This window comes from Cochleicola gelatinilyticus, from assembly GCF_001637325.1.
Taxonomy (GTDB): Bacteria; Bacteroidota; Bacteroidia; order Flavobacteriales; family Flavobacteriaceae; genus Cochleicola; species Cochleicola gelatinilyticus.
The window spans coordinates 346030-576715 of record NZ_LRXL01000037.1 but is presented as its reverse complement, the minus strand read 5'-3'; the positions used below and the strand labels follow the sequence as shown (position 1 = coordinate 576715).

Annotated in this window: 210 protein-coding genes, 1 tRNA gene and 3 pseudogenes (2 of these 214 running past the window's edge); 102 read left to right on the top strand and 112 right to left on the bottom strand. The window is 35.0% G+C overall.

Annotation, left to right across the window (positions count from 1 at the left end):
- Window positions 1-6 carry the beginning of a zinc-dependent metalloprotease gene (locus ULVI_RS10240; protein WP_068592431.1) on the bottom strand. The gene continues 2403 nt to the left of window position 1, outside the view, so 6 of the gene's 2409 nt are visible here — the first part of the coding sequence; it begins with the start codon at window positions 4-6; the stop codon falls past the left edge of the window.
- Window positions 7-263: 257 nt separating this feature from the next.
- Here ULVI_RS10240 and prfB point away from each other — a divergent pair.
- Window positions 264-1371, top strand: a protein-coding gene (gene prfB, locus ULVI_RS10235; RefSeq protein ID WP_157632608.1) for a peptide chain release factor 2 whose coding sequence is annotated in 2 segments (ribosomal slippage) — window positions 264-326 and window positions 328-1371 — 1107 coding nt in all. Because the reading frame shifts where the segments join, the coding sequence is not laid out codon by codon here.
- Between the two features lie 82 nt (window positions 1372-1453).
- Here the strand turns inward: prfB and ULVI_RS10230 are convergent.
- Complete coding sequence (locus ULVI_RS10230; RefSeq protein ID WP_068592427.1) at window positions 1454-1786, bottom strand: DUF2853 family protein; 333 nt, start codon at window positions 1784-1786, stop codon at window positions 1454-1456.
- Between the two features lie 251 nt (window positions 1787-2037).
- Here ULVI_RS10230 and miaE point away from each other — a divergent pair, with 251 nt between their 5' ends.
- The 6 genes from miaE (at window position 2038) to ULVI_RS10200 (ending at window position 8133) form a co-directional block, all read left to right on the top strand.
- The gene (gene miaE / locus ULVI_RS10225) at window positions 2038-2619 is read left to right on the top strand and encodes a tRNA-(ms[2]io[6]A)-hydroxylase (RefSeq protein ID WP_068592425.1); all 582 of its coding nucleotides are present in this window, start codon (window positions 2038-2040) and stop codon (window positions 2617-2619) included.
- A gap of 35 nt (window positions 2620-2654) precedes the next feature.
- Window positions 2655-3788: an MBL fold metallo-hydrolase gene (locus ULVI_RS10220; RefSeq protein ID WP_241780976.1), complete on the top strand. Its 1134-nt coding sequence runs from the start codon at window positions 2655-2657 to the stop codon at window positions 3786-3788.
- A 76-nt stretch (window positions 3789-3864) separates the two neighbouring features.
- Entirely contained in the window at window positions 3865-4341 is a 477-nt protein-coding gene (locus tag ULVI_RS10215) for a hypothetical protein (RefSeq protein ID WP_068592421.1), read from the top strand.
- A 32-nt stretch (window positions 4342-4373) separates the two neighbouring features.
- Entirely contained in the window at window positions 4374-4715 is a 342-nt protein-coding gene (gene arsC, locus ULVI_RS10210) for an arsenate reductase (glutaredoxin) (RefSeq protein ID WP_068592419.1), read from the top strand.
- 87 nt (window positions 4716-4802) lie between these two features.
- Window positions 4803-7310, top strand: coding sequence for an outer membrane beta-barrel family protein (locus ULVI_RS10205; protein ID WP_068592414.1), 2508 nt, complete (start codon window positions 4803-4805; stop codon window positions 7308-7310).
- Between the two features lie 94 nt (window positions 7311-7404).
- Window positions 7405-8133, top strand: coding sequence for a hypothetical protein (locus ULVI_RS10200; RefSeq protein ID WP_068592412.1), 729 nt, complete (start codon window positions 7405-7407; stop codon window positions 8131-8133).
- An 83-nt stretch (window positions 8134-8216) separates the two neighbouring features.
- Here the strand turns inward: ULVI_RS10200 and ULVI_RS15585 are convergent, their stop codons facing one another.
- Window positions 8217-8387, bottom strand: a complete 171-nt coding sequence (locus ULVI_RS15585) for a hypothetical protein (RefSeq protein WP_197463501.1) — start codon at window positions 8385-8387, stop codon at window positions 8217-8219.
- A gap of 147 nt (window positions 8388-8534) precedes the next feature.
- On the opposite strand from ULVI_RS15585, the gene fumC reads away from it, so the two are divergent.
- The gene (gene fumC / locus ULVI_RS10195) at window positions 8535-9929 is read left to right on the top strand and encodes a class II fumarate hydratase (RefSeq protein ID WP_068592411.1); all 1395 of its coding nucleotides are present in this window, start codon (window positions 8535-8537) and stop codon (window positions 9927-9929) included.
- Window positions 9930-10086: 157 nt separating this feature from the next.
- Window positions 10087-11364, top strand: coding sequence for a 7TM diverse intracellular signaling domain-containing protein (locus tag ULVI_RS10190; protein WP_068592404.1), 1278 nt, complete (start codon window positions 10087-10089; stop codon window positions 11362-11364).
- A gap of 94 nt (window positions 11365-11458) precedes the next feature.
- On the opposite strand, the gene ccsA is transcribed toward ULVI_RS10190, so the two are convergent.
- Entirely contained in the window at window positions 11459-14635 is a 3177-nt protein-coding gene (gene ccsA, locus ULVI_RS10185) for a cytochrome c biogenesis protein (protein ID WP_068592402.1), read from the bottom strand.
- Between the two features lie 80 nt (window positions 14636-14715).
- Here ccsA and ULVI_RS10180 point away from each other — a divergent pair, with 80 nt between their 5' ends.
- The 11 genes from ULVI_RS10180 (at window position 14716) to ULVI_RS10130 (ending at window position 27384) form a co-directional block, all read left to right on the top strand.
- Window positions 14716-15486 carry a Rossmann-like and DUF2520 domain-containing protein gene (locus ULVI_RS10180; RefSeq protein WP_241780975.1) on the top strand — a complete coding sequence of 257 codons (771 nt, stop codon included), beginning with the start codon at window positions 14716-14718 and terminating at the stop codon, window positions 15484-15486.
- 63 nt (window positions 15487-15549) lie between these two features.
- Window positions 15550-16083, top strand: a complete 534-nt coding sequence (locus ULVI_RS10175; RefSeq protein WP_068592398.1) for a KdsC family phosphatase — start codon at window positions 15550-15552, stop codon at window positions 16081-16083.
- A 33-nt stretch (window positions 16084-16116) separates the two neighbouring features.
- A complete protein-coding gene (locus ULVI_RS10170; protein WP_082830840.1) occupies window positions 16117-17028 on the top strand; it encodes a geranylgeranylglycerol-phosphate geranylgeranyltransferase in 912 nt (303 codons plus the stop codon).
- A gap of 23 nt (window positions 17029-17051) precedes the next feature.
- Complete coding sequence (locus ULVI_RS10165) at window positions 17052-17642, top strand: GNAT family N-acetyltransferase (RefSeq protein ID WP_068592396.1); 591 nt, start codon at window positions 17052-17054, stop codon at window positions 17640-17642.
- 159 nt (window positions 17643-17801) lie between these two features.
- Window positions 17802-18401, top strand: coding sequence for a Maf family nucleotide pyrophosphatase (locus ULVI_RS10160; protein WP_068592395.1), 600 nt, complete (start codon window positions 17802-17804; stop codon window positions 18399-18401).
- Between the two features lie 28 nt (window positions 18402-18429).
- Entirely contained in the window at window positions 18430-19386 is a 957-nt protein-coding gene (locus tag ULVI_RS10155) for a septum formation inhibitor Maf (RefSeq protein WP_068592394.1), read from the top strand.
- 3 nt (window positions 19387-19389) lie between these two features.
- Window positions 19390-19950 (top strand): mechanosensitive ion channel family protein, encoded by a 561-nt coding sequence (locus ULVI_RS10150; protein ID WP_068592392.1) that lies wholly within the window; start codon window positions 19390-19392, stop codon window positions 19948-19950.
- Between the two features lie 103 nt (window positions 19951-20053).
- Complete coding sequence (locus ULVI_RS10145) at window positions 20054-21898, top strand: PLP-dependent aminotransferase family protein (protein WP_068592389.1); 1845 nt, start codon at window positions 20054-20056, stop codon at window positions 21896-21898.
- Between the two features lie 113 nt (window positions 21899-22011).
- A complete protein-coding gene (locus tag ULVI_RS10140; protein ID WP_068592387.1) occupies window positions 22012-24498 on the top strand; it encodes a PIG-L family deacetylase in 2487 nt (828 codons plus the stop codon).
- Window positions 24499-24609: 111 nt separating this feature from the next.
- Complete coding sequence (locus ULVI_RS10135; RefSeq protein ID WP_068592385.1) at window positions 24610-26307, top strand: sodium:solute symporter family transporter; 1698 nt, start codon at window positions 24610-24612, stop codon at window positions 26305-26307.
- A 93-nt stretch (window positions 26308-26400) separates the two neighbouring features.
- Window positions 26401-27384, top strand: coding sequence for a TIR domain-containing protein (locus ULVI_RS10130; RefSeq protein WP_068592383.1), 984 nt, complete (start codon window positions 26401-26403; stop codon window positions 27382-27384).
- A 72-nt stretch (window positions 27385-27456) separates the two neighbouring features.
- On the opposite strand, the gene ULVI_RS10125 is transcribed toward ULVI_RS10130, so the two are convergent.
- From ULVI_RS10125 to ULVI_RS10115, 3 genes are all read right to left on the bottom strand, one after another.
- A complete protein-coding gene (locus tag ULVI_RS10125) occupies window positions 27457-28302 on the bottom strand; it encodes a DUF2911 domain-containing protein (protein WP_068592381.1) in 846 nt (281 codons plus the stop codon).
- Between the two features lie 170 nt (window positions 28303-28472).
- Window positions 28473-29081: a DUF2764 family protein gene (locus ULVI_RS10120; RefSeq protein ID WP_068592379.1), complete on the bottom strand. Its 609-nt coding sequence runs from the start codon at window positions 29079-29081 to the stop codon at window positions 28473-28475.
- Window positions 29082-29171: 90 nt separating this feature from the next.
- Window positions 29172-29690, bottom strand: a complete 519-nt coding sequence (locus tag ULVI_RS10115) for a hypothetical protein (RefSeq protein ID WP_068592377.1) — start codon at window positions 29688-29690, stop codon at window positions 29172-29174.
- A 289-nt stretch (window positions 29691-29979) separates the two neighbouring features.
- Here ULVI_RS10115 and ULVI_RS10110 point away from each other — a divergent pair, with 289 nt between their 5' ends.
- The 5 genes from ULVI_RS10110 to ULVI_RS10090 all read left to right on the top strand — a co-directional run bounded on the left by ULVI_RS10110 (window position 29980) and on the right by ULVI_RS10090 (window position 33457).
- Window positions 29980-30441 carry an SRPBCC family protein gene (locus ULVI_RS10110; RefSeq protein WP_068592375.1) on the top strand — a complete coding sequence of 154 codons (462 nt, stop codon included), beginning with the start codon at window positions 29980-29982 and terminating at the stop codon, window positions 30439-30441.
- A 3-nt stretch (window positions 30442-30444) separates the two neighbouring features.
- Window positions 30445-31140, top strand: coding sequence for an SDR family NAD(P)-dependent oxidoreductase (locus ULVI_RS10105; protein WP_068592373.1), 696 nt, complete (start codon window positions 30445-30447; stop codon window positions 31138-31140).
- On the top strand, window positions 31140-32444 hold the full coding sequence (locus tag ULVI_RS10100; RefSeq protein ID WP_068592371.1) for a cryptochrome/photolyase family protein: 1305 nt from the start codon (window positions 31140-31142) through the stop codon (window positions 32442-32444). Before ULVI_RS10105 ends, ULVI_RS10100 begins: the two co-directional genes overlap by 1 nt.
- A 107-nt stretch (window positions 32445-32551) precedes the next feature.
- Window positions 32552-32770 carry a (4Fe-4S)-binding protein gene (locus ULVI_RS10095; RefSeq protein ID WP_068592369.1) on the top strand — a complete coding sequence of 73 codons (219 nt, stop codon included), beginning with the start codon at window positions 32552-32554 and terminating at the stop codon, window positions 32768-32770.
- A 108-nt stretch (window positions 32771-32878) separates the two neighbouring features.
- The gene (locus tag ULVI_RS10090; RefSeq protein WP_068592367.1) at window positions 32879-33457 is read left to right on the top strand and encodes a hypothetical protein; all 579 of its coding nucleotides are present in this window, start codon (window positions 32879-32881) and stop codon (window positions 33455-33457) included.
- 92 nt (window positions 33458-33549) lie between these two features.
- Here ULVI_RS10090 and murA read toward each other — a convergent pair whose 3' ends face one another.
- The 3 genes from murA to ULVI_RS10075 all read right to left on the bottom strand — a co-directional run bounded on the left by murA (window position 33550) and on the right by ULVI_RS10075 (window position 35927).
- Window positions 33550-34863 carry a UDP-N-acetylglucosamine 1-carboxyvinyltransferase gene (murA, locus tag ULVI_RS10085; protein ID WP_068592365.1) on the bottom strand — a complete coding sequence of 438 codons (1314 nt, stop codon included), beginning with the start codon at window positions 34861-34863 and terminating at the stop codon, window positions 33550-33552.
- A gap of 16 nt (window positions 34864-34879) precedes the next feature.
- Window positions 34880-35539 carry a DUF4290 domain-containing protein gene (locus tag ULVI_RS10080; protein WP_068592362.1) on the bottom strand — a complete coding sequence of 220 codons (660 nt, stop codon included), beginning with the start codon at window positions 35537-35539 and terminating at the stop codon, window positions 34880-34882.
- A 97-nt stretch (window positions 35540-35636) separates the two neighbouring features.
- Window positions 35637-35927, bottom strand: a complete 291-nt coding sequence (locus ULVI_RS10075) for a DUF493 family protein (RefSeq protein ID WP_068592360.1) — start codon at window positions 35925-35927, stop codon at window positions 35637-35639.
- Between the two features lie 87 nt (window positions 35928-36014).
- Here ULVI_RS10075 and ULVI_RS10070 point away from each other — a divergent pair, with 87 nt between their 5' ends.
- From ULVI_RS10070 to ULVI_RS10050, 5 genes are all read left to right on the top strand, one after another.
- Complete coding sequence (locus ULVI_RS10070; RefSeq protein ID WP_197463500.1) at window positions 36015-36554, top strand: AAA family ATPase; 540 nt, start codon at window positions 36015-36017, stop codon at window positions 36552-36554.
- Window positions 36551-38464 (top strand): RecQ family ATP-dependent DNA helicase, encoded by a 1914-nt coding sequence (locus ULVI_RS10065; protein ID WP_068592357.1) that lies wholly within the window; start codon window positions 36551-36553, stop codon window positions 38462-38464. The genes ULVI_RS10070 and ULVI_RS10065 overlap by 4 nt, the downstream gene beginning before the upstream one ends.
- Window positions 38461-39408, top strand: a complete 948-nt coding sequence (gene fmt, locus ULVI_RS10060) for a methionyl-tRNA formyltransferase (RefSeq protein WP_068592356.1) — start codon at window positions 38461-38463, stop codon at window positions 39406-39408. The genes ULVI_RS10065 and fmt overlap by 4 nt, the downstream gene beginning before the upstream one ends.
- 186 nt (window positions 39409-39594) lie before the next feature.
- Window positions 39595-39867, top strand: a complete 273-nt coding sequence (locus ULVI_RS10055) for an HU family DNA-binding protein (protein WP_068592355.1) — start codon at window positions 39595-39597, stop codon at window positions 39865-39867.
- Between the two features lie 151 nt (window positions 39868-40018).
- Entirely contained in the window at window positions 40019-40582 is a 564-nt protein-coding gene (locus ULVI_RS10050) for a YqgE/AlgH family protein (RefSeq protein ID WP_068592354.1), read from the top strand.
- Here the strand turns inward: ULVI_RS10050 and ULVI_RS10045 are convergent.
- The 5 genes from ULVI_RS10045 to ULVI_RS10025 all read right to left on the bottom strand — a co-directional run bounded on the left by ULVI_RS10045 (window position 40579) and on the right by ULVI_RS10025 (window position 45263).
- Complete coding sequence (locus tag ULVI_RS10045; RefSeq protein WP_068592353.1) at window positions 40579-41427, bottom strand: aminotransferase class IV; 849 nt, start codon at window positions 41425-41427, stop codon at window positions 40579-40581. The two genes, ULVI_RS10050 and ULVI_RS10045, sit on opposite strands and share 4 nt — an antisense overlap.
- A 70-nt stretch (window positions 41428-41497) precedes the next feature.
- Window positions 41498-41884 (bottom strand): START-like domain-containing protein, encoded by a 387-nt coding sequence (locus ULVI_RS10040; RefSeq protein WP_068592352.1) that lies wholly within the window; start codon window positions 41882-41884, stop codon window positions 41498-41500.
- Between the two features lie 133 nt (window positions 41885-42017).
- Window positions 42018-42091, bottom strand: a tRNA-Met gene (locus ULVI_RS10035).
- Between the two features lie 57 nt (window positions 42092-42148).
- The gene (hisS, locus tag ULVI_RS10030; RefSeq protein WP_068592350.1) at window positions 42149-43516 is read right to left on the bottom strand and encodes a histidine--tRNA ligase; all 1368 of its coding nucleotides are present in this window, start codon (window positions 43514-43516) and stop codon (window positions 42149-42151) included.
- A 250-nt stretch (window positions 43517-43766) separates the two neighbouring features.
- On the bottom strand, window positions 43767-45263 hold the full coding sequence (locus tag ULVI_RS10025) for a YfcC family protein (protein ID WP_068592348.1): 1497 nt from the start codon (window positions 45261-45263) through the stop codon (window positions 43767-43769).
- 390 nt (window positions 45264-45653) lie between these two features.
- Between ULVI_RS10025 and ULVI_RS10020 the strand changes: the two genes are divergently transcribed.
- Window positions 45654-46895 carry an ABC transporter permease gene (locus tag ULVI_RS10020; protein ID WP_068592346.1) on the top strand — a complete coding sequence of 414 codons (1242 nt, stop codon included), beginning with the start codon at window positions 45654-45656 and terminating at the stop codon, window positions 46893-46895.
- A 136-nt stretch (window positions 46896-47031) separates the two neighbouring features.
- Window positions 47032-47508, top strand: a complete 477-nt coding sequence (locus tag ULVI_RS10015) for an SMI1/KNR4 family protein (RefSeq protein WP_068592344.1) — start codon at window positions 47032-47034, stop codon at window positions 47506-47508.
- 284 nt (window positions 47509-47792) lie between these two features.
- Here ULVI_RS10015 and ULVI_RS10010 read toward each other — a convergent pair whose 3' ends face one another.
- The 4 genes from ULVI_RS10010 to rpsF all read right to left on the bottom strand — a co-directional run bounded on the left by ULVI_RS10010 (window position 47793) and on the right by rpsF (window position 49512).
- Entirely contained in the window at window positions 47793-48269 is a 477-nt protein-coding gene (locus tag ULVI_RS10010; protein WP_068592342.1) for a DUF6495 family protein, read from the bottom strand.
- A gap of 130 nt (window positions 48270-48399) precedes the next feature.
- The gene (gene rplI, locus ULVI_RS10005) at window positions 48400-48855 is read right to left on the bottom strand and encodes a 50S ribosomal protein L9 (RefSeq protein WP_068592340.1); all 456 of its coding nucleotides are present in this window, start codon (window positions 48853-48855) and stop codon (window positions 48400-48402) included.
- A 15-nt stretch (window positions 48856-48870) separates the two neighbouring features.
- Window positions 48871-49167, bottom strand: coding sequence for a 30S ribosomal protein S18 (rpsR, locus tag ULVI_RS10000; RefSeq protein WP_068592339.1), 297 nt, complete (start codon window positions 49165-49167; stop codon window positions 48871-48873).
- 3 nt (window positions 49168-49170) lie between these two features.
- Window positions 49171-49512 carry a 30S ribosomal protein S6 gene (gene rpsF / locus ULVI_RS09995; protein ID WP_068592337.1) on the bottom strand — a complete coding sequence of 114 codons (342 nt, stop codon included), beginning with the start codon at window positions 49510-49512 and terminating at the stop codon, window positions 49171-49173.
- Window positions 49513-49725: 213 nt separating this feature from the next.
- Here rpsF and ULVI_RS09990 point away from each other — a divergent pair, with 213 nt between their 5' ends.
- Entirely contained in the window at window positions 49726-50439 is a 714-nt protein-coding gene (locus tag ULVI_RS09990) for a LytR/AlgR family response regulator transcription factor (protein ID WP_241780974.1), read from the top strand.
- Window positions 50440-50545: 106 nt separating this feature from the next.
- On the opposite strand, the gene ULVI_RS09985 is transcribed toward ULVI_RS09990, so the two are convergent.
- Entirely contained in the window at window positions 50546-51058 is a 513-nt protein-coding gene (locus ULVI_RS09985; RefSeq protein WP_068592333.1) for a VOC family protein, read from the bottom strand.
- A 157-nt stretch (window positions 51059-51215) separates the two neighbouring features.
- Here ULVI_RS09985 and ULVI_RS09980 point away from each other — a divergent pair, with 157 nt between their 5' ends.
- On the top strand, window positions 51216-51491 hold the full coding sequence (locus ULVI_RS09980; RefSeq protein WP_068592331.1) for a winged helix-turn-helix transcriptional regulator: 276 nt from the start codon (window positions 51216-51218) through the stop codon (window positions 51489-51491).
- 47 nt (window positions 51492-51538) lie between these two features.
- On the opposite strand, the gene priA is transcribed toward ULVI_RS09980, so the two are convergent.
- From priA to nadC, 5 genes are all read right to left on the bottom strand, one after another.
- Window positions 51539-54046: a replication restart helicase PriA gene (gene priA / locus ULVI_RS09975; RefSeq protein ID WP_068592587.1), complete on the bottom strand. Its 2508-nt coding sequence runs from the start codon at window positions 54044-54046 to the stop codon at window positions 51539-51541.
- A 102-nt stretch (window positions 54047-54148) separates the two neighbouring features.
- A complete protein-coding gene (locus tag ULVI_RS09970) occupies window positions 54149-54574 on the bottom strand; it encodes a DUF2147 domain-containing protein (RefSeq protein WP_068592329.1) in 426 nt (141 codons plus the stop codon).
- Window positions 54575-54580: 6 nt separating this feature from the next.
- On the bottom strand, window positions 54581-55144 hold the full coding sequence (locus ULVI_RS09965) for a chalcone isomerase family protein (RefSeq protein ID WP_068592327.1): 564 nt from the start codon (window positions 55142-55144) through the stop codon (window positions 54581-54583).
- 12 nt (window positions 55145-55156) lie between these two features.
- Window positions 55157-56131 (bottom strand): YihY/virulence factor BrkB family protein, encoded by a 975-nt coding sequence (locus tag ULVI_RS09960; RefSeq protein WP_082830838.1) that lies wholly within the window; start codon window positions 56129-56131, stop codon window positions 55157-55159.
- The gene (gene nadC / locus ULVI_RS09955) at window positions 56131-56988 is read right to left on the bottom strand and encodes a carboxylating nicotinate-nucleotide diphosphorylase (protein ID WP_068592325.1); all 858 of its coding nucleotides are present in this window, start codon (window positions 56986-56988) and stop codon (window positions 56131-56133) included. Before nadC ends, ULVI_RS09960 begins: the two co-directional genes overlap by 1 nt.
- 138 nt (window positions 56989-57126) lie before the next feature.
- Here nadC and rlmH point away from each other — a divergent pair, with 138 nt between their 5' ends.
- Window positions 57127-57600: a 23S rRNA (pseudouridine(1915)-N(3))-methyltransferase RlmH gene (gene rlmH, locus ULVI_RS09950; protein WP_068592323.1), complete on the top strand. Its 474-nt coding sequence runs from the start codon at window positions 57127-57129 to the stop codon at window positions 57598-57600.
- 39 nt (window positions 57601-57639) lie between these two features.
- Here rlmH and ULVI_RS09945 read toward each other — a convergent pair whose 3' ends face one another.
- Entirely contained in the window at window positions 57640-58146 is a 507-nt protein-coding gene (locus ULVI_RS09945; protein WP_068592322.1) for a hypothetical protein, read from the bottom strand.
- Window positions 58147-58378: 232 nt separating this feature from the next.
- Window positions 58379-58690 (bottom strand): DUF6122 family protein, encoded by a 312-nt coding sequence (locus ULVI_RS09940; protein ID WP_068592321.1) that lies wholly within the window; start codon window positions 58688-58690, stop codon window positions 58379-58381.
- Between the two features lie 203 nt (window positions 58691-58893).
- Between ULVI_RS09940 and ULVI_RS09935 the strand changes: the two genes are divergently transcribed.
- Entirely contained in the window at window positions 58894-60141 is a 1248-nt protein-coding gene (locus tag ULVI_RS09935; protein WP_068592320.1) for a YCF48-related protein, read from the top strand.
- 72 nt (window positions 60142-60213) lie between these two features.
- Here the strand turns inward: ULVI_RS09935 and ULVI_RS09930 are convergent, their stop codons facing one another.
- The 7 genes from ULVI_RS09930 to ULVI_RS09900 form a co-directional block, all read right to left on the bottom strand.
- Window positions 60214-61578: an aldehyde dehydrogenase gene (locus ULVI_RS09930; protein WP_068592319.1), complete on the bottom strand. Its 1365-nt coding sequence runs from the start codon at window positions 61576-61578 to the stop codon at window positions 60214-60216.
- 194 nt (window positions 61579-61772) lie between these two features.
- Window positions 61773-62558 (bottom strand): carboxypeptidase-like regulatory domain-containing protein, encoded by a 786-nt coding sequence (locus tag ULVI_RS09925; protein ID WP_068592576.1) that lies wholly within the window; start codon window positions 62556-62558, stop codon window positions 61773-61775.
- A gap of 220 nt (window positions 62559-62778) precedes the next feature.
- Window positions 62779-64575 carry a DEAD/DEAH box helicase gene (locus tag ULVI_RS09920; protein WP_068592318.1) on the bottom strand — a complete coding sequence of 599 codons (1797 nt, stop codon included), beginning with the start codon at window positions 64573-64575 and terminating at the stop codon, window positions 62779-62781.
- Between the two features lie 159 nt (window positions 64576-64734).
- Window positions 64735-65202 carry a hypothetical protein gene (locus ULVI_RS09915; protein WP_157632607.1) on the bottom strand — a complete coding sequence of 156 codons (468 nt, stop codon included), beginning with the start codon at window positions 65200-65202 and terminating at the stop codon, window positions 64735-64737.
- Window positions 65203-65243: 41 nt separating this feature from the next.
- Window positions 65244-65816 (bottom strand): non-canonical purine NTP diphosphatase, encoded by a 573-nt coding sequence (locus ULVI_RS09910; protein WP_068592314.1) that lies wholly within the window; start codon window positions 65814-65816, stop codon window positions 65244-65246.
- Window positions 65817-65877: 61 nt separating this feature from the next.
- The gene (locus ULVI_RS09905) at window positions 65878-66294 is read right to left on the bottom strand and encodes a hypothetical protein (protein WP_068592311.1); all 417 of its coding nucleotides are present in this window, start codon (window positions 66292-66294) and stop codon (window positions 65878-65880) included.
- A 79-nt stretch (window positions 66295-66373) separates the two neighbouring features.
- Window positions 66374-67048, bottom strand: coding sequence for a TrmH family RNA methyltransferase (locus ULVI_RS09900; protein ID WP_068592309.1), 675 nt, complete (start codon window positions 67046-67048; stop codon window positions 66374-66376).
- 195 nt (window positions 67049-67243) lie between these two features.
- Here ULVI_RS09900 and ULVI_RS09895 point away from each other — a divergent pair, with 195 nt between their 5' ends.
- From ULVI_RS09895 to purB, 3 genes are all read left to right on the top strand, one after another.
- On the top strand, window positions 67244-67921 hold the full coding sequence (locus ULVI_RS09895; RefSeq protein ID WP_068592307.1) for an SIR2 family NAD-dependent protein deacylase: 678 nt from the start codon (window positions 67244-67246) through the stop codon (window positions 67919-67921).
- Window positions 67921-68484 (top strand): hypothetical protein, encoded by a 564-nt coding sequence (locus ULVI_RS09890; protein ID WP_068592305.1) that lies wholly within the window; start codon window positions 67921-67923, stop codon window positions 68482-68484. Before ULVI_RS09895 ends, ULVI_RS09890 begins: the two co-directional genes overlap by 1 nt.
- A 110-nt stretch (window positions 68485-68594) precedes the next feature.
- Window positions 68595-69938 (top strand): adenylosuccinate lyase, encoded by a 1344-nt coding sequence (gene purB / locus ULVI_RS09885; RefSeq protein ID WP_068592303.1) that lies wholly within the window; start codon window positions 68595-68597, stop codon window positions 69936-69938.
- Between the two features lie 118 nt (window positions 69939-70056).
- Here purB and ULVI_RS09880 read toward each other — a convergent pair whose 3' ends face one another.
- Window positions 70057-73500: a M36 family metallopeptidase gene (locus ULVI_RS09880; RefSeq protein ID WP_068592301.1), complete on the bottom strand. Its 3444-nt coding sequence runs from the start codon at window positions 73498-73500 to the stop codon at window positions 70057-70059.
- A 202-nt stretch (window positions 73501-73702) separates the two neighbouring features.
- Here ULVI_RS09880 and ULVI_RS09875 point away from each other — a divergent pair, with 202 nt between their 5' ends.
- Complete coding sequence (locus tag ULVI_RS09875) at window positions 73703-74236, top strand: RNA polymerase sigma factor (protein WP_068592300.1); 534 nt, start codon at window positions 73703-73705, stop codon at window positions 74234-74236.
- Window positions 74237-74239: 3 nt separating this feature from the next.
- Window positions 74240-75034 carry an anti-sigma factor gene (locus ULVI_RS09870; protein ID WP_068592299.1) on the top strand — a complete coding sequence of 265 codons (795 nt, stop codon included), beginning with the start codon at window positions 74240-74242 and terminating at the stop codon, window positions 75032-75034.
- A 434-nt stretch (window positions 75035-75468) separates the two neighbouring features.
- On the opposite strand, the gene ULVI_RS09865 is transcribed toward ULVI_RS09870, so the two are convergent.
- The 3 genes from ULVI_RS09865 to ULVI_RS09855 all read right to left on the bottom strand — a co-directional run bounded on the left by ULVI_RS09865 (window position 75469) and on the right by ULVI_RS09855 (window position 78418).
- On the bottom strand, window positions 75469-76758 hold the full coding sequence (locus ULVI_RS09865) for a tetratricopeptide repeat protein (RefSeq protein ID WP_068592298.1): 1290 nt from the start codon (window positions 76756-76758) through the stop codon (window positions 75469-75471).
- A gap of 144 nt (window positions 76759-76902) precedes the next feature.
- Complete coding sequence (locus tag ULVI_RS15580) at window positions 76903-77670, bottom strand: DUF4331 family protein (RefSeq protein WP_082830837.1); 768 nt, start codon at window positions 77668-77670, stop codon at window positions 76903-76905.
- A 28-nt stretch (window positions 77671-77698) separates the two neighbouring features.
- Window positions 77699-78418 (bottom strand): DUF4331 family protein, encoded by a 720-nt coding sequence (locus tag ULVI_RS09855; protein ID WP_068592296.1) that lies wholly within the window; start codon window positions 78416-78418, stop codon window positions 77699-77701.
- Window positions 78419-78589: 171 nt separating this feature from the next.
- Here ULVI_RS09855 and ULVI_RS09850 point away from each other — a divergent pair, with 171 nt between their 5' ends.
- Window positions 78590-79819 carry an LETM1-related biofilm-associated protein gene (locus ULVI_RS09850; protein ID WP_068592294.1) on the top strand — a complete coding sequence of 410 codons (1230 nt, stop codon included), beginning with the start codon at window positions 78590-78592 and terminating at the stop codon, window positions 79817-79819.
- Between the two features lie 99 nt (window positions 79820-79918).
- On the opposite strand, the gene ULVI_RS09845 is transcribed toward ULVI_RS09850, so the two are convergent.
- The 7 genes from ULVI_RS09845 to ULVI_RS09815 form a co-directional block, all read right to left on the bottom strand.
- Window positions 79919-80674, bottom strand: coding sequence for a LytR/AlgR family response regulator transcription factor (locus ULVI_RS09845; protein ID WP_068592292.1), 756 nt, complete (start codon window positions 80672-80674; stop codon window positions 79919-79921).
- A 53-nt stretch (window positions 80675-80727) separates the two neighbouring features.
- The gene (locus ULVI_RS09840) at window positions 80728-81063 is read right to left on the bottom strand and encodes a 2TM domain-containing protein (protein ID WP_068592290.1); all 336 of its coding nucleotides are present in this window, start codon (window positions 81061-81063) and stop codon (window positions 80728-80730) included.
- A gap of 9 nt (window positions 81064-81072) precedes the next feature.
- Window positions 81073-81378, bottom strand: coding sequence for a 2TM domain-containing protein (locus ULVI_RS09835; RefSeq protein ID WP_068592287.1), 306 nt, complete (start codon window positions 81376-81378; stop codon window positions 81073-81075).
- Between the two features lie 92 nt (window positions 81379-81470).
- Window positions 81471-82799 (bottom strand): 2TM domain-containing protein, encoded by a 1329-nt coding sequence (locus ULVI_RS09830; protein WP_068592286.1) that lies wholly within the window; start codon window positions 82797-82799, stop codon window positions 81471-81473.
- On the bottom strand, window positions 82799-83428 hold the full coding sequence (locus ULVI_RS09825) for a tetratricopeptide repeat protein (RefSeq protein WP_068592284.1): 630 nt from the start codon (window positions 83426-83428) through the stop codon (window positions 82799-82801). The genes ULVI_RS09830 and ULVI_RS09825 overlap by 1 nt, the downstream gene beginning before the upstream one ends.
- A 40-nt stretch (window positions 83429-83468) precedes the next feature.
- The gene (locus ULVI_RS09820; RefSeq protein WP_068592282.1) at window positions 83469-83885 is read right to left on the bottom strand and encodes a DUF2141 domain-containing protein; all 417 of its coding nucleotides are present in this window, start codon (window positions 83883-83885) and stop codon (window positions 83469-83471) included.
- Window positions 83886-84022: 137 nt separating this feature from the next.
- Entirely contained in the window at window positions 84023-86197 is a 2175-nt protein-coding gene (locus ULVI_RS09815; protein ID WP_068592280.1) for a TonB-dependent receptor, read from the bottom strand.
- Window positions 86198-86372: 175 nt separating this feature from the next.
- Here ULVI_RS09815 and ULVI_RS09810 point away from each other — a divergent pair, with 175 nt between their 5' ends.
- Together ULVI_RS09810 and ULVI_RS09805 are read left to right on the top strand one after the other, a co-directional pair.
- Window positions 86373-86969, top strand: a complete 597-nt coding sequence (locus ULVI_RS09810; protein WP_068592278.1) for a YdeI/OmpD-associated family protein — start codon at window positions 86373-86375, stop codon at window positions 86967-86969.
- Window positions 86969-88090 carry an adenylate/guanylate cyclase domain-containing protein gene (locus ULVI_RS09805; protein WP_082830836.1) on the top strand — a complete coding sequence of 374 codons (1122 nt, stop codon included), beginning with the start codon at window positions 86969-86971 and terminating at the stop codon, window positions 88088-88090. The genes ULVI_RS09810 and ULVI_RS09805 overlap by 1 nt, the downstream gene beginning before the upstream one ends.
- Window positions 88091-88290: 200 nt before the next feature.
- Here the strand turns inward: ULVI_RS09805 and ULVI_RS09800 are convergent, their stop codons facing one another.
- Window positions 88291-89565, bottom strand: coding sequence for an NAD(P)/FAD-dependent oxidoreductase (locus ULVI_RS09800; RefSeq protein WP_068592276.1), 1275 nt, complete (start codon window positions 89563-89565; stop codon window positions 88291-88293).
- A 124-nt stretch (window positions 89566-89689) separates the two neighbouring features.
- On the opposite strand from ULVI_RS09800, the gene ULVI_RS09795 reads away from it, so the two are divergent.
- From ULVI_RS09795 to ULVI_RS09785, 3 genes are all read left to right on the top strand, one after another.
- Entirely contained in the window at window positions 89690-90184 is a 495-nt protein-coding gene (locus ULVI_RS09795; protein ID WP_068592274.1) for an RNA polymerase sigma factor, read from the top strand.
- Between the two features lie 10 nt (window positions 90185-90194).
- A complete protein-coding gene (locus ULVI_RS09790) occupies window positions 90195-90833 on the top strand; it encodes a hypothetical protein (RefSeq protein WP_068592272.1) in 639 nt (212 codons plus the stop codon).
- A 173-nt stretch (window positions 90834-91006) separates the two neighbouring features.
- Window positions 91007-92848 carry a Xaa-Pro dipeptidyl-peptidase gene (locus ULVI_RS09785; RefSeq protein WP_068592270.1) on the top strand — a complete coding sequence of 614 codons (1842 nt, stop codon included), beginning with the start codon at window positions 91007-91009 and terminating at the stop codon, window positions 92846-92848.
- Between the two features lie 34 nt (window positions 92849-92882).
- On the opposite strand, the gene glmM is transcribed toward ULVI_RS09785, so the two are convergent.
- Window positions 92883-94271, bottom strand: a complete 1389-nt coding sequence (glmM, locus tag ULVI_RS09780) for a phosphoglucosamine mutase (RefSeq protein WP_068592267.1) — start codon at window positions 94269-94271, stop codon at window positions 92883-92885.
- Window positions 94272-94341: 70 nt separating this feature from the next.
- Here glmM and ULVI_RS09775 point away from each other — a divergent pair, with 70 nt between their 5' ends.
- From ULVI_RS09775 to asnB, 11 genes are all read left to right on the top strand, one after another.
- Window positions 94342-94926 carry an acyl carrier protein phosphodiesterase gene (locus tag ULVI_RS09775; RefSeq protein WP_068592265.1) on the top strand — a complete coding sequence of 195 codons (585 nt, stop codon included), beginning with the start codon at window positions 94342-94344 and terminating at the stop codon, window positions 94924-94926.
- A complete protein-coding gene (gene ggt, locus ULVI_RS09770; RefSeq protein ID WP_068592263.1) occupies window positions 94923-96662 on the top strand; it encodes a gamma-glutamyltransferase in 1740 nt (579 codons plus the stop codon). Before ULVI_RS09775 ends, ggt begins: the two co-directional genes overlap by 4 nt.
- Before the next feature lie 212 nt (window positions 96663-96874).
- Window positions 96875-97903, top strand: coding sequence for a hypothetical protein (locus tag ULVI_RS09765; protein ID WP_068592261.1), 1029 nt, complete (start codon window positions 96875-96877; stop codon window positions 97901-97903).
- 101 nt (window positions 97904-98004) lie between these two features.
- Entirely contained in the window at window positions 98005-100836 is a 2832-nt protein-coding gene (uvrA, locus tag ULVI_RS09760; RefSeq protein WP_068592259.1) for an excinuclease ABC subunit UvrA, read from the top strand.
- 85 nt (window positions 100837-100921) lie between these two features.
- A complete protein-coding gene (locus ULVI_RS09755) occupies window positions 100922-101611 on the top strand; it encodes an LOG family protein (RefSeq protein WP_068592257.1) in 690 nt (229 codons plus the stop codon).
- An 18-nt stretch (window positions 101612-101629) separates the two neighbouring features.
- On the top strand, window positions 101630-102061 hold the full coding sequence (locus ULVI_RS09750; protein WP_068592255.1) for a hypothetical protein: 432 nt from the start codon (window positions 101630-101632) through the stop codon (window positions 102059-102061).
- A gap of 60 nt (window positions 102062-102121) precedes the next feature.
- Window positions 102122-102877 (top strand): T9SS type A sorting domain-containing protein, encoded by a 756-nt coding sequence (locus tag ULVI_RS09745; protein ID WP_068592253.1) that lies wholly within the window; start codon window positions 102122-102124, stop codon window positions 102875-102877.
- Entirely contained in the window at window positions 102874-105687 is a 2814-nt protein-coding gene (locus ULVI_RS09740) for a gluzincin family metallopeptidase (RefSeq protein ID WP_068592251.1), read from the top strand. Before ULVI_RS09745 ends, ULVI_RS09740 begins: the two co-directional genes overlap by 4 nt.
- A 9-nt stretch (window positions 105688-105696) precedes the next feature.
- Window positions 105697-105840 carry a hypothetical protein gene (locus ULVI_RS15445; protein ID WP_157632605.1) on the top strand — a complete coding sequence of 48 codons (144 nt, stop codon included), beginning with the start codon at window positions 105697-105699 and terminating at the stop codon, window positions 105838-105840.
- Between the two features lie 269 nt (window positions 105841-106109).
- Window positions 106110-108524, top strand: a complete 2415-nt coding sequence (locus tag ULVI_RS09735; protein ID WP_068592250.1) for an alpha-ketoacid dehydrogenase subunit alpha/beta — start codon at window positions 106110-106112, stop codon at window positions 108522-108524.
- A 289-nt stretch (window positions 108525-108813) separates the two neighbouring features.
- Window positions 108814-110514 (top strand): asparagine synthase B, encoded by a 1701-nt coding sequence (gene asnB / locus ULVI_RS09730; protein ID WP_068592248.1) that lies wholly within the window; start codon window positions 108814-108816, stop codon window positions 110512-110514.
- An 87-nt stretch (window positions 110515-110601) separates the two neighbouring features.
- Here the strand turns inward: asnB and ULVI_RS09725 are convergent, their stop codons facing one another.
- On the bottom strand, window positions 110602-111528 hold the full coding sequence (locus ULVI_RS09725; protein ID WP_157632604.1) for a hypothetical protein: 927 nt from the start codon (window positions 111526-111528) through the stop codon (window positions 110602-110604).
- Between the two features lie 211 nt (window positions 111529-111739).
- On the opposite strand from ULVI_RS09725, the gene ULVI_RS09720 reads away from it, so the two are divergent.
- Entirely contained in the window at window positions 111740-112372 is a 633-nt protein-coding gene (locus ULVI_RS09720; RefSeq protein ID WP_068592244.1) for an SDR family oxidoreductase, read from the top strand.
- 260 nt (window positions 112373-112632) lie between these two features.
- Window positions 112633-113553 (top strand): sterol desaturase family protein, encoded by a 921-nt coding sequence (locus ULVI_RS09715; RefSeq protein WP_068592242.1) that lies wholly within the window; start codon window positions 112633-112635, stop codon window positions 113551-113553.
- Window positions 113554-113606: 53 nt separating this feature from the next.
- Here ULVI_RS09715 and ULVI_RS09710 read toward each other — a convergent pair whose 3' ends face one another.
- Window positions 113607-114446, bottom strand: coding sequence for a 1,4-dihydroxy-2-naphthoyl-CoA synthase (locus ULVI_RS09710; RefSeq protein ID WP_068592241.1), 840 nt, complete (start codon window positions 114444-114446; stop codon window positions 113607-113609).
- Between the two features lie 63 nt (window positions 114447-114509).
- On the opposite strand from ULVI_RS09710, the gene ULVI_RS09705 reads away from it, so the two are divergent.
- Both ULVI_RS09705 and ULVI_RS09700 read left to right on the top strand, forming a co-directional pair.
- Window positions 114510-115637 (top strand): C1 family peptidase, encoded by a 1128-nt coding sequence (locus ULVI_RS09705; protein ID WP_068592240.1) that lies wholly within the window; start codon window positions 114510-114512, stop codon window positions 115635-115637.
- A gap of 35 nt (window positions 115638-115672) precedes the next feature.
- Entirely contained in the window at window positions 115673-116116 is a 444-nt protein-coding gene (locus ULVI_RS09700; protein WP_157632603.1) for a hypothetical protein, read from the top strand.
- A 41-nt stretch (window positions 116117-116157) separates the two neighbouring features.
- On the opposite strand, the gene ULVI_RS09695 is transcribed toward ULVI_RS09700, so the two are convergent.
- The gene (locus tag ULVI_RS09695; RefSeq protein ID WP_068592235.1) at window positions 116158-116988 is read right to left on the bottom strand and encodes a CvfB family protein; all 831 of its coding nucleotides are present in this window, start codon (window positions 116986-116988) and stop codon (window positions 116158-116160) included.
- Between the two features lie 290 nt (window positions 116989-117278).
- Here ULVI_RS09695 and ULVI_RS09690 point away from each other — a divergent pair, with 290 nt between their 5' ends.
- Window positions 117279-117677: a hypothetical protein gene (locus ULVI_RS09690; RefSeq protein ID WP_068592232.1), complete on the top strand. Its 399-nt coding sequence runs from the start codon at window positions 117279-117281 to the stop codon at window positions 117675-117677.
- Here the strand turns inward: ULVI_RS09690 and menD are convergent.
- From menD to ULVI_RS09675, 3 genes are read right to left on the bottom strand one after another with little or no spacing between them, the layout of a single operon-like run.
- A complete protein-coding gene (gene menD, locus ULVI_RS09685; RefSeq protein ID WP_068592230.1) occupies window positions 117661-119325 on the bottom strand; it encodes a 2-succinyl-5-enolpyruvyl-6-hydroxy-3-cyclohexene-1-carboxylic-acid synthase in 1665 nt (554 codons plus the stop codon). The genes ULVI_RS09690 and menD overlap by 17 nt on opposite strands.
- 32 nt (window positions 119326-119357) lie before the next feature.
- Window positions 119358-120425: an isochorismate synthase gene (locus ULVI_RS09680; protein WP_068592228.1), complete on the bottom strand. Its 1068-nt coding sequence runs from the start codon at window positions 120423-120425 to the stop codon at window positions 119358-119360.
- Window position 120426: 1 nt separating this feature from the next.
- Entirely contained in the window at window positions 120427-120846 is a 420-nt protein-coding gene (locus tag ULVI_RS09675; protein WP_068592226.1) for a PaaI family thioesterase, read from the bottom strand.
- Between the two features lie 42 nt (window positions 120847-120888).
- Between ULVI_RS09675 and ULVI_RS09670 the strand changes: the two genes are divergently transcribed.
- Both ULVI_RS09670 and ULVI_RS09665 read left to right on the top strand, forming a co-directional pair.
- Entirely contained in the window at window positions 120889-121527 is a 639-nt protein-coding gene (locus ULVI_RS09670; protein ID WP_068592224.1) for an alpha/beta hydrolase, read from the top strand.
- Window positions 121528-121631: 104 nt separating this feature from the next.
- On the top strand, window positions 121632-122342 hold the full coding sequence (locus ULVI_RS09665; RefSeq protein WP_068592222.1) for a leucine-rich repeat domain-containing protein: 711 nt from the start codon (window positions 121632-121634) through the stop codon (window positions 122340-122342).
- 420 nt (window positions 122343-122762) lie between these two features.
- Here the strand turns inward: ULVI_RS09665 and ULVI_RS09660 are convergent, their stop codons facing one another.
- The 6 genes from ULVI_RS09660 to ULVI_RS09635 all read right to left on the bottom strand — a co-directional run bounded on the left by ULVI_RS09660 (window position 122763) and on the right by ULVI_RS09635 (window position 130587).
- Window positions 122763-123614: a bile acid:sodium symporter family protein gene (locus tag ULVI_RS09660; protein ID WP_068592220.1), complete on the bottom strand. Its 852-nt coding sequence runs from the start codon at window positions 123612-123614 to the stop codon at window positions 122763-122765.
- A gap of 127 nt (window positions 123615-123741) precedes the next feature.
- Entirely contained in the window at window positions 123742-125004 is a 1263-nt protein-coding gene (locus ULVI_RS09655; RefSeq protein ID WP_068592218.1) for a carboxypeptidase-like regulatory domain-containing protein, read from the bottom strand.
- A gap of 261 nt (window positions 125005-125265) precedes the next feature.
- Window positions 125266-126171, bottom strand: a complete 906-nt coding sequence (locus tag ULVI_RS09650) for a hypothetical protein (RefSeq protein WP_068592214.1) — start codon at window positions 126169-126171, stop codon at window positions 125266-125268.
- Between the two features lie 386 nt (window positions 126172-126557).
- Window positions 126558-128465 (bottom strand): molecular chaperone DnaK, encoded by a 1908-nt coding sequence (gene dnaK / locus ULVI_RS09645; protein ID WP_068592212.1) that lies wholly within the window; start codon window positions 128463-128465, stop codon window positions 126558-126560.
- Between the two features lie 494 nt (window positions 128466-128959).
- Window positions 128960-130222, bottom strand: coding sequence for a Y-family DNA polymerase (locus ULVI_RS09640; RefSeq protein ID WP_068592210.1), 1263 nt, complete (start codon window positions 130220-130222; stop codon window positions 128960-128962).
- Window positions 130219-130587 (bottom strand): S24 family peptidase, encoded by a 369-nt coding sequence (locus ULVI_RS09635; protein ID WP_082830834.1) that lies wholly within the window; start codon window positions 130585-130587, stop codon window positions 130219-130221. Before ULVI_RS09635 ends, ULVI_RS09640 begins: the two co-directional genes overlap by 4 nt.
- Before the next feature lie 279 nt (window positions 130588-130866).
- Between ULVI_RS09635 and ULVI_RS09630 the strand changes: the two genes are divergently transcribed.
- Window positions 130867-132294 (top strand): L-serine ammonia-lyase, encoded by a 1428-nt coding sequence (locus ULVI_RS09630; protein ID WP_068592208.1) that lies wholly within the window; start codon window positions 130867-130869, stop codon window positions 132292-132294.
- 221 nt (window positions 132295-132515) lie between these two features.
- A complete protein-coding gene (locus tag ULVI_RS09625; protein ID WP_068592205.1) occupies window positions 132516-133031 on the top strand; it encodes a hypothetical protein in 516 nt (171 codons plus the stop codon).
- A 32-nt stretch (window positions 133032-133063) separates the two neighbouring features.
- Here the strand turns inward: ULVI_RS09625 and ULVI_RS09620 are convergent, their stop codons facing one another.
- Window positions 133064-133531 carry a nuclear transport factor 2 family protein gene (locus ULVI_RS09620; RefSeq protein WP_068592201.1) on the bottom strand — a complete coding sequence of 156 codons (468 nt, stop codon included), beginning with the start codon at window positions 133529-133531 and terminating at the stop codon, window positions 133064-133066.
- A 62-nt stretch (window positions 133532-133593) separates the two neighbouring features.
- Between ULVI_RS09620 and panB the strand changes: the two genes are divergently transcribed.
- On the top strand, window positions 133594-134412 hold the full coding sequence (panB, locus tag ULVI_RS09615; protein WP_068592200.1) for a 3-methyl-2-oxobutanoate hydroxymethyltransferase: 819 nt from the start codon (window positions 133594-133596) through the stop codon (window positions 134410-134412).
- Between the two features lie 114 nt (window positions 134413-134526).
- The gene (locus ULVI_RS09610; protein WP_241780973.1) at window positions 134527-135192 is read left to right on the top strand and encodes an RluA family pseudouridine synthase; all 666 of its coding nucleotides are present in this window, start codon (window positions 134527-134529) and stop codon (window positions 135190-135192) included.
- Here the strand turns inward: ULVI_RS09610 and ULVI_RS09605 are convergent.
- The 4 genes from ULVI_RS09605 to ULVI_RS09590 are packed head-to-tail and all read right to left on the bottom strand — an operon-like array spanning window position 135178 to window position 137673.
- Window positions 135178-135831 carry a response regulator transcription factor gene (locus ULVI_RS09605; protein WP_068592196.1) on the bottom strand — a complete coding sequence of 218 codons (654 nt, stop codon included), beginning with the start codon at window positions 135829-135831 and terminating at the stop codon, window positions 135178-135180. The two genes, ULVI_RS09610 and ULVI_RS09605, sit on opposite strands and share 15 nt — an antisense overlap.
- A complete protein-coding gene (locus ULVI_RS09600) occupies window positions 135824-136612 on the bottom strand; it encodes a sensor histidine kinase (RefSeq protein WP_068592194.1) in 789 nt (262 codons plus the stop codon). Before ULVI_RS09600 ends, ULVI_RS09605 begins: the two co-directional genes overlap by 8 nt.
- The gene (locus tag ULVI_RS09595) at window positions 136588-137301 is read right to left on the bottom strand and encodes a hypothetical protein (protein ID WP_068592192.1); all 714 of its coding nucleotides are present in this window, start codon (window positions 137299-137301) and stop codon (window positions 136588-136590) included. Before ULVI_RS09595 ends, ULVI_RS09600 begins: the two co-directional genes overlap by 25 nt.
- A gap of 9 nt (window positions 137302-137310) precedes the next feature.
- Window positions 137311-137673, bottom strand: coding sequence for a hypothetical protein (locus tag ULVI_RS09590; RefSeq protein WP_068592191.1), 363 nt, complete (start codon window positions 137671-137673; stop codon window positions 137311-137313).
- A gap of 254 nt (window positions 137674-137927) precedes the next feature.
- On the opposite strand from ULVI_RS09590, the gene ULVI_RS09585 reads away from it, so the two are divergent.
- The 20 genes and pseudogenes from ULVI_RS09585 to ULVI_RS09490 all read left to right on the top strand — a co-directional run bounded on the left by ULVI_RS09585 (window position 137928) and on the right by ULVI_RS09490 (window position 166680).
- Window positions 137928-138521 carry a DUF4255 domain-containing protein gene (locus ULVI_RS09585; RefSeq protein ID WP_068592189.1) on the top strand — a complete coding sequence of 198 codons (594 nt, stop codon included), beginning with the start codon at window positions 137928-137930 and terminating at the stop codon, window positions 138519-138521.
- The gene (locus tag ULVI_RS09580) at window positions 138518-139372 is read left to right on the top strand and encodes a hypothetical protein (protein ID WP_068592188.1); all 855 of its coding nucleotides are present in this window, start codon (window positions 138518-138520) and stop codon (window positions 139370-139372) included. The genes ULVI_RS09585 and ULVI_RS09580 overlap by 4 nt, the downstream gene beginning before the upstream one ends.
- Before the next feature lie 11 nt (window positions 139373-139383).
- Window positions 139384-141324 carry a phage tail sheath C-terminal domain-containing protein gene (locus tag ULVI_RS09575; RefSeq protein ID WP_068592186.1) on the top strand — a complete coding sequence of 647 codons (1941 nt, stop codon included), beginning with the start codon at window positions 139384-139386 and terminating at the stop codon, window positions 141322-141324.
- A gap of 75 nt (window positions 141325-141399) precedes the next feature.
- Window positions 141400-141837 carry a phage tail protein gene (locus ULVI_RS09570; protein ID WP_068592184.1) on the top strand — a complete coding sequence of 146 codons (438 nt, stop codon included), beginning with the start codon at window positions 141400-141402 and terminating at the stop codon, window positions 141835-141837.
- A complete protein-coding gene (locus ULVI_RS09565; RefSeq protein WP_068592182.1) occupies window positions 141837-142277 on the top strand; it encodes a phage tail protein in 441 nt (146 codons plus the stop codon). Before ULVI_RS09570 ends, ULVI_RS09565 begins: the two co-directional genes overlap by 1 nt.
- Window position 142278: 1 nt before the next feature.
- Window positions 142279-142440 carry a DUF5908 family protein gene (locus tag ULVI_RS15680; RefSeq protein ID WP_241780972.1) on the top strand — a complete coding sequence of 54 codons (162 nt, stop codon included), beginning with the start codon at window positions 142279-142281 and terminating at the stop codon, window positions 142438-142440.
- Complete coding sequence (locus tag ULVI_RS09560) at window positions 142440-143129, top strand: CIS tube protein (RefSeq protein WP_068592180.1); 690 nt, start codon at window positions 142440-142442, stop codon at window positions 143127-143129. Before ULVI_RS15680 ends, ULVI_RS09560 begins: the two co-directional genes overlap by 1 nt.
- On the top strand, window positions 143129-144874 hold the full coding sequence (vgrG, locus tag ULVI_RS09555; RefSeq protein ID WP_068592178.1) for a type VI secretion system tip protein VgrG: 1746 nt from the start codon (window positions 143129-143131) through the stop codon (window positions 144872-144874). The genes ULVI_RS09560 and vgrG overlap by 1 nt, the downstream gene beginning before the upstream one ends.
- Before the next feature lie 422 nt (window positions 144875-145296).
- Complete coding sequence (locus ULVI_RS09550) at window positions 145297-145590, top strand: PAAR domain-containing protein (RefSeq protein ID WP_068592176.1); 294 nt, start codon at window positions 145297-145299, stop codon at window positions 145588-145590.
- 1 nt (window position 145591) lies between these two features.
- The gene (locus tag ULVI_RS09545; protein WP_068592174.1) at window positions 145592-146002 is read left to right on the top strand and encodes a GPW/gp25 family protein; all 411 of its coding nucleotides are present in this window, start codon (window positions 145592-145594) and stop codon (window positions 146000-146002) included.
- 4 nt (window positions 146003-146006) lie between these two features.
- Window positions 146007-149093, top strand: coding sequence for a baseplate J/gp47 family protein (locus ULVI_RS09540; RefSeq protein ID WP_068592172.1), 3087 nt, complete (start codon window positions 146007-146009; stop codon window positions 149091-149093).
- Entirely contained in the window at window positions 149081-151750 is a 2670-nt protein-coding gene (locus ULVI_RS09535) for a YegP family protein (protein ID WP_068592170.1), read from the top strand. Before ULVI_RS09540 ends, ULVI_RS09535 begins: the two co-directional genes overlap by 13 nt.
- An 11-nt stretch (window positions 151751-151761) precedes the next feature.
- Window positions 151762-154437: a hypothetical protein gene (locus ULVI_RS09530; RefSeq protein ID WP_068592168.1), complete on the top strand. Its 2676-nt coding sequence runs from the start codon at window positions 151762-151764 to the stop codon at window positions 154435-154437.
- A gap of 645 nt (window positions 154438-155082) precedes the next feature.
- Window positions 155083-156561, top strand: a pseudogene (locus tag ULVI_RS15675) (contractile injection system tape measure protein).
- A gap of 11 nt (window positions 156562-156572) precedes the next feature.
- Window positions 156573-157235: an eCIS core domain-containing protein gene (locus ULVI_RS09515; RefSeq protein ID WP_068592160.1), complete on the top strand. Its 663-nt coding sequence runs from the start codon at window positions 156573-156575 to the stop codon at window positions 157233-157235.
- Window positions 157236-157360: 125 nt separating this feature from the next.
- Window positions 157361-161308: an eCIS core domain-containing protein gene (locus ULVI_RS09510; RefSeq protein ID WP_068592157.1), complete on the top strand. Its 3948-nt coding sequence runs from the start codon at window positions 157361-157363 to the stop codon at window positions 161306-161308.
- Complete coding sequence (locus ULVI_RS09505) at window positions 161301-162011, top strand: hypothetical protein (RefSeq protein ID WP_068592155.1); 711 nt, start codon at window positions 161301-161303, stop codon at window positions 162009-162011. Before ULVI_RS09510 ends, ULVI_RS09505 begins: the two co-directional genes overlap by 8 nt.
- Before the next feature lie 92 nt (window positions 162012-162103).
- Entirely contained in the window at window positions 162104-164710 is a 2607-nt protein-coding gene (locus tag ULVI_RS09500) for a hypothetical protein (RefSeq protein ID WP_068592153.1), read from the top strand.
- A gap of 14 nt (window positions 164711-164724) precedes the next feature.
- The gene (locus ULVI_RS09495; protein WP_241780971.1) at window positions 164725-166056 is read left to right on the top strand and encodes an ATP-binding protein; all 1332 of its coding nucleotides are present in this window, start codon (window positions 164725-164727) and stop codon (window positions 166054-166056) included.
- 30 nt (window positions 166057-166086) lie between these two features.
- Window positions 166087-166680 (top strand): N-acetylmuramoyl-L-alanine amidase, encoded by a 594-nt coding sequence (locus tag ULVI_RS09490; protein WP_068592151.1) that lies wholly within the window; start codon window positions 166087-166089, stop codon window positions 166678-166680.
- Here the strand turns inward: ULVI_RS09490 and ULVI_RS09485 are convergent.
- The 11 genes and pseudogenes from ULVI_RS09485 to ULVI_RS09435 form a co-directional block, all read right to left on the bottom strand.
- On the bottom strand, window positions 166672-167517 hold the full coding sequence (locus ULVI_RS09485) for a 5-oxoprolinase subunit C family protein (RefSeq protein WP_068592149.1): 846 nt from the start codon (window positions 167515-167517) through the stop codon (window positions 166672-166674). The genes ULVI_RS09490 and ULVI_RS09485 overlap by 9 nt on opposite strands.
- Window positions 167510-168238: a 5-oxoprolinase subunit PxpB gene (gene pxpB, locus ULVI_RS09480; protein ID WP_082830833.1), complete on the bottom strand. Its 729-nt coding sequence runs from the start codon at window positions 168236-168238 to the stop codon at window positions 167510-167512. The genes ULVI_RS09485 and pxpB overlap by 8 nt, the downstream gene beginning before the upstream one ends.
- 40 nt (window positions 168239-168278) lie before the next feature.
- Entirely contained in the window at window positions 168279-169037 is a 759-nt protein-coding gene (locus tag ULVI_RS09475) for a LamB/YcsF family protein (protein ID WP_068592147.1), read from the bottom strand.
- A gap of 247 nt (window positions 169038-169284) precedes the next feature.
- Entirely contained in the window at window positions 169285-170508 is a 1224-nt protein-coding gene (locus ULVI_RS09470) for an Nramp family divalent metal transporter (RefSeq protein WP_068592145.1), read from the bottom strand.
- A 162-nt stretch (window positions 170509-170670) separates the two neighbouring features.
- On the bottom strand, window positions 170671-173544 hold the full coding sequence (locus ULVI_RS09465) for a M16 family metallopeptidase (protein ID WP_068592143.1): 2874 nt from the start codon (window positions 173542-173544) through the stop codon (window positions 170671-170673).
- A gap of 295 nt (window positions 173545-173839) precedes the next feature.
- Window positions 173840-174997 (bottom strand): tryptophan 7-halogenase, encoded by a 1158-nt coding sequence (locus ULVI_RS09460; protein WP_068592141.1) that lies wholly within the window; start codon window positions 174995-174997, stop codon window positions 173840-173842.
- A gap of 17 nt (window positions 174998-175014) precedes the next feature.
- Window positions 175015-177198: a LodA/GoxA family CTQ-dependent oxidase gene (locus tag ULVI_RS09455; RefSeq protein WP_068592139.1), complete on the bottom strand. Its 2184-nt coding sequence runs from the start codon at window positions 177196-177198 to the stop codon at window positions 175015-175017.
- Window positions 177199-177219: 21 nt separating this feature from the next.
- Window positions 177220-178494 (bottom strand): hypothetical protein, encoded by a 1275-nt coding sequence (locus ULVI_RS09450; protein ID WP_082830831.1) that lies wholly within the window; start codon window positions 178492-178494, stop codon window positions 177220-177222.
- Between the two features lie 222 nt (window positions 178495-178716).
- Window positions 178717-179433 (bottom strand): annotated as a pseudogene (locus tag ULVI_RS09445) (YifB family Mg chelatase-like AAA ATPase); the annotation flags it as partial.
- Between the two features lie 101 nt (window positions 179434-179534).
- Window positions 179535-180317 carry a hypothetical protein gene (locus ULVI_RS09440; protein WP_068592137.1) on the bottom strand — a complete coding sequence of 261 codons (783 nt, stop codon included), beginning with the start codon at window positions 180315-180317 and terminating at the stop codon, window positions 179535-179537.
- Window positions 180318-180327: 10 nt separating this feature from the next.
- Entirely contained in the window at window positions 180328-181812 is a 1485-nt protein-coding gene (locus ULVI_RS09435; protein WP_068592135.1) for a DNA/RNA helicase domain-containing protein, read from the bottom strand.
- A gap of 81 nt (window positions 181813-181893) precedes the next feature.
- On the opposite strand from ULVI_RS09435, the gene ULVI_RS09430 reads away from it, so the two are divergent.
- Window positions 181894-182148, top strand: coding sequence for a hypothetical protein (locus ULVI_RS09430; protein ID WP_197463499.1), 255 nt, complete (start codon window positions 181894-181896; stop codon window positions 182146-182148).
- 53 nt (window positions 182149-182201) lie between these two features.
- On the opposite strand, the gene ULVI_RS09425 is transcribed toward ULVI_RS09430, so the two are convergent.
- The 20 genes from ULVI_RS09425 to ULVI_RS09325 all read right to left on the bottom strand — a co-directional run bounded on the left by ULVI_RS09425 (window position 182202) and on the right by ULVI_RS09325 (window position 201757).
- A complete protein-coding gene (locus ULVI_RS09425; protein ID WP_068592131.1) occupies window positions 182202-185021 on the bottom strand; it encodes a hypothetical protein in 2820 nt (939 codons plus the stop codon).
- 52 nt (window positions 185022-185073) lie between these two features.
- The gene (locus ULVI_RS09420; protein WP_068592129.1) at window positions 185074-186936 is read right to left on the bottom strand and encodes a hypothetical protein; all 1863 of its coding nucleotides are present in this window, start codon (window positions 186934-186936) and stop codon (window positions 185074-185076) included.
- Window positions 186936-188120 carry a hypothetical protein gene (locus ULVI_RS09415; RefSeq protein ID WP_068592127.1) on the bottom strand — a complete coding sequence of 395 codons (1185 nt, stop codon included), beginning with the start codon at window positions 188118-188120 and terminating at the stop codon, window positions 186936-186938. The genes ULVI_RS09420 and ULVI_RS09415 overlap by 1 nt, the downstream gene beginning before the upstream one ends.
- Window positions 188120-188602, bottom strand: coding sequence for a hypothetical protein (locus tag ULVI_RS09410; protein ID WP_068592125.1), 483 nt, complete (start codon window positions 188600-188602; stop codon window positions 188120-188122). The genes ULVI_RS09415 and ULVI_RS09410 overlap by 1 nt, the downstream gene beginning before the upstream one ends.
- Window positions 188602-189006, bottom strand: a complete 405-nt coding sequence (locus ULVI_RS09405) for a hypothetical protein (protein WP_068592123.1) — start codon at window positions 189004-189006, stop codon at window positions 188602-188604. Before ULVI_RS09405 ends, ULVI_RS09410 begins: the two co-directional genes overlap by 1 nt.
- 5 nt (window positions 189007-189011) lie before the next feature.
- A complete protein-coding gene (locus tag ULVI_RS09400; protein ID WP_068592121.1) occupies window positions 189012-189554 on the bottom strand; it encodes a hypothetical protein in 543 nt (180 codons plus the stop codon).
- Window positions 189547-190749 carry a phage terminase large subunit gene (locus tag ULVI_RS09395; RefSeq protein ID WP_157632600.1) on the bottom strand — a complete coding sequence of 401 codons (1203 nt, stop codon included), beginning with the start codon at window positions 190747-190749 and terminating at the stop codon, window positions 189547-189549. The genes ULVI_RS09400 and ULVI_RS09395 overlap by 8 nt, the downstream gene beginning before the upstream one ends.
- Complete coding sequence (locus ULVI_RS09390; RefSeq protein ID WP_068592118.1) at window positions 190750-191286, bottom strand: hypothetical protein; 537 nt, start codon at window positions 191284-191286, stop codon at window positions 190750-190752.
- 22 nt (window positions 191287-191308) lie between these two features.
- On the bottom strand, window positions 191309-191755 hold the full coding sequence (locus ULVI_RS09385) for a lysozyme (RefSeq protein WP_068592115.1): 447 nt from the start codon (window positions 191753-191755) through the stop codon (window positions 191309-191311).
- Window positions 191756-191786: 31 nt separating this feature from the next.
- Window positions 191787-194288 carry a hypothetical protein gene (locus tag ULVI_RS09380; RefSeq protein WP_068592114.1) on the bottom strand — a complete coding sequence of 834 codons (2502 nt, stop codon included), beginning with the start codon at window positions 194286-194288 and terminating at the stop codon, window positions 191787-191789.
- Window positions 194289-194310: 22 nt separating this feature from the next.
- Window positions 194311-195060 (bottom strand): hypothetical protein, encoded by a 750-nt coding sequence (locus ULVI_RS09375; RefSeq protein ID WP_068592112.1) that lies wholly within the window; start codon window positions 195058-195060, stop codon window positions 194311-194313.
- A 37-nt stretch (window positions 195061-195097) separates the two neighbouring features.
- Window positions 195098-195628: a DUF6712 family protein gene (locus tag ULVI_RS09370; protein ID WP_068592109.1), complete on the bottom strand. Its 531-nt coding sequence runs from the start codon at window positions 195626-195628 to the stop codon at window positions 195098-195100.
- Window positions 195628-196761 (bottom strand): hypothetical protein, encoded by a 1134-nt coding sequence (locus ULVI_RS09365; protein ID WP_068592107.1) that lies wholly within the window; start codon window positions 196759-196761, stop codon window positions 195628-195630. The genes ULVI_RS09370 and ULVI_RS09365 overlap by 1 nt, the downstream gene beginning before the upstream one ends.
- Window positions 196748-197278 carry a hypothetical protein gene (locus ULVI_RS09360; protein ID WP_068592105.1) on the bottom strand — a complete coding sequence of 177 codons (531 nt, stop codon included), beginning with the start codon at window positions 197276-197278 and terminating at the stop codon, window positions 196748-196750. The genes ULVI_RS09365 and ULVI_RS09360 overlap by 14 nt, the downstream gene beginning before the upstream one ends.
- Before the next feature lie 81 nt (window positions 197279-197359).
- The gene (locus tag ULVI_RS09355; RefSeq protein WP_068592103.1) at window positions 197360-197935 is read right to left on the bottom strand and encodes a hypothetical protein; all 576 of its coding nucleotides are present in this window, start codon (window positions 197933-197935) and stop codon (window positions 197360-197362) included.
- Between the two features lie 87 nt (window positions 197936-198022).
- Window positions 198023-198940, bottom strand: a complete 918-nt coding sequence (locus ULVI_RS09350; RefSeq protein ID WP_068592101.1) for a hypothetical protein — start codon at window positions 198938-198940, stop codon at window positions 198023-198025.
- Window positions 198941-198967: 27 nt separating this feature from the next.
- Complete coding sequence (locus tag ULVI_RS09345; protein WP_068592099.1) at window positions 198968-200077, bottom strand: Clp protease ClpP; 1110 nt, start codon at window positions 200075-200077, stop codon at window positions 198968-198970.
- 138 nt (window positions 200078-200215) lie between these two features.
- Complete coding sequence (locus ULVI_RS09340) at window positions 200216-200704, bottom strand: hypothetical protein (RefSeq protein WP_068592097.1); 489 nt, start codon at window positions 200702-200704, stop codon at window positions 200216-200218.
- Window positions 200705-200750: 46 nt separating this feature from the next.
- Complete coding sequence (locus ULVI_RS09335; protein ID WP_068592095.1) at window positions 200751-201059, bottom strand: hypothetical protein; 309 nt, start codon at window positions 201057-201059, stop codon at window positions 200751-200753.
- Window positions 201060-201283: 224 nt separating this feature from the next.
- The gene (locus ULVI_RS09325; RefSeq protein ID WP_068592091.1) at window positions 201284-201757 is read right to left on the bottom strand and encodes a sigma-70 RNA polymerase sigma factor region 4 domain-containing protein; all 474 of its coding nucleotides are present in this window, start codon (window positions 201755-201757) and stop codon (window positions 201284-201286) included.
- Between the two features lie 1112 nt (window positions 201758-202869).
- On the opposite strand from ULVI_RS09325, the gene ULVI_RS09320 reads away from it, so the two are divergent.
- The 3 genes from ULVI_RS09320 to ULVI_RS09310 all read left to right on the top strand — a co-directional run bounded on the left by ULVI_RS09320 (window position 202870) and on the right by ULVI_RS09310 (window position 205720).
- Window positions 202870-204063 carry a helix-turn-helix domain-containing protein gene (locus ULVI_RS09320; RefSeq protein ID WP_068592088.1) on the top strand — a complete coding sequence of 398 codons (1194 nt, stop codon included), beginning with the start codon at window positions 202870-202872 and terminating at the stop codon, window positions 204061-204063.
- Window positions 204064-204193: 130 nt separating this feature from the next.
- Window positions 204194-204889 carry a sigma-70 family RNA polymerase sigma factor gene (locus ULVI_RS09315; RefSeq protein ID WP_068592086.1) on the top strand — a complete coding sequence of 232 codons (696 nt, stop codon included), beginning with the start codon at window positions 204194-204196 and terminating at the stop codon, window positions 204887-204889.
- A gap of 42 nt (window positions 204890-204931) precedes the next feature.
- Window positions 204932-205720, top strand: coding sequence for a methyltransferase (locus ULVI_RS09310; RefSeq protein WP_197463498.1), 789 nt, complete (start codon window positions 204932-204934; stop codon window positions 205718-205720).
- A 70-nt stretch (window positions 205721-205790) separates the two neighbouring features.
- Here the strand turns inward: ULVI_RS09310 and ULVI_RS09305 are convergent, their stop codons facing one another.
- The 4 genes from ULVI_RS09305 to ULVI_RS09290 all read right to left on the bottom strand — a co-directional run bounded on the left by ULVI_RS09305 (window position 205791) and on the right by ULVI_RS09290 (window position 208089).
- On the bottom strand, window positions 205791-206027 hold the full coding sequence (locus ULVI_RS09305; RefSeq protein WP_068592084.1) for a hypothetical protein: 237 nt from the start codon (window positions 206025-206027) through the stop codon (window positions 205791-205793).
- Between the two features lie 821 nt (window positions 206028-206848).
- Window positions 206849-207151, bottom strand: coding sequence for a hypothetical protein (locus ULVI_RS09300; RefSeq protein WP_068592083.1), 303 nt, complete (start codon window positions 207149-207151; stop codon window positions 206849-206851).
- Window positions 207152-207210: 59 nt separating this feature from the next.
- A complete protein-coding gene (locus ULVI_RS09295; protein ID WP_068592081.1) occupies window positions 207211-207750 on the bottom strand; it encodes a tyrosine-type recombinase/integrase in 540 nt (179 codons plus the stop codon).
- Window positions 207751-207837: 87 nt separating this feature from the next.
- A complete protein-coding gene (locus ULVI_RS09290; RefSeq protein WP_068592079.1) occupies window positions 207838-208089 on the bottom strand; it encodes a hypothetical protein in 252 nt (83 codons plus the stop codon).
- Window positions 208090-208290: 201 nt separating this feature from the next.
- Between ULVI_RS09290 and ULVI_RS09285 the strand changes: the two genes are divergently transcribed.
- Entirely contained in the window at window positions 208291-208494 is a 204-nt protein-coding gene (locus tag ULVI_RS09285; RefSeq protein WP_068592077.1) for a hypothetical protein, read from the top strand.
- A 117-nt stretch (window positions 208495-208611) separates the two neighbouring features.
- Here the strand turns inward: ULVI_RS09285 and ULVI_RS09280 are convergent, their stop codons facing one another.
- The 3 genes from ULVI_RS09280 to ULVI_RS09270 form a co-directional block, all read right to left on the bottom strand.
- Window positions 208612-209112, bottom strand: a complete 501-nt coding sequence (locus ULVI_RS09280; protein ID WP_068592076.1) for a hypothetical protein — start codon at window positions 209110-209112, stop codon at window positions 208612-208614.
- A gap of 124 nt (window positions 209113-209236) precedes the next feature.
- Window positions 209237-209728, bottom strand: coding sequence for a hypothetical protein (locus tag ULVI_RS09275; RefSeq protein ID WP_157632599.1), 492 nt, complete (start codon window positions 209726-209728; stop codon window positions 209237-209239).
- Window positions 209729-209733: 5 nt separating this feature from the next.
- The gene (locus tag ULVI_RS09270; RefSeq protein WP_068592070.1) at window positions 209734-211413 is read right to left on the bottom strand and encodes a recombinase family protein; all 1680 of its coding nucleotides are present in this window, start codon (window positions 211411-211413) and stop codon (window positions 209734-209736) included.
- A 98-nt stretch (window positions 211414-211511) separates the two neighbouring features.
- On the opposite strand from ULVI_RS09270, the gene ULVI_RS09265 reads away from it, so the two are divergent.
- Window positions 211512-212273 carry a hypothetical protein gene (locus tag ULVI_RS09265; protein WP_068592068.1) on the top strand — a complete coding sequence of 254 codons (762 nt, stop codon included), beginning with the start codon at window positions 211512-211514 and terminating at the stop codon, window positions 212271-212273.
- A gap of 29 nt (window positions 212274-212302) precedes the next feature.
- On the opposite strand, the pseudogene ULVI_RS09260 reads toward ULVI_RS09265, so the two are convergent.
- From ULVI_RS09260 to ULVI_RS09215, 10 genes and pseudogenes are all read right to left on the bottom strand, one after another.
- A pseudogene (locus tag ULVI_RS09260) lies at window positions 212303-213148 on the bottom strand (YifB family Mg chelatase-like AAA ATPase); the annotation flags it as partial.
- Window positions 213149-213228: 80 nt separating this feature from the next.
- Window positions 213229-214986, bottom strand: coding sequence for a hypothetical protein (locus tag ULVI_RS09255; RefSeq protein ID WP_068592066.1), 1758 nt, complete (start codon window positions 214984-214986; stop codon window positions 213229-213231).
- Between the two features lie 9 nt (window positions 214987-214995).
- Window positions 214996-216192 carry a DUF4249 domain-containing protein gene (locus ULVI_RS09250; protein WP_068592064.1) on the bottom strand — a complete coding sequence of 399 codons (1197 nt, stop codon included), beginning with the start codon at window positions 216190-216192 and terminating at the stop codon, window positions 214996-214998.
- A gap of 30 nt (window positions 216193-216222) precedes the next feature.
- Complete coding sequence (locus ULVI_RS09245; protein WP_068592063.1) at window positions 216223-218991, bottom strand: TonB-dependent receptor; 2769 nt, start codon at window positions 218989-218991, stop codon at window positions 216223-216225.
- A 9-nt stretch (window positions 218992-219000) separates the two neighbouring features.
- Window positions 219001-219762, bottom strand: coding sequence for a hypothetical protein (locus ULVI_RS09240; RefSeq protein WP_068592061.1), 762 nt, complete (start codon window positions 219760-219762; stop codon window positions 219001-219003).
- A gap of 2 nt (window positions 219763-219764) precedes the next feature.
- Window positions 219765-220271, bottom strand: coding sequence for a type VI secretion system transmembrane protein TssO (locus tag ULVI_RS09235; protein WP_068592059.1), 507 nt, complete (start codon window positions 220269-220271; stop codon window positions 219765-219767).
- Between the two features lie 28 nt (window positions 220272-220299).
- Window positions 220300-221457 (bottom strand): hypothetical protein, encoded by a 1158-nt coding sequence (locus tag ULVI_RS09230; protein ID WP_068592057.1) that lies wholly within the window; start codon window positions 221455-221457, stop codon window positions 220300-220302.
- A gap of 11 nt (window positions 221458-221468) precedes the next feature.
- The gene (locus ULVI_RS09225) at window positions 221469-222473 is read right to left on the bottom strand and encodes a PKD domain-containing protein (protein ID WP_068592055.1); all 1005 of its coding nucleotides are present in this window, start codon (window positions 222471-222473) and stop codon (window positions 221469-221471) included.
- A gap of 52 nt (window positions 222474-222525) precedes the next feature.
- Window positions 222526-224364: a type VI secretion system baseplate subunit TssF gene (locus tag ULVI_RS09220; protein WP_068592053.1), complete on the bottom strand. Its 1839-nt coding sequence runs from the start codon at window positions 224362-224364 to the stop codon at window positions 222526-222528.
- 5 nt (window positions 224365-224369) lie between these two features.
- Entirely contained in the window at window positions 224370-224801 is a 432-nt protein-coding gene (locus ULVI_RS09215) for a GPW/gp25 family protein (RefSeq protein ID WP_068592051.1), read from the bottom strand.
- Window positions 224802-225049: 248 nt separating this feature from the next.
- Between ULVI_RS09215 and ULVI_RS09210 the strand changes: the two genes are divergently transcribed.
- The 7 genes from ULVI_RS09210 to ULVI_RS15575 all read left to right on the top strand — a co-directional run.
- Window positions 225050-226045, top strand: coding sequence for an NlpC/P60 family protein (locus ULVI_RS09210; RefSeq protein ID WP_068592049.1), 996 nt, complete (start codon window positions 225050-225052; stop codon window positions 226043-226045).
- A gap of 21 nt (window positions 226046-226066) precedes the next feature.
- On the top strand, window positions 226067-226984 hold the full coding sequence (locus ULVI_RS09205; RefSeq protein WP_068592047.1) for a hypothetical protein: 918 nt from the start codon (window positions 226067-226069) through the stop codon (window positions 226982-226984).
- Between the two features lie 6 nt (window positions 226985-226990).
- Window positions 226991-227866, top strand: coding sequence for a TssN family type VI secretion system protein (locus ULVI_RS09200; protein ID WP_068592045.1), 876 nt, complete (start codon window positions 226991-226993; stop codon window positions 227864-227866).
- A gap of 903 nt (window positions 227867-228769) precedes the next feature.
- Entirely contained in the window at window positions 228770-229156 is a 387-nt protein-coding gene (gene tssD, locus ULVI_RS09190; RefSeq protein WP_068592041.1) for a type VI secretion system tube protein TssD, read from the top strand.
- Window positions 229157-229256: 100 nt separating this feature from the next.
- Window positions 229257-229652, top strand: a complete 396-nt coding sequence (tssD, locus tag ULVI_RS09185; protein WP_068592039.1) for a type VI secretion system tube protein TssD — start codon at window positions 229257-229259, stop codon at window positions 229650-229652.
- Between the two features lie 92 nt (window positions 229653-229744).
- On the top strand, window positions 229745-230383 hold the full coding sequence (locus ULVI_RS09180) for a hypothetical protein (protein ID WP_068592037.1): 639 nt from the start codon (window positions 229745-229747) through the stop codon (window positions 230381-230383).
- Window positions 230384-230562: 179 nt separating this feature from the next.
- A protein-coding gene (locus ULVI_RS15575; RefSeq protein WP_197463497.1) for a hypothetical protein crosses the window boundary here: on the top strand, window positions 230563-230686 show its 5' end (the start). Its footprint extends 158 nt past the window's final position; the window shows 124 of its 282 coding nt (coding positions 1-124); it begins with the start codon at window positions 230563-230565; its stop codon lies off the right edge, out of view.

Genomic DNA, 230686 nt, shown 5'->3' with positions numbered 1-230686 from the left:
TTTCATAGTCTGCTGGGTATTTATTCATTAAAAATCAAGGGAAAATATTATTGGTCTTCAAAACTATGAGAATATCAGAGGGTTTTAACCAGGTATAAATCTAAGAAAATATTAATGATTAATTATTCTTGCCTTTTAGGAACATGGATCGTTATTTTTCTTTTTTCTGAAGGGGTTAAATGCTACTTTTACAGTTCGGGGTTTATATAAAAAAACCCATTATTGTCCGTCTATTGCGGGCAGTGTACTCTAAACTGAAGACAATGATTACATTAGATCAACTCAATGATCTCAGAGATCGCCTGGATGCGTTAAGGAGGTATCTTTGACGTTGCTGGTAAGCAAATAGAAATAAGAAACGACGAAGAAAAAACCTTCGACCCGAACTTCTGGAACAATCCGCAAGAGGCAGAAGCATTTATGAAATTACTTCGGAATAAAAAGAAATGGGTGGATGATTATCAAGCCGCCGTCGATCTTTTTGAAGATGCCGAGGTGATTTACGAATTCTTTAAAGAAGGCGAAGGCATTGCCGAAAATGTTGAAATTCGATTTGGAAAAGCCCTAGAAGCGGTTGAAGCACTCGAATTTAGAAACATGTTAAGTGAAGAGGGGGACTCAATGAGTGCCGTACTTCAAATCACTGCTGGTGCCGGTGGGACCGAAAGTTGCGATTGGGCAGAAATGCTCATGCGCATGTATCTCATGTGGGCAGAAAAAAACGGATTTAAAGTAAAAGAGCTCAATTTTCAATCGGGTGATGTTGCTGGTATAAAAACTGTCACGATCGAAATAGATGGTGAATATGCGTTTGGCTGGTTAAAAAGTGAAAACGGAGTACATCGCTTAGTACGTATTTCTCCTTTCGACAGTAATGCAAAAAGACACACCAGTTTTGCAAGTGTCTATGTGTATCCATTAGCCGACGATTCGATTGAGATCGACATTAATCCATCGGATATATCTTGGGACTTTGCGCGCAGTAGTGGTGCTGGAGGACAAAATGTAAATAAAGTGGAAACTAAAGCGATTCTTACCCATAAACCTAGTGGTATTGTAATTCACAATAGTGAAACCCGATCGCAATTGGAAAACCGTGAGAAAGCTATGCAGATGCTAAAATCTCAATTGTACGAAATTGAACTGCGCAAACAACAAGCGCAACGCGCAGAGATTGAGGACAGTAAAATGGCGATTGAATGGGGCTCGCAAATTCGAAATTACGTGTTGCACCCCTATAAACTCGTTAAAGATGTACGTACAGGGTATGAAAGTGGAAACACCGATGCAATTCTAGATGGGAACATTGATGAATTTTTAAAGGCCTATTTAATGATGACGGGGCAAAAGGAAGAAACTAACGAGTTATAAAGTAATATAGATTATTAAATTAAAAAAGGCTGTTTTCTACAGAAAACAGCCTTTTTTTGTTCGCCTGTATTAGCGATATATATTATTTCAAGTGATCTTGTAATAAGTAATAAAAAGCCGCTCGACTTTTCATGCGAATTCCAGACATTTTTTCTCCAACTGCCTGAACAGCTTCACGTCCTTTATCCTTATCATCAACCCCTAATTTTTTTACAACAAAATTTCTACGAACTGTTTCTAATTCTGTTTCATCTCCTGTAGACACCAATACTGCATCTCTATTGTTTACCATAGTTCGCATTCGACCTACAAGTTCATCGAGTCTATCGTTATCGACTTTACTTACTCCACACTCTTTTAACTGACTTTCTGCGGTAGCTTTTAATTCGGCTAATTTATTTTCAGTTTCGCTCATGTTTCTTTTTTTAAATTATTATTAATTAAATTAAGTTTTAGGTTGGTCCTAAAATAGAAAAAAAAGTTGGAATTATTCAGTAATACAAGTTGGAATTGAGTGTTCGTTTATATTAACAGCATTTTTCTTACAGAAAGAATAGCCTAATTAAAAAGTACATTAAATTAAATTATTTAATACCTGTTTTTATAAATCTTAAACCTTATAAATGGCAAGACAAGAACTTTCCCTATATTCACACAAAAAAATCAATGCTGCGTTTAAAATTAGCTACAGACCCGAGATGGGCTGCTCTCGTAGAAAACAATATAGAGGAAATTCTTACCGATCATGCGTGGTGCGAACAAAAAGCTGCTACCAATGCCATTACAATTATAACCCTTAATTCTGAACACGAAGAACTTGTTACAGATCTATTAAAATTAGCAAAAGAAGAATTAGAACACTTCGAAATGGTCCATGAGATCATTAAAAAGAGAGGCTTTACACTCGGTCGGGAACGAAAAGATAGTTACGTAAATGAACTTTATAAATTTATGAATAAAGGAGGGAGCAGACAGCAAAGTATGGTAGATAGATTGCTGTTTTCTGCCATGATAGAAGCGAGAAGTTGCGAACGTTTTAAATTGCTTTCTGAGCGTATTAAAGATGTTGAACTTGCAGCGTTTTACAGAGAATTAATGATTAGTGAAGCCGGGCATTACACGACATTTTTGGGATTTGCCCGACAATACGGAAAGGGACTCGATGTAGAAAAACGTTGGAAAGAGCTCATCGAATTTGAAGCAGAAGTAATTACTAGGTACGGTAAATCTGAAACAATTCACGGGTAATAAAGGTTTGGTCTAAGCCATGAACTTTAAAACACATGTACAAACTCTTTAGAATCTTTAAAATGATCCTCGGAATTATTTCCTCTATTATCGGAATATTACTATTTGTAACGTTTCTTTTCTTATACTTTTCTCCTCAATTCGGGGCTGCCCCCAAAGGAGACGATCTCGAGCGGATCAATAGGTCTAAAAACCAATTAGACGGAAAGTTTAAAAACCTTTCGGAAACTAGTGTTGAGGGAGACATGAACTATACTAAAACCTTAAAAGAATATTTTACAAAAGGCAATAAAATCCCCGATAAATCTATTCCTGTAAACAAGATTACTTCAGAAGAAATACAAGCAACAGCAGACACTATTACAAAAATTACTTGGTTCGGCCATTCTGCGCTACTTATAGAGATTGATGGTAAAAAAATATTCTTAGACCCTATGCTTGGCGATGTTCCAGCTCCACATCCCTGGCTGGGTAGCAAACGCTTCAACGACACATTACCACTAGCTATTGAAGCAATTCCTCAATTGGATGCCATACTTATTTCACACGATCATTACGACCATTTGGATTACGGAAGTATTAAAAAATTGAAAGACAAGACAGCACGATTCTACGTTCCCCTAGGAGTGGGTGCCCATTTAAAATCATGGGGAGTAGCGCCCGAAAAGATCACCGAATTAGACTGGTGGGAAAGCGCCAGCTTTGATGGTATTAACCTCGTTGCAACACCCGCCAGACATTTTTCGGGAAGGGGAATTCTTGATCGTATGCGGACACAATGGAGTTCGTGGGTCATTAAAGGAAATGGCAGCAACATATTTTGCAGTGGAGATTCTGGATACGATACCCATTTTAAAGACATTGGAGAAAAATATGGGCCTTTCGATATTGCACTAATGGAATGTGGACAATACGATACGCAGTGGCCTTTAATCCACATGATGCCAGAAGAGACCGTTCAAGCAACAATCGATGTACAAGCAACATTAATGCTCCCTATTCACTGGGGTGCTTTTAAACTTGCGCTTCATTCATGGACCGATCCTGCCGATCGAGTGTATAAAGCAGCTTCTCAAGCAAATATTAAAATTACAACTCCTATTATTGGAGAACCTGTCATTCTTGGAGAAGCATCACCTACTTCTAATTGGTGGGAACAATACCACTAATTTTTCACTGAAAAGAATTCTGTATTTACCATAAATTCAAGTCCTTTTTGTACATTTAAATTTCAAATAATTTCTATTGAAAACAGCTACCGTAACCGAAATAAAAAAAGAACTAAAGTTTCGTTCTACGGAAGAAGTCCAGCAATTATGTTTGCGTCTATCTAAATTTAAAAAAGAAAACAAAGAATTACTCACCTATCTTTTGTTTGAAGCTTCAGATGAAGAAACATATATTCAAAGTGTTAAAAATGAAATAGATACACACTTTCAGAATATTACCCACACAAACTTTTACTATATTAAGAAAAGTGTTCGAAAAGTGCTTCGGGAAACCAAAAAATACATTCGGTATTCACAAAAAAAGGAAACCGAAGTAGAACTCCTTCTCTATTTCTGTGAGCAGTTAAAAAGTTTTAAACCTTCTATACAACGAAATACAACCCTGAAAAACCTCTACGATCGACAACTAGATTTTATTGATAAGAAAATTGAAAAACTGCATGAAGATCTTCAGTACGATTATACCATAGAAATTGAAGAATTAAGAAATTAAATTTTAAATACATTATTTTAAAAATTACAAACATGATTACAATATATCATAATCCTCGTTGCAGCAAATCAAGACAAACGCTTCAATTATTGGAAGAAAAAGGGGAAACCATCGAAATTGTAAAGTACTTAGAAACAACACCTTCAAAAACAGAATTAAAAAATATCTTGGAACTTTTAGACATGACACCCATCGAGTTGGTTCGAAAAGGAGAGGCTATCTGGAAAGAAGAATTTAAAGGTAAATCGTTTAGCGATGACGAATTAATTGAGATCATGCTCGAAAACCCAAAACTTATTGAACGTCCGATTGTTATAAAAGGCACGAAAGCCGTTATTGGACGTCCTCCTGAAAAAGTGCTAGATATCCTTTAATAATTGGGTTTTTCATTTAACAGAATTTTAGCATAAACAGACTAAACCCAATGGTAATTTCGCAGTCATATGTTCTAAAACCAATATATGCGACTTACCTCCCTTTTTCTACTATTTATGGTCTCTATGACCACATTAGCCCAAAGAACTGAAAACGAAACTATAACCGTAAAAGGAGAAATCCTAGAAGAGGGTACTAATTATCCTTTAGAGTATGCTACTGTATCATTTTTTAATCCTCAAAACGAATTAGTTACTGGTGGTATTTCAGATGGTGATGGAAACTACTCCATTGAAGTTCCAAAAGGTTTATATAGAATTCAGTTTGACTTTATTTCTTATCAAACAAAAAATCTAACCCAGCAGCGTCTTACAAAAAATATAACTCTGCCCGCCGTTTCTTTAGCACTAGATGCAGCTAGTCTGGATGAAGTTGTAGTACGTGCCGAAACGACCGAAGTACAAATTCGTCTTGATAAAAAGATTTACAACATTGGTAAAGACCTTACTACCGCTGGAGCGACTGTAAGTGATGCTTTAAATAACGTCCCCTCTGTAACGGTAGATGTTGAAGGAGCAATTAGTTTACGTGGTAATGAAAATGTGCGAATTTTAATTAATGGAAAGCCATCTGCCATCGCTGGTTTTGGCTCTACAGATGCACTTCGACAATTACCTGCAGACGCTATCGAACGTGTAGAGGTAATCACCTCTCCTTCTGCTAGATATGACGCTGAAGGAACTGCTGGTATTTTAAATATTATACTTCGGAAAGAGAAAACCCTTGGCTTAAACGGGTCGGTACAAACAACAATTGGAGCGCCATTAAACAGTAATATTTCAGCAAACGTAAACCTTCGAACAGACAAGTTCAATCTTTTTAATACCACTGGTTTTCGCTATAGCAATGCTCCTGGAAATGCTTTTTTTGATAATACTTACAAAGATAGAATTGTTACAGACCCTATTACTGGGGAACAAACAGTAATTGCTCCAACAGTTAGAAGAATTATTGAAGACCGCGAATACGATAGGGAACGACAAGGATTTAATACAAACCTTGGATTGGAATATTTTTTAACTGAAAATTCATCAATCACCGGAAGTGTTTTCTTTAGACTTGGAGATGATGAAGACGTTACAGTTAACGATTCGAAAGAACTAGACAATTTAGACTTCCTTACTTTTAACAGAATACGCACAGAAACTGAAACGGAAGAAGATACCAGCTATCAATTTTCTTTAAACTATGCCAACAATTTTAATGATGAAGGGCATAAATTAACTGCAGATCTTCAGTATGAAAATGATAATGAAACCCAGCGCTCTTATATTGATGAGCGTAATATTTTTCCAAATAATGAAATATTTCCTGCAGAAGATATTACTACCAAAGAAGAGCAAAATGAATATTTAGCACAAATTGATTATGTTCGCCCCATTGGTGAAAATGCTCAGTTTGAAGCAGGATATCGAGGTAATTTTGAAAAATCGATTGTAGATTATGAACTTTTAGAAGAAAACGGAGTTTCTGGAAATTTTATGCGAAATGACAGTTTAAGCAATAAATTTACTTACCAAGAAAATGTAAATGCTCTGTATTCACAGTATGGAAATAAATTTGGGAAATTCTCTTTTTTATTAGGACTACGACTTGAAAACACACAATTAAAAGGAAATGTAGAGGCTGATGATCTAGTTATTACAGAAACCGATGATGTTGCCCTAAACTTCGATAAAAATTATCTTGGATTGTTCCCAACAATAAATTTAACGTTTGAATTAAAAGAAAACGAAAATATCACCCTAGGATATAACCGTAGAATAAACCGTCCACGTGGATTTTTTATCAACCCATTTCCATCTCGATCGAGTGAAACAAATATTTTTCAGGGTAACCCTAACTTAGATCCTGCTTATTCTAATGCTTTCGATATTGGATACCTTAAGAGATGGTCTTCGAATCTTACATTGACGGGTTCTATATATTACCAACATGAAACCGACTCTTTCGAACGAGTTCAAGAAGATACTGGAAATGTAACTCCGAATGGTGTTCCAATTATTCGTACCATTCCTTTTAACCTATCTACAAACGATCGTTACGGAGTGGAAGCAGGTATCTTGTACAATCCTGCAAAATGGTTGCGCCTCAACGGAAGTTTTAATTATTTTAATTTTAAGTCTGAAGGTTCTTTTAATGGTGTTGATTACGGAACCGAAAATTCAAGTTGGTTTGCACGAGGAAGTGCCAAGGTTACGCTTCCTTCAAAAATAGATTGGCAAACCACAGCCTTCTACCGTGGACCAAGTAATACAGCACAATCTGAATCTGAAGGCATTCTTTCTGTCAATTTAGCTTTTAGTAAAGATATCATGAACGACAATGGTACGCTGGGCTTAAATGTAAGCGATCTTTTAAACAGTAGAAAGAGACGTACGTTTACTGAAACAAATACGTTTACGAGTGATAGTGAATTTCAGTGGAGACAACGACAAATTAACCTTTCGTTTACCTACCGTTTTAATCAGAAAAAACAAAGACAGCGTAATCCTCAAAATAGCAATGATGATGATGGAGATTTTGAGGGGTAAAATAAACTGAAAATATTTTTTTTAGGAATTTGTTTCTAGTTGCCTCATTTTTATTAGTTTAGCCAACTATAAAAATTTAGCAAATTCGTCCCCGATGATTAAATTTACTATCCCCGCTAGTAAGAATATAGGTTTAAATACCCTAATTTTAGTACTGTCCACGGCATCTACGTTTGCTCAAGTTGGTATAAATACTCTTGAGCCAAAAGCCACATTAGATGTAAATGGTACCATGCGAGTACAGGACTTACCTACAAAATCAGGAAATTTCTTACTTACTACAGACAGTGACGGTTTCGTATCAAAATTTAAATCTTACCTTTTATATGATGTAATTGGTGATATAGCTGAATATCCAGTAGAACTTACTTTAAATGGAAACGAAACCGTAGATAATTTAAATTTAGGCTTAAGTAGTATTGTTGTAATACCCCCATTTGTTGAAGCCAAGGTAATTATTAATTATTCTGTACCTGTGGGCACGGCACTTCAAAACTATCCACCTTCCACATATGTAGGAATACGGTTTATTAAGCAAGGTGTTGAAATGGAAGAAGGTTCTAGAAAAGTTACTCTTGTTTCAGAGGAAACTGGTTCAAACAATAATATTAGCAATATGAATACAATTTCCAATATTTATATTGAAACTTTCGCTCCATCATCTGAAGAACGAATTTTTAATTATGAAATACAGGGTTATATTGAGCAATACGTTGAATCGGGTAATGATCCGTATGAATACCGCTTTAGCATGTGGGACAATACAGGGCCGAATTACAACTGGGGACGTGCGACCTTAACTAGTCAGATTTATATTAAATAGAAAACCTATACAATTAAAAAAAGGAAGCTCGATCGAGTTTCCTTTTTAATTTTTTATATACAAATAATAGATTACACCTTGGTTTAGGCGTTCTTTTCATTTTTCTTAGCTTCTCGCTTTAACTTCCAATTTTCATATAATGCACCACCTATCCAATAAGGAATAATAGATACCAAAAATATCATTAACCAGAAACCGATGGTTAAAATGGTTAAAAAAGCTAAAAATCCTAAATATTGGTCAAAATCGAACATAAGTAAAGCGTCTTTAAATGATGTGTCAAAGATAGTAGGATTTTTTCAGAAAAAACAATAAAAATTTCAATTTATCCACAGGAAATAAACATTGTTTTCTTGAGAAGGGTTTCCAATTTTGTACCTTTGTAGTATACATATTTCATCATGGCATATAGAATAGAAAAAGACACAATGGGAGCAGTTAAAGTTCCTTCAGACAAATTATGGGGAGCGCAAACAGAACGTTCCCGCAACAATTTTAAAATTGGCGTTCCAGGCTCTATGCCATTGGAAATCGTTTATGGATTTGCTTATTTAAAAAAAGCAGCCGCTTACACGAATTGTGAATTAGGGGTTCTTTCCGAAGAGAAAAGAGATCTTATTGCTGCTGTTTGTGATGAAATACTCACAGGGATGCATGACAATCAATTTCCATTAGTTATTTGGCAAACTGGAAGTGGAACTCAAAGTAATATGAATGTTAATGAAGTAGTTGCCAATCGCGCACACCAACTTGCTGGACATACTATCGGGGAAGGAGAGAAAACATTGCAACCAAACGATGATGTAAATAAATCTCAATCCTCAAACGATACTTTTCCTACTGGAATGCACATCGCTGCTTACAAAAAACTTGTAGAGGTTACCATACCTGGAGTGACTGCCTTACATAAAACATTAAAAGAAAAATCAGATCAATTTAAAAATGTAGTTAAAATTGGGCGAACACATTTAATGGATGCTACTCCTCTAACCTTAGGACAAGAGTTTAGTGGTTATGTTTCTCAATTAGAACATGGTCTTGCAGCCTTACAAAATACACTTCCTCATTTAGCTGAGTTGGCTTTGGGCGGTACCGCGGTTGGAACTGGGATTAATACCCCAAAGGGATATGATGTTAAAGTGGCTGAATACATTTCAGAATTTACAGACCTTCCTTTTATAACTGCTAAAAATAAATTTGAAGCGCTTGCAGCTCACGATGCCATTGTAGAGTCACATGGTGCGCTAAAACAGTTAGCAGTTTCTCTAAATAAAATTGCGAATGATATACGCATGCTTGCGAGTGGTCCAAGAAGTGGAATTGGTGAAATTACAATTCCCGCAAACGAGCCTGGTTCTTCTATAATGCCTGGAAAAGTAAATCCTACACAATGTGAAGCTTTAACCATGGTTTGTGCTCAAGTAATTGGGAATGATATGGCGATTGCTGTTGGAGGAATGCAAGGACAGTATGAATTAAATGTTTTTAAACCCGTAATGGCGTCTAATTTTCTGCAATCTGCACAACTCATCGGAGATGCTTGCAGTTCTTTTGAAGAGCATTGTGCAAAGGGAATTGAGGCTAATACTGAAGTGATTAAGCGGCAATTAAACAATTCATTAATGCTTGTTACTGCATTGAACACTAAAATTGGATATTATAAAGCAGCCGAAATTGCTAATACGGCGCATAAAAACGGAACTACACTAAAAGAAGAGGCTGTAAATTTAGGATATCTTACTGAAGCTGAATTTGATGAATGGGTAAAACCAGAGGATATGGTAGGTTCAAATTAAAAATCAACTCGATTATAGACGTTTTTAATACAAATAATAATGCTGTTCTTTAAAAAGCAGCATTTTTTTTGTGTATTTCATCGATTAAATACACAAAAATTGGGTGAAGCGCAATTATTTACTATATTGCCCTACCCAAACTATTAAAAACCTATTTATGAGATTGCAAATTTTACCCCTCGCTTTGTGTCTTTTAATGATAATGTTAGGTGCTTCTCTCAATGCAAATGCTTTTGTATTAAAGAGTTCTGCTGCATCAACTGTCTTAAAAAGCAAAGAAATTGTATCTAACAGAAAGGCACCTGCAAAAAATGCAACTGCTTCAACCAAATTAAATCTGTCTAAAAAAAATCAAGTAACAAGCTTGAAAACACAAACAAAGCCTGCATTAAACATTTTAGAAAATGAGTTAGTCGCTTCAGAAAACTCTTTTTTGTTAGAATCTAATACTGCTTCGATGGCATTGTCATCATTAGATAACCAAGTATCTTTTCGCAAAGGAATGTATTATGGCTTTGCATTTATGGTAATATTATTAAACTTTGTTTGTTTCTTGCTTTTCGAAGAGAAACTATACCTCTATTATTCTTTAACATTATTAGGATTTACTGCTGTTTTCTTTTTTAGTGACGGTATTTTTGTGCCTTCAGAACTATTAGAAAACAATCATCTAAACAATATTATTCAATCTGCATTATTGTTATTAGCAACTTTGGCAAGCACCACTTTTGCTTCAAAGTATTTAAATTTAAAAGACTATTCACCTAAATTAATGGGGCTTACACACATCTCATTAGGAATTACTGGTCTTGTATTATGCTTTGGTTGGTTTTTAAAGAATACCTCTCTTATTACTGCAGCCAATACTATTCTTTTTGCAGTGCTAGGTGTTTATTTTGTTGCTGGAATATTGCTTTTCAGCAAAAAAAATTATCCCAAATTTTTTGTAATTGCATATAGTATCCCATTACTCTTTGCATTCGATTATTTTGTGCTTCAGAACATGGGAGTTTCTTTTTTAAATACACAATCTATTCATTTAAAAGCAGCAGCTATCGTTGAAATGCTTATTCTTACGTATTCTATTCTTTACCGAATGCGTGCTATTAAAGAAGAAATGCAATTGCGACAAACTGAAATGCGAATTTTCTTAAAGAGGCAAGAAGTTGTAAATAGTTCAACGCCAGCGGAAATGATTAAAGAACTATACCTTGAAAATCTTATTATGCAATACGATCTGGACGGGTTCGAAATAAAACTACTTCAGTACATTTCTGAAGGAAAAGACAATCACAAAATTGCCCGTAAATTAAAAACTACCGAAAAAGATATTGAAGAACTTATTGTAGAGCTCTACCATAAGTTAGAAATTAGTGAGCACATTCAAGATGATTACCGAATGCTTGACGCTCAACCTGACTATATTTATAATTAACTCCTTTCAGTAATCTAAAAGGAACACAGAATTTCCCCTGTAACTCCCCCGAATATCCCCAACTAAAATGGCGAAAAAGGATAGGTTTTAAAACCTATCCTTTTTTTATATAATATTTTTTATATCTAAAATAAGATACGATACTAAGCAGTACAAAAAATGCAATAAGATAATATACGAACGTTGGAGTAACAGGAACATCACCGCTGGCGTAAGAATGCAATCCGGTAAGGTAAAAGTTAACTCCAAAATAGGTCATCATAATCGATGCATACGCGAATATGGCCATGACATTAAAGAGCCACTTACCGCGAAGTCCTGGAACCAAACGTGCGTGTATTACAAATGCATAAATCATGATACTAATTAGTGCCCAAGTCTCTTTAGGATCCCAACCCCAATAGCGTCCCCAACTTTCATTTGCCCATTGTCCTCCTAAAAAGTTTCCAATAGTAAGCATGACCAAACCAACAGTAAGAGCCATTTCGGTAATAATGGTAAGTTCCTTTATATTCAAGTCCATTTTAACAAAGTTCTCCTTTGTAGTCAAAATCATAAGTAATAATGAGGTCGCTCCTAAAATTAAACCTAATGTTAGAGGTCCGTAGCTCCCCACAATTACAGCAACGTGAATCATTAACCAGTAACTGTCCAGTACTGGCACCAATGTAGAAATAGCTGGGTCTAACCAATTCTGATTAGCAACCCACAATACAATCGCTCCCACAAATGCTGTCGAGGCAATGGTCAAATCACTTTTTCTTCCAAAAGCGAGTCCGAAAAAGGTGGTGGCCCATGCAACATAGATGATCGATTCGTAAGCATCGGTCCAGGGTGCATGTCCACTAATATACCAACGCGCCGCAAGACCAAGTGTCATAGCGATAAAGAACGACCAAATAATATATTTACACAGTTGTACCAACCTATACATTACTTTTCCTTCCCGAAAGATCTGAACAACTATAAAAATAAACATCAAAATCCCTACCACAGAGAAATACTTATACAAACGATTAAAGATATCCACCTTATTATAAATAATCTCAGCTTTTATTTTCGTATCGGACGGCATTATTTCACTCCCGTATTTATGTTGAAAATCGGTAATAAGACCTAGCACCTCTTCTGCCCTACTGTAATCTCCAGTTTTTCGAGCTTCAGCCAATACTAAAAAGTAAGTAGGAAGTATATTCTTTGTAAAAAGTGAATCTTTACCCTTTATCGCTGCTTCTGAAAGTTCTGGATACGAAACCCACTTATTGTTCTCATCGTTAGGCTGAGGAAAAATCTTTAAAATGCTTCCGCTGAGTGCCTGATTTAATAAATAATAGTTTTCATGAGCTTTCACAAAATCTTTCTGAAATTGATTGGGAGTATTGGTCTTCGTAGCAGCTTCCAGATAAGGCTCTAATTTATAATTCGCTTTGGTATCGAAAAGATCCAGCAGGGCAATGTGTTTTGTCTCTGCGGGAACACCCACAACATCCCTAATACTATCGTTACCCCGCATTAAAGCAATAATTGGCACCTGAGACCACAAACGCGGATTTTCAGTCATGGAAATAAATACCTGATTCGCATCAAGTCCTTCGTAACTATTGCTTTTACTTACTTTTCGAAGTAATTCACTAGCAAAGGTATTGATCGGTTTCATACGACCGTTGTCTTGAATGATCAACTTAGCAAATTCAGCAGCATGAGCTTTACTCACCGCATTGGCTTTGATTATAGAATCTACTACAGTTTTATCGGTAATACCAATGTGGTCGTGTTCTTTAGCATCTTGAGCAAAGCCGGATACCGAAACTATAAGTGCTGCTAGCAGTGTAAGTTCAGATTTTTTCTTTTTAATTTTATTCAACGTTTTCTCAAGTGTACCAAACCGGGAACGTTTGTCGAAAAGAATTGCCATAAGCCCGAAATACAACAAGAAATACCCAATATAAGTGATCCATGTTCCCACTCTATCGTGATTAACTGAGAGGATCGTACCTTTCTCATCTGGATCGAAGCCCGACTGGAAAAACCGGTATCCGTCTCTGTCTAAAACATGATTCATATAGATCTCTTCATCTTTTGTGCCCGTTCCTTCCAACTCATTAACAGTAACGATACTCTTAAATGATTTGTAACTTTTTTCGGTACCAGGATACTTTTCAGCAATAAAATCATTGAGGGTAATGCTAAACGGCAAATCGTATGTTTTAGAACCATATGTTAAATATACTTTTGTAGACCCAAAGTCAGCACCAACAGGATCGGGAGAAACTCCCTTACCGCCTAAAAGTTCTACAGTTTTTGTCTCCTCACCAACGGTTACATCAACAATAAGTGCATCTTTATTCGATGGATTCTCTTTAGCAGCACGCACAATTCCATTTTTACCTTTCGTTACTGGGTCTGGAATAACAAACGACATTCCCGCCAATTGATATAAAGAACGCAGCATTAAGGGTTGTACGCTATCTTTTACAACAGTTCCTCGCATTTGGTCTGCCATTCTCATAAAATCTCCATCAAAAGGAGCTTCAATAGTATAACTACCATCTTCTTTGTAGGTAATATTAATGGCTCCTGGAGTAGGCTTGTTTACTGCAAATAAAATATTATGAATATTGGCGACCTCACCAAGTTTCATCCAATGGTCGTGGCGATTGCCATCACCTGCCTCAACAATTTTTAAATACTCTTCACCATCATCGGTCATGATTAACCCCTCTTCAGCATTTTTAATAAAATCCTTATACCTAATGGTTACTGGGACATTATTATAATCGGTAGAAATAGAAAAGTCGTTATTAAGTCGTTCAGAAAGGCGCAATTTTTTGGGAGCGATCTTACGTCGTTGTGGAACCCCGTCTATCTCATAATCTCCATCTATAAATGCATTGAGATACACCTGCTCAGATAGCATCACATTTTCGGTAGCTCCTTCCCTGATATGTATTACTCCCTCATATCCAATATAACGTGTAACAAAAGCACCAATTAAAATTAGAATAAAGGAGAGGTGCAAAATAAGTGTGGACCACTTTTCTTTTTTATGAAGTCGGAAACGAAATATGTTTCCAATAAAATTAATCACGAAAAAAACCATAATCGCTTCGAACCACCAAGTATTGTAGATCATTTCTCTAGAATATGGAGTTGGTGAAGTGTCGGAAGATGCATCCATTAGCGTTCCCGTGGCCATCGCGGCAGCAAATACTAAGAACAAAATTGCGGTTAAACGAGTGGAGAACAGAATGGAAGCTAACTTCTTTTGCATAGCTGGTAATTTTTGTGCAAAAATAATGAATTACAATCGTTTTAAATACTAAAAAGTCTGTTTTGTATTCGTAAACTCTTGTGTATTTTAGCCTGATGATTAAGGTGGTTTTTTTAGGATTCGGAAATGTTAATCAACAACTCTGTCGTTCGCTTCAGAAAAGCGATCATGTTGATGTGCTTCAAATATATAATAGAAATTCACAGGTGTTTTCTTCGGAATGGAAAGGCTTTGATTTTACGACTCAACTTTCAGAAATTAAATCAGCAGATATTTATATTGTTGGCATTACAGATGATGCCATTGCCTCCTTTTCTGAAACGATACCATTTCGGGATCGACTCGTAGTTCACACCTCGGGAAGCGTTTCCCTGAAAGCATTATCTAATCATAATAAGAGAGGTGTTTTTTATCCGCTTCAAACTTTTACAAAAACACAATCGGTAAATTTTACAAACATTCCCATTTGTATTGAAGCTGAAAATGCTTCAGACCTTAAGTTGCTCCATCAGTTGGGCTCTTTACTTTCAGAAAATGTAACAGAGGTTTCTTCCGAAGCACGTGAGAAAGTACATCTAGCAGCAGTCTTCGTAAATAATTTTGTGAATCACTTGTATCACATTTCCGAAGAACTTCTCACAGAACACGAATTAGATTTTAAACTATTGCAACCTCTTATTGCTGAAACGGCTCGAAAAATTAAAACACTTTCTCCCGCAGAAGCACAAACAGGACCTGCAAAAAGAAACGATCATAAAACGATCGAAAATCACTTACATTTGCTAGAAGGCAGTCCTTATATCGAGCTATACAAGATGCTTACTATATCGATACAAGAGCAGTTTAAATAACTTAATGCTGTGTATGTTAAATGTCAATGAAACTTAAATACCAATCTTATTTTAATACATCCCATGGAAAAAAGCTATAAAGAATACTTGCAACACATTACCACTTTTGTTTTCGATGTGGATGGTGTTTTAACCGATGGTACCATCTCGATCACCACTGAAGGAGAAATGTATCGCACCATGCATACCAAAGATGGATTCGCCTTGAAAACTGCAATGGACAAAGGATTTAATGTTTGCATTATATCGGGAGGATCTAATGAAGGGGTTCGTGTTCGTCTTGCCGGACTGGGAATAAAAGACATTCATTTAGGAGCCCATCAAAAAGTAGAAGTATTGGCAGCGTATTTTAAATCGAATAATCTAAAGCCTGAAAATGTATTGTATATGGGGGACGATATTCCCGATTTTGAAGTGATGCAGCAGGTTGGTTTACCTGTTTGCCCACAAGATGCTGTTCCAGAAATTAAAGGAGTTTCAAAATACATCTCACATAAGGATGGCGGTAAAGGATGTGTTCGTGATGTAATTGAGCAGGTATTAAAAGTTCAAGGAAAATGGATTCGCCCAGCAGGTATTAGTGCGAAATATGATTAATAGTTATTCTATAAAACTCAGACTTTTTAAACATTGAGTTATCTTAACCTCATCCGTTACCCGAATCTCATCATGATCATGTTAATTCAACTATTGATCAAGTTTGGGTTACTTATTCCTTTAGAGGTTTCTACCGCATTAGATACTCCTCAATTTATTATTTTGGTATTTGCATCGGTATGCATTGCCGCAGCCGGAAATTGCATTAATGATATTTACGATGTGCAAGCCGACCGTATAAATAAACCTCAAAGTGTGATTGTAGGTCGTAATATTTCGGAAAAATCAGCAGACCGTCTATACATTCTACTCACACTTGCTGGTGTAGGTATGGGATTTTATACTTCGAACGTAATTGGACGTCCAGGATTCGCATCAATATTTATAGGAGTCGCCGCACTTCTCTATTTATATGCTACCTATTTTAAAGGAATGTTGCTACTTAAAAACTTGGTAGTATCCCTACTGGTAGCTTTTAGCTTATTAATTGTCATTCTATTTGATGTTTATCCTGCAATCACAAGTCGGATTTCTGTAACACAATTACATGCCTCTAAAGTAATCTTGTATTATGCGGTATTTGCCTTCTGTTTAAATTTTATTCGTGAGATTGTTAAAGATGTTCAAGATATAAATGGGGACAAAAATGCAGGACATAAAACTTTACCAATTGTTATTGGAAGAAAACGTACAAGGTATATTGTATTTGCCCTAATCACTCTTTCGATAAGTATGGTGATCTATTTTATGTATACGTTCTTATATCAATATCAATTTGCCGTATTTTATATGCTTTTCTTAGTTGTTGCACCTTTATTATACACGAGTATAAAGGCGTGGTCGGCAGAAACTAAAAAAGACTTTGCACGACTTTCTTTGTGGTTAAAAGGGATCATGTTTTCGGGAATGTGCTCTATTTTATTATTTGGGTTTCTTATCTTGTAGGCAATCAAAAAATAGCATAATATATGACGATTGACTTTAACAGAGATTATATTTTAGAAAACAACCGAGTATCATTAAGGCCTCTAGTGACAGGCGATTACGATCGTTTAAAAGAATTTTCTCGTAATGAGCCCGAACTCTGGACCTATTCTCTATTAAAAGCTAGTGGCAAAGAAAATCTTAAACATTATATCGATGTTGCAGTAAAGGCTCGGGAGGCAGGAACTTCTTATCCTTTTATTGTGTACGACAAACATAAAAAAGCCTATGCTGGAACCACACGATTCTACGATTATAGTACCCATCATAAAACTACATCTTTAGGGTATACTTGGTATGGAAAAGAGTTTCAACGTACTGGATTGAATCCCAATTGCAAATTTTTATTATTAGAATTCGCTTTTGAAGTACTCGAATTAGAACGCGTAGAGTTTAGAGCTGATAACAACAATGCGCGAAGTATTGCAGCTATGAAAAGTATTGGTTGCACGGTCGAAGGGGTTTTACGCAATAACGCAACCGCCCCCGATGGAAGACGCGACAGTATCGTACTAAGTATATTAAAAAGCGAGTGGGAGAAACATGTAAAAACTAATCTTCAAAAAAAGTTATAATTAAATCCATTTCGATGTGATTACATGGCTACCCTGCCTCTTACTCCTTTATGATTTGTCATCTTTATACTTCTGCCTAAAAATGACCAATACATCTTCGGAAAATAAAACTGTAGTTTAGTTGAAAGACTATTTAAGAATAACCAAAATAACTAAAAAATGCTGAAAGAAAAATTACAACACCTCAAAATAATTTTGGCATCAGGTTCCCCTCGTCGACAAAATTTTTTCCACGACTTAGATATCGATTTTACTATAGATGTACGGGAAATAGAAGAAGTCTTCCCTGCCAAGGTGTTAAAAGGACCAGCAATCACCGATTATTTGGCGAAACTAAAAGCTTCGGCATTTCAAGATCTTTTAGATAACGATGTGCTTATCACCAGCGACACCATTGTTTGGAAAGACGGAAAAGCGATTGGAAAGCCAGTAGACAAAGAGGATGCAAAGAAGATGTTACAACACCTTAGTGGAGACCTACATGAAGTTATTACCTCGGTCTGTTTTACCAGTAAAACATCACAATATTTGATAAATGATACGACCAAAGTCTGGTTTAATCCTCTTACCGAAGCTGAGATCGATTACTATCTAACTGCATATCAACCGTTCGATAAAGCAGGCAGCTATGGGATTCAAGAATGGATTGGTTACATCGGTATAAACCGTATTGAAGGTTCGTATTTTAACGTCATGGGACTTCCTACTCATCTCGTTTATAAAACCCTGCTCGACATTGCTGACGGAAAGATTTTGTAGTATTTTTACTGAAAATCACGACGTACATATGGCTTTATTTCTGAAAATTATAGCAGTTAGTAGCATCCTGCTTTTTTATGGGTGTGACACTTCTGAAACAACCAAACAAAAGTCAAGAAGTAAAGACCAAGCTCATATAAATAAAGAGACCCCTTCTGAAGCAACTTCTAACTCAAGAATGCTTTCACAACAATTTAAAGAATATTGGTTTTCTGGTACTGCAGAACTCACCTCCTATCAACTTTCCATAGAACGTTATGGTGAACTTAGAGAAGGAACTGCTATGACAATTTTTGTCACGGAAGATTTTTTACCCAATATTCAAGTAAAAGCGAATCGGTCTAACGATACTACGATGCCAGTATTAAAAGTCAATAAAACCAAAAACTTTCTTACGGGTATTTATCCCTATTCAATTATGTCAAGTACATTTAGTCCCTTAACACAAGAACAACATGCAATTAAAATTAGTACTTCTGTACAAGAGTGGTGTGGACAAACGTACATGCAACTTAACAATAGAGATCAATACGAAATAATTACGCATTCATATTTTGAGGGGGAAGCTGACCAAGAAAAAACACTTCCGAAGACATGGCTTGAAAATGAATTTTGGAACCGCATTCGCATTAACCCTGAAGAGCTTCCTACTGGTGATATAACGGTTATTCCTGCCTTCGACTTTACTCGAATGTATCACAAAGAGCTTAAAGCCTATAAGGCCTTCGCTGCACTTAGACAGGGAGATTCAATTACCAATTTCACAATAAATTATTCAGAATTACAGCGACAACTATCCATCTCTTTTAACAATAAATTTCCATACGAGATCGAACGTTGGGAAGAAACTAATGGTATTAACCCAAACGACACTACGCGCTTAAAAACAACTGCGATTAAAATGAAACGTATAAAAACTCCTTATTGGCAACAAAATTCTAATAAAGATATAGTACTTCGCGATTCTCTTAATTTAAAAAGTTAACATATGTTTATAGAGGTATATTCTGTTCAGCTTGTAAAATCTTTTATTGTTTTTGCTGTTTTTCTAATGCTTCGCTGGTTACTCATACGCGTTGCTAGAAGAGCCGCTCAAAAATTCGAACGGTTGGAACATCGCACCGGACTTATTATAAAATACATTGATTTTGCAACGATCTTTCTAATTATTCTCGGACTGTTCATGATTTGGGGTGTAGAGTTTAAAGATCTGGGGCTGGTTATGTCTTCTGTTTTTGCGGTAATAGGGATTGGTTTTTTTGCGCAGTGGTCTATTCTAAGCAATATAACTAGCGGTGTGATCATGTTCTTTACATTTCCTTATAAAATTGGAGACTACGTAAAGATTCATGACAAAGAATTTCCTTACGAAGGAACCATAGAAGATATTAAAACGTTCCATCTAATAATTAAAACCAATACAAACGAAATCGTTGCATACCCAAATAGTATGACGCTTCAGAAAGGGATGAGTGTATTTAAACCTGATGAAATCCCAGAATTTCATTCCGAAGAAGAAGATTTACATAAAGACGATGCTGTGGATTAATTTCCAGAAATTAGGTTCTTAATGTTCTCTTAAACCGCCCTTTCAATACTTTTAAAATACCTCTCTTTGCAGTATGTTATCGACCTATTAATAAAAATAAGATATGGAAGAAAATAAAGTGCTCAGTTACATAAAAGAAGTAGTAGAAAAAATGCCAAGTGACTGGTTACGCCTTACCACGCACCGTCTGGACATTTACAACGAAGAACTCGCAAAATCGCAATTTCTCGATGAATTTGAAAAACTATATACCGCCAATAATTCCGAAACGTCAGCGCTTAGTGCATTACCCACCGCATACGATTACATTCGCTTAGGGCACCCATTATCCAGTGTACTAGAATGGACTATCGCTAAACTCACGCAGGTAGATCCAGAACAAGTAATTAGCTTTTCATCAAAGACAATTCCTGTGATGGCAATTTTAAGGACTAATTTATTGGCTGGAAAAAATACTCTGATTAATTATACAGGAGAACTCCCTACGGAATTTGATGCTGACCTTATAAAACAAATTTACGGATACACTTTCGAGTTAAATAAAGTAGACCATATTAATGATATTCCCGAATTTAATGGTAGTTCTATTTATATAACGCAGCATGAAACCTTAGATACTTTTAATCTTACTTCTAATATCGATTTCCTAATTAGTTTGCACCAGCAAATAGGAAGTATCTTGATCGTAAATGGATCTAAGAACAAAGACTATATTGCAGATATTCAGCATGTTCGAAGAAGAGAAACTATCGCCATGACACCATCCGACACGGGTATTGCTTTACAATCTCTGTTAAGTAAATCCCCTGTTATCTCAATTAATTCGAATCATGCAGATGTTAAAAATAACGTCCTAACATTACTAAAAGATATCACAGGAACCAAAATTAACCCTTTGGTGGCTTCAAGCGGATTGTCTATTCAGTATGCGATAATGATGGGACTTATTCATGACGCCTTTGAAAACCATAAAGGAAAGGCCATTAAATTTATCGTTCCTCCAAATTGCTATGGAGGAACCAACGATCAAGCACGACGCATAGCAGCTTGTATAGATGCGGTAGAGATTGTAGATCTCCCTGTAGATGGTGATAACGATATGGTTACTAGTATAGATGCCATATTAAATCAAATCGCTGCGATAGATGCAATACCTTATATCATTGCAGAAATTCCAACCAATCCAAGAGTTGAAGTTCCCGATCTCGACATGTTAAAACAAGTTTTACAAAAAGAGCGTAAAACAGCTTCGGGTGAGGTTGCAATAGATCCAGTATTTATATTGGATCAAACATTTTGTCCAAACGTACACTTTTTAGGGGGCAATAATACGCTCGCTCAAGGAAGAGCCATTTCGTACGCTAGTGGTTCTAAATTTCCAAGTGGAGGAAAATGCACGGCTGGATATTGCGTAGGAAATAAAAATACAATGAATTTGATGGAAAAAATAGAACTTCATCTCAATCTTTGTGATAACGAGGCCACAGAACTTCAATATAGCATTCTCTCGGAACAGTTGCCCTCTATGAATCAACGAATAAAAGATGCGTATAAAAACACTCGCGACTTTGTAACCTTTATTCATGAAACTTTACCAGAAGCAAAAATTAATTTTGTTTCTGAAGAACTAGCCCAACAGGGCTTCACTCCTTCGGTTTTTTCATTAGATCTACCGACCAAAGGAACGAACGAAGAAGAAAAAGAAACCTATAAAAGAGCATTAAATCTTCGATTAATTAATCTAATGATTACCGAAATTCCTAAAGAAAGTAAATTTTGTGTAAGCTATGGGCAATTAAAAGGCTGTTATTGGACTATTCCGGCAACATCTACTCAAGGAACCACAAAAGAAGGGGATAAAGATTACATTGTACGAGCATCGTTGTCTGGCAATATGGATTTAGACCACCACAAAAAAGTGTTTCGAAAATTTGTAGAAGAAATTTAATAGGTAAAGGGAGGCTAACACCTCCCTTCTTATTTAGATTAAAATTTAAGAGCAATTTCGATTTCTATTTTGGTATCTTTGATTTCAGTCAGAATAGATTACAACAAATATTTATGCGCACATTCTTTTCTTCGATCATTGCTATTTGCTTTTGTTCGCTTACCCTTCTAGCCCAACAACCCCAAAAACCGTCAGCTTCCGAAATTTATCATAATTTACAGGCGCTCAATTTTCTTGGATCTGCACTCTATATCGCAGCACATCCAGATGATGAAAACACACGACTCATCTCCTATCTCGCGAACGATGTGCATGCACGTACCGCATACCTTTCGCTTACCCGAGGTGATGGAGGACAAAATTTAGTAGGTCCAGAAATTAGAGAATTATTGGGAGTTATTCGTACACAAGAATTACTTGCCGCACGTCGTACCGATGGCGGACAGCAATTATTTACCCGCGCCAACGATTTTGGCTATTCAAAACACCCAGACGAGACTTTAGCGATCTGGAATAAAGAAGAAGTACTCAGCGATGTAGTTCGCGCCATCCGTAAATTTAAACCAGATGTGATTGTAAATCGGTTTGACCATAGAAGCCCTGGAAGTACACACGGGCATCACACTTCATCTGCTATGCTAAGTGTAGAGGCATTCGATCTTGTAGGAGATACTTCAAAATATCCTGAAACAGCAAACGAATTTGGAACTTGGCAACCAAAAAGATTATTCTTTAATACCTCTTGGTGGTTCTACGGAAGCAAAGAAAAATTTGAAGCTGCCGATAAATCAAAACTTGTCGAAGTTGAAACCGGAAACTATTATGCCTCACTAGGACTATCTAATGGAGAAATAGCTTCATTAAGTCGTAGCATGCACAAATCTCAAGGCTTCGGAAGCACAGGTTCTAGAGGATCAGATACCGAATTTTTGGAATTTCTGAAAGGCGATTTTCCAGAGAATAATGATTTATTTGAAGGTATTGATACCAGTTGGAAACGTATTGACAATGGTGACGCTATCGAAACCATTTTAAAACCTTTAGAGTTAAATTTTAATTTTAAAGATCCGTCACAAATGCTTCCAGAGTTAGTAAAGGCGTATCAATTATTAGATGCTTCAGAAGAGAGCCATTGGCGTTCCATTAAATTAAAACAACTGCAGCAACTTATTTTAGATTGCGGTGGAATCTTTCTCGAAGCAGTTTCAGAAACAAATACAATCAACCCCAAAGGAACCTATAAAGTAACATTCGAGGCAATTAACCGTGGAACTACTCCGATAACCTTACGAACCATTAAAAGTGTATCTGGAAAAATTCTTGTTACACCAAATGAGTCCCTTGCTCCCAACGAAAAGAAAGAGTTTAATGCAACCATCACTTCAGAGAACAGGGCGACTTCTACTCCATATTGGCTGAATGAGAAAGGGACATTGGGAATGTATTCCGCTCCTAAAAACCTTATTGGACTCCCTGAAACACCTTCTTCAGAAACCGTTGTGTTCGAACTAGAAGCAAATAATGTGACACTCCCTATTAAGAAGGAAGTTATTTTTAAATTTAATGATCCGGTTGATGGTGAGGTTTACAAACCGCTGGAGATCCTTCCTGCCATGACTACGTCAATCGAAGAAAAAGTTTTAATTTTTGCGACCGGTGATGCCAAGAATATTCCTGTTAAAGTTCGTTCTGGTAAAGACGCTATGAATGGAACCGTAACCCTTCAAGCTCCTTCGGGATGGACGGTAACTCCTGCAGAGCATACCTTCAAATTAACCAATCAAGGAGAAACACAAACCGTGTTTTTTAAGGTGCAACCTCCTAAAGATCAGAGCGAGGGTATTATTCGCCCGGTAGTTCGAGTTGGTGATGCTTTTTACGATAAAGAATTGGTCACGATAGATTACGACCATCTGCCGTATCAAAGTGTATTATTACCTTCGGAAGCAAAAGTGGTACGGTTAAACATTGAGAAAAAGGGACAACAAATTGGTTATATTGAAGGTGCTGGTGATGCCATTCCTGAAAGTCTTCAGCAAATTGGATATACTGTTACTACCATTGCTCCTTCTATAATATCTGAAGCGACGCTAAAAAAATTCGATGCTATCGTTGTAGGGATTAGAGCATATAACACTGTGCCCGAACTAACTTTTAAACAAGAAATCTTAAACAATTATGTAAAAAATGGTGGTACACTATTGCTTCAATACAATACCAGCCATCGCTTAGTTACTGAAGATTTTGCGCCTTACCCTTTAAAACTTTCGCGCGACCGCGTGACTGATGAAGCAAGCGAAGTGCGATTACTGGCACCAAATCATCCTGTTTTAAATAGCCCCAACAAAATTACTCAAAACGACTTTAAAGGGTGGGTACAAGAACGAGGACTTTATTTCCCGAACGAATGGGACAAAGCTTTTACACCTATTTTAGGCATGCATGATAAAGGTTACCCGCAATCTGATGGATCACTACTTGTAGCAAAATATGGAAAGGGTCATTACATTTATACAGGCTTGAGTTTCTTTAGAGAATTGCCCGCTGGAGTTCCTGGAGCCTATCGTTTATTTGCCAATCTTTTATCGATCGAAGACTAATGGAAACACCCAGAGATAAATTTGTTTGGAAATGGAAATTTACATTGGTATTGCTACTCAACGCCGTGTATATTTATCTATTTTATTTGTTAATGCAAAGCTACTCCTAATATGCAACAGATAGATTGGATCATTCTCATTGGGACTCTTGTGTTCATCGTACTATACGGATTGTATAAATCACGTGGAAATAAAAATGTTACCGATTATTTAAAAGGAGGAAACGATGCCCGTTGGTGGACTATTGGACTAAGCGTTATGGCAACTCAGGCGAGCGCAATTACTTTTTTATCAACGCCAGGACAAGCATTTCACGACGGAATGGGCTTTGTACAATTCTATTTCGGACTCCCCATCGCGATGGTAATTATATGTTTGGTATTTATTCCGATTTACCATAAACTAAAAGTATTTACTGCATACGAATATCTCGAAGGCAGATTCGATTTAAAAACAAGAACTCTTACAGCCATTCTTTTTTTAATTCAGCGGGGACTTGCGGCAGGGATCACCATATTTGCACCCTCTATCATTTTATCGGCAGTATTAGGATGGAATTTATTCTACTTAAATATCATCATTGGAGTGCTGGTTATTATTTATACCGTTAGCGGCGGAACCAAAGCCGTTAGTGTAACACAAAAGCAACAAATGGCTGTAATCTTTGCCGGAATGTTCTTAGCTTTTTTAATTATTCTAAATTACCTTCCGCTAGATATTTCGTTTTCTAAAGCACTCGATATTGCTGGTGCCAATGGTAAAATGGATATCATCGATTTCTCATTCGATTTCGATAACAGATACACTTTTTGGAGCGGACTTATTGGTGGAAGTTTCCTAGCCCTCTCCTATTTTGGAACCGATCAAAGTCAAGTTCAACGATACCTCTCTGGAAAATCTTTAAAGGAAAGTCAGATGGGATTAATCATGAACGGAATGCTTAAAGTACCCATGCAATTCTTTATTCTTTTAGTGGGTGTTATGGTTTTTGTTTTTTATCAATTTAATAGTTCACCGCTTCATTTTAATCCTGCTGCAGTGAAAGATGTTATGACTTCAGAATATGCTCAGGAATACGAAGCCTTAGAAACTGCGAAAAGGGGTCTTGAAAAACAAATTTCGGTAAAACAGATTGCGTATGCAAAACTTGAAGATCCTTCAGAAGAAACAGTACTTAAAAATGAGATCGCTGCTTTAAACGCTTCCGAAGAAAAATTAAGAGAACAGTCGAAAGAACTTATTTTAAAAGCCAATCCTAATGCAGAGGTTAACGACAAGGATTATGTATTTATTCATTTTATTCTAAATAATTTACCTGTGGGTATTATTGGGCTTTTACTCGCCATGATTTTGAGTGCTGCGATGTCTTCTACGGCATCAGAATTAAATGCCTTAGGTTCTACAACAGCAATCGACCTTTATAAAAGAAATGTGCCCGGAAGAACCGACAAACAATATGTAACTGCCTCTCGATGGTTTACAATGCTCTGGGGAATTATTGCTATTGGGGTTGCCTGTGTGGCGAATCTTTTCGACAACCTTATTCAACTGGTAAATATTATTGGATCGATTTTCTACGGAAATGTTCTCGGGATATTTCTACTTGCCTTTTTTATAAAGTATGTAAAAAGTCGCGCGGTATTTATAGCTGCTCTTATTACGCAAGTCATCGTAATTTACATTTGGTGGATCGATTTAATGCCTTTCTTGTGGTTAAACGTTGTAGGTTGTGCCTTAGTAATGGGGATTGCAATCTTGCTACAATTTGTACTTCCTACAACCAAAAAGACAGAGCCCAAATTTAATTAAGATACAAGTCATAAGAAAAACCATACCATTTACAACCCTTAATTTTATTTCTTAACTAATTTAGTATCTTTAAGTTAGTTTTAAAGGAGTACTATGGAAGGAATAAAAGTGAGTATCGTAAATAAGGATGCCTTTACTGTAAACGCAGACATTTTAGGAATGAAATATGCGACACAAGCACATGGGCTGGATCACCATGTAATTGAAGCTTTAGAAGCAAAAGGACTACATATTTCAAAAGATCTGCCGGTTTTAGGAAATTTTCATTTTATGGAAAGTCATGAAGTTGTGGCGGCGCCTCACCTTTTATTTATCGGAACCCCTCCTCTACAAGAGTTAAACTATAAAGAAATTAGAGCGTTTGGCACTCAAATGATGTCCGCAGCAAAAGAAAGCAACAATGCTGCAAAAACCTTATTGCTAACCATACATGGTCCCGGGTATGGTTTAGACGAGGTAGAATCATTTAAATCGCAACTGGCTGGAATCACCGAGGCAATTGAAAATAATTTGTACCCCGAGTCACTTGAAGAAATTATCTTTTCTGAACTTTCATTATCTCGCTCTGGAAGACTTCGAGAGAATTTGTACCGTATATTTTCCGATGGGTTGATACCCAAACCAAACTCAAGAAAAATAGACACTAGAAAAGCAGTTGCCTCCTTAATGGAATCCACAGGTAAAATTTCTGAAGAGAAAAAAAGAGTTTTTGTAGCTATGCCATTTGCTGAAGATTTTGACGACATTTTTCATTATGGTATTCAAGGAGCTGTAAATAATGCAGGATATTTGTGTGAGCGCGCAGATCTAGAGAGTTTTACAGGAGATATTATGTCTTGGGTATTGCAACGCATTGAGTCGGCGGAGCTTGTAATAGCAGATCTCAGTCTTGCAAATCCTAATGTTTATCTTGAAGTTGGTTATGCGTGGGGCAAAGGAAAAAAAACCGTTTTAATTATCAACGATTCTAATGAGCTAAAATTCGACACACGCGGACAACGCTGTTTGCCCTACAAACGAATTAAAGATCTTGAAAGAGTATTAACAAATGAATTGAAAAACCTTTCAAGGATGTAATGATTTTATTTCATAAAAAAACCTCTTTCATTCTTAAATGAAAAAGGTTTTTTATTTTTTAAGATGGAAGGCTTACATCGCTCCCCATTCTTTTAATGATTTTTCGTTTAAAGCTACGTAATCTTTATTACCAGCTTCTTTTGCCAATGCCATAGATTCTTTTGCAGCTTTTATCGCTCCTTTTTTATCGCCCGACTTAGCGTAGATTAAAGACTTCTGACGCAGTTGCCAAAAAGCAGGCTTGTCATTCATTTCGATCGACTTATCGATCCACTGCTTCGCTTTATTTATATCCTTGTCAGCAGATAAGTAATATACAGCAGCACTGTAATAATCGTTAGCTCCTGGTCCGTTCATCACACGATCGATAGACGCAGAAACCTGTTTATCTGTCATCGTTTTAATCGGGACAGCAACATAGACCTTTTCCCACATAAATCCGAGCATTGTTGAATCAAGCGTTAAATCATCGAAACTCATAGTAAACGTTTCAATATTAATTGGTAATGGATAAACTTCGGCAGTAACACTTGCCGCTACTTTGCTATCATCCCAGTTTTCGGGCATTCCTGAAATTGGTGCGTCTCCGTAGAAGATCACTTCCCAACTCGATGCTGTAGGTTTGGTAAAAATTCCATAAGATCCAGCTTTAACTTCTTTTCCACCAATCATTACATCATCACTAAAAGTGATCTTGGTATTTGCGTTGGCTCCTGTGCGCCATAATTTATTGTATGGTACAAGGCCACCAAAGATGGTTCTCCCTTTCATTGAAGGACGTGAATATTCGAGGGTAACATCGGTCAATCCTACTTTTTGCTCAATTTTTTGGAACGGACTTGGTGCCGGAGTTTCAATTTGTGCTGTTACACTTAAACTCATGACAACCAAAAGAGTAGATAGAATAATTTTTTTCATTGGTTTCGTTTTTATTGATTTTTTGATATTCTTACGAAGGTACGATTTGGTTGTTTTTAATACGTTAACAAAACCTTAAAAATAAAGATGGGTAATATAGTATTTACATGATTTTTAAGAAATTGTAAAGCCTACTTAGATAAGTAGTTAACCTATTAAAAAGAAGAATTCTATTTGAAGAGCTTTTTAATTATTTTGGCAACCTTTGACGTGCGCTTTGTATTTTTAGATTTCGGAATAAATTCAAAATCATACGCTGAAGTCCAATGTAATTCACAGTGATTAAAACCATCAAAACAGCTTATTGATTTTATTTGATACGCCGCCATTGTAGCTATAAAACGCTCTAACCCGCCAAACGGATAATTCCCCGTAGAAAATTGAACAACACCAGAATACTCATCTGTTGTAAGAAGATTTTCCATTGCCACCTCAAAATCAAATTCTAAATAATTAAATATGGAAACCACATCGCGATCGCTAATGTACTCCGGGCTCTCACTAGTATGTTGTAAATAGTGTTTTAAAAATTCTCTTACATACTCTGGTAATTTTTCTTTACATCGATATACCTCTGGTTCTACCTGTTGGTCCAAATATGTATTTAATTCTTCCAGAGCATTCTCTACTTCATCCTCAGGTATAGTATCCCAATCAAATTCAGGTCCTGTGTCATCAAATTTAAAATCTGGTTGCCTAATTTCGACCATATAAGCATATAGTTTTTCGAAATCTTTGTATTTGGCGGTGTCACCAATTTCAAAATTGATGTAAAGCATATGCCTATAAATTATTAACTTCTATTACCCCGTGACATGATGTATAAATCTGGAGATAGGGCGATATACCCTTTCGAATCATATTAATCTTTAAAACGTTAAAAAAGCTTTTTTAAGCTTTTCATCCTTTTCAAAATATTCCTCCCCCAGTTCATCTAAACCTTCGGTCATTCCTAATTTTTTTATTGTATTTCTCATTTCAGTGGTAAAAATCACTACCCCAGAATAGTCGATTACTCCTTGAGAAGATTTCATATCAAATTCTGAGCTATCTGGGGTCGTTTTACGTTTAAAAGTATACATTTCAAACGGTTCTTTGGTATCTAAAAAATAGGAGTTTACTGTACTTATCTCCGTTATTTTATATACTCTATCGATGTATCGATTATATTTAAGATCCAGATGCACTATTCTTTTTTTATTATTTTCCTCGAAAACAATTCTACCAAATCCTTCATTCTTTTGAAAATCATTTTCAATTCCACCGTGATTTTCTAATACGAGCAATGCCTTATACTCTTTTCCTTTTGAATCTTCCCATAATATCGTTATATCTTGACCAAAAGATGTCATTGTTACAAATAAAAAAAGCGGTAATAAATACTTCATTAGAATAGTTTATAAGGGTTGAACACAAAGCAATTATAATATTAAATTAGAAATTATAAGACACTTTTTTAAATTTTAAAATTTTTGTTAATCTTTTGTTTAAACATGAAACAAATTCATGAAACAGTTTTAACTTTACGAAAAGCTATAAAATCATGGTATCATTCTTTAAAAAATTATTTGGCCGTAGTAAACGAAATCGTATAAATTACGAATTAAACAGGTTGCTTCGAATGAATAGAAAAATGTCTTTAAAAAGATAAATTTCTATCGACAGAGCAACTCATTTATGAAAATATATACGTTAAACGCTACACAGTGTCTTCCTATTTCGAAAATCCAAGCTTGGGAGTTTCTTTCCGATCCTAAAAATCTGAAAGTTATTACCCCAGATTATATGGGTTTTCATATTCTAGAAAGCACAAGTCGATCTATGTATGCTGGTCAGATACTGCAATACATTGTAACCCCTGTTTTTGGTATTAAAACTAAATGGGTCACAGAAATTACACACGTAAAAGACAACGAGTATTTTGTCGACGAACAACGTTTTGGTCCCTATGCTCTTTGGCATCACAAACACTTTATTAAAGAAATCGACGGCGGTGTGGAGATGGAAGACATTATTCATTATAAAGTTCCATTGGGATTATTGGGTCGACTGGTGCATCCATTTATTGTTAAACCAAAACTTGAGGAAATATTTAACTACCGGAAACAAAAATTAGAGGAACTCTTCGGAAAACTATAAACTATGAAGAAAAATATACTGTTAATTGGAGGCTCCTACGGTATTGGAAACGAGATCGCAACACAACTGAAGGATTCACACAATGTTATAATTGCTTCGAGAACGAAAGAAGAACTTTCTGAAGAAATAACACACCATACATTTGATGTACTTAAAGATTCTATTTCCGACTTGAATTTGCCAGAAGAAATTCATGGCTTAGTGTATTGCCCTGGTAGCATCAATCTTAAACCTTTTAAAATGATGTCTCCCGAGATTTTTCAAAAAGATATAGAACTCAATTTTTTATCGTTGGTAAACGTGGTTCACGGATTGCTTCCGAAGTTAAAAAAAACAGAGCAGGCAAGTTTGGTGTTTTTTAGCACTGTTGCTGTTAAAGTCGGAATGCCTTTTCATACGAGTGTAGCTGCTGCAAAAGGAGCCATCGAAGGATTTGCAAAGGCATTAGCTGCAGAATATGCTCCAAATTTTAGGGTGAATGTTATTGCCCCCTCGTTAACAGATACCTCATTGGCTAAAAAACTGGTGTCTACCGAAGCTAAAAAAGAAACATTAGGGAAAAGACATCCATTGCAACGTATTGGTACTACAAAAGATATTGCAGCTACTGCCGTATTTTTATTGGAGGATTCTTCTTCTTGGGTTACAGGGCAAGTTCTGGGTGTTGATGGCGGAATGTCTACCTTAAATATTTCATAATGGCAGATAAAGTGAATATATTTTGGTTTCGGAGAGACCTTCGTTTAGATGATAATGTTGGGTTTTACAAAGCACTTCACGGAAAGTATCCCGTACTTCCTGTGTTTATTTTTGATACTGAAATTCTTAATGAATTGCCTGAAGACGATGCACGAGTGACCTTTATTTTTCTAACACTTCAAAACATGCGTAAGGAGCTTCAGAATCATGGAAGCAGTATAGCCATGTATCACGGAGCACCTTCAGAAGTATTTAAGACCATAACTTCAGAATTCGATGTGCAAAATGTAATCACCAATCATGACTATGAGCCTTATGCAAATAAAAGAGATTCAGAAGTAAAAAATCAACTTTCAGAAAAAGAAATTGGTTTCTATACGTACAAAGATCAGGTTGTTTTTGAAAAAGAGGAAGTCGTAAAAGCTGATGGTGATCCTTACGTGGTATATACACCCTATATGAAAACGTGGAAATCGAAATTTAATGCCGATGAGGATTTAAGAATTTACTACACATCGCAACATCTAGATAACCTCTTGCAACATTCCAGACTTCCAAACCTTTCACTATCGGACATGGGATTTAAAAAATCTTCTATAGATATTCCCGATTATGACGTAACGCCCACAACTATTCAGAAATACGAGAAGACGCGAAACTTTCCTGCACAAGATGCTACATCACATTTAGGTCCTCATTTGCGGTTTGGCACAGTAAGCATTCGTAAAATAGTTAAAAAAGCCATTGCTGAAAAGAACGAAGTCTTTTGGCAGGAATTAATATGGCGAGAGTTCTTCATGCAGATTCTGTGGCATTTTCCGCATACAGTAGATACTGCTTTTCGAAAAAAATACGACCGTGTGGAATGGCGAAACCATAAAACTGACTTTCAAAAATGGAAAGAGGGAAAAACTGGTTATCCGCTAGTAGATGCAGGAATGCGCCAGTTAAATACCTCGGGATACATGCACAATCGCGTACGTATGTTGGTCGCAAGTTTTCTTTGCAAACATTTACTCATCGATTGGCGCTGGGGAGAAGCGTATTTTGCTGAAAAGTTACTCGACTACGAATTATCTAGTAATGTGGGTAATTGGCAATGGGCAGCTGGTAGTGGTGTAGATGCAGCTCCGTATTTCAGAATTTTTAATCCGACAACGCAAATCGATAAATTTGATTCCGATAAAAAATACATTAAAAAATGGGTAGAAGAATATGACACCGATGCTTACCCCGAGAAAATGGTCGATCATAAAGAAGCTAGAGAACGAGCACTTTCAACTTACAAAAAAGCGGTTTCTTAAATTTTCTTACAAATCTTTAATCAAAAATTACCTTTCGTCGTATTTTTTTGTATATTTATCGATATAATGTTTTGATATCGAAATTCATAACCCCCAAATTTATGCTTATGGAGATGCTAATAAACGAATTCACTAATGGTGAAATCACGGTAACTTTTGAACCTAAAAAATGTATTCATGCAGAAGAATGTGCAAAAGGACTTTCATCTGTATTTAGAACAACGGTAATCCCTTGGATAAAACTTGATGGTGCTGATACTGTAAAAATTATCTCACAAATAGGTAAATGTCCTTCTGGTGCGCTTAATTATTGCAAGAATAGTTAACTTAATGTTGTTAAAATATAGTAAAATACTCGGTATATTTTAGGTGGTACCACACAATTTTTCTAATCTTGCACTGTTATTTAGGCTATACAAACTAACAGCAGTAAAATGATTAAAAAAATATCCCTCACCGTATCTCTTTGTTTCCTTTCTTTAATTGCAGTTGCACAAACTGAAACTAGTACCGACAATTCTTTGGAAGGTCAGTTTACCGATGTAATTGATGGCTCCAATAATTTTCAGGAGTATAAAGTAATTAAAAAATTTAAAATCAATCAACTTCAGAAAAACGTATTGGATTCTGTAGCTGCATTGGAAAAGCAAATTACAACCGCAAATGCCGAAATTGAAAAACAACAAACTGAAATTTCGTCACTCACTGAAACGCTCAAAACTACTGAAGAAGATTTAACAACTTCAAAAGAAAAAGAAGATGGGATTGAGATTTTAGGAATGCTCACACAAAAAGCTACCTACAATACGATTATGTGGTCTCTTATTCTTATACTTCTCGCTATTCTAGCCTTTTTATTTTACAAATACAAGAATAGCCACGCAGTGACAAAAGCAGCCAATCTCAAACTTGCCGAGACCGAGGAAGAGTTCGATGCACACAGAGCAAAGACTTTAGAAAGAGAACAACAACTTCGAAGAAAACTACAGGACGAGATTAATAAAAATAAATAGATTTTATCTTTATAAAGTATAGTTTTATATAATGCAAAAAAGCCCAAATCGATTAAATACGATTTGGGCTTTTTTATAGCATTTACTTATTTCTAGTTATCGAGTCGGGTAATTTTTGCCCCAATAGATCGGAGACGTTCGTCAATATTTTCATATCCACGATCGATCTGTTCAATATTATGAATAGTGCTTATTCCCTTTGCTGAGAGTGCTGCAATTAATAAAGAGATCCCTGCACGAATGTCTGGAGAAACCATTGTAGTAGCCTTTAAACTTGATTGAAAATCATGTCCCATTACAGTAGCTCTGTGCGGATCACACAAAATAATTCTCGCTCCCATATCGATTAATTTATCCACGAAAAACAAACGACTTTCGAACATTTTTTGATGAATAAGTACATTTCCTTTTGCTTGGGTACAAACTGTAAGTACAATACTTAAAAGGTCTGGTGTAAATCCAGGCCAAGGTGCATCGGCTACAGTTAATGTAGAACCATCGATGTACCCTTGTATCTCATAACTATCTTGAGAAGGAATGTAAATATCATCCCCTTTCTTTTCAAGCTTTATACCCAATTTTCTAAACGTTTGTGGAATTAAGCCTAAATTCTCCCAACTTACATCTTTAATGGTGATCTCACTACGGGTCATTGCGGCCAAGCCGATCCAACTTCCAATTTCTATCATATCGGGTAGAATACGATGTGTACATCCGCCTAAACTTTTAACCCCTTCGATGGTTAATAAATTTGAACCAACCCCTTTAATCTTGGCTCCCATCGAGTTTAACATTTTACAAAGCTGCTGTAGATATGGTTCACAAGCCGCGTTGTAGATGGTAGTAGTCCCTTTTGCCATCACTGCTGCCAAAACAATATTCGCTGTTCCTGTAACTGAGGCCTGATCGAGAAGCATATCGGTTCCCGTTAATCCTTTTGGGGCTTCTACGCCGTAAAACCGTTCTTCTTTATTGTACCGGAATTTGGCTCCTAATTTTATAAATCCTTCGAAATGAGTATCGAGTCTTCTACGGCCAATTTTATCGCCACCGGGTCTTGGAATGTATCCTTTTCCGAAACGAGCCAATAAGGGTCCCACGATCATTATAGAACCTCTTAATGAGCTTCCCTCCTGTTTAAATAATTCAGATTCTAGGTATTCTAAATGCAGATCGTCTGCTCTAAAGGCAAACTTTCCTTTTCCTATTTTTTGAATTTTAACCCCAAGGTTACCGAGAATGGTAATGAGTTTATTTACATCCCGGATGTCGGGAATGTTTTCTATAATAACTTCTTCTGGTGTCGCAAGTACTGCACAAAGAATTTGAAGCGCTTCGTTTTTAGCTCCTTGCGGACGGATTTCTCCTTTTAGTTTGTGTCCGCCTTCAATTTGAAATGTTCCCATAAATAATGGCTAAGATTTAATACCGTTTGCGTCCACGGTTCCCTTTGTAGTTTTTCTTATTGCTTCCTCCGTTACTAGTGCTATTGGTACTATTATAACGCTTTTTGTTTTTAAGTAAAGCACTAGCGTTAGAAAGATCTTCGTCGCTATTCTTTAAATTAATTTTCCCTTCGGAAAGTTCAAAAAGATGATTAAAGATTACATCATCCTCCACGGTATCTTTATTCCAATTGAGGAAACACTTTTTCATGTGGTTCGCAATGGTAAGAATTAAACCTTCTTTTTTATCTCCTTCTTCCCATGTAACCGCCACGTCGATCATTCTTTTTATATTGTTTCCGTAAAAACGATACTTCGGAAAGTTTTGTGGATAATTTAAAGGTTCTGGACGTTCCATAAGTTCTTCCCGCGAAGGTTTATCATAGGGAGAGTCAACATCCAATTTAAAATCTGAGATAATAAATAATTGGTCCCAAAGCATCGGCTGAAAATCAGGCACGTCTCGCAGATGAGGGTTTAGATTACCCATTACAGCGATAATACTTTTTGCGATTTTATTTCGTTCTTCTCGGTCTTCGATAGATAAGGCGTGGTCTACCATTTTTTGAATATGGCGTCCGTATTCTGGAATGATTAACTTAGGTCGTTCCGTATTGTATTCTATTTGTTCAATCAAAATATATTATTTAAATAAAGGAAAGAGTGTTCTTTTGCCAGTGTTGCCCAAGTAACGGGCGGGGCTGTCACTTCTAATTATTGGCAAAATACTAAATTTAAAGGGAAATAACACCTTCGACATTAGAAACTTCTAGATATTTTTCTATTACCGCATCGGGAGAATTCATGGTAACTTTTATAGATACACTTGTATAGGTACCTTTTGAAGAATCACGTGTCTCAATGGTCGCGTCGGTACCGTTAAAAACGCCCTCTATTTCGGCAATTTTAGAAGCATCTGAAGGCACTATAAATTTATACAAATAAGGGGCTGGCCAAGTAGTATCGCCTTCTAGTTGCTCTTTTAATCGTGCATAAAATTCTGTTGTCTTTTTTTCGTTTTCCATAATAGATATTCTCTTATCCCTACAAAGATACGTTTTCGCTATCAATATTTATTTACGTTCTTTGTAGAAAAACTGTACTCCAGCATCATGAAAAGAATCGTTATTACCGGCGGACCAAGTACCGGAAAAACCACGTTAATCGATTACATGGAACAAAAAGGGCTTCATTGCATTCCCGAGATTTCACGTGCTGTAATACTGGCTGCGCGAGAAGAAGGAATCGAGCAGCTATTTTTAGAAGACCCTATTCTTTTCAGTCAGCGTTTATTAGAAGGAAGGCTACGACAATTTAAAGAAACGGCTCAATCCACCAGCGATCGTATCTTTTTCGACCGCGGATTGCCCGACGTTACCGCCTATATGGATTATTTGGGAACTACCTACCCCGAACATTTCCCAAAAACTTGCTTAGAATATAGGTATGATGTTGTTTTTTTGTTGCCGCCTTGGAAGGAGATTTATCAACAAGACAGCGAACGTTATGAATCTTTTGAACAAGCAGAAAAAATTCATCTTGCTTTAGTAAAAGCCTACGAGAAATATAATTACAATATACACACCGTTCCTTTTGGAACTGTAGAAGAAAGAATGGCTTACATTCTCACAACCCTTAAAATCAACCATTGAAAACAGCGCAGCAATTATTGGAACAATTTTGGGGATTTACATCCTTTAAGCCGCTGCAAGAAGAAATTATAAACGCTGTACTTGATGGGAATGACACTGTTGCACTATTACCTACAGGCGGGGGGAAATCTGTTTGCTTTCAGATTCCCTCATTGGTACAGGAAGGAATTTGTATTGTAGTTTCGCCTCTGGTCGCTTTAATGAACGATCAAACTCAAAATCTAAAAGCCAAAGGAATTAAAGCACTTTCCATTTCGGGGGGGCTCTCCTTCGACGAATTACGTACGCTTTTAGACAACGCAATCTACGGAAACTATAAATTTTTATACCTATCACCAGAACGTCTTCAGCAAGACATGGTACAGGGTGCTATTCGCCAAATGAATGTAAATTCGATCGCAGTAGATGAAGCACATTGCATTTCACAATGGGGAAACGATTTTCGTCCTGCTTATAAAAATATTACCGTGCTGCGTGAACTGAAACCACTGGCTCCTATCATTGCATTAACAGCAACAGCAACGCCAGAGGTACTCAAAGACACCATTAAAGAGCTTCAGCTCAACGTACCTAAAGTATTTCAAAATTCATTTATAAGAGAAAACCTATCGTATAAAGTTCAATTTGCGGAAGACAAATTATACCATATTCAGAAATTACTAAAAGATAACACAGGATCTGCTATTGTATATGTTCGCAGTAGAAAACTTGCTGTTGAAACCAGTGATCAGCTAAACAGCCTAGGAATTCGAGCTGCTTTTTATCATGGCGGTGTTTCTCCTAAAGAAAAAAAAGAAAGAGCTGCAGCTTGGCGTGAAGGTCGCGTGTCAACAATGGTCGCTACAAATGCCTTCGGAATGGGAATCGATCATCCTAATGTGAGATTTGTAATTCACATTCAATTACCCGAAAGTTTAGAGGGCTACTTTCAAGAAGCTGGGCGTGCGGGTCGAGATGGAGAACTTGCTACCGCAGTCATTCTTTATAATACCTACGATAAAACGCTAGTAGAACGACAATTTATAGCAGCCTTGGCAACTCCCGATGGTTTAAAAAAATTATACCGGAACCTGAATAATTATTTTCAGATCTCGTATGGTGAAGGGGTGTTTACAGAACATGCATTTAATTTTACTGAATTTTGCAGTAGGTATGCTCTAAATACACTTCTCACATATAACGCATTGAATACCTTAGATCGTCTAGGAATTATACAACTTTCGCAAGAATTTGGACGGCGTTCTATAGTACAGTTTATTAGTTCTTCGGAAACAGTATTAGATTATTTTTCAAGCCATCCTATAGCTTCAGTCATCGGGAAGTCTCTTTTAAGACTTTATGGGGGAATTTTTGAAACTCCTACCTCAGTGAATCTTGATGTAATAAGTAAAAAAACAGGGCAACACACAGACACGATCATTACCACGCTTCAGCAATTGGAACGTGCAGAATTAATTACCCTTCAACTCAAAATTACAGATGCTAGTATTACTTTCTTAGTACCAAGAGAGGATGACAAAACAATTAATGTAGTAAGTAAACAGGTGGTGACACAATATAATAATAAAGTAAATCAAGTTCGGTCTGTCCTCCGTTATATTGAAAATACAAGGGTATGTAGAAGCCATCAAATGGTACGTTATTTTGGAGAAAAACCTTCAATACCTTGTGGTGTCTGTTCGGTGTGTTTAAACGAAGAATCTGTTTCAGAAAAAAATAAAAATACCAATGAAATCAAGTCTGTTTCAGAACTCATATTAGAACTTTTAAAACAGAAGCCTATGAGTTCGCGGGAACTTTCAGAAAAAACTACCTTTGCGTTGCCCGATTTGTTACAGACATTGCAATTATTACTGGAAAACAGAACGATCGCATTAAATTCAAAAAACGAGTATTACATAGCTAAATGAAAGAATTACGAATAGTATTTATGGGAACCCCCGGGTTTGCAGTGGGTGTTTTAGAACAACTAGTAGCCGAAGGTAAACATATTGTTGGAGTGATTACTGCCCCAGATCGTCCCGCAGGTCGTGGAAGAAAACTTACTCCTTCTGCTGTTAAAGAGTTTGCTACCAAGAAAGGATTAAAGGTATTACAGCCCACCAATTTAAAAAGCGTTGATTTTTTAGAGGAGTTACGAGCACTTAATGCGAACCTACAAATTGTTGTCGCATTTCGTATGCTTCCAAAAGTAGTGTGGTCGATGCCAGAATACGGCACCTTTAATTTACATGCTTCTCTCCTGCCTAGTTATCGAGGTGCAGCGCCTATAAATTGGGCTGTTATAAATGGAGAAAAAAAGACAGGAGTTACCACATTTTTTATAGATGAGAAGATCGATACGGGGGAGATTATTGCTACATCTGAAGTCGATATAGCACCCAATGAAACGGCCGGATCACTTCATGATACACTTATGATAGTTGGTAGTGATTTGGTAATTGAAACAGTAAACCGAATAGAACAAGGTTCGGTAAAAACAACCGCGCAACCAAAAACAACGCAACTAAAAGAAGCACCCAAACTTACTCCAGAGAATACGCGCATTGATTGGAGCCACTCTTCTAGTGTAATCCATGCATTTGTTCGCGGGCTTTCTCCATATCCTGTAGCTTGGACCAAATTGAAAAATGGAAAGGATACCCTAAAAATGAAAATTTATGCTTCGGAAGGGGTCATAGAATCACATAATTACAAATCGGGAACTGTTTTTACAACAAAAAAGGAAATTAAAGTAGCTACAAAAGACGGCTACCTATATATAAAGGAATTACAACTTCCTGGAAAGCGAAAAATGGAGGCTGCTTCGTTATTAAATGGTTTTGAATTCGCAAGTGAAGCAAAAGTTATGTAAACCCCTATGGTTACTGATTTCCTTAAAATCGTCTTAAAATCAACTGAGTTTGTTAACAAACCCCCAAAGTTATCAACAAATACAGCGATTTAGCCCGTCATTCCTTGCGTGAACCGATAATCCGATTAAATTTGTAGAGCAATTAATACAATGTTTAACCAACAATTTAATTTTAAAAAGTAAACTATGAACAAATCAGATTTAATCGATGCAATGGCAGAAGATGCCGGAATTACAAAGGCCGCTGCTAAAAAGGCATTAGAATCTTTCTTAGGAAACGTAGAAGGTTCTCTTAAAAAAGGAAATAGAGTATCTCTAGTAGGATTCGGATCTTGGTCAGTTTCTAAAAGAGCTGCAAGAGAAGGAAGAAATCCACAAACTGGAAAAACTATAAAAATTGCTGCTAAAAATGTAGTGAAATTTAAAGCCGGTTCAGATTTACAGAGTAGCGTAAACTAAGTACGTCACTTCTATCTTATTGAAACTCTCCTCATCCGATTTTTTTTCGGTATGAGGAGGGTTTTTTATTTTTACCAATTAACGGTAATGCGCAATTATGTTGTTTATTCAAAAAAATTAACTTAGATTTAAAAGACCAAAAACTAACTATATGACCTCACTCAAACCAACCAAAGGGTGTCTGCTTGTCGCCGAACCTTCAATTATTGGAGATGTTTCTTTCAACAGGTCTATCATTCTTATCGCTGAATATAATAATGAGAATGGTTCTGTTGGTTTTATTTTAAATAAGCCCTTAGAATATAAATTAAAAGATTTTATTCCTGAGATTGCATCGAACCTTATGGTATATAACGGTGGTCCTGTGGAACAAGACAATCTATATTTTATTCATAGAATCCCTGAGATCATTCCAGATAGTATTGAAATTTCTAACGGTATTTACTGGGGAGGAGATTTTAACGCCATTACAGATCTGCTAAAAGAGGACAAATTAAAAGAAGATCAAATTCGTTTTTTTCTTGGCTACTCAGGTTGGGAAACAGACCAATTAGAACAAGAATTAGAAGTACATAGTTGGGTAGTGGCTCCTAATGCCTATAAAAATGACATTATTGGAAAACCTTACGACAATCTATGGAAAGAAAAAATGATCGAATTTGGTGGTGATTATGTATTATGGTCGAACGCACCAGAAAACCCTTCTTATAACTAACCTAGACGTACTTTTACATTTAATTTTCCTAGTAATTCTTTTGCTACAACTGAGGTATATTCCTTTTTTCGATATTTCGATACAGGCTGAATTCCTGTTACCACATTCGTTATAAAAATTTCATTGGCTTTCTGTAATTCGAACGGAGAAACAGATTCTATTTCTAATACATAATCGGGCAATTGAGAAAGAATGGCGATGATTTGTTTTCTAAGGACTCCATTAAGACAACCATCTTCTAAGGGAGGTGTTTTAATCTTATACCCATTTACCAAGAAAATATTCCCGTTAAGTGCTTCCACAACTTGTTTTTTTTCGTTGAGCACCAAACAATTTGCATAGTCATTCTCTTTGGCATAGATGCTTCCAAGAACATTTAAAAGTTTATTGTTAGATTTAAGCGTAGATAAGAGTCCCGAAGTTACATAATGATCTTTAAAAAGTTCAATTTCGTAAGAATCGGTATTTAAAGTATAAAAGGGGTTCGTTATCTTTTCGTAAGATATTAGATACTCAACATCATTGGTATCTGGAGTATATTTACCTCCTTCGATGCGCCACACTAATATTTTTATTCTGTAGGAATCTTTTTTTTCTTCGGAAGCTGCTTCAAAAAGGTCATGTACTTGAGCTTCCAGAAATTCCATCGTAAAATTCATAGGGATTTCCATACGCATAATACGCATGGAAGCCATTAATCTAAAGTAATGATCTTCCCAAAAGTTGAGTTTTCCAGCGGTCATTCGAAGCGTTTCGAAAACCGCATCACCATAGTTTATACCCCGATTAGAGTGAGAAAGTTTCAAATTGGTTTCAGAACCTATATTTCCGTTGTAATTAATCATAAAAAAGCCGCTTAAATTCCGGTTTAAGTCGAAATTATGCGGCGCAAAGATACAATTATTTAGCTCTTTTCTATGCGGATCCTAAGATCTGTTTTAGTTCAGAAACCATATTCTCCCAAAGCATTTTACCCTCATCTACTTCGTCTTCTTCAGCATAATCTGTGATCATAAGAGAAACATCTTTAGTTATTTCATCCACTTGAATGCGCAATTCAAAAAAGTAATCGGTTCCTTCATCGGCCATCCAACGAAATTTAATTCGTTCGCCACTTTTTTTTCCTAGTAGTTTTGCTTTTTCTTCGCTTCCTTCCCATATAAAGGTGAAGAACTCACCTCTTGAATTTACATTGTCGGCATACCATTCGGACATACCAGAAGGTGTAGATATATATTGATACAGTAACGACGGGGATACATGTATCGGAAATTCCATTTCAAACTTTACTTTTTCTTCCATTGTTTTTTACGTTAGCTAGTGCCCAATATATATATTAATTATAAAAGGAAAAAGGAACAGCAAGTCTTTTTATCGTGTTGTACGATTAAATTTTCAAATAAAAAACCCCTCCATATTGAAGGGGTTTTTGTTGTAGCGAGAACGAGACTTGAACTCGTGACCTCCGGGTTATGAATCCGACGCTCTAACCACCTGAGCTACCTCGCCGCATTTTAAGTTTGCAAAGATAAAAACAAAATGATGTGCTGCAAATATTCGCTCTATTTATTTCAACAGATTTTGTAGTTTATCAAAAGTTACTTTTTCCTGCTCCCCACTCTTCATATTCTTTAAGGTATACAAATTTGCTTTCACCTCCTCATCTCCTGCTAATACCGTGAAAGGTATGTCCCGTTTGTCTGCGTAACCCATTTGTTTTCCCATCTTTGCTTCATCGGGATAAAGTTCTGCTGTGATGTCTAGACCTCTTAATTTTGAAATTGCTTTCATGGCATACAAGGACTCTTTATTTCCGAAGTTGATAAATAGTACTTTAGTGTTTGCGGAAACGGTTGCGGGAAAAAGATTTAGTTCTTCGAGAACAAGGTAGATACGATCGAGACCGAAGCTTATTCCCACTCCACTTACATTTTTGAGTCCGAAGATGCCCGTAAGGTCATCGTAACGACCCCCTCCACCGATACTTCCCATATCGACCCCTTTGGGTGCGGCGACCTCAAAGATGGCCCCTGTGTAATAGTTTAATCCTCGGGCTAAGGTGATGTCTATTTCCAAATTAGCAGATTGCAAGCCCAATGCTTCAATAGCATCGATGATGAATTGCAACTCTTTAATCCCTTGTAAGCCTGTTTCAGAAGTATCCAGGAGTTTTTTAAGCAATGTTAATTTTTCAGAAGCACTTCCATCGTTATTAAATACTGGTTGTAATTTTTCGATTGCAGTTTCAGAAATACCTTTTTCTAGCATTTCTTTTTTTACACCTTCCTCCCCTATTTTATCCAACTTATCTAAAGCTACCGTAAAATCGATGAGTTTATCTTCGGCACCAATCACTTCAGCGATCCCACTAAGAATCTTCCGATTATTCATTTTAATAACGACCTCCTTTAGGTTTAATGCTGAAAAAACGGCGTCGTATAATTGAACGAATTCTACTTCCTGCCATAAAGAATCGCTCCCCACTACATCGGCATCGCATTGGAAAAATTCTCTAAAACGTCCTTTCTGCGGGCGGTCGGCTCGCCATACTGGTTGAATTTGATAGCGTTTAAAAGGGAATGTTATTTCATTTTGATGTTGCACTACGTACCGAGCAAAAGGGACAGTGAGGTCATACCTAAGCGCCTTTTCTGAAATTTTAGACGTGAGTTTGGTAGCATCTTTTTCAGAATAGGTTGTGTCATCCACTTTCCGAAGAAAATCACCGCTATTTAAAATCTTAAAAATTAATCGATCTCCTTCATCCCCGTATTTTCCCATAAGCGTTTCGCTATTTTCGAATGAAGGAGTTTCGATGGGTTGAAACCCGTAGCTCATAAAACAGCGTTTAATAATGTCTGTAATATAAGTGCGCTTCACTACTTCTTGTGGTGTAAAATCACGGGTTCCTTTTGGTATGCTTGGTTTTTTCAAAAGTGTCTCTTTAAGGTTTAAAATTCAATATGAGTTGTGCTTGAATTTTAAATTTTCAATTCGAATTTATTTGGTGCAAATATCTTAATTTAAAATGTAATTTCATTCTGAAGGAAGCTATAGTTATACCATCCCTTCTAATTTTCATTTTATAAATTCTATGTGTTTTAAGATAAAAAAATATTTTTCAGAAGCATTTACTATTGTACATCACAACGCCTAATTCTTTTTTAATTGTACTCTCATCTTTTTATGAATATACAGAGAGGGTTAAAAAGGCCATTATTATTAGACCGAGGATAGCAACTAGAGGCCATACGAATTTTAAAAAACGACCATATCCTATTTTTGCAACCCCAAGAAAGGCTAAAATAAGTCCTGTTGGGTTAAGTAAATTGAAGAGTCCGTGACCAAATTGAAAAGCATTTACAACCACCTCTCTGCTTATAGAAACGGTGTCGGCTAACGGTGCTATAATTGGTACAGTGAGAACAGCCGTGCCTGAAGTAGAAGATACGAAAAAGGCGAAAAAATTGTAAACGATGAACAAAGCATTTATAAAAACTCCTCGTTCCATACCCTCTGTGAGACTTCCCGCTTGAAAAAGAATAGTATCGCTAATTAACCCGTCGCTCATAAGTATGGATATTCCTCTAGCCAACCCAATTATAAATGCAACCCCCAATAAAGCGCCAGCTCCACCTATAAAAGAATCTATAAAAGAGGTTTCTTTCATTCGTGCTAGAAAACCAATTACTATCGCTCCAAAAAAGAATACAGCTGTCATCTCAACAAACCACCATTCGAAGGCAATAACCCCCCAAACCATTACAACAAAACAAAGAATAAAAAGAAATAAAATTAATTTAAGTGTTCTTGTTAACGTAGGTATTTTTAAGTCTGGATTTACACTAAAAAGTCTTTCAATTTGTTTTTTTTGATCAAAAATGATTGATTTACTAGGATCTAATTTTACTTTTTTTGCATATCTGAGAATAAAAATAATAGTGACCGAAACACAGATTACAAGCATTATTATTCTACCATAAAGTCCTGTAGTCCATACAATACCCGCAGCATCTGAAGCGATAATCGTAGAAAATGGGTTTGTAGTTGATGCCATTACACCGATTTGAGATCCTAAGAAAACACACGCAACTGCAACTAAAGCATCATATTTTGCAGCTAAAAAAACGGGTATTAAAATGGGAAGAAATGCTATAGTTTCTTCACCAAATCCGAATGTAGTTCCCCCTAAGGCAATTAGGCTTGTGGTACTAATAATTAAAATATACTCTCTACCCTTTAAAAATTCTGAAAGCCATCGAATCCCAGCACTAAAGGCTCCTGTTTTTTCAACAACCCCAACAACACCACCAATAATGAGAACTAAAAATATAATATCTGCTGTTTCGATAATCCCTTTAATAGGAGCTTGAACAAATTCAGAAAAACCCTGTGGCCTGGCTTCGACCAATTCGTAAGAATTAGGAATACTAATGGGCTTATAAATAGCTCCTGAAGTAAAACTTTGTAAAGGTATTTGCACGTGTAATGATTCAAGCGTTTCTGAGGTAGCTGGAAGTTTTTCTGATTTTCCATTTACAATTTTAATAAAACTGTTTTCTGATTTATCGTATGTTAAAGACGCATACTGACCTGCGGGAATTAGCCATGTAAGTAACGCAACAAGAGCAGTTATAATTAATAATATGGCTTGTGCAGAAGGAAAAGATCTTGTTTTCATTGAAATCAAATTATGAAGCTACGAAACTATAAAATTAAAGTGCATTACCATATTAATGATGGTAATACCTTGTAAATATGTGTATCGTGAAAAAATTAGTTACATTTTAATATAAATTACATAACTACTTTACGGTAAATATTTTTTAATTAATCGGGAGTGATACTAATTAATAAAATCGTTGTAAAAATCATTTAGATAGTATCTAACAGTAGCATCTTGCATAGTGTTCATAGTGGACTATTTAAGAATGTCAAAGTATTCTATCTACATTTTCTTTATTTATAAACTAGAGGTACCCCACTGTCTATTGTTTAGAAAAAAAAATAGTTAATTTCGTAACATTGCAGATATCAAATAGTCTAATGGTACAGAATACAACCACCACCTATGTTTTCATTATTTAAAGAGAATGTGCGAATCGCTTTAGATTCCATTAGAAGTCAATTACTAAGAACCATTTTAACAATTGTTATTATAGGGATTGGTATTTGGGCATTAGTAGGCATTCTTAGCGCCGTTAAAGCGCTTGAAACAAATATTGCGGGAAATTTTGAATCGATGGGTGCGAACACTTTTAACCTGCAACGGTACGAATTTTCTGTTCAATCTAGAGGAGGAGGTCAACGAGAAAAAATAAACCCTGTTATTAATTATAATGACGTTCGGAGGTTCGTAGATACCTATGAATATCCCAAAACAAATGTTTCGGTATCCTTTGTAGGAACTGCAACAGCGGAGGTAAAATTTGAATCTGAGAAAACCGATCCTGAAGCTCAGATCTACGGGGTTAATGAAAACTATTTAGATGCAACTGGCACCAATGTAGAACAAGGGCGTAATTTCACGTTATTTGACATTCAGAATAATAATAAAGTTTGTTTACTAGGGTCTGATTTCCTCAAAAACCTTTTTAAAAACGATGATCCTTTAGGAAAGATTATTAGTGTTCGTGGGGTTAAGTTTAAAGTAATAGGAATTTTAGAATCGAAGGGAGCTACTTTCGGAAATAATCAAGACCTTAAAGTACTCATACCTATACAGGCAGCACGTGGAATTTTCACGCAACCTAATATTAATTACACTATTAGTGTTAAAGTCGATGACAAACAATATCTTTCTGGCGCTCAAGATGAAGCGATCGTTACTTTTAGAAATGTACGCAGATTAAGTCCAGTCGAGGAAAATAATTTCGGGATTTCCAGAAGTGAAGATCTTGTAAATCAGTTAGCCGAAATAGGGACAATATTAAATACCGCAGCCTGGATTATAAGTATTATTACAATTTTAGGATCCTCCATTGCCTTAATGAATATCATGTTAGTTTCTGTGACAGAACGTACTCGTGAAATTGGGGTGCGAAAAGCATTGGGAGCTAAAAGTTCTACAATTTCCACACAATTTTTTATAGAGACAATTGTGATTGGACAATTTGGAAGCATCGTAGGAATTATTTTAGGAATTGCTACTGGATTTGCTTTTGCACAAATATTTAATTTCGACTTTGCATTACCGTGGTCTGCAATGATCTGGGCGACCATCATTACTTTTCTGGTGGCTGTTGTTGCCGGTTCCTACCCAGCTTCTAAAGCAGCTAAATTAGATCCTATTGAAAGTTTGAGATACGAATAATATTTAATTCGAATTTATATTAGAAAGATACTGTGCCATCTATTGCTAAAACTAAAAGCCTCTTTGATGGATTTAATTAAAATGTGCTTAACCAGCTTTCTTTGTTACTTTTATATGGTACTGTAAAACATTTATTATGAAAATGCCTAATAAAATAGTAATTCAAAATCCGAACCCCTTCTCACAAAATGAAATTACTAAATTAGAAAACCTCACAGGTCTAACTTTCACTTTAGAATTAAGTACATTTTTCAAAAATTATGCGGGAGGAAAACCAACAATTGATGGAAAAGACTGCCAGATAGATATTATTTACCAAGACGGATGGAAATCTTCTAATGTGCTTGTAGAAATAGCATCCTTTTTATCCATACAAGATTCGTGGCAATATATTAGTTACTTACAAGAATTTAGAGATCATTTTGAAATTCCGGACCGTTATGTGCAGGTTGAAAAACTTATTCCTATAATCAAACTTATGAATGCAACAGTTTACTATGCTACTGAAGGAATGCATGCTGGAAAAATATACTATGTAGATAATGGGGATTTTGGTATTCTTAAAATTTCAAATTCTCTAGATGAATTTTTTAATAAATTATCTCCAAAATAAAAGACGCACCACAAAATATAGAAATGACAGGTAAAATTATGCCTATATAACCGTGAGGAATTTATGGGTTACTTATATCTATTTATCCCGTTTTAGGATTTTAATTAACTAATAAATAATCAAATTTTCTATTTATTAGAGTTTGTAACATTTGTTTATTTTAAGCGTGAATATATACGATAATAGAAATGTTTTTTTGCCTTAGGTTGATAAGATGTGGCGGAATAGATTTTAATAAAGTAACTAATTTATTTACACTTCTATCAGCTAAGATTTTTTATGCATTACTCACTACTCAATATCTTACTAAAGAAATTAAATAACTCACCCTTTGTGATAATAGCTCCTTGCTTGATAATTGCGAAGATATCCCCGTGTTTGTCATTAGAAAAAGCCTTTTCGGAAGTGAAAAATTCAACATCATCGGAAAGATAGTTTTCTTGCAACCATCGATATCCTTCGACGGTAGTGATATCTTTTGTTGTATCTATAACTTTTATAACAATGAGTTGCATTTCTTTCTCAACCACTTTAAACAAGAAAAGTTGTTGAGGAGCTATATTTTCAAGGTATGTTGCTTTAGAAAGGACTCCTTCCCAAACTAAATCGCTAAAAATATCGAGTTCTTCTTCAGCTACTTGAGGTTTGTTGGTTTTAATCTGTTCCCACTCGTCTGCTGTGATTGACTGTGTTGCAAGAAAATTTATAAATTCTCCGTGCAGTTCTTCAAATTGTTCTTTGGTTAAGCGTGTATACTTCATACTAGTTACTCGGTATTCAAATTATATATCTTGAAGGTAAAATTTTGGCGAAATATTAATTCATTTCATGGAAGAAAAAAACCTCCCCCACGAATGAGAAAGGTTGTAATCTATATAGTTTCCGAAGAAATTATTTTGCTTCAGCGATCACTTCGAATGTGAAGTTTGAGATCACATCTCTATGAAAACGAATTGTCGCATCATATTGCCCAGTACGCTTAATGGCACCTCCTGCAATTGAGATATATTTTTTCTCTACTTCAACACCTTCTTTAGCTAATGCATCAGCAAGATCTGCGTTAGTTACAGATCCAAATAACTTATCACCTTCACCAGTTTTTGCACCGATTTTAAGTTCAAGAATTTCACTTAGTTTATCAGCATCTTTTTGAGCTGCTTCTACTACAGTCTTTTCTTTATAGGCGCGTTGGCTTAATGTTTCTGCAAGTGCTTTTCTAGCAGATGGAGTGGCAAGAACTGCATGACCGTTTGGGATCAAGTAGTTTCTTCCGTATCCGTTCTTTACTGTAACAAGGTCATCAGTAAAGCCCAAATTTTCTACGTCATTTTTTAATATAAGTTCCATAATTCGATCTGCTTTTTATTTTAATAAATCGGCTACATACGGCATAAGCGCTAAGTGACGCGCTCTTTTCACTGCTACCGCTACTTTACGTTGGTATTTTAATGAAGTCCCTGTAAGACGTCTAGGTAAAATTTTACCTTGCTCGTTTACAAATTTCAATAAAAAATCTGGGTCTTTGTAGTCAACATATTTAATTCCTGATCTCTTAAAACGACAGTATTTTTTCGCTTTAGAAGTCTCAATATTCAGCGGAGTAAGATATCTGATCTCTCCGTCTTTCTTTCCTTTTGCTTGTTCCTGGATCGTTGCCATATCTTATGCTGTTTTTTTGTTATCTCTTTTTCTTCTTCTTTCCGCCCATGCAACTGCATGTTTGTCTAGACTTACTGTAAGGTATCGCATGATACGCTCATCTCTTCTAAATTCTACTTCAGCCTCATTCACAGCGTCACCTGGAGCAGTAAATTCGAACAAGTGATAAAAACCACTTTTTTTGTGTTGAATGGCATAAGCTAATTTTTTTAGCCCCCAATTCTCTTTGGATATCATCTTAGCACCTTTAGAAACAAGAATATCTTCGTATTTCTTTACTGTTTCCTTTATCTGTTCTTCAGATAAAACGGGATTTAAGATGAAAACAGTTTCATAATGATTCATATAAAATCTATTAAAATTATTGATAAACTCTCAGCACTTTACCAAGAGCGTGCAAAAATACTACAATATTTCTTATTTTCAAACCCTAATCTATACCTTTTTTAATTCCTACACTAAATAGATTAAAGGATAAAAAAATGCGATAAATGTTAATAAAACTTGCATTTCATCGAATTAATGTCTATAATTGCTGTAAGAAAAACTTTTATTACTGTGGATAAACCTATACTGAAATGTGCAATCGTTGATGATTCCACCCTACAAAGACTTTCTATCGTAAAGCTTATAGAGAATCACCCCTCTTTAAATTTAGTAGCAGAATATAATAATGCTATTGAAGCAAAAATGGGATTGGCTACTACCGAGATTGACCTTATTTTTCTCGATATTGAAATGCCTATACTTTCTGGTTTCGATTTGCTCGATGATCTTACTAATAAACCACAGATTATTTTTGTAACTGGTAAAACGAAATATGCCTTTAAAGCATTCGATTACGATGCTGTGGATTATCTTAGAAAACCTATCTCTAAAGAACGGTTTCTAAATGCGGTTCACAAAGCGATCACGAATTATAAATTTAAAAACGATGATGGCTTCGACGATGAAGATTTCATCTTTGTTAAGAGTAACTTGAAAAAAAGAAAGGTTTTCTTGAATGAGCTCCGCTACATTGAAGCTCTTGGAGACTATGTAAAACTAGTTACCGAACACGATGCTTTAGTAGTTCTTTCAACAATGAAAGCTTTTGAAGCTCTTTTACCAAGTGAACGATTTCTACGAATTCACAAATCGTATATCGTTAATTTAGATAAAGTAGAACGCTACAATAGTAAAGTAATTGAACTTGATAAAGAACAATTACCATTAAGCCGTAATAGAAAATCTGATTTAGTAGAAGCATTAGCCGCTACAATGCGCAACTAAGAAATAGTTCGTTTAAACTTAAAATAAAATATCCTGATAGCTACATTACTGTAATTATCAGGGTATTTTATTTCCTCCAATTTTCATAAATTAGTTACTAGATATTTTATTTAGAATATGCTCCAGAAGAATACGTTAACTCATAACTATGAGTGTAAATCTCGAAAACAATTCCAAATGGATCTTCAACATAACACATTTTAAAAGGCTTATCCTCGGGATAATATGCTCTTATTGGCATGCGCTGCTTTCCTCCATAAGATACAATGGTTTCAATTAGGTCTTCGATATTAGGGTCTTGAATACAAAAATGAAATAGACCTGTATTAAATGGACTAAATTCTGGTGCTTCCTTAACCCCATTTGGAAAAGAAAACAGTTCTATACCTATTCCGTCTGATGTGGCCAAATGAGCAATATCGAACGAAGTCCAATCTTCTCCAAATACATCAATACACATTTTACCAATCGCCGTTTCGGCTTCCTTTTTCACTTTAGATGGTTTCATAACAACGTACCATCCCATTACTTCCCTGTAAAATTTCACAGCTTCATGTATATCTGGGACGGTTAATCCAATATGTGAAAAGGTTTTGGGATATGTTTTATTTGTGTTCATAATTTATATTTTAGCATTCAAAATTAATTTATATTTACCTCTTGGGCAATAACTTACCTAAAAGTAAGATAGTTACCTAAACGAGTATTATACTTATTATCAACTATTTACAACTAAAAAATTGAATAAAAAAAATCACTGCCCCCTGCATTATACCATGGGTCTAATAGGCACAAAATGGAAACCTCTAATCCTTTTTCATTTGCTAGATAACAACTTACGCTCGGGAATTTTACAACGTAAGATTTCAGGTATTTCGAATAAAATGTTCACTCAAACTGTTCGTGAATTAGAAAAGGACGGATTAATAACCCGAAAAGTTTTTCCAGTGGTACCTCCTAAAGTAGAATACGGCTTAAGTGAAAGAGGCCGCTCTTTAGAATTGATTTTAAAAAGTTTAGACACATGGGGAGAACAAGACCTTCTTGATTAAGTTAAAAAATAAATAGTCATAAAGTTTATAATAAGAACATCTAAGTTCTAATAATTATCAACATCGATGCTCACTCGAACTGTAGAAAACTCTTTGATCGTATTAAAGCTTCGCTGTACATTCGAAATATAGCCTTTGGTCTTTGCCAGCGATTGTTGCTTCGGAATTTTCACCAATACATTTGTTATATAAAGGTTTCTTACTCTTCCCACGGGAGGTGTTTCTGGACCAAGAACATGCTCTTTTAACTTTTGTTCTAATGCGCGTCCAAACCATATAGATGCTTTATCCATCTTATCGTAACTTTTGTCTTTAAAAGTGATTCGGATTGTACGGTAGTAGGGAGGATATTTGTATTGATATCGTTCTTCAGCCTCCTGTTTGTACATCGCTTCATACTCATTAGAACTTACCTGCTGTAATATTAAATGGTGAGGATTGTAAGTTTGAATAAGCACTTTTCCACGTTTCTCGGTACGTCCTGCCCTACCAGAAACTTGTTGCAATAACTGAAAACTACGTTCATGCGCTCTAAAATCTGGGAAATACAACAACGTATCGGCATTCATTACTCCTACAAGACCAATGTTTCTAAAGTCTAATCCTTTTGCAAGCATTTGAGTTCCAACTAGAATGTCAATCTCTTCATTTTCCAATCTTTCAATTAATTTTCCATATGCGTTTTTTCCACGTGTAGTGTCTTGATCCATTCGAGCCACAACTTTATCTGGAAATAGGTGATTTAGTTCTGTTTCTATCTGTTCGGTTCCAAATCCTTTGGTATCGAGAGTTTCACTACCACATGCCATGCAAGATCGCAACATTGCCATATGATAGCCACAATAATGACATCGTAATTGTTTTTTATATTGATGGTATGTTAAACTCACATCACAATTGGGACATTGGGGAGACACACCACACGTTGTACATTCTACAACGGGAGAATAGCCTCTTCGGTTCTGAAACAAAATAATCTGTTCCTTATTAGAGATTGCCTCTCTCATAGCTTCTAACAAAGTATCACTAAAATGCCCTGTCATTAATTTTTTACGATGTTTTTCCTTAATATCTATTAGCGAGATATCTGGCATCAAAACATTTCCAAACCGTTTTGTGAGTCGCACCAGTCCGTACTTACCCGTTTCAGAATTATGATAGCTTTCTAATGAAGGTGTTGCAGACCCTAGCACCAATTTTGCATTATGAATATTCCCAAGCACTACCGCGCTATCTCGCGCATGATAGCGAGGAGATGGATTGTATTGTTTAAACGAAGGCTCATGCTCCTCGTCTACAATAATAAGTCCTAGGTTACTAAAAGGCAAAAACAGCGACGAGCGAGCACCAATTACAATTTGCGCCTTAGGTTTACTCTCAAGTACATTTTGCCAGACCTCCACCCGTTCATTTACCGAATATTTAGAATGATATACTGCGACTGTTTCTCCAAAATAATTTTGGAGTCTTGAAATAAGTTGCGTGGTTAATGCAATTTCAGGAAGCATATACAGCACCTGTTTTCCAGTCGCGATCATTTCTTCAATAAGCCGTACGTACACTTCGGTTTTTCCACTCGAAGTAACCCCGTGAAGTAGCACGACATCTTTAGTTTCAAAATGTGTTTTTACCTCAGAAAGCGCCAGTGTTTGTGCTTCATTTAGTTGTTTGGTTTCTGAAACTGCTCCTCCTGTATATTCAACTCGATCTTTTTGAATAAGGTATTCTTCTAAGATTTTTTTTTCGACCAAAGTCTTTACAACGGCGGCAGAAGTGTTACTTTTCTTCTGTAGTAGTATCGCATCGACAGGCTTTTTAGTTTGTGCTGAGAGCATAAACAAATTCATAAGTACTTCCCGTTGTTTTGGTGCTCTTGAAAGTGAATCTAATAATTCTTTAAGTTTTTCTTCGGAAGTGTATGGCGGTGCTAATTGAAGATATCGTTTTAATTTTGGTGTATATTGTTCGTGCACCTCTTCTTGTACTTCAATCACCTTTTTCTGAATAAGCCCTTCAAGAACCTTTACTACGTTCTTTCGATCGAGAATAGAGCGGATGTCGTTAATGTGTAATTGCGACTGATGCTGTAAGGCTTCATATACCAGAAATTCATCATCTGTAAATTCAGACTCATCTATTGTGTTACTTTCTGAAACCGATGTATTTTCTTCTGAAGCTTCATCAATATTATGTTTCGACACATCTTTCCGAAGTCCAACCATGGTATCACTTTCCAATAGAAAAGCTCCTGGTAATGCGGCACGAATTACTTCCCCCAAAGTACACATATAGTAGGCAGACATCCACTCCCAATGCTTTAACTGAGTTTCTGTAACAATGGGTTGTTCATCTAAAATTTGATCAATATGTTTGGTATCGTACCCAGGTGGATTATCGTTATAAATTCCATAAACAATACCTGTGTATACTTTCGATTTTCCGAAGGGAACCGCGACCCGCATACCACGTTTTAAAAATACCGCTTCATCACGATTTACTTGATAAGTAAATGCTTGCTTTAATGGAATGGGCAATATGACATCGATGAAGTACAAGTAGCTATGTAAAAAAAATGAATAAAAATTACTTGGTTTAACAAAAGTAAAAAAGGCCATTCAACTATTGAACAGCCTTTACATTAATTTATACACAAGATGTTATTGTTGTCTCACCCAATATTGAGTTCTTCCTAATAAAGAAAAACCTACATAACCACGTACCTTCAATTTATTTGGTTCTTCTAAGGTAATATAACATTTATATTGTTTTCCGTTTTCAGGATCGGTGATGGTTCCGTCGGTATATTCGTCACCATCTTTTTCTAAATCTTTTATGATTTCTAGTCCTAATACAGGCTTGTTTTTATCTTTCCCTGTACATTCTACGCAAACCACATCGCGTCGTTCTTCGTTAAAGATTTCCTTTACCTTTCCATATACTTTACCATCACGCTCGTAAATTGTAACGATCGATTTGGCTTCTCCAGTATTATCATCTATTGTTTTCCAATCGCCCATTACGCCTTGAGCGAATAGTGTTGTCGATGATACACATATAATTAAGAGGAGTGCTATTTTTTTCATACTTTTTTATTTATTAAGCATTGCTTTTTTAAGTTTACTATCTGCAGGATCGTTTCCTAACCAGATTCCAAAAAGTGCTTTTTTAAAGGTCATACCAGAGATAGTACCTAATTCTTTACCATTTTTGTAAGCGACAGTCCCTTTTCCTTTTTGGTAGGTAATATCAAAGACATCATTTTCAACAATTTCAGCGCTAAAGAAACCCATAAATTTTTTAATTTCTGCTGAGATTGCCGAAGTGTTTCCATTTGTTGAAGCGTCGAATCCTTCTTCTACTGCTTCACTCATAGCATCACTTGATACAAATCCAGAAGTTATCACCAATTTAATCGCCATAGATTCATCAGCATTAACTATATTTTTTGCATCACTAGATTTTTCAGTAAGGTATAAACCTCCTGAGTATAATTTTAAAACCATTGCTTTTTTTCGAATTCCAGCACCGTTTAATACTAATTCTTGCCCACCAAAGTTTACAGTATTTGGTAGCGTTACACTACCTACTTGAGTTTGAGCAACAGCGGTACCAATAGTAAGAATTGAAATACAAAGTAATAAGACTTTTTTCATTTTTATTTATAATTAAGTTAGTGTTCCATGTTGAGACTTATCTCGTAATCGTTGTAAAGAAATGTTTAATTCGAATCCTAACAACAATATATTTGAGTTAATCCAAATATATAATAACATTATTAAAAGTGCACCAATCGAGCCATATAACTCGTTGTAATTTGAAAAATTATTTATATAAACTCCAAATAAATACGTTGTTAAGATAAACAATAGGGTTGTTAACAATGCACCTAAAGAAAAGAACCTGGATTCTTTTCCTTCTTTTGTACCGTAATAATACAAAATTGCGGTTATAATGTAAATCATAATTACAAAGATCGTTACTTGTAACGCAGAAATCCAAAACAGATCATTCTGAATGTACGCTTTTCCAGTAAGGTCATTTATTAGGTATTCACCGTATAATATGACGCCAACAGTAATTAACAACAACAATGCCAAGAAAATAGAAACTACCAGCGCAACCATATATTGTCTAAAAAAACTACGATTCATTGTAACGTGAAACGAATACCCAAATGCACTAAAAATAGCATTAACCCCATTAGCTGTAAGAAACACTGACAAAAAGAAAACAGCAGATAACAATCCCCCTCTTGGGTTTACGGCAATATCTGCAATTACTGGATAGAAAAAATCTGCAGTTTGGGGAGGCAATAATCCTTCAATAAAAATTAAGAATCGTGTTTGAAATCCTTCTACAGGAACAATTGGGATAAGGTTTAGAATAAATAGTAAAAAAGGAAATATGGCGACGAAAAAACTATACGCAATAGAGCTAGCTCGCGAAGAGAAAGTACCTTTTATAATTCCTGTTCCATAAATATCTAATAGATTATATAAAGACAAACCGTTAGTTCCTGGAATTAAAATTCGCTTACTAATTCCAATAAGATATTGAAAAAAAGAATACAATTTCTCTTTTATATATCGAATAGGCTTTCCAATTACGGGAATATTAGTTTGCGATTTTTCTTCAGACATTAAACCGCTTTTAAGCTTAAATCCATATTATAAACCGAGTGAGTTAATGCTCCGCTCGATATAAAATCTACACCGCATTCTGCATATTTACGTGCCGTTTCGAGGGTAATTCCTCCACTCGATTCGGTTAAACAAGTATCGCCAATTAAATCAACCGCTTTACGAGTATCTTCATAGTTAAAGTTATCGATAAGAATGCGGTACACACCTTCCGTTTTAAGAATTTCTTCAATCTCTGAAAGATCTCGCGCCTCAACTATAATTTTTAGATCTAAACTGTTTTCTCGCAAATATGTTTTAGTTGTTTCAATTGCTTTAGTAATTCCTCCGCAAAAATCAATGTGATTATCTTTTAGCATAATCATGTCGTACAATGCGAATCTATGATTTTCTCCTCCACCAATTTTTACAGCCCATTTTTCTAGAGCTCGAATCCCAGGTGTCGTTTTACGAGTGTCGAGTATTTTAGTTCCAGTGCCCTCAAGCAATTGCACATATTTATTTGTTTTAGAAGCAATCGCACTCATTCGTTGCATAGCATTTAATACAAGACGTTCTGCTTTTAAAATAGATTGCGACGAACCAGAAACATAAAAACAGATATCCCCGTAAGAAACTTTATCTCCATCCTTCATTTTAACATCCATTTCCAAACCTGTATCTACATACTCAAAGACCTGTTTCGCAAAATCGATCCCTGCAATTATCCCTTCGTCTTTTACCAATAACTTTGCGGTTCCAGTGGCTTCTTCAGGAATGCAGGCTAGCGAACTATGATCGCCATTACCAACATCCTCACGAATGGCATTCGCAATTATTATATCTATTTCTTTTTCGAATTGTTTCTTTGAGATCATAACTTTTAGAAATTTCAGCTAAATTAAATAAAAGATGCTTTATATCGTCTAATATAGTTAGAATACAGGGATTATTTTGAAATGAATTACTCCCAAAAGACAAGATATTTTTTACTTTTACAACGAATAATCTACGAAATGAAAATTACTCTTTTAGCCATTGGAAAAACAGACAATAAGCAACTTCAAACCTTAATTGAAGATTACACTAAAAGGCTAAGGCACTATGTGTCTTTCGATTTTGAAATCATACGAGACATTAAAAATGCTAAAAACCTTTCTGAAGATCAACAAAAAAAATTGGAAGGAGAAGAAATTTTAAAACGCCTTACACCTTCAGATCAACTAATTTTGTTAGATGAAAATGGGAAATCGTTTACTTCTGAAGCATTCTCTAAATACCTTCAGAAGAAAATGAATAGTGGATTAAAACAATTAATTTTTGTAATCGGAGGTCCTTACGGATTTAGCAATGAAATATATCAGCGTGCCAACGGAAAAATTGCACTATCTTCAATGACATTTTCACATCAAATGATACGCTTATTTTTTGTAGAACAAGTATATCGCGGATTTACGATACTTAAAAATGAACCCTACCATCATAAATAAAATTCCCGTAAAGAAGACAATCGGGCGAGACTACAAACGCTATTGCATTCTCTTATAGCTTGACTTAGACATAAACTGATATTTATACGTCTTATAATTATCGAAATTTGGAGGAATCGTTACTTTAATTATATCGCGTTTGTGTGCATAAATCTTTACGATATTTCCATTTTCGGTGCTCGAAGATTCTAAATTAAATTTCAGGTTTTTTATCTGATTGTTCAAAGATTCATAAAACTCTTGCTTTAAAAAGATGATCTCAATCGCCTGCGCTTTGGTGTTTTCAGAAAAATAATAGGTAATAAAATAATCTGCTGGTCCACCTAGCTTGTAATCTGGTTGATTAAAAACATATTTAGTATTAGCAAAAGTATCTTCAGTTTCATCGGTCGCTTTATAAAAATACCAATTGTTAGCAGTCATCATTTCATCCACCTCGCCTACTGTTTTTTCACTAAGGTTTAAGAATTGAGTGACTGTTAGGTTCTGACTGAATACCGACTGGCATATAAAGAAAACTAAAAAAAGAAATAAAAATTTTTTCATGAAAGGGCAATTTCGTTTTTGGTCCGTGCCATAGCACTAACGACAAATAGTGTCGCAAATTAAACATTTTATATAATTTTAAGTAGGAGGACAACGAAAATAATAAATCGAAACAAAAAAGCAAGCATTTCTAGCATAATTTAAAACCGAACTAACATAGGGTTTCTTCTAACATTCTCCTCTACCAAGCTAATACAGAAACAATGCCAAAAATTTAGAAATAGCTATGTGTTTATCGCATCCAAAGACAATCCAACCCATCTGTAACCATATGCAATAGAAGTCCGACTGCAACAACTCTGGTTTTCTTAAAGCAAAATAGAACCCCATACCCTACTATCGCAGGGTACGTATGCAATAAATGAAAATTAATACTACATCGATTAGGTTTAAAAATAGGACTCGCCAAAAGATGATCTAGATCTACTAACATTGTTGCAATCATGATTAACCAAGCAATTTTCCAATTTCTTCTGAAAAAAAACCAGGCGATAGCACCTGGGAGTAAAAAATGAAATGAATAATGAAATATAGTTTGAAGCAATACAAAGTTGGTTAAAATGACTATCTAAAATACACAAACTAAAATTAAAAAACTCAAAAAAATTAGAGCTAAGAATTATCCTTATATCCTTACGAAATATGTTTTAATTACAAAGGTTAATGATGGGTTAACAGAATCGCTTTTTTTTGAAAATACGAATACAAACTTTTTCTTTACCCCAAATAAACCTTAATTAGTATGTTATGAAAAAGATTACCACTTCATTTTGTAAAATTTCTTTCAGTATTCTCGCACTATTTAGTGCTACAATCACTTTGAAAGCACAGACTTTTGAATATAAAGACTCTGGAACCGACTTTATATTATACGACATGTCTATTCCCTCTGGACAAAACAATGTTGCTTTTGCTGCAGGGGCACAAAACACTCAAAATTCACCAGGGGTTATTATTAGATCTCAAGATGGTGGTGACACTTGGGAAACCGTGTATCCTATTACAGGAGAATCACCAGGTTTTGAAAAAATTGAATTTCTAACTGCAGACAAGGGCTTCGCCGTAGGATATAATATAGTTTTAAAAACTGAAGATGGCGGAGATTCTTGGGAAGAAATAACTATTGCCGATAATGTTAATAGGTATGTAAGCTTAAATTTCTTTAACGAAAATGTTGGAATAGTGACTGCATTTGTAACGTCTGGTGTTGGATTCGAAATTTATACTACAAACGACGGAGGTTCTACTTGGACTATTACAGATAGTATAGATAATGTAGGGTCAATTAGTCTAGATTACGCTGACGAAACTACCGTTTTTTCAGTAGGAAATAATGAGCGTATTGCAAAATCTATCGATGGTGGAAATACATGGGAAACTGTTAGAACTGGAATGCCACAATTTTTTAGTTTGGAAGTATTCTTTAAAGATACAAATAATGGAATTGTAGCTTCGGAAGATGGAAAACTAGAAATTACACACGATGGCGGTGAAACATGGAATCAATTCGCCACTGGATATCATAATTTTTATGGTTTGTATTATACTGCAGATAAATTATTAGCAGCAGGAACCGATCAAGATCTTTACATCTCTGAAGATAACGGGGAAAACTGGACACAAATTCATGACGGTGAAGGGACTTCTACATTTTATGAAATTCAGTTATTTGCAAATAATTCTGGTCTTGTGTGTGGGTCTCAGGGAACCATGCTAAAATTTGAAGACGTCTTATTAGGTATCGAAGATCAAAATACTATCACAGAAACGATCACATCCTTTTATACAGCTACCAATAAAGAACTTACAGTAGCCTCTACAAAAGAAACTATAGAACAAGTAACACTGTATTCTACTTCAGGACAATTAGTTAAGAGCATAAATAACAATTCAAACACAGCTGTTATACATATTTCCGATGTACCTGATGGAATGTATATTGCTTCTATTAAAACGCTAAAAGGAAGTAAAACAATAAAATTTTTAAAATTCTAAAAAACGAGTTTTAGTAAGATAAAATATAAAGGGGTAGCAATGTCGCTACCCCTTTATATTTTATCTCACACTTTATTGAAGTTTCATCAACCGCTTTAACCACTTTAATTTTGAAGCTGAATACGGGTAGTATTTTAAAGGAAACTCTAACCAGGTAGGTTTTTCAAGCACACTCTTATAATGTGTAAATGCGTCGAAACCAGCTTTGCCATGATATGAACCAATACCACTATCCCCTACTCCTCCAAAAGGAAGATTAGGGTTAGTAATGTGCATTACTGCATCATTTACGGCACCTCCACCAAAAGAGATCGATTTTAAAATTTGACTTTTTTGCTTTTTGTTTTCAGTAAAAACATAACATGCTAGTGGTTTCGGTAATGTGTTTACTTTTTCTATTGCTTCTTCCAAAGAAACGTATGGAATCACTGGTAAGATAGGACCGAAGATTTCTTCTTCCATCACCACATCATTAAAGGTAACATCTTTTAATATTGTGGGTTGTATATAGCGAGTCTCTTTATGAATCTCGCCACCAAAATATATTTTTTTGGGAACCATCATTTTCTGCAACCGTTCCATATGATCCTCGTTTATAATTTGCAGGTAATTATTATTTTCAAAAGCATAATGTGCCTCTATAATTTCAGCTTTAAGTGCTTCAAGAAGTTTTTCTTGTATTGAAGCATGCACTAAAACATAATCGGGAGCAATGCAAGTTTGTCCTGCATTTAAAAATTTTGCCCAAACCATTCGCTTCGCAGTCATTTTTATGTTGGCTTCTTCAGTAACAAACGTGGGGCTTTTCCCTCCCATTTCGAGCGTAACTGGAGTAAGGTTCTCTGCGGCTGCTTTATAAACGATTTTGCCTACTTTCGTACTTCCAGTAAAGAAAATTTTATCGAACTTTTGTTTTAATAATGCTGTAGTTTCCGGAATTCCGCCTTCTATAACTGTAAAAAACTCCGGTCTAAAATAATCGGCTACTAGTTTCGCCATCAATGAGGAGGTGTTTGCAGGTAATTCACTTGGTTTTAAGACAATTGTATTTCCTGCAGCAATTGCTGCTACTATGGGCGCAAAAGATAATTGATAGGGATAATTCCACGCACCCATCACTAGGCATACTCCTAAAGGTTCAGAAAGCATGTAGCTAGAAGCTGGAAAATTCATTAAATTAGTGCTTACTTTTTTCTTTCTCGTCCAACGCTTTAAATTTCTCTTGGCCTGTTTAATATCATGATATAACAAAGCAAGTTCACTCACATAATTTTCGAAAGCACTTTTTTTAAAGTCTTTGTAAATGGCGTCGTCTAGTGCAGCTTCATTTTCAGTAAGCATGCGTTCTAAGGTTTCTAATTGTTCGCGACGAAATGCTATTTTTTTAGTAGCCTGTGAATTATAAAATGCGCGTTGAAGGGATATAATGGTTTGCATAATTTCATTTTAATTGGGAACCAAACGCTATTCCATCTAAAGAAATAGTCCGGTCTTGGTAAAAATAAGAGAAACCTTACAGACTAATGTTAAAGAAAATAGAAAGGATTATACTAAAATTTGAAGAATATGCTATTTTAAAAAATAGACTATTAGATTGTATAAATGTACCTTAATCTCATTCGGTTATAAATTTATCCCCGATCACGATTCAGTACTTTGTATTCTTCGTAGCATTCACTAATAGCATCTAAAATTTGAAGATCATTTGCAGTGGTAATAAAATCTTTCGAATAACTACATTTATTAAGAATTTCATCGATATCGGTTCGCTCTAACTGCAATACAGCCATAAGCGTTTCTCTATCAAACTTACTGTGTAACAAATTTCGTATTTCGTCATCTTCCTTCATTTTCCGAAGTTTACGCATCTGTTTGGGACGTTTTCCGAAGACATTATAAAGAAAATCGGCAGGGTTAAAAATTGCACCCAACACTTTTGTAATGGCACCCGGTTGCTGACTTCCTCCTTCATATCCACTCCCAAGTCCAGAGATGCGATACCTGTAATTATCGTAAATTGGAATAATCTTAGCATCTACCTCAACATAACCTGTAAGTTGAACAGGGCGTACAACTACTTCTTCCAGCGCAATACCCAACTCGGTCATTTTCACTTTAATGTCACCAAATTTTAACCAGTCGTTGGTTACACGAACCCGAATTGATTTAAATCCTAAATAACTAAAATATAAGGTATCATTTACACTCGCACGAATCGAAAATGCTCCTACTTTATCGGTAGTACTTCCTCGAACGCTGTTGAGATTAACTACGTTCACATTTTCTAGCGGCGCATCGGTGGCATCATTTAGAACATTCCCTTCAATTACGACATCGGTAGCTTCTTCCGTTTCTTCTTGAGCGAACGAAACAGTAGCTACAAAACATGCTAAAAGAATGAATAGGGTCTTTTTCATAGTAAATGGGGTGTAAATATACATATCATAGACGAGAAAATCGAGTGAAAGTTTCAAACCAAATGCAACTTTTTAAAATAAATAGCTATTTATAACACCATTATATGGTAATTCTAATTTTTGTAGAAACTCGGTGAAGAATATCTTACCGTATAAAAAATAAAAAATCTCCCTAAAAAAGGGAGATTTTAAAATATACTCAAAATACATGTGTTGAGAATTAACTTCTTCCTCTTCTTCTTTTACCACCTGTACCACCACTTTCTGGCTTACTTTTTCCTCTCCGTTTTCCTGCAAATTTTGGTTTATTTCCACCAAAATCATCACTACGTCTTTTAAATCCGCCTTTAGATCGACCTCCGCCACCTTTACCTTTTCCACGGAATTTTCCTCCGCCACCGCCACTGCGACCACGTCTTCCCGTATCCTTAGAAATTTCAACAGATACACGTCTTCCTTCTAATTGAAAGTCTTCAAAAACACTAGTAACTAATGCCTCATGCACTTTATCTGTATTAAAGAAAGAAAAACTGTCTTTAACATCTACTTTATAAACATCGTCTTGCCCAAGTTGTAAAAGATCTCTTAAAAAATCTTTTAAACTCATCCAATCGAAATCATCTTTCCCACCAATATTAATAAAATAACGGGTGCTATCTGCAGATTCTTCACCTCTACCACTCGGGTCTCCAGCTGAGATATTAAGATCTTTTGCTTTTTTATAATAATTATAGAAACGTGTAAATTCTACTGAAAACACTTTCTTAATTAATTCTTCTTTACTGAAATCTTCTAAAACTTCGTTAATGTTAGGAAGATACGCATCAATCTCGTGATTGATTTCTGTGTCTTTAATACTATTGGCTAAATGAAACAATTGTTTTTCACAGATCGCCATTCCTGAAGGAATATCTTTTTTATCGAAGCTCTTCTGGATCATTTTCTCGATTGTACGTATTTTACGAACTTCACTTTTAGAAACAATCACCATAGAAACACCCGTTTTCCCTGCTCTACCTGTACGTCCACTTCTATGCGTATACGTCTCGATCTCATCGGGCAACTGATAATTAATTACGTGCGTAATATCATCTACATCTATTCCTCGAGCAGCTACATCGGTGGCAACTAGCATTTGAATCTGTCTAGTTCGAAACGATTTCATAACCATGTCACGTTGATTCTGACTTAAATCTCCGTGTATGGCACCTGCATTATAGCCGTCGGTTATTAATTGTTCAGCAACTTTTTGAGTATCCCGTTTGGTTCGGCAAAATATAACCGAAAAAATTTCTGGATTAGCATCTGCCAAACGCTTTAAAGCCTGATAACGATCACGAGCGTTTACAAGATAGTATTCATGCGAAACATTTTCAGAACCTACGTTTTTAGAACCTACGGTTACCTCCTCCGGGTTGTTCATGAATTTTTTTGCGATGGTAGCTACCTCTTTTGGCATGGTAGCACTAAATAACCACGTACTTTTATCTTTTGGTGAATGTGAAAGGATCTCGGTAATATCTTCAAAGAATCCCATGTTCAACATCTCATCAGCTTCATCAAGCACACAATACTCAATTTTAGAAATATCGATCATGCGTCTTCCGATCATATCTTTCATACGACCTGGAGTTGCAACAATGATCTGCGCACCTTTCTTAATTTGTTTTGCCTGGTCTTGAATACTCGCACCTCCGTAGATAGAAACAACATTAAGTCCTTTCATATACTTTCCGTAGGCAATAAGCTCATTGGTGATCTGCAGACAGAGTTCACGTGTAGGAGATAATATAAGCCCTTGTGTGGTTCTGCTGTCTAAATTTATCTTTTGCAACATCGGAAATCCGAAAGCCGCAGTTTTTCCCGTTCCTGTCTGTGCTAACGCAACGAGGTCGGTTTCTTGTTCTAATACAATTGGAATTGCTTTTTCTTGTACTTCTGAAGGGGTTTCAAAACCCATATCAGTAATGGCCTGGAGAATAGCATCGTTAAGGCCTAACGATTTAAATGTTGACATAAAATAGTATAAAAATTATATGTGCTGACTTGAAGTGGACGACATATAACCATTACTTCCTGCAACACTCCTCACCCTGAGGATTTTTCAAGCTGCAAAGGTAGTGTTTCACATCGAGCTAACCGCTACTATCTATGTTTATTTAAAGCAACGTACTGTTTATCGGGTACGGCTGAATAAAAACGTGAACGTATTATCATTTTCTGAAGCATTATCTCCATTTAAAAAGACCTTAAACTGAAGACTTTGTTCGGTTAAGTATTCAATGTTTGCTGAAAAAGTTGTGTTTTCGTTAAATTGAAATGGTGTGTCTTCAGCATTTACGGTTCTAAAATTTTCTACCGCAAGCATAAGTCGTTCTTCTGAAACTTCATAAGTTCCGGAAACCTGCACTTCCGATAAGTTACTATCTTCGCAATTGGATGTTTCAGGAATATTCCATGAAAAGGTTTTGTTCTTTCCGAAGAAAATTGTCGGTATTGTGGGACAGGCAGTTTCTACCGGTTGGGTCCATTTACCAAATAGAAGATTTTCATTATTTGTAGTAATATCATCTTTAGAAGAGCATCCATACATCATCAAACCTAGCATCAGTAGGGAGCCTAATTTAATTGCTATTTTCATCATTTTTTCTTTTAAAGATACAAAAAAGTGCTCTCTATTTAAAATCAATTTGTGAGGTATTCAATGAGTTGGCGCATCGCTTTTCCACGATGACCAATCTCATTCTTATCGGCAATTGACATTTCTGCGAACGTAGTTGTGAAATTATTTGGTAAAAAGACAGGATCATATCCAAATCCATCGACTCCTTTTTTTTCTTCGGTAATTACTCCATCACAAATTCCAAGAAACATGGTGTGTTCATCATGAAGTGCCAGAGCAATTGCCGTTTTAAATCTAGCACTGCGGTCTTTTTCTCCTTTCAATTTTATAAGAAGTTTGGCGATGTTTGCTTCCGAATCTTTCTCGGGACCTGCATAACGTGCACTAAAAACCCCTGGCTCTCCGTCTAAAGCAGAGACCTCAAGGCCAGTATCGTCTGCAAAACAATCGAAACCATAGCGCTGTTTTACGAAGCTTGCCTTTAGTGCAGCATTCCCTTCAATAGTGTCTGCGGTTTCTTCTATATCTTCAGTACATCCTATGTCATTGAGACTCAACAATTCGACGTGCTTTGGAAGTAATAATTTTACTTCCTTAAATTTATTCATATTATGGGTTGCAAAAACAAGTTTCATTTTGAGGTGTGTTTAAAAGGTTTTATGAATAGATTTAATTACTGTAACATGTTTTTGATAATTATTTAGCTGCATTTGCGAGCTCGGTCAATTTATCTATGATAGGTTTTAATCTTGAAGGCGGGTTGTTATCGTCGAATGTGGGGGAAACGATTTCTTCATCTAAAGTAAGCACCTTTATGTTGGTTAGAGCTGCTCCATCAAACTGATGTGCTTTTGAAGGTACGTCCAGCGAAGGAATACTGGCAAGCTCTATGTCTGAAAGCAAATCTGTTAATTCTTCCCAGTCTGATGCTTTCATGGGTACTTTTAAAGGATCTGAAGCATCCCGGTTTTTAACGACGGTTATAGAGCTTTCTGTAGCAGTAATGGTATAATACGATCCTCTAGTAATTTCTGTGTATTCGATTGTTTGCACATCGGTTTGTGTACAACCATTTGCTGCAATCACTAAAAATAAAAATAGCAAAAACTTCATCGTTTCGTAATTTGGTTCCCTACAAAATAAAACTATTTAATGCGAAGCTGTTGTGAATGGCACTATATTTAAAATAACTTTAACCTCTGTTGCAGTGATGCTTTTTCTGTTCGTAATATCTTTCGATAATCTCATCGATACTTTTAATGGTTTTCTTGGTCCAGTCTAATTCTAGTTCTTTTTTTTCTGTTTCAGATAATTGCCAGGGAATTTCGGTCTGCTTCAATTTTGTAACGACACTTTGTAAAGTAATTGCTGCAGAAACCGAAAGATTTAAACTTTCAGTAAAACCATACATCGGTATTTTAAGAAACCCATCGGCTTGTTCCATTACGATATCGCTTAACCCATCTCGTTCTTTTCCGAAGAAAAATGCACTTTTATGGCTTACATCAAAATCATGAAGGAGCGTTGCGTTAGTATGTGGCGTGGTTGCTATAATCTTATATCCCTGATCTCGCAAGGAATTTATAGAATCTTGAACCGAATCGTACCGATGTAAGTTAACCCATTTCTGAGCGCCCATCGCAATCTCTTTATCGATTTGCTTTCCTACCGATTCCTCCACAACATGAATATCCTGAATTCCAAACACTTCACAGGAACGCATTACTGCACTGGTATTGTGCAACTGATACACATCTTCGGTCGCTACAGTAAAGTGTCTTGTTCGTTTCTCCAGAATCTCTTTAAAAAGTTTACGACGTCTATCGGTTAAAAAAGTTTGTAAATGAGCCAGCAGCGCTTCATCCATATTAGTTGTTTTCGGCTAAAGTACAAAGATTAGAAGAAATGAATTTTGGAGAGTTAGTAGTTTAAAATAAAAGATGGAATATTATACTGTAAACAACCTGTACCTTTAATTTTCTAAACTAAAATCCATGTAACTTTCGCTTCAGAATTTGTCATCTAAAAAAACATCTTTACTTTAGTACACAAACCCAATAATATGAAAATTGTAGTACTTACTGGAGCTGGAATTAGTGCAGAGAGCGGACTTAAAACATTTCGGGATAGTAATGGCTTGTGGGAGGGGCATGATGTTATGGAAGTGGCTACTCCCGAGGGTTTTACAAATAATCCTGAATTAGTGCTCGATTTTTATAATAAACGAAGAAAACAGTTAATAGAAGTAGAACCTAATAGAGCCCATAAAGCGTTAGCAGAATTAGAAAATGAGCACGATGTCACTATTATCACCCAAAATGTAGACGATCTACATGAGCGTGCCGGAAGTAGCAATGTGATTCATCTTCATGGCGAATTGCTTAAAGTACGAAGCACCTTCGATGAAAAACTTATACTCGATTGGAGAGAAGATCTTATGGTTGGAGATTTTTGTGAACACAATCACCAACTGCGTCCACATATCGTTTGGTTTGGAGAAGCAGTGCCCTTAATGGACCACGCAATCGATGTGGTGGGAACAGCAGATGTATTAGTAATTGTTGGCACTTCTATGCAAGTGTATCCTGCCGCAGGTCTACTACAATATACAAAGGATGAAACACCTGTTTTTTTCGTTGATCCTGCTCCGGCAATAACTTCTTCAAATAACGTTACAGTATTTTCAGAATCTGCTACAACGGGAGTCCCTAAAGTAATTTCAGCTATTAAAGCTTTGTAATGAACACTTCTGAAGCACTTCTAAAAAAATTACAATATACCAAAGCATATCGGCAAACCCGACTTGACGTTGCTAATTGGGTTATAGATCACCCCGAAACGTTTCATACACTTATAACGTATTGTTTCAAAGACCCCTCTGATATTGCTTACAAAGCTGCATGGATACTAGAATTTGTATGTGCAAAACAATTAGATTTATTACTGCCACATCTTGATTTTTATTTTAAAAACCTTCCAAAAATAAAGCGCGACCAATCGTTACGTCCTTTAGCCAAGATCTGTGAAATGCTCGCCATTGACTATTATATAAATAAGGATAAAAATGTTATGGAAGCACTTACTGTCGTACATAGGGATGCAATGACCGAATGTTGTTTCGATTGGCTCATTACCAATCAAAAAGTAGCATGTCAAGTCTATGCTATGGAATCACTTTATTATTTAGGCTTGGAGTTTACATGGATTCATCCAGAGCTAAAAATAATTATAGAACAGCACATACATACAAGTTCCGCCGCTTATAAAGTACGAGGAAAACGAATTCTTAAAAAACTTTTTTAATCCCATTTTCTTAAAATTATCATACGGTTCGTATTCTTTATAAAAAGTTAGAACTCCTATCCTCTAACTCTTCCTACTTCCGTATCTTTGCACCTTTAAAATCGCAACCTATGTATACAAATGCACTACAAGCAATTTCACCTATTGATGGGCGTTATGCTTCAAAAACAGCTTCTTTAATTCCTTTCTTTTCTGAAGAAGCCCTTATACGGTACAGGGTATTGGTAGAAATTGAATATTTTATCGCTTTGGTAGAATTACCTTTACCACAACTGAAAGATTTCGACAGCGAACATTTTGGATCACTCCGTAAATTGTATACCGATTTTTCTGTACAGGATGCGGTTCATATCAAGGAAACTGAAAAAGTGACCAACCACGATGTAAAGGCGGTAGAGTATTTTATTAAGGAAAAATTCGACGCACTTGGTCTAGAAAAATACAAGGAATTTATTCACTTCGGACTCACCTCTCAAGATATAAACAATACGGCGATACCATTATCTTTAAAAGATGCAATGAATGAAGCCTATGTGCCGCAATTAAAAGAAGTTACGAGTAAACTGAAAGAGCTTGCTGAAGAATGGGCAGATATCCCAATGCTTGCACGTACTCACGGACAACCAGCATCCCCTACACGACTGGGAAAAGAAATTGAAGTATTTGTAGTGCGTATTGAAGAACAATTCGATTTACTGAATGATATTAAAAGTGCTGCAAAATTTGGAGGTGCCACCGGAAATTTCAACGCACACCATGTGGCGTATCCAACAACAGACTGGAAAGAATTTGGAAAGAATTTTGTGCAGAACAAACTCGGATTACATCACTCCTTCCCTACCACACAAATCGAACATTACGATCATATGGCAGCTTTATTCGATTGTTTAAAACGAATTAACACCATCTTGATCGATCTTGATCGTGACATCTGGACGTATGTTTCGATGGATTACTTCAAGCAACGAATTAAAAAAGGTGAAGTGGGAAGTAGTGCTATGCCGCACAAAGTAAATCCGATCGATTTTGAAAACAGTGAAGGAAATTTAGGGATTGCCAATGCCCTTTTCGAACATCTTTCAGCAAAACTTCCTATAAGTCGTTTACAACGTGATTTAACCGATAGCACAGTACTTCGGAATATTGGCGTTCCTATGGGCCATACGCTAATTGCCATGCAAAGCACCCTAAAAGGCTTAGGAAAATTATTACTCAACAAAACGAAATTTGAAGAAGATCTAGAAAATAACTGGGCTGTTGTGGCTGAAGCAATACAGACCATTTTACGTCGTGAAGCCTATCCAAATCCGTATGAAGCTTTAAAAGGACTCACCCGAACTAATGAAAAGATCAATCAGAAATCGATTGCTGATTTTATTGGAACGCTCGATGTGGATGATTCAGTAAAAAATGAAATGCTTAAAATCACACCTGGTAACTATACTGGGATTTAAGGTTTCCTTAGTTAAAATAGAAGATTTATACTTAAAAACAAAAAATCCAGCGAAGTAATTTCGCTGGATTTTTTTTATGAATTTGTCACCCTATTTTAAGCTGACCTATTAAATATTTCTATTGCTTGATAATACGTTTTACAATATTTCCTTCTTCCGAAGTAATTTTCATAAAATACATTCCAGAAGCTAAATCTGATATAGAAACGTTTGTTTCAACACCTGCATTAGAAAGGTCTAACGATTTTATCAATCTTCCATTTACATCGAAAATTGTAGCATCTACTAACACTTGAGATCCTTTATTAGACAATGTAATATCTCCATTAGTTGGATTAGGGTATAAGCGTATGGTTGTACTTAACTCAATATCTGCTACTCCTAAAATTTCATCGACAGTAAGCATGAAAGTACACGTTTCTTCATTTCCAGAAGCATCTGTTGACGTTATTATTACCTCGTACACACCTCCTGCTACTTCATCACCAATACTTGGAACTTGAGAAAGTGTAGGTGCAACAGCACAGTTATCAGTTGTTGTTGACAACGCTGTATAGTCTGGGATAGTAAATGCATCTCCTTCATTTATAACTTCTGTCATATCCTCCGGACAGGTTACTGTTGGGAGTTCATTTTCGGTTAGTACTTGTGTAAGCGTTCGTTCTGCAAGACATCCTTGGAAACCTACTCCAATATCTGAATTAGGTACTCCGAAATCTGAATCGTCACATGTACCCGACCAATCTGCTGCGCTATCACTCTCTCCTACTCTTCGGAAAGAACCTGAACATTCTGCTAATAATTGGGCTCCATCACCAGTCCAATCAAGGTCGGCTCCTGTTATTGTAAATCCATTAATTTGAACATTCAAAGTTGCAATTTCAGCGGCAGTATAATTCCAAAATAAAGAATCTACAACGTTACCATTAGGGTCGATAATAATAACCCATCCTGAACCTTCATTATCCCACCATAAGTTACTTCCCCAATATCCTGAACCACCATCATCGTTATAAGCAATAACAGAGTTTTCACCCATCATTCCGATATCTGGCATACTTGAATTAATTGTATTAATATTATCGTAAGGCTCTTCACTTGCTGCAATGGTGTATCCAGTATAATCTGTAGCAACCCCAACATTTTGAATTTCTATACGATCGGGTGTCTCTAAAGTAATTTCAGAAATTACCAATTGCGATAGTATTCCCGGGGGAGTTTCTTGTGCATATAAATCAATATCATCACTAGGTGAGAAAGTATATTCAGTCCCTTCGAACAGAAAGTTTCCTCCAGATGCTGCATCGAACCAACGAATTACATTTGCCGGATCATTTAATGTAGCGGTCACTGTTACGGGTTCTCCTCCACAAACGTCGGATACACCTGTTGTTTCTGGTCCTTCTGGAACGAATAATACTTCAATTGTATCACTTGCCGAAGATGCTACCGAGCATGCTCCTGCGGGAACAGCATACGTAATAGTGTGTACTCCAACTCCTGCTTCAGCTGGATCGAATGAATAGGTTATTCCGTTTCCGTTATCTGTTACGCCAGGACCACTATACACTCCACCAGCTGGACTTCCTCCGCCAATGTTAGTTAATTCTCCTGAGGTTGCACATATGTCATCTGGTGCTGTAATTGAAGCTAGTTGAGATGGGGTATCGAATGCTTCTGTTCCATCTTGTTTACTTCCTGAAGATCCTTGATCTGCACTTACTCCTAATCCTCTTCTTGCAAAAGCATCCCAAATAAAGCATTCGTTTGCTCCGTTATAAATTGCTTGATCGGCAGCTAAGATTGCATTTCTACCATCCACAAATCCAGGACTACAAGGCTGTAATCTCATTCCTTCCATCACTAAAGCTAATGCAATAACGTTCCCTGCGTCTTGATTTACATCTCCTGTAACAGTATACATATCTTCACTATATCCATATTCTCCAATTAATTCCCATGTCATTTCCCAAAGCATCGAACTCCATACAGAACCTACTCCATGCGGAGCTACTTCAGTTTTAACATAATCGTATGTTTGCGGGTTAACACTCATATCGGTACTGTAAGGAAATGAACGAAATCCTTCGCCATCTGCTCCTTCATTAGTTAGGTAGGTTCCTATTCCACGAACATCTGTACCCACATCGCCAGGCTCCATGGTTAATATTAATCCTATAAAATCACTCCATCCTTCACCCATCTGTTCCTGATTTTGTAAACATCCTGATGCTCCGGGACCTCCTGTGAACCGGTTAGATATTCCATGTCCATATTCGTGAGCTATTACAAGATTATCGAAATCACCATCTTTATTACCGCAAACATACATTTGCATTCTCGGATTTTGACCGTCAGATGGGGTTCCAAAATTTGCGTTACAGGTACCGGATCCATCTTGCGCTTCCGCATTTACAGAATCACTTCCGGCTCCTCCATTTCCATAATTGTTTTCCTGAAAATTTCCACTTTCTTCGTCAAAACCATATTGGTACATAACATCATGAATAACGTTATTCCAATAAAATAAATTTGTTATTGCTGCAGATTCATACTGATTGGTATTTGAATAGATTAAATCGAAAGGATATCCAGTAAATTCTAAATTAGCACCACCGTCAGGCTGAAACCCTACATTATCCCCATCTTCATATGCATTGGCATTATTTCCGCGTGTTACCGTAAATTCAGCACCGTCTACACCATCAATATCATGCCACCCAAAAGGAGAAGCCGTTGTATTAGCAGGTTGGTTTTCTATAGAACGAGCAGCATAATAAGGGCTTTCGAATGGAAGTGCGATTACTTCATAACATTCATTACACCCTAACGTTGTCTCTCTAACCGTAGTTTTATAATTTGGAATGTCGTATAAATTTGCATTGTAATCTAATTCTGAAACATCATTGCTATGATCATGATCTAATCCACAACTACTAATAAGGTCATTTTTTGAAACTATTTCACCAGAATTTGCATCGACTCTTAGGCTCCACCAATGTGTGTCATTTATAGCATCTATTGAAAAATTCCAAGCTAACACAAGTGCTCCTTCAGAGTTTGCAGCGTACATTAATTGTGCTACAATATCATTTTGTGACATTCCACCTCCACTAAGAGTAACTCGGTTTCTTGCTGATTCGGTAGCTAGGATATTTAAGTCTTCTGTAATTGAATATCCCAATTTACTTGCTGCAGAAACTACTGCTTGTGCGGCCGACAAGGAAGCTGTTGCGCCAGAAATAGTCTTACCTATGGCATTTTTAATAAATCGATTGTCAGCAGAAAGAAGAGTTCCATCTGATAAAGAATGAACACCAGATTCGGTTCCATAAACTTCGAGTCCCTCGATAATTTGCCTAAAATAGACATGTTCTACACCACTTAATCTACTCCTATTGCTGCTGGTTATTTTCCATCTAACATCAGTAGGTAGTAATTCGTTATTTTCAAGAACTTGTTGAAAATGTTGATCTATTGCTTTTGAATCGTTTTGTGCATACATGGAGACAAAACATGAAATAAAAAGCAGCGAGGTTAAAGCCCAAGTAATTTTTTTCATATAAATTTTTATTTATTAAATTATTAAGAAACGTAAATCTATCGAATACTGAAGGTTTTTCAAACAAATAGTTATAAATAGATAAAAATTTAACATTTATTCAATTTTATGATAGAATTGTTAGATTTTCTCTAAAAACTATAAAAATAGTAAATAGTCAAAATATTTATTAACTTCGCTAATATCAATAAAAAACTGATTTATGGAACAACCAAATTCGCTTATCATCGCTATGCAAAATGGAGATGAAAAAGCTTTTTCTACATTATACACTATGTATTCGGAAGCACTTTATGGTATAATATACAGTATTGTTCTGGATAATAATGTAGCGGAAGAAGTATTACAAGATGTCTTTATTAAAATTTGGGATAACTCAAAATCTTACGATATAAATAAAGGTCGATTTTTTACTTGGATCCTTAATATAGCAAGGAATACTTCTATCGATGAGACTCGCTCGAAGGCATATAAGAACAGTAAGAAAAACCTTTCTACAACAAATTTCGTAGATATAATAAAATCAACTGACAGTCTCAACAAAAAAACCAACGCCATTGGTATTCAGAAATTTATTGATGCTTTAAAACCTGCATGTATAAAAATAATTGACCTATTATATTTTAAAGGTTTTACACAGGTTGACGCCGCAAAAGATTTAGACATACCCCTTGGAACATTAAAAACAAGGAACCGTACATGTTTACGGGATTTAAGAACAATTGTATTGGGATAACTTATGACAGCAGCAGAAATTATAGCATCGGGGAAACTAGAGCTTTATATATACGGAGCACTTCCAAAAGAAGAGCACGCAGAAATAGAAGAAGCAATAAGTACCTCTCCCGAAGTACAGAGAGAATTAGAACAAATAGAAGCAACCTTAATTGAGTTAGCAGAAGCAGTAGCTCCACCAATTCCAGCAATGGTTTGGTCTCATATCCTTACCGCAATCTCAAAGGTAAGAACCCTACGAAGTGTCGATAAAGACAAAACAAATTGGGCAGCCATTACAGGCTGGGCAGCAGCGATCTTATGTGTAGGTGGTCTCTTTTGGATGCTTAACCAAAACAATGAGTTAGAGGATAATTTACAAGTTACTTCTACGGAAAATACAGAGTTGAAAAATAAAATAACTACTACTGAAGAGCAGTTGGCTGAAACTAATTCAATTTTAGATGTTATTAGATCGAAAGATTACAGTAGTTATACCCTACCTGGAAATCAAGCTGTAGCACCTGAAGCATTTGCAAAAGTATATTTCAATAAGAAAGATAAAGTTGCTTATATAGATGCAAAGGGACTTCCCGAAGCACCTCGTGGAAAGGTATATCAAGTATGGTCACTACTTATGGAACCTCTTACACCACGAAATGTTGGTTTACTAGCAATTGGCACCGAAGTAGAAGAAGGAATATACAGATTTGATAATGTACCAGATCCAGAAGCTTTTGGAATTACACTAGAGCCAGAAGGCGGAAGTGAAGGGCCTACACTTTCTCAATTATATACTTTGGGAACTGTGGGACAATAATTTGTTATAAACAGACTATAGAGCGCTTTGAAATATATTTCAAAGCGCTTTTTTTATTTAATATTTTCATCACTGCCTTAGGTTTATCTACTGTCAGGTTCCTTCTATGAAATGGCCTTTTTCACATATTTTAAACCGGTTTAAATCCAACCAATAATATTTATCTGTAAAGCATATACTAAAGTTAAAAGGTTGACTAAAATAACCTACTGCTATACTATTTTTAATGTAGTATATACGATATTAGAATATATGAAGAGCGTAATAATTAAATTACATTGCTCATAAAAAAAGCGCCCTTCTCCAAGGGCGCTTCAACTAACAAAAAAACTCTGAAAAAACCGGCTTCGCCAGTTTTGGAATATCTATCGAATCGATAGATAACCAACCTTTCTACAATTACTTACGCAGTTTTTATATCTGCGGTTTTAATTTTATAGGTTTTTAACATCTTTTAAGACAACAGGTCCAATCTCGAAGGCTGCTTCTTCTAATTCCTCTTTTAAAGGCGTGACGGCATCATTCATACCATTGGCTTTATAAATAAGAGCTGTATGATATTGAGCAGTAGGTTCGAAAGTTTTGCCCACTACATGATCTTTTATAGTTTTTAAGGCTTGTTCCTTTTGACCCGCTTTTAACTGAGCATACGCTAGTAAATCGTAGGTTTCTGGAGTAGCCCGGTTCTCAATCTCCATTTGTGCAAGTTTTAGCGCTTTTTGAGGGTCTGTATCGGCATATAACTCAATAAGATATCCATTATACATATTTCCATAATTACCTTCAGAAATGGTTTTGATGAATGCCTTTTTTTGATTGTTTGCTTCCGAAGTATCATTATTAAATTCAGCCATTTCAGCTTTTAGTAAATGATAATCGGGTACTTTATGATTTTTTAAAATTGAATCGAGAATACGATTGGCCTCTTTGGTATTTTTTTGATAAGAGTAATTAATCCAAGCAATACCCTTTTTTGCATAGGCATTATCAGGTTCCAATTCAAGTGTCATTAAATAGTGTTGGTAGGCATCTTCTATTCTTCCTGCGTGGCCATAGAAATCTCCTAAATTAGAATACGTCCATATTTTTAAAGGCTTGCTTTTTCTAGACTCTGCAATCTCCTTTGCTTTTTCTAAATTTCGAATAGCGGCATCTAGTTCTCCATTATAATCGTTCCATTTGGCTTGGCGAATTAGATAATTAAAATCTCCATTATTTTTGATTTTTTCTAAATTCTCATTGGCTTTTTCATAATTTCCTGTTTCCATATAGATATCGAATAACATGAATTCGGTTTCTTTTTTATTAGAGACACCAGCATAAGATTCCTCTAGGAGCTCTTGTGCTTCTTTAAAACGGTGTTGTGAAATATATGTTCGAGCCAATCCTCTCGCATATCCATCTTTATTATTTGCAGATATATCCATCGCTTTCTTATACATGGTCTCGGCATTGGAAAGATACTGTCCATCTCCAGTTGTGGCAAAAAGTTTTCCGTAGGCACCAGCTAAAGGTCCCATATCTCCTACTCCTGTAGTATCAGCGTCAAGCCTTTTAGACCAAAAATCTTTTTCTGAAAGAGCAGTTTCGTAAGAAGATTTGTTTTCGGAAGTTAAATACTTATTATAATCTGAAGCATTCGTAATAGATTTCGACTTCTCTGTATTTTCTTTACATGCCGAAAAAAATGCTAGTATGCTTAAAATGATGAGTGTTTTTTTCATTGTTAGTAGGGTATTTATTATTACTTTATATATTAAAAATCGATGTTTCAAGCTTTTAAAATAAAAGGTGTACATCACTAATATAAACAAGAAAAGAGCAATTGCTTGCTCTTTTCTTTAACTTATATCCTAAAAAAGAGTTTCTTAGTTAGGGGTAGGCATGTAAGGGAATGCAGATGGGAACATTCTGTCACCAGCATCTACTCCATCACTTGTTAATTGTGGTGTTCCGTTATTACCGTCGAAACGAGTACCCGTTGTACCACCAAACATTAACGTTAATGATATATCAATTACATCGTCTTGAAGGTTTCTACCTGTTAAAGCATTTGTACCATCAAAATATGTAGTTGGTCCATCGGCTGCAACTTGCAACGCATCGAATTGTGCTAATACAGTTGTAAATGTTGCTGCATCTAATCCAAGAATATTTTCTTCATAATCAATCTCAACTCCTAAAGCAGCTCCATATACATCATGGTATGCTTCAAGCTGCGCTTGAAATCCTGGCTGAAATGAGGCTCTATCTGAAACCACAGAAACATTAAAGTTATTTTTAACCTCATCGGTTCCACCAAATACGGTGTTAATCCCTGGACGTCCCATTACATCTTCTTGTACATACGTACCTGAAAAATCTATTGGATCTGGATCTTCTTCACATGGTGCACAAAATGAACCACCGCAATCTACTCCTTCTTCGTCACCATTCTGAATTCCATCTTCACAAGTTGGTTCCACGGCACATGGCTCACAAGCGGTTCCTCCACAATCTAATCCCTCTTCATCTCCATTTTGAATTCCATCATCACAAGTTGCGTTAACAATTACGTTATCGTCGTCGTCTTTACACTGTACGAATAATGTCGTAGTGCAAAGTGCAAATACTAATATTTTTATATATGTTTTCATTTTTTATCTTCTTTTTGTAGTGTATAATTTATTGCTTTCTTTTTGTCGATACCCAAACATTATAGGAATCTGGCAGTGCGCCTTCTTCAAATAACCCTGCAGCAACTGCTACGTGTGTAGGTGCAGTACCCAACAATGTGTTTGGAACTTCAGCAACCACGGCTAAAACGTTTAAATCTTCAAAGAAATCACTTGCTTGTTCTGGAGGTAAAAATCCTTCAGGAGCTACTTCTCCACCTGCAACCATATTAAATCGGTTGAAATCGAAAAAGAATAAATCTCTACGTGGTCCAGCGTACACTGTCATACCATTAGCAGATGCGGTTAATTCTTCGTTAGATTCTGATATTTTAACAGCAATAGGAGCTACACTTGTTTGAATAGTGCTTGATAATCCTGGTGCGTCTGGTGCAACAGGTCCAAAAAAGTACATAGAGTCACCTCTTTTTATTGCTTGGATAACTAAATCTTCTACAAAATCTCCAGTATTATCTATATTAAATTCTAAAAGTACATCTTCGTCGAATTGAGCATTGTTAGTTTGCTCTCCCGGCATTAACGGTCCTTGAATCGTTGCTATTAATACGGTATTCTCAGGATTTGCTCCTTCAAAAGCATATAAATCGGCGATGTCACTACTAGTACCCGCCACATTTGGCGCGTCTACGTGATCGGCAGCTATTAAAAATACTGAAAGCACGGCTAAACCGATACCTCCAATAGCTGCAATAAGTTTTGTTTTTTTCATAATTGTAATTGTTATTAATTGTTATTTTTACGTGTTATATAATGATATACGTTCAAACCTACTAGTACGGTTTTTATAAAGACGTTAATTATTTGTTAAGCAAAAATGCATGTTCGTTAAACAAGTGATAAATAGCCATCAATACTCTTAAAAGACGTTAAATTAATTCCTATGAACCCTTCAGCCGCAGGATGGATCTTAAAATTTTTGAACGTATATGATTCAGAACTTACTGCATTTAAGCAAGCAACGTCTAACGAATTCTACCAGCAACTACTGGCATGCGGATTTATATACGGTATTTCAGTAAACACAGTTTCTCTTAAAAAAATAAGTACGCTTCAACTTTCAAATGAAGAGTTTACAAAGGTTAATTTGTTTCAAGCCTTACTCGTTACAAGTTATAAGCATGATCCTACTCTCCTTCCGAAGCAATCGATAGAACACATCATACAATTCTATAAACAGTTAGATAAAGGAAAAAAACGCTTTTTACACAAGCTCTCTCTGTCGCAAAGTACAGAACAAAATCTCGAAAAAATTCTTTCCGCACGAATTCAAGAACGAAATTCTGTTTTAAAAAAAGACGCCGCCTCCCTACTTACCTATGCCCTACTGTATGCAGATGTTCAAGCATTTAGATACTATTTAACAAATCCCAACGAGGTGAAAGAATATGCGCGCCAGTTGGAGCTGGCAATTATTAATGCATGCGTTCTTGCCTTACAGTCTAAAAAAAATAAAAAGAAATACGATTTATTATTATTGGAGTTATTCGAATCTTCATCTGATTATTTACACCATCAAACCGACCAATCACCAATCGATACCTTAGAACATCTTTCGTACCTTAAAAAGGAAGATGATGTTGTGAAGAAGTATATTATAGATTTGTGTTGCTTGGCAATTTGGGATGATAAAGAAATGAATACTTCAGAATTTCAATTTCTTCAACAGTTGGCAGTGGCGTTACAACAACCTGAAGGAATCATCGAAACAAGCATTGAAGCAATTAAACATTTTGCAGAAACTAATGCCACGAATGTTCAGCTGTTTAAGTATTCTAACCCAGTACAACAATTTTACAAGCAGTCTTCAAAAACAGTAAAAACATTAATTCTTCGGAATAAAAACCGACTCGTTAAAGAGTTGTCTGAAAGTGGCGAATTAATGGTGCTATTAGGGCAATCTACATTTCGAGACCTTTCAAAAGAGGAAAAGAACAAGGTTAAAGAACAACTGCTGGATATTTGTAAAAGTATTCCGTCACTTACAATTTTTCTGCTCCCAGGAGGCACCTTATTATTACCCTTGTTAGTAAAGTTTATTCCTAAATTACTTCCTTCTGCTTTTCATGAGAATAGAATTGAAGTGAAAAAGGAAAAAGAAAGAAATGATTAAGGATTAGTTTCTTTGACTAGTTGAAGCCAGTACTAATGGCACATTATGGTATTCTCTATAAAATTATTCCTTATATATTACACTCTTTACTCCTATTAATTACTCGATCCATACCTTGAAGTCTTTTACACGGTCGCGTGCAACAATAACCTCTTGGTCTCTGTAGCTGTTTAGTTTTAACTGAAGCCGTGAATTTGTGTATGAGATAATATCTTTAATGGCATGTATATTTACATAGTATTTCCGACTTATACGAAAGAAGGTTTTTGGTTCTAATTCTTCTTCTAATTTTTCAAGAGTGGTGTCTAATAAATAATTTCTTCCATCGATGGTATGTGCGTATGTTCCTTTATTTTCAGAATAAAAACATTCGATCTCATCTACGGGAATCATTTTAATATGCTGCCCAATCTTAGTCGTAAATCGTTTTTTATATTCACGCTCAATGGGATTGGTTAACAGATTTTTAATGTCTTCAAAATTAAGCTGCAATGGTTTTGCCGGAGCACTTAATGTTTGGTACTTAGTTACAGCAGTTTCTAACTCTTCTTCATCTATAGGTTTGAGAAGATAATCGATGCTATTCAACTTAAAAGCTTTTAAAGCATATTCATCGAAAGCTGTGGTAAAGATGATTGCACTATGTACCTCAACCTCATCGAAAATCTCGAACGAAAGTCCGTCGCTTAACTGAATATCTAAAAAAATAAGATCTGGATGCTCATTATTTTGAAACCATTCGATCGCTTCTTCAACACTGTGCAGCATTTTATCTGTAGTAACATTTAATGCCTCTAACATTCGTTGTAAGCGTCTGGCTGAAGGCTTTTCGTCTTCGATAATTAATACATTCATTATAGAATATTCTTTTTTAATATGATTCGCAAATTAGTATTGAATTTAAAAAGTTACTCCCAATATTGGGTATTGTTGAGTTCCTCATCCTGTTTGTTTAATAATTCTTGAATTTTCTTTTCTTCCCATTTCTGGAAAACATTCTGTTTTGCATAAAAAATATATAGTACGTATAGGCCATGTGAAACTAATCCTATACCCCAGAAGAATGCACCAACATAATTTCCCCAGCTTGTAAAATCTACTGGACTCTTACTAAACACATTTGCATGAATAAGAATGAGTATTAAATTAATGATACAATACACTGCTAAATGGTTGTAAAATGCCTTTAGCGTTTCTACTTTTTTCTTTGCTTTGAGATAAGCTTTGTTATTTTCTTGTTCCATGAGTACAGGTTATTTCCAAAGATTAGTGTCTTTTCGATCTTCTTGTTCCATAAATTCTCTCACCTTACGGTCTTCCCAGTCTTTTCCAATTCCAAAATTCCATCTAAATGCTTTTGCTGCTTGAAAAAACAATCCGATTCCCCAGCCGAATGCTGCCCATAAAAACCATGGATAGCGCAACTCATTAACATAGTAATTAAGTCCAGCGAGGAAGCCTATAAATATCACATAGAAAATAAGTCCAGAGTAGAACTTTTTTATCTCTGCTACGCGTTCTTTTGCCTTTAAATATTTAGTTTCTTGTGTTGGTTCCATAATCTTGATTTTTATAATAATATAAATGTAACAGCTAATTTCAATGTTTCAAAAGCATTGCTACTCAATTGTAGATTTAGCAAGATGAACTGTTATTGGTCTTTATTCATGAGTTCTTTTATTTTGCGTTGTTCCCAGTTTTTTCCGAAGAAAGGATTATAATTAAAAGTGTCTGAAGCATGCCCCAATACTCCGAAGCCCCAACCCAAAATAGGAAAAGCAGCCCAAGGAAAACCTGCTCTAGAAATATAATTTAGCCATATAAACACTGGCACAAAGAGTAAATAAATGGTTAAATGAATATAAAATCCTTTTAACTTTTCTACGCGCTCTTTAGCGGTGGCATATTTTTTATTAGATATATACGTTTCTTGTGTATTCATAATTGTTATTTCTTTAGTCAACATTGGGATTGCTACACGAAATGTTTTTTCATCCTGTTGTATCGAAACGGGTAATTTTGTTAATAATTGATAGCGCTGCACAATATTTCTCAGTCCTACACCTGTACTTTTTTTAATCACCTCTTTAGGTTGCATCGTATTAGTAATAACAAGATTTCCTTTTTCTTCGGAAATGGTTATGTGCAATTTTTTAGAGGGCATCACTTGATTGTGTTTTACCGCGTTTTCTAGCAATAACTGAAGCGATAACGGCACTACTTTCGCTTCAGGGTTTAGAAGTACCTCGGGCATTGTAAAAACAATACTATCTTCAAAACGCATTTCGATAAGTGCCATATACAGTTTTGCAAACTTTAACTCTTCTGTCACGGTAACAAGCTCTTTATTCTTTTGTTCTAGAACATATCTATATACTTTAGACAAGGAGGTGGTAAACTTTGTAGCAGCTTTCGGGTTTTCTTCTATTAAGCTGGTAAGTACATTCAAGCTGTTAAACAAAAAATGTGGATCTAACTGATTTTTCAAGGCATCGAATTGAGCCGACGCTGCTCCAGCAATAAACTTTTGTTCTTTAACTTTCCGTTCTTGCTTGTAACGATAGTAATACACCGCATAAAAAATAGTGATTACGACCATCGCAATTACGAAAGAAATAATGTATTCTATGGGGCGTTCATTTAAAACAAAATCAGAAAATGCTATCCCTGAGAACACAACCGCTGCAATAAAGCGAATTAGAAGAATCGTGAGCAGGGTAATTACTATGGCACCTGCTATACCTCGTAACAAAGGTTTCGTTTTAAATAAATCCTGTTGATACTTTTTAATGGTATAGTAGAACCAGCCCATATTTGCCATATACAACCCTACAGAAAATAATTGGTTGTATAAAAAACGCTCCCAGAGATTCCCCGCATTTAAAACATTAAATCCATTTGCATACTCGATAAGTGATACCACTATAAAAATAAGTACCCCTATAAAAAATGCTTTTCCAAATTCTTTTAATAAGTTCATTATTTTTTTCTACAACTGTTATTTAGTAATTCTTTGGCACGACCTTCACCGTCATTAGGATGGAAATCGCTTTCTGGTTTAAAGGTAGCAAAAAGGGAAAGGGCACGGGCAACATCTTTACAATAGGGAGTAATTGGTTTTCCAAAATATTGTGCAGCTTCCATTTCCCATTCTGCCTTTCCTAGTACAACGCGTGGATTTTTAGGAGCTAACTGTATCGCCTTTTCATACAACGATGTCACTTTCCCCGAATATGTCATCCCATATTTTTGACCATCATATGCAATCCATGCTGTATACCACAACGCATCTAAAATAAGAATTTCTGGATTGTCTTTCGAGATCGCCGTGGCATCATTTATAAAATCTCGTGCCTTTTCTAGTTGTGCACTAAATTTAGTAGCATCCTTCTCCCCAAAGCTATAAATTATATTAATTTTTGCTACATAATAAAGCGGCAACCAATTATCGGTTTCTGCTTGTGCGATACGCTCAAAAAGATTTGCCGCTTCCATAGGCTTTTCATTTTTCCAAAGATCGAAAGCCTTTTGCATTCCTTGTTCATACTTTGTTTGACTTATTCCTGAAACCGAAAAAAGAAATGTTGCTAAAATGAAGAGTGTTCTCATAGTGTTTAATTATTCGTTTATAATACTATTGTTCGTGTATTTATCTAATTCTTATTTCTTGTTGTACAACGTCTCCTGTACCCACTTCGAAAACAGCATTCTTCCATTGAGGAGGTCCAAAAGGGTTAAAAGCATTGTTTGATGTGCCATAATCTTCCGCAGGTAATAACCCCAAATACATATCGAAAATATGATCTGCATCTTCATCATGAAAAACAGAAATTGCATATACACCTTCAGGGATATTAGTAAAAGTTATTTGTACTTTCTCACCGACTACAGGCTTAGTAGCCGCTTTAAATGGACTTTTAAGAAAACTATCTTCCGAATTATACAACCCAATTTTTACATTTCCGTTATTAGAGTCGAATCCTGTAATTGTAACTGCTACCGAATTTTGCGCTCCTAAAAACCAAGTGGTAAGTAATAAAGCTAAATATGTGAGTACTGTTTGCATGATTAAAAGTTTAATATTTATTACCAGTCAAATATCGTGGAGAAGTAAGGTTTATTTAAAAAGTTCTTTCTGAACTGTATTATTTCTTGACTGAATTGTAAATAAGTGATTTTTTCTTCGGAAAGAAATAGCATCAATTATAAGTTATCTAACTGATTGTCACTTCTATCCTCACTAATGGTCCAGAAAAAGCCAACAAAAAAGAACTGGTCGGCAGCTGGACGAAGCGTTTGTCTAGCAAAATCACCAGTTGTATTTGGTGTGTCAGCATATTGATACCCGTTTATGTTTTTAAATCCGAGTACATTGTTTACCGAGGCATACAATATCTGTTGCTGAGAAATAAGGTATGCCCAATTTAAGCTCAAACTGTTATATCCTTTTGTTCTCTCTTGAAGAAATCCTAGTTGATTGGGATTTGTATACGTGCGACCACTTCCATACTGGTAACTGAATCCTACTTGACTTTTCCAGTCTTCGATCCAGTATTTTGCTACTACAGAAACATTATGCGTATTGGCAAACGAAGGTGTCGCTTTTATAGGATAATTACGATACTGTCGTTGCGAATCTAGAAACGAATAACTAATCCAATAATCAATCTCTTTTAAACTTTGGTTATCACGCCAAAAAAAGTCGATTCCTTGAGCATAACCGTCTCCTCCATTTGTATAGTTGCTGTTAAAAGTTTCGGTTGGTGTGTCAAAACGTACAAGATCATTATATTCTTTTCGATATGCTTCGGCTCTAAAAATTCTATTATTCGCTACATATTGATAGTTCGCAATAAAATGTTTCGTGTTTTGGGCTTGTAGATCACTTTCAAATTTAAGCACTCCCATATCGGGTTGTTGGTAAAAATCCCCGTATGCCAAAGACACTTGACTGTCTCTTCCTGTTTTGTAAGCTAATGAAATTCTTGGAGCTATTGTCACCGCATCGAACAAAGCACTATATTCAGCCCGAACTCCTACTTTACTTGCAAACTTTTTAGAAAAAATAAAATCTGCTTCTGAAAAAAGTACCGAAATATTATTCTGAACTCCATACCCTTCAGTCACATCTGGACCATTAAAATTTTCATTGAATTTGGTTATAAATTGTTCTCCTCCCAACTGAAGCTTTATGCGGTTACTGAAACGCTTCCGAAGTTTTAATTTTAAATGAGCCGAATTTTCTACATCTTTAATTGCTTGCTCCTCAATATCGAATTTACTTTTAGAATAGGTATAACTAGCACCACCCATCAGTTTCCACGAATCTGAAAGGCTTCCTGTATAACTGGCGTTGCTATAAAAATTGGTGTTTTTTAACTGAAAGCGGACTCCTTCTGGTGTATTAATATCTTGCTGCGTAAGTTCGAAATTTGTGGTATCGAAGGCATTGTAAATTTTTAAAAGTCCGTTGTCGAATTTTTTTCGGAATACAGTCTCACCCGAAAGCGTTTCGAATGGTTTGTGCCATTGGTTGCGATCTGAAAACACTTCGTTATAAGGAGCTAAGTTAATATAAGAGGCATTAACGCTTAATGAACTTTTATCCCACTTCTGCGTATTTCCGATCCCTGCCCCTACACTCATAATTGATACTTCAGTCTTTTCTTGATCGGGTTCATCGATCGTGTTTAGTAAAAGGACCGATGATAATGCTTGCCCATATTCAGCAGAATATCCTCCGGTTGAAAAAGTGATACCATCAAACAAAAAAGGACTGTACCGTCCGCGCGAAGGAATGTTATTGGTGCTAGGGGTATACGGTGTAAATACACGAATGCCATCGATAAAGATCTGCGTTTCTAATGCATCTCCTCCCCGTACAAAAAGTCTTCCATCCTCCGAAACAGTACTGGTTCCTGGCAAGGTTTGTAAAGCTCCAATAAAATCTCCAACAGCGCCAGCCGTGGTAACAACGTCTAAAGGCTTCAACACCGAAACCTTACTGTTGTCACTGGCTTCAAAAGTTCCCGCAGAGAGCACTACAGTGTCTAGTGAATTTACATCATCTCGTAATACAATAGTTAAGTTTGTAAGGTGCGATACATCGGCAGCCATTAGAAAAGGTTCGAAAGAAACAAAAGACACGGTTAGTGTTTGTACACCATTTTCAGAAGTTTCAAAAACGAATGATCCGTTGGAGGCAGTAGAAGTTCCATCGTATGTTCCTTCCAGATACACGTTTGCTCCAGCAATGGGAGCCCCATTTTTTTGTGTTACGATACCCGAGATAATGTTTTGTGCCGTGATTGTTTCTGATATGATAATTAAAAAAAGAAAGAATAGTTTAGAGCGTAAAAGTGTGGTGAGTGATTTCATGGTCGTATTTTTGTTCACTTCAAAGATGAAGAGATGGTAGATCCTTTCCGAAGAAAAAACCCTCAGTTGTTAAATTAGCCTACTCAATTGTTATCTAGCGCTCTATAATTATAACATTTCTTTAATTGCGCAACCTTTTAAAAACCCCTATCTTGAAGTATTAAAATGTTTCTATATGACCGACGCAGAAAAAATTGAAGAGTATCTAGAAAAGCATCTTACTTGGAAAGATAAATTACAAAAGCTGCGAACTCTGCTTACCTCAACCGACCTAAAAGAAGAAGTGAAATGGGGAGCGCCAGCTTATACATTAAATGGAAAAATTCTTATAGGGTTGGGTGCTTTTAAAAACCACATGGGCATTTGGTTTCATCAAGGAGTTTTTTTAAAGGATAAAGAAAACCAGCTTTTAAATGCACAGGAGGAGAAGACTAAAGCACTTAGGCAATGGCGATTTCATCAAGAAGACGTTATCGACACCTCATTAGTCTTGAAATACATAAACGAAACCATTAAAAATGCACGTGAAGGAAAAGAATACAAGCCTGTACGTACAAAAGAGGTAGTACTACCACAATTATTAAAAGACGTGTTTAAACTGGACAAGAAATTAGAAACTTCTTTTAAAGCGTTATCACTTGGAAAGCAAAAAGATTATGCAGAACATATTAATTCTGCTAAGCGTGAAGCGACCAAACAAAATCGGTTGGAAAAAATAAAGCCGATGATTCTTCAAGGTGTTGGCTTACACGATAAATATAAAAATTGTTAATGGCAAAAAAACCAAAATTTAAACGATACAACGAACGCCAAATTTGGTTCTATAGTAAAAGAGCCTTTTGGATCCTTTTTGCATGGGTACTAATCTCGAATGTATTATTTTTCTATGAATTCTTCACTTTAAAAAGCAATGGCGGACTTACTTCTGCTTTTGATTTTGAGTCTTCGTTTACAGCAAATATGATTGTTGCCGTACTTGCTGGGCTCATTGGTGGGATATTTACGGTAAACCTTATGGAGCGTTGGCTGCGAAAACATGCTTTTTGGAAAGCATTGCTATATATTACCATTGCATATATAACTACTGCTATATTAATTAGTTTTATTGGGATGCTTTATTTTAAAAGTGATGCACTTGGCTTGCCTTTTTATGACCCTGAAGTACTTCAAGCAGTAGGATACTTTTTTACTACGTGGCTATTTCTTAAAAATTTTATTCTTTGGTTACTTATAGTAATTGTTACGTTAATTGTTCTAATGGTAAACGATAAGTACGGGCCAGGGGTATTCCCCGATTATCTTATGGGGCGTTATTTTATGCCTAAAAATGAACGTCGTATTTTTATGTTCGCAGACATAAAAGACGCTACAACAATTGCAGAAGAACTTGGCGAAGAAAAATATTTTAATTTTCTGAAGGATTTCTTTAGGGACATCGCTCCAGCAATTGTTCAAACACGTGCTGAAGTTTACCAATACGTAGGTGATGAAGTAGTGCTTTCTTGGAAAATGAAGCACGGTTTAAAACACGGTAATGCCTTACAATGTTTCTACAGTATGAAACGACTTATTGCATACAAATCTCCTAAGTATATTAAAAAATACGGTGTAGCTCCTGTCTTTAAAGCTGGTTATCATTATGGAAATGTCATGGTAGGTGAAATTGGACAGATTAAAAGGGATATCGCTTTTTCGGGAGATGTATTGAATACCACTTCGAGAATTCAATCGCTTTGTAATGAACTTGGAGTTGAGATTTTAGCCTCAAAAGAATTTGGAGATTTATCTTATAAACTTCCAAAACGAGTCGTAAAACATCCCGTTGGAAAAGAGAAATTAAAAGGTAAGGCTGAAGAAATGGAGCTTGTCACGTACACACGAAATCAAGCCTAAAATTTTTAATTAGGTTGGAGTTTATGCAGATTAATTTTAATTATTTTATAAACTAATATCTTAAATTAGTAGGTGCTGCAAAAATATCTTTTGCCAATTCCCATAACCATATCCATTTTAGATGCCTCGAATGTGGTAAGGTAGCGTGTCTAGAAAACGATATATCTGGGTTTTGTGATGGCTGCTCCTAATTAGGGAAATTACTTTTTTGTAAACGGACGAATTATTAAGCGTGCAGCACGATCGTAATTAATGTAGCTGTAGGTCCAGTTGAAGAATGTGATCACTCTGTTTCTAAAACCAACCAAAAACCATAAATGCACAAACATCCATAGAAACCAAGCAAAGGCACCTGCAAAGTGCATTTTTTTAAAGTCGACTACTGCTTTATTTCTTCCTACGGTTGCCATACTTCCCTTATCTAAATACACAAAAGGCTTTGGTGTTTTCCCTTCCAGTATCTTTTTAAAATTCTTCCCTAAATGGCTTCCTTGTTGAATGGCAGGCTGTGCTACTTGTGGGTGTCCCTTCGGAAAGTTTTCTGTTTCCATAAGAGCGATATCGCCTATGGCGTAAACAGCTTCAAGACCTTCAATTTTATTGGTACGATCCACTTTATATCGATTGGCCTTTTCGATAAGAGAATTTCCATCGATTCCACCAATGGGTGCTCCGGTAACTCCTGCCGCCCAAATAAACGTTTCGGTTTCGAAAGTGGTTCCATCTTTGGTCGTTACAATACTTCCATCATAATCGGTAATAAAGGTTTTTAAATGAAGTTGTACTCCCAAGTTTTCTAAAAACTTCGCTGCTTTTTTAGAGGCAGTTTCACTCATTGGAGGCAGAACTCTATCGGCACCTTCAATTAAATGCACTTTCATTTCTTCCTCCTCTAGTTCGGGATAATCATGTTCTAGAATTCCTTTTCGAAACTCTGCCAATGCACCTGCTAATTCAACCCCTGTGGGTCCCGCTCCCGCAACTACAAAATTTAGCAATCGCTTCCGTTTTTCTGGGTCGCTCGTTATATCTGCTTCTTCAATGTTCTGAAGCATTAAACTTCTAATATTTAATGCCTGCGGAACTGTTTTCATCGGCATACTGTTAGTCTCTATCGCTTGGTTTCCGAAGTAATTAGTTTTAGTTCCTGTGGCAATAACAAGATAGTCGTACGTAAGGTTTCCGATGGAAGTATAAATTTCTTTTACATTTGTATCTACCCGTTCAACTTCAGCCAAGCGAAAATGAAAATCTTTATTTTTTCTGAAAATTTTCCGAAGCGGATACGCAATCGAATCTGGTTCTAGTCCTGCAGTAGAGACTTGATACAATAAGGGTTGAAATGTATGGTAATTATGGCGATCAAATAGTACTACTTGCACCTCTAATTTCTGAAGTTTCTTTATGAGAGAAACCCCTCCAAAACCACCACCAATTACAATGATTCTAGGAGCATTCGATTTGGGAATATTCATACGCTTATTGTGTGTTATAAAGGTACTATTTACAAGGCAAAAAGCACTTAAATTATCTTATTTTTAGCAAATTTGTAACAAACCTAAAAAGTTTTCTACTAATCGTACAACTAACAATCCATCCTTGAACGAAGACCTTGAACATAGTTTTGTAACCCAGCTAGAGGCCAACCAGAACATCGTACATAAGATCTGCAGACTGTATACAAACAGCCGCGATGCACATAACGATCTGTTTCAGGAAATCACCATACAGTTATGGCGCGCGTTTCCAAAATTTAGAGGGGATGCGAAATTTAGTACTTGGATGTATCGCGTAGCATTAAATACAGCTATAACGCTATATAGAAAGTCAAAACGACAGATACAAACACAAGATTACGAAAAAATTAGTTTTAAAATTTCTTCGGAAGATTATGATGACACGATCGAAGAACAGTTAAAGCTAATGTACAGTGCAGTAAAAGATCTTAACGATATCGATAAAGCATTAGTGTTTTTGTATCTAGAAGATAAGAATTATAGAGAGATTTCAGAAACGCTCGGTATTACCGAAGTGAATGCCCGAGTAAAAATGAATCGAATTAAAGAAAAATTACGAAAAGTATTAAATCCCTAACCCTCCTCCTATGGATCAATTAGAGGTATTAAAAAAAGAATGGCAGAAAAGGGAGCAAGAGTTACCCAAATTGTCGTACGCAGCTATTTATAGCATGCTATTAAAAAAATCGTCTTCTATTGTAAAGTGGATCTTTTTTATTGGTATTGCTGAAATGCTATTTTGGATTGCTATTTTATTTTTCATCCCAGATTCTCAACATAAAATCTTAGTTGAAATGGGATTGCATAAAATTTCGATCTACGTAAATTTAGTGCATTATGTAGTAGTCGCTATTTTCATCTTCTATTTTTATAAAAACTACAAACGCATTCGTGTGACCGATACTATTGGTGAATTAATGGCGAATATTTTAAGAACACGAAAAACAGTTCGCTATTTTGTATATTACAATATTGGCATGTTTGTACTTTCAACCATTGCTGTCAATCTATTTTTCTATTTCAACATGCATCATTTGTACGAAGTGGTCGATCTAGGAGAACAAGCACTTTCTGAAGAGAAATTTCAAACATATTTCATTATAACACAGCTGATTGTAGGGCTTGCATTTCTTGGATTATTAATGCTATTCTATTGGCTGATCTATGGAACCTTACTGAAACGTCTAAACCGAAATTATAAGGAACTAAAAAAAATAGAAGCTTAATTAAATTTAATGATACGTTATGTATAGATTCTTTCTTCGGAAGTAAATCTTTTGGTGTAATGAATGAAGTGTACATATCCATTTAGTTTCTCTACTTTTATACACTTGATTGCCTTTTTTTTTTCTGAAAGGCAACGTTACTACTGAAACCTTTTTACTTAAAATACAGTATTATGAAAAAGATGTTATCCTTTTTGTCGCTTGTAATTTTTCTTATTGCAACACCCAATCTATATGCGCAAAGCACTACTCAAGCTGCGCCTATTTTTGAAGATGGAGAAGCACAAATAGTTACTGCTTTTGAAGATGCATCCCAATGGATTCGACACGACTTGTGGGTAGAAACCGAATTCGATACCGACGGTGATAACAAGCCAGACAGAATGCATGTGAGTGTTACAAGACCGAAACAAACCGACACCGATGGTCTTAAACTCCCAATAATTTATGTGTCAAGTCCCTATTTTGCCGGAGTTGCCCCTAACGTTGAAGGTCTTTTTTGGGATGTGAATCATGAATTAGGAGCGACTGCTAAAGAGCGTGTTCATCCCGAAGTTAAACGAATGGGAAAGCGTCCTATAATCTCAAATTCACATATTAATAAATGGGTTCCAAGAGGATATGTTGTTGTTCACTCTTCATCACCAGGTACCGGACTCTCACAAGGAGCACCTACAGTAGGAGGTGATAATGAATCTTTGGCTCCAAAAGCGGTGATCGACTGGCTGAACGGCCGCGCTGCAGGATACACCGAACCAGACAGCCACGAAAAAGTAGAAGCGTTTTGGTCTACTGGAAAAGTAGGAATGACAGGTACTTCTTATAACGGAACCATTCCATTAGCAGCTGCCACAACTGGAGTTGAAGGTTTAGAAGCCATCATTCCAATTGCACCAAATACTTCCTATTATCATTATTACAGATCTAACGGACTCGTACGTTCTCCTGGAGGCTATTTAGGTGAAGATATCGATGTACTGTATGACTTTATTCACAGTGGTGATGAAGCGAAACGAGCTTATAACAATCAAACCGTACGTGATACCGAAATGAAAAACGGGATGGACCGGGTTACCGGAGATTACAACGATTTCTGGGCTGGACGTGATTATCTGAATGATATGAAACCTATGAAGGCAGCATTGCTAATGTCACATGGGTTTAATGACTGGAATGTAATGCCAGAGCACAGCTATCGAATTTATAAAGCAGCAAAAGAGCAAGGAATTCCCTCACAGATTTATTACCATCAAAATGGACATGGCGGACCGCCTCCTATGAAATTAATGAATCGTTGGTTTACAAGATATCTGCATGGAATAGAAAATGGAGTAGAAAACGATGCACACGCATGGATTGTTCGCGAAAATGACTCTAGAGACAAGCCTACCGCCTATGCTGAATACCCAAACCCTAATTCGAACCCTGTAACATTACATTTGTCTTCAGGAGCACCGAAACAAGGAACATTAAGCATTAAAAATACAAAAAAGAAAGAGACCGAAAATTTCACAGATAATGCCACTATTTCTGGACAAGAATTAGTTACTGCTGAAACTAGTAAACATCGATTGGTATATACCACCCCTGTATTAAAAGAAGCTTTACATATCTCGGGAGTACCAAAAGTATCTATCACTATGTCGAGTAGTAAACCAGCTGCCAATCTATCGGTTTGGTTAGTATCTCTTCCTTGGAATGATGCAAAAGATGCAAAAATCACCGATAATATTATTACCCGTGGATGGGCAGATCCACAAAATCATAACTCATTAACAGATAGTAGTCCGTTGGTTCCTAAGCAATTTTATGAAGTGAACTTCGACCTCATGCCCGATGATCAGATTATTCCTAAAGGACAGCAACTAGCACTCATGATTTTTTCGAGTGATAAAGAATTTACCCTACTACCAAAACCTGGAACACAACTAACTATAGATTTAGATGCAACCACAATTACCCTTCCAATTGTTGGTGGGGAAACAGCATATTTAAAAGCAATGACTAATGACTAATGAGGGTTTCTTCATTATATCTTTTTCATTCACACTAAATTCCTGCTATTTCTTTTATTTCTGAAATAATTCTGTCTGCCAGCACATCTGCTTCTTCCTGTGATTTAGCTTCCGTATAGATTCGAATAATGGGTTCTGTATTGGATTTTCGAAGATGTACCCAGTTTTCAGCAAAATCTATTTTTACACCATCGATAGTATTTATTTGTTCTGAAGCATATTTCACTTCCATTGCCTTCAGAAGTGCATCGACATCTAATTGCGGAGTAAGTTGAATCTTTTTCTTACTCATAAAATACGAGGTATATCTTTTCCGAAGTGCGCTAACCGAGACTTTTTCTTCAGCTAAATGACTTAAAAATAAAGCAATTCCCACCAAGCTATCTCTTCCGTAGTGCAATTCAGGATAGATAATTCCGCCGTTGCCTTCTCCTCCAATTACGGCATGTGTTTCTTTCATTTTTTCGACCACATTAACTTCTCCAACAGCACTTGCAGTATAGGTTCCTCCATGCTTTTCGGTCACGTCACGTAATGCACGCGATGAGGACATGTTAGATACCGTATTGCCTTTTTTATGCTGTAAAATATAATCTGCAACTGCTACGAGTGTGTATTCTTCTCCAAACATATTCCCCTTTTCATCTACAAAAGCAAGGCGGTCTACGTCGGGATCGACCACAATACCAAAATCAGCGTTTTCGGTTTTAACTAGTTCCATAAGATCTCCTAAATGTTCTTTTAGAGGCTCAGGGTTATGTGGAAATTCTCCTGTAGGATCACAATATAATTTCACTGGTGTCACCCCTAAAGCTTCTAGCAATAATGGAACTGCGATACCTCCAGTAGAATTCACAGCGTCAACAACTACTTTAAATCCAGCATGCTTAATCGCTTCGGTATTTACTAAAGGTAAATCTAATATTTCATCTATATGAAGGTCTATATACGCATCATTTATAGAGATCTCTCCTAGATCGTCTACTTCAGAAAATTGTATCGTGCCTTGTTCCGCAATATCCAGAATTTCCTGTCCGGCAGCTGCATTTAAAAACTCTCCTTTGTTGTTAAGTAACTTTAATGCATTCCACTGTTTAGGGTTATGGCTCGCTGTAAGTATAATACCTCCATCTGCATGCTCCATTGTAACTGCCACTTCTACGGTGGGAGTTGTAGACAATCCGAGGTCGATCACATGAATCCCCATACCCACTAAGGTTTGCATTACTAATTGTTGCACCATGTGTCCTGATATCCGTGCATCACGTCCAACTACTACTTTATAATGTTCTTTATCCAGTTGATTTTTAACCCAACTACCATAGGCTGCTGCATATTTTACCGCATCAATCGGCGTTAAGTTTTCACCTTGAGCGCCGCCAATGGTTCCTCGTATTCCCGAAATAGATTTTATTAATGTCATGAAATGAATTTTGTGCAAAGATACTTTTTTCAGCTATTTTTCTTCGATGCTATTTCGTAAATTGTGCGGAATGAATTATCTAGCACACATATACCTTTCTAATGAGGACGAAAGTATTACTATTGGTAACTTTATCGCTGATGGAATTAAAGGAAAAAAGTACTTAAAATATCCTCCAAAAATTCAACAAGGTATTTTACTACACCGCGCTATAGACAGCTACACAGATGCACACCCTATTGTACGTCAAAGTACTGCTCGATTGCACGAAAATTACGGACATTATAGTGGGGTAATCGTAGATATTTTATACGATCATTTTTTAGCAAAAAATTGGAATCTTTATCATGAGCAACCACTTGCTATATATGTGGATACATTTTACAAAATGCTTCATTCTAATTTTGAAATTCTCCCCACGCGTATTCAACGTATAATGCCACATATGATTGCCGATAATTGGTTACATAGTTATGCTACTATTCCAGGAATTAGTAGAATTTTAGCACAAATGAACATTCGAACAAAAGGCATCTCAAAAATGAATTTAGCCGTTGCCGAACTGGAAGAATTTTACACCGACTTCGAAAAGGAATTTACCGATTTTTTTGCCGAACTTATTACATATTCTAAAAACAAACTTAAAGAATTATGAATCGACTCCTCCTCTATCTTTTACTGTCGTTTCTAATCGCCTCTTGCAAACAAACCAATACAAGCGCGACAAAAGAAAAAAATAAAACTGAAACACCACTCCCTAAAATAGGGGTCATTACAAAAAATGCTATGGTTGTTTCAGCCAGAATGGAAGCCTCGAAAATTGGTTCAGATATAATGAAAAAAGGAGGTAATGCCTTCGATGCTATGATTGCTACCGAAATGGCCCTGGCTGTAACTTATCCGTATGCTGGAAACTTGGGTGGTGGTGGTTTTATTGTATATAGAACCCAATACGGTGAATTAGGAACTATCGATTATAGAGAAAAAGCCCCATTACAAGCAACAAAAGATATGTATCTCGACGAAAATGGAACTTTTATTTCTGAAAAAAGTAAAACAGGAGCTCTTGCCGTGGGAGTGCCAGGGACCATTGCAGGTATTTTTGCGGTTCATGAAAAACTAGGAAGTCTCCCTATTGAAGAAATTTTACAACCTGTTATCGATCTTGCGAACCAAGGATATATTATAACAGAACAACAGGCAGAACGTTTTAACTTTTATGCAGATATTTTTCTTGAAGTTAATGGAGAAACCTCCATATTTACTAAACAACACAAAGCTGGCGACACCCTTATAAACAAAGCATTAGCTGCTACGTTACAACGAATTTCTGAAAACGGACATGCGGAATTTTACGGTGGAAAAACAGGACAACAACTTGTTGAATTTATTAAAAAGAAAAATGGAATTATCACTATTGAAGACTTACACGCTTATGAAGCAGAGTGGCGTGACCCCATCGTTTTTAATTATAAGGAGTTAAAAATAATTTCCATGGCACCTCCTTCAAGTGGTGGAATTTGCTTAGGTGAAATCTTTAAAATGATCGAGCCTTATCCCTTAAAAGAATACGGACACAACAGTACGAAAGCAATACAACTACTTACAGAAGCAGAACGAAGAGCCTATGCAGATAGAAGTTACTATTTGGGAGATCCAGATTTTGTAGAAATACCCGTTGACTCTTTACTTTCTGAAACGTACGCTGCCAGACAAATGCAAAATTTTAGTTTTAATAATGCTACAGCTTCTTCCAAAATAAAGCATGGCTCTATTGAAGGGTTCGAAGCGTATAAAAATGAAAGTACTGAAACCACGCATTACTCTATTGTCGACTCATTAGGAAATGCTATTGCTGTAACAACAACATTAAATGCAGCTTTCGGATCGAAATTATATGTAAAAGAACTTGGTTTTTTTCTCAATAACGAAATGGATGATTTTAGTGCAAAACCTGGAGAACCCAATATGTTTGGCTTAATTGGAGGAGAAGCAAATGCTATCGCTCCACAAAAAAGAATGCTCAGCTCCATGACACCAACTATTGTTGAAAAAAACGATGAATTTTGGATGAGCTTAGGAACTCCTGGCGGATCTACCATTATTACCTCTGTACTTCAAACCATTTTAAATGTATACGAATACGACATGCATATGCAAGAGGCCGTAAATCAACCCCGTTTTCATCATCAATGGCTACCCGACGTGATCCAATTTGAACCTAATGGATTCTCTGAAGAGACCTTGAGCGAACTCGAAAAATTAAACTATACAACAGACGTAAGTTCTGCTCCTGTTATAGGAAAGGTAGATGCAATTTTAAGACTTTCCAATGGAAAATTAGAAGGCGGAGCCGATCCTAGAGGCGATGATACTGCTAAGGGTTTTTAAAATAACCACATTTAAAAGCACCGTTTATCGAATCAATTCGCCACAACAACGAATTGTAAGATAAATACTACTTTTTGTAAGAAATTATCATAATATTAGACTCGTTAAAATATCTTTAAAGTCTACTTTAATTAAAAATTCAGAAAAATTTTAGTAGTATTTTTATTTTCAGTCTAACTAAATTTTAAAAATTTTCAGCTTCATTTTAAGAGATGAACAACCTATTAATGCCAAATAGATCAAATCATAAACAACTCTATATTCTAATTCCATTCGTATTTAGCTTGGGTCTTTTTGGAATATTATTATTCGTGTTTCATCAAAAGGCAACGGTAAGTTTAGAATTTGAAAAACAATTAGAAGGATTACTTTATATTTTTATAGCGATCTCCATTGTATTACTATTACTCATCTATTTTTATGTTGTAAAAACAATGTCTAAATGGAGAAATCGGGTAGATGATTCTAGTGGTTCTTACAATATAGTGATTCAAAAAATGCATGATTTTAGAAAAATTGTCACTATTTTATTAGAATCTAAGTTATGGTTGCCGGGGCTAAAAAGTTATATTGATGACGAATTTGAAGGACTCACTTATTTTGATGTAAAAGATTTCTATAAAGGAAAATCGAAACAAGCGATCGAATTCCTTCAAGAGGATCATCACTATGGAGATACCGAAAACCTATACCTTGAACTAAAATCTCTATTATTTACAAACTCTCTTCAAAAAGCAACTCCAAGCATTACAATATACCCTAAAAATTACAAACCAAAATTGGTCGAAAAATGGCACACCCATAAATGTGGTTCGGGATTATGGTATTTTTTTGGTTACAAATATGCACTCTATAAAGAGTCTCTTGATATTGAAGGTATTTCTGAAGACAAACAAGATAAAATGATACAGCTCGCCAGTAAAATGGACCCTCAAGTTTTTGAGGATTCTTCATTTAACGAACTGTTTTTATCGAAACTTGGAGAATATGCTACTAAAAAAATAATACCTAATCTTTTATCCGAACGATTAAAGAACAAAGCAAAACTGCCTGTTTCTGTTTTGTATTTAAATATTCTCTTTGTAATAATAACGTGTATGGGAATAATTCTCCCTCTAGTGTATCTTCTCTTTAACGTTCCAGTACAAGTATTAATTCTTAGTATTTCATTTATAATTAGTACTGTTTTCTTTCTAAGTACTACATTTTTCCAATTTATTTTTGAAGAGGTAGATCCATAACACAGAACATGTTGCCTCGCTAAAATAAAATTAGTTAAATCCTTCTTTACACAATGACATCTCTTCTAAATTTTCATTCCAAATGAGTACCTTTGCAAACTATGGCAGAAAATGAAGGTTTTATTGAAGTTTTGGGCGCTCGCGTTCATAATTTAAAGGACATTGATGTAAAAATACCAAGAGAAAAACTGGTTGTAATAACGGGTCTTTCTGGCAGTGGAAAATCTTCGCTGGCATTCGATACCATATACGCCGAAGGGCAGCGTCGTTATATAGAAACGTTCTCTGCTTATGCACGACAATTCTTAGGAAGTCTAGAACGTCCCGACGTTGATAAAATTGAAGGCCTCTCCCCTGTCATTGCAATCGAACAAAAAACAACCAGCAAAAGTCCACGGTCTACCGTAGGGACCATTACCGAAATTTACGATTTCCTCCGATTGTTTTTCGCACGTGCAAGCGATGCTTATAGTTACAATACGGGAGACAAAATGGTAAGTTATAGCGATGAGCAAATTAAACAGCTTATATTATCCGACTTCGACGGAAAAAAAGTAAGTATTTTGGCTCCTGTAATTCGTTCTAGAAAAGGACACTATCGCGAATTATTTGAACAAATAGCAAAACAAGGGTTTCTAAAAGTTCGCATAGATGGAGAAGTAAAAGACCTTACAAAAGGTATGAAGGTAGATCGTTATAAAAATCACGATATCGAGATCGTCATCGACCGCTTAAAAATAGCACAGGAGATCGATAGCGATAAGCGACTTACCGAAACTATTAATACCGCCATGTATCACGGTAATGATGTACTCATGGTTCTGGACAATGATACTGATGAAACACGTTATTTTAGTCGATCACTTATGTGTCCATCGAGTGGAATTTCGTATCCAAACCCCGAACCTAATAACTTCTCATTCAACTCTCCAAAGGGAATGTGCCCCAATTGCAAAGGACTGGGAACCCTCTACGAAGTAAACCTAGATAAACTCGTTCCCGACCCTACTCTTTCTATTAAACAAGGAGCCTTAGCACCACACGGACCTCAAAAAAACAACTGGGTCTTTAAACAATTACAGTTAATCGCTGATCGATTCGATTTTAAACTAAGTGATCCATTTTCTACTCTTCCAAAAGCAGCAAAAGAAATGATCTTTTCTGGAGGAAAAGAAAAATTTGAAGTTGAGTCGAAAACGTTAGGCATTACTCGAAATTATAACATCGATTTTGAAGGCGTCGCGACGTTTCTTCAAAACACGTTTGAAGCCAATGAATCTAAATCGCTGCAACGATGGGCAAAAGAATACATGGATAAGGTCTCATGTCCAGAATGTGGTGGAAGTCGCCTTCGGAAAGAATCACTTTACTTTAAAGTAAACGGAAAAAACATCGCCGAACTCGCACATATGGATGTGGTAGAACTAGCGGCTTGGTTTCAGAAATTAGAAAAAGAATTAAGCGACACCCAATTGAAGATCGCTTCAGAAATAATTAAAGAAGTTAAAAGTAGATTGCAATTTCTCGTGGATGTAGGACTTACCTATCTCGCACTCGACCGCAGTTCGAAATCTCTTTCGGGAGGAGAAGCACAACGCATTCGGTTGGCCACTCAAATAGGTTCGCAGCTTGTTGGAGTTCTTTATATCTTAGACGAACCCAGTATTGGTTTGCATCAACGGGATAATGAAAAATTAATTCAATCACTGGTGCAGTTACGAGATATTGGAAATTCGGTCATTGTGGTAGAACACGATAAAGACATGATCGAACATGCCGACTACATTTTCGATATTGGTCCGGCGGCAGGTAGACACGGTGGCGAAATCGTTTCAGAAGGAACGCCTTCAGAAATAAAAAAGCATAATACTCTTACCGCAGATTATTTAAATGGAACCCGAGAGATTGAAATTCCGAAGCAACGAAGAGAAGGAAATGGGAAGGTATTATCGCTAAAAGGCGCTACTGGAAACAACCTTAAAAATGTATCGATCGACCTTCCTTTAGGAAAAATGATTGGGGTCACTGGAGTTTCAGGAAGTGGGAAATCTACTTTAATCAACGAGACCCTCTACCCTATTCTAAATGCACATTTTTTCAATGGTGTAAAAAAACCCATGCCTTATAAAAAGATCGAAGGGTTAGAACATCTTGATAAAGTAATCGATATCAATCAGTCACCCATTGGAAGAACACCCCGTTCGAACCCTGCAACGTATACAGGTGTTTTTTCAGAAATACGTAGCTTGTTTGCTAAAATACCAGAAGCACTTATTCGCGGTTATAAACCAGGACGATTTAGTTTTAACGTAACTGGGGGACGATGCGAAACGTGTAAAGGTGGTGGTTTGCGAGTGATCGAAATGAACTTTCTTCCCGATGTATACGTAGAATGTGAAACCTGCCAAGGAAAACGCTTTAACCGAGAAACACTAGAGATTCGCTACAAAGGGAATTCGATCTACGATGTATTAGAAATGACTATCGACGAGGCATGTGATTTCTTTGAATCTATTCCGAAGATCTTCCGAAAATTAAAAACTATTCGTGATGTAGGACTGGGTTATATTACCTTAGGACAACAATCTACAACCCTCTCTGGTGGAGAAGCACAGCGCATAAAATTAGCGACCGAACTATCTAAAAGAGACACTGGAAATACATTTTATATTCTTGATGAACCCACTACGGGACTTCATTTCGAAGACATTCGCGTACTCATGCTTGTGCTTAATAAACTGGTAGCCAAAGGAAATACAGTACTTATTATTGAACACAATCTCGACGTAATTAAAACCGTTGATCACATTATAGATATTGGTCCCGAAGGTGGAAAAAAAGGAGGAAAAGTAATGGCTGTAGGAACCCCAGAGGAAATCATTAAAAACAAAAAAAGCTACACGGCACGCTTCCTTAAAAAAGAATTACTTTAGCCAATTGCCGCTAATTCTAATCCTAAACTGTAAAACCATTTTAGGAAACTTAGCTTTTAAACTATTAAACTTTTGAATTGTACACATGAGAAATGAGCTTACACCAAAAAACTGGAATCAAGTAAAAACAAACGACTCTTGGGCGATCTTTAAGATCATGGGGGAATTTGTAAATGGATATGAGAAAATGAGCCGAATTGGTCCCTGTGTTTCTATCTTCGGGTCAGCACGTACCAAACCAGATAATAAATATTACAAATTAGCAGAAAGTATTGCGAAAAAAATTACCGAAAACGGATATGGCGTTATTACTGGCGGTGGTCCCGGTATTATGGAAGCGGGTAATAAAGGAGCACATCTTGCTGGAGGAACTTCGGTTGGATTAAATATTACACTACCCTTCGAACAGCATGATAATCCCTATATAGATAGTGACAAGAGTATCGATTTTGATTATTTCTTTGTTAGAAAGGTGATGTTTGTGAAGTACTCACAAGGTTTTGTAGTGATGCCTGGTGGATTTGGAACATTAGACGAATTTTTTGAAGCTTTCACATTAATACAAACACACAAGATCGATAAATTCCCGTTAATCCTAGTGGGAAGAGAATTTTGGAAAGGGCTCATGGATTGGATTAAAAGCACACTGCTTGAAATGAATAACAATGTAAGCCCCGAAGATTTGGATTTGGTTCACGTGGTTGATAATGAAGATGAAGTTCTTGAAATTTTAAATGATTTTTACGACGAATATAATCACAGTCCAAACTTTTAAAAAAGACTACTCCCCTGTATGTTTAAAAATATAGCAATTACCCTATTCTTAGGTATTTCCATTTCTGCAAGTGCGCAAGATACGATCAATACCATGTTCTATAACCTGCTCGAATTTCCGGAAGCACTACCAGGGGCACGAGAACAGATTTTGCAAAATATTTTAAACCAATACGAACCCGATCTCTTTATGGTGTGTGAATTGCAAAGTTCACAAGGAGCAAACCTAATATTGAATACTTCTTTAAACGATTCGGGAAACCGATATTCACGAGCTTCATTTGTGCCGAATACTTCTGGGGAAGCAAATCTGCAACAATTAATATTTTTTAAGAACGATGTGTTTTCGTTAGAAAATTCTGAAATATTACAAACTTCTGTTCGAGATATTAATCATTACCAACTGAAGCTAAATACTGCAAATCAACAAGCCGAACCTGTTTTTCTTTAAGTATTTGTTAGCCACTTAAAATCAAGTCAAGGTCCAGATAACAGAGCGCTACGTTTAGACATGGTAAATACATTTACCCAACGATTAGAAACCCTAGACCCCAACGCTTTTGTACTATTTGCAGGAGATTTTAATGTCTATACTTCTAACGAGCCCGCCTATCAAGAATTACTCGATCCTACCAATACGATTGTAATGATCGACCCCATAGATACGCCCGGTTCCTGGAATAATAATATCGACTTTCAAGACATTCATACACAAAGTACTCGTATAAGTTCGGGGCCTTTTGGCGCAGGTGCTGGGGGTGGTCTAGACGATCGTTTCGATTTTATCACCATCTCACAGAACATGACCTCGAATCCGAAATTACGTTATGTGGAAGGTAGTTATAAAGCCTTCGGAAACAACGGTAATTGTTATAACAATAACATTAGTGATAGTTCTTGCGTAGGAGAATTTTCGCAGTCTCTTCGGAATAGTTTGTACAGCATGAGTGATCATCTTCCAGTGGTTATGCAGTTGGAAACTGAAGAAGATATTTTATTAAGTACCATTGCGTTTGAAGGTTCAGAAATTGAGGTCAAACTAAGAGCTTCAGTCGTATCTACAGAAGTAGAAATTGAAATCCCTTCAGAAGTAACACAACCTATTGCAGCTACCATTTACAACGTTCTAGGACAGAGTATATTAAAAAGAAGTTCAGTACATTCAGAAAATATTAAGATCGATATTTCACATTTTGCAGAAGGAGTTTATTATATTCACACCAACCTTCCCAACCAGCAAACCCTAAAATTCATAAAATCTTTTTGAAGTTAACCTCATACATATTTGTTATTATTTGTGGTATTGCATGCTCTGTATCGGCGCAACAACCCATCACGATCAACGCGGTATTAGATCCAGACTCTAAGACAATTGCGATAGAACAAGAAATTGTTTTCAGAAATAATTCTACCGTAGTCTTAGACACACTTTATTTTAATGATTGGGCGAATAGTTTCTCTAACAAAAAAACCCCACTAGCGAAACGCTTTGGTGAAAATTACGATAGTTCTTTTCATTTTGAAAAAAACGATGATCGTGGAAATACAACCATACATACTGTAATCGATACCAACAATAGTCCTTTGGTATGGGAGCGTGGCGACGAGGTAGACATTTTAAAAATTGCGCTTCGTAAAGGATTAATGCCTGGAGAAAAAGCAACGTTTACGATATCGTATACTGTAAAAGTTCCCGATGTTAAATTTACACGCTTTGGGGTTGACAAGGATAACAACTATAGGCTTCGGTATTGGTATATTTCTCCTGCCGAATACGACTATGGTTGGGAAGCCTACAGCAATAAAAATACAGATGATCTTTATTTAAAACCTTCAGAATTTAATATCACATTTACCGCTCCCGAACGCTATTTACTTACTTCAGAATTGGATGAGATTTCTCAGGAAGTAAACAAGGGAATGAGAACTACTCAGCTTCGCGGAAACGACCGGATGAAAGCGATTTTGTTTTTAAATAAACAACCTATTTTTGAAACTATTAAAACAGATAAAGTAGCTATTGTAACTAACAGAAAAGATGCGAAGGTATCCCGTGAAATGCAAGCTTTGTTTACAGATAGAGTGGTTCATTTCTTAGATGAAAAATTAGGCAGCTATCCTTTTAAAAAATTAATTGTAAGTGATGAGGCGTACCGAAATAGCCCCGTTTATGGTCTTAATCAATTGCCCGATTTTATTAGTCCGTTTCCCGACGGGTTTGAATATGATATGGAGCAACTTAAAACCATTACTCGCTCTTATTTAGAAAATACACTCGCATTGCACCCACGGGAAGATGCTTGGTTAATTGGTGCCTTACAAATTTATTTAATGCGCAATTATGTAGATGTTCATTACCCAAAAATGAAGATTATCGGGGATTTAAGTGACTTTTGGATCATTCGGTGGGCACATGCTGCCGATTTAGAATTCAACGATCAATACCCGCTGCTTTATTTAAATATGGCGCGTAATAATTTGCACCAAAAGATAACCACGCCGCGTGATTCGTTGACAAAATTCAACAAGAATATTGCCAACGATTATTATGGAGGTTCGGGGTTGATCTACCTTGCAGATTATCTTGGAGGAGACACGCTCGATAAAAGTATAAAATCATTTTTTTCTGAAAATAAAACAACTCCAATTAAATCGTATGCGTTTCAGCGTGCTATTGAAGAAAATACCACATTACCTGTCGATTGGTTTTTTGAAGATTATACCGCATCACGAACTACGATAGATTTTAAAATAAAGAAGGTAGCTCGCAGAGGAGATTCTTTAGAGGTTGAAATTAAAAACTTAAAAGGCAATACGCTGCCCGTTTCCCTCTATGGAATCAACAAAGACAGCATCATTTTTAAAACGTGGTCGCGTCCTATTTCAAACAATGAAATAATTACAGTTCCCGCTAAAGATGTAAGAAAGTTAGTTCTTAATTACGAAGGAAAGATCACCGAATTTAACCAAAGAAATAACTACAAAGCCGTAAAAGGATTGTTGAATCGCCCCATACAATTTAGGTTGTTTCAAGATGTGGAAGACCCAGCATACAACCAATTGTTTTTTATGCCAATCTTTGAGTATAATTTATACGACGGACTTACCGCAGGAGTTAAACTATACAATAAAACCGTTTTACCAAAAGGACTTCATTACAAACTGGAACCTCAATTTGGGTTCCGCTCTAAAACTTTGGTAGGAAACGGATCGGTCGTTTATACTCAGCGACTAGATCAAGACCGATTGTATTCAATGCGTTACGGACTTTCAGGTAGTTATTATAGTTACGATGAGAATTTATTTTACAAACGTTTTACTCCATTTATGACGTTCGCCTTTCGCAATCGTGATCTCCGTGATAACGAAAAGCAGTTTATTAATATTCGAAATATTAATGTGTTGCGAGATGAAAATCCTAATGATCCAGATCAAGACCCTAATTACAGCGTTCTCGATGTGCAATATGTTTATTCGAATCCGAATCTTATTAACTATTTTCGAGGAGAAGTTGATTATCAAGTTTCGTCTAAATTCAGTAAAGTTTCTGCAACTTTTGAGTACCGTAAATTGTTTAACAACAATAGACAATTAAATCTAAGAATGTACGCAGGGGCTTTCATCTTTAATGACACTCAAAAAGATGGCAACTTCTTTAATTTTGCATTAGACCGCCCAAGTGATTATTTATTCGATTACAATTACTACGGAAGAAGTGAAGATACTGGGTTGTTTAGTCAACAACTTATTGTAGCGGAAGGTGGATTTAAATCGCAACTGGAGCCTGCTTTCGCAGATAGTTGGATCACTACAATTAATGCCAGTACCAATATATGGAAATGGATCTATGCCTATGGGGATGCAGGTTTAATTCACAACAAAGGTACAGGGACACAAGCAGTTTTTGACAGTGGGATTCGTCTAAGCCTAGTGGCCGATTACTTCGAATTGTATTTCCCAATGTATTCAAATCTAGGGTTCGAGCCAAACCTTCCCGATTATGATCAAAAAATTAGATTTATTGTTACTCTGAGTCCAAAAACACTTTTAAGTCTTTTTACAAGAGAGTGGTATTAAAGCATCTAAGTGAATGCTCTAATAAACAATATAAAGCTAATTATATTTCTTAGTGTAACATTAGGGTTTGCTCCTTTTTTCCCAGGGCCACCTATCTGGGCAAAATTAAAATGGATCGTGGGAGGCGCGAACAGTATGGATGCTGCAGACTAGTTCGATGTAATGTGACACGGATTTCCTTTTTTACTATTGGGAAGATGGATTCTTTTAAATTATAACAAGTTAAAAAGAGCATCTTAGTTTTTTTGAAATATTACTATTAATTTCTGGATTCTCATTTTCGATTCTTAGAAAAAGGTACATTAAGCCTAAATTATTTTTTATATTATCAGTAAACTATAAATTTCACTAAGAATTAACTAAAATTTTAACGTTGCTTTGCTTCGTGTTTTTAGCTATTTTTACAACAAATACTTCCGAATATGCAAACAGACCCAAAGACCAATACCGAACTTTCTTTTGAAGACTTTAAAGCACAAGTGATAACCGATTATAAAATCGCTGTTACCAGTCGTGAATGTAGCTTATTAGGGCGTCGGGAGGTGCTAACGGGAAAAGCTAAATTTGGAATTTTCGGAGACGGTAAAGAAGTGCCACAACTTGCTTGGGCGAAAGCTTTTCAAAACGGTGATTGGCGAAGTGGGTACTATCGCGACCAAACCTTTATGATGGCAATTGGGAAGTTAACTATCGAACAATTTTTTGCTGGTTTATACGGTCATACCGAATTAGATTCAGATCCTATGAGTGCTGGAAGACAGATGGGAGGTCACTTCGCAACACATAGTTTAAATTCTGACGGAAGTTGGAAAAATCTTGCAAATCAGAAGAACAGTAGTGCAGACATCTCCCCTACTGCAGGACAAATGCCGCGTTTACTTGGATTAGCGCAAGCATCTAAAATTTTTAGAAACGTTAAAGGCATCGAAAACAAGACAAACTTCTCAATTAATGGAAACGAAGTAGCGTGGGGAACCATTGGGAATGCAAGTACTAGTGAAGGATTATTTTGGGAGACTATCAATGCTGCAGGGGTTTTACAAGTACCTATGGTGATGAGTGTGTGGGATGATGCGTACGGAATTTCTGTTCATGCGAGACACCAGACTACCAAAGAGAATATATCGGAGATTTTAAAAGGGTTTCAACGCAACAAAGATGAAAACGGATATGAGATCATGCGCGTAAAAGGTTGGGAATATCCTGCCCTTATCGAAACCTATCAGAATGCCGGAAAGATCGCTCGGGAAGAGCATGTCCCGGTACTAATTCATGTTCAAGAACTTACACAACCACAGGGACATTCAACCAGTGGATCGCACGAACGCTATAAAAGCGAAGATCGTCTAGCGTGGGAACGCGAATACGACTGTAATGTACAAATGCGCTTATGGATGCTAGCCAACGATATGGCTACCGAAGAGGAACTTATCGAAATAGAAAAAACTATTAAGAAAGAGGTTCGTGAAGGTAAAAAAGCAGCTTGGGAAAAATTTCTAGCTCCTCAAAAGCAAGAACAAAAGGAAGCCGTTACATTATTAGGAAATGTTGCTGAAAGCTCCCCGAATAAAAATTTTATTGAAAAAATAAAAAATGAACTTGCTTCGGAAAAAGAACCGCTTCGTAAAGACGTAATCTCTTCCGCTAGAAAAGCGTTACGCTATGTAATTGGTGAAAATTCTACTGAAAAGAAACAGCTTCAAGAATGGATTGAAAATTATTTTGAGATCATTCAACCCAAATACTCATCAGATCTTTATTCTGAAGCCGAAGAAAATGCGACAACAGTTTCCGAAGTAACACCAACATACGACGAAGATGCTGAAGAGGTAGATGGAAGAGTAGTATTGCGAGATAATTTTGATGCTATTTTTAGTAAACATACCAATACATTAATTTTTGGTGAAGATGCAGGAGAAATTGGTGATGTAAATCAAGGTCTTGAGGGAATGCAGGAGAAATACGGGGAGTTGCGAGTAAGTGATACCGGAATTCGAGAAGCTACCATTTTGGGTCAAGGACTAGGAATGGCTATGCGTGGCTTACGCCCTATTGCTGAAATACAATACTTAGATTATGTATTGTATTGCCTTCAAATTATGAGCGATGACCTGGTTACTTTACGCTACCGTACCAAAGGGGCACAAAAAGCTCCTTTAATTGTTCGTACACGAGGACATCGATTGGAAGGGATCTGGCATAGTGGATCGCAAATGGGTGGTCTAATTCATTTATTACGTGGTATGTATATTTTAGTACCTCGGGACATGACCAAAGCAGCTGGATTTTACAATACACTTTTAGAAACCGACGAACCAGCATTGGTAATCGAATGCTTAAATGGATATAGACTCAAAGAAAAAATGCCTACTAATTTAGGAGAATTTAGAACTCCTATTGGTGTTGTTGAAACCGTTAAAGAAGGAACCGATATTACATTAGTTTCCTACGGAAGTACGCTTCGCATCGTTCTAGAAGCTGCCAAAGAATTACAACAGGTAGGAATAAACGCTGAAGTTATCGATGTACAATCGCTACTTCCTTTAGACCTAAATCACGAGATGGTAAAGAGTGTGCAGAAAACAAACCGCTTATTAGTAATCGACGAAGATGTACCTGGAGGCGCTTCTGCTTATATTTTACAGCATATTGTAGATATTCAGGGTGGCTATAAATATCTTGACAGTAAGCCTCAGGCATTGGCTGCTAAAGCACATCGCCCAGCATATGGAACCGATGGAGATTATTTTTCTAAACCTTCAATCGAGGATGTCTTTGAAACTGTTTATGGTATTATGCATGAAACGAACCCTTCTAGTTTTCCTAAACTAAGATAGCATTCAGTAATTTAGAAGGAAACTTTTTGAGCGAGAGAAAAACAAAATGGGTAAATAGTTTCAAAAAAAAACAGATCCTTTAAATTATTTTCCTACATTAGCAATTCAATAAGCAACAAAAAAACAAGTAGATGTTAGTAAACGTATCAAATAATAATAATTATATGCCTTAACAAAAACTTGTCGAGATATATAAGCCTGTCAAGTTTTTTCTTGACAGGCTTTTTTTTTGTAGCTATAAGAAAATGTTTTTTAGAAAATCAACTTTAACCAAATAAAATCAAGAATTATGTGTGGAATTGTATGTGCTTTTCAGCTAAAAGAATCTAGTGAACAACTAAGACCTAAGGTGTTATCAATGGCTAAATGTATTCGTCACCGTGGACCAGATTGGAGTGGAATATTTAATAATGAAAAAGCCATTATGGCTCATGAGCGTTTGGCTATTGTGGATCCAACATCGGGGAAGCAACCTTTGTTTTCGGAAAATAAAAATCTTGTTTTGGCGGCTAATGGCGAAATATATAACCATTTGGAATTAAGAAAAGAATTAAAAAAACCGTATCAGTTTCAGACCAAATCAGATTGTGAGGTAATCCTTGCACTTTACAAAGAAAAGGGTGTTGATTTTTTAGATGATCTTAATGGTATTTTTGGATTTGCATTATACGATGTTGAAAAAGATGAATATTTAATTGCTCGTGACCATATGGGTATTATTCCGTTATATATGGGATGGGATCAAAATGGAACATTTTATGTGGCTTCAGAATTAAAAGCACTAGAAGGAGTATGTACCAAAATAGAATTATTTCCTCCAGGACACTATTTACACAGTCGGGATGGTGAGTTAAAACGATGGTGGAAACGTGACTGGATGGAGTTTGACAACGTTGCAGAAAATGAAACTAGTATTTCAGATCTTAGAGACGCATTAGATGCGGCAGTTCACAGACAATTAATGAGCGATGTACCTTATGGAGTACTTCTGTCTGGGGGTCTGGATTCGTCTATCACCTCTGCTCTGGCTAAAAAATATGCTGACAAACGAGTTGAAACTGGCGACAAAGATAGTGCATGGTATCCACAGTTACATTCCTTTGCTATTGGTTTAGAGGGTTCTCCAGATCTTGCCGCTGCACAAAAAGTGGCAGATCATATAGGTACGGTGCATCACGAGGTGAAGTTCACGATTCAGGAAGGTATCGATGCCATTCGAGATGTTATTTATCATGTCGAGACGTATGATATTACTACGATTCGTGCCAGCACACCTATGTTTTTGCTTGCGAGAGCTATTAAAGCTATGGGTATTAAAATGGTTTTAAGTGGCGAAGGTGCCGATGAAATATTTGGAGGGTACCTGTATTTCCACAAAGCCCCTTCTGCAAAAGATTTTCATGAAGAGAACGTTCGGAAATTAGATAAACTACACATGTACGATTGCCTTCGTGCAAATAAATCGCTAGCTTCTTGGGGTATTGAGGGACGTGTGCCTTTTTTAGATAAAGAATTTATGGATGTCGCAATGCGTTTAAATCCTAAAGATAAAATGATTGTTACAGGAGCGAAAGCAGATGGACCTAAAACCAAGCAAGCTATGGAAAAGTGGGTGTTACGAGAAGCTTTTGGGGATATGCTTCCTGAAAGTGTAGCATGGCGACAAAAAGAGCAATTTAGTGATGGTGTTGGTTATAGTTGGATCGATACATTAAAAGAAATGGTAAACCAGCAGGTTAGTGATGATCAAATGGCAAATGCACAATACCGCTTCCCTATCCAAACACCCACAAGTAAAGAAGAATTTTATTATCGTTCTATTTTTGAAGAGCACTTCCCGAGTGATGCAGCTGCGCTAAGTGTACCTAGTGTACCTAGTGTAGCGTGTAGTAGTCCTGTAGCATTGGCATGGGATGCAAGTTTTCAGAACATGAACGACCCAAGTGGACGGGCTGTTGCAAATGTTCATGATGAAGCATATGCTAAATAATTTTTATAAAACGGTGTTGTAGAAATTAACGGCACCGTTTTTATATGAATTCTTCTGAAAGTATATTGCTTTAATTTTTATTAGGAATTAGTTTTCAGAATCGTCTTTTAAATTTTCTAAAAATGCTTTCTGAAATCTTTTAACAACCCCATTAGACCATAATTTCCAATAGGGAATTGGAGTCATATGTACTTGATACCATGTAGTGTTTTCAACCTTTGTTTTTTTGGACGAAAGCTCCGTTAATTTTACCGCTCCCTTAATTGAAACAAAGTAACCAAATAAGTGTGTTGGAGAAATTTCCCAAAAAGGATTGTTTTCTGTCATATGTATAGGAGCCTCTTTGGTATTAAACTCAACTATATAAGGGGGATCCCATTTAGAAACCGCTTGTAAGTAACTTCCCGTAGTAAAATTATATTCACGAATAGCACCTATACCTTCGCTTTTAAATTGAGAACTTTTAGGATACGCTATTCCTAATTTATCTAACAATAGATCGGGTTTAGAGAATTGGGAGCCTTTTATTGCGTTGCCCCAAACTTTCTCTATAGAATTTTCTATTACGATAGTTGACGTAACTGGAATAAGATCTTCTGTATAATTTACATAATCGAGTGTGAAAAAAGCAAATATATATCCTACTATAAGTGCTAATATAATTTTAGGGTTGTTTATATTCCTAATGTTGACGCGGTGAACTAAGACAATACCCAAGAGCGTTGAAATAATGAAAAGCGGAAGAGACATTAAAATACATACAATTCCTTCAATACCTAACACAAGAAGTGCAATACAAGCAATGAATAAAGCTATAAATCCCATCATATAAGATTCCTTTTTAGTAACTGTAACTCTATTCGACACTATAAATGAAGGAAGAAAACCTAATAATAGTGGAGCTAATAAAAACAAGGTCCACCCATAGTTCTCAAAAAACTCTATTGAAAGATACCCCAATACATAAACTATTAATATAGAATATAGTATCGCTAAGAAAAAATGCTTTTTCAATGCTAAATAATAATTAAATAGATAAAATGCAAAATTAATTAAAAAAACAAAACTGTAATACAATTCCTACATTTAATTTTTAAAGCGATAACTACTCAACCAACACTAGTTAAGTACAAGTGTAAGAACCTACTGTTAATAATGATTAAAGTAGTATTAAGGTCACGTTAAACAGTTACTTATAAAACTCTTTATACAGTATCTTGCTAATATGGAAAAAATATTAGTAGCAGGTGCAACAGGCACTACCGGAAGAAAAATAATCACCTTATTAAAAAATTCATCGAATTACGCTCCTGTAGCAATGATTAGAAAAGATTCTCAGAAAAAGGATTTTGAGCAGCAAGGAATTGAAACGGTGATGGGAAATCTTACTGAAGATATTTCACATACCACAAAAGGAATAGACAAAGTAATCTTTGCAGCAGGCTCTGGTGGTAGCGATGTTGTTAACGTAGATCAGGAAGGTGCTAAAAAATTAATTGATGCGTCGAAAAAAGAACGAATCTCAAAATTTGTTATGTTAAGTTCTATGGGAGCAGATCAACCTCAAGGAGAACTTAAAGAGTATCTACAGGCAAAACAAAATGCAGATCAATATTTAGATATTAGTGGATTGACCTTCAGCATTGTGAGACCAGGATCTTTAACTAATGAAGAAGGAACAGGAAAGATTCAACTTGAACAAAAACTAAACCAACAAGGAAGTATTCCTAGACAAGATGTAGCACGTACTTTGGTTAAAAGCCTAGACATGAATGTCGCAAAAAATCAGGCATTCGAAATACTATCTGGAGAAAATAAAATTGAAAATGCGGTAGAAGAATTCCAGGTCCGGTCATAAATCTCAATTTTTTAAAAAAAAGTCGAAAGCCTTCTTGTTTTCGACTTTTTTTTAATCATTTATTTACTTTAAAAATTCTGATATTTTTAAAACTATTAAACTATCCGGTAACGAAAAAAAAAATCATACCAATAATTAAAAAAGCACAAATACTTTTAAAGTGCTTTTATGATGTAATAGTTAGGTATTGCAAAATAAATTTTTATCTTACCCGAAGCGACCTTAACCAATTTTGGCATTGGCGCATTTAAAAATACCTTATGGATTTTACCAACCCGTTAGTTTACGGCGTTCCTTGTTTTTTAGGCTTTATTGCTTTAGAACTTACTTACAGCAAAAAATTTGACGATAAATATCTTTACAAATGGAAAGACCTAACTGCCAGCTTATTGTTAGGAATTGGTTCTGTTTTTCTCGGAGCATTGATTAAGGCAGTTTCTATGATCTTTATTTTTGTGTTTGCTTATGAAATTTTTAATCCACTTGTGGATGGAGTTCGAACTAACATTTTAGGATATGAGTCTTTTGGTTACGCTTGGTATATTTGGATACTTTGCATGCTTTTAGATGATTTTACGTATTATTGGTTTCATAGACAAAACCATATGGTTCGCTTTTTATGGGCCGCTCATATTGTGCATCACTCTTCAGATAATTTTAATTTAGGGACGGCAGTTCGTAATGGTTGGTTTACAATTTTTTACAAACCCTTTTTTTATGTTTGGATCGTTATAATTGGTTTTCCACCCGAAATGCTCGTAGTGTGTCTAGGAATTGAAGCATTATGGCAATTTCAACTTCATACAAAATATATAAAAAACCTTGGTTTCTTAGAGCACTTTGTAAATACCCATACCATGCATCAAGTGCATCATGCTAGTAATATCGAGTATATGGATAAAAATCATGGTGGTTTTTTAAACATATTCGACAGAATTTTTGGTACATGGAAAGAGCTAGACGAGAATGTAGCGATTTCGTATGGAGTATCTACTCCACCAAATTCTTATAATCTCTATGTTATTTTAACTCATGAGTATAAGAATATTTGGGAGGACACTAAAAAGTCTAGAAATTGGTACCATAAATTCATGTACATCTTTGGACCTCCAGGGTGGAGTCATGATGGAAGTACACTAACCATAAAACAGATTCGTAAAGAGCTTAAGTTAGCTGCTTAGTAAAGTAAATTCATTTCACATGTTATCACGAATTTATTTACTAATTATAGAAACTAAGGCAACCATTTTTTATCGAAATTAGGCTTTCTTTTTTCTAGAAAAGCATCACGTCCTTCTTTTGCTTCTTCTGTCATATATGCCAATCGCGTAGCTTCTCCAGCAAAAACTTGTTGTCCAACCATACCGTCATCGGTAAGATTCATTGCAAATTTTAGCATTTTAATAGAAGTTGGCGATTTCGCTAAAATTTCCTGTGCCCATTCGAAAGCGGTCGCTTCTAATTCTTCATGTGGTACTACGGCATTCACCATTCCCATTTCAAAAGCTTCTTGTGCACTGTAATTCCTTCCGAGGAAAAAGATCTCACGAGCTCGCTTCTGCCCTACCATCTTTGCCAAGTAAGCACTTCCGTAGCCACCATCGAAACTAGTTACATCGGCATCGGTTTGTTTAAAAATTGCATGTTCTTTACTTGCCAAAGTCATATCGCACACCACATGCAAGCTATGTCCACCTCCTACAGCCCAACCAGGAACTACGCAAATCACAGCTTTAGGCATAAAACGAATCATTCGTTGAAGATCAAGAATGTTTAAACGATGATACCCATCTTCTCCTACATATCCTTGATGTCCCCTAGCTTTTTGGTCTCCCCCACTGCAAAAGCTATACACCCCATCTTTAGAAGAAGGACCTTCGGCAGACAATAATACAACTCCAATACTTGTATCTTCCTGCGCATCGTGAAATGCATCTAATAATTCTGAAGTTGTTTTAGGTCTAAATGCATTTCTTACGTCTGGTCTATTAAATGCTACACGGGCCACCCCATTAGCCTTTTTATACGTAATATCTGAATATTCTTTAACTGTTTTCCACTCAGGTGCGTTCATATTTTGTAATTTTAGCCAAAGATACTAATTCCCTCGAATGCACACATTTTATACTCTTATACAATGAAAAATCTTTTCTTTCTCTTCGGAATCTTTATGATTTCAATTACTGTCTCTGCACAACAACCTTATACATTTACTACCGAAATCGACCTTGAGGCTACTCCTGTTATTAGTCAAGGACGTACTGGTACTTGTTGGAGTTTCTCTACTTCTTCTTTTCTGGAGTCTGAAATTATAAGGCTCACCGGAAAGCAAATCGATTTATCTGAAATGTATACAGTACGCCATACGTACCCGAAAAAAGCCGACAATTACGTGATGCGACAAGGTAAGGCTCAATTTAGTGAAGGAGGATTGGCACACGATGTACTAAATTCTGTTGCTGAGTTTGGTCTTGTACCTCAAAGTGCTTATAGTGGATTAGAAGTTTCAGAAACAAAACACAATCATGCAGAGTTAGTCGCTATATTAAATGCAATGTTAGACACATATATTGACAATCCAGGAAAACAGCTCAGTAAAAAATGGCGGACGGCTGTAAATGCTGTATTAGACGTATATCTTGGGACAAATAAAAACGCAATGTCTTTTTCTTTTGAAGGTGTTCAATATACCCCTGAGAGTTTTTTAAAAATGACCAAAATCAATCCTGATGATTATGTTTCGGTAACTTCATTTACACATGCGCCTTTTTATTCTGAATTTATTTTGAACATTCCCGATAATTGGAGCTACGGAAGTTTTTATAACGTTCCTCTCGATGAAATGATTGCAACGATAGATCATGCGCTTCAGAAGGGGTATACGGTAGAACTAGATTGCGATGTAAGTGAACGCACTTTTTCTTCAAAAGATGGTGTAGCGGTTATTCCGAAGCATTCAGAAAACAATATTAAAGCATTGCAAGGCGTTTATCCAGAAATGATGATATCACAAGAATATCGACAAGATAAGTTTGAGAGTTTCGATACCACCGATGATCATCTAATGCACGTTACTGGAATGTTACGCGACCAAAACGGTATAAAGTATTATAAGGTTAAAAATAGTTGGGGCACAGATGAGTCTAGAAATGCTAACGGTGGATTTGTTTACTTCAGCGAAGCATATATGAAACTGAAAGCGATTAGTATAACTGTACATAAAGATGCTATTCCGAAGAGTACTCTAAAAAAATTAAGCCTATAGTCATGTTTGGTTCATTTGTTGTTACATTTATTTCAATGAAAAAACTGCTTCTTTTACTTCTATTACTTCCGTCTTTTGCACTAGCGCAATACGACTTTGACACTCGTTATTTCACTATTGAAGCTGACGCATTACCCGATATAGAATCGCTTACTAACTTCAGTTTAGAAAAAGGACCTGCTTTTTCTGAAAAATTACCCACCTTTAATTTAATGACCCGAACCACTTTTTGGCAACCAGTAGATATGGTTGGCGCAATAGGAGAATCCCGAAAATTTATTAGTAGTAAAGTAGAAATTAATCCGGTGAATGCTAAGGTATATGGTTTAAATGGATTTAGTGGATATGCAGATGATGCCGCAAGTGGTGTAGATAACAGTGTTTACAAAGAAGTACGAGGACTAGACTTATTGGGCGACTGCCCACCTTACGGTATTTGTGCGCGATGTGCTCCTTACAGGGTTAATAGGGGTTATTAATTAATTAGTAAGTTAGAACTAAGATTTTTTTATTCGTTTTATTAAAGTAGCTCTATACCGTCATCTTTAATAACAATCTGCTTGTCTTTATAAAGTGTCCCTATTGCTTTCTTAAAACTTTTCTTACTCATTCCCAATTCATTTTTAATCTTTTGGGGATCACTTTTATCATGCAATGCTAAGTATCCCCCTGCAGCTTGTAATTCTTCAAGGATAAAATTTGCATTGGGCTCTATACTTTTATATCCCGGAGGTTGTAATACAACATCGATCTTGTTATCATCACGTACTTTTTTAACGTAGGCCTTCATTCGATCTCCGGTACGAATGTCTTCAAAAATATCATCAATAAAAATTAGCCCTTTATGTACACCATTAATAATCACATTCGCCCCTAAATCTGTAAGATGTGTAACTAAAATATCTACTTTATCGAATTGTGCTAAAGTTACGGTATCATTATTTAAATATCGGTTTGTTTTGCTTGAACCCACCAATCTATTTGTTAGTTCATCAAGATATAAATAAACAATATACCAGTTCCCTATTTTCATGGGACGGGCCTGTTCTTTAAAAGGAACAAATAATTGTTTCTCTAGACCCCAATCCATAAAAGCACCAAATTCTGTTACATCACTACAATGTAAATATCCAAAATTATTAAGGGTAACATACGGCGTTAATGTAGTCGTAATAGGTCTTTCTTCGTTATCTAAATAGGCAAATACCTCTATATCATCACCGATCTCAAAAGTTTCGGGCTTATACTTGTGTGGTAACAATATTTCATTTCCTTCCGCATCACCAAGATATAGGCCTGGCTCGGTTTCTCTTAATATAACAAGGGTATTGTATTGTCCTAATTGAATCATTTTACAAAGGTACAACTTTCAGAAAAGGAAAATACCATTCTTCTATAAGATGAAAAAAAACATCATTTATTTTATCATGAAAATTTAGCTGCTCCAAAATTTTTCTAAAATAAAGCACAAGAAATTTATAATTAAAACACAAAACTAGAAGAAATCACTCGATAATTTTGTTCTTACTCGGAAAATAACAGCTTTTCGTCGAATAATACACGAGATAAAAATTACCTAGTAGCTCGATATAAGATTTTTCCTACTTTTGCCAGCCGAATTAACCAAATCATTAATAAATCGTGAGCAAGAAATTTCCAAAAATTATAAAATCAGAGTTAGCTACAGTTACAATTTGCAAAAATATCGTCGTTTTTGAAGCAAACCCAGATGTATTGGTAACTATTAAATCAAGTATTTCTTTACTAACCCGTTCTCTAATTGAAGTTGGATCTAGACCAATGGTATATATTTCTCATAGAATAAATAACTATGCGGTTAATCCTATCGATTATAAATATTTGGAAAGACTTCCTAACTTAAAAGGAATTGCTGTAGTAGGATATACAAAAATGGCGCAGGAATCTGTAAAGCTTGAAGAAAACTTCTTTAAAAAACCTATTCTCTCATTTTCTACTTTCGATGAAGCTAAAATCTGGGCAGATCAATTAATTTCAAAATCCACTACCGTACTTCACTAAAATAAGTTACTAGTATTTCATCATTGTTCTGTTTAGAAGTATCTATTTCCAATAATTTAGGAACATCAGAGGCATCGAAAAAAGTTGCTAAAGATTTCTGAAGTGATTCCAAACTATTTACATGTTCATATCTAAAATCATACATCTCACAAAGATGTTTGGCTGAAAAATTGTGTTTTGTTTCAAAAAAAGTATCGAACTGACTTACTTTTTTAGCTCCCGGAAGAATTCTGAAAATACCTCCTCCCCCATTATTTATTAGGATTATTCTGAAATGTTTCGGAATATAAGCATTCCAAAGTCCGTTACTATCGTAGAGAAAACTAAGATCTCCTGTTATAAAAACCGTTTGTTCTGAAGCTATAAAAGCAGCTCCAACCGCAGTACTAGTGCTTCCGTCGATACCACTAGTTCCTCTATTACAAAATACTTTAATTGATGGCTTAATTGAAAACAATTGTGCGTAACGAATTGTAGCACTATTGCTTAACTGAAGCTGTATGGCATCTGGCAACCTTTTTACTATTTCAGAAAAAACTTTTAAATCTGAAAATGGGATCGAGTTTAAATAGGTTTCATGTTTTTTAAGGCGGTGTATTTTTACTTGTTCCCAGGTTTTAAAATAAGTGCTAGTATGTTGAATATCTTTGGGCAAAAAGGCTTTAAGAAAATCACCAGGGTTTAATTTAATATGTTCCGTAAGTGAAAAATAAGTGTCGAACGCACGTTTTATATCCACATGCCAATGTTTATTTGGTTTATAGGTTCGAAGAAAAGCTTTTATTTTCTTTGAAACTACCATTCCTCCAAACGTAAGTAAAAGGTCTGGTTGTAATCTTTCGAAGTCTGTGTTATTTAACGGGGCTATTAATTGGTCTATTGCTGGAAAGAAATTCTCATGATATACATTAGAGGTCGTTTCAGTAAATACAATCACTCTGGGGTCTTTTGCTAATTTTTCTAGTGAATCTTCATCGATACTTTCAGGATCTAACACACCTATTAAAACAATAATTCGATTTGCAGCATTCCAAGTATCTAATAATTTTGTTTCTAAAAGGTCGATCGTATTTTTTTCTAATCTTGCTGGCACATGTTGTGGCCGTACCGAAAGTTCTGTGGTAGTATGATAAAGAGGTTCAGAAAATGGAACATTAATATGCACAGGACCTTTTAATTCAATAGCAGTGTTTAGGGCGATATTTATTTCAGTTTCGTTTTTAATTTGATGTTCCGTTCCTTCCATACAATTGGCACTGTACAAAATGTGATTGGCGTACACATTCTCCTGCCTAATTGTTTGTCCGTCACCTATGTCGATTAAGTGTTGTGGTCGATCGGCAGAGATCACTACTAAGGGAATATTGCTATAAAAGGCTTCTGCGATTGCAGGGTAATAATTTAGTAATGCCGACCCAGAAGTGCATACTAATGCGACTGGTCTTTTTAGTTGTTGTGCCATTCCCATTGCAAAAAAAGCGGCGCAACGTTCATCGATAATACTAAAGTTCTTAAATTCGGGATGTTCTGTAAAACCTATGGTAAGCGGTGCATTTCGAGAACCAGGTGAAATAACAATGTGATCAATCTCTTTGATTAAGCAAAGTTGGGTAATTGTTTGCGACAATACTTTATTAGAAAAAGTCATAGGCTATAAAAATACGAAGAGAATAAGAAAGATTAAAGCATTGGTTGTACTACCTGCATCATAGTGCCAAGTTTATGTTGTGTTTCATTCCATTCATCCTCTGGAATCGATGCGGCAGTAATTCCTCCACCTACATAAATAGTTATTGTGGTATCTGTAATCTTCATACATCGTAGATTAACAAATAGTCGTCCGCTCTGAGAAAGTTGATCGATTGGCCCTAAAAAACCCGTATAATATTCTCTTTGGTATTTCTCTCTTTCAAGAATAAAAGATTTGGCTTTCTTTTGAGGAGTTCCACAAACTGCAGGTGTTGGGTGTAAGGTCCCAACAATGGTTGCAAGATTTGTTTTACCATTTTTTAATACGCCCGTTATGTCTGTTTTTAAATGAGCGAGAGATCCTGCTTTTTGAGTATACGTTTTAGAGAGGCGTACAACAGAAGTGACCCGTTGTAAACTCTGCACTATGGCATCGGTAACCAATTGTTGCTCATCGATCTCTTTATGAGTCCAATCGGGCGGCCTTTTTTCATTAATTTTTCGAGTTCCAGCAAGTGCCATTGTTTTAAACGAAATTCCGTTTGTTTCTAATAATGTTTCGGGCGTGGCACCACACCATAAATCGGTTTTAGGATGAAACCATATATACCTTAAAGCTCCGGGGTATAATTGCAATAATCGTTTTAATAAAAGTGATAATTGTAACGGTTTAGAATTAAGAGTGTGAGGTCGAGAAGTAACTATTTTTTTAGCCTTTTTTCCACTAATTTCAGTCATAGCCGCACGAACTAACTCGAGGTAGGCTTCTTTTTCTATATGGTCCTCAGAAGCTGTTATTGTATATTCTTCAATAGTTTCTTTCTGAAAGGAAACTTCACTACAGTCACATTTAGAAACGGGCATGCAAATTGCTTCTCCATTAAAATCGAAAGGAGCAAATACAAAACCATTTTCTGAAAAATCGTTCGTTGTATACAAAGTACTATCTTTTTGAAGATACACTTGTATATTATCACTTTCTGGTGGACAAAAAAGTACGAATGGTTTACGATCTTTATAATGATTTTCAACCTGCTGCACTAAAGAGTTGTAATTCATATTATTTTTGAAGCGTAAGAGTTGTTAATTTTACCATAGATACAAGTGCTCCTTCTTCGTTTGTAATCTTTATATGCCATAATTGTGTCGTTCTACCTCTATGAAGAACCTGTGCCGTTGCATATACAAAACCATCTCGAACCCCTTTTACATGATTCGCAGAAATTTCAATGCCGCGAATATTTATGTTTTTAGAATCTAAAAAAATAAAAGCTCCCGCACTTCCTACACTTTCTGCCAATGCAACCATTGCACCGCCATGCAATACACCGTCTGGCTGATGAACTTTTGGAGTTACTGGCATTCTCGCCACGATAGTATCGTCTGTAACATCAATAAAATCAATATCTAATGTTTCCATTAAAGTGTTCTTACACATTTTTTTACATGCATCAAGAATTTCAGATTTAGAATACTTCATAGGTTTCGTTTACATTTGTAAAAATACAAAACCCCAAATACAATGGCTTCAGAAAAGCAAGTTTCTTATACTTCTACTAATACCTATTCAGAATTAAATAATTATACCGATAAAACTAAGAATGTCTGGTTGGTATTTCATGGAATGGGATATTTAAGTCGGTATTTTATTCGTTATTTTTCTAATCTAAATCCTGAAGAAAACTACATTGTGGCTCCTCAGGCTCCGTCTAAATATTATCAAGGTAAAAACTTTAAACATGTAGGTGCAAGCTGGTTAACTAAAGAAAACACTAAAACTGAAACAAATAATGTACTCGAGTATATTGACCGAGTTTATGAAACCACTATTACAAAGCAACCCGTTCGTTTTATTATTCTTGGGTATTCTCAAGGAGTATCGATCGCAACACGTTGGATAGCAAGCAGAAAAATTTTGTGCAATCACCTAGTTCTTCATTCGGGCGGAATACCCATAGAGTTAACCGCCAAGAATTTTACTCATTTAGATACTACTACCACGGTTACCTACTTGTATGGAGATAACGATGAATATATAACAGAAGCTAAAAAAACAGAAGAATCTTTAAAAGCAACTCATTTGTTCTCAGACCGCTTGGAAATTCGCGTATTTAAGGGTGTACATGAAGTTAACGTAGCCTACATTAATGAAATAGCGTAATAAAATTACTACAAATTTGTGTATTTCATCGAATATATTTGTTCTTTAGAGGTAAAACGCTTTATTTTACATTAAATTGTAAGAATAATCTTAGCCTCCAAATTATGAAAAACACACTACTTACCCTTGTTGCATTATTAGCTTCCACACTTATGTATGCAGAAGTTCCTCAAAAAGAAAAACAAGCTCTTATTGATTTTTATATTGCCACCGATGGTGAAAATTGGGTCAACACATGGGAGCTCAATGAACCTGTAGAAAATTGGCAAGGGGTTACAGTTGAGAATAATACAGTAACGGGTATTAGTCTTTTATTTAATAAAATAAAAGGTACGCTACCTGCATCTATTGGCGATCTTGAAAATTTAAAAGTATTAGAACTTTCATTTAATGAAATTAGCGGAAGCTTACCAGAATCTATTGGGAAATTAACTAAATTAGAATTATTAGCTTTTAATGGAAACTTTCTAACTGGAATTATCCCTAGCTCGATTGGTAATTTAGTTAATTTAAAGCAATTACATTTAAGCAGTAACCAATTAACTGGCACTTTACCTTATTCATTAAATAATTTAAAAAACATTATTGTATTTAATGTGTTCGATAATAAACTATATGGTTCTTTACCAGAAGATCTAGCGACAACACAAAGCTTACGAGAGGTTATGATTGCAGAAAACAACTTCGATAATACAAACATATTTTCTATTGTAATGCTCTCCAACTCTGGCGTAGCATTGGATTTAGAAAAACCTGCCATTCAAAAAGTTGGCAATTCAGTGATCGCTATCGAAACACCAGATGACGAAAATTAATTTCCTTTTTTAAGTATATAACCACCTGTTATATTTTTAACATTTAAAAATGTTTTCGTTATAAGTACATTAAATAACGTTAAATTTAACGTAAAGGATATTGCAACCAAGTATCTTTTTAATAATATTGTACCATAATTAGAAATATATTTTGTTTCTATATAAAAAATTATCGCTCCTATAGCGAAAAAGGAAAGTTAATTGTTATTTAGTTAATAATTGATTTATTTGGTTGAAGCGACTCCCACAAGGGGTCGCTTCTTGGTTATAGTAAACTGTAAACATTACTTTAAAACCTACCAAATATTTTATAGATCTGGTAGTTAACTATTTTCAAGGTACGCGGAACAAATACCCTCTCAAATAATTACAATGTAAAAGCTATAAATCTAGAAAGATTGAAATGATGAGTTGTAAATTTTATGTCTGTTTATTTCCCCAATAGATTAAAAGTCCACCGCTAAAAAACATTAATAAGCTATACACTGCTGGTGCAATTGCAAATGCAGAATTCCCTAACAATATTACCGCAATAGTGATAGCAAGTGTTCCGTTTTGAATCCCCGATTCTATAGCAATAGAAATAGACTGTTCTTTCTTTACACGAAACATTCTTGCTGTTATATACCCTACTAGCATAGTAGCTATGTTTAAAACAAGTGTTGCTAGACCAGCTTGTTCAAAATAAGATGCGAAATGTGCGCGCTCTTTTAATACAATTCCGACAATAATAACGATTAGCAAAATTCCTGAAGCAATACGCACCGGCTTTCCCATTTTATTTGCAAATTCTTCTTTTCTATTTCTAACAAACATTCCTATTAATATTGGAATCACAACAATAATTGCTATTTGCGCTATGGTTTGAAATATATCTAATTCTATAATTGTTCCTTCATTATAAAAATTTAGCAAGGCAAAATTAACTATAAATGGAATTGTCAAAATTGTGATTAGACTACTAAAAGCTGTTAGTGTAACCGAAAGTGCTAAATCTCCTTTCGCTAAATGTGTAATTAAATTAGAAGTAGGTCCTCCTGGGCAAGCAGATAGAATTAATATTCCTACAGCAATCTCAGGTTGAAGTGGAAATAATAATACAATACATAAACCAATTAATGGAAGAAAAATAAGTTGATTTATTAAACCAATAAAAATAGCTTTAGGATATAAAAAAATACGTTTAAAGTCTTCAGATCGTAAACTTAATCCCATGCCAAGCATGATAACAATAAGCCCTCCTGCTAATATGATCGTTGAAATAGTATCCATGGAAACTTTTTTAGTTAGCAGCCGAAAGGTATTAATTATTTATTGGAATTAAATAAACGTTACTTATTGTGACGTTGTAACAAGCATTATTTTAATTTATAAGCAATGCATCTATAACGTACTATATTTATTGACGCTTTAACTTCCGTTGAATTTTATTAATTGCAGACTCGATCGATTTCTCGGGCTCTATTACATTATAAAGTCCCCAAAAATCGGGGTCTGCAAACCCAAATTTTTCGTCGGTCATTACAACAGTTGGTTTCATTTTTGTTTCTGGCTTCTGATTTTCTTCAATAAGTTTCCAATCGGTTACCGCCATTTCAGAAGAAATAGTATAATTAGAATTAAAAAGCTTTCCTTTTTGATTCACTTTAAAGGATAACGAAACACTTCCGTAGCCATAATACCATTTGCCATTCTTTTCCCGATAGTCTATATGGTAGGTGGCTTCTTTTGGGGTTACAATAATATCTCTAGGTTTCTTTTTCACAAAGATTTTACTTGCCTCATCAGTATTTCCTAATTCCATAAAAAAATCTGCACCTGCCAATGCCAATTGATCTGATGCCACAAAAAGCTTTCCTTTAAAACTTGGAAGTCCATCTTCTACTTTGGGTTGAAAACCAATTACATATACTGGTTTTCCATTTATTGTAGAGCTAGGTTCAAAATTAAATGAGTAATAGTCGATCGATTCATCTGTAAAAATGAAATCTGGATATTTCATCATGTCCAAATACAATGTTGAAAAAGGGCCTCCCTGAAGTTTTAGTGCTACTGTGTCTAACCTTTTATAGTCTGTACTTTTTCGGGCCTTATGCAATTCGATCATATCTTTTTTTGAAGAAGCGTAAGGCTGCTTGTAAAGATTTACAACGGCTTCTGTTAATGAAACATCGCGATTTCGTCGTTTTATAGTCTCCCGATAAAAAGCCGTCATAAGTAACGGAGTATTTATATCACTATTATCTTTTTCTTTGAATAATTTGCGAACTAAAGCTTCAGCATCTTTATATCCTAAAATGCTTATTTCGGGTAATGTAGTGATCGCTGGCGTAAGACGAATTTCAATATCCTGTGAAAGCTGAGATAACGAAATCTCCTTCAGTTGAAACCCCAAATCTGCAATTTGTAATACTTCCGAAGTAATTTCATTTGGAATTTTAAGAGTAAATGCTCCGTCGGTATTTGTGATGGTACTAATGTTATGATCTTTTATGGTTAAACTTACAGCCTCTACCGGATCGCCTGTAACAGCATTTACAACCGTACCAGAATATTCTCTAAAATTTTCAAGCTCCTGCGCGCCCGTTTTCGGAATAAAGAAAACAAGAAATATGAAATAATACAAAAAAGTAAGATTTCTTCGGAATTTTATTTTTTTCATAACACAGTTGTTTTTGGATATAGCAGAAGGTGATGCACAAATCTTTATGCAATCTAAAAAGTACAACATAATCGTATCAATAACAATTTGCAACCACAAATTCCCATCAAGCTAAGTAAAATTTAATTATTGCTTGGCTAATTTTACTAAAAGAGCACAAAAATATGTTGCTATAATATATTTATAACAAGAGCGATTATTTAAAAAATGAGGTTTACTTATATGAGTGCAGTATAAACTTGATACGTTCTGTTGTACAAATTATTTTTTGTCTACATACCTAAATGATGTTCTTGCCTTTATACTTAAATCAGATTCAAAGAATAATTCATATTTAAAGGGGAGTATTTCGGTAAAGCTTTCAGAAGATACCACTTGTGCTCCATTTCTTGACAGCTGAGATATCTTCATGACTCTTTGGTCGCTAATACCATTTGCACTGTTCTTAACGAAGGTGGTTAAACCTTTACCCTCGCGGATTGACATTTCTAAGGTTATAATTTTTTCTGAATAATCAATTTCAACGACTGGTTTAAAATTAGAATGTGTAACACCACTAATTTCTACTAGCTTATTTTTAGTGGAACTATATAATGAAGCGGAACCAAAATCATCCGGAATATCAACAGCGAGTTTTAAGTCGGGTTCTTTACTACTTTCAAACGTAAATGATGTTCGCCCCTCATTTTTGGTACGTATTTGTGTGGGTATATAACTAAATAATTTATAGTTAGTTATAATCTTGCCATTTGAATTCGCGACAGAGATTACCATGTTTTTTGGAGTTGGTTTCTGACGAGTATCTTTCATAGCATACCATTTTTGAATAGCCCTTATATTGTCAGGATTAGATGTTTCAAAAATAAAAGGTAATTCCATAGTAGTTCCTCCTTTTACCCGCATGACACGATCAGCACCTTGACGAAATTCATTTATATTAGTTTCCCAGCCAATAGGCCCCGTTATAATCACATCTTTAGAATCAAGTATTCCACTAATTTCTAAAGTCACAATGTTGGTATCGCTGCTTGTTGGAGAATTAGTATTTACACTAATTGTGTTAGAATTTCTTTGGGATTTATCTTCTTTTGCATCAGATATTTTAGATTTATTTTGCGCCATACATAATATCGGAAACAGAAGTAAAAAAGTGATAGTCAGCTTCATAAATGATTTTTTTTGAGTGTAAACTAATTTACAAAAAATTAATTAATGTTACAGACACTACAGAATCGCTCAATCTTTTAATGCAAGATTTTGGAGAATCCTCTTACACTTTAGAAAGATGAATTGAAAAAATCAAATTTGAGAAACTCATACTTTTATGTAGAAATATCGCTAGTTTCGGTAATATTTCAAATTTTTACGAGAAGAATTGAATACAATTTATTTACTTAAAAATATAGAAATTACCCATCTATAAGCTACAATAAAAAACGCTCCACATTGCTGTAGAGCGTTTTTAATATGTATATAATTTGGCGTAAAGATCCCTCGACAAGCTCGGGATAAGCGATACGTAGAGTTTTGCTATCGCAAAACCAACTTCTTGCTTACTTTACTTCTTCGAAATCTACGTCTTCCACGTCGCTTCCTTCTTCTTCAGTAGAAGCATTCGCCTCTGTATCAACATCAGGTCCTGGAGCACCTTGTGCATCAGCCTGAGCTTTGTACATTTCTTCCGAAGCTGTTTTCCACGCTTCATTGATCTTATCCAACGCAGGTTGAATTTGAGCAACGTCTTTCGTTTCGTACGCTTTCTTCAATTCTTCTAAAGCATCTTCGATTGGTTTTTTCTTATCATCAGATAATTTTTCACCAAATTCTTTCAATTGCTTTTCCGTTTGAAAGATCATTCCGTCGGCTTCGTTGATTTTATCAACAGTTTCTTTAGCCGCTTTATCGCTTTCTGCATTTGCTTCTGCTTCCTGCTTCATTTTCTTGATCTCTTCTTCAGTAAGTCCAGAAGAAGCTTCAATACGAATATCCTGAGATTTTCCAGTCGCTTTATCGGTAGCACTTACTTTAATAATACCATTGGCATCAATATCGAAAGTAACTTCAATTTGCGGTACGCCTCGTTGTGCTGGTGGAATTCCGTCTAGGTGAAAACGACCAATTGTCTTATTGTCGTTTGCCATAGGACGCTCTCCTTGCAATACGTGGATCTCTACACTTGGCTGATTGTCTGCCGCGGTTGAGAATACCTGACTTTTCTTTGTAGGAATGGTAGTATTTGCTTCGATCAGTTTCGTCATTACGCTACCCATCGTTTCAATACCTAAAGAAAGTGGCGTTACATCTAGTAACAATACATCTTTAACATCTCCAGTTAATACACCCCCTTGAATCGCAGCACCAATTGCTACAACCTCATCTGGGTTTACACCTTTACTCGGTGCTTTTCCGAAGAATTTCTCTACCGCTTCCTGTACTGCAGGAATACGTGTAGAACCACCTACTAAAATAATCTCATCGATATCACTTGTTTTTAATCCTGCCGCTTTTAATGCAGTTTGACAAGGCTCTATCGTTCTTTTTACTAAATCGTCGATCAATTGTTCGAACTTCGCACGAGTTAATGTTTTAACAAGGTGCTTTGGTCCGCTTGCCGTTGCAGTTACATACGGTAAGTTGATCTCTGTTTGTGCAGAAGATGATAATTCGATCTTCGCTTTTTCAGCAGCTTCCTTTAAACGTTGTAACGCCATTGGGTCTTTACGAAGATCCATGTCTTCAGCCGCTTGAAATTCATCTGCCAACCAGTCAATAATTTTTTCATCTACATCATCACCACCTAAGTGTGTATCACCATCGGTAGACAATACTTCAAATACACCGTCTCCTAGTTCAAGGATCGATACATCATGCGTACCACCACCAAAATCGAATACTACAATTTTTTGATCGGTGTCTTTTTTATCTAATCCGTATGCCAATGCAGCCGCTGTAGGCTCATTAATAATACGTTCTACTTTTAATCCTGCGATTTCACCCGCTTCTTTTGTAGCGTGACGCTGACTATCATTAAAGTATGCAGGCACTGTAATTACAGCACGAGTTACATCTTGTCCTAAATAGTCTTCAGCGGTTTTCTTCATTTTCTGAAGAATCATCGCACTTAATTCCTGAGGCGTATACATTCTCCCGTCGATATTAACACGAGCGGTATCATTGTCTCCTTTTACTACTTCATAAGCAGCTCTATCGGCTTCTTTTTTAGACTCCGAATATTTGTTCCCCATAAAACGCTTAATCGATGCAACCGTTTTCGTTGGGTTGGTTACCGCTTGTCGTTTTGCAGGATCCCCCACTTTAATCTCTCCGCCTTCAACGAATGCGATCACAGAGGGTGTCGTTCTTTTTCCTTCGGCGTTAGGAATAACCGTTGGCTCGCTACCTTCCATTACAGCAACGCAGGAGTTGGTTGTACCTAAGTCGATTCCAATTATTTTACTCATAATGTTATAGTTTATATTTTGATGTTCAATTTTTACTTACGCTCTCTATAAGTCAATCATTATGCCAAGCAAAAGAGACTGACAGGCTGGCAGAAACTGAAACATAAACAACTCTCTATTGGCAGTTTTAGATAGGGCAAGCCCCTTCGGGTCGGGCTATCCGCGCTACACGGTAGCCTGCTTCTATCCCTCTTGCGAACTAACTATTGCATGAGTTAGAATTACCCTCACCCAGCAATTCGTGTTGTAAAGACTTTTGGGAGTTTATATTATATAGTAAATAAAGATATCAGGAATTTAAAAAACCGCTTTTTTCACCCTTTCTTCAAAAGAAAAAAATCAATTTGATAATCACCTTTTCATTTTATTTTAGTTTATTCACTATAAACGGAACTTCAACAAGCATGCTTTTTACACATAACAATTCTTTTAAACCAAATACACCGATAAATTCGTGTTCCTACGTTGTTTTAAGGCCGATATAAATCCCTATTTCAAATCGTTAATAATTCACTCCATTGTGTAGTGAACCTCGGACTTCGTTCTTTTTTAATTAACTCCCATTCGCTCATGCGGGTACCGATCATTGCCGAAGCTACTGTAGATTTTCCGTATTTAGCATTGATCCTATCAAAGGTATTAATGAGTTCTACTTTATTTAATTTAGAAGGCTTTACAAACAAATTACCCTGTACATATTCTTGGGGAATAATTCCGCTTAAAGTTACTCCTACCTTTTTATACCGATATCCAGGTTTATAAATTAAATGCAATGCTCTTCTTGCTTCAGAAATTAAAGTAAACGTATCGTTAGTTGGGATATCCAGCGTGACCGTACGACTGTTTGAGTATTGTTTATCCACCTCACTATGGTAATTCGTAATAATAAATACCTGAATATAAGTAGCGCAGGATTTTTGAGCCCGCAACACTTCACTTACTTCACTGATATAATAAGCACAAGCTTCTTCAATACGCTCTAGGTCTTCTAATTTTTTTCCAAAAGACTTTGCTGTACCAATCCCCTTTTTAGGTTTAGGCATAGTTGTAAACTCTATACACGGTTCTCCCTTAAGCTCTCTCCAAATACGTTCTCCCACTACCGTCATTTCTTTACGAACCCAAGCTAAAGAAATCTGTGTAAATTCATACGCAGTAAACACCCCAATATTTTTTAGCCGTTCCGCATGCTTTCGGCCAATCCCCCACACATCTCCAATTTTTGCCCACTTAAGAGCGTACAATCGTTTTTCTTCAGAATCTATCACAAATACATGATTGTTTTCTGGTTCCTTTTTTGAAATTCTATTGGCAAGTTTTGCTAATACCTTCGTAGGGGCGATTCCTACACCTACCGGAAGCCCTGTATTTTTAAAGATGGTTTCTTTTATAGTGTGTCCATACGATTGCAAAGAAATATACTTCATTCCGCTTAACTCCAAAAAAGCTTCATCGATGCTATACACCTCTACATGAGGCGAAAAAGTGTTTAAAATATTCATCACCCGCTGTGACATTTCACCGTACAACGTATAATTTGAAGAAAAAAAAACAACCCTATTCTTTATTAACTGGTCCTTTATTTTAAAAATTGGCTCAAACATAGGAATATTGGTAATCGCTTTCGCCTCTTTGTTAGCTGCGATAATACACCCATCATTATTGCTAAGAACCACAATAGGTCTGCCTTGCAAGTCTGGTCGAAATACTTGCTCACACGAAGCGTAAAAGCTATTACAGTCTACCATTGCAATCATAAGACATTATGTATTATATACGTAATTACTCCCCAAAAAATACACGTTTCTTCCTCTGTTTGGGTGACGACTCGTTTAACTTTAAACGTACCATTCTCGGTAACTAATACCAATCGATTTTGCGATGGCGAAAGTGATCGATCTACGATTAATACATCTTTGTTTAAAATTTTAAACTCTTTATAAGCATCTCCGTCCACCCGAATAAAAAACGTAGCATCCTGATTATAAATCAATTCTTTATGAAGATCGATAGGTGCTTCTAAATAATGCGTTGCAGCACTGGGAAACCCTGTCTGTTTTGACACTTCTGCAGTGTGTCGACTTTGTACTTTTTGTAATTTTCCTGATGCAGTTATATTCATATTACAAAAATAGGATTATTTCCATATTTATGGAATATTTCCAATAAAAGATATGAACATGATTTTTCATTTATGAAACTTTCGTGTCATGTTTACATATTTATTAGACCGATAAACTCCTTCTTCGTCATGAGGTATTACCCTTTCTTCCAACTTCACATCATTGCCTTTTCATTTTTAAACTCTATGGATACACCTCTTCTTTTTTCCCGTAGAAATGCGTTCTTCTTCTTTCTTTCCTGTATAAGAAAATACTATCTTTGAATTAAGCAAAATTCTATGGAAAGTATCAGCGTTTTCGACATGTTAAAGATTGGTGTAGGCCCTTCTAGTTCTCACACATTAGGTCCTTGGCGAGCTGCCGGGCGATGGATAGAACATTTAAAAAAGAATGGGAATTTCGACCTTATCGAATCGATTTCAGTAGATCTATATGGCTCTTTATCACTTACAGGGAAAGGGCATGCAACAGACATTGCTGTTATGTCTGGACTTTCAGGGTTCGATCCAATTACCTTTCCAATAGAAAACCTTCAGAAAGAGATCGACCTAATAAGCGAACATAAAGTTCTTATGCTAAATGGTGAAAAACGAATTTCTTTTATTCCGAAGGAACACATTACATTCCAACGAAAATTTCTAGAGTTTCATCCTAATGGCATAACATTTAGAGCCTTATTGAAAAATGGCAAAAAAACATCAGCTTCCTACTACTCTATTGGTGGCGGATTTGTGGTACAAAAAGAACGAAAAAGAGCAAAAAAGAAAATTGAAGAGTTTTCGCATTTTCCGTTTCCTGTAGAGAAAGCAACCGAACTCATCGCATATTGTAAGTCTGAAGGAAAATCTATTTCTGAAATAGTTTTAGCCAATGAACGTTCTTTGCGTTCTGATGATGAAATCGATGACGGACTTAAAGCAATATGGGATGTAATGTTAGATTCTATGTACACAGGCTGCCACACAGAAGGTATTTTACCTGGAGGCCTTAATGTAGTAAGACGCTCATATAATGTACATAAGAATTTGCTTCCAGAAGATAAAAAATATACAAATGCTGTAGAATGGATAAGCGCCATTCGCAATACAGAAGTAAAATTTAGGCAAATTCTTAAATGGGTGTCCTGCTTTGCCCTCGCAGTAAACGAAGTAAATGCATCGTTAGGAAGAGTTGTAACAGCACCTACCAACGGAAGTGCTGGAGTAATCCCTGCTGTATTAATGTACTACCTCGTTATTGAAAATCACGATGCAAACTTTCAAGATATTAAACGGTTTTTATTAACTGCTGGAGAAATTGGTAGTATTTTTAAGAAAGGGGCTACGATTTCTGCCGCTATGGGTGGATGCCAAGCAGAAATTGGAGTATCATCTGCTATGGCGGCTGGTGCGTTAACCGAATTAATGGGAGGCTCTCCAGAACATGCATTAATGGCTGCTGAAATTGCCATGGAACATCACTTAGGACTTACCTGCGATCCTATTGGCGGGTTGGTGCAAATTCCGTGTATTGAACGCAATGCAATGGGCGCTATTAAAGCAATTAATGCATGCGAAATGGCTTTAGATAATGATCCTACCAAAGCAAAGGTTCCACTTGATAAAGTAATCACTACCATGTGGGAAACTGCTAAAGATATGACGAGTAAATACAAAGAAACGAGTGAAGGTGGATTGGCGGTACAGGTAAATATGAGTGATTGTTAATAATTCATATAAACGACTACAGTTAAATTATAAAATATCTTTATTTTACCGCTTAAAAGCGTAAATAATCGACAAAAAACTATTTTTATCTTTAAAAATGTAAGAATATTCTTCATAAATCACACATTTAACACTTTAGTCTGCAATAAGTTAGAAGGCATTTAGTTAATTTAAGGTAAGAGATTTCCCCAAATCTTATGTTTCACTCTAAATTCCTACTTATGAGAATACTTTTTTTAGCCCTCGTATTTCTTTGTTCTATTCAAAATCTAAGTGCACAAAACGTCTCCATTGATGGTAGATTAAAAAGTCATTTAGACAATTTCTTTGAGTTATGTAAAGAATATAATATTGATTACCACGAGAAATTATTTAAATTAAAAAACATTGCTATTGTCGATACATTACAGACCTCTCTTCATGGCTCCACTCTAGGAATGGTGCAACGAAATAAACAAGGCAATATTGAAAATATTGTAGTTAATTGGGTTACACTTTTAGATGAAGAAATTGTAAAAGTTGTCGCTTATCATGAATTTGCACATTACTTCTTAGAGTATACAGAACATGTTTGCAATGATTGTGGAATTATTATGTCGAAAGTAAATTCGAGTTATTTTGATATTGTCAACGACTGGGATAACCAAATAAAAATACTCTTTGAACAATCGCCTGCATTTCAACGAAAAAAGAATGAAGCACTACATACTGTTGCCGGAATTAACTTTGATAATTAATCCGTTTTTAGACGAAAAAATTCATGTAAAAGTTATTCCTCTTTTTCACAACTTCCCACTCTACGAGAGTCTATAATATTAAGTATTTTCCAACTTTCATCGGTATATACTAGTGTAAACGAATTAGCTCCGCAATGACTAAATTTTCCGTCCACATAAAATCGATACGGTGTCCAGACATGTGCCAGATTCCCGTCTGAAAGTACTTCGTAACCAAGAATTTGTTCGTCCCAAACTTGACCTTCAGGTCTAGCAGCTATTACTTTAAGAAAATCGCTACCTCGGGAATAACGCACCTTATTTTCTCCATCACTTTGAACATAGGCACTTTGCATCATCATGTTTGGCATCATTACAGATTTCATTTTTAACGTATCGCCACTATGAAAACCATCGAAAAATACATCGATAAACAACTTTGCATTTGCCTCAGAAAGTTCATTTTGAGAAAAACTAAGGGTACTAATTCCTGTAACAATTAAAAAAAACAGATACTTCATAATAGATTAGCATAAAGAGTGAATGTCAAATTTAGTACTTTTACTTTTTAATTCATTATAATATGTCTGTAGCCAAAAAAGAATATAAGCGTATCACCACAAAAACATTGGTAGATATGAAAAAAAGAGGAGAAAAGATCTCTATGCTTACCGCCTATGATTATACCATGGCAAAAATAGTAGATGGCTCAGGCATTGATGTCATTCTTGTGGGCGATTCGGCTTCGAACGTTATGGCAGGACATGAAACGACTCTACCTATTACATTAGATCAAATGATCTATCATGCTACGTCGGTGGTACGAGCTATAGAGCGCAGTTTAGTGGTTGTAGATATTCCCTTCGGAAGTTATCAAAGCGATCCTAAAGAAGCGCTTCGTTCTGCCATTCGAATTATGAAAGAAAGTGGCGGCCATGCGGTGAAGTTAGAAGGTGGAAAAGAAATTAAAGAATCGGTTAAACGAATTCTGAACGCAGGTATTCCAGTAATGGGACATCTAGGACTCACGCCACAATCGATCTATAAATTTGGAACCTACACAGTACGTGCTAAAGAAGAAGAGGAAGCCGAAACATTAAAAGCTGATGCATTACTTTTAGAAAAAGCCGGTTGTTTTGCAATTGTACTTGAAAAAGTTCCTGCCGCTTTAGCAGAAGAAGTAGCCAAAAGTTTAACGATCCCAATTATTGGAATTGGTGCAGGAAATGGAGTTGACGGGCAAGTATTAGTCACACATGATATGTTAGGAATGACCTACGAGTTTAATCCCCGATTTTTACGTCGCTACCTCGATATGTATGCAGAAATGACTAACGCATTTAAGCAGTACATTGATGATGTAAAAAGCAGCGATTTCCCTAATGACAAGGAGCAATACTAGTAGTTAAAAACAAAGTATTCAAAAAAATACCTTCTGTCTGTTCATCGTAATTCTTGAAGTATCCAAAAAAAACCGACACATAAAATATTTAGTACCAAAGACAACCTTCAGGTATTGTTTGAGGACAACCATTTACTCATTGTAAACAAACGTCCCGGCGATATAGTACAGGGGGATAAAACAGGAGACAAACCACTTTCTGAAGTAGTTAAATCTTACATTTCTGAAAAGTACAACAAACCTGGCGCAGTTTATTTAGGTGTAGTACATAGACTGGATCGCCCGACGAGTGGTATTGTAGTTTTTGCAAGAACTTCAAAAGCGCTTACACGTTTAAATAAATTATTTTCAGAAAGAAAAACTGAAAAGACTTATTGGGCTGTGGTACAGGAAATTCCAAAAGAAACATCAGGAACATTAGTGCATTATATGAAGCGGAATGCAAAACAAAATAAATCGTATGCGCATAGTAACGAAGTACCCGACAGTAAAAAAGCAATTTTGCATTATTCCGTAGAAAAAAAATTAGATCGGTATGCGTTAATGAAAGTTGACCTAGAAACTGGACGACATCATCAGATCCGGTCGCAGTTATCGGCTATTGGCAGCCCCATTAAAGGAGATTTAAAATATGGTTTTGATAGAAGTAATAAAGATGGGAGTATTCATTTACATGCAAGATCATTAACATTTGTACATCCGGTACAAAAGGAACCACTTACTATTACAGCACCGCCCCCTAACGATGCGATCTGGAACGCCTGTTTAAATGCTGACTAAATTATTTTTTAATGCATAGATCACTAATCCTACTCTGTTCTTTATTTCAAGTCGGTTAAATAATTCCTGTCGATAACCGTCGATCGTTTTCGGACTTAAATTCATTTTTCCTGCGATCTCTTTGTATGTCATTTCGCTGCACGCCAGCTTCATAAAGATTAATTCATTTTCTTTAAAACTGTCTTCAATACTGGGAACATTCGGTTGTAAAGATCGCAATAAGGTCGCCGAAACTTTTTCGGAATGATAGTATCCTTTCTCGATGGTTTCATCTAAGGCCTCTTTTAATTTTTCGGGATGAATATCTTTCAGTAAATAGCCTTTAGCTCCATTCATCAACATCTTTAGGATTGTTGTTTCTTCGTCTTCCATTGAAAGAGCTAAAACTTTAATTTCGGGATAATTCGCTGTGAGCCATTCCATAGTTTCCACACCATTCATTACAGGCATATTAATATCGAGTAACACAATATCTGGGCATTGATCCACCGCTTTTAGTTGAAGTATTAGATCTTTTCCATTTTTTGCATGATAGAGCACATGATATCCATCGAAAGTATCTATTAGTTGTTCAAGTGATCCCGCAAAAAGCAAATGATCATCTACAATTACCACATTTTTCGATTTGGTATTACTCATATTGGTATGGATAAGTTAGCGTTAGTAAGGTTCCTTGTCCTGGTTTAGAACTAATTGAAAAGGTTGCTTTTAACAGTTCTGCACGGCTTTTCATTGTTTCCATTCCTGAATTAGAATTTTGAGTTTCAAGATCAAATCCTACACCATCATCACCTGCTATAATTTCAAGTGCTTGCTCCTCGTAGGTTAAATGTACAAATAATTTACTTGCTTTTGCATGCTTTGTCACATTCGAAAAAAACTCCTGCAAGATTCTAAATATTACTATTTCATGTTCACTTTTTATATCAACCAATTCTCCTTTGATATTGAAAGTAGCTTCTAAAAAATTAAGCTTATTAAAACGTTTTATTTCTAAGTCTAAAGATGCTATTAGTCCGTTTTTAAGAACTACATCATTATTTAAAAGTTTAGAAAGATTTCTAATTTCTTGCAACGATTCGCTAACGACTGTTTTAGTTTCATTTAACTCCCCTTTTAGGTGCAATTGGTTCTCCACCGTGGTAATTTGAAGCATTTTGTTTAATTGCATACTTGCTACCGAAAGCAACTGTCCAACATTATCGTGCAATTCCCAAGCGATGTTTTTAAAGGTTTGTTCCTGTATTTCTAATTTCGAACGTTCGATCTCTTTTTGAAATTTCTGTTGCGCCTCATAACGATCTAAAAGCATTTTATTTTTTCGCTTTTGGAACGCAATAAAAAAAATTACAAGCACCAGCCCAGCCAGTACTAAGATAATTATAAAATAAAGTATTAAGAGTCTTTCTTCTTTAGACATATAATAAAACCAATAGTATAGATTAAATATACCAATACATTTGTGCCTACCAATAGCGTTTTATACAATTCTACAAATTCGGGACTTCGGTCAACATCAAAATGGCGGCCATAAATAACCAAGGGTGTTAATACAAAGGATAATAACATCGCTCCCAACGAAATATAAAAGGGAAGCATCTTCGTGTAATTAAGAATTGCATCACTGTATAACATTTGAAAATAATAAAGTATAATCGCAAATAGAATTAAAATGCTTCCTACAACTTCGGTATAAGATGAAAATGCATTCAAAAACACGTCAGACAAAACTAAATTAACAATGCAGGTAATTATGTATACAACAAGTAAAGCATAGCCAATTTTTTTTTGATTCCTATTAGTTAAATACCAAAGAAAAAATGAAATATAAACCGCAAAAGAAATAATCGAATAAATATTATAAATCCAAAAGTTTTTTTCTAACCATGTATTTTTAATAAATCCAAAATACTCATAATCCGTAAAATATGCGATAGGTGAATACGTTCCGGTAATTTCAACAACTACCGTAAGACAAAGAAAAAATATAAAAAAACGAATGGGAGTTTCTATCTTTTTTTTTGCCCTAAAAAGAAAATAAAGTCCTGTGAGTGCCGCTAATAATTCGACTGAAACAATCGGTACAACAGTTAATAGAAAATCTTTCAAAGGTAAGGTTTAATTTTTATAAGGTGCAGGAGGCCATCCACCCACTCCTTTATTCAAAGGATCTAATTTATAATTTGTATTAGAAGAAGCAGCATCACCTTCAGTAGGAGCTAAAAATACAGTAGCTTTTTTGGACTTACTATCATTGTAAGCTGCAAAGTAAATTCGTATTCCAGGTGAATCGATCCCCTGCTTTTTCGATTCATTTTTTACATACGTTAGGTATTCCTCTAATTCCTCTACAGTGTAAAAAACATTCGAAACATCTTCAGATCCCGTTTCATTTTTTATATATAATGCCCGTGTATCCATCCAGTTCTCTTGGAGTTGTTTGGCCTCAGTAGGAGTTATACAGTTTTTAGGTTTAGACATAATTAAAATATTTGGTTGTTTAGTGTGCGAATAAAAATACACAATTGAATTGGATCGCCTATTATTCATATCGAAAAGAGGGAAAATACTTTCTACACATAGGGTTTTCCCTGTAACAACAAAAGGGGTTTGTCACATTAAACCAAATATATAACTTATTAATTAACAGGAAATTACCTATATTTTCGTGTAGTTTTATTTCCTATCTTTGAATCACTTCCTCCTCAGACATACTAACAAATAGACTCATCGTAATGATTTACGAAACACTCGAAATACTGAAAGATCAGGTTTCGGAGTATCTAGAATTGAAACAATCTGAAGCCAATTTAGTAGTGCTTGAGAATGTAGCAAAAATAGATGACCCCGAGATTACTACCATGAACGACAAGATTGTTCTTAGTCTTGTGAATATTGAAGAAGAGATTTCTCTAAAAAATAATCCGAATATTAGAATTAAAAACGGGGAAACGGTCTATAAAAATAAGCCCATTCACCTTAATGTGTATATTCTGTTTTCTGCCAATCGAACCGTTTATACAAGATCAATTACCTCGGTTTCTTATATCCTAGAATTCTTTCAAGGTAAAAATGTATTTACGCAAACTAACACACCTCTAAATCCAACAATTACGACCTTGGATCACATAACCGAATTCAAATTTAACGTCTCTCTCTTTACTCCAACCTTCGAACAATTAAACTATATCTGGGGAACACTTGGTGGTAAATCCCTTCCCAGCATTCTGTATAAGGTAAGCATCGTAAAAGTAGAAAGCGACACCATTACCGATAAAGGAACCCCCATCACACAAATTGAAGCTACTCTTAAAAATAAGACTTTATGAGTTTTAAAATAACATACCGCCCTTTGTTTCATTTAAACCTCTACCACCATTACTTCTTAGATAATGGCACCATAGCTTTCGATAGTGATACAACACTAAAACAAACTCAACTAGAGAAATACGAATTAAACGAGTTTATGCGCATTATTCCTTCTGAAAGGACCCAGCACTTGCTGAACAATCAGAAAATACATCTTAAGCATCACTCACATGGCATCTCACTATTTGCAAAAGCGAAAGAAACTGCTCCCGATTCGGGGATTTACGAGCCCTTTATAGCATTGCTTCAATCTGAAACGCTAGTATTTTTACTGTATACTACCGATCCGCTTTTCGAAAATTATTCAACCATAAAAGCTACTCCAAGCATACCGTTTTATTTTTCAAATCGGAAACCTGCTTCGGAAGCAAACTCATTTCCAACAATAGATATAGAAAATACAACCACTGCGATATCCGGTTTTACAATTTCTGAAACGACTTTTGAAGCTGTTTCTGAAGGGCTTTCCGCCAGTGAAAAGATTGGACTTTTCGGTATTATTTCCCTCCAAATGCAAGCTGATGAAGGCACTAGGAATATCTTGAATGGAAATAACACACTAAAGGTAACCCCGACCGAATTTAAAATTCAACTGAAGAATCGAAGTACAATTTGGAATTACTTACAGGCAACTAGCAATGCACTCCTTCATTCTACAGATCCCACGACCTTGCCGCTTGTTAAGAACGGAATAGTGGGATATACAGATAACGGAACAGAACTTCCGGCAGCCTCCCCCAAACGTCTCATATTCGAAAAGGATGGCGGCGGAACTATAATAAAAACAATTTCAGAAATATATATTAACTAATAATCGAAACTATGGCAACTATGTACAAAACACCCGGAGTTTATGTGGAGGAAATATCTAAGTTCCCTCCCTCTGTCGCTCAGGTAGAAACAGCGATCCCGGCATTTATCGGATACACCGAATTTGCGCTTAAAAAGGGAGCTTCTATTACTGGAGAACCAACACGAATAAGTTCCTTGCTGGAATACGAAACGTATTTCGGAAGTGCAAAACCGGAAACAACCATTGCAGTTACTATCAATGATGTGATTGTAAATGGCACCATAGAACGCACCATTGTTCCGGCACAACCTTCCACTCCCTCCCCTTATATCATGTACTACGCCATGCAATTATATTTTGCGAACGGAGGAGGTCCCTGTTACATTGTCTCGGTAAACAATTACGACACTGGTGGTGCTAACAATGTGCTTTTCGATGACCTTAATGACGGTTTAGATGCGCTTCGGAAAGAAGATGAACCTACACTGCTACTTTTTCCCGATGCTAAAATCCTAGGGGAAGTAGAATTTTACACTTTATATCAGAATGCACTGCTACAATGCAATGACATGCAGGATCGGTTCACGATTATCGACACCCATACCAGTGAAGATGTAGAAGACGACTCTTTCGTATTAAGAGATCGTATTAGTCTTGGCAAAGATTATTTAAAATACGGAGCAGCTTATTACCCGTATTTGGAAACAATCTTAGACTTTCATTACAACGAAACTACTGTTGCCATTACACACAACTCTGAAGATTCTCAAGCACTTGCCGACGAAATTGAAGCTGCTAATTCCGCATTGCTAGATATTCAATCGGTACAGAATGATAGTCCCGCTTTAACTACAGACCTTTCTAATGCAGATATAGCCTTACAGGCAATGACCGCCGGAGATGCACTAACCAATTCCGATTCTATTGTTACGCCACTACAAGCTATTGTAGATGCTTTAAATAATACTGTTACTGCAGCCAACAATGCCGTAACCGCGGGAAATGATGCGGCAACTGCTGCCGATGAAGATGGACCCACAGCAGCTGCCGCAACTGCAGCCGCCGATGCCGTTAATACAGCGATTACCGCAGGTGGACAGCCTCTACCTGACCTCATTACCGCTTTAGAAGGACACATTACAACAATTGAAGGTGCAGGAAATGGAACTGATGTAAAAAATGAATCTACCGCAGCACTTGCTACTGTTGCAGGAATAAATGCCGCTTTACAAAGTGTGATCGATCTCATCGACCCTACACTTATCGATGCCATTGCTGCAGCACAGGGAGTAGACACGAACGGTGCTCTCGACGGAATGATGCTTAGTGCTATTGAAGGAACAGACAGTGCCGCGTATAATGCAATAAAAACTGCTATCAATGCGATGCCTGTGATCATGCCGCCCAGTAGTGCTATGGCGGGTATTTACGCACGGGTAGATAATGACCGAGGTGTATGGAAAGCACCTGCAAATGTGGGCGTTAACTATGTGGTAAAACCTTCTTTAAAAATAACCCATGACGAACAAAAAGACCTCAACGTACATACCACTGGAAAATCGATCAATGCAATTCGATCTTTTACAGGTAAAGGGATTCTCGTTTGGGGCGCACGTACCCTTGCAGGAAATGATAATGAATGGAAATATGTTCCAGTGCGTCGCTTTTTTAATATGGTAGAAGAATCGGTTGAAAAAGCAACAGAACAATTTGTCTTCGAACCCAACGATGCCAACACTTGGGTAAAAGTTCGGGCTATGATCGAAAACTTTTTAACCCTGCAATGGAGAGCCGGTGCGTTAGCCGGAGCAAAACCGAATCAGGCGTTTTATGTGCGCATCGGTTTGGGCGAGACCATGACTGCCGATGATATTCTTAATGGAAACATGATCGTGGAAATAGGAATGGCAGTAGTGCGTCCGGCAGAGTTTATCGTATTGAAATTCTCTCATAAAATGCAGGAAGCATAATTTTTAATGAATTATGAACAGGAATACATCACTAAAATTTGAAACCTTAATACTAACAATTAAAAACACATCACAATGGCAGAAACATATCCATTAGTAAAGTTTCATTTCTCGGTAGAATGGGGAGGAACAAATATAGGATTCACAGAAGTCTCCGGACTTGACGTAGAAACCGAATTGATCGAATACCGCCATGGTGCAAGTCCAGAATACAGCAAAATTAAAATGCCCGGACTTCAAAAATACAGCAACATCACCTTAAAAAGAGGTTCGTTTAAAAATGACAACGAATATTTTCAATGGTGGAATACCGTAAAGTTGAATACCATAGAGCGAAGAGATATTACCATTCAACTTCTTAATGAAGAACACGAACCGGTGATTGTTTGGAAAGTAAAAAATGCATTTCCAATTAAGATCCAATCGACCGATCTAAAAGGGGATGGTAACGAAACAGCCATCGAATCTATGGAAATCGCTCATGAAGGGCTAATTATTCAAAACGGAGATTAATGGCCAATTACTACCCCCCGGTTAGTTTTCATTTCATGGTGGAGTTTACCGGGATTTCATCGCAAGCAACCGATACGCAATTTCAATCTGTTTCTGGACTTTCCGTAGACATAGAAACCGAAGAATTTGCGGAAGGAGGAGAAAACCGATTTAAACACAAGTTTCCGGTACGCACCAAGTTTCCGAATCTGGTTTTAAAAAGAGGGTTGGTAATCGATTCTGAAGTAATTCAATGGTGTCGTGATGCTATTGAAAGTTTTCAGTTTGAACCTACCGACCTTACGGTAAAACTATTAAATGAAGAACACGACCCTCTTATGACTTGGAATGTTGTTCATGCCTATCCAGTAAAATGGACCGTGGAAGATTTTAATGCCGAAGAAAACAAATTAGCCGTTGAGACCATAGAACTCGCCTATAACTATTTCACACTCGTATAACATGCCTATTGAAATTAAAGAACTGAACATAAAAATCAAAGTCAACGACTATGCACAAACCAATGCAACTCCTAATAAGGAATCGGGTGACAAAACTTCAAAATTAATCGAATCGTGTGTGGAACAAGTTATGAGGATCCAACAACGTAAAAACGAACGATAATGAGCAAAGGAGAATTAAAAAAGCTGCGAATCACCGCGTATAAAGATGATAAATTCACCGAAAAAGCGGGAGATGGAGAATTTACATCACTGCTGAATCCGGAGAAATACATTTTTAAATACAAGGTGGAGTATAGTGAAGCGCAAGGACAAGGAACCAGTGCGACGGCACCAAAATTTGTACGTACCGTTCCCGAAGATTTGGACCTTGAATTCTTATTCGATCGTACTGGAGTGCTAAAGGGACAGGATAATAAGAATGGCGACGGAATTATCGACGATATTGAAAAATTTAGACGAGTGGTATTCGACTATGACGGGGACGAACACAAACCTTTTTATGTGATGATTGGGTGGGGAACTTTACTCTTTAAAGGATCGTTGCTTGAAATGTCTATCGAATTTAAACTATTCGCTCCCGACGGCACTCCCCTTCGGGCTGTTGCGAGAGCAAAATTTAAAGGAACTGTTGAAGATGACCTAAGAGTTGCAAAAGAAAATAATAATTCTCCAGACCTTACACATGTTCGTACCGTAATGGAAGGAGATACGCTTCCATTAATGACCTTTAAAATCTATGGAGACTCGAAGTATTATTTACAGGTAGCAGCTGCTAATAAACTAACCAATTTCCGAAGGTTAAAACCCGGACAAAAAATTCATTTTCCACCTATTGAAAAAGTATCTTAATGAACAACTCCAGAACCATAGGGACCTCACAAAGTCCAGACCTTACTACCTTCAATATATTAATTGAAGGAGAAGCACTATCTGCTATATATCAGGTGAAAAATATTATGGTTGAAAAAGAAGTAAATCGAATTCCTTTTGCGCAATTAGTCTTTTTCGATGGGGAAGCTTCGGCACAAGATTTTAACCTAAGCAATGAAGAGCTGCTCATTCCTGGAAAAAAAATTGAAATTACTGCTGGTTATCACAATGACGAGGCATCCATTTTTAAAGGAGTTATTATTAAGCAAAGCATTAAGGTACGGGAGAATACCTCTGTATTATTGGTAGAATGCCGGGATGAAGCTGTAAAAATGACGCTCGGAAGAAAAAGTGGTTATTTTTATGATAGTACCGATAGTGATATTATTGAGCAAATTATTTCTAAAAACGGACTAGAAAGTGACGTAGAAACCACCTCTTTTACACATAATGAATTGGTACAATATCGTGCATCCGACTGGGACTTTATCATGACCCGCGCACAGGCAAATGGAAAAATATGTGTGGTTGAAAATGGAAAACTTGTTGTGTCGAAACCCAATGTAACACAAGAACCTGTTGAAACTGTGGCATTCGGAGCTAGTTTATTGGCGTTCGATGGAGAAATGGACGCGCGTAATCAATACAACACCATTACCTCGTATGGATGGAGTCCTTCGGAAGGAGCGATCGTAGAAACAGAAGCTAACAATCCAAACATCACCCTAAATGGAAACATCAGTACTTCCGATCTGGCGGATGTCTTTGGAATTGAAAATTTAGAATTAAAACACGGAGGTTCGTATGCTACAACGCAGCTTCAAGAATGGAGTGATGCCAAAGCACTATTTCAACAGCTATCTAAAATTCGGGGACGTGTAAAGTTTCAGGGAATTCCTTCGGTAAAACCAAATACAATTTTAAAACTGGAAGGCGTAGGCGATCGCTTTAGCGGAAACATATTTGTAAATGCCGTGCGTCACGAAATTGCCAATGGAAATTGGACGGTCGATGCAGAATTTGGAATGAATCCTACTTGGTTTAGTGAAACCTATGAAATAAATGATCTTCCTGCAGCAGGTTTATTACCCGCTATCAACGGATTGCAAATTGGGGTTGTGTCACAGCTGGAAGAAGATCCCGAAGGAGAAGATCGCATCCTTATCAATATGCCCATTATCAACAAAGACGAGCAAGGAATCTGGGCGCGTGTGGCAAGTTTAGATGCGGGAGCAGATCGGGGTGCTTTTTTTCGCCCGGAAATTGGTGACGAAGTAATCGTTGGTTTTGTAAATGATGATCCTAATCATGCCGTAGTATTAGGAATGCTTCACAGTAGCGTACGCCCATCACCTATTTCGGCTACCGACGACAATCATGAAAAAGGATTTGTCACCCGCAGTGAACTAAAATTTCTGTTCGATGACGAGAAAAAATCGATCACTTTGGAAACGCCTGCAGGAAAGAAAATTGTCATCGATGAAGATGAAGAAAGTATTCTCATTGAAGATGAAAACTCCAATAAAATTACGATCGACAGTGATGGAATTACCCTTGATAGTGGGAAAGATATAAATATAAAAGCAAGTGGAGATATTACTCTAGAAGGAACCAATGTTTCAATTATCGCTAATGCCGAATTTAAAGCAGAAGGAAGCGCTGGAGCCGAAGTTTCTACCAGTGCCATAGCCGTATTAAAAGGATCGTTGGTACAGATAAATTGAGTAGTGAATGGTGAATAATAAGTTGTAAGTGTAAAATTTAAAAAAATGATAAAGATAAATTGAAGAAAAATGTCACACTGAGCTTGTCGAAGTGAGGAAAATAGCGAATGTAAAATGATAAAGGACTAATAAAAAAAATGAAGAAAAAGCCAACTACTTTGACGATGTCACACTGAGCTTGTCGAAGTGAGGTAAAATAGCGAATGTAAAATGATAAAGGACTAATAAAAAAATTGAAGAAAAAGCCAACTACTTTGATGATGTCACACTGAGCTTGTCGAAGTGAGGTAAAATAGCGAATGTAAAATGATAAAGGACTAATAAAAAAAATTGAAGAAAAAGCCAACTACTTTAACGACTTAATACTGAGCCTGTCGAAGTAATGTTGAAATGATTAATGCAAAAAAAAAAATAATACTACTATGCCAGCAGCAGCCAGAGTCACAGATTTTCACGTTTGTCCCATGCTAAATCCGAATGCATCACCGCATGTGGGCGGTCCCATCTTACCTGCTGGTGAACCCACGGTTTTAATTGGGGGAATGCCCGCCGCACGAATGGGAGATATGGCAACCTGCGCGGGACCTCCAGATAGCATTGTGGTTGGGTCATCTAGTGTATTTATTGGTGGAATGCCCGCCGCACGATTAGGAGATGCAACAGCACATGGAGGAAGCATTATGGCAGGAGAATTCACTGTTTTAATAGGAGGATAATATGGATGCAACAGAAACATTTTTAGGAGTCGGTTGGAGTTTTCCTCCACATTTCGATAGCAATACCAACGAGTTGACAATGACAACTGGTGAGGTAGATATTCATAAAAGTCTAGAGATTCTTTTGTCTACTCGTTTGGGAGAACGAATCATGCTTCCCGAATATGGATGCAATCTGGAAGAGTTACTTTTTCAGCCGTTAGACATCACTCTTAAAACATATATCAAAGACCTTATTAAAACTGCGATTCTTTACCATGAACCAAGGATCGACGTCAACAACATAACCCTTGACCCTACCAACGAATTAAATGGAGAAATACGAATTAATATTGAATACCGCATACGAATCACTAATTCCCGATCGAATATGGTATTCCCTTTTTATAAAGTAGAAGGATCTGAATTGTAACAAAATGGCAAAGAATTGTGAACATCCTTTTTTAATACAACATCAAGGTACCGAGCAACAACAACGGTACCGGGCATCGCTTGCGCCAGAAAATCTGAATTTAAACGATTTCGATCTAAAAGACTGGATGCAATTCGCTTACACTTTTGCAAACGAGGTACATTATTTCCATACAACCAACGCAAAAAATCCGCAAGGCAACTGGCAACAATTTTTTATAGAAAACGAAGCCATCGATGCTTTTATTAAAAATCTACAATCTTCGCAAAAAACCACACCACATCTAACGCTTTTTATATGCTTTCTGAAATTACTCGAAACTTCTAAAAGGCGTTTCAATACATTAACGCAACGACATTTAGATTTTTACTACGGAAAAGTGCTTCAGATAGCGAAAAAAGCTCCGATTGAAGATAGTGTTCATCTTATTTTTGAACTCGCTAAAAATACTTCAGAAGCGCGAATTGAAGCAAATACGCTCATCGAAGGCGGAAAAGATTCCGAAGGAAAAAGAATGCAATACCAAACCACCGAAGAACGTATTCTTAATAAAACCGGAATAGGCGCATTAAAAAGTATATACCACCATCGCAATTTAGGAACAGGCCTACAACCCTACAAAAATGGATTGTACGTGGCGCCCATGGTGAACTCTGCAGACGGAATGGGAGCTAAATTTAAAGAAGATCCGTATTGGTTGCCTTTTGGGTATCCATCACCGTATCGACCGGAAACTCCGCTGCCAGCACCTACCATCGGTTTTACCATAGCCGCAGAGGTACTTAACCTGCAAGAAGGAAAACGGACTATTGTTGTTCAATTTGAATTTGAAAAGAACATCACCGCAGCTTTCAACCTCAACAAGCTTATGGAGGCGTTTACGATTACCGCAACGGGAGAAGAAGGTTGGCTGGCATTATATCCTTCAGAAATAGCAACAAATACTGCCACGATTGGTCTTAGTGGAAAGCACCTTACTTTCACATTGGTGGTCGAAAAAACGGAAAAATCCATTGTTCCTTTTCAGAAAAAAATTCACGAAGCCTCGTACTCAACCTCCAAGCCACTACTTCGTTTTCTACTAAACACAACTTCAGAAACGGGATATGCCTTTTATACACAGGTGCTTCAAAAAACAGTAAAAAAAGTAACGGTAAGTGTTGATGTGTCGGAAGCTACTTCTTTAGTTCTTAAAAATGATCTTGGTCCAGTAGCTTCCGACAAACCGTTCCCACCTTTTGGAACGCAGCCTACTAAACATTCGTCATTTTACATCGATTACCCGGAATTGTTTCAAAAACCTTGGAAAAGTTTTCGAATAAAAGCTATTTGGGCAAACACGCCCGCATCATTCGTATCTCATTATTCAGAATATAAAAATGCTTCAAAAAATGCCATTGTTACGACACAAGATTATTTTAAAGCGAAATTACTGCTAGAGCAAAATGGCACCTTTACCGATGTAAAGAATTCCGCAGTTACTGTATTTAAGCCATCCCCTTCTCAGCCAGTTAGCAATACGGTAATTCCTACTGAAAATCCTGCTGAAAATCTTCCACTCTTTTCTTCTACTTCGGAAGGGCATGCAGTAGAATTTAGGATTTCAAAACAGGGAATCACGAAAACTCACGACGGACCATTAAAGGTACGACTGAAGCATTCTTTTTTACACGAAATCTATCCCAAAACATTAACCTTAGCGTTGGTAAAAGACCCGGTAACCACTGTTCCCAACGCTCCGTATTTACCCGTAATTGAATCGATTTCTTTATCCTACCAGGCGAGTGACACTGCTTTTATCGCAGCTTCAGAAAAAAATGAAACGCTTCAATTATTTCATGAACATCCGTTTGGACAAGCCGCAGCTAATGAAACCCTCTTGCCTACCTATTGTTCGGGAGGTGAATTATACATCGGACTTACTGGTACAGAACCGCTTCAACAGGTGACATTTTTATTTAAATTACTAGAAGGAACTGAAAATCCAGACACGCCTCCTTTTACCGCTTCAGAAAAAATTGAGTATGCCATACTAATTCAAAATAAATGGTTTCCATTAGACAGTACCTACCTCATTGGAGATACGACCGATAACTTTTTAAAAACTGGAATTGTAATCATCACTATTCCACCGGAAGCAAACGATGACAATACTTTATTGCCTTCAGGAATGATCTGGTTACGCGCACGAAATGTAAAACAATTTGATTCGATATGCCGATTTCTTGATGTGCATACACAGGTAATAACGGCTTCATTTCTAGATCAAAACAATTCGTTAAACCACCTAAAAACGGGACTTCCGTCCGGAACGATTAGTAAACTTACCGAGCGAAAAGCGAATGTAAAAGGGGTATCACAGCCATATAATTCGTTTGGAGGATCTCCAGAAGAAAGTGATTCGCACTATTATCAACGTGTGAGTGAACGCATTCGCCACCGCGATCGAGCCGTTTCATTATGGGATTATGAGCATCTTATCTTGCAGCATTTTCCAGATATTCATAAAGTAAAATGTTTAAATCATACGCAAGGCAATCGATTTCTTTCGGCCGGTAATGTAAATCTTGTGGTGATTCCCGATATCGTTCATAAAAATGCATTCGATGTATATCAGCCACGCGTAAGTACGGCACAACGCAATGAAATTGAAACTTACATAAATAAGCTGAATTCCTTCTTTGTTACTGCAGCTATAGTGAATCCCGATTATGAAGAAGTAGTTGTTTCACTTGGGGTAAAATTTAATGCCGGTTTCGATGCTAATTATTACACCAAGCAAATTGAAGAAGATATAAAACGGTTTTTGTCTCCGTGGGCTTTTGTAGAAACGGCCGAGCTTAATTTTGGAGTTACATTCCATAAGAGTAATCTTATTTCTTATTTGGAAGAAATGCCGTATGTAGATTATCTAGATTCGGTATGGATCGATCACCGCATTAATGCTACTACCCTGCTTACCGATCAGACAAATATTATTCCGTCGAGCGCCAAAGCCATTTTGGTTTCAGCAAAAAAACATAGTGTTACGGCAATTCTTTCAAGTTGCGGTTCTAAATCAATTAAAAAAGCGACTCAATGTCTACCGTAACTCCATATAGCACCTTGTCGAAAAATACTGCGACGCAAGACGATCTGGACTTCGAATTTCTTCGGAAGAAAGGCATCGAGTACATTGAAGCAATGGGTAGCGATTTATGGTCTGACTATAATTCGCACGATCCGGGAATTACCATTTTAGAAGTATTGTGTTATGCCATTACCGATCTAGGTGCAAGAATTGCATTGCCAATGGAAGACCTGCTAGCAGAAGAAAAAACAATCGATCATCTTAGCAAACAATTTCTTACTGCTGAAAAAGCATTACCCGTTTCACCTGTAAGTCTCTTAGATTACCGAAAGCTATGTATCGATATCGACGGAGTAAAAAATGCTTGGCTCAAAAAACATGAAAAAACAGTTTTTGTGAACTGCAAAGACAACGAACTCTCCTATAAACCTTTTCCCTCGATCGAAAAAGGGTACCGAAAAGAATTTGTAATTAACGGATTATACGATATTCTTATTGAGCTTGATACTTTAAACTCCACTCAATTTAATACCGCAGCAAAGCGGAAAAAAGAAATCAACCGCATTAAAAAAGAGGTTCGAGCAACCTATCACGCACATCGAAACCTTTGTGAAGATTTGGTAGGAATTACCGAAGTTACCGAGCATCCTGTAGCCATTTGTGCTCAAATCGAATTACTGCCTCAAGCCGATGAAGAAAAAGTCCATGCCGAAGTACTACGAGTGGTTGATGAATACCTATCTCCCACTTTGCCTTTTCTTTCCCTAAAACAAATGTTAGATAAAGGGTATACCTCCGATGTTATTTTTAACGGTCCTTTACTTCGGAATGGTTTTATTGAAGAAGAAGCCTTACAGAAATCGGAGCTTCGGAAAGAGATCCGGTTAAGTGATCTTATACAGTTATTACAGGAAATTGAAGGGATCGATGTAATTCGAGACATTACAATCAATAATTGCGATGGTACTGAAACCGCAAAAAAAATATGGAATTTGTGCGTTCCAGCAAACACCAAACCTACTCGCTGCGATAAAAGTTCGTTTAGCTATTACAAAGGATTTCTCCCATTAAATATTAGTAATCAAGAAGTAGCAACCTATCAGCGTATTGCAGATGAAGCACGTGATAAAGCGTTAATTGAAACTGCTCTAGCGAGTAAAAAATTGGAGCTACCAAGAGGGCGGTTTCAGGATGTGGGGAATTACAATAGCATTCAAAACGATTTTCCAGAGGTATACGGAATTGGGGAACTTGGGGTGAAACTTCCAGCATCAGAAGCTACTCGTGCTAAAGTGAAACAATTAAAAGGATATTTACTCTTCTTCGATCAAATATTCGCAACGTATTTCGCACATCTCAATAAAGTAAAAGAATTATTCAGCATACAGGGAACTGCCAGCGAAAGTTATGTAACACAATTGGTGACCGATATTAAAAACGGTGACGAGTTGGTTTCAAATGCCTATTCCGCCAATGAAGATGTTACTAAATTACTTCTTTCAGACCTTGATGATCCCGTGCTACGACGCAATGAAATACTGGATCATTTGTTAGCTCGGTTTGCTGAAAATTTTAGCGAATACGCTTTTTTAATGAAACAGCTATACGGGTCGAATAAAGATGCCGCTGTAATTAGAACAAAAGAATTATTTCTTCAGAGTTACAACATGATTGGTGGCGAACGTCCACGCAGTTTCAATTATTTTGAACAGGAAGCTTCCGCATTGTGGGACACGGGAAATGTTTCAGCGTTCGAAAAACGAATTGCATTGCTTACAGGAAACAAGAATTACTTCCGAAGAAATTTTTCTGACGATCCTTTAGAGATCTATGAAGAAATTGATGATGATGACATTATCGAATACCGCTTTCGTTTCAGAAATGAAGGTGATACCATTTTATCCTCTTCCAGCAAGCACTATCACTCGTTAGCATCCTTATATGCTGAAATTCTTACTGTGAAAAACTACGGAAGGTTTCCCGAAAACTATGAAATTAAGCGCGACAAGAACGGAAAGCACTTTTTTAATCTTACCAATCCGAATGTACCCGACCTAAAAGATGAAGCCCATATTATTGCTCGAAAAATTAAAACCTATACTTCTGAAGCCGAAGCAAAAACCGCCATTAAGGAAGTAGCTGAATTTATACGAACGCTCGACAGCAACGAAGGCATGTATGTCATCGAGCATATTCTATTGCGTCCCGATGTTACGACCATTGGTGCTGCAAAAGAAACCTTTATGCCGATTTGCGCCGAGAATTGTGAAGAAGAAGCTTGCGAGGGTATCGACCCGTATTCGTTTCGAGTTTCGATCGTGCTTCCGGGATGGACAGAGCGCTATTCGAATGTAGATTTTAGAAAATTCATGGAAGATCTTATTCAGAAAGAATTACCGGCACACATTCTTCCAAAGATCTGCTGGATTGGGTATCCTAAAAGTTACGATACCAAAGGAGAGGAAAATGAAATGGTCGAATTGGAAGAAGCCTACAAAGCATGGCTCGAATTAAAAACCAATAAAGGACAAAAACAAGACACAAATGCCTTAAAACGTCTCAACAAAATTGTAAGCACGCTGCACACTATTTACACACAGGGCAAGCTACACAATTGTGAGAACGACGAGGAACAACAAGATATCATTCTAGGCAGAACTAACCTAGGTAAACTTTAAAGCATACTGTTATGAACAAGCTACTGGAAATTACACCGCATTACCGCTCTTTTGTAGACGACCAAGTTTTAACCTCGGGACAGTTAAATGAATTTATCAATTATTTTGAAGATCAAGATCGCTTATCGCGTGTGTGCCTTACAGGCGTAGGTATTGCTTGTGGATTTACTATAGAAATGAACACACAGGAAACTGAAATTAGCATTTCTCAGGGATGCGGAATTACTACAGACGGCGATTTACTGAAGCTTCAGAAGGATATCGAAGATTCTAAAGACAAATCGATCACGCTAGAACAGGTCACCTATTCGCATTTCAGGATTTTTGAAGACGAGAATGCCAATTACGAACATTTTCTTACAGACGGAGATAGCATTCCATTATGGGAGCTTGTTGCAGATGAAAATGCTTCAGGAGAAGGTATCGGTTTACTCTCGAATCTAGAACTTTCAGATAAAGTGGCGCTGTTATATCTCGAAAGCTTTCCGAAGAAATCTACCATTTGCAATACCACCAACTGCGATAATCAAGGGCAACCCAACATTCAAAATCTACGTGTGCTATTAGCAAATAAATCGGATGTTGAAGAAATTGTAAACGGTCACGACAGTATTTACACGAAACATAATGTGTACGAAGCAATGACCAATCTTCCGCAAACTGCAGTACAAAAAGTAGTGCTGCATGCGGGTTTGGGAGGATTAAATAATATTGGTTCGTATGCTGCTATTGCTAACGTATTTAAAACTGCAATTACGACCACGAAAGATAGGTTGCACTCAGCATATTCAGATTTATTTGAAGGTTTTGGGGAGCTTCTTTTTATTCCAAATGGTACTCAAAATACGGTGCTAAATCAGATTGACAATTTAGATGATTCTGAAATTAACTTCGGAATGCAATATCGATATGATCTTGTTCGCGATGTGAGTGATACCTTTAACGAAATTGCCAACTTATTATTAAAACTGAAAACCGAGTGCTGTCCAGATATTGCTGCCTTTCCAAAACATTTATTATTGGGCTGCCTCTCACCTTCTGAAGCATATCCCGAACTACGACACGAATTTTACCATTCTCCCATAAATAACAATTACAATGCCTACCTACAACAAGCAAAAAACCTCATGCAGCGAGTTGCGGTGTTACTCGATAATTTTAATTTGGGAAGTGGAAATAATTCTGATGGTGAAGGAGAAACAGCGCCTCTTTTCGACCCTGCAATTACTCCATCTAAAAGTTGTGGAACTCTAGGTGAAAAAGCGATTCCGTTTTATTATCATGTGAACGATGAGTTACTTAACGTTTGGGATTTCTTTAAAACTGAAAACTACAAACAGCGTTACAACACCAGTTTCCATCGGAATAATTTAGCTCCTAATAGTTGGGTGCAAACGCCTTTACAATTTGAACTTGATTGTCATGATTTCTACCGAATTGAAGGATATCTGGGATTGGAAGGGTTAGAAACAAGAGATCGAATCACAGAAGAACGGGACAGCTTCGGACTCGATTTCGATTGTCGCATCTACGATCTGGAAACCGATGATCAAGCCTTTACAGCTTTTGTACGAGAACACCCATCCATTACGCACAGAGGGGGTGTTCCTAAAGGAGGTACCTTTATTTTAATTACTGAAAATGACACGCTAGTAGCCGATTTTTGTGTTTCCTATAAAGTTGCAACTACCGCCGAAGAGCAGAATTGTTGTTCCCTTATGGAATGTACCTATCCGTGGATTAGTTCTTTAAAATATCTTAATAATCTATCACGAAGCTTGGATGGTACACAAAGTAATAATGTCCCCATGCCCCAGCAATATCGCCTTCAGGTTATAGAATATCGAATTAACCGAGAAAAGCTTATTAATACAACGACAACGATCGAAATTCCATTACGGCAGATTTATTATAGAAGAATGCACGCCATTACCGATGCGCTTAACAAACGTTTTGACAAAGGGCTGGTATTCGATTTTAATGAAAGTCAGAAACGGTTTGTTATTACACGTGCGAAAGACGATACGTTCGTACTAAGATTGCGCGATGTTACACAGGCGAATTCGAATGCAATCTACACCTATAGCAATTCGGGGATGTTCCGAAACAATTTAATTTTTAGACCCGATGCGATGCGATGCAGAGATCTTAAAGGGTACAATCCGTCGTTTTATGAAAAACTTCAAAAACAAATTGCCCCTATTGGGAAAGATGATGATTATGGAGATTATAAAACGAAATGGGCGAGTTGGTATTATTTACGTGATCGACTTATCACCAATAACGACATCGAAGAAATGGGACTTACTCGAATGATTACTAATGTGGAACAACTTCCACAAGAAATTGCCGCTGAAGTACGCGAAATGAAAGCGGCGTTTCGAAATGCGCTTACTTCCGATGTGAACCTCAACTTTCAATTAGATGGAGATTGGGTAAATGGTGTTTGGGTAAATGAAACGATGTTAGACTATGAGCGCCAAAATAGAAGCAACACTCACGATCAAATCGTATTGTTTATTAAACAAAGAAAAGAGCTTCACAACGAAACGGGAGTAACAAAACTATCTGTTTATATCACAGGAACTCCCTACACACCTGAACTCGATGCCGCTATTGAACAATACAACAGTTTAGCAGATTTCTATTTTGGATCTCCAAGGGGTGAGAATGCAATTGCGATATAAGTAGTTAAAGATTAATTATTAAGGAATAATGATTACTAAAATAGTGAAGAAAAAGCGAACAATCTCGATCCTGTCACACTGAGCCTGTCGAAGTGCAATAAAATGAAAAGTACTAATGAATAAGAAATAATAAAATAGTGAGGAAAAAGCCAACTATCTCGATACTGTCACACTGAGCCTGTCGAAGTGCAATAAAGTAAAAAGTATTAATAAATAAGGAATATTAAAATGATGGAAAAAAAGCCAGCTACCTCCATCCTGTCACACGGAGCCTGTCGAAGTGCAATAAAGTAAAAAGTATTAACGAAGAAGGAAGAATAAAATAGTGAGGAAAAAGCCAACTATCTCGATACTGTCACACTGCGCTTGTCGAAGTGCAGTTTAAAAAGAGAAATAACAATGTAAGATGAAAACACTACAACTAAAAAATATAGACAAAAAAAGAAGAGTATCAGTCGGTATAAATGCATTCCGAATGATACTCTTATGGGCTACTGTCTTCTACTTTCTTGTTATTATCTTGTTTTGTTGTTGTAAACCAACTACGCTACTTGACTTTTCACTTGTCTGTTTCTTACTTATTAAACCCAGTAATTCATCTCTGAATCTAAGCTACTAATATACACATAAAAAATTAAAAACCAAATGGTTGCAGCAAAAAATATTATTCATAAAATGACCATCGAAGTGGACACGAATTCTATGAGTTTAGGGCTGCAACTTAAGGATGACCTCCCATCTTTTTTAAAAACACATATCTATCCTGAGCTGGAACATTATTTTAAGACACTCGCTAAAGAAAGTAAGGCACATACGCTACGCTTTTCTACTTTAGAGCTCGACCTTTCAATAAACGCTACAGACGCACTTCGGGATCTACAACCCATCCTATTAAAAAAAGTGAAAGAACAAATTAAATCAAAGATTGCTTCGGAAATACAATTACCATCGCAACACGTTCAGCGCATTTCGGAAGCCGGGAAATTGGCAGATGCATTTCTCTATTTTTTGAAAACAGGCAACTATCCATGGTGGTTTTCAGAAGCTAAAATTTTTACTGAAAAGGAAGTGATACAGATGCTTACTTCGGAAAAGTTTCAAGCACGACTGAAGCAGCTTCTTCAGGATTCAACTCCCAGAAAATGACTTATTTTTCAATTTAACACTCCCCTGCTTCAACATATTTATCAAGGTATTAAATCTCCTCAAGAAAGTAAAAAAGTCTTTTTACATACTTTCCCGAAGTCCTTATTTACGAGCACCGAAAGATCATTGTATTGGGAAATTATGTTCACTTCTTTAGTTAATAATACCCCTACAGAACAAATAATTGAACCATTAACAACCTTATTTGCTACTAAAAAATCTAAAAAGAAAGTGCAGCAAATTATCGGCTTCAGTACGGCTTTAATTGGCTTACAATCAACACATAAATTTTTAAACAAAATGGAAGTGATTTCTGAAACTGCTTCAGAAGAAAAAGAAAATCTTGGGGATATAAAACATCAAAATAAAGAAGAAAAAGAACAGTTGTTTCCAAAACTTTCCGAAGAAAACGCCACAATAGCTCTTGATTCTTTTGCAAATAAACCACAAACAGAACTTACTGAAGAAGGGATGATTGTTCAAAATGCAGGATTGATACTAGTGCATCCATTTTTAAAACCGCTCTTTCAGAAATTAGAATTTTTATCCACTCCTTCCGAAGAAAAAAAAATAAGCATCATCCCCTCGAAAATAGATGAAGCAGTGCACACCTTACATTATCTGGCATGTCGCGAAGAACATGCTTATGAACACGTTTTAAGGTTCGAAAAATACCTGTGTAACGTGCCAAGCGAATTCCCTATAAATAGACACGTAACATTAACCTTAGCGCAGAAAGATGCCTGTGACGAATTGTTAACAGCAGTGCTTACTCATTGGAGAAATTTAAAATCAAATTCGGTTGCTCTTCTTAGAAACGAATTTTTAATGCGAGAGGGAAAATTAAATAAGAATAACGACCAACATCAACTTTATATAGAACGAAAAACGCAAGATATATTAATAGATACCCTTCCATGGACAATCAGTATGAGTAAACTTCCGTGGAATAAGGAACTGCTACATACTACTTGGTAAAATAAAATACTATGAGACGATTAAAAAAGAAAAAACCGAACCCCATAGTTTCGAATGCTTCTGAAACTTCCTTTTTTCCATCGGTACAAACAAAATTAACTGTTGGAAAAACCAACGATGCTCATGAAAAAGAGGCAGATGCTATGGCAAACCGTATTGTTACTAAAAACACCTTAGATGCACCCTCTAGTATCCAGAAAAAAGGGGCTGAAGAGGAAGAGGTACAGTCTAAACCACTACAAATTTCAAAGAAAGCGGCACTCGAAGAAAAAGAACCATCTGTTCAGAAAAAGGAAGGTGAAGAAGAGGAGTCGATTCAGCAAAAAGCTGCGACGGAAGAAGAAGAATCCGTACAAATGAAAGAGAAAACGAAAACCGACTCGTTACAATCACGCCTTAAAAAGAAAAAAGGAAACGGACGATCACTTCCGAAGCAATTAAGGTTAGAAATGAACGAAAGTTTTAATGCAGATTTTAGTTCGGTACGAATTCATACCGATAAAGAAGCAGCTCAACTTTGTGAGGAATTGGGAGCACAAGCTTTTACATATGGCAATGACATTTATTTTAACGAAGGAAAATTCAATGCAAATTCTTCTGAAGGAAAACGATTACTAGCGCACGAACTTACACATACACTGCAACAAGGCGCTGTAAAAAAGAAAGAGGATTAAATAAAAAAATACAATGAGCTCGATACCGTCACACTGAGCGTATCGAAGTGTTGCTGAAGAAATGAGAAAAAGATGAAAGGTGTTAATCTCACAACTCAAAACTAATTAACTAAAAATACAGACTATTGAAGGCATTTGCTACCAGTACTACACAAAAAGGGCATCCCGGTTCGTTGCATCAGCGTCAGGGGAAAGACTCATTTTTTGGTGTTCAGGCAAAGCTTACGGTAGGTAAACCCAATGATCGCTATGAGAAGGAGGCCGATGCTGTAGCAGATAAAGTAGTTGCTAAGCAAGATCAAAATAAGGGTTTCTTCGGAAATAATTCGTTCTTTCCATCTGCAAAAATTCCCTCCGTTCAAAAAGTTCCTTTTGAAGACATTCAGCAAAAACAAGAAACAGAAGAAATACAAGAACAACCCCTCACTGACACTCAAAAAGATCTCGTAGTACAGCGAGTCCCTTTTGAAGATATTCAGAAGAAAGAAACCAACTCCACTCCGTCTCAATCGAATGCACTAGAACACGAACTACAAAGCACAAAAGGTGGTGGATCACCCATGGACTCAACCACAAAAAACACGATGGAATCTGGTTTTGGACGTGATTTTAGCAACGTTCGTTTGCATACCGATTCGAAAGCAGCATCCTTAAGCGATTCGCTAGGGGCGCAGGCTTTCACCCACGGGAATGATATTTATTTTAACCAAGGGAAGCACGATCCGTCTTCAAAAGCAGGACAGCATTTATTGGCACATGAATTAACGCATACGGTTCAACAAGGAGCTTCCGTACAACCAAAACAAATTCAACGTTCCGTAAGTGAAACACCTACTGCCACCCCTACTCCAACTATGGAGACCACGTCGTTACAAAGTGCTACCTTTTCACCTTCCGAAGGTACTGCTACCGCCATAGAAGCAGGTAGAAGTCGCGGAACAGAAATTCCAGTGTCATTTGGTGAATTAGCTACTGGAACTATTGAAGTTAAGAAAAATAGAGATGACACCTACAGTACTCGAAATAACCGCCAATTTATTCCTGTATCGCTTGGATATTTAAGTCCGTTACAAAACCTAAACATTACTCCGGTATTGGTCACTCAAATTGACGCAAATACCATTTCTGGATACCTCACTGTACAAGTGGGCGACCGACTTGTAGCCAATCCGAAAGGTCTTGTAGAAAGTTTAAAAGAGCACAGCAATGAAATGGGCTGGTTGGGAATCGATGTCTCAAGAATTCCAGATGTTGAGAATACCATAGATGGAGGGGCGTTGCGATTGGCTGCAAATTCGATTCCGGTTGAAATTGGTGGTTTTATAAACGGAACATTAGATTTTGGGATAGTAGGAACAAATGTGACTTTTAGGGCTGGCGGTACTATCACTGTTCCAAACCTCGATCCAGCACAGATTACTATTGAAAGAAATGAAGAAGGAGTTTTACGGGGTGAAGCCGACTTAGCAGTAAATATTGCCAATTTTAATGGAAGTATTCATGCTGCGTTTATAAATGGCACCTTAGATATTCGAGGTGTTGTTGGCTATCGAACCGATAAAATGAGTGGAGAAATCACACTCTTGGTCACCGATGCTGCCACAGCAAGAAACGTAGCAATAAGTCAGTTAGAACCATCACTAATAGACGAGAGTGCCCGAGAAGCTAGTGGTATTCCAGAAGCAAACACAGCACCTACTCCAGGACCACGCGCAATGGCTGGGTGGGGAGAAGTTGATTTCAGTTTTACCGAATGGATGACTGGACGGGCTAAAGTAATTATCGACAATGAAGGTCATGTTACAATTCAAGGAGAGGTAACTCCCCCTGCTGAAGTAGAGCTATTTCCGCAACGTGATTACATTCATAATTTATTTACATTAGAGGCAAGAACGCTGTATGGAGTTCCTTTGGTAGGAAATGTATTTCTGTTTGCTAACATTGGAATGGATGCCTTAGCAAAATTAGGACCTGCGAAAATTTATAACATTCGGGCTATAGGTACGTATTCTACAGATCCTGCAATATTTAATGAGTTTAGTTTAGAAGCTACTTTTAACCTTTCGATGTTTGCCGGACTTCGATTACGAGCAGAGGGTGGACTGGGTGTAGAGTTGTTAGGTCACGATGTAAAAGTTGGCGTTGGCGTAAATGCATTAGCAGGAATTCGCGGATATGTGGAAGCCACACCACGAATTGGATATCGGGAAACTGCTAGTCCCGAATCGGGTCGCCAAGGAGAATTTTATATTCAAGGCCACGCCGAAATGGCGGCTCAACCATTTTTAGGATTGGGAGGAGATCTATTTGTGGAACTGGATAGTCCGTGGTGGTCTCCTGCACCAGATGATAAATGGACTTGGCCATTGGGAGAATTAGAATATCCATTACCTGGTGAATTTGGTGTAGGGGCCGATTTCGATTATGTATTGGGATCTAGTGAGCTTCCTGAGATTTCATTTGGAGAGGTAGATTTCAATAAAGATAAATTCATGAGCGACCTTATGAACGATCATGTGCCTCCACCTCAATCTTCGGGTGCGGAACAACAAGGAACGTTTGAGGAAAATTCGACTGGAGAAAGCAGTGAAACCCCGCAACTCACAGATACTGAAGGAAACCCTAATGCCGGTCAACCTGCCCAAGGGCAACAGGAAAATCTTCCCGCAACACCTCCTACTCCAGAGGTTTTGGCACGTTGGGGACGAGGAATGGAAGCCTTGGAACAAGTTGCCGTACGATCTCAAAATGCACCTTTGAGTCAAACTCAGGTTACTTCTGAGCTTACTCTTTTAGAGAGAAGACATCAATTTACATCGCTTACCGCTTCACCCAGAGGTGAAGAATGGAATGTTGATGCGACGATGCCGAATATTTCTAATCGGGATAATCCCATACGATTTAGAGCAATACCTCCTACGAGCGAGGAAGCTGCTTCAGAAGAAAATAACTCTGAACTTCCAGATATTATTGGGATGCAACAACCGGTTCCTGTAGATGGAGGTCATATTTTAAAATTAGAAGGTACCTTACAGCGCGTTGAAATAAATGTTTATAGTGACAAACAAAGTCTGAACAGCCTGTTAAATAACAAACGACAGGAGATTCACGATAATGGAAATGCAGATCCGGAGTACGATGCTAAACAAATTGCCATTACCAGTTTATTTTCTGAAAAACGAACTTTAGGAAGTAACATCGGGGCTTATAAAAGAGCGGTAGATAATGCATACAGTGTGGGCGGTGGAAACACTCCGGTAAGGGAGGCGTACATTTTAGTTCAGGGCAGTCTTGAAATTATATCACAGGATTTACTTATAGTTGGTATCACAGAAGATCATTTTGAAATGCCAGTTTCAAGAGTCCGTTTTGCGCTAGACGGAATGGGGAGAGCTACTACATTACGTGGAGAACCTATCACTCATATTGCCGGGAATACGAGAGGCTCTACTCCTACTCAAGACCCCATTGGCTGGAGTAGCATTCCAGTGACATTGCGATCAAGTGGAGCTTGGGTAAGAGCGCACATGTTGAACCATAGACTGCATGGTCCCGGTACTTCTAATAATTTGTTTCCAGGAACAAGAGATATGAACTTGAGAGATATGGAAAATCAAGTCGAGCATTTTGCTAAGGTTGCTGTTTGGGATGAGAAAAAAATAATCTATTACGATGTGGATGTTCACTACGGAAACAGTGCTCCCAACGAGCATATACCAACTCAAGTTGATATGGAATTTGGTGAATTCGATCCTACTACCAATGCCAGAGGTGCTGCTGAAAAAACAAAATCTTTTACTCAGAATCCTCCGTCCACGGTAACGATTGTTACAATTAATACTGCAACTTCGGGAGCCTTAAATAACAAAGCATTGGCAGAAGGTGGAACCAATGGTACTGGTCTTTCCGGATTCTTTGCTAAATTAGTTCAAGGCAGACCTTCTAATGGCTATACCGATGATTTACACGTGCATGAAATTGTTTCTGAAATTTACCGAGATGAAGGCGCCTTTGAAGCGGCTTACACTAAATTTAGAGCTTTAACCAGTGCAGAAATTTTAAGTTATGATTGATATTAAAACTGTTTTTGAAAAAGAGATGTACTTTAAAGAATTGGGCGGAAGCCGAAAACATGGTGTACAGATAATTATTCCCAAAATGGTCTTAAAGCCGCCACAAAAAATAAGCTTTAGCACAATAGAACATCTTAACGGAATAACAATACCCGATGCCTTAGAATCTGTGTATAATCAAACCAATAACATGGTTATTTTGTGGCATTTAGATAAGAACAATTCTGAAACTATAAAAAAATTTCAAGAAGATCCCTGGATTCTAAAAAATATGATTCCAGAAGGGTATGAATGGTCGGTAATCCATGAATGGTTGAGTGGTTTTATCAATCTTACCCCTTCAGAAGACATCTTTAATTTGGAGTTTCTGAAAAAACAATCCTTCTATTACACCTTACAATCCATGCCCGAAAATGAGGAGGATTTTTTTCCTTTAGACATTACTTGGAACCTTACCGCTTGCCTTCGGAAAGTTAATAATAGCATTGAAGATGAAATCTGGCTTGTAGATTCAGATGCCCAAAAAATTTATTCAATGAACATGACGATTAAAGCTTACCTACAGGAAGCCTATCGCTTAAAATGCATTCATCATTGGCAATTAGCATCGCTCTTTCCGAAGCAATCACTTGCCAGTAAATTAATAGAAAATATGCTGCCAAAATTACTACCCCATATTGCATTTAAAAATCCTATGTTATGAAGGATTTTCATAATGCCCCCTTTACATACTAGGGAAAATCCTTTTTAAAAATCATACTAATAGCTGTATTTTAGACCTTTACATAAAATCATATGAAACCTAATACTAAAAATAAATCATGGATTGAAAGCAGTATCGATGCGTTACATCATTTTGTTCGATCGTTTAAAAATTTTTTTAAATCTTCATTTCTTAGTCTTTTAGTTATAACAATTATCCTTTTGTTACTCACGCAAATGGATCAAGCGTTTACCATGATGGTAGATCTTATTGAAGGGGGTTGGTTTTCATTATTACTGGCATTCTTTTTTATTAATGCCCTCGCTATTGCTCTTTCCCATTATCCCATCTATACATACTATGCCTCAGGATTGAATAACTCTGGAGATTATACCGAGTGGCATGAGAAAAACCCAATTCGATTTTGGCCTTTTAAAAGATATCCCATCTTCGTATTCACTGCAAAAAAAGACACTACCTATGTACCCGATAATTGGGCTAATTATTTGCGGTATTTTATTGGTCTCTTAATTCATGGGGTATGGATCCACTTTATTATTAGCAGTTTTAAACCCAACCTCATTTTTGAAAATTTTCCGTTTGCCATCGTAAAAGGGATCATTTATATGTTTTTGGTAATACCCTTTGTGCTGTATATCTACATTAAAGAAAAAGAAGTACGATTAAAACGTGTAAAAGATAAACAGAACAAGCCTATTCCAGAGCAAGTGCAACAAGAAAACATTAAGAAACTACGTGCACTATATAAGCGGCTTGGTATTTATTATTTCATCATTGCTTTAATTATGATACTCCTGTTAATTGTTACTATATTCATAGGGAATTTTAGTCCCGGTGGATTTTTCCTTATTATTCTTACCTCGTATGCTTTTATCTTTAATTATTTATTCTTTAGACTTCTAAGAACGAAGTTAACTCTTGTAAAATCAATGTTTACAAGTGCGGTTGCATTACCCGTAAATTTATTTTTAGGAATTTTTAGCGGCATGCAAAAGTCTGAAAATTACATGCTCCTTTTCTACTTCAATTTTTTAATAGCTTTTGTATTCTTATTATTTTCTACGCTTTCAAGCATTAACGGGGGACATCTCGTTAATGGAATTCCTATTTTATTAGCCTTCTTTTATTTCTATTATTTCATCATTGCTAGCTTAGGAAAGTATTTTTTTGTGGCTCGTAAAAACAACCTTCAGAAAACCAAACGATACAAACTTTTTCTTGCAGGGACAGCCATTGCAGTGGTACTGATATTTATTACTAATTTTTCGAATGTAGAGGTTACAACTCACGAACTCGATCTGGTCGAGAATACAAAATCTGAAATTACAGAGCAGGTTTTCCTCGATAGTTTAAAAGCAAAACAAGATAATACCCTCTTTTTTATTGCATCGCACGGAGGTGGGCTAAAAGCGAATGTATGGACACTAAACGTACTTAACAAGCTTCAGAAAAGTACTGAAGGAAAATTGTTAAATCAAACCATCGCCCTTTCCGGAGCTTCCGGTGGTTCCTTAGGATTAGCACTCTATACGGGACTTTATAAAGAAGACGGACTCGATTTTGATAAAATTCAGAAAAAAATAGATGTTCTCTCCCGGCAAAATTACACTTCGCTGGATCTCTCACTTACCTTCGGACTCGACACCTACCGAAAAATCTGGCCGCTTAGCCAACGTATTGGCCTAAAAGATCGCCCGTATTATGCAATGATAAAATATCAGAATAACATTCAGAATACACCCCATGAAAAACTTTCCGAAGTATCTTTTCGTGATTATTGGAAATCGGCATTTACTAAGCATGGATATTTCCCTTCTTTAATAATGAACACTGCAGGAACAAAAGGGAACAGAGGAATATTATGGTCTGTAAAACAGGAAAATTTTAATGATATTTTTCCCTATGCAGAAAATCTGGCAGATCTTGAGAACAATAAAACCCTTCCGTATTATCAAGCCGTGTCTACCACCAATCGGTTTCCAGTTTTTAGTCCGGCAGCTAAAATAAAGGGATACGGCCATTATATAGATGCTGGAGCAATAGACAATAGTGGGTTACTAGGCTGTCTCGACATTCAAAATTATTTGCAAACCAACCGAAAAATACTACGCGATAAACAAATAGCCTACATTGAAATTATTAACAGTAAAACTCTATACATCAATTATTTAGTAGAACTTTTTAAAACCGAAAACAATTTCGATAACATTCCAAAGAATGAAAATGAGACCGACAATATCGTAGTAGACCTGCAAACCGGGCTAAATCTTGATAAAATCCCGGGATACCTTAGCGATTACATTAACAATTGGGAAGAATCGCAAGGGGGGAACATTCGGTATTTCAAAATTTTTATGCCACATAAAGTATCGATGGACGATGTGGAATCTTTTTTTGGCGGAAAGATAACAGATGCCGAAAAAGCAACCTTACTGAAAGGATTTTTAGCTGAAAAGAATACCGTAATACTAAATCTTACAGAAAAACCTGAAAAATCGTTTTTCGATCCTTGGGAGTTTTACGAACCAACTCTCTCCCGGCACCTCAGTAAAAGTAGCCTTAATTACGTACATGCTATTTTAAATCACCCTTTACTACGAGACCAGTTTAAAGAAATTGAAACACTCGTGAATACACAAGTGATTGAAGAAAACAAAAATCCAGAAACAGCATTTTAAAGTAATATACTTGTATGAAACTTACAAAAGAACATACCGAATTAAAAATGCTTTTCGACTTCCTGAAAGCAACCATTGTATGGCGTATTCAACATCCAGAGGATGATATTCATACTAAGGGACCACAGATTAAGCTCGAAAGTTTAGGAGCATCTTTACTAGGAAGTTATATTAACGAGCAGGGATTTTCTAAAGAAGAAAGTTTGGTTTTAATACTAGGGATAACACCTCACCTTATTCCAAATTTTCTTCAAGATGTTATTACCGAAACGTTTCCCAATGGAACTGACCTTCCGCAGTTTGGAGGGGTAAAAGGTCAGTACCATCGTGGGATTTTACCCACCGGGGAAACTGCTTTGTTTTTATTGGGAGGAACAAATATTCTGAAGCGAATTAAATTTCAAAACCTTTTTAATGAGGCACACCAATTGTATCGAAACCGTGTGTTGTTTCTCTCTAATGTACCAGCTGGAGAACCGGAAATGAGCGGAAAAATTGTACTATTTGAAGACACACTACACCTACTTACTACAGGAGCAATTCCGTTACCAAAACGTACTGCAAATTTCCCAGCTGAAAAATTAGAAACGGGTCTTGGTTGGGAGGATCTCATACTAAGTAATAAAACACTTTCGCACATAAAAGAACTGGAAATCTGGTTAGCGCACAACGATACTTTGTTAAAAAAATGGGGAATGGAGTCACGAATTAAGCCCGGGTATCGGGTTTTATTTCACGGCCCACCGGGTACAGGAAAAACACTAACGGCCAGTCTTCTTGGCAAATACACAAACAAACCCGTATATCGTATCGATCTAAGCACCGTAGTTTCAAAATATATTGGAGAAACCGAAAAAAATCTCGCCAGCTTATTCGATAAAGCCGCCACTAAAAACTGGATTCTATTTTTTGATGAAGCAGATGCAATCTTCGGAAAGCGTACGAGTGTAAGAGATGCTCACGATAAGTACGCAAATCAGGAAGTGTCCTATTTATTACAGCGGGTCGAAACGCATCCTGGATTGGTAATTCTTGCATCCAATTTTAAAGATAACATAGACGACTCGTTTACACGGAGGTTTCAATCGATTGTGCTTTTCGAAATGCCCGGAGCTTCCGAACGAAAACGCCTTTGGGAAACCAACTTACCAAAAGCACTTACACTTGGACCCGACATTAACCTTGAGATGCTTTCAAGAAAATACGAACTAACAGGTTCTAACATATTAAATATTATTCACTACTGTAGCCTCCATGTCTTAAATAATAAAAGCACTACCCTCACGCTCCCTATATTAATAGCTGGAATAAAAAAGGAATTTTTAAAAGAAGACCGAATGTTTTAAACTAAATACAAACTTTTAAAACTATTAAAAATGACAGTACTACTAGACAACGGACATGGAGCCTTAATTAACGGACAATACCAAACACCTGGTAAAAGAAAAAATTGGAGTAACGGCTCGGTGATTTACGAAGGTGAGTTTAATCGCGCTATAGTTAATGGAATTATACAGGAGCTTACATTTTCGAATATAAATTATGTAAACATCGCTCCCGAATATTGGGATGTAAGTTTAAAAACCCGAGTAAATCGCGCCAATAAATACTCTTCTAGAAACAGTTTCTACCTTAGCATTCATTCTAATGCAGGAGGAGGTACCGGAAGTGAAATTTTCACCTCTCCCGGAAATACAAAAAGTGATAAAATCGCAACTATTTTTGGCCATGAATATATTGCCGAATTTCCAGACAGAAAGTTTAGACCCGATTTTAGCGATGGAGATCTAGATAAGGAACAGCGGTTTTACGTACTTACTAAAACCAAAATGCCTGCTATCCTAACAGAAAATTTTTTTATGGATAATCGCGAAGAATTCGATAATGTTCTCATGACCCGTGCTGGTAGGGATAAAATAATTGCCTATCATGTAACCGCTATTAAAAGAGTACAAAGAGAGCTATTCTAGTAATTTAAAAGTAATTGATTTACCCGGCCTTACTTGAGCCAAGTGACAAATCGCTATTTCAGAAAGTTGTAAAATTCGTGCATATCCACCCGTGGTTTGAGCGTCTCGCATTAAAACGATAAATTGTCCCGAGGGTGTTAATTGAACCGTTCCTGGTTGTACTGGAGAAGTGATAATTTCTGGAGCACTAAACGAAAAATTAGACTTTAAAAATGTTGCCATTCGGTTGCTTTCGGAAGTAATTATAAAATCTGCTTCGGAAATCTTTTTTTGAGATGATGGTATTAACTCCTCAAATTCAGGTCCTCGGTAAACACTTATGATACCCGCTTCAAGTAGTGTTGAATGAGTGATATCTATAGATGTATCTAAATTTTCTGAAACTTCGGAAGCTATTGGCAGTATAGTACCTTTTTTAATTTTTTCTTCGGAAGTAATTCCCTTGTACTGACACCTACTTCCTAGAATTACTTCTGAAGCAATTCCACCTCGAACTGCAATATACGTTCTAAGACCTTTAGTAATTCGTCCTAAAGTAAGCGTACTCCCTTCAGGGATAGAAATAACAGTATTAAAAGATATTTGCTTCTTATCTACATAGGCGTCACAATTACCTCCAGTAATTGCGATTTTCACTTCTTTTTTAAATAATAATGAAGCACCAGTTACAGTACATTCTAATACAGCTGCTGTCGAAATATTTCCTACTAATATATTTGCTAATGTAGCCGAATTAGCATCCATAGCACCACTAATGGGAACTCCTATATCTCGGTAACCAAAACGTCCATTATCTTGAATACTCGTATACATACCAGATGTAATTACTTTAATCATTACGCACTTCTTTTTGTATGGTATAATTATCTTGTTTAACAGCCTCTTCGATTTCTTTAAATTCTATTTCTGAAATTGCTGTAAATTTAATTCGATCTCCCGATTTTAAAAGTGCTGGAGAGGATCGCAAAGGATTAAAAAAATGTAAAGGACTTGCGCCAATTATATTCCATCCCCCTGGAGAATTCTGTGTATAAATACCAGTTTGCTTTCCTCCTATCCCCACCGAACCGGCTCTTACTAACCTTCTTGGTTTGTTTTTTCGCGGAGTATATAATTTTTCTGAAAGTCCCCCCAAATAAGGAAAACCAGGTAAAAAACCGAGAAAGTAGACTAGATATTCTGGGGCAGTATGATGACATATTACTTCAGAAACTGAAACATGATGCTGTTTGGCCACTTCAGAAATATCTGGTGCATATTCTCCTGTGTAGCATACAGGAATGTTATATGTAAAATTAGAAGGTGAAATAATCGAATTAAAAGAAACATCTAGTTTTCGAAATTTTCGGATAAAATCTTCAGAAGTGTAAAATGGCTTTAAATATATCGCCAATGCTTGATAGGTTGGTACTGTTTCAACAATTTCATTAAAAAAAATTTCAGAAAGAAATGCATTCCATTGTTCCACTTCAAGGTGAATATCTTCAGTAATAGCCAGTTTCCAAGTTAGTAGAACAGCATGTTTTCCGAAGGATTTAAACGTTGGTTGTTGCATCATTTAATAATGAATTTAAAAAAAGAATTCTAGACACTCCAGATTAGACATTGTTTATATCCTTTTTTAAATGAATGTTGAATTTTTTCATTTGTGAATGAATGTATTTTAAAATTGAAATAGAGTTTTCATGATCACCGTGAATACAAAAAGTATCGGCTTTTAAACTTCGTATCGTATTGTGAACTGTGGTAACAGACTGTTTGTTGATTAGTTGATAAAATTGATGCCAAGCCTCTTCGGCTGTAGTTATAATCGCATTAGGTTTAGATCTGGACACTAATGATAAATCATCTGTATAGCGTCTATCTATAAAAGCTTCGAAAACTAGCGGTAATAAATTGTTAGCTTTTTTTGCTAAAATGGAATTGAAAGGTGCTACAAGTTGAGGTCTTGTGTTGGTGGCTAAAATTGCTTCTATTACTGCATCTGCAGTTGGAGCATCGATCGCTGCATAATTATATAGGGCTCCGTGAAGTTTTACATGATGCATTGAAGTTCTTTCCGTATTACAAATGGTTATAAAATGCATGAGTTGATTGTAAATGGTTTCTGTCAATTCACGTTTGGTCATGCTTAAACGTTTTCTGCCAAAATTAGCAGGATCTGGAAAAGATGGGTGGGCTCCAATGTAGACCTTATTTGCTTTTGCGAGTTGAATTGTTGTTCGCATAGAATCGATATTTCCGTAGTGTCCGCCAGATGCAATATTACACGATGAGATAAGCGGCATGAGTTCAATGTCTTGCCCACTACCCTCACCTAAATCTGCGTTTATATCGATTAAAAGAGGTGGTATCATTTTTTTGTTTCCCTTTAAAAATATACATTTACTATAACAAAAAACTCGATTCGCTAACCTAATATACTTATGTCCCTGTGAAACACGGAGCTGTCTTTGCATCGATTGGAATTACTCTTTCTATTATTGGAATGCTTTTTTTTGATAACAATATCGTCTTAAAATGCAGTTGTCTTATTGTAGGTTTGTTATTAGCAATTCTGGCAGTTTTTAGACGTAATGAAGGTTCTAAACGACAATAGATTTTTTACCCGAATACTACCGTATATAAACTCTTAGCTCCTAAAATAATAGCAGTTATTACAATAATTCCTGCCATACAATTTTGAAGTTTTGAATTTCGATACCTTCCTAAGACTTTCTTTTTATTCATCACCCACCATAAAAATACTGCAATTATTGGTAGTAACATGCCGTTTGCAATTTGGGCAAAAGTGATTACTTCAATCGGGTTTATTCCGGTGGATGAAAATAAAATTCCGATTCCTAGTACTAACATCCAGACAATTCTAAATTTTAAACTACCAATTCCTTGTTTCCAACCAAAACATCCTTTTACCACATAGGCAGCTGCTAAAGGTGCAGTGATAGCAGAAGTTATTCCTGCCGCAAATAATCCTATACTGAGCACGTAGGTGGCAAGATTACCAAAAAGGGGTTCTAATCCTTGCGCAAGATCTGAAGCATTGTTAATTTCTGAAACCTGTATGGCTGCTCCACAAATAATTATAGCTATAGACACCAACCCTCCAACAATAATCGAAACGTATAATTCTTTTCTTGCGGTTTTTAAATCTGAAACTCCTTTCCATTTTTCTTTTACAAGAGAAGCGTGTAAAAACAAGTTGTAAGGAACCACCGTAGTCCCTACCAACCCTATAACAGTAAGCCAATCTTTTTCTGGAATCACTGGAACGAAAAGACCCTTTATTATAGAACCTATCGCAGGTTTGGTAAGGATCGCCGCAATTATAAAAGAGATACTCATAAGTACAACCATAGTTACCAAAGTACGTTCAATGACTTTATAATTCCCTATAAATAAAATACTAAAAGCAATACAACCAATGCATAAACTTAGAATATTGATTTCTATTCCCATGAAGCCAATAAAAGGTTTAGATATTAAAGATTGCATGCCTAATACACCTCCGCTTATATTTCCAGCTTCATAAGCGATGTTTCCTATTAAAATTGCCGATAACATTAAAAATATAGCTCCATATTTAAGAATTGGATGCTTTACTTGTTGTGTCACTGTTTCAGCAAGTCCTTTCCCTGAAACTAGACCAAGTCGTGCTGCCATTTCTTGAAGTACTATTGTTGCAAAGATTGAAACAACCATTGCCCACAATAAACTGAAACCGTGGTTCACTCCTGCCATAGTGCAAACTGTAACAGTACCAGGCCCAATAAATGCTGCAGCGACAAGTGTCCCAGGCCCAATATTTTTAAAAAATGTTTTCACTATTTAACGTACTTGAGAGTTTATAAAAGGTAAAATACAAAGTTTCTAACAGGATTGATATCTCTCTCATTTAAAAACAACTTGTTTTGCAAAAAACAGACAATGGATATAAAAAAAAGACACCCAAAAAATGGGTGTCCCTTAAAATATGAATTAGCAAAATTGCTACATTTTAACATCTTCAAGTTTCACTTCTTCTCCTTCTTTGTTAAGAAGTTTTACTTCATCAAAGCCCATGTCTTTAAATTGTTCGTATTGGGTTGCGGCATCACCAACAACTAGATATGCCATTTTAGATGCATCAAGGTATTTGTTAGCTAATGCTTTGTGCTGTTCTAAGGTCATGTCTTTAATTACTTTTTCTTCACTTTCAATATAATTAGCAGGTAGATCGTAGCTGCTCATTTCTTGAAGCATTTGTAATAGAGAAAATTGTGTTTCGAAACGACGTGCATTCGATTTAATTAAAGCATTTTGAGTAAATTCAAGATCCTCTTCAGAAATACCTTCTTTATACTTTTCGATCTCGTCTTTAAAAATCTTTACAGACTCACCAGTGGTATTAGTACGTACACTTGATGATGCAGTAAAAGTTCCCGGGATCTTACTTCCGTTAAATCCTGAACGTGCTCCATAGGTATATCCCTTTTCTTCACGTAGAATAAGATTTACATTTCCAGAGAAAGATCCTCCTAGCTTGTAATTCATTACTTCTGCAGGATAAAAATCTTTGTCGGTTCTTGGCATTGAAATATACCCAATATTGATCACAGATTGTTTAGCATTCGGAATGTCTACAAAATATAAGGAAGCTTTATCTCGATTGTTAGCTACAGGATATTCTGGAATCTTTACTTCTTTTGCTTTCCAATTCTCTTTTAACCCGTCAAGCTGCGCTAAAGCGTCACTCTTACTAATTTTTCCAACTACTTGAAAACTACTTACAGATGGAGAGAAATTATTATTGTAATATGCTTTTAAATCGTCGATTGTGATCGCTTCTACCGAAGCTTCTGTTCCACTTGTTGGGTAGCTAAAAATGTGATCTTCGCCATATAATAATTTGTTATAAACTTGATTTGCAACTACATTAGGATTCGATTGTGAACGAGCGATATCGTTAATCGTTTTCGTTTTAATACGTGCAAATTCTTCTTCGTCCCAACGTGGTTCAAGTAGAATTTCTTCTACCAGATCCATTGTTTTATCGAAGTTTCTAGTTAACGTATTTCCTCTAATAGTTATAGCTTCTTTAGATGTATACATATTAATAGAAGCGCCCAATAACTCGATTTCTTCTTCTAGCTGCTCTGGAGTTTTAGTAGCAGTTCCTTCCATCATGATATCGGTCATTAAGTTGGCAACTCCATTTTTATTCTTATCATCCAGAAGATGTCCACCTTCAATCGTAAGGCTAAAGTTTACTGTTGGAATCTCGTTTTGTTCGATACCATACACTTTCATTCCATTAGCTAATTCGGCTGTCCATGTATCTGGTAAACTAAGTTCGGGAGCTGGACCTTGTGTTGGTTCTATAGACCTGTCGAATGCTGAAGGTGTTTTTGCAACTTCTGTATTTGCTTCTTCCACTTTCTTTTCAACATTTTCTTTGATCTCTTCTTCAACCACTTCTGCTTTTTCTGAATTTTCTGCAATCAAATCTAATTGTCCCTTCGGAACAAAACTCGTCATAACAAAAGGCTTATCTTTAATGTAGGTATTATACACTCGCATAACATCTTCTTTAGATACCTTCTGAATATTTTCAATATCTTTTTCAATAAAACCAGGATCTCCTGCAAAGACATTGTATTGTGCTAACTGAAACGATTTTCCAAGTACGCTGCTAATACCATTGTAAAATTGAGTTTCTAAACCGGCTTTAACTCGTTCGATATCACGATCGGTTACGCCTTCTTTTTCAAATAAAGCAAACGCTTCATTTATACCCGCTTCAACCTCATCTAGGTCTTTTCCGTTGTTGGCAGTAATTACTAAATGAAATTCTCCTGCGATTTCTTGTGATCTGTTATACGCGTTAGTTCGTGCTGTAAGATCTTTTTCTTTAACCAAAACCTTATATAGCGGGGCTTTTTTTCCTTCAGAAAGAATTTCAGATAAAACATCGAGTGCGTAAGCATCTTCAGTATACTGCTGAATGGTTGGCCATACCATATGTAATTGAGGTGCGGTTGCAAAGTTATCTTCGTGATATAAACGCTTCGTCTCTGCGATAGTAACTGGTTGTGGCTTAAGTGGCTCCACTTCTTGGCGACGCTTAATTTCACCAAAATATTTTTCGATCAATTCTTTGGCTTCTCCTTCATTAAAATCACCTGCAAGCACTAAGGTGGCGTTATTAGGACCATAAAAACGATCGTAAAATTCTTTAACATCTTCTACAGTAGCATTTTGAAGGTCTTCCAGTTCACCAATCACCTGCCAGTTGTATGGATGTCCTTCAGGGTAAATGTTTTTATCCAGTACCCAACTGGTGTGTCCGTAAGGATTGTTATCTACACGTTGTCTTTTTTCATTCTGAACTACCTCTTGTTGGTTGTAGAAAGCACCTTCAGTAACAGTATTAATCAAGAATCCCATACGATCACTCTCCATCCACAATACAGTTTCTAAGGCATTTTTTGGAACGATCTCATAATAGATTGTACCATCTTTCCAAGTTCCTCCATTTAGCGTACCACCAGCATCTTGAATTTTTTTAAAGAATTGATCCTGTGGAACATTTTCAGACTCTTGAAATAACATGTGTTCAAATAAATGAGCAAATCCAGTTCTTCCTGTTTTCTCACGATTAGATCCTACTCCATATTGAATGGCTACCGAGACAATAGGGTCACTTTTATCTTGATGAAGAATAACGTCAAGTCCGTTTTCCAATTCATATTTTTCGAAGTCTACTGAAAGTTTTGCGCTTTCTTCTTTGCTTGCTCCCTCTTTTTTGGAATCACAAGAAACAAAAACGCTGGCAAGTGCAAAGAGTACAATTACCGAAAATTTTAAAGGTCTTTTGGCTATCATGTTTTAGTTATTTGTTTTGAAGCGTCTAAGATACAATTGCCGCTTAGGACAAATCTTAAAAAAGTGTTAAATCATCTCTCTAAACACCACATAACACACTAATTCGCCATAAAAATTTCTGCCAAATAAAAGTTAACACAAAAATCTCCTACCCGACTTGCGAAGGAAAATAATAACTCCACAATTTTATAATTCTAATTTATAGATGGTGCTACAACACTTCACCATGATATTTTTACTACATATCGTTAGTACATCATGATTGTAATTAAAACTATAGATGATTAATTTTAACTCACCAATTAAAATCATTTGCTTCAATTTTTATTTTAGTCTTAAAAGGTTTCAAAATTGTCTGAAATGATTTTGATTTCTGAAAAGTTTTCCAAAAAGGAGCATGCGTCCAACGCTGTTCTAGACTATAAAAATAGGTGCGTGCTTTTTTATAATCGTTATACTGTTTTTGTATTTCATCTTCGAATGATTTTAGAGCTATTTTAGAACCCATAAAATGCTGAGTTATTACTTCTGAAGCTCTTATGCCCTGTGTAACAGCTTTCGTAATTCCTTGGGCGGTAATAGGGTCGTATGTAGTTGCCGCATCACCTATAGCAAGCCATTGATTCCCTACCACTTTGTTTAAACAAAAAGATTTTGTGGTAAACCCTCCTATCTTAGTGTCTTTTGGTTTCATTTCTGCTATTAGTTTAGAGATATTTGGAGCTTTCGTGGCTAATGTTATCCAATTCGGAATTTCATTCAGTTTTAATTCTCTTACAATTTCGGGTAGTGTATAGAGCGTAACCAATAATTCGTTTCCTGGAATTCGTGCAGCATACCACCACCCCTCTGGTACCGACTCTAAGAACGTAAGTTTTGAAATTTCTTTTTCTATCGTTCGTTCAAAACGCATCCCTAAACATATTAATTCTTGTCCTTTTATTTTTCTGCTTTTTTGGGAACTTGCAAACACAGCATTACTACCACTGGCATCTACAACAAAATCGGCATCTATAAATTCAATTTTATTGGTTTCAGTCTTCATAAAAATACGGTGCCCAGAAGGTAAATTTTCCGAAGAAAGAAAACGAGTGTCCCTTAAAATGGTTGCACCTCTTTTTGTAGCTTCTTTTTGTAAACTGTTATCGAATGTAGCTCTATCTAAATGCCATCCATGACCATACGGACTTAAAACGGTATCGTTATAACCACGCAACGGACCTCCCCAATAAGAACAACTTCCAAAACAAGGTTCGTGTTGCTCTTTTAGAAAAGATTGATACACCCCTAATTTTTTTAGTAAAAAATTCATGTACGGTGGAATGCTCTCACCAATCTTAAATTTTCCTTCTTTAGAGTTATCAATTAATAGCACTTTAAACCCTTCAGAAAGCAAGGAAATAGCACAAGCACATCCAGCTGGACCTGCGCCTACGATAATAATTTTATGCATTGGTATTAGCTTTAATATTAATCTTTAGGAGGATATACCTCGTCGTCAACTACGTTTGGCCAAAAAATTACTTTATTGCTTTCATCTGTAATGAAACCGCTTTCCACTTCTAGAAAATAATCGGTGTCAAAATCTGAAGGGTATCCTTCTATTGCTGGTCCTTGCATGATAATCCCTATATCCATCCATTTGGTAAGAAAATCTCTTCTATTTTGATAGCGTCCCACATTCATTGCTTTCATATCGAAAGGTTTCGGATTGTGCATTGGGCAACCTGGGGGTGGCGGCATATTTTCTACTGCTCCAGTACCTTTTCCTCGCAAAGAATAGCGTTGTTCGGGTAATTTTCCTATATCGGTATTAGCCATAAGATCCTCAAAAGTATACACGGCAACGGGTCGTTGCGCGGGCCAAGACCAAAATAAGGTAGTGTTTACATCTCCAGAATATAAATTCTCTTTATTTAGTTTTCCTCCAGGATTTGGATCTGGGGTATGTGTTGCACAAGAATTATAATCGGTATGCCAAGGTATTGCCATGAACTTACAAAGATCTCCTGGCTCTACATTTCCCGATTGTAAAGGAATGTATCCCACTCCTAAAAATGGGGTTTCAGTAGTTGCAGTATTATAATTTTGCGGTTGGTAATTTACTCTAAAAGCTCCAATAGCTGGATTCTTCCAGTCACTATTATAAAAAAGTGGATCTCTAACAATAAAAGTTAGATCGATTCCTGGGCTAAATCGCCCTCCCAAACAATTCACCAAAATAGTTTTATCTAGTAATTCTCCTTCACCTAATGGTGTATTAGTTTCTTGTTTGCATTTCCCCTCATTCCATTGTTTCAGAAAAAAGTATTGTTGTGGTGAAAGTGTTAGAAAACTTTTAGCAGCATCTCCAAGTGATAGTGGCATTAAAGGAGCACCAACATCTTCTTGAGAACCATCTGGATTACGAATAAATTGCATAATATCGAATCCTGGTTTTGAAAGTGTTAGACTTTTCATTCTTTGGTGTGCAGAAATTGCCTGTTCAGGTAAATTGGTGTTCCACATTTGCATGTGGGCTGCATTTAAGGTGGGAAAAACATCCTCCTTAAACGATGGTATATATGAAGCTATATAATTTCCATTGGCATACACATCTGGCTGTAAATTAAATTTTTCTAACCATGTATTATACATATCATCCCATAAGGAAACCACATTTAATGTTTGTGGCGCGTAGGCAGGATCTGTAGCAACAACCCATGCACTTCCTTCGATAGGCTGCTTCGTGCCATCTTCGAATACTACTACTGCTGTCACGGGTCCATCGGATGTATCGTCCAACCAATTGTTATTATCTACGTCTTTGCAAAGTCCTTGAGTGGCATCGAAATTTCCCTTATCATCAAATGCACATGCCAGTCCGTGACCCCCTAACACTAATAGTCGCCCGTTGGGTTCGGTACGTAGCTCTCCCAAATAGCTTATTGGATCACTACCGTCGCTACTAATTCCTTCGGAAGCTGGAAACTGAATGGGATACTTTTCATTGATTAAAATTCCTTCTGAAACACTATCATAATAACTTGCTATCGAATTTTTATCGAAAGGTACTGCTGAAGTTCCCTCACTAGCTTTAATAGCTCTAGGACCTGCATCTATTATTAATTTAGATAACCGTATGGGATCTGAAGCATTTACTTTGTAAGGATTTTGTTTTTCTTCGGAAGCAAAGTCTGGATTGCGTAGCGGAGGTGTTTTTACCTGAAATGTTTGTCCATCGTACGTCGCTTCATGCTCTTTATACAATGCAATTCCTTGATTTGCATCTTCGTCAATCTCCCAACAATTGGCTTTTTTATTTGCTAAATGAGTTGTCCATATAATATCGATCACCTTTTTTCCATCTATCATAGAACCTATTAGAACCTCTTTGCCAGCAGGTGCAGGGTAGCTATAAACATCCCCTTCTTCTGGATACTGAAATATTTTAAATCGAGCGGCTTGTCGTTTTAATCTTCCATCACTATCTCGTAAATCGGCACTAGTAATTGTTGTACTATCTGTGCCTGGTTTAATTGGAAGCCCTCCAGTTATTACTGTTCCTTCTTGGGGTTGGGCCGCCATTGTTTCGGGACCTAAATAATATTCTTTGCTATTACCTACTCTGGCCATTCCAATTGCGGGATGTATTCTAAGTGTTGTATTGCTCATAATTATATGCTTTAGGTGTGACTAGTTAGGTAAAGGAATTTCTTTACCATCGTTGTAATTGTTTAATAGGATATGACTAAGATTTATATTTTTTCCTCCTAAAAGTTTCATACCCGTTGGTACATTGGTCATTGCATTAGAATTATGACAACTGAAACATTGGTTTTGTGATCGTACTTTTTGGGTAAAGGTTTCGATCGTTGCGTTAGAAAGTTTAATTGATCCCGTTACCATACTATCTACCACATTAGGATTCCAATTTGGTGCTAGTGTGCCTTTAGAGGTATTAAACCACACAGCGCCGACTTCAAAATAATTTCGCCATACAGATTGTGCAGAAATTTGACTTGCAACATTTTCATTTAGGTTGGTAATATTTTTTTGGTTCGTTTCATCCCCACCTCCATTAATGTATTGTCGGGCTACTTGTGTTACGGGAGAAACGGTTTGTGCATTTTCATCTATAAATTTTGCTATACCTACATTGTCGTTATTTGTTTGTCGGGCAATAGTATTAGCATCATAAAACAACCAATCTTTATCAGATACAATCCCGTTAGGATCTTGGTTAGCTGCAAAATTGGGAGCATTGTCTTTAAATTCGAAAGAAGCCCATATAAATTCTGAGTGCCCTTCTACTACAACTGCTATATGAAACCCAACTAGAGCAACTTCTACGTTCTTTTGTATTTTAGGGTTATTTTTAGGCACTCTCGGAAATCCGTCCACAAGTGTTAATAATTCAATATCTGCTTTTTTCGTATATAAATTACTTGCATCTTCATCGGGTTGTACAATTTTCCAAGTGGCCTTTGCCGAAAGTGCTCCTACTGGAAAATCTGCCGTTGGATCGAAACCATTCATTGTCTCTGGATCGTACAATTTATTGTCAAGAATATAATCACGGTAAATTTCATTTATCATGATATTTCCATAAACAGCTCTATTGTTCTTATCGATCAATATCCCTTTGGAAAGAGCTTGTTCAATAAGATCGAGTATATGGTATTGATCATCTTTAAATTCTGGGAGAATCGCTTTATCGGTATATAAAGACTCAAATCTTGGCGTTCCATTTACCTCTTCTGTAAGCCAGAGAAAATACTGCCATGAGATTTGATGAAAATCACAATTAGTGACATCTATCTGTGGAAATTTTTCTGGTGCTGGTACTGGTATGCTGCCTCCAAACCAGTCTGAAGGTGCGGAACAAGGAATGTTTACAGCCATTTCCTTTGTATCCTCTTTAATTTTAGAATCCTTTTTTGGTTGATCTTTACATGCTATGAAAAACATAAAAGCACATATTAATAGGATAGTTACTTTACAGGTCTTCATAATTTAGATGTTTTAGTGTTAAGTTTTATTGCAACACCTCCTATCACATTAGAATGACTTGCAGGTATTTGCTTCTATAAAAATAGGAACAACCTGCTAGTTATAAACTACGTATAAATACGTAATTTTCAGAAAATCAATTATTTAAGTATTTAGAAAGGACATTTTATAGCATATGAATCACCCAAACCACCCATCGCGATCCAAACTTCGATATTGAATGGCTTCAGAAATATGCGTACCGGTAATTGCTTCGGAAGCATCTAAGTCTGCAATGGTGCGGGACACTTTTAAGATACGGTCGTACGCACGCGCAGATAGGCTTAGGCGCTCCATCGCAGTTTTTAGAAGCTCTAAAGAAGGAGCATCTAGTTTGCAATAGGTTCTAATTTGTTTGACTCCCATTTGTGCATTGTAGTGTATGTTTCCGAAGGAATTAAACCGCTCTGCCTGGATCTTCCGTGCCGTAGTCACGCGTTCCCGTATTGCAATACTCGATTCTCCTTTTCGTTCTTCGGAAAGTTTTTCGAAAGGGACTGGCGTAACTTCTATATGAATATCGATACGATCTAATAATGGTCCCGAAATCTTGCTTAAATACCGTTGCATATCGGCGGGCGAAGAAGTTACCGGTGCATCGGGATCATTAAAATATCCTCCTGGACTGGGGTTCATACTTGCCACCAGCATAAAGCTTGATGGATATGTCACTGTAAATTTTGCTCTGGAGATTGTTACGTCTCGATCTTCTAAGGGCTGCCGCATTACTTCCAGAACACCACGCTTAAACTCGGGTAATTCATCTAAGAATAATACTCCATTGTGTGCCAACGAGATCTCTCCTGGCTGTGGATACGTACCTCCTCCGACTAACGCTACATCTGTTATTCTATTATTTGTGGTGGTAAATAATTAAAAGGAAATATTTATCCTGAAACTTTAACACATATTTCTAGTAGATAATTTGTTCTTTAATTTAGTTGTTAAAATTGAGGGTTTTAATAATCATTTTCATCATCTGGTACAATTTGTATATTATCTAATTTATCAAAAACTCTTAGTTCATCTAATAAATCTAAAGAAGATTCCACCTTCTCACGAACTAAGGAAAATTTAGATAAAGGCAAGTCATCAAATTTGTTAACTAAAATTAAAAATTCTTGAACATTTCTGATTTTTAAAGATTTCAATTCTTCTTCTGCACGAGATAGGCTTATTTTATCTAGTTGGCGTTTAGACTCGTTTTGAGAAACTAAATTTTTCAATTCCTCGTACTCTTTTCTTTTCCTTATATTTCTTAAATATTCTCCATCTAAATATCTACTTTTTTCACGATTGTCCTGTCTTAATTTTAAAAAGAAGTTTGTAATGACTTCTAAGCATTTACCAATTCCTAAAAAGTCAAGTGACCCCGGAGAATTATATTTTAATAATTTTAAATCTAATTGATATTCAATTTTAAATCTTTTTGCTAATACATTAAATAGTTCAGGTTGAACTTTAGGGTATTTATTCATTAAACTGTGTGAAATAAGTTCTACCACCTGATTAATGTTTTTATCATCCTCTTTCAAAACATTTATCGGCAAAACATAATATGGGAATCCGCTTTCGTTTTTTTTAACTTTAATATATTTTAATACCAATTGTACATTATAGAGGAAATCAATAGATTCAATTAATTTGTGCATCTCATCGGGCCACCAATTATCATTAATGGTTACGTGCAGTTTTGCTCTCATTAAATCAACTTTTACCTCGTTGTAAAAATAGTAACTCATATTATAATTTTTATACGTTAAGAATATTTAAACACCTATCCATTATCACACTATTATTAATTACGATAACACATAATTTTCTTCTCGTTCTTGTTACTATTTGAAATAACATTTTGGTTGGGTGATAATAATAATTGTTCTGATATGCTTTGGTAGTTAACTCGTTGTTGTGATAATAGAAATGAGAATCAAGAACAGCTATAACTTTATCAAATTCTTGACCTATAACACCGTGTGCATTATCCTGTTCATTAACTGCAAAATTATCATAAGGTAGTCTATGACTTCTCGATGAAGTATAGTTAATAATTTTCCAATCTTCTTCACCTAATAATTCAATATATTCCCTAGCATCAGCCGAATTTTTAAAATACTTTAACTCAATATTTGACCTATTTAATTTATGTACAGCTACACTATTATTAAATAATGCCTTTATAAATGAAGCTATTTCTTTATTGGTTCTAATTTTATCAGTTAGATTAAATTCTTTACAAGATGTTTTAGTTTTAATTAAATCATCAATGTTGTTATATGCTTCACCTAATCTCAACCATTGCTTTTTGTCATAAGAAAAAATACACGACAAATTATTATCCTGTATTTTTTTAATAATTGTATTCAATTGTCTTGGGTATATTCTTTGGGTTTCATCAATTACAATCAAATCGTAATTAGTTAAGTCATAATTATGTAAATATTTAATTGCTGTAACAGTCCAATTATATTCTTCAATTAATTTAAAATGCCCTTTATTTAAAATACCACAGTGGACTAATAATGCTGATTTGTTAAGTTCAATATAATCTTTGGCTATATCATATGCTAATAGTGATTTTCCTGTACCTGCTTTACCTATAATTGAAACAAATGAAGGAATTGTATTATCACCTAAAATTTTTAAACTCTTTGTTTTTATTTCGAGTTGGTGACCAGTTAAGAAGTATTCACCCTTAACAAATTTTTCCGTAGAATTAAACGGTGAAACCAAATAGTTAGACGGATTGAAAAGTTTATCAATGTCAGAAATATACTTAACTTCTTGTTGAATTAAAATTTCTCTTAAATCATATATACCAAACTCAATTAATTCATTATCATTATTAAGTTTATACAACTTTTTTTCACTTGAGATGAAAGTATAACATTGGGTATCTCCATCTAAAAAACTTAGATAATATCTATTCTTTATTAGTTGCTTTAAGATTTTATTTTCGGTACTTTCCCTTTTAATTTCAATATTAATATTGAACTCTGTACCGAATCTAAGTAAGTCGAATTCCTTACTTATTTGGGGTATGTTATAACTGTAAAAATATTTATCCAGATGGTCATAATGAAAACAGTTTGTATTTATGTATTCAACAAAAATTGCTAAATCATCTAATTCACTTTTTTTGGGATTAATTTTGAGGTAGTCACAATATCTTTTAAAAAGGGATTCATCAAGCGTTTTGTATGCTTGTGTAATCGACAATATATTAACTTCGGTCATAAAAGAGTTTTGATTGAACTGGGGAGTTAATCAAGCTTTGTAAATATATATAACTAAAAACAATAAAGAAATTAATTACTTTTGAAATTAATGACTATAACAGAATTTAATAATTTATCTATATCTAAAAAGGAAGATGTTATTTTTCAACAATCGGAATTTTTATATGTTCACACCGTTGGAAATGAAAAGCACGGATTATATTCTAATAATTTTTTCTTTATCGAAATAATATGTGATTCTGAAACATTGGCTACTAAAGAAATAAATTCTTTTAATTCTGGTAAATTATTAGATAAATATTCAAGTTATTTAGCATTTAAAACGAATCAATAAAAAACCCCTTAGAGAAATTCTAAAGGGTTTAATTATATTAAATGAATAAGTGTTTAGAATGATGCTGATGATTCAATAACACTTACCGTATTGGTTACTCTACTTATCTCATCAACACCAACTATAGGATTAGGTAAACTTCTATTTGCATCCGATAGTTTTGAAGCTAATAAATCATAGTCAATAAAACTTTTTGGGGTAGATATACTAGCATTATTTAATAAACCACCATCAGCAAATCTTCTTCCACCACCTGCTTCATTTATAGCACTTAACAATGGCATAAACATAGCTGTTGACCTTTTGTTAATCACAGCTTCATCACCTTCCAATTCTCCGAAGAGGGTTTGTATTCCACCTTGTGAATGTGAGTTACCTTTTAATAATCCACCTCTTGCAAATGTTGGTGTTGAACCTCTGGATGGTTTCTCAGGTTTCTTGGTGTTTAAAATCTTACCAATTGAAATAGCACCCGTTGCTGCTACAATAGCCCCAGTAATAATACCTAATATACCACCATCGGCAATTGCTTTTGTAACACCCTGTGCTACATTGATACCTGCCTGTGCAAGTGCTACAGCTTTACCTGCTGCACTTTCTTTATCTAAAAGCCCTGCAATACCATCAAATACGGTTGCAGCATTATCTACTTTAGCTTGCGATTTTGCATTATCAATTTCTTCCTGATACACCGCATACTTTTGATTGATAAGGGTAATATCTGCACCTGTCTTTTTTGCATTGGCTATTTCAGCTAATCTCTTTTTTTCTAACCTTGCAGATTCTAAAGCAAATTGACTTTGATAATTAGCTTCATCGATTGCTAATTGGTTTTCAGCATCAATTAACTTTTGTTCCTTTTCAGCTTCATCACGTTCAATTTTTAGTTCTTCATTGGCAATTCTATTTTCTTCATTAATTTCATTGATTAAATCATTATATTCTATTTGATTAATTGCCCCTGCTTCTAATTGAGCTTGTGCGAATTCTCTCCTTTTTTCTGCAATTGCATCTAATCTTTCTTGTTCAATTCTTAATGATTCATCAGAAAAATATTGCTCTGAATCTATCTTAGATTGATTCGCTGAAATGTATGCTTCTAATTCTCTTTGCGCATTATCAACTGATATTTCAGCTAATTTGGTAGATAGGTTATTTTTAATCTTTAGAAGTTCTGCATCATATTCTTCTTGAATCAGATTACCATTTTCTAATTTGGCTCTAAGTATTTCTTCACTTTTAGCAGCTAAATATTTTTCAGTTACTAATTGTTCTTCTAATGTTTTTGACTTTATTCCCTGTTGTTGTATAAAAAGATTTAATTCTGCTTCCTGTAGTCTTATAGCTTCATCAGCTAATTTTTTCTTAGCTGCTAATTCTTCATCCCTTCTTTTCTTAGCAGCATCAGCAGCACTTTTTCTAATAGTATTAACTTTATTATTTTGGGTTGTTTCGGCTTCCAATGCTGTTGCATTTGCTTCATTTCTTGCAGCAATTAACTTTGCTAATTCAGCACGTTCAGCATCTGATGTATCATTGTTGGATTGTTTGTTTTTAAGAATTGCTATTTCTTGGTCTAATCTTTCATTAACCAATGCATTGATTTTTCTTTGAGTTTCAATACTTTCTTTTGCAGCTTTTTCACGTTCTTCAAAAGTTCCATTGGTATCTTCTGCAATTTTGTTTTGTGCTTTAAATTCTTCTTTAAGCTTTGCAACTTGAACAATATAATCTGCTTCACCTCTACTGTATTCAGCTTGTAATTTTGCCAATTCTTGACCTCGTTTAATTGCATCGGTAATTGTTCCACCAATTACATCAGCAGTCCTTTTAATACCATCTGTAATAACCTTATTAGCTTTATTTGTTTGGTCAACACCTTCTTTAATACTAGATAAATCAAAAGTGAATATTCCTTTTAATATCTTCTTCAATCCTTCAAATCTATCTATCAATTGAGATTTTACTAAATCACTAATTTGTTGAATAGTTTTTTTTGGGTTACTGAATGCATCAAATAATGTTTCACCTACTTTTTGAAGTAATCCAAATAAAGATTCAAATACTGTTCTAAGTGGGATTAGCACCGAATTTACAGCATTAATACCTTTCTGTGTTGAACCTAAAAATGCCACAAGACTACCTAAAGCAACCACAATGGCACCAATTCCTGTAGATATAAGTGCAACTCTAAATAATTTTAATGCGTTACTTCCAATTGAAGTAGCAACTGCCATCACTTTTTGTGCTTTACCTAGTCCTTCGGTAGATGATGCAGCATTACGAATATCAGAAACAGATTCACTAACTAAACTTTTATATTTATTGTAAACTGGTGTAACAACATTTAAGGCATCTTTTGTAGTTGCAATAGATTTTCCTAAAAATGAGTTAGCCGGAATAGCTTTATTAATGGCTTGTTCATATTCTCCAATCTTATCTTTTGAAGAATTAAATTCTGATTGTTGTGACCTTATTTGTTTAGTTTGTTCATCAATAGCTTTGTTAACCTTAGTTCTTAAAGCTATTTCTTCTTCTGAATCTCCTTTAAGATTCTTAGCGACTTCATTTAATTGTCTTCTGGAATCGAATAATTCTTGTGTAGTTTTATTTTCAACTTGAAGTGTTTTTTCTAGGTCTTTATTAACTGTAAGAAGTGAAGCTGCTAACTTTTGAGAATCGTTATAACTCTTATTTAAATTCTTTAATTTGGCTGCTGCTTCTGTATATGCACGTTGACCTTCAATAGTTGAAGTGTTAAGTCCTTTTTGGGTAGCTTTTAAATTATCGATTTGGGTTTTTAATTGCGCTGATTTTTTTAAAACATCATCGACATCGATTTTAAGTGACGCAATTTTAAATGTTTCTGCCATTTTTCCATAGTTCTTTATTTTGTGGTGCTAATGCACCATTATTAATATGGTATTAGTTTATCTCAATTAACTGTGCTTTGGTAATACCATTTGAAGCAGTTTTCAAAGAATTGAGATAATAATATTTCCCTGTTTGTTTTAAATATTTTAATCTGAAAAAATCTAAGTTGTGAATGTCAATAGGGTTTAGATTCACTTCAACACTTAATATTTTATTAGTATTTAATAGCTTGTTTAATTCTTCATAATAATTATCAATGAAGTACTGATAATCAGTATTGTTATAGGTTAAAAAAGGAACTTCAATATCATCTAACAGTTCTAAGTCACCATTACTATATTGAACAATCCCTATATCTTTTATGACTTTCTTTATATTGAATAATGATACTGTTGTAGTACCGCTAACATCAATTGGATTATCATTGTCATCCTCTTCTTCACTCCATAATGGTATGGTGTAAACTGGATTATTTGCAACATTGAAATTTGATTTCTTAATTTCAAATATTGAAGTGAATAATGTTTTTTCATTTTCTAAATGTTCATTATCGATTTGGAAACTTCCGTTATACAATTCTTCAGCATCTTCGACATAATTATATTTCAATATGTTATTTTCTCCGTAGCTACTCAATTTGTAACTCTCATTACTAATTTCATTAATTTTACTGCTCCAATCTTCAGCCCCATTTTTATTAGATAGTAATTCTTCCATTGTGATAAAGTGTAGATGGTTTTCAGTAGCTGATTTTACAATCATTCCAAAATGTTGCATAATATCTTTAACTAATTTTTCTTGGCTGACATCCTTATATAAATCATTCAAGTCAATAATTTGACCACCGGATAATTCTTCGACTTCAATAGAAACATCAACGGTCATTACAATTCTTTCTTCATCTCTTGGTTCCCAATACTCAGATTTAGCTTCGACAACACCAGAAATAATTTCTCCAGCATTAGCTTGTATTACCACCTCAGAGTTGGAAGCACCTGATTCATCATAATAAAAAGTATAAATGTTACCATCATCTTTACGCAATCTTATTAATGCTTCACCGTATAAAATATTATTAGAAGTATTTATTGATAGTTTGTATCTACCATCTTCATTAATAAATATGTTTCCATCTCCATTAATCGAAAAATTCGAAACACTTGTACTATCTTCATTAAAGGTTAATGATTGGATAGTTGTAAAATAATTATTGTTTGATTCATTAATAAATAAATCATCAGTTGAAAAATCAATTAAATAATTTAGGGATGCTGCACTATCAATAACGTTAAAACCATTTGTTGGACTCACAACTAAGGATTTAAAATCATCAGTTTGAAAAATATTTCCAGAATAAGTATATCCGTTTTGTGTTAATATCTCATTCCATAACGTATGCGCATATAGATTTGGAACTTGGTAATCAATTCTTATTGATGTAAAGGGTGTTTTTACACCATAATCTGCAAGTGCATATATTATTCCCTCGGTATTCTCAAAGCTATCTAAATAGTATTGCTGTGTTAGTATATGATTATATTCTGTAAGGTTTAAATCTTCTAATTTCTTTTCTTTCAACCTTTCTTTTAAATCGATGATACCATCATAGAGAACAATTTTAAATGAATCTAATGTAGTATCTGTAACCTCTAAATACCCATTTGATATATATGGGATTGTGTTTTGTGAATATGAACATCTTACTTTTTGATATGGTATTCTGGAAGTATTACCCATAAAACCCAATCCATCGAGTGCCAATGAATTATTATCAGTTCTGGGAATTGTTATGGTATTTGAATATGTACTATTTCTTGTACTTACATCTCCAATGTCATTTATGCTATAGTTTAGATTGATTAATTCTTTATCATACAAATCCAAATTATAACCATTTACGGTTAAATTGTTCATTATAAAGTTGGGGTTATTAAATCTGGTAAATCAATTGTTACCTCTACGTTATTCGTTAACTTCTTATTGCTATTCTCATATTTATTTGATACTTCTACATTTATCCATTTTCCATTAACATAGGGTTGACTGGATGAATACATTTGTACCGAAGGTGATGTGAATAAAGATTGAATTAATTTATCTTCATTAGCATCTACTCTACTTTTTAATCTTACACTTTCAGAACCTTTCTTACCTATCAACTTAGTTGGAGCTACTAATCCTTCATTTACATTCCTAAAGTTATTTGAAGCTACTGATTTTAGGTCTTTTGCAGACAGGCTATATTTTGTGAATTCATCAAAAAGCCAATAACTATAACCTCCCTGATTGTTGAACCATTTTAGATAAACACCACATTTTGAAGGGTATTTTTTTAAGTTCAGATTGGTTTTATTGGAAGTATTATTTAATCCATCTAGTTTATAGATTTCCAACCTATTTAATGTATCTGTTAATGGTAAGAATTCTGTGGTATTCCAATTTATTGTTCCGGTATCGACATAAATTCTAAATGCATTGTTAGAATTAGCTTCCAATGTATCAGCAATAACACCTGTATTAAGATTTTTGATTACTATTTCATTATTTTGCAGAACTCTTTTTATATCGAATGCAAATGGAAACCCTTCAAAATAGGTCAATGAGAAATCAATATTGTTTTCCGATATATTTAATATTTCTGGATTAGAGTTTATAATTTGTGTCTCTGGACTAAAGGTTATTTCATCACTTAATTCAGAAAATTGTTTAACACCTTTGAAAAAATAGTAAGTTTTATTAATCGTATCTGTTTGTGAATCATTTGAGACAGTAATTGAAATTAATTGCTGTAAATAAGTACCCTCTATTGATTCTCCAAATCCATCCATTGCATCTGCTGTAGGTGTTTCAGAATACAAATCATCGAAACCATATTTATTAAATTTTGCTTTTATAATATCTTTTAAATTAAATAAATACTTACCACTTACATTAGGATATATAGTAAATGAATTTGAATTGTATATTGAAAGAATTCCAACATCAACAACATTAATTACAGCTTTATTATCACCAACTAAAGATGATGTGAATTCTATATAAGAGTTATTATATGCAGGGTATATTCCTATAGGTTGTTTAGTAAAAGTAATTGCCATTATACCTTTTGTAATTTTGCTATTTCGGTGTTTACTGAATCAATGAATAATCCTACATTGAATTGTGATACACGTTTTATTATTTTGTCAATCCTTTGAGGTGTTATAACCCCATCATAAGGTTTTATATGGTTCTCTTTATTAGTTCCTTCTTTATGAATTTTCGTAGCGATAGCGTGCGCCAAAGAGGTCACAGACATACTTTCTTCAATAGGTATTATTCCTTTACTTTTAATCCATTCTTCGATTCTTTCAACTAAATACGGTTCACCTTTATTTCCTTGTTGAGTCTTACCTCTACCAGATAAGTATATGTAACCTTCAATCTCGGCTTCATTAGGCTTGTAAGTAGCTTTTAAACCCTTTTCAAACTCACCTGATACTCTTTTACCACTTTGGTTATAAATTTTTAAAATATCATCTAAAATCGATTGAATTTCTTCCTTTATAATGGTATCATTTGTTTGCTCTGAAGCTGCCATTATTCTGTGATATTAAATCTGATAACTAGCCCATCTAAATTGTAATCAAAAGCATTAACTACTTCTGTTTCACGCCAATTATTAATAGTAAATTTCCCTTCACATCTCAATGCTTCTTTAATAACAATTGCCCCTTCTTTTGCTACAGGTTTAATGTGATTCAAATACTTGTAATCATAATCTTCATCAATATCAGAAGAAACCAAAATTGTAAAAGAACCTATGTAAGTAGTTTCTTCAACTTCGTTATAATCTCCAAAGGATTCATCTATCTGTACAGGGTCTAAAAAAATGTGTGGGGTATCAACTTGTTCCAGTTCGTTATATAGGTTTTGATAATCCGTTCTAGCATACAGGAATGGGTACTTATTATCTTCTGCTACCTGTTTTAAAAATTCGTACATTCATTTTATATTTTACTTTTTATATTATTCATATCAATTTGTATATCGCTTTTAACTCTGTTCAAATACAGCTTTGTAAAAACTATATCATAACTAAGATTCTCTATTTTTTTCCATTTAAGTACATCACCATCGGAAAGGGAATCCAATACATTATAAAACCCAAATTTTTCTAATCGCTTCCCACCTTCCACTAATTCAAATTTTGCATTTGTATGTTCTGATTGAAGTGCTTTTTCTTCAGCTTCTACTATTTTTTCTACTTGATTTTTAATAGAATTGACAATACCAAAAAATTCAATTATTCCAAGTTCTAATATTTCCTTTTTAGAAATTTTTTGAACTTTAGAAACCATTTTAATTACTTCTTTATCATCGTTAGAATTAATAGTTCTTTTAATTAATTCAACGTGTTTTAGCTTTAAATAAAAAACTTCTCTTTCCGTCTCAATTGGTGCGATATATTGAAGTATCTGTAAATACTTTTCTATTTTCTCAATCGGTTGTTTTAAAAAATCTTTTAATTTATAATTCTTGATATTATCCAAAGCTGTAAACCTTAAAACCACCGTTATTTTTTCTGGTATTTGATAAGAAGTATTCAAATCCATATCTCGCTGCATCAATACTGTTATCCTTATCCATACTCTTATTTGGCACACCTAATGAAACACCGTTTTTGTCTGTAGCATAACAGTAGTTTCTAAATTCATCTATTACATTTTCACTACTTGAAGTAATTAGAATTTCAAATGAATGCATTAAATCTATACCGGATAATACATCCCTTTTTTTATGTGAGATACAGGGAATACCGTATGAACGTAATTCTTTTACTTGTTCTGGTCTGCTACTATCACAGGGGATAGCTGTTGATAATAACTCTGAATCATTTTTAATATGTTTCGCTATTCTAGGAGTTGTTAAACTACTTTTGAATAAAGATTCATCGATAATTATTTTATCATAATATCTGTACAGCTTTACAATGGCTGTAACGTGCGAAAATCCAAAATCGCAGGAACTTCCGATATACCTTGCTTCTTCTGGCAATTCTGAAATTATCGACCAATCTTTATCTTCTTCAAATATTCCACCTTCTACAACACCTAATTCTCCTAGTCCAAATACTTTCCATTTATTCAGATAATATTTACTTCCAGTTTCTTCATATTTATTCTTATACCAAAGAATTGATTCTAACTCTGATTTTGGTATAAATTCATTATCTAAATAGGTTAGTTTTATAAAATCAACTTTATCATCATTTTCCAATTCAGTATGAACCCAAAACTTCTTTTTTGGGTTAAAGTCCAAATAGGTTTTATCGGTTCTTGCTTTAAGTGCTAAAAAAGTATCATAAGTGATGCTGTCAGCTTCATTTATATATAAATACTGTCTTCTTGAACCTAACCTATTACTTTCACCTTGAACACTAAAAAACTCAATAATATTAGAACCAAATTTGTACGTTCTATCCGTTTGGTTTATCTCAAATTTTGAATACAAACCCATATCTCTAAGCAGGTTTTCAAAATCTCTTATAGCTCCCGTTTTAAGGTTAGGTAATGATTCAGTTACAATACTTAAAACTGTGTTATTTCTTTTACTGATTGCTATATAAATGAATATCATCAGTATTGAAATAGTCTTACTACTGGCTTGTCCACCCTGTATAATACATACAGGTTTAGTTAATCTTAATATCTTTTCAAATGCCGTTGTTGTACTGTACTTGTTCACTTATCCCATATCTTCATCTCTTTTCGTTATTCCTATTTTTTCTGGTTCTAATTCATCATAATCAACATCCATTATTTCACCATTAATTAAATTATCAATAAGATTTTTATGGTTATCATTTGAAGCGGTAATTTGAATTGTAGTGTTTCCATTTCCTATTTGAATATTGTTTCCACTATTCCTAAATTTTGGACATTTCATCTTTAAAACTTCCAGATATGGATATGCATTCTTTTTAACATCATCCGTTGCGCCTTTGGTTAAATTCTGAATCTGTTTTGCTCTACCTAATTCAAGTATATGTAAGTAATGTTCCCTTTCTTCTTCGGTGAATTGAGGGCTATTTTTGATACTTCTTTTATTATTTTGAGACTCACTTTTTAAGAATTCATAATAACTCATAGATATTCTCTGTTCTTCCGGTAGTTCATTATTGGTAATAAGAAATATTTGCCTTTCGGATAACAGCGAATTTTCATTTCCTTGCATTACCTCGTACATCTTATCTAAAAAATTCTTTGCTTTGCTAAATGCCATTTGGTTAATTAATTATACTATATTATTCGCTGAAGTAAAGGAAACTTTCTTCATTTCTTCTTCGGGTTAATCCCTTCAAAACTTTACCCCCTGCTTTATTCCATCGTGTAAATTGATAAGCAATATCTGGGTCATTCGGATTTAAATTAACTTTTTTCAATAATGTACTTTTTAAGAATGCACCACACCCCAAATTGTATGTGAAACTTGTTAGGGCATCGAACATATTTTGATTTATGTTTGATGTTACTTTTTGGTTAACACAATCTTCGTAACGCTTTACTGTATGAAGTAATAATTCTTCTCCTTCCTTTAGAGTGACTATATCACCTGCTTTTACTTTTTTACCATTAGGATAGTATGTATTTCCATAACCTATAGTCCAAATCATTGCCGGACATAAATAGGCGTTATTTCTAAATCCTTCGTATTTTTTTATTAAATCAATTCCTTTGTTTGATAGTTTCATTCATATTTTCTTCTACTTATCTGTTATTGATTTACCAACTACTTAGAGCTGTTCTTTTCCAAGTATTGGTAGCTGTACATACATAAATATAATCCTGTGTTACTCTCATTTCACCTTTAGTACCTAAATCTGTTGCTGTAAAAGGTGCTGAAGAACCAAATACGTCTCTTCTTTTGATATATTGCTGTGCGTACTTTTCAGAATAATGTCTCATACCTAGTTGAACAATTGTTGCTTTATTTGATAAATTACTATTGGAACCTTCAGCAAAGTCCTTTAATTGAAATCTTACATATCTCCAAGTAGTGCCGGGAACACTTGGTGCACCATTTCCACCGAACCAAACAGTTGGTAACTCTCCCTCTGAATCACTAAAATCCGTTGTTTTCCAATTATCATTCTCAGGTTCATACCAATTCATTTTATCATAACTAACGGAAACATTAATGTTTCTAAATCTTCCATAAATATTTCCCTTAATTCTTTTCTGAAAAAATGGTTGCCATCTTCCACTTCCATATACCTCGACATTTTCACCATTATCAATAACAACTTCTATTTCACAATCATTAGAAATATCATTAATGGTTAAATAGTCAGATTCACCGTTTATAGTTAAATTCTTACTAGAATCTGGAATTGTAGCAGTACCGGTAGTTGCACTAAAACTTATACTACCCCCTCTTAAATCAGCATCGGTTGTAACACATCTATCATACATACCATTCATACCTAAATCATTAATTCCTTGTCCACCAATTTGTGTATATACTCCACTTAAATGTGAATCTGAAGCATATTTTTTTGAAATATCACTAGTTGGAATCTCCATTACATTTCCATCATCATCTAATCCTAAAATGGTTTGTGCATCACCTATAGTTGTAGCATCTGTTCCGGTTTTAGATAAAGAATCACGATGAGTATATCCTTTAGTAAAAATTTTTCCATAGCCTTTAAGTTTTAATAGACCATCATATTCAAAAGTATGCGGTGTTAAGAAAACTGTGGATTTTTCCCCCTCATTATTTCTTGCCTGCATTTCAATATCTGACTCTAAACTTTTACCCAAAATTGGTTGTTCAGCATTATATCCAAGAGAATTAATATGTATATAGGATTGGTCAGTATTAGCATTCCTAGCTTTAAGTTTAATTTGAAAATCGTTAGAATTATCCTCAATAAGTGGATGATAAAACCCTAAAGCATAAGCATCTCCATTTATGTTTTGAAGACCTTGTGTTAATGATATATTTTTTTGACCACCAATTGCTTCAAAATTTCCAGAATAAATAAAACTTCGTAGGTCTGGATAATTAGGGTCATTATAATAGTTTAAAACAATCCCTTTAAGTGCATTTTGTGGAATACCTAACTCGGATGCAATGTTTTCACCGCCAAACTGAAAACTAGTGGTTGTTCCATTATTATATTCATAGGTAGATTTAGTGCTACCACTTATTTCAACTGTTTCGTTCACTAGATTTGTTCCAAAACCTGTTTTACCATTTCGATAAGCATCTGATAAGTGATTTTCAGTTGATAAATCATTTGAAACATCTACAAACGATGAACCACTAACTATAATATTATTTAGATAGCCTTTTGTAACTACTACATCATCAGCTGCATCTTCAATTAAAGAATTTGAAAGTGAAGGTACTGTTACTAGTCCATTTTTTAATATGGTTAATGCATCACTTCTATTATCATTATCTAATCCATTACCAACATTAAAAATTCTATCATTTGAATTTACAGTAAATGGTGAATTGGGTACATAATCAGTTGCATAAACCCCTGTAACAACCTCTCCAAATGAATGTGCAATATTATCAACACCTATTGAAGTAGATGTATCACCGCTAGAAATAGCATTGAAACCACTTGCAAAAGAGTTGTTACCAATAGCTTTAGACACTCTACCCTGTGCGTGACTGTTTGTACCTGATGCGATAGTATTATTCCCCTCTGCGTGACTATTCGCACCGGATGCAACCGTTATTGCTCCCTGTGCAAAAGAGTTGTTACCACTGGCTTCTGTACCACTATTTTGTGCGTGACTGTTTGTACCTGATGCGATAGTATTGTTTCCACTAGCAAACGAATTATTTCCTGTAGCCCCTTTGGAATCAGAATCTGTACCGCTAGTGCTTAAATCTGTTGCACTATGACCAATCGAACCGTAAAAAAGAGGGTTTCTATTTTTTAATCTCCATCCAATACCATTACCTTCATTAATAGCTGATAAACCTGTATTTGAATTACCACCAATTACAACTGGACCACCTGATTGATTATTTAAAACAACAGGCAATAATGCTTCAATAGTTAGGAATTGAGAATTATATTGATTCCCGTTAATAATAAATTCATCGTATTTAGTTGAACCTAATATTTGTTGTCTAGTATCGTATTGATTATAAATTGCAATGTATTCTAAGCCCTGTTTTAATGGGGTATAAATTTTTGCATATTGGACATTATTTAATGTAAAATATTTATCATTTACCGTATTAATTATTATTGCCATTCATATTTATTCTACTTATCTGTTATTTAACGTCCAACAACTGAACTAATCTATCTCTTGCCTGCTCAACCTCAATTTGTGTTGATACTGCCGAAATATTGTCTTTTGTGTAATAGTGGGGAAAACTTACTGAAATAAAATAAGTGCCTTTTATTCCGCTTTTAATATATGCCCCAATAATACTTTTAGTACCTAAAAAATCCATATTGGATTTGGTCTTACCATTATAAATGTTTGGGTAATTTCTAACATCTTCAATGAAAATTGATTTCCCTTCAGCTTCCAACATCATAAGAAAATATTTTCCATACCCTCTATGTAAGGTGTAATTATCATATCGTTTTTTTAAATTCACATCTCTGATAAATTCGTTCGTATATAGAACTGTAATTAATGATTCAGATGATGTTAGCATTATTTCACCTCCATTGTGAACTGAAACAATTGATATTGATGAAGCAGCTAAAATGTTCATACCCATTTGTTGTAATAAATTTTCAATCTGGGCATTTTTATATAAGAACTTCTCGTTTTCTAGTTTTGCTCTTTCAAAACGTATAGAATCCATTAACTTTTTAGCTTCATCTTTAGCTTTAAGTTCTTCTAAATGAACTTCCTTTCTTCTTTCTGCTCTCTTTTCATCCCAATCAACTAATATTGGAGTGAAAAAGAATAAGAATATTAAGATTGCACATATAATTGCCATTATAAATGCCTGTTTTCTAGTTATCTTTTCAAATATTCTTTTAATACTTTCTTCATAAGCACTCATATTAAATTTGGGGTTAATATTCTATTTTATTTGTTAATTATCTTACTAATGTGAACCTCACATTACCGGTATTTATATCTGGGTTATTTCCAGTTACATAATTTGGAAATAGATTTCTGTTTGCTCTTAAATATTTGTCCACGAATTTGAACTTAATTCTTGTATCTATCGCTGTTTGTTTTTGAATATCTCGAAGTAAATTCCTATCCACAGGTTGCGAATTGTCAGTAAGTTTAGTAACCGCACCAAATGAAGTAAAATTTACATTTGCACTTACTACATATCTACTATATGTAAGGTCGCTTAAAATGCTCTTAATTCCTTCTTGAAAGTATACTTTTCCTTCAGTTATGAATGTTGAACCACTTAATAAGTCTTTGTAAGTTTCTTCATCCTTATTTTCAATTACTTCGAATAAAAAATCTCCTAAAATGTCATATAAATCTATTGATTGAGCGAGTTTAATACATTCATAAATTTTATTAGAATCCAACTTTCCATTTCTGTTATTTAAACCTCCAATATCCCTATTGGACGCAAATTCTTCTGCTGTAATTAATTGATTCATTATATTTCAGTTGTTTCACTCTCTATTATTTGCTCATAAGGATTAATGATTTCTAACTTTCCTTCAATAGGAATATGGAATCTGTTCATAAGCATCGATAATGCTTCTTCTAGGATGTCTCTTTCTTCCTCTTTTGCTTCCCAAAGTTGGAGTTTCATAGATTTCAATAATGCTCCACTGTTTCCAAATAATGAACTTTCGGATGAATCTATTAATCCTAAAGGAACACCATTAGCTAAGGCAATATTCTTTCTCCCTATTCTATCTGAATACTCAAAAATATTATCTTGATACTCTGAAGATATATCCTGTAACTTAATTTGAGAATCTAAATTATCTGAATGATTTGGTGCTTCAAAATGTATAAAGTTTCCAGCGTTTTTTGCTCCCTGTAAACCGTCTATTGTTCTGTGAAAATTTTTCCTATCATCTTCATTAGTCATCGGTGCTGTTAAGATTGCTTTACTAAGCAAAAACCCTTTTTCACTACCCCTTCTTCTAAAGGTCATAGAGTTGTTTTCTACAATACATTCACCCATAACACTATTCATATTGCTTAATGAATAAATACTGTTACTATCCTTCTGTAAATGGATGCATTGCCCTTTATATCTACTTATTGAACCTGCTTTTTGTATTTGCGCATTAATTACATTTATATTAGGATTGAAGCGGTCATAGATTCTGTATTTTGATTCATCTACTTTTCCATTTTTCTTATCCCAATTGTCATAATAGATTATCTTTCCGTGAAAATCCAAGTCATCTTTTTCTCCTAATCTGCAATGCATCGAAGGGAGTACTTTTATCGATGTTATTTCGTGTAAAAGATTGTAGGAAATATGTATAAAGCAGTTATTGTGTTTAGCGTATTCTCTGGCTGCACAACGAAGAATTTCGTTTAAAGTTTGGTTATCATTATTAACAATTTTATTTCCAGTTTCTCCAAAACTTTTGCCATAAATATGCTTTGCAACAAGATTAACACAGGCAGTAGCAGAAACGGACATATTTATTAATGTTTCTAACAATTGTGGTTGAAGGTTATCCAATCCCCAATTATATATTCCGTTTCTCTTATCGTACTTTACAGATAAAATACTGTCTTCTACTTCTGCATTATATATCTTCATTTTTAAGGGTTAATATTTGGTCAACAAAATCTTTCTTAGATGTTGCCATTATTTCTGGATATTTCGCTCTTAAATCATTCATATTCGTGTTTAAAAGCTTTGATTTCTTCTTACAATCGCTACACGGTTTCTTATCCGTTTTAACCTCTTCATTTTCAGTGTTATCTCCTGTTTCTTCGGCACCAATTAATTCTTTCACATTCTCCGGATATTTCGAGAATAATTCTAATCTGTTTGGATTTATTTTTAAAAATGCTATTGCTAATTCATCAGACATTTTAGAATTAGATATTGTGATTGAAGAACCCTTTTCAAGTTTATATATCACTTGTGGTTTTTTTAATTGAAATTGTGTCATTTTATATATATTTTTTAGGGCTGATAACATATTCTGCACATCGCTTGCACAGCTTTTACAGACATTATAACCAGTCTTATTTTTATAGTCAATAACCAATGTATCTATATGTTTTTTCAGTTGCTTATTTGGGAGTTGTAGTATTTCTGAAATAGTCATTGGAAAATAGTTTATATATGAAGAAAAGGTTGGTTAGTTATTACACCTTCCAACCGCATCTTCATTAATTATTTTAAGTTATTACACTTCTGCAAATAAAGCTTCGTATGAAGCAGTTGTAGTTGCATAGTCACCCTCGTTAAGAATCATAAAAGGATATTGTTCTACAGTACCTTCTTCACTAGTTAAAGTGTATAAGATAGCACCGCTATTGTCTTTAGAACCATTGGTCATTTCAGCCAATTTCAAACCGTTCTCAAATCCGTAAACTTTATAAGAATTAGTAGTACCTCTACCATAATTGGTTTCCACAACCATTATGAAACGACCGTTTTTAAGTTGATTAGCTGATTCAGCATCTTCCGCTTTTGTGGTTAATATTCTCGATAACCAAGAATGTGTAAACCCATCAACATCTTCAGCATTGGGAGCGAAACTACTATTAGTTGATGCTAAGTCTTTAAAATCTTCTAATTTATAACCTGTGTTACCACTTTTTAATGTAAGTGAGGTAACAGTTGCACCGCTTGAAGTTGTTGAACTCCAATCCACATCTGAAACATTAACGATAACAGCTTTGTTATTTGCTAATCCTTTTTTTGGAAGGTCATCACAACTTTGTAATATGTCACTTGTTAATTTATTATTGCAAGCCATTTTGTATTATTATTTATATCTTGAAGGTTATGTAAGTGGTGCATTTTACACCACCTACTCACCTATTTTATTATTAGTTTTCAGTTATTATGCTGAAAGAGTAAATTCTGTTATTTCATCGGCATTCGCTAAACCTAAACCGAATTTGAATTTTGTTCTGAAGTTTACTTTATCTTCATCTTTTGAATACCATACTTCCATTATTTCTTGCTCACCTTCAACATCAGATGAAAGAATGAAATTTCCACCAAATCCTGCGAACATTCTATCGGTAGCTTCTAATCCATATTCATCAATCATAGTTACTTTAGTTCCGGGAACCTTGTACATACCGTTGATTGCCATTTCTGGGTCATAGTGGTATAAGTTTGCAGCTTTTAATGCTTGTATATACAATTCAAAAACATCTGAACCAACAAGTAATACTGCATCACCTGCTCTTTTAACTTTTTGCGGCATTGCTACAATCATATCATCCACTAAACCAATTACATTACCCTTTGTTATTTCAGTAGCATTTGAGGTGTTACCATCGATTGAAACATTTTTAGTATCAATCATCTTAATGAAACCATCTGTAAAAGTATATCCACTACCTGCTGTATCACCTTGCCAAGCGTTGAAGGATAATTCTTCACCTATATTTGAAACTTCTGTAAGTACTATTCCTTCTTCTACTGAATCTGGAATATCACCTTCATTATTTGAACCGGGTGCTAATACTTGATTATATTTTGCTTGTAAGTCATCAGCACATATATCGAAATATGATGTATATGGAAGTACATTTACTAATACTTCTTCCATTACAACTGTACCGTTTTTACCTACACATTTACCTTGTTGTAAACTTCCTGTTTTAGAAACTACAGGGATTGACATTGAACCTTTATTACCGTATTGGTATAAGGCATATTTATTTGCTGATTGTGAGAATAAAGCCTTTAATATTGCTTTGTTTTCTCTTACAACTATGTCTTGAAAATTTGTTACATCTAAACTCATTTTTTAAATTAATTTTTTCCTTTTTTATTATTTTTTGCTTCTCATTATGAAAGCCATATCCGTTCTTTTGTTTACGGATGTGTTATTAACTCTGTTGGTTGGTTCCACCTCTGCTTCATCGCTTCCAACATTCTTTTTTATACTTGTTATCTCTGTATTGATTGTCTTGAATTGGTCATTAAATTGCCCTTCCAATCTCGCTGTTACACCATCGATTATTGTGTTAATTACCTGCTCTACATCAACAGTTTCTTCTTCAGTTTCAACCACATCAACAGTTTCTTCTTCAGTTGCTTCTTCGGTAACCTCTTCTTCAGTTTCAGCTTTTACTATTTCTACTAATTCACCTGCTTCGAATTTCCAAACATCCCCATTAGTTGCTGTTCTTTCTCCTTCGATTGGCTTACCTTCACCGTCAACTGCTTTACTACCTGCTGTTTCACCATCTCTAACGACTGGTACTTCATCAGCAGACAATTCTGGAAAATTTATTTCATCACCATTGGCATCTTGAACCATTAAATTTTTTGGCTCTATCGTACCTGTGAAATAATCTTTGATTGCTTTGAATAATGTCTTCTCGTTTTTATTCATATTCTCTTTTTTATCTATATTTTTATTATCAAATTTTGCAACGGCTTTTAATGGTATTATGATTGTATCTACAATACCCATATCCATCGCTGCATCACTGTTTATCCAGCTTTCTTGTTCTAATAAGCTGTAAACTGTTTCTTTATCTAAATTGAAAAAAGGCATATAGAACTCAGCTAATTCTGATTCTAAAGCCCTCATTTCTTTTGAATAATCTTCTATGTTTTGAGCTGTTCCACTCACTCCACCACTAGGTAGGTGAATCATTATTTCGGCATCTTCATAAATTTTACGTGAATCCCCTGCAAAAAATATATATGATGCAATTGAAGCACACATTCCTTTTGCAATTGTGGTTACAGGTAATTGAAGATTTTTTAAGTATTGAAATATAGACTTACCTACGTTAACATATCCACCCGGACTATTAACGATAACTTCTAATTCAGTTGGATTAGAAAAAGATTTGTATTGTCTTACCACATCAATTAGTTCAACATCAACACCTATTTCTCCTTCAATAAAAATTACTGCTTTGCTCATATATTATTATATGAGCCATTTTAGAGGTATTTTAGTAATATGGTAAGTGGCGAGCTACCTTTTCTAACGGTTTCACGTATGAATAAAAAAACCACCCTTTTGAGGTGGTTTTATATTAACTTAACATCCGGTAGTTAGTTAATCATTGTAGATTTTTATTATTGCATCTTTAGGATTAAGAAGAAAACAAGCTTTGTCTATCCATTCTGTATTTCCATCAATTGATGATGTTTTTGGACATCTTTTAAATATTATGTTTCCCAATTGACATTTTTCTAAATTAAAAAGGTATGTTACATCATTATATTTTGAAAGATAGTACGGTCTGTAATCTCCATTTATATTTTCTTCTTTCTTACTTGTAACTTCCTTACAGATGGAATTTAATTTATCCAATTCTATTAGTACTCCTGTATCTCCATAATCATTACTATTTGAATTTCGTGTTTTGGCTTCACATACTCCATATATCTTGAATGGGTTTCCGGTTGTTCCAGAAATGAAATCGAAATCGTATCTGGAATATCCTTCATTTTTAATTTCTTTGATTTCAATATTATTTTGAGTTTTTAAGAATTGCTTTATCGTTTCTGTTTCTTCATTGATGTGTTCAGTAAATGTTTTCATATTAGTTCTTTATAATAAATATGTAGAAAAACCAAAAACGACCGTTTTATTCTAATTTATTTAAAAAAGAATTGGAAATATAGTTTCCAATTGTATTAGCATCATCATCACGTCCATCATTAAATACTAACAAAGCTTCACATCTTAATAGATAAACTTTCTTATTTGTTCTTTCGTCAGATATTTCTTCGATGTCAATAGCTATATTCATTTTATCCATTGACCAGAAATAACTTAATACATCTTCCTTTATCATTTTGGCTAATTCTTCATTCTCAAACTCAATTTTCTTAGTTCCGAATATAGCTATCGAAACATCATACATTAAATTATTTAGTTTTTTGATGGTTATCATTTTGCATTTTTATTTAGTCTTAATATTATTTGGGAAATCCATTTTGAAGATAGTTTATATTCCTTCGCTAATTGCTCATATCTTTGCTGTTTGCTGCCCTCTAATTTGTAAAAGCGTTCATATATCATTAGGTGCTGTATCGTTGTGCTATCGGCTTTAATATTGTTTCTTATAAGTTTTACAAGGTTGGTTAGTTGGTTATTAATTAGTTCGTATTTGGTCATTTACTTTTTTAATATTTTGTAGATAGTTTTTTTGCTCTTTATAAGGTGATAAGGATAAAAAACATTTATTATTTCTTTCACACTCATTCTATTTTTGTAGTACTTATCTTGAATGAATCTTTCAACCTCAGTTAAATATTTATTGTGTTGAAGAATGTAATCTGTAGTTTCTATTCGAAGTTGTAAATCTTCAACACTTTCCAAATAATTTACTTTACTTTCTCCATTCCCTTCTTCATCGAATATTATTTCATCTAACGATTCATTATTTATCTGGAGACTATTTATAAAGTGTTTACACTTGAAGTAAAGATGTTTGTAACTGAAAGTATTTATATTACTTTTTTCTGGGTCAAATCGCTTTAAAATACTATCCAATTCGATGTAACATTCATTGAACAAATCTTCTTTAAAATGATTGGGGAATTTGGATATTATTTTATTGATTAATAATTTTTTTTCTGATTCTGGCACTATTCATTTTGGTATATACTTATCTGTTATTTATAATAAATAGTTCAAAAAACTAAAAAAGTCAATATTGATAGAAAATAATTCTATTTAATTTAAAATTGGTGATTATTGGTTGAAGAATATTCTAAATCCAGATAGCTCATTTTGAGCCTTCTTAAAATCCAGATAGCTCATTTTGACACTTCTATGATGGCTCATTTTGAGCCTTTTTAGATAGCTCATTTTGAGCCTTCTTAACTAACTAGATTAAATCTAACTAGATTATATATAACTAGATTATAACTTAAAGAAGAATAAAGTAATATAATTATAAAGATATTATTTATAAAAAAGAAAGTATAAAGAAAAAATATGATTGAAAAATTTAATATTTTATTTTACCTGTAACATTAATTTTAATAAAAATATATTTTCTCATTTTCCAATCCTAATTTTTATATTTTATTATTTCAATAAATATTTTTTTTTATAATAAATCTTTTTAAAATAAATAATCTCCAACCGGAAACATTACTAAAATATTTTGAATAATATTATTTAACAAAAGAAAATACACCTTCAACCCTTCTTAATTTAAAACCCCCGATTGCGCTCCACCCCCACAGAATAAGAAAATATCCAAGTAAACAAACGCTTCCAAGCGAACTAACCCCAAATTCCGCTAAACCCCTTTAAATAAAATATTCATTTTAAAGCGTTTTAAGAAACTATTTTACACTCAAATATATCAATATACCATATTTGACTTAAAATCCATTAAAAGTATTTTAAATTAACTCTGTGAGCATATTATAAATTCTTACATTGGTTTAAAAAGCTACATACAATTTATTTTAATCAAATCCAATTTTTTTTAAAACAATTTCATTTTGGCTTGCAACTTATCGATTTTCTTACTATTATCGCATTATACCTGTAAAATTGGTTAGGAAACAATACATTTTAACTTTTATTTAACAATTGGAAATCATACTTTCTGTAAAAAAGGACTATTTATATATGTAACATTACTCAGTTACAGGGGTTGTAGGTTGGGGATAAGCTCCTAACCTACTCCAGTACCCCGAAAAGCAAAACTGGAAAATTTATAATACTGGATAAAAATAAAAACTATGACACAAGAAAAAGAAACATTCATCAAGATTCCTACCGAATTAAGGAAAAGGAAGGATTTAACCACTACACACAAAGTAATATTAGGCTATTTATTAAGCTTTCAACTTAACGGAAAATATTGTTATCAGACACAAAAGGAAATAGCTGAAGAATTGGGTACACCATTCTCAACCATAAAAAGAAATATTACTCAACTCGAAAAGAAAGGGATTATAAAAACCGATTTTGTTAAGAATATTACCCAAAAGAAAAAGCAATACAAAAACAGAAAAGCAACTATTTATAACGAATTCAAGATAGCTCAAAATGAGCCTTCTGAAATTAGAAAAAAGACCAAGTCAATGAAAGAAACGTCAACGAAAATCAAGATAGCTCAAAATGAACCTTTTGGAAATACCATTAAGCAAAATACACTAACCGAAACCGAGATAATCGAAAAGAAACCATCCCTTAAAGATGACATAATAGCCCTTAAAAGGTCATTTAATCCTTCTACCCTATCAAATTACGAAGGAATTATAGATACCCTCGCTAAATCTTGTACAACCATTGAACAAGTAAAAGTCGAAATGAAAAAAGAAGAAGCTAAAAGAAAACAGCTAAGAGAAGAAGCAAAAGCAAATAGGGAAAAGAAAAAGCAAGCTGAAGAAGATAAAGTCCTTCAAGATGAGTTATTTGCACTTATAAATAATTACCTCAATGAATTGAAACGTTTTGAGTGTGCTAACCCAAATCAAAAAGAAAAAATTATCAAATTTCTTAAAGATGGTGTTTTATCTGGAGAATTTAGAACTTATAACTTTGAAAAAGAAAAAGCACTATCGAGCGTTGGAAAAGTAAAAAAGCAATGGGAAAAAATAATTTCCGATGTAAGTAACATAATTCCAAATTTACCGGAAGAAATTAAAGAAGAAAAGTTACTACCATTTGAAGATGGATATGATGAAAAAGTAATCCCAATAAACAGACCTCGAAAAATGGTGGATGATAGTTTCACATTTAAAAATGAAACCAAAGTAGAAAATACTGATAAGATTAATATGGACATTTTGAACCTTCCGATGAATCTTGGGAAAATAGAGATGATAGATAAATACCTAATCCAAATTGGAGAATTTAAGCAAGGTGTAAACTACTCAAATAATGATAGATTCAAAATAATAACTTATTTAAAAAATAAAACAGCATAATGGAAGAAGTATTAGAAAAATTAGACCAATTGAGAGCTGAACAAAAGAATACAGAACTGAGAATAAATAATATTCTGAGAGTAAATAATGATGCTAACCAAAACATCACAAAATAATACCACAATGAAAAGTGAACTTAAACCAATACGTTACAGAAAACTATGTCAAACTATCTCAATTAGAAATAGATGAATTATTCATAGATAGAGATAAGAATAAAAACAAAATTGCTTGCTCACAATTACCACTTGCATTAAAAGTAGCCACCAAATACGCAACCACATCACAATATAGTCCAGATGAATTATTCTCTCCGGCACTTGGTGGATTAATCCCTGCTATCAAAAACTATAACGTTCAAGCTGCTGCATCATTCCCATCTTACGCAAAAATCTGTATGGAAAGAAATGTTTGGGATTGGATAAGATATAGACCGTATGCATTAATTGGAAAGATGCAAACCAATTACGAAAAACAAGATGTACCATTTACTTCACATTTTAGCGATTTATCAATAATGGTTAATGAAGATGGGAAAACAAAATTTGAGGATTCAATTGAAGATACTTCCAAAGATTATATCGATGAAAAAAATGAAGATTACTTAATTGAATTGATTAAAAAAAATCTAAAAAAAGAAAGGTATGCAACTGTAGTAATCGAAACCTTAGGTTTGGGGATGAAGAAGCCTATAATACATAAACAGCAGGCTTCTAAATATGGTTTATCTCACCAAAGAATAAACCAAATCTTTCACACTTCAATTGAGAAGCTACAAAAAAATGAAGCATTTAAAACGGCTCTAAATAAGTTAAGAGATAATTAATAATGGTGGATTACCCACCACAAAATAAAGAATTATGATACATTGGCAAAACTTACAAAAGCACAATTTAAAGCACATAATGAAGCTGAAGAACTATTAAAGAAAGATACCCTAACGTGGGATGATAAATTATTTGTATATAACAACTGGAACGAATCAGCCACTTCCATTAATTCACAAGCCGGTGCATTTTTCACCCCACAGGGATTAGCAGAAGATTTCTCATTAGAAATAATTAATGACTGCAAACTAATAGACCTATGCGCAGGAATCGGAATACTATCTTTCTTCGCATATCATTATAAAAAATGTGATGTTACTTGTATAGAACTCAATTCAGAGTATGTAAGAGTTGGAAAGAAACTACTTCCAGAAGCAAATTGGTTAAATGCATCAATATTTGATTACAAATCCTTTGGTCACTTTGACCAAGTAATTTCAAACCCACCTTTTGGAAAGATTAAAACTGGATTGGATAATGATGTTCTTAAAGAAATCAAATATAAGGGAAAAGAATTTGAATTTATCACAATTGAAATAGGTGAACAAATAGCCGATTATGGAACTTTTCTAATACCACAGAACAGTACACCATTTAAATTCTCTAATGATACCTTCAAACAAGGTTTCTGTGATTTAAGATTAGATTCCAAAGGATATAATCCAAATGGATTAGAACCAAGTAGAAAAGTAAAGAAGTTTTTAAAAGAAACTGAATATGACCCAATATTCAATAGTGGAATTGATACGGGATATTATAAGAAAGATTGGAAGGGTGTTTCTCCTGTCTGTGAGATAATCAACTTTGATTGGAAAGAGCTGTACTGGTAATGAATTTAATTGATATTTATACACCAATAAACGTGTTACTGTATATAGGTTTCAATTAATTGAGAATAGTTTAAGTATCATCTATTTTATTAAATACTGATTTATCTATTGAAATTTGCTTATTTCTGTATTTTTCAAGTAAACCGATAACTCTTTCCGCACTGTTAGGAGATAAAAGTGCCACAAACCAAAAACAAGTAGTCTGAATAAATTTGATTAATACTTCTAAAGTTCTGGGAACAACCATTACAATCGCTATTGCAATAGGGATAATAAAACCGTAATACCATTTAATATTTTCCATCATTTAAATAAGGTTTAAAGACCGCACGGGTCGAAACATTAGGTAGCCTATAATGGCTGAAAAACTCTTAGTGGATAGAAACAAATTGTTCTAAAGTTTTCCCTTCTGCTTGCCTTATAAATGACATTATGAGTAGGTAAGTAATCTGAAATTGTAGGTTTTACGCTATCGTGTTCCTTCCAGATACAAATTTAAAACATTTATTTCTTTACACCAATAATTTTATATTTTACTTTATATATAGTTTAACTTGAAACCCTCCAGTTTCACCAAACAAATCAAACCTACAAAACATCATTTCAAATCATTGTGACAATTACAAAACCACAACATATACTCGTGAATGACTTAATACAAAGCTAAATTGAATTAAATAATTGTTTTCTAGAAATTGAATTACGATGTTAACAGCGCATCAACAATACAAATGTTGATAACCACCTATTTTTTGTTAACAATCCAATTAAAAGGACACAGCTACAGCATATTATTTTTAAGTTTTAAAAAACAAAGATTCTAATATTGGAGTAATCTATATGATAACATTGTTACATTTCATCCAAATATTTAAACTTTAAATAAAAACTTATGCCAACAGTGTTGGATTAATTTTATCAACTTAGTAAATGTAAAATAACGTAGTAAATAATAAACATTGTAAGACACGGTTACTTACAGGAAGACAACGTAAGATATAGGTAGACACAGGTACTTACGGGAAGAAAAAAATAAAAAAAGCCCTTAGATTTATCTAAAGGCTTCTATAATCAATAACAATAGGAAAGTATCAATTACCCATTGAAGGACAAATATATTGAAAAAAGTTAAAATGTATCTTTAATTGAATCATATCCCTTTCCTAAATTAGAATTGAAAAAAGGTTCTTGACCTTTCAAGAATTTACCTTCTTCATTTGTTTGTAAAGTATCTATATGGTCATTTAATACTTCTAGATACTTTTCTGTTTGATAAGCATTAAATCCTAATTCTGTAACTTCATCTGCTTCTTGCTGATTATCAAACCTAAATATTTTTTCGTTATTAATAATCATAATACCTTTGGCATTATATCCTTTTGAAAGTAAGAAGTCTAAATCTTTTTTAAATTGTTTGCGTTGGTCTTCCATAATTTTATTTGTAGGTTATTAGTAATCAATATAATTTAGGGTCAAACATATAAATTTTTCTATAAGTTCATATATATGTTGTCCAATTCTTCTTGTTGGATTCCTAAATAAGTACGGGTAGTGTGTGTAGATGAATGATTTAGTAACTGAGATAAATAAACTAATGCACGTTCACTTTGGTTATCATTTAACCAAACCCTTCTTCCAAATGATTTACGCAAACTATGTGAACTTACCTTACCCTTAAAATATTTCTTCATTAACCTGTTTATGTGCTGTACAGAATACACAGAACCCTTTTGAGATGTAAATGGACTACCACCTAACTGATATGTTATATCATCTTCAAAGTGCTTTAAAGCATTCTTAATCGCATCATTTACTTTTAGTGTTCGCTTCTTCTTTGTCTTACCTTCTTCTATAGTAAAACTATCTTGTTTCAATTGGTCAAAAGTTAGTTGTAATAAATCATCGATGCGTAATCCTAAATTAATACCACAGATAATTAATAGTCCGAAGTTTGGATTCTCTTTTGATTTAATTAGTTTTAAACCTTTGTGTAATGCTTTGTTATAATCTATATATATTGAACCTGTCATAATATTATATTTATTTTGCGTACTTGTGTCACACCCTTATTGAAGTTAATTTATGGGGGGTGTTACCCCCCTACTAAAGATTTTATATTAAAAGTTAGTGTGAAGTGTTAAGCCATCAATTAAATTGGTTGTGTAATCTGCATACTTAATGAACCCATCATTCTTAATTTTTAATCTTATTGCCTTGCGAGCTTCTTTTAGAGTTTCAAATGATTCAGTTAATATTGTCACGTCTGAAGTATTATAGGCACCACACCCACTAATTCCGTTTTTAATTGTTTCAATCTTATACATAATGTAATAATTTAAATTGTTTGACAATTCAAAGATAATGTTCATTTATGAGATTTAAAAATAATAAACGAACTTTTTTATCACATTGTGTGTTTTGAAGCATTATTTTTACTCATAATCTTCATTTATATAGTAAGTGAACATTTTAAATACACTCGTATACATACAATTATAACGTATATTTATACTAAAATTAGTATATATAAATTTTTCTTATATTTGTAAAATAAATCTAAAATTACTACTATGAAAAAAGTACAGGATAGCGGTTGGACTGTTGAAACAGAAATAAATGATAAATCTGCTGCTGCAACAATAGGTAGAGGGAACTATAATGTTAGAAGTTTAATTCAATTCATTACTGCACCGGATGGAAGTAAGATTCAATTAGAGCAACTTTTAGATAATAATGGAGATATGCACGATATAACAGTAAGAAAATTGAAATAGGGGTGGCAGGGGTCTAAGATGAGCGTAGTGGATATACTTTTAACTCATTTATTACGTTCACAGGGGTTATATAAATACTCCCTTTTTATATTGCCCTACATCTCAGTTTTTAAACATTTAGTTAAGTACGTATTTAACGAAGAATATTCCTAAAAGTATCACAGAAAGAGTCATTGTCAATTTTGAAGTATTGTACAATCTGCTTTTTATATAGTATAATCTATGTACTTCTTCGGTTGCTTCTTCTTCCTTTTTTAAAAATTTCTCTCTCCACCCGTCTCCTTGGTCTTTTAAAGTATTAGCAACATCATTAAATAATTTTTCTTCTGTATTTATTTGAAATAAGCTTGTTTCCAAAGCAAAGTAATTCATTAATATAGATAACATAAAACCAACTCCACTAATAATAATTAAATTGGTTTGGATAGAACTTAATTCTGAAATATCTACTTCCTTTAAAAAATTAAATATTAGAAATAAACCACCGCCACAAATTGCATTTAATAATATATCAACCCTTTTTGTAGGATGTTCTTTATCTTGTTTAAAGTCTGTTGAGTAATCTTGTAAGATTCTATTAAGAGTTTCCAATTGTTCTTTTGTTAGTTTTTTTGCCATAATTTGATTTAATTTAAAAAGGGCAATCAATTAAGATTACCCCTTACTTCATTTTGTCGTCAAACAATTTAATAATTATTACACTATTAAAAATTAATGAAGTATTACAAATTTACTCTTTATTTTATTTTTCTTCTTCTGTATCAGATGGAACATTATTAAGTATTTCAATTTTCAGTTTTGCTAATTGTAATTGTGTTAAACTATCTATAGGTTTCTGAACTCTTTGATACCATAAATAAAATCCAAAAACCATCATTAACATCCCCAAGAAGAATATATAATTTAATGCTTTATTATTTCTCTCTATTGTTTTTGACTTTATTCTTGCAATTTCTTCTTTTCCCTCTTTGACTTGTACCAATAATGCATTTCCTAATGAATCTGTTTCAATAGTTTTATTGTAATTTTCATTTGATTTAGTAAGATTTCTATTACCCATTGCTTCTATAATTTTATAATAGGTTTCATCTACTAAATTTTCAGATTCTTTTAAGCTATCTCTTACGCTGTAAAAGGATGTATACAATGAGAATATCACAAGTATTAATCCAAATATTGCTAGGAACTTATATAGATTGTCTGTTGGTAGTGATGGCGTTATTGGTAGTGACATATTAATTATTTGATTGTTATTTTCTTTTCCCCCGGCATTTGGTAAAAACTGGAGTTATTAATATCATTATCAATATATTCTTCAAATTTGAGTTTTATGGTTCCTTTCTTTCTTTCTTCCAACCATCTGTAATATAATTTATCAACCTCAGATATATATTTGTAGTTTCTATCTACTTCATAAATTATTCTAGTATTTAAACCGTAACCTTCCACATCGATTATATAATTATCGTATTGGAATAGTACTTTGATATTTTGAATATAATTATTCACCAATATTTCTTTATCATTAAAGGTCGCATCCTTTTTTATGTTTGTTAAGTCTGCTGTTATTTCTTCTACTGATTGGGATTTGTTTTTATAGAAATCGATGTTACTTTCAGTGTTTAATATTTTAGTTTCAATTTCATTTAATTGTTTTCTTATTCTAATTAATTGTTGGTCTGCTTCATCTTCTTCCAAAATTCCTTTAACTAGATATTTTGTCGTTTGAGATTTTTCTTTAAGTAAGTTTTCTTTATCTGTATTATGTTTTTTTAATTCCCCGGCGAATTGTTTTAGAAGTTGTTTTTCGTCTGAATTATCATAATATGCTTCAATCCTATCTCTCAATAAACCATTGGTAAAAAACTGATTCCATATAAAATTTTCAATAAAATCAATATTAATACTTCTATTGCCACAGTTTTCATTTTTGATACGTTTTGAAGAACACATATAGTAATGGTCTTTTTTATCTTTTCTTGTTCTGCCGTAAAAGTTTCTACCACATTTTCCACATCTAATTAATCCTTTGAGAAGATAATTATAAGTATTTGTTTTTGCTCCGCTAGTATTTCTATTATTCTTTAAGTTATCATTTACTTGTTGCCAATATTCAGCAGATATAATTGGCTCAATCTTAAAGATTTCTCCTTTATATAATTTCTCACCTTTATAAACTGTGTTGGTAATAATTCCCCGGATAGTGTTACCGCTCCAAGTTATATTAGATTTTTTGGTAGTGGTTTTTTCTTTTGTGAATTTATTTGTGGTTGTTAGTGTTCCCTTTCCAATTTTATTATATCTAGTTGGGATATTATCTGCTGTGAGAAATTCAGCTATCTTACTTTGACCATTACCTTCTAATGATAATGCATAGATTCTCCTAACTACTTTGGCTTCTTCTTCATCGATTACCACTACCCTATTTTCATTCTTTTTATAACCATAAGGTGGTATTCCGTGGAACTTTCCTTCTTTTGCATTATCGAGTAATGATTTTTTTGTTTGATGTGATTGTAAATCGGCTGCGTATTGATTAATAGCAGAGAGTATAGAGCCTTGTAAATAAGTAGTTGGGTCATTGTAATCTAACTTGCCCTTATCTCCAAAATAAACGCTTATATTGTTTTCTTTTGCATATTTGATAAAGTAATGATATGTGTAGGTGGAACGTTCTAATCTGTTTTGATTACGCATCCAGATAACGGTAATTTTTTTAGATATAATATCTTTAATAAGTTGGTCTAATGCAGGTCGATTCTCAACTGAAAGTGTTCCGGATATTCCTTCACCTTCATTGTAAATTTCAAAGGATTTGTTATTATGAAGTTTAGCGAATGCTTTACCTTCTCTAATTTGGTTTTTGATAGAAGTTGAATCATCATCTTCTCTTGATAATCGTGTGTAGATAGCTAACATAATGTGTAATTTTAAATTGTTTGACAATTCAAATATAGTAATTATAATATTACCCCCACAATTAGTAGTAACACTAATAAAAAGTATGATACTAGAATATGAAAAATAATTATAAAGATTTTAAATTTTGGATTTCTATTGGTATTCCAATTATTATTATTTTATGGCTTAGTACTGCCTTAATCCTCTATAACAATTTAAGCTCTGTAGATAGAGGAACATTTGGTGATATGTTTGGCTCAATAAATGCCTTGTTTTCTGGCTTTGCCTTATTTGGTATAATCTTGACTATAATTTTACAGCAAAAAGATTTGAAAGACACACGTGAAGAATTTAAATATTCAAGATTGACCACATTAATTTTTAAGAAATATGAGTCTATTAATAATGACATTAATAATTATATAATTCAATATAATAAAGATTATAATCTGGAATCTACAAGCCCGAATATAAGTCTCGAATTTATCGCAAACGAATTTATTCCAGAATTGGATGAGTCTATCAGTACTCAAATAAAAGAGTTAAGAATAAGGGATAATGACTTCTTAGTATGGACTTATGGTTCGATTTATAAATATATTATAAATCGAATGTTTAACGAGTCAAGGTTAATTAAGACTTTATTACATCAATCAAATATTAATGATGAGAATAAAGATGAGTTGATTTTTATATTCGCACAATCTATAGATAATGATGTATTTAAAATATTGAGATATTTTGAAAAATCTAAAGAAAGAGATTTAAGATTTAAGGAAGACCCTATAAATCCTAGTAAGAAATATAAACCATATTTGAATTTTAATGACTTTCAACAAAAATCAAAATTGGTTCTGGAAATGCTTAATCAAAATTAAAATGAACACACCCACACATTATAATGCATAACATCACTTATGGTGTGATGCGGACTACGGAAGGGTCTAGATGTCATTACACCACTTTTCTCTAATGTACGTCCTGCCACACTATGAATTTTTGTGGTTTCAAGGCTTTCTTGAAGCGTCATGGGTGGAAGAATTGAAGGGAGTCGTTTTGCTAGCATTGTTTTTCCTGAACCCGGTGGACCAATTAAAATAATATTATGTCCTCCAGCAGCCGCAATCTCCATACAACGCTTAATAGATTCCTGTCCTTTTACATCGGCAAAATCGAATTCAGGATGTTCTAGGTGATTAAAAAATTCCGCCTCCATATCAACAATGGTTTCTTGTAATAAAGTGGCTGCATTAAAATGATCGATAACCTCTTTAATAGTTTTCACCCCATATACAGAAATGCCTTCAACAATTGCTGCCTCTTTTGCATTTTGCTCGGGGAGAATAAACCTTTTAAAACCTTCCTCTGCTGCTTTTATCGCTATGGGTAAAGCGCCTCGAATAGGCTGTAAACTTCCATCGAGAGAGAGTTCTCCCATAATGATATACTCCGAAAGTGAATGTTTTTCCTCGATTTGTTGGGTGGCTACCAATATTCCCATTGCGAGTGTGAGATCGTATGCAGAGCCTTCTTTGCGCAGATCTGCGGGCGACATATTAAGAATTAATTTTTTCCCTGGAATTTTAAATCCGTTATTTTGAAGCGCGGCAGCTATTCTAAAATTACTTTCTTTAATAGCGTTGTCGGGCAGACCAACTAAATGATAACCTACTCCAATATCAACATTAACTTCAACGGTGATGGTTGTTGCTTCGACGCCAAAGACGGCACTCCCGTAAACTTTTGTGAGCATTTTCTATTTGCATAAATGGGAGTTGATGCAGTAGTGAAGATACTATAATTTTATAAAAACTCAATGAGATTTCTGAAGGACTATTCTACTATAAATGTTTCATAAATGGAAACTGGAAACCCAGAATCTGAAATTCCTTCAATAGTTATTTGATATGTTCCTTTATTATCTGACGTATAAAATGTAATTTCTTTTTCTTCAGAAGTAATAGAAATGTTGGGCATCCATAGTAATTGATCTCTAAAATCTGGAATGCGATCTAAAGAAGAATCATTTTCAGAATAGTGTTGTTTAAAATAATTTTTAACGGGTTGAGGCGCATCTAATTCTACCCATTTTTCATAGGGTTTATAATCGGTTAGTTGAAAATTTCCTTCTATAGTAGTTACTTCTATGATTCCCTGAAACACTTGGGAACCATAGTAGTATTTGTCGCGAATCACTGAGATCTTCTCAATCTTTAATGGATCATAATTTGAAAGCAGGCTGTGATCTGGCACGACCAATCCATCAACGATTACGAGTGGTGGCAACGTTGAATTTGCACTCTGTTCGAACGGCCTAACAAAGAAATGGTCTTGTCCCTTACTATCGGTACGTATTCCAGCAAAATCAACAATTTCTATCATGGTCTCTTGCATGGTTCTAAAACGGGTATAATCATCGAGCGTAAAATTAATAACTTCCCGTCCTTCATAAAACCTCGTTTGTTGCTCTAAGGAACGAATTGTATCTGGCTTTACCGTAAAGTATGCGTTCTCTATTTGATTGTAGACACTGCGTGTTATGATTTCATCTTTCATAGCTGGAGTTAATGCAAACTTTTCAAATTTCAATGAAGTAAATTTTGGTGAAGTAGGTTTGTTAATTTGAATTTCATAACCTTCTTTATCGTCTTCAAGAAGTTGAATTAAACCTTTAGAGGATGTATAAGGTCCTTCTATCTGAATGATAAAATCCCCTTTTGAATTGGTGGTAACTACTTTTGCTATGTAATTATTTCCAGGTGTTGAAAAAGAAATTTTCTTACCCGCAACAGATTGACCAGTATTGTTACTTATTAAACGGCCTGTGAGTAATTCTCCTCTTAACTCTGGTAAGTAGATCGATTGGGCAGCAGAACGATTCTTTAACGGATTTTTTATAGCCGAGATTCGCTCAAATGTTTCAAAAGTAGTTTGTGGATTATGGCCAATAGCATCAATTTTTCTAACGGAAACAGAATAGGTACTCATGCCCATTATATTTTTTAAAGACTGTAAAGTAAAAGATACCTTCTCGCGTTTTTTGTATACAGGTTGAAGGTTCTTAATTGCAAGATACCGTGAAGTATGTATGGGAATGTCTGGCTTATTTATTTGTGTTTCTGAAAGCCCTGTCGCACGAAGTGCATTTTGGTTCCCAAGATATGGATTTATAACTGTTACAGTGTTTTGAAAGAACAAGTCGGTATCGTAATTGCGCATCCAATTGGTATAAGCTACTAATTTATAATTCCCAGATGGTAGTTCTGTAGGTATAAAAAAATCACCTTGCGCAATTCCCTTTTTCAATTGAAGTTTATGAGTAAAAACAGTAGTAAAGTTCTCGTCTACCAGAGAAACATACCCTATTTTGCTGAAGTCACTAAGTTCTCGTTGTTTCCCTTTAAGTACGTACACCTTATAATATAAATATTCGCCAGCAAATAATAGTGTACTGTTAAAGTGTACAAATACCTCTTCGGAAGGAAATGATACATTATTAGTAGATGGTAGTTCTGATGCAGGAAATGATTGCGCATGAGATGATATGCATACTACTAAAATAAAAAAAATGAGTATAAGCTGTCTGATCATATTATGTATTTAATCTTCCCAAAAATCAGGAACTTCTAATGAACCAAAAAATCGACAATCGACGCAAAATCTTGGCACTACAAAATAAGGTCCCTCCCCAGTTTCTGCTGGTTCACTTGCTGTGGCTGTCCTTAAAAAACGGATCGTATTTGCCCTAATTCGCATTCTAAGATCTAATCCTGGTCGTGTTTCTGGACATTCTGGAGAAAAAGTACCAGGAATATCGGTCGATGAAAAAACATCTAAAAATTTAAAAAACACACGTTGAGACGAAAAACTTGATACATTAAAAAAGCCTATAACTTTTTCATCTGGGTTTTGAGTAGACTTAATGTTTCCTCTAATAAAACCTGGTTGTGTCTGAGAAAAAATACTTCCCGATCCTGAAAAATCCCGAAGCGTCTCATAAAAAGTATATGCCTCTAATGACAGCGTGTACTGTTTAACAAGTATGCTATAACCATTTGCAACAATAGGATCACGTTTAGAAATAAATCGAACTGGAAACTGACTTACTCTATCTTCTTCCAAGCCACTAGTGGTTGTTAAAATTAGTGCGTCTGAAATTCTTGTATTGTAACAAACATCTTCTTCTATTTCACGAGGTACAACGGTCACTAAATCTTCCCCAGAATTAGTTGGGACAAGTTTAAAAACTGAATCTGTTTTTATACGAGATATAATTTTATATGTTTCTTCATATTCATATTTGTAATATTTGGATGCTCCTGTAGGGTCATAACTGTTTACCAATAATGCGACCCCATCTACACTATTATCATTTGTTTGTCGCGTAGGTACTATAGCATCTAGTTCTGTTGAAGCTGTTAATTGAATAATTTCTGAAGCATATGTTCTTCCGTCACTTGTAATTATATTTAATTGATAGTCGCGATTAGGTTGTGCTTTAAACTCTTCTGTTGAAAGATAAACCCCCTCTCCCATATCTGTAAAATTATAGGTGACAGATTCACCCTCTGTAACGGTTACAGTTGCGTCGGCTTCTGCTTGTGGACCATCCTCTTCAAGACGAAATGTACGTGTTAATCTTATTTCTTGAGTTTTAAATTCATTTGTGATAGTAGCTTCAATTACAATAGCACTTTCAAAACCGGCTTGAGTTTCAAAATCGAATTCATCCACGCAAGAAATCAACCCTACAATCAGTAATAAAGAAATTATTTTATTGACTTGTTTAAATGCCATAATTATTTTTTTATATAGAGTTATATCTTGTTAAAATTTAAAGTTATAAGTAATCGTAGGCACAGGTATTGAAAAAATTGAATTTTGAAATGCTTTAATTTCTCCGCCTTCAGTAACGAAATATACAGAATACGGATTGTTTCTCCCTAATACATTGTAAACCGATATGTTCCAAAAACTATGGGCTAATTTTTGTAATCTGTGATCCCCTTCAATATTTAAACTAAGGTCCAATCGATAATAATCTGGAATTCTAAATGCATTTCTATCACTATAGAGAACGTAATCTGCTCCTCCCAACTCATAAGTTCCTACAGGGAAAGTTACTGGTCTTCCTGTCTGATAAACAAAATTCGCGGACAAACTAAATCTTTTAGTTAATTTATAATTCGCTACGATACTTACATCATGTGGCTTGTCGTAATTGGCAGGAAAGTATTCTCCGTTATTAACCTTTTCTTCAAGAAAATTTCCATCCAATTTTATTAGAGATTTTGAATAGCTATATCCTAACCACCCATTTAACTTTCCTTTGGTTTTTCGTACTAAAAACTCTACTCCGTAAGAGCGTCCATCACCTTGAAGGACTTCTGTTTCTAGTTGTTCATTGAGCAATAATTCGGCACCAACCTTATAATCAAGAATATTTTTAGAACGTTTAAAATAACCTTCAACACTTATTTCGTAAGTGTTATCCTCTAAATTTTTAAATAATCCTAATGAATATTGATTGGCACGTTGTGGTTCAATATTTTTATCAGAGAGCTTATAGGTATCTGTAGGAGAGACTGTAGTGTTTGTGGAAAGGGTATGAATGTATTGAAGGGTATTACTATAACTTGCTTTTAATGAAAGATCTGGCCTCAGTAAATAGCGTGCTGAAATCCGCGCCTCTGCGCCTCCATATGTTTTTATAATTTCATTTGAGCCAAATTGTTCAACCTCCTGTAATGTAGCAGTACTTTTAGGCGTATTCGAATTATAAATTCGCTGTACTCCTTCTCCTAAAGCAGCGTAAAAAGAATATCGAAGCCCTGCATTTACCAAAAGTTTTTCATTTACAGTATATTCATCTGAAAAGAATAGCGCACCTTCCATAGCCTTCTCTTGTGGAATTTCTATAGGTGTTATTATTGATTCGTTACCTAGTGGCTGTATTTCTCCTGGGCGGATAGTATATAGTTTTGCTGAAAGTCCATAGTCGAATTTATGTACGTCATTCATAAGATACTGCAGCTTTGCTTTAAATTCGGTTTCGGTATTGCTATAATTAATTTTAAAATCATCCACAGCATTATCGTCATATTCAATATTAAATTGATACCGACTGTTCGCTAGAATAAAACTAGCTTTGTTCTTCTCATTGAACGTATGATCCCAGCGTAAAGACAATAATCGGTTCGTATAACTATATACCGAATCGGATGTTAGACTAAAAGCATCTCTACTAAAATATCCTGAAGCTTTAATAGTATTTTTATCGTCGAATTTATGGTTGTATTTTGCGATCCCATCAAAAAATGAGGCCTTACTGTTCTGAAGTTCAGGTTCATCTAATGAACGTAAAATCCAATTTGAATATGTGGTTCTAGCCCCCACCAAAACACCCGATTTTTCTTTAATTACAGGTAACTCCACAACAACGTTGCTGGTTACAGGACCTACGGATGCTTCAACCGCAATTTTTTCGGTATTTGCATCTTTGGTTTTTATGTCGAATACAGAAGAGAGTCTTCCTCCATATTCTGCTGGAATGTTGCCTTTAAAGATATTTACACTTCCCGATGTAAAAGGATTAATACCAGAAAAGATTCCGAAGAAATGTGCTGGATTATAAATTACTGCATCGTCTAAGAGAATAAGGTTTTGATCTGTTTTACCTCCCCGTACGTTGTAACCTGCAGCCCCTTCACCTGCTGTAGTAATTCCCGGTAAGGTCGTAGCCACTTTTAAAATATCTCGCTCTCCTAAGACTAATGGAATATTTTTAATTTCTTCCACATCGATTACTTCAGCCCCTGCAATTACTTCCTTTACGTTTTTATTGCTGTTAGCCTCGAGATAAACTTCCCCTAAACTCTCTAAACTTTCAGACATCTTAAAGTTGAGTATTCCGCTGTTGTAGAGGAGAACTCTTTTTCGAACTGTAGACAATCCTAATAATCGCGCTTCAATAAGGTTTGCTCCTGTTGGTAGTTCAAGCTCATAATACCCATCTTCATTAGTGACACCCCCAATATTTTTCCCAATTACAACCAACGCTACGTTTGCTAAAGGACTTCCCGAATTAAAATCTGTAATTCTACCGGCTACTGTAAATTGTTTGTTACTCGTTGTTCTATCTTCCTTACCAATTCTAACCGTTTCGACATTTTGTTGTTGTCTTGTTGTTTGTTCTTTATAAAATACGGGAGCTACTATAGTTGAAGATTTCGGGATGACCGAATCTTTGGTAGTTGTTTCGGGATAAAACCCTTGAGGTAGTGTATCGTAAATATAATTGTTTCTAGTAAGAACAATTTTATTATCTGTTAATTGATAATAATTTATAAGTGTTTCATTAAAAAGGGATTCTAACAATTCAGAGATTGCTACATTGGTATAAACATCATTTACTTTCTGATCTTCAAACCATTCGGCTACATAATAAAATTTAAATGAAGTTTGATTTTCTATTTGATTTATAACTTCTAATACTTCGGTAGTTCCTGGACGAATTGAAACTTTAGGATCCTCCTGCGAAAAAACTGCAAAATTTGCAATTAAAAGGAACAGAAGGAAAAAATAATTTTTCAGCATAGAAGACTTTTAAATACTATTAATTGGTATTGAGCTAAGTTTCAAAAAAATTGAATTTACAAACGCTTCTCTATCTTTTTTTTGAAGCGCACGTTTTTCGTTATAAAAGCTATTAATTTCTTTTTTTGCTTCCGGAAATAATTCATGAAGCTCTTTTTTTGAATTAAAACTGTAAAAGACATCATTACTTTTAAGTAAGTAGTATCCATCCTCTTTACTAAACTCATAATAAGTACTCGTTTTGTCGAGGCGACTTTTTTTCTTTCTACGATGTTTTTTTAAAAGTACTTTTTCATTTTTCTCGTTCTGAATTTCAAAAAAACCAGACAGCAACTCTTCTGAAGCATCTTTAACATGTACGAATGACCGTCCATTAAGAGAGAACCTGTCAACCTTATCGGAAATGAGCTGAAAAATGGCTGTTTTTCCCCTGTTTTCTAATTTTATTACTAACAAATCATCGTAAACATGATATTTTAGTGCTTGATTATAGTATGTCTGTCCACTATAAGTTAAAGTTCCTTGTAAAAAATCGGGAGAATCTAAAAATGGATGTTTGTTATTTATAGTGCGGTAATTTTCTATATACTCTACACCATTAAAAAGACCAGTATTATCTATTCCAGTTACTGCATCGAACCAATTATAATAGCCCTTTTCCTCTTGAGCGTTAGTGTAGTTTGAATTAAATAGCAACGACAATGTTGCTAAAAGCAACAGAGACCTACCAAATGAAACCAGTGAGGTTTTCTTAGCTATGTTTTTTTTCAAAATTATCTTGAGTTTCGTGCCACGTAAAGTTCGCGTTCTGCTGTTTTAAGATCATCTCTACATTTTTCAAGTGCTTCTTTGTATTCAGCAATAGTGCCTTCAGAATCTTTTAACTCATCAAGTTTTTCTTTTGAATCTTGTAATTCTGTGTAAAGTGTTACAATTTGTGTATACATATCATACCGATACGTATCATCTTTTGTAGGAATTGTTTTCTGAAGATCGACCAATTCTTTACCAATTAAAGAGTTAATATAACGTGTATTCGTCCCTGGCACCGATAATGAATCTAATAAGTTTTTTACATTAGCCATTTTTTCAGAAAATTCATTCTGAAATTCTACTTCTTTATCAATTAATTTAGCTTGTTCTTTTAAAAGATCATTCTCACGAGTGGGAACTTTAAAATTAAAATATACTGCTCCGACGATTGTCCCTGTAGTGACAAAAAAAAGCAAAAGGAATTTTAAAAAACCAGATTTTCTCTCTTTACTATTTTTAGGTTTCATCTTAAATTTTATTTAGTAACGGTTATATTTAATCTAAAAGAAAGCTTCTTCTATTTTTAACTTCACTTTCTTCTACGACCTTTTCTTTTACAAATATATTAGAACCACTCTTTTTACCAATATAATCCAAATCATTTAATTGCTTAAATAACGAAAGCATTAATCTAGTAAAAGATGATACTTTATACAAAGCAGCATTAATGTCTGTATGTACATATTCTACATCGATCATCTCAACAAGAACATTCTCGAAAGCTCCTTGGTTTAAATCACACCAGTCGGTTAAATAATTAAGAAAATCTTCTTTCCCAGTACCAACATATACATCTAAACTACTTTTTATAACCCTCGCAAGATTAACTAATTTAGATATCATAGCGATTGGTGGCTCGTACTTATCTTTAAATCTAAATTCAGAAATAGCTTGGCTTAAATAATACAAAACCTGTTGCGACAGGTGTAAGGCCATATGTGCTAAATCGTTTGTTTGTTTTTTCTGATAAATTTTTTGAATGATGTGCATTGAATAGGCTTCCATCTGATTTAAAAAAGCACCTATTTCTGTATACGTGAATTTTAAATCTGGATGACTTTGAATAGATCGACATGGAGGAATAAAGTCTTCTTCCAATACCGGAACACCATCTTCTAAGATAATTTTTCCTAAAGTCACATAATACAACCCTAGTTCTTTTTTAGACGTTTCGCTTTGCGGCAACACATCGAGTTTGTATTCAGAAAATACAAATGGGTGTCTGGGGGGTTCTTCATTAGGATTTGCCTCTCCTACTGGAATACGCTTATAAGGATTTACCGATACGACTACAAACCACGCTGTTTCTTCCTTATTAATATCATACTGGTGTTTCAATATATATCCCGATTGCTCCATTAAAGCAGAGGTTTCTTTAGAAATATCTATTTGAAATCCTCCTAGAGTTACAGCTCTGCAAGCGTGTAGAACTACTTCAATACTGTCAGTTCCATCAAGTGAAACACTAACATCTATAGATGGTTCATTATCTTTTAATTCAGGAAGCAAGCCAAAATTAACTGGAGTTAAATTTTTTACTTCAGAGTTTGCAACAATATGTACCAAAGAATTCTCCATTTCGATGAAGTGATTCTTATTGATTTTCATTCCATCGACCCAATTAACCCTATGCTTTTTATTTCCGCCTTTCATACTTCCTAATTTTAAAAGAGACTTTTTCTGTAATCGATAATTAAATTTTTAATACAATTCGATCCTTTATCTCGATATAAGTCCAATTTTTTAATTTTAATTTTTCTTCCTCTTATTTTTTCACACAGCACCAAAAATGTCGTGTTTTTCCCATTCGAGATTACGGGTTTATTAATGTCACCACAAAAATACTCTGTAAATTGTTTTACATCCATTTCTTCATCTGAAACCATTATCATTCTACGCGTAAATTCCTTTTCGCTAATATATGGAACCGTTTTAGGTTTTGTAGGCTCTACAGTAGATGGAGCTTCTTTAATATTCTTTTCTAAAGGACTGTGCTTGATACTCCATCCTTTTGGTTTATCTGGTATAGAAATTTGTGTTATAGGTTCCTCATCAGATTCAATAGGTAGTACATTTATCTTTTTTCTTGTTATATGTTTTAAATCTCCGTTTACTACCAAAGAAATAGTTTTTAAGCCTGGCTCTTTATAAATATATTCTGCTTGTTTTGTATCGGCATCTACTCTTACTGTTTCTCCAAAACGCCATTCCCATGTAGAAGCATTATTGGTCTTGTCTATGACTTTTAAAGGTTCTCCAAGCACTATGCTATTAGGCACTTCGAATACGGGTAATTTTGAAGGGTCGATAACTTCTTTCTTTTCCTTAATAGTAATAACTTCTTTTTTAATACAAAGGTCGTTTACCATTAAAGTGACCGTATACTCGCCTGGTTCTTTAAAAATATGCAACGGTTCTTTTTCGGTCGATACTCTGGTACTATCATCAAACTTCCATTCCCAAAATTTAGCTCCTTCAGTTTTATCTATAAATTTAATAAGTTCCCCAGCTCTATACTCTTTTGCTACAGATGTAAATACAACTTCATCGCATGGAGCCATCTTAATATAACGATATGCCAAAGTACTCGCTGAGATTAAGAATGCGGCTAAAAATAAATAGATCACATTCTTATCAATGTGTTGTGTCATTTTTGCTTTCTTTTCCATTTGTCACTTTTTTAATATGATACGTTCTATTTAAAGGTAATTATTTAACCTTTTAATTTAATATTTTTATTTTATATGGGAATACATTAATAGAGTTATTTTCTAAATATAGCAATAAATTGGCTTGAATAGCTCCCCATTCTTCGGTAGTAGTAACATTCGATGCGTTAGGCTGTAAGATTATTTCTATACATTGAATCATTCCTTTTGTAAGACCAATAGCTTTCGTAAATCCTTTTTGAACTTGTACAGAAGTGATTTTATCTCCGTACATTTCATAACATATTGCTTTCACATCTTCTTTAGTTACTATTCGATCTCTAGATAGTATAGAACGTCGATAAGAATTTAATCGCTCCTCCATGCTTAACTCATCTTTTCCCCCATAGCTAGGAGTGATTAATAAGCTGCTTTTTTGTTTAATATCGATTCCTTTATAAATTTCTAAAGGACTTCCAGATTTAATTCCATTTGCTAAGCTTCCGTTAGTCGTCCAATATTCCAAAAGCAAATGTTCTTTCTTTTTGAAAGGCTTTAACACAACATAATTAGTCTCGGTTACTTGGGTTGAAGTTTCAGAAACCTTTTTCTCTAATAAAGATATTAATTGATTAAGACCTTTTAAATTACTTTGAAGAAAATCGTTATTAAAAAACGAAAATGAAGCGCTTTCATCCTTAAGTAATTCTATAAGGTTTACAAGATACTCCCTTGCTTTTCGATGGTCTAGTTTTCCAATATTATTATTACGTATTACGAATGAGCCTTTTTCTTCACTTAAATTGTTCTTACTCCGAACGCGATACTTTTTTCCATCGGTATTCTCTATAGTTTTCATATCTAGAAATAAATCTTCTGTTTTTACAGGAACAATATGGATATACTGTTTCATTTGATATGAAAACTCATTCAATTCTCTATTGATAGCCGGAAATGTATTTAAGGAACAAAAAATATTTTCTAAAGAAGAATTATTTATAATCGTCGGAAAAACTACTTTAATCCAACATATGTTATCTTCAATTTTAATTTTCTTTTCTTGAATCCACGAATCTAATTCTGCATACGATGTATTGGCTGGTATTGAAGCTGCCTCTTTAGATTTTAATGTGACGTAATGCTTTTTATAGTTGTTGTTTGTTTGCTTAGAAATATTATTTGTTTTGTTTGAAATATCTTCAAAAATAGCATCAAGATCTAGACGTCGTTCTTCATTTTTATTATAAAATCCGGGTACAGTATCTAAAGGAGTCTCCCCAGCAAACCAAATAGCATTACGTAGGTGGTGATAAAATAGTTCACGATCTTCAACATCACGTAATTCAAAATATACCGAAACATCTTCCATAGATAGATCGGTCGTTTTGCTTGAAACACCTAAATAAAGCGTCGCATCTGGCAAAATCGATTTTTTTGAATCTCGATATAAAACCTCTGTTTGCTTTTGAGCATTAATACTAGAAATCATATTACCCGTCGCTAGATGCGTCACCTTAGCGTCTACTAATTTAAACTCTTGTGAAGGAGAAAAGTATAAATTTTTAAATTTTACCGAAGTATTTTTAAAGGTTACTTTCTTTTTAAAATAGAATAAATATTCCGGTTTAATCTTGGTAGTTTGTGTTGAGGGTTCTGTATATAAAATTGCATGTGCAGGTTTTGGTCCGTAGACCGTTTCTGGAGTCATAAGCTGAATAAGCTTTTCTGTAACTCTCATTTGTGATTCACTTATATCACCCGAAATTTTTTCGATTTCTGAGGCGCATGCAGAGATAAGCAAGGATACAATAGGATCAAAAGACATTTCTATCTCATTGGGAGCGACGCCCCATAAAGACGCTGCTTTCTTAATCATCCTATTTTTAATATGCTCTTTACTTTCTTGTTTCATAAATTTTAATACGATAATGGCCCAATGTAGAAGTATTCAACATAAGAAAAATCTTCATTAGTTTTTTTTACTTTACCTATAACATTAATATCAACTCTTTTTTTTATGATATTATCCCCTTTTCGAATAAAAATCTCTTCCTGTTTAATACTAACTTTTACTTGAATCTTTGCCAATCTGCGTTCATGTCGCACTAGAGAATCTACTAAAGATTCTTTGATTAACCCCCTTAATTTATTCGTAGTTTTTAAATTATCAAAATCAATTTCCCAAATGCTACATCCAAAGGTATCATCGAAAGTACATTCTCCAAAATATGACGTTGTGATAAGATGAATATGGTGTGCTATAGACTCGTTAATATTACATGTTTTATGCTCTTTATTAGAGATAAAGTCGCTCGCTTTTAAAGGCAGTGAATAGTATTTTTTACTCATAATAAAACTGCAATTTTAGAAAAATTAAGCCCTTTACTATAATTTGATTTAATTTAATTTATATTTCCATTTGCAAATTACATATAAAAAATAGCTTAACAGTTTTATTTGAAAGCCCCTTTGTAGATTTATTTTGCATTATAACGAATTATTTATCGGATATTAAAATTTAATGTTTTTTTGGCCTCCTTATTTAGTTACTTTGAAAGAAAAATTTTCTTAGATTTGTAGTAAAACCCATTTATGTTATGAAATTCCTCTTCAATATTTTACTTTTTATCTTTACTCCTTTTTTGGCTATATCTCAGAATTTCACAGGGGTTGTATTAGAAGAAGAGACCACCGTGGAAATTATGAATGCAATAGTCGTAATTGAAGGAACAGCTCTTGCACAAAAAACAAATGAAGTTGGAGAATTTTCTTTTTTCGAAGACATCCCAGTAGGAGAGCAAATTGTTACCGTGTCTAAGGAAGGATATGAAACAAAGTATTTTATAATTACTGTAGAAAGCGGGAAACGAATTGTCACTGACAAAATTGAGCTAGAAGTCACAAGAGAAGAAAGTAAACGTCGTAGAAAACTTAAGAAAGAACGCGAAAAAGAAGCTAAAAAATTAGCTAAAGAGCGTGAAGAAATGATTGAAAATGTTCGTAAAGAAAAAGAAGACGAACTAAAGAGACTTGCGAAAGAAAGAAAAAAGCTGGAAAACAAAAGTGGTGACGTTGTTATTTCGTACGATCCTATTGAAAACACTTCTGTTCAAGAAATCCCAATCGTACCAGATGTTGATCCAGTACAAGTTAAATATGCTGCAATTTTAGGAGTAGAACCTTCAAGCATTATAAATATTGAATTATATAAATTTATTGAAGATTGGACTGGAACCCCATACGTTATGGGTGGTGCGAACAAGGAAGGGATAGATTGCTCTTCGTTTACCCAAAGACTTTTCACAAAAGTATATGATCTATATATAGAGCGTACCGCTCAAAAACAGTTCAATTCAAAATATACCGATGAGTTTACAGGAAGACAATTTTTAGAAGAAGGAGATCTTATTTTTTTCGGTAAAAATCGTGAATCAGTAAATCATGTAGGGGTTTATTTAAGAAATAATAAATTCGTTCACGCTACCGCTCGCATTGGAAAATCTGGTAGTAGTGGTGTAAAAATAAGTGATCTTACAGACTCGAATTGGGCAAATAGATTCTTAGCTGGTGGAAAAAGAATAAATAATGAATAGCATTCTGAACATCTAAAGAGAATGAATGAAGATGATTTTGAAAAAGTTTATTCGGAGTTACTTTCCGTCTTTCAAAACCTGAAAGCGGAAATTATTGTTGCCGAACTTCAAGAGAAAACCCAACTTTCTATTGAAGATGTTCTTATAAATAATAATAGCACGTTTAATAGACCGTATCGTCGTGACATTATCGGCATTGAAAATATAGATAATGAAAGTCGAAAACTAAGATTGAACCTTTCGCGTAATGGATTATACGATCTACTACCAGAAGGTCTTTTTCATAGTGAATCACTTAATAAAAAAGCGACATCATTTGCAGGTAAAAGAAAACTTTATAAAGATCAAGAGAAAGAAGCTAGATCGCTCTTCTCCCCGATTGAAAATGAATTGTTTTTTCAACGGCTTCAAATAGAAAAGAATGAAAGAAGCCTTCTTAATGATTTTTATACATTAAAAGAAGATTTTCTTATCAATTTTTGGAAGATTGATAAAAATATTCCTCGAGAATACCTTCTTAAACTCGTTAAGCTTTTACCTTACAGTTACCAAATTGCAGGAGATTTGGAGTTAACAAAGCTGTGTCTGGAAAGAATACTAAATGAAAAAGTTGTTTTTAAAAAAACATATGAAAATATTTTTGAAAAAGAAGAACGCTTTAAAACCGAATCCCCTAACTTAGGTGTCAATATGATTCTTCATAGTGAACAAACTGAAGTTTTACAACCGGTAATTGAAGCAGAAATTGGACCAATAGACAACGAAAAAATTCCTGCGTATATAGAAAAAAATGGTGTTTTAAAATTTATTGAAATTTTTTACGACTTTTTTATACCTTTAGAGTTCAAAGTTAAAACTTCCTTTAAAGCTATAAATAAAAATGGATTTTTAATTGATGTTGATAATGAACCGCTAATGGGAATTTCAACACGAATTTGACAAATAATGGGGTCAATAACAAACTTAACAAACGGTAATATTCTTAAACTTAGTATTTTGTTTCTGGTCGTTGGATCGATTCTGATGCTTTTAATGACATCTATTAGAAAGATGTTCACTAAAAATAAGAAACGGGCAATCTTGTACGTTTTATTTATTCTATTAACATTTGCCTTAACCGGTCTACTAAGTTCAAGCAAAGTACTTAATGACACTCCTTTAAATAGTTTTTTTGGGTTTCAATTTATTTTTCTTCTCTTAGGGATACTACACATTTACATAATGCGTAAATATTTCGAGGATCTTTCAAAAAAGAAATCAGATTATTTTTCTGAATTTCTATTTACGATAGCTTTTGCTTGTATCGGCCTATTTGCATTTTTTAATGTAGTAGGATACTTTCGACCTTTGCTGAGTTTTACTTTTTTAGCTGCAGGATTTTGTTTCATCATTCCTATTATGGTATATAAATTTTATGAATTTGCTACCTTAATTCCTATTCCTGTTTACAAAAAATGGCTATATCCGCTAAATGAAAACATTAAAGATCCAACTAGTAAAGAATTAGAAAACCCTTTGGTGATAAGTTTCGAGTTTCAAAAGAAAGAAGAGTTAAGTGACATTACTAATTTTAGAGTGAAAGCTCCAGAAGCAATGGAGTTTGGAAAACTCTTTTATTTCTTCATTAATGATTATAATGAAAGACATCCTGAAAGCAAAATAGCGTTTCTCGATGCGAACTCACAACAACCTCAAGGCTGGATATTCTATGTAAAGCCTAAGTGGTGGAGCGGGATACGTCATATTAATTTTGCAAAGACAATTGCGGGAAATAATATTAGAGAAGATAATGTAATTGTATGTCAACGAATAATCGATTAATTCGCTTTACCTATTACAACTTATCAATAGGCTGTTAAATTAAAATTTAAGTTTTACTTATACACTGGCGCATATTAGCACCTCATTTCTCTAATTTTCTCAACTGGCTACTACTGCAGCATTATAAAAAATCACATATAATGCTATCTTCTTCCCCAGAAAGCCTTCTATTTGATCAAATTCGTTTTATAACGTTCACTAAATCTCATTTTCAAAGCATCTTTAGCTCTTTTTAATCTCACTTTTACATTTTCAAGACATGTGCTTAGAATTTTTGAAACTTGACTTTGTTTAAAACCATTTATATATAAAAATTCAAAAGTCTCTCCACTAATAGATGGTAAATCGTTTATAATTTTTTTGAACAATACATTCTTTAACTAGTTTTACTGATATACTCTTTTTGTAATACCTAGTTTAAAACGTATTCTGAAGAATCTCATATGTACTATTTTGATTCTCTATTTTTTAGAATAAAAGGAATATCCCTCGTCATTGTCATCATCACCTTTCACGTTCATATACATTTCTAAGCAATTTAGACTATCGCAATTAGAAAAGCTATGAGTAATCATAATTAGTAGTTTAAAATAGATATAATACAAAGTGATTATTTTATTCAAAGTTAAAAATAACTTACCTAAAAAACTCTAATTCACTACATATCAACCATTGATAAAAACTAAAAAAAATGTTAATCTTTATTTTTCTTTTTTGAAAGAGTTAGCAAATTATAGGATTATCAGCGTAAAAATTTCTTTTAACTACAAAAAATAGATCTACAAGTTTCTAGCCGCTAAAATTCTATTTGTTTTTTAGAAATGAACTACTTAACTTTACGGTATATATTTTTATAAATATCTATTATATATCTAATTTTTTATTAATTAAAATTTTTACATTATGTCATTTAAGTCAAAACTTAAAGTAAGTGGAAAAGAGTACAACGTATTAAGTTGTTCTTATGAGTTACACCAAGAAACAGACGCTACAGGACGTCCTTCTTCTATCACTAGAGGTGGTAAGATTAAGATAACTGTAGAGTCAACAGCAGATGTTAGTTTGTCTGACTGGATGTTCAACAATTTCGAAAGAAGAGACGGATCTATCGTATTCCTTAAAAGAGATACTGATGCTACCTCTAAAGAATTAAAATTTACAGAAGGATACATGGTTAAGTATCTAGAAAATTTTGATGCTACAGGTAAAAACCCTATGTCTGAGTCATTTGTTATTTCTGCTAAATCTATTAGCATTGGTAATGGTGAGCATATTAACGATTGGGTGTAATACACTTCATCTTAATAAATTCTAATAAAAGGGAGTGTACAATTATGCACTCCCTTTTTTAGTATCAAACCTATTTTCAACAATTTTATTCTTACTTATTATGTCGTTTCTAGCTAAACTCAATATAGATGATGATGAGATGAATGTATTGGAATGTTCCTTTGGTTTTGAACAAGGATCAGATTATACAGGAAGACCATCTCAAAAACCTCGTGGAGGACAAATTAGTGTTCTTATAGAATCTACCAATAAAACAGATTTTCTAGAATGGATGATTTCCCCAAATATGACTAAAAAAGGAAAAATTACTTTTTTCAAAAGAGATCATATGTCCAGTCTTAAAACTGTAGAATTCTCAGATGCATACTGTTTAAAATACAATGAAGATTTCAATTCAATTGACAGTCAACCATTAAAAACCCGTATTTTATTATCAGCAAAAGAAGTTTCTGTTAAAGATACAGTGTTCAGAAACGACTGGCCTTCAAAGGTATAAACCGTTAAATTTATTTTATAGAATTACGATTAAATCATATTTAATCGCATGTTTTCTATTGGTATATTTTATTCCTCTATCTAGCACCCCAAATGAATTACAGTAAAAAAACAGACTTCTTCGATATTTACATCGAACCTGCTCGAAAAACTATCGTAGTTAGGTCGAAATGGAAATATATCTGGAAAAATGAACCTGGAACTTCGCTATGGACCTATGCTGAGAAAAAAGAATGGCATCGCAAAGCAGATACTATTATATGGCAACAATGGGGAAATCAATTCGATATGATTGTTTCAGTTAAAGAAAAGAGCCACCCATTTTACTCCTATAATGGGACTACGTTTAATTTAGAGTTTGATATTGAATGGGTCACCAGTAATCCACATTGGACAGCGTCAATTATAAAAACGAAATCACTTAATCGTTTTGACTCATATATTAATTTTGATAAAAAAACACTTAATCTAGATTATCACGACCTAAATTACAACTCATTTGAAACCAATGTATTCCAAAATACAATTAAACATGAATTTGGTCATATCATATTTAATGACGACGAATATCATCCAAAATATGGGGGTAGAGAAATTAGCACATACGTGCACGATGTTCATGGTTTAATGAATATTGGTAACGAGTTACGATATAGGTATCTACACAATCTTGAAAAGTATATAGACTCAATTATTTACAAAGTAAAGTTTATTCCAATATTTAAGACTTGAAACACAGAAGAAATAATTATACGGGTTGGAAAGTAGATTTAGGAATGTGTCGGATTATTATATTTTCTATGGTCTTATTTAATTCGTGTAAAAAAAAGGAAAATACATTCAATTTAAATAAGGAAAATGATATAATCTATACGGATTCCATTTATCATTGTAATGTAGACTCATTAACAATGAAAATATTAAAACAGTTACCGTATCCTAAAGCAATTAAAACTTGTAGAACTACTATCATCAATAGAGAATTTATATTAAACGAGGTTTACCTAGGTGGAACTTCTTCAGGTTTACGTAGAA

Excerpts from the sequence above, each read along its gene's own strand:
- ULVI_RS10230 (WP_068592427.1), bottom strand. The coding sequence starts at position 1,786 with ATGAGCGAAACTGAAAATAAATTAGCCGAATTAAAAGCTACCGCAGAA.
- miaE (WP_068592425.1), top strand. The coding sequence starts at position 2,038 with ATGCTGCGTTTAAAATTAGCTACAGACCCGAGATGGGCTGCTCTCGTA.
- ULVI_RS10220 (WP_241780976.1), top strand. The coding sequence starts at position 2,655 with ATGTACAAACTCTTTAGAATCTTTAAAATGATCCTCGGAATTATTTCC.
- arsC (WP_068592419.1), top strand. The coding sequence starts at position 4,374 with ATGATTACAATATATCATAATCCTCGTTGCAGCAAATCAAGACAAACG.
- ULVI_RS10205 (WP_068592414.1), top strand. The coding sequence starts at position 4,803 with ATGCGACTTACCTCCCTTTTTCTACTATTTATGGTCTCTATGACCACA.
- ULVI_RS10200 (WP_068592412.1), top strand. The coding sequence starts at position 7,405 with ATGATTAAATTTACTATCCCCGCTAGTAAGAATATAGGTTTAAATACC.
- ULVI_RS15585 (WP_197463501.1), bottom strand. The coding sequence starts at position 8,387 with ATGTTCGATTTTGACCAATATTTAGGATTTTTAGCTTTTTTAACCATT.
- fumC (WP_068592411.1), top strand. The coding sequence starts at position 8,535 with ATGGCATATAGAATAGAAAAAGACACAATGGGAGCAGTTAAAGTTCCT.
- ULVI_RS10190 (WP_068592404.1), top strand. The coding sequence starts at position 10,087 with ATGAGATTGCAAATTTTACCCCTCGCTTTGTGTCTTTTAATGATAATG.
- ccsA (WP_068592402.1), bottom strand. The coding sequence starts at position 14,635 with ATGCAAAAGAAGTTAGCTTCCATTCTGTTCTCCACTCGTTTAACCGCA.
- ULVI_RS10175 (WP_068592398.1), top strand. The coding sequence starts at position 15,550 with ATGGAAAAAAGCTATAAAGAATACTTGCAACACATTACCACTTTTGTT.
- ULVI_RS10165 (WP_068592396.1), top strand. The coding sequence starts at position 17,052 with ATGACGATTGACTTTAACAGAGATTATATTTTAGAAAACAACCGAGTA.
- ULVI_RS10160 (WP_068592395.1), top strand. The coding sequence starts at position 17,802 with ATGCTGAAAGAAAAATTACAACACCTCAAAATAATTTTGGCATCAGGT.
- ULVI_RS10155 (WP_068592394.1), top strand. The coding sequence starts at position 18,430 with ATGGCTTTATTTCTGAAAATTATAGCAGTTAGTAGCATCCTGCTTTTT.
- ULVI_RS10150 (WP_068592392.1), top strand. The coding sequence starts at position 19,390 with ATGTTTATAGAGGTATATTCTGTTCAGCTTGTAAAATCTTTTATTGTT.
- ULVI_RS10145 (WP_068592389.1), top strand. The coding sequence starts at position 20,054 with ATGGAAGAAAATAAAGTGCTCAGTTACATAAAAGAAGTAGTAGAAAAA.
- ULVI_RS10140 (WP_068592387.1), top strand. The coding sequence starts at position 22,012 with ATGCGCACATTCTTTTCTTCGATCATTGCTATTTGCTTTTGTTCGCTT.
- ULVI_RS10135 (WP_068592385.1), top strand. The coding sequence starts at position 24,610 with ATGCAACAGATAGATTGGATCATTCTCATTGGGACTCTTGTGTTCATC.
- ULVI_RS10130 (WP_068592383.1), top strand. The coding sequence starts at position 26,401 with ATGGAAGGAATAAAAGTGAGTATCGTAAATAAGGATGCCTTTACTGTA.
- ULVI_RS10125 (WP_068592381.1), bottom strand. The coding sequence starts at position 28,302 with ATGAAAAAAATTATTCTATCTACTCTTTTGGTTGTCATGAGTTTAAGT.
- ULVI_RS10120 (WP_068592379.1), bottom strand. The coding sequence starts at position 29,081 with ATGCTTTACATCAATTTTGAAATTGGTGACACCGCCAAATACAAAGAT.
- ULVI_RS10115 (WP_068592377.1), bottom strand. The coding sequence starts at position 29,690 with ATGAAGTATTTATTACCGCTTTTTTTATTTGTAACAATGACATCTTTT.
- ULVI_RS10110 (WP_068592375.1), top strand. The coding sequence starts at position 29,980 with ATGAAAATATATACGTTAAACGCTACACAGTGTCTTCCTATTTCGAAA.
- ULVI_RS10105 (WP_068592373.1), top strand. The coding sequence starts at position 30,445 with ATGAAGAAAAATATACTGTTAATTGGAGGCTCCTACGGTATTGGAAAC.
- ULVI_RS10100 (WP_068592371.1), top strand. The coding sequence starts at position 31,140 with ATGGCAGATAAAGTGAATATATTTTGGTTTCGGAGAGACCTTCGTTTA.
- ULVI_RS10095 (WP_068592369.1), top strand. The coding sequence starts at position 32,552 with ATGGAGATGCTAATAAACGAATTCACTAATGGTGAAATCACGGTAACT.
- ULVI_RS10090 (WP_068592367.1), top strand. The coding sequence starts at position 32,879 with ATGATTAAAAAAATATCCCTCACCGTATCTCTTTGTTTCCTTTCTTTA.
- murA (WP_068592365.1), bottom strand. The coding sequence starts at position 34,863 with ATGGGAACATTTCAAATTGAAGGCGGACACAAACTAAAAGGAGAAATC.
- ULVI_RS10075 (WP_068592360.1), bottom strand. The coding sequence starts at position 35,927 with ATGGAAAACGAAAAAAAGACAACAGAATTTTATGCACGATTAAAAGAG.
- ULVI_RS10070 (WP_197463500.1), top strand. The coding sequence starts at position 36,015 with ATGAAAAGAATCGTTATTACCGGCGGACCAAGTACCGGAAAAACCACG.
- fmt (WP_068592356.1), top strand. The coding sequence starts at position 38,461 with ATGAAAGAATTACGAATAGTATTTATGGGAACCCCCGGGTTTGCAGTG.
- ULVI_RS10055 (WP_068592355.1), top strand. The coding sequence starts at position 39,595 with ATGAACAAATCAGATTTAATCGATGCAATGGCAGAAGATGCCGGAATT.
- ULVI_RS10050 (WP_068592354.1), top strand. The coding sequence starts at position 40,019 with ATGACCTCACTCAAACCAACCAAAGGGTGTCTGCTTGTCGCCGAACCT.
- ULVI_RS10045 (WP_068592353.1), bottom strand. The coding sequence starts at position 41,427 with ATGATTAATTACAACGGAAATATAGGTTCTGAAACCAATTTGAAACTT.
- ULVI_RS10040 (WP_068592352.1), bottom strand. The coding sequence starts at position 41,884 with ATGGAAGAAAAAGTAAAGTTTGAAATGGAATTTCCGATACATGTATCC.
- ULVI_RS10025 (WP_068592348.1), bottom strand. The coding sequence starts at position 45,263 with ATGAAAACAAGATCTTTTCCTTCTGCACAAGCCATATTATTAATTATA.
- ULVI_RS10020 (WP_068592346.1), top strand. The coding sequence starts at position 45,654 with ATGTTTTCATTATTTAAAGAGAATGTGCGAATCGCTTTAGATTCCATT.
- ULVI_RS10015 (WP_068592344.1), top strand. The coding sequence starts at position 47,032 with ATGAAAATGCCTAATAAAATAGTAATTCAAAATCCGAACCCCTTCTCA.
- ULVI_RS10010 (WP_068592342.1), bottom strand. The coding sequence starts at position 48,269 with ATGAAGTATACACGCTTAACCAAAGAACAATTTGAAGAACTGCACGGA.
- rplI (WP_068592340.1), bottom strand. The coding sequence starts at position 48,855 with ATGGAACTTATATTAAAAAATGACGTAGAAAATTTGGGCTTTACTGAT.
- rpsR (WP_068592339.1), bottom strand. The coding sequence starts at position 49,167 with ATGGCAACGATCCAGGAACAAGCAAAAGGAAAGAAAGACGGAGAGATC.
- rpsF (WP_068592337.1), bottom strand. The coding sequence starts at position 49,512 with ATGAATCATTATGAAACTGTTTTCATCTTAAATCCCGTTTTATCTGAA.
- ULVI_RS09985 (WP_068592333.1), bottom strand. The coding sequence starts at position 51,058 with ATGAACACAAATAAAACATATCCCAAAACCTTTTCACATATTGGATTA.
- ULVI_RS09980 (WP_068592331.1), top strand. The coding sequence starts at position 51,216 with ATGGGTCTAATAGGCACAAAATGGAAACCTCTAATCCTTTTTCATTTG.
- ULVI_RS09970 (WP_068592329.1), bottom strand. The coding sequence starts at position 54,574 with ATGAAAAAAATAGCACTCCTCTTAATTATATGTGTATCATCGACAACA.
- ULVI_RS09965 (WP_068592327.1), bottom strand. The coding sequence starts at position 55,144 with ATGAAAAAAGTCTTATTACTTTGTATTTCAATTCTTACTATTGGTACC.
- ULVI_RS09960 (WP_082830838.1), bottom strand. The coding sequence starts at position 56,131 with ATGTCTGAAGAAAAATCGCAAACTAATATTCCCGTAATTGGAAAGCCT.
- nadC (WP_068592325.1), bottom strand. The coding sequence starts at position 56,988 with ATGATCTCAAAGAAACAATTCGAAAAAGAAATAGATATAATAATTGCG.
- rlmH (WP_068592323.1), top strand. The coding sequence starts at position 57,127 with ATGAAAATTACTCTTTTAGCCATTGGAAAAACAGACAATAAGCAACTT.
- ULVI_RS09945 (WP_068592322.1), bottom strand. The coding sequence starts at position 58,146 with ATGAAAAAATTTTTATTTCTTTTTTTAGTTTTCTTTATATGCCAGTCG.
- ULVI_RS09935 (WP_068592320.1), top strand. The coding sequence starts at position 58,894 with ATGAAAAAGATTACCACTTCATTTTGTAAAATTTCTTTCAGTATTCTC.
- ULVI_RS09930 (WP_068592319.1), bottom strand. The coding sequence starts at position 61,578 with ATGCAAACCATTATATCCCTTCAACGCGCATTTTATAATTCACAGGCT.
- ULVI_RS09925 (WP_068592576.1), bottom strand. The coding sequence starts at position 62,558 with ATGAAAAAGACCCTATTCATTCTTTTAGCATGTTTTGTAGCTACTGTT.
- ULVI_RS09920 (WP_068592318.1), bottom strand. The coding sequence starts at position 64,575 with ATGTCAACATTTAAATCGTTAGGCCTTAACGATGCTATTCTCCAGGCC.
- ULVI_RS09915 (WP_157632607.1), bottom strand. The coding sequence starts at position 65,202 with ATGATGAAAATAGCAATTAAATTAGGCTCCCTACTGATGCTAGGTTTG.
- ULVI_RS09910 (WP_068592314.1), bottom strand. The coding sequence starts at position 65,816 with ATGAAACTTGTTTTTGCAACCCATAATATGAATAAATTTAAGGAAGTA.
- ULVI_RS09905 (WP_068592311.1), bottom strand. The coding sequence starts at position 66,294 with ATGAAGTTTTTGCTATTTTTATTTTTAGTGATTGCAGCAAATGGTTGT.
- ULVI_RS09900 (WP_068592309.1), bottom strand. The coding sequence starts at position 67,048 with ATGGATGAAGCGCTGCTGGCTCATTTACAAACTTTTTTAACCGATAGA.
- ULVI_RS09895 (WP_068592307.1), top strand. The coding sequence starts at position 67,244 with ATGAAAATTGTAGTACTTACTGGAGCTGGAATTAGTGCAGAGAGCGGA.
- ULVI_RS09890 (WP_068592305.1), top strand. The coding sequence starts at position 67,921 with ATGAACACTTCTGAAGCACTTCTAAAAAAATTACAATATACCAAAGCA.
- purB (WP_068592303.1), top strand. The coding sequence starts at position 68,595 with ATGTATACAAATGCACTACAAGCAATTTCACCTATTGATGGGCGTTAT.
- ULVI_RS09880 (WP_068592301.1), bottom strand. The coding sequence starts at position 73,500 with ATGAAAAAAATTACTTGGGCTTTAACCTCGCTGCTTTTTATTTCATGT.
- ULVI_RS09875 (WP_068592300.1), top strand. The coding sequence starts at position 73,703 with ATGGAACAACCAAATTCGCTTATCATCGCTATGCAAAATGGAGATGAA.
- ULVI_RS09870 (WP_068592299.1), top strand. The coding sequence starts at position 74,240 with ATGACAGCAGCAGAAATTATAGCATCGGGGAAACTAGAGCTTTATATA.
- ULVI_RS09865 (WP_068592298.1), bottom strand. The coding sequence starts at position 76,758 with ATGAAAAAAACACTCATCATTTTAAGCATACTAGCATTTTTTTCGGCA.
- ULVI_RS15580 (WP_082830837.1), bottom strand. The coding sequence starts at position 77,670 with ATGAAAACATATATAAAAATATTAGTATTTGCACTTTGCACTACGACA.
- ULVI_RS09855 (WP_068592296.1), bottom strand. The coding sequence starts at position 78,418 with ATGAAAAAAACAAAACTTATTGCAGCTATTGGAGGTATCGGTTTAGCC.
- ULVI_RS09850 (WP_068592294.1), top strand. The coding sequence starts at position 78,590 with ATGAACCCTTCAGCCGCAGGATGGATCTTAAAATTTTTGAACGTATAT.
- ULVI_RS09845 (WP_068592292.1), bottom strand. The coding sequence starts at position 80,674 with ATGAATGTATTAATTATCGAAGACGAAAAGCCTTCAGCCAGACGCTTA.
- ULVI_RS09840 (WP_068592290.1), bottom strand. The coding sequence starts at position 81,063 with ATGGAACAAGAAAATAACAAAGCTTATCTCAAAGCAAAGAAAAAAGTA.
- ULVI_RS09835 (WP_068592287.1), bottom strand. The coding sequence starts at position 81,378 with ATGGAACCAACACAAGAAACTAAATATTTAAAGGCAAAAGAACGCGTA.
- ULVI_RS09830 (WP_068592286.1), bottom strand. The coding sequence starts at position 82,799 with ATGAACTTATTAAAAGAATTTGGAAAAGCATTTTTTATAGGGGTACTT.
- ULVI_RS09825 (WP_068592284.1), bottom strand. The coding sequence starts at position 83,428 with ATGAGAACACTCTTCATTTTAGCAACATTTCTTTTTTCGGTTTCAGGA.
- ULVI_RS09820 (WP_068592282.1), bottom strand. The coding sequence starts at position 83,885 with ATGCAAACAGTACTCACATATTTAGCTTTATTACTTACCACTTGGTTT.
- ULVI_RS09815 (WP_068592280.1), bottom strand. The coding sequence starts at position 86,197 with ATGAAATCACTCACCACACTTTTACGCTCTAAACTATTCTTTCTTTTT.
- ULVI_RS09810 (WP_068592278.1), top strand. The coding sequence starts at position 86,373 with ATGACCGACGCAGAAAAAATTGAAGAGTATCTAGAAAAGCATCTTACT.
- ULVI_RS09805 (WP_082830836.1), top strand. The coding sequence starts at position 86,969 with ATGGCAAAAAAACCAAAATTTAAACGATACAACGAACGCCAAATTTGG.
- ULVI_RS09800 (WP_068592276.1), bottom strand. The coding sequence starts at position 89,565 with ATGAATATTCCCAAATCGAATGCTCCTAGAATCATTGTAATTGGTGGT.
- ULVI_RS09790 (WP_068592272.1), top strand. The coding sequence starts at position 90,195 with ATGGATCAATTAGAGGTATTAAAAAAAGAATGGCAGAAAAGGGAGCAA.
- ULVI_RS09785 (WP_068592270.1), top strand. The coding sequence starts at position 91,007 with ATGAAAAAGATGTTATCCTTTTTGTCGCTTGTAATTTTTCTTATTGCA.
- glmM (WP_068592267.1), bottom strand. The coding sequence starts at position 94,271 with ATGACATTAATAAAATCTATTTCGGGAATACGAGGAACCATTGGCGGC.
- ULVI_RS09775 (WP_068592265.1), top strand. The coding sequence starts at position 94,342 with ATGAATTATCTAGCACACATATACCTTTCTAATGAGGACGAAAGTATT.
- ggt (WP_068592263.1), top strand. The coding sequence starts at position 94,923 with ATGAATCGACTCCTCCTCTATCTTTTACTGTCGTTTCTAATCGCCTCT.
- ULVI_RS09765 (WP_068592261.1), top strand. The coding sequence starts at position 96,875 with ATGAACAACCTATTAATGCCAAATAGATCAAATCATAAACAACTCTAT.
- uvrA (WP_068592259.1), top strand. The coding sequence starts at position 98,005 with ATGGCAGAAAATGAAGGTTTTATTGAAGTTTTGGGCGCTCGCGTTCAT.
- ULVI_RS09755 (WP_068592257.1), top strand. The coding sequence starts at position 100,922 with ATGAGAAATGAGCTTACACCAAAAAACTGGAATCAAGTAAAAACAAAC.
- ULVI_RS09750 (WP_068592255.1), top strand. The coding sequence starts at position 101,630 with ATGTTTAAAAATATAGCAATTACCCTATTCTTAGGTATTTCCATTTCT.
- ULVI_RS09745 (WP_068592253.1), top strand. The coding sequence starts at position 102,122 with ATGGTAAATACATTTACCCAACGATTAGAAACCCTAGACCCCAACGCT.
- ULVI_RS09735 (WP_068592250.1), top strand. The coding sequence starts at position 106,110 with ATGCAAACAGACCCAAAGACCAATACCGAACTTTCTTTTGAAGACTTT.
- asnB (WP_068592248.1), top strand. The coding sequence starts at position 108,814 with ATGTGTGGAATTGTATGTGCTTTTCAGCTAAAAGAATCTAGTGAACAA.
- ULVI_RS09720 (WP_068592244.1), top strand. The coding sequence starts at position 111,740 with ATGGAAAAAATATTAGTAGCAGGTGCAACAGGCACTACCGGAAGAAAA.
- ULVI_RS09715 (WP_068592242.1), top strand. The coding sequence starts at position 112,633 with ATGGATTTTACCAACCCGTTAGTTTACGGCGTTCCTTGTTTTTTAGGC.
- ULVI_RS09710 (WP_068592241.1), bottom strand. The coding sequence starts at position 114,446 with ATGAACGCACCTGAGTGGAAAACAGTTAAAGAATATTCAGATATTACG.
- ULVI_RS09705 (WP_068592240.1), top strand. The coding sequence starts at position 114,510 with ATGAAAAATCTTTTCTTTCTCTTCGGAATCTTTATGATTTCAATTACT.
- ULVI_RS09700 (WP_157632603.1), top strand. The coding sequence starts at position 115,673 with ATGAAAAAACTGCTTCTTTTACTTCTATTACTTCCGTCTTTTGCACTA.
- ULVI_RS09695 (WP_068592235.1), bottom strand. The coding sequence starts at position 116,988 with ATGATTCAATTAGGACAATACAATACCCTTGTTATATTAAGAGAAACC.
- menD (WP_068592230.1), bottom strand. The coding sequence starts at position 119,325 with ATGACTTTTTCTAATAAAGTATTGTCGCAAACAATTACCCAACTTTGC.
- ULVI_RS09680 (WP_068592228.1), bottom strand. The coding sequence starts at position 120,425 with ATGAATTACAACTCTTTAGTGCAGCAGGTTGAAAATCATTATAAAGAT.
- ULVI_RS09675 (WP_068592226.1), bottom strand. The coding sequence starts at position 120,846 with ATGAAGTATTCTAAATCTGAAATTCTTGATGCATGTAAAAAAATGTGT.
- ULVI_RS09670 (WP_068592224.1), top strand. The coding sequence starts at position 120,889 with ATGGCTTCAGAAAAGCAAGTTTCTTATACTTCTACTAATACCTATTCA.
- ULVI_RS09665 (WP_068592222.1), top strand. The coding sequence starts at position 121,632 with ATGAAAAACACACTACTTACCCTTGTTGCATTATTAGCTTCCACACTT.
- ULVI_RS09660 (WP_068592220.1), bottom strand. The coding sequence starts at position 123,614 with ATGGATACTATTTCAACGATCATATTAGCAGGAGGGCTTATTGTTATC.
- ULVI_RS09655 (WP_068592218.1), bottom strand. The coding sequence starts at position 125,004 with ATGAAAAAAATAAAATTCCGAAGAAATCTTACTTTTTTGTATTATTTC.
- ULVI_RS09650 (WP_068592214.1), bottom strand. The coding sequence starts at position 126,171 with ATGAAGCTGACTATCACTTTTTTACTTCTGTTTCCGATATTATGTATG.
- dnaK (WP_068592212.1), bottom strand. The coding sequence starts at position 128,465 with ATGAGTAAAATAATTGGAATCGACTTAGGTACAACCAACTCCTGCGTT.
- ULVI_RS09640 (WP_068592210.1), bottom strand. The coding sequence starts at position 130,222 with ATGATTGCAATGGTAGACTGTAATAGCTTTTACGCTTCGTGTGAGCAA.
- ULVI_RS09635 (WP_082830834.1), bottom strand. The coding sequence starts at position 130,587 with ATGAATATAACTGCATCAGGAAAATTACAAAAAGTACAAAGTCGACAC.
- ULVI_RS09630 (WP_068592208.1), top strand. The coding sequence starts at position 130,867 with ATGGAAAGTATCAGCGTTTTCGACATGTTAAAGATTGGTGTAGGCCCT.
- ULVI_RS09625 (WP_068592205.1), top strand. The coding sequence starts at position 132,516 with ATGAGAATACTTTTTTTAGCCCTCGTATTTCTTTGTTCTATTCAAAAT.
- ULVI_RS09620 (WP_068592201.1), bottom strand. The coding sequence starts at position 133,531 with ATGAAGTATCTGTTTTTTTTAATTGTTACAGGAATTAGTACCCTTAGT.
- panB (WP_068592200.1), top strand. The coding sequence starts at position 133,594 with ATGTCTGTAGCCAAAAAAGAATATAAGCGTATCACCACAAAAACATTG.
- ULVI_RS09605 (WP_068592196.1), bottom strand. The coding sequence starts at position 135,831 with ATGAGTAATACCAAATCGAAAAATGTGGTAATTGTAGATGATCATTTG.
- ULVI_RS09600 (WP_068592194.1), bottom strand. The coding sequence starts at position 136,612 with ATGTCTAAAGAAGAAAGACTCTTAATACTTTATTTTATAATTATCTTA.
- ULVI_RS09590 (WP_068592191.1), bottom strand. The coding sequence starts at position 137,673 with ATGTCTAAACCTAAAAACTGTATAACTCCTACTGAGGCCAAACAACTC.
- ULVI_RS09585 (WP_068592189.1), top strand. The coding sequence starts at position 137,928 with ATGATTTACGAAACACTCGAAATACTGAAAGATCAGGTTTCGGAGTAT.
- ULVI_RS09580 (WP_068592188.1), top strand. The coding sequence starts at position 138,518 with ATGAGTTTTAAAATAACATACCGCCCTTTGTTTCATTTAAACCTCTAC.
- ULVI_RS09575 (WP_068592186.1), top strand. The coding sequence starts at position 139,384 with ATGGCAACTATGTACAAAACACCCGGAGTTTATGTGGAGGAAATATCT.
- ULVI_RS09570 (WP_068592184.1), top strand. The coding sequence starts at position 141,400 with ATGGCAGAAACATATCCATTAGTAAAGTTTCATTTCTCGGTAGAATGG.
- ULVI_RS09565 (WP_068592182.1), top strand. The coding sequence starts at position 141,837 with ATGGCCAATTACTACCCCCCGGTTAGTTTTCATTTCATGGTGGAGTTT.
- ULVI_RS15680 (WP_241780972.1), top strand. The coding sequence starts at position 142,279 with ATGCCTATTGAAATTAAAGAACTGAACATAAAAATCAAAGTCAACGAC.
- ULVI_RS09560 (WP_068592180.1), top strand. The coding sequence starts at position 142,440 with ATGAGCAAAGGAGAATTAAAAAAGCTGCGAATCACCGCGTATAAAGAT.
- vgrG (WP_068592178.1), top strand. The coding sequence starts at position 143,129 with ATGAACAACTCCAGAACCATAGGGACCTCACAAAGTCCAGACCTTACT.
- ULVI_RS09550 (WP_068592176.1), top strand. The coding sequence starts at position 145,297 with ATGCCAGCAGCAGCCAGAGTCACAGATTTTCACGTTTGTCCCATGCTA.
- ULVI_RS09545 (WP_068592174.1), top strand. The coding sequence starts at position 145,592 with ATGGATGCAACAGAAACATTTTTAGGAGTCGGTTGGAGTTTTCCTCCA.
- ULVI_RS09540 (WP_068592172.1), top strand. The coding sequence starts at position 146,007 with ATGGCAAAGAATTGTGAACATCCTTTTTTAATACAACATCAAGGTACC.
- ULVI_RS09535 (WP_068592170.1), top strand. The coding sequence starts at position 149,081 with ATGTCTACCGTAACTCCATATAGCACCTTGTCGAAAAATACTGCGACG.
- ULVI_RS09530 (WP_068592168.1), top strand. The coding sequence starts at position 151,762 with ATGAACAAGCTACTGGAAATTACACCGCATTACCGCTCTTTTGTAGAC.
- ULVI_RS09515 (WP_068592160.1), top strand. The coding sequence starts at position 156,573 with ATGAGACGATTAAAAAAGAAAAAACCGAACCCCATAGTTTCGAATGCT.
- ULVI_RS09505 (WP_068592155.1), top strand. The coding sequence starts at position 161,301 with ATGATTGATATTAAAACTGTTTTTGAAAAAGAGATGTACTTTAAAGAA.
- ULVI_RS09500 (WP_068592153.1), top strand. The coding sequence starts at position 162,104 with ATGAAACCTAATACTAAAAATAAATCATGGATTGAAAGCAGTATCGAT.
- ULVI_RS09495 (WP_241780971.1), top strand. The coding sequence starts at position 164,725 with ATGAAACTTACAAAAGAACATACCGAATTAAAAATGCTTTTCGACTTC.
- ULVI_RS09490 (WP_068592151.1), top strand. The coding sequence starts at position 166,087 with ATGACAGTACTACTAGACAACGGACATGGAGCCTTAATTAACGGACAA.
- ULVI_RS09485 (WP_068592149.1), bottom strand. The coding sequence starts at position 167,517 with ATGATTAAAGTAATTACATCTGGTATGTATACGAGTATTCAAGATAAT.
- pxpB (WP_082830833.1), bottom strand. The coding sequence starts at position 168,238 with ATGATGCAACAACCAACGTTTAAATCCTTCGGAAAACATGCTGTTCTA.
- ULVI_RS09475 (WP_068592147.1), bottom strand. The coding sequence starts at position 169,037 with ATGATACCACCTCTTTTAATCGATATAAACGCAGATTTAGGTGAGGGT.
- ULVI_RS09465 (WP_068592143.1), bottom strand. The coding sequence starts at position 173,544 with ATGATAGCCAAAAGACCTTTAAAATTTTCGGTAATTGTACTCTTTGCA.
- ULVI_RS09460 (WP_068592141.1), bottom strand. The coding sequence starts at position 174,997 with ATGCATAAAATTATTATCGTAGGCGCAGGTCCAGCTGGATGTGCTTGT.
- ULVI_RS09455 (WP_068592139.1), bottom strand. The coding sequence starts at position 177,198 with ATGAGCAATACAACACTTAGAATACATCCCGCAATTGGAATGGCCAGA.
- ULVI_RS09450 (WP_082830831.1), bottom strand. The coding sequence starts at position 178,494 with ATGTTTTTCATAGCATGTAAAGATCAACCAAAAAAGGATTCTAAAATT.
- ULVI_RS09440 (WP_068592137.1), bottom strand. The coding sequence starts at position 180,317 with ATGAGTTACTATTTTTACAACGAGGTAAAAGTTGATTTAATGAGAGCA.
- ULVI_RS09435 (WP_068592135.1), bottom strand. The coding sequence starts at position 181,812 with ATGACCGAAGTTAATATATTGTCGATTACACAAGCATACAAAACGCTT.
- ULVI_RS09425 (WP_068592131.1), bottom strand. The coding sequence starts at position 185,021 with ATGGCAGAAACATTTAAAATTGCGTCACTTAAAATCGATGTCGATGAT.
- ULVI_RS09420 (WP_068592129.1), bottom strand. The coding sequence starts at position 186,936 with ATGAACAATTTAACCGTAAATGGTTATAATTTGGATTTGTATGATAAA.
- ULVI_RS09415 (WP_068592127.1), bottom strand. The coding sequence starts at position 188,120 with ATGGCAATTACTTTTACTAAACAACCTATAGGAATATACCCTGCATAT.
- ULVI_RS09410 (WP_068592125.1), bottom strand. The coding sequence starts at position 188,602 with ATGGCAGCTTCAGAGCAAACAAATGATACCATTATAAAGGAAGAAATT.
- ULVI_RS09405 (WP_068592123.1), bottom strand. The coding sequence starts at position 189,006 with ATGTACGAATTTTTAAAACAGGTAGCAGAAGATAATAAGTACCCATTC.
- ULVI_RS09390 (WP_068592118.1), bottom strand. The coding sequence starts at position 191,286 with ATGGCATTTAGCAAAGCAAAGAATTTTTTAGATAAGATGTACGAGGTA.
- ULVI_RS09385 (WP_068592115.1), bottom strand. The coding sequence starts at position 191,755 with ATGAAACTATCAAACAAAGGAATTGATTTAATAAAAAAATACGAAGGA.
- ULVI_RS09380 (WP_068592114.1), bottom strand. The coding sequence starts at position 194,288 with ATGGCAATAATAATTAATACGGTAAATGATAAATATTTTACATTAAAT.
- ULVI_RS09375 (WP_068592112.1), bottom strand. The coding sequence starts at position 195,060 with ATGAGTGCTTATGAAGAAAGTATTAAAAGAATATTTGAAAAGATAACT.
- ULVI_RS09370 (WP_068592109.1), bottom strand. The coding sequence starts at position 195,628 with ATGAATCAATTAATTACAGCAGAAGAATTTGCGTCCAATAGGGATATT.
- ULVI_RS09365 (WP_068592107.1), bottom strand. The coding sequence starts at position 196,761 with ATGAAGATATATAATGCAGAAGTAGAAGACAGTATTTTATCTGTAAAG.
- ULVI_RS09360 (WP_068592105.1), bottom strand. The coding sequence starts at position 197,278 with ATGACTATTTCAGAAATACTACAACTCCCAAATAAGCAACTGAAAAAA.
- ULVI_RS09355 (WP_068592103.1), bottom strand. The coding sequence starts at position 197,935 with ATGGCTTGCAATAATAAATTAACAAGTGACATATTACAAAGTTGTGAT.
- ULVI_RS09350 (WP_068592101.1), bottom strand. The coding sequence starts at position 198,940 with ATGAGTTTAGATGTAACAAATTTTCAAGACATAGTTGTAAGAGAAAAC.
- ULVI_RS09345 (WP_068592099.1), bottom strand. The coding sequence starts at position 200,077 with ATGAGCAAAGCAGTAATTTTTATTGAAGGAGAAATAGGTGTTGATGTT.
- ULVI_RS09340 (WP_068592097.1), bottom strand. The coding sequence starts at position 200,704 with ATGAAAACATTTACTGAACACATCAATGAAGAAACAGAAACGATAAAG.
- ULVI_RS09335 (WP_068592095.1), bottom strand. The coding sequence starts at position 201,059 with ATGATAACCATCAAAAAACTAAATAATTTAATGTATGATGTTTCGATA.
- ULVI_RS09320 (WP_068592088.1), top strand. The coding sequence starts at position 202,870 with ATGACACAAGAAAAAGAAACATTCATCAAGATTCCTACCGAATTAAGG.
- ULVI_RS09305 (WP_068592084.1), bottom strand. The coding sequence starts at position 206,027 with ATGATGGAAAATATTAAATGGTATTACGGTTTTATTATCCCTATTGCA.
- ULVI_RS09300 (WP_068592083.1), bottom strand. The coding sequence starts at position 207,151 with ATGGAAGACCAACGCAAACAATTTAAAAAAGATTTAGACTTCTTACTT.
- ULVI_RS09295 (WP_068592081.1), bottom strand. The coding sequence starts at position 207,750 with ATGACAGGTTCAATATATATAGATTATAACAAAGCATTACACAAAGGT.
- ULVI_RS09290 (WP_068592079.1), bottom strand. The coding sequence starts at position 208,089 with ATGAACATTATCTTTGAATTGTCAAACAATTTAAATTATTACATTATG.
- ULVI_RS09285 (WP_068592077.1), top strand. The coding sequence starts at position 208,291 with ATGAAAAAAGTACAGGATAGCGGTTGGACTGTTGAAACAGAAATAAAT.
- ULVI_RS09280 (WP_068592076.1), bottom strand. The coding sequence starts at position 209,112 with ATGGCAAAAAAACTAACAAAAGAACAATTGGAAACTCTTAATAGAATC.
- ULVI_RS09275 (WP_157632599.1), bottom strand. The coding sequence starts at position 209,728 with ATGTCACTACCAATAACGCCATCACTACCAACAGACAATCTATATAAG.
- ULVI_RS09270 (WP_068592070.1), bottom strand. The coding sequence starts at position 211,413 with ATGTTAGCTATCTACACACGATTATCAAGAGAAGATGATGATTCAACT.
- ULVI_RS09265 (WP_068592068.1), top strand. The coding sequence starts at position 211,512 with ATGAAAAATAATTATAAAGATTTTAAATTTTGGATTTCTATTGGTATT.
- ULVI_RS09255 (WP_068592066.1), bottom strand. The coding sequence starts at position 214,986 with ATGATCAGACAGCTTATACTCATTTTTTTTATTTTAGTAGTATGCATA.
- ULVI_RS09250 (WP_068592064.1), bottom strand. The coding sequence starts at position 216,192 with ATGGCATTTAAACAAGTCAATAAAATAATTTCTTTATTACTGATTGTA.
- ULVI_RS09245 (WP_068592063.1), bottom strand. The coding sequence starts at position 218,991 with ATGCTGAAAAATTATTTTTTCCTTCTGTTCCTTTTAATTGCAAATTTT.
- ULVI_RS09235 (WP_068592059.1), bottom strand. The coding sequence starts at position 220,271 with ATGAAACCTAAAAATAGTAAAGAGAGAAAATCTGGTTTTTTAAAATTC.
- ULVI_RS09230 (WP_068592057.1), bottom strand. The coding sequence starts at position 221,457 with ATGAAAGGCGGAAATAAAAAGCATAGGGTTAATTGGGTCGATGGAATG.
- ULVI_RS09225 (WP_068592055.1), bottom strand. The coding sequence starts at position 222,473 with ATGGAAAAGAAAGCAAAAATGACACAACACATTGATAAGAATGTGATC.
- ULVI_RS09220 (WP_068592053.1), bottom strand. The coding sequence starts at position 224,364 with ATGAAACAAGAAAGTAAAGAGCATATTAAAAATAGGATGATTAAGAAA.
- ULVI_RS09215 (WP_068592051.1), bottom strand. The coding sequence starts at position 224,801 with ATGAGTAAAAAATACTATTCACTGCCTTTAAAAGCGAGCGACTTTATC.
- ULVI_RS09210 (WP_068592049.1), top strand. The coding sequence starts at position 225,050 with ATGAAATTCCTCTTCAATATTTTACTTTTTATCTTTACTCCTTTTTTG.
- ULVI_RS09205 (WP_068592047.1), top strand. The coding sequence starts at position 226,067 with ATGAATGAAGATGATTTTGAAAAAGTTTATTCGGAGTTACTTTCCGTC.
- ULVI_RS09200 (WP_068592045.1), top strand. The coding sequence starts at position 226,991 with ATGGGGTCAATAACAAACTTAACAAACGGTAATATTCTTAAACTTAGT.
- tssD (WP_068592041.1), top strand. The coding sequence starts at position 228,770 with ATGTCATTTAAGTCAAAACTTAAAGTAAGTGGAAAAGAGTACAACGTA.
- tssD (WP_068592039.1), top strand. The coding sequence starts at position 229,257 with ATGTCGTTTCTAGCTAAACTCAATATAGATGATGATGAGATGAATGTA.
- ULVI_RS09180 (WP_068592037.1), top strand. The coding sequence starts at position 229,745 with ATGAATTACAGTAAAAAAACAGACTTCTTCGATATTTACATCGAACCT.